Below are 221,004 nucleotides of genomic sequence, written 5' to 3' on the forward strand. Positions count from 1 at the left end.
GCCCGATCGCCCAAGCGGTCCGCCGCGCGCGGTCAAAGGGGCATGACGTCAGCCATGTCCATATCCGCCATATCTGGCCGCTCCCGAGAAATCTTGGCGCGCTGCTAGAGAGTTACGAGCATATCCTCGTACCGGAAATGAACACAGGCCAGCTCAAGACGGTGCTGCGCGACCAGTTCCTTGTCAATGCGGTGCCGCTCAACAAAGTTAGCGGGCAGCCCTTCACGATCGGCGAGATCGAAGCCGCGATCGCCCGCCACCTCTCCAGCGACAGGCCCGAGGAACTGGGCCCCGACGACACCCAGCTTCCCAGCCCGGAGGCGGTGAATCCGTGACCCGGCTCGCCGCAATGCTGTTCTCGCTGCCGCTGCTGTTCGCCGCGCCTGCTGCGACTGCACAGACGGTCACGACGGCAGCGCGAATGTCGCCGCTGCTCGCGGCGCGTGTCGCAGCTTTGCCCGACACACTAGCCGGCCTGCTGCGCGACGACGGTAATGACGAGAGCGGACACCCTGCGCCGATGGTCGCCTACCACAGCATCAATCCCCAGGACCCCGTGATCACCGTCGTCCTGGCCGATGCGAAGAGCCCGATACCCTGGCCCGACATGGCCGAGAATGGCCGCGCCGGCCCCCGCCAGGCCGGGCTGATCGACACGCTGTTCGAAGGCAAGTTCAGCCTCGACGGGCATCCGAAGACCCGCAATTTCTTCGGCGATTACCTGACGAAACAAGGCATCAAGCAGAGCTGGATCGCCGATATCGACGGCGTCCGCGTCACCATCCTCGCAACGATCTACCGCGCCGAAGACCGCCGCAAGGTGTTCGACGCCATCCGCCGCGACCTGCTCGGCGGGATCACCATGGAGAAAGTCTCCACCGCGGAAGCGAATTGAGAGAGATCGCATGAACGAGATCACCACGATCAAGCCGAGCACGCCGAAAGACTGGGAGACCGATCAGGAGGTCCGCTGGTGCCCGGGCTGCGGCGACTATGCGATCCTCAAGGCGGTGCAGCGCACCATGCCCGAGATTGGCGGCACGCCGGAGAACACGGTGTTCGTCAGCGGCATCGGCTGCTCGTCGCGCTTCCCCTATTACATGGAGACCTATGGCTTCCACACCATCCACGGCCGCGCGCCGGCGGTGGCGACGGGGGTCAAGCTTGCCAATCCGGAGCTCGACGTATGGATCATCACCGGCGACGGCGATGCGCTGTCGATCGGCGGCAACCACACGATGCACCTGCTCCGGCGCAATTTGAACTGCCAGTTCCTGCTGTTCAACAACGAGATCTACGGCCTCACCAAGGGTCAATATTCGCCGACCAGTCGCGAAGGCACCCGCAGCCCATCCACCCCCTTCGGCTCGGTCGATCACCCCGCCAAGCCCTGCGCCTTCGCGCTCGGGGCAGGGGCGCGCTTCGTCGCACGGGGGATCGACGTCCACAAAAAGCTGCCCGAGGTCCTCAAGGCCGCGCATGCGCACCAGGGCGCGGCGTTCGTCGAGATCTTCCAGAACTGCATCGTCTACAATGACGAGGTCTTCGAGCCCTTCACCGCCAAGCCCAATGCCGCGGCGAACCAGCTCTGGGTCGAGCATGGCCAGCCGATGGTCTTCGCCGGCGGCACCCGCGGCATCACGCTCGACCGCGAGGCGCTGACGCTCAAGGTCGTCGACGTCACCGACGGCGACTGGGAAGGGGCGGGGGTGATCGTCCACAACGTCACCAACCGCGCCGTTGCGCATATGCTCGTCGAGATGCCCTTCGGCCCGTTCCCGATGGCGCTGGGCGTGCTGTACGACGATCCCGCACCGACCTTCGAAAGCGCCGTAGTCGCGCAGAACAAGGCGGCGAGCGAGGGGAAGACGGTCGACCTGCAGAGTCTCGTCGCCAAGGGCCAGACCTGGATGGTCGACAAGGAACCGCACAAACTCTGATACACTTGTCAGCTTGCATTGGTGGGCGACTAGCCTATCGCCCCGTTCATGTTGTCCCGCGCCTTCCCGCGTGAACTTGCGCCCGCCCGAAGCGTCTATCGGTAATGATTCCCGCCGACGGCACTTTCCGCACCCCGGCCGAGCGCGCCCGGCGGCACGATCTCGATGCGCTGCGGGCGGTGTTCCTGCTGTTCGGCATCCCCTATCACGCCTCACTCACTGTCCGGCCCGGTCCGTGGATCGCGAACTTCGGTGAACGGTCGCGCGACTTCATCCAGCTCGCCGACTATCTCCATCTGTTCCGAATGCCGGGCTTCTACATGATCGCCGGCTATTTCGCCGCGATGCTGCTCCAGAAGCGCCCGGTGGCGAGCTATCTGCCGTCGCGCCTTCACCGGCTCGTGCCCCCATTCCTCGCGGGCACCTTCCTCCTCGTCCCGGCGATGCATTTCCTGCTGCTGGTCGAGACGGGCCATCCGGCGCCGCTCGCGCGCTGGTGGGAAATCATGACGATGGTCGATCGCAACCCGTTCGAGCATCTCTGGTTCGTCCAGGTGCTGCTCTATTACACTGCGGCGCTTGCCGGGGTCGTCTGGCTGTTCCCGAAGCTCGCCCGTGCCGAACTGGGCGGCGAGCAGCGCGCGCTAGTCCGCTGGTTCATCCCGCTCACCCTCGCGACCGGCCTGATCCTCGGTCTGTGCGGCCTCGGCTCGCTCCAGCTCGAGCGCTATCGCTACCTCGATAATTTCGCAGTCAACTTTCTCTCGGCCCGCTACGCGCTCGACTATCTGCCTTGGTTCCTGCTCGGCGCGCTGCTCCAGCGCATCCCGGCGCTGGACCGCCGCTTCGCTCGCTTCTCGTGGATCCTGTTCCTCACCGGGCTCGCGGCCAGCATCGTGGTGGTCTTCTATCCGCGCCTGGTCCCATTCCTCTGGCGGCCGGTGCTCACCGGGGTCGCCGCGATCTGCCTCACCCAGGCCTCGCTCGGCGCGCTGGCGCACTTCATCCATGGCGAGCGCCGCTGGGTGAAGGCGCTCGTCTCGGCCTCCTTCGTGATCTATCTGTTCCACGAGCCGCTGATCGTGCTGGCCACGCCCTGGCTGGACATGCTGCCGATCCCGGTCTGGCCGAAGTTCATCCTGCTGTGCCTGGTCGCCTTCTTCGGCTCCTATGGCATCTGGAAGCTGATCAAGCTGAGCCCGGCGCTGCGCTACATCTTCAACGGCGAGCGCAAGAAGAAGCGGGCAGCAAGCTGAGCTTGCTCGACTCGCCAGCCCGTGCATTGTGCGCCCCGAGATGCATGCCCCGTTGAGCCAGTCCGATCCCGATACCCCGCGCAGCTGGTTCGCGCGCGCGCTCGCACCCTTTTTCCGCGGCCAGCTCGACAAGATCGACGCCGGCATCGCGCAGGGCAGCCTGTCGCTCAGCCTGCCCGACGGCACCGCCCGGCTGCTCGGTGGCCGCGCGGACGGTCCTGCCGCGATCGTCGATCTCAGGAGCTGGCGCGCCTTGCTCCGCCTCGCGATCGGCGGCTCGATCGGCTGGTATCAGGCCTGGGCACTGGGCGAATGGGCGAGCCCCGATCCGGTCGCCTTGTTCGCGCTGTTCGGCCTCAACCGCGCCGCGCTCGCCCGCCAGGCACGCGCCACGGGCTTCTCGAAGGCCCTCAAGCGCCTGCTCCACTGGCGCAACCGCAACCATCGCGGCGGCTCGCGGCGCAACATCCAGTTCCATTACGACCTGGGCAACGACTTCTACCGGCTCTGGCTCGACCCCGGCATGACCTATTCGAGTGCGTTGTTCACCGCGCCCGGCCAGTCGCTGGAGCAGGCCCAGCACGAGAAGCTCGCTGCGATCCTTGCCCGCACCGCCACGCAAGCCGGCGACGAGATCCTCGAGATCGGTTGCGGCTGGGGCAGCTTCGCCGAGCTGGCGGTAGAGCAGGGCCGCAAGGTCCACGGCATCACGCTCTCCACCGAGCAACAGGCCTGGGCGCATGCCCGCGTACCCGACAATGCCCGCTTCACCCTCACCGACTATCGCGACGTGGCGGGCCGCTATGACGCCATCGCCAGCATCGAAATGGCAGAGGCAGTGGGCGAGCCCTATTGGCCGGCCTATCTCGATACGATCGCCGGTGCGCTCAAGCCCGGCGGACGTGCCGCGCTCCAGGTAATCAGCTTCGACGACGCCTTTTTCGAGGACTATGCCTCGAACGTCGATTTCATCCAGGCCTATGTCTTCCCCGGCGGGCTGCTGCTTTCCGAGGCGCGCTTCCGGGCGCTGGCCGAGGCGCGGGGCCTGTCGTGGCAGGACCGGACGGGCTTCGGCCTCGACTATGCCGAGACGCTTCGCCTGTGGCGCGAACGCTTCGACGCGGCAGTGTCCGCGGGCACGCTCCCCGCACAATTCGACCGCAAATTCATAGACTTGTGGCGCTATTATCTAATGTATTGCGAAGGTGGCTTCAGGGGCGGCGGTATCGACGTCGTCCAGGTCACCTTGGTGAAGGAGGGGTGATGAAGAACTGGCTGCTCGCGGGCGCGCTCGCGCTGGGAAGCTTTGCGGGGCAGGGCGCGCTGGCCCAGGCGGTCCAGTCCCCCGATGTGAAGATCCAGGCGGGCGACAGCTCGGGCCTGCGCAAGGTCGGCGCCGAGGTGCTGTTCTGGAGCCAAGCCCAGCGCGACGCCAATTTCCCGCATATGGAAAAGCTTTTCCCCGGCCATATCGTCAAGGCCGGCACCAAGGTCCATCCGCTCCCCGCCGGCAAACCGCTGGCCTTCCCCGATGCCGATCTCGACGCCTTCATCGCCCAGCAGAACGTGGCCGGGCTGATCGTCCTCAAGAACGGCAAGATCGTCCTCGAACGCTATGCCCGCGGCTATTCGCAGCAGGGCCGCTGGACGAGCTTCTCGGTCGCCAAGTCCTTCACCTCGTCGCTGGTCGGCGCCGCGATCAAGGACGGCTATATCAAGTCGGTCGGCGAGCCCGTGACCAAATACATCCCAGAGCTCGCCGGCAGCGGCTATGACGGGGTGACCATCGCCCAGCTGCTCACCATGACGTCGGGCGTGAAGTGGAACGAGGATTATACCGACGCGAAGTCGGACGTCGCCCGCATGTTCCTCGAGCCGGTGCCGGCGGGGGAGGACCCCACCGTCTATTACATGAAGAAGCTCCCCCGCGAGACCGCGCCGGGCAGCAAATGGGTCTACAAGACCGGCGAGACCAATTTGATCGGCGTGCTGGTGATGCGCGCCACGCACAAGCCGCTCGCCACCTATCTGAGCGAGAAGATCTGGAAGCCCTATGGCATGGAGCAGGACGCGTTCTGGATGGTCGACCCGTCCGAGCACGAAGTCAGCGGCTGCTGCCTGTCGGTGTCACTGCGCGACTATGCCCGGATGGGCCAGTTCGCGCTCGAAGGCGGCAAGGGCGTCGTCTCGCCCGGCTGGTTCCGCGAATCGACCAGCGCGCATGCCGATATCGGCAAGCCCGGCTTCGGCTATGGCTATCAATGGTGGGCCTATCCCGAGGGCCGCTTCGGCGCGCAGGGCATCTTCGGCCAGACGATCCGGGTCGATCCGAAGACGAAGGTCGTGATCGCCATCTCCGCCGCCGCGCCCAAGGCCAGCGACGACGCCTATGGCAAGGCGCGCACGGAATTCGTCAACCGGTTGTTCGAGGCTGCTGCACACTGATCGTCATCCCGGCGAAAGCCGGGATCTCAGGCGAAGGCGCGATACGGCACGAGATCCCGGCTTTCGCCGGGATGACGGTTGTTACTCAACCCGCTCGAAATGCCCGGCCTCGAACCCCGACGCCGCCAGCGCCACGATCCGCGCCGCGACAACCTCCGGCGCCTTCACCGTCGCCGGATCCTCGCCCGGAAACGCCCGCGCGCGCATCTTGGTGCGGGTCGCGCCGGGATCGAGGATGCTCACGCGCACCTTGCTGATGTGCGCGACTTCCTCGCCATAGGTGAGCAGGAGGTTCTCGAACGCCGCCTTGGACGACCCATAGACGCCCCAATAGGCGCGCGCCGTGCGGCCCACGCTGGAGGTCACGCCGATCACCCGAGCGCCAGCGGATGCCTTGAGCATCGGGTCGAACGCCGCGAGGATCGCCGCCTGGGCAGTGACGTTGAGCGTCAGCACCTTGGCATATTCCTTGAAGTCGATCGCCGGCACCGCGCTCAGCGAGCCGAGCTGTGCGGCGTTGAGCAGCAGCACGTCGAGCGCGCTCCAGCGGCTCCCGATCGCCTCGGCTAGGCGCGCGATGCTGTCATTCTCGGTCAGGTCCATCGGCGCGATCGTCGCGGAGCCGCCGGCGGCGAAGATCGCCTCCTCGACTTCCTCGAGCCCGCCGGCGGTGCGCGCGGTGAGGATCACATGCGCGCCCTCGGCCGCCAGTGCCAGCGCCGTGGCGGCGCCGATCCCGCGGCTCGCACCGGTGACGAGCGCCGTGCGCCCGGAAAGCAATCCCTCGGTCATGGAATCCTTTTAACCCACGCGCTCGTGGAGCAGCGCGAACTGGTCGTCGGGCGGACCATTCTCGTCCTGATCGGTCAGCGTCGTCGGATATTCACCGGTGAAGCACGCGTCGCAGTACTTCGGGTGGATATCCGCGCGGTGCGCCTCGCCGAGCGCCTTGTACAGGCCGTCGATCGAGATGAACGCCAGGCTGTCGGCATGGATGAAGTCGGTCATCCCGCCCACGTCGAGCTTCGCCGCGAGCAGCTTGGCGCGCTCGGGCGTGTCGACGCCGTAGAAGCAGCTGTGCCGCGTCGGCGGCGAGGCGATGCGCATATGCACCTCGGCCGCGCCCGCCTCGCGCATCATCTGCACGATCTTGAGGCTGGTGGTGCCGCGTACGATCGAATCGTCGATCAGCACGACGCGCTTGCCCTTGATCAGCTCGCGATTGGCATTGTGCTTCAGCTTGACGCCAAGGTGGCGGACCTTGTCGCCCGGCTGGATGAAGGTGCGGCCGACATAGTGCGAGCGGATGATGCCGAGCTCGAACGGGATGCCGCTCTGCTGGGCATAGCCGATTGCCGCCGGCACGCCCGAATCGGGCACCGGCACGACCAGGTCGGCCTCCACCGGCATCTCGATCGCCAGCTGCGCGCCGATCGCCTTGCGCACCGAATAGACCGAGCGATCGTTGCTGATCGAATCGGGGCGCGAGAAATAGACATATTCGAAGATGCAGGGACGCGGGCCGACCGGCGCAAACGGCTTGTGCGAGCTGATCTCGCCGCCCTTCACGATCACCAGCTCGCCCGGCTCGACATCGCGGACATATTCGGCACCGACCACGTCGAGCGCCACCGTCTCCGAGGCGAAGACGATCGTGTCGTCGAGCTTGCCCATCACCAGCGGGCGGATGCCCAGCGGATCGCGGCAGGCGATCATGCCCTCGGGGGTCATCACGATCAGCGAATAGGCGCCCTCGACCTGCTTCAACGCGTCGATGAAGCGGTCGATCAGCGTGCGGAACTGCGAAGTGGCGACGAGGTGGATGATCACCTCGGTATCGCTCGTCGACTGGAAGATCGCGCCGCGGCGGATCAGGTCGCGGCGCAGGCGCATCGCGTTCGAGATGTTGCCGTTATGCGCGATCGCGAAGCCGCCGCTGGCCAGCTCGGCATAGAGCGGCTGCACATTGCGCAGCGAGGTCTCGCCGGTGGTCGAATAGCGGACATGGCCGCAGGCGGTATCGCCGCTCAGCGCACGGATCACTTCGTCGCGGTCGAAATTGCCCGCGACATGGCCCATCGCCCGGTGGATGTGGAACTGGCGGCCATCGAAGCTGGTAATGCCCGCCGCCTCCTGGCCACGGTGCTGGAGCGCGTGCAGGCCGAGCGCGACCGCGGCCGCGGCACCGTCCATGCCGGATACGCCGAAAATGCCACACTCTTCGCGCAGCTTGTCGTCATCGAATGGGTTCGTGGTAAGCATCAGCCCTCGAGGGGTTGGGAACTGTCGCCGGCCATATAGGCGGTCCGGTGCGGTTTGTCGCCGGGTTGTCACAAAGAAATGAACTTACAGGGTTTTCCGGTGGTTTTTCAGGGCGAAAGGAGACGTTCCGATGCCCGGACACGACCACGGACCCCAGATCAAGAACGACGAACTCTACGAGAAACTCCGCGATGAGGGGAACTCGAAGGAGAAGTCGGCGCGAATCGCCAATGCCCAGGCGGCGCATACGCTCGACCATCCCGGCGGCACGCTCGAGAGCCGCTCGAAGGACGAGCTGTACGACGAGGCGAAGAAGATCGGCATCGATAAGCGTTCGGAGATGGACAAGGACGAGCTGATCCACGCCATCCGGGATCATTGATGACGCCGGGGGCGGCGCACGCTACATCGCCCCGGTGGATACCAATCGCGAAACGGGCCTCGTGCTCGACCCGAAATATGACGCCGCCGGCCTGATCACCGCGGTCTGCACCGATCCGCAAGGCACGGTGCTGATGGTCGCGCACATGAACGCCGACGCACTCGCCGCCACGCTGGAGACCGGCGAGGCGACCTTCTGGTCGCGCAGCCGCGGCAGGTTGTGGAAGAAGGGCGAAACCTCGGGCCACGTCCTCAAGGTCCTCGAAGCCCGGATCGACTGCGATCAGGACGCCATCTGGCTCAAGGTCGAACCCCACGGCCCCGCCTGCCACACCGGCGCGCCGAGCTGCTTCTATCGGGTGATCGAGGGCGGAAAGCTGGTTCGCGGATGAAGCGCGCGCGGTGCACACCTGAGCTGCTCCCCGGCGAAAGCCGGGGCCCAGGGTTTCTCTGCGGTGTCGCTTGGTACCCTGGGCCCCGGCTTTCGCCGGGGAACAAATGGGCGGTGGCAGCGATGCTCCTCCTCGCCGCCTGCTCGGGCGGCAGCAAGCAACCGGACAAGCCCCAACCACCCCAGGACCTCGAAAAAGCCGCGATCGAACGCGGCCTGGTCCGCAACCCCGCCGATACCGACGTCGCCGGCCTCTACGCCCGCGACACCGACCGCATCTGCATCGTCCCCGACGAGGAGCTTGGCTACCGGATCGGCGCCTTCGTCGATTATGGCGACCGCATCACCTGCAGCGGCTCGGGCCGCGCAAGCCGGGTAGGGGAGGCGCTCCATATCGAGTTTGGCGAAGACGGCAGTTGCTCGTTCGATGCCAAATATGATGGCGACAAGATCGCCTTCCCCGGCGCGCTGCCCGATGGCTGCAACAAATTCTGCGCAAAGCGCGCCTCCTATGCCGGCCTCGAAGTCGCACGCCTCAGCGAGTCGGCCGCCGAGGCTGCCGCGATGCGCGACGCGAACGGCAAAAGACTGTGCGGGGGCGCCAACTAGTGAGTTGACGTTCACGTAAAGGGAAAGTATTTTCCATGGCCATGAACGCACCAGCTTTTCCGCTCGAAGCCCTGGCGCCGATCGAGCCGCGCCCGGACCGCGACGCCTTCACCATTTCGGACCTGTGCGCCGAATTCTCGGTCACGCCCCGCGCGCTCCGCTTCTATGAGGACGAGGGCCTGATCGCCCCCGAGCGCCGCGGCACTGCCCGTGTCTACTCCCACCGCGACCGCGCCCGGCTCGCCTGGATCCTGCGCGGCAAGCGCGTCGGCTTCAGCTTGGCCGAGATCCGCGAGATGATCGATCTCTACGATGTCGGCGACGATCGCAGCACCCAGAAGCAGGTGACGCTCCAGCGCTGCCTCGATCGCATCGGCCTGCTCGAAGATCAGAAGCGCGACATCGACGCGCACATCGCCGAGCTCCAGCAATTCGTCGACCTGCTCAAAAGCAGCGACTAACCCTCCGAGGAACCCTGAAATGCCCCAATATACCCCGCCGGTGCGCGACACGCGCTTCATCCTCGAGCAGGTGATCGGCCTCGATCGCTACGCCAATCTCCCGGGCTTCGAGAATGCGACCCCCGACACGGTCGACGCGGTGCTCGAGCAAGGCGGTCAGTTCGTCGCCGAGGTGCTGTTCCCGATCAACCATTCGGGCGATCAGCAGGGCTGCACCCGTCATGACGACGGCAGCGTCACCACGCCGGACGGCTTCAAGGAAGCCTACAAGGCATTCGTCGAAAGCGGCTGGGGCACGCTGAGCGCGCCCGCCGAGTTTGGCGGCCAGGGCATGCCGCACGTCATCTCGACTGCATTCCAGGAATATATGATTTCCTCGAACATGGCCTTCGCCATGTATCCGGGTCTCACCCATGGCGCGATCGCCTCGCTGCTGGTCAAGGGCTCGCCCGAGCAGCAGGCCAAGTATGTCCCCAAGATGGTCTCGGGCGAGTGGGGCGGTACGATGAACCTCACCGAGCCGCAGTGCGGCACCGATCTCGGCCTGATCAAGACCAAGGCCGAGCCCCAGGCCGATGGCTCGTTCCTGATCACCGGCACCAAGATCTTCATTTCGTCGGGCGAGCACGACCTGACGAGCAACATCATCCATCTCGTCCTCGCCAAGACCCCGGGCGCACCGGAAAGCAGCAAGGGCATTTCGCTGTTCGTCGTGCCCAAATTCCTGGTCAATGACGATGACAGCCTGGGCGCGCGCAACGCCGTCACCTGCGGCTCGATCGAGCACAAGATGGGCATCCACGCCAACTCGACCTGCGTGATGAACTATGACGGCGCCACCGGCTGGCTCGTCGGCGAGGAGATGAAGGGCCTCGCCGCGATGTTCATCATGATGAACGCCGCCCGCCTCGGCGTCGGCCTCCAGGGCCTCGGTATCGGCGAAGTCGCGCTGCAGAATGCCGTCCAGTACGCGCATGACCGCCGCCAGGGCCGCGCGCTCACCGGCCCGCAGGAGCCGAACGAGAAGGCCGACACGCTGTTCGTCCACCCCGACGTCCGCCGCATGCTGATGGAGGCCAAGGCGCAGACCGAGGGCATGCGCGCGCTCTGCCTGTGGGGCGCGCTCCAGGTCGATCTCGAGCACGCTGCCGCCAGCGAGGAAGAGCGCCAGCTCGCCGCCGATCTCGTCGGCCTGCTCACCCCGGTGATCAAGGGCGTCGGCACCGATATCGGCTACAAGGTCGCGACCGACAGCCAGCAGGTCTATGGCGGCCATGGCTACATCGCCGAATGGGGCATGGAGCAGTACGTCCGCGATGCCCGCATCTCGATGATCTATGAGGGCACCAACGGCGTCCAGGCGATGGACCTGGTCGGCCGCAAGCTTGCCATGAACGGCGGCCGCGCAGTCCAGGCCTTCTTCAAGCTGGTCGCCGAGGAAATCGCCGCGGCCAAGGGCGACGAAAAGCTCGCCGCGCTGGCGGAGGGCCTCGAAAAGGCGCTCGGCCATCTCCAGGGCGCGACGATGTGGCTCGCCCAGAACGGCTTCAAGAACCCCAACGACGTCGGCGCCGGCGCCTATCCGTACATGCAGCTCACCGGCACGGTCGCGCTCGGCCTGATGTGGCTGCGCATGGCCAGGGCCGCGCTCGCCGCGCTGGCCGAAGGCTCGGGCGATGCGAAGTTCTACGAAGCCAAGCTGGTCACCGCCCGCTTCTACGCCGAACGCTTCCTCCCCGACGCCAGCGGCCTGCGCCGCAAGATCGAGGCCGGCAGCGAGAGCGTGATGGCGCTCGATCCGGACCTGTTCCGGGCGGCGTAACTAGCCCGAACCTGATCCCCATTCCCAACCTGATCCCCGGCGAAGGCCGGGGCCCAGTATCGGGCTGGGCGCGATGGCAGAATGTCGCCTCCAAGGGCGTCGCAACTGGACCCCGGCCTTCGCCGGGGAGCAGCGGCGGCGCCCTTGCAATGTTGGAAATGTTCTGATTATGTTCCGATCAAGTCAGAGGACTTGAGGATGGAGAAGCACGGCTTCGTCTACATCATGGCAAGCAGCCGCAACGGTACGCTGTATCTCGGCGTGACAATCGACCTGCCAAAACGCGCCTGGGAACATCGCGAAGGATTGGTCGATGGCTTCACGAAGAAGCACTGCTGCAAGCTGCTCGTCTGGTACGAAGCCTATGAAAGCCTCGACGCCGCCAGGCTCCGCGAGCGCCAGATGAAGGAATGGCAGCGCGCGTGGAAGATTCGCGAGATCGAGGGGTTAAACCCTGATTGGAACGATCTCTTCGACCGTCTCACACCCTCTCGAGACCACCGCAACTGGGCCCCGGCCTTCGCCGGGGAGCAGAAGAATATATGCGCTGAGTAGCAACCAGTCCCAAGCTGATCCCCGGCGAAGGCCGGGGCCCAGCTGCGGGCCGCTCTTTGAATGGTAGGAAGGCCCTCCACCTCTCCCCCGAAGGGAGAGTCAACGGAGTCAACGTTTTTACCGCGCCTCAGCCGTAGGCCGCGGCGTTGGCGACGGCTTGGGCACCGGCAGCGTGAAGCTGACCGCGCTCTTCCCCTGCGCCGGCGCACTCGCCGGAGCCGCAGCCGGCGGCGCCATCGCGTCCACCTTGCGCCGCACCCCGCTCAGCGGCGTCGGCCCGGGAACCGGCACGGCACCCGGCACCGGAGCCGCCGCGACCGGCTCGGGCAGCTGCACCCGCATGCACTGCACCGGGCTCGGTCGGCGGAACTGGGCGCAGTTCCACAGCGCCTTGGCGAAGCCCTGCGTCTCGTCACGCAGATAGCTGAACGACATGGTCGAGACCTGGCCGCTCGACAGCGGCAGCTTGGCCGGAGTCTGCTTGGGATCCGCCCAGGCCATGAATTTGCAATAGGGCCGCTCGCCGCAGGTCTTGATCGCCAGCGCGGCAAAGGCGTCGGGGTTCATGCCCTTGGGCAAGGTGAGCATGAAATTGTTCGACTCGCCACCACCCTCGACGGCCATCGGGGCGGGCACCGCGCTCTGCGGGATCGTGGCGGGATCGATAAACGCGCCGTCGGTACCGACTGCGCCGGGCAGCAGCGCCTCGAGCGTCGGGTCACCGGCAAAGTTGGGCGAGAGCCGCGCCATCAGCGCGATATTGGGCTCGACGCCGGTATAGGCGCGGTTGAACGCCGGCGGCGTGCCCCACCAGCCCGCCCAGCGGAAGAACAGGTGCGTGTGCACCTCGGTGATCTTCTCGAGGCTGGCGCTCCAATAGGGCACGACCCAGTCGGTGTGGTAATGGGTGGCGTGGCCGACGGCCTTGTACACCGAGCCGTTCAGCGCGGTGCGGGCGACATAGCGGGCGCGTTCCCAGGCGGCGGCGGTCGGCGTGTAGCGCAGGATCGCGCCGTCGCAACTGAAAGTGAACTGGCAGCCGGTCGAGCGCTCCGAGCCCTGGAACACGACGCCGCAGATCGACTTGGGGAAAGCAGGGTGACGGGCGCGGTTGATGATCACCTGCGCCACGGCCTGCTGGCCCACGGCATCGTCGCCCGCCTCGTAATAGACGGCAGCGGCCAGGCAATCGACGGCACGGGCGCGGCTGACCTCCTCGCCAAAGATATGGAAGGGCCGCGCGGCAGGGTTGGGCAAAGTCGAGAAGGGGATGGTCGCGTTGAAGGCGCGGGCATCATCGGGATCGACGGTCTGCAGCTCGACCGGTTCGACCGGCGGCAGCTCAGTCTGCGGTACCACCCGATGCGACACGACGACCGGCCCGCGCTTATGAACCGTCACCCGCGGCGTGTGGAGGACCAGCCACAGCGGCAGCGCGACCGCGACGAGCGTGACGAGCACGAGCAGGCCCGCCAGCAGCGGCGAGACGCGCAGCGACGGGGCTGCGGTGGTGCGAAGGAAGGGGAGGGTCGGCATGGGGTCGCCGCCCATAACGCAGAAGTGGCCGCGTTGGAACCATATCGGCGCCGGAACGCCGCACGGATCGGTTCAACCTGGGACCGGGCTTAGTTCGGCCAGAAGCCGGTGGCCTCGCACATGTCCCAGTGGTCCGCCGCGCCGAGCTTGCAGGCCGCGGCCGTACTCTCGCCGGTACACAGCTTCACTTCGCGCTGGTAGCGCTTGTAGCAGCTCTCCGGGCGCGTCGATGCGGGCGTCGCCGCACCCAGCTTGGTATGTTTGATGTGCACCGGGGCGGCCGAGACCCCACGTGCCTCGGCCGGCGTTTCAAGCCCGCGCTGCTTCCCCCCGAAAGCGAGCGGCCACCCCAGATAGACGGCGAGCAACAGGCTCACCATGATCATCGCATTGCGCACTGAATTCCCCCCGGAAAACCGCGTTTTACCCCTCGACTCGAGAAGGCTAGCGTTAATCCGGGGTTAATTCCAGTGGCCTCAGCTCTCCGGAAGGAAGTCCGGAACGCTTAAATAGCGCTCACCTGTATCATAATTGAACCCCAGGACGCGGACGCCCTCCGGCAGGTCGGGCAGCTTCTGCAAAATAGCCGCCAGAGTCGCTCCCGACGAGATGCCGACCAGCATGCCCTCCTCGGTCGCGGCGCGGCGTGCCATGTCCTTGGCAACCGCCGCATCGACCTTGATAACGCCGTCGATCGCGTCGGTGTGGAGGTTGCGCGGCACGAAGCCGGCGCCGATACCCTGGATCGGGTGCGGGCCGGGCTGGCCGCCCGAGATGACCGGCGAAAGCTCGGGCTCGACGGCATAGACCTTCACATTGGGCCAGCTCTTCTTCAACGTCTCGGCAACACCGGTGATGTGCCCGCCGGTGCCGACGCCGGTGACGACCACGTCGATCGGCGTGTCGGCGAAGTCGTTGAGGATCTCCTGCGCCGTGGTGCGGTGATGTACGTCGATGTTCGCCGGGTTCTCGAACTGCTGCGGCATCCAGGCGCCGGGCGTGGTTTCGACAATCTCCATCGCCCGCTCGATCGCACCCTTCATGCCCTTTTCACGAGGCGTCAGGTCGAAGGTGGCGCCGTACGCCAGCATCAGCCGCCGGCGCTCGACCGACATGCTCTCGGGCATGACGAGGACAAGCTTGTACCCCTTCACCGCGGCGACCATCGCCAGGCCGACGCCGGTATTGCCGCTGGTTGGCTCGACGATCGTGCCACCGGGCTTCAGGCTGCCGTCCTTTTCGGCCGCCTCGATCATCGCCAGCGCGATGCGGTCCTTGATCGAGCCGCCCGGATTGGTCCGCTCGGACTTGATCCACACTTCCGCGTCCGGGAACAGCTTGCTCACCCGAATGTGCGGCGTGTTACCGATCGTCTCGAGGATATTGTTGGCCTTCATGTCGTCATCTCCTTGGGAGGAATTTCGAGATTGGCCGGAGGGTCGAAGGTGCGAGCCCGCCTCAGCTCCGGAAATAGCTTGGCCCATGCCAACGTGACAAGCACGGCGCCGATGCCGCCGCCCACGACTGCGGCGATCGGCCCGATCAGCGCGGCGAGAAAGCCCGATTCAGCTTCGCCCAGCTCGTTCGAGCCCGAGATGAACAGCGTGGAGACCGCGCCGACGCGGCCACGCATCTCGTCCGGCGTGTAGAGCTGGATCAGCGACTGGCGGACATAGACCGAGACCATGTCGGCCGCGCCGACCACGAACAGCGCGGCGAGCGCGAGCAGCACGGCGGGGGACAGGTCATGGCCGATCGCCTTGGCGCCGAACACCGGGACGAGCAGCGGCGCGGAAAGGCCGAAGGCAACCGTCGCCAGGCCGAACAGCCCGACCGCAACCAGCATCTTCACCCCGACATCATATTTGAGCGGCCGCCACGAGAAATAGAGCGCGGTCACCACGGCGCCCACCGCCGGCGCGGCGCGCAGATGCCCAAGCCCGGCCGAGCCGACCTGGAGGATGTCGCGGGCATAGACCGGCAGCATCGCGGTCGCGCCGCCGAGCAGCACCGCGAACAGGTCGAGCGAGATCGCACCGAGCACCAGCCGGTTACGGCGGACATAATGGAGCCCGTCGATCATCTGTGCCCAGGGGCTGCCGGTGAACTTGGCAGCGCTGCGCGGCACCTGGCCGATCAGCATGAGCAGGATGAAGGCGACGAAGAACAGCCCACCCGACACGGCATAAGGCAGCCAATCCGCCCCGGCGTAGAGGTAGCCACCCATCGCCGGGCCGATGACGGTGCCCGCCTGCCAGGACAGCGAGCTCAGCGCGATCGCGGTGGGCAGGATCGCCTTCGGGACCAGATTGGGCGAAAGCGCGCTCAGCGCCGGGCTGGCAAAGGCCCGCGCCACGCCGAGCAGTGCGGCGATGCCGAACAGCCAGGGCAGGCTGATCGCGCCGGTATAGGTCAGCACGCCCAGGCCGATCGCGCAGGCCGCCTCGAGCGCCACGGCGGCACGGGCGAGCCAGCGGCGGTCGAGCCGGTCGGCCACCCAACCGGCGAAGAGCGAGAGGAACAGCAGCGGCAGGAACTGGGCGACGCCGATCAGGCCGAGCTGGAAGGCCGATTCCTTCACCGTCATCGTCCGGCGGGCGATGTCGTACACCTGCCAGCCAATGACGATAACCATCGCCATCTGCCCGAGCGTGGTCGAGAGGCGGGCGAGGAAATAATAGCGGAAATTGGGGACGGCGAACGGGTGCTTTGCTTCGGCCATGCCCACGCCTCTAAGCGCTTCCGCGACGCTATCGCAACGAGCGATTGCGTATCGGCAGGCCAAGCAGCGCTATCCGCCACATTTTCCGCAATTAGCGCCGGGAACCACCACGCCGCATGACGGTTCTTTCGCTATCGAAACCAACCACTTGGAGAGGCACGATGGGTAAGGGCATTTTGTTGTGGCTGATCGGCATTCCGATCCCGATCATCCTGCTGATTCTGCTCTTCTGGCACTGATCCGGCGTCACGCCGCCTCGGGTTCGTCCCGATCGGCGTCATTCTCTGCGACGAACCCGGATCCCGCGAAGATCAGTTCGCGAATCTCCCACGCATCGGCGACGTAGCGATGGTCCGGCTTGCCGGGGCAGGCGCCGTCGTCGTTGGTGGGCAGGCGGGAGAGCAAGGGCACGATCTCGATAGCTTCGGCCTCGATCCGCTCGCGGATGCGGTTTAGCAGCCAGCGGATCGAGCGGGCATAGGTGCTCCATTGCGCTTCGCTCGGCAGCCCGTGCCAGCGGGTGACGTGCTCGCGGAAATCAGCGACCACCGCCGCGGTCTCGGCACTCGCCCGGCTGGCGGTACCCGCGGCGTCGCCACCGACATCGTCCATCAGCGGCCCGTAAACCTGGCCCTCCATCTTCGCGAAATGGAGCATCAGGTCGCGCGTGAACATCCAGCGCCGGAAGCCGAGCCCATCAACTTGCGCAGGCCAGGGACCCGAGACCAGGGCCTCGAGCGCATCAGCATTGGCAAGAATGTGGCCGTGCTGCTTGAGCACGCGTTCCACGGGCATGTCTCGACTCCTCATATGCCCCCGATTTGGAGCATTATGCCTGCGCGGCAGTGAAGCTGCGGCTCCGGAGCTATCCCCATTGGGGATGGTACGGAGGCCCCGCCGCAACGTTGCGGCGGGGCCTGCCTTGTCAGCGACAGCGAACCTGGTCGCGGTCCACCGAACTGCCAATCGCGCCGCCGGCGACGGCGCCGAGAACGGTGCCGAGCGTCCTCGAACGGCCCCCGGCGATGATGTTGCCGAACAGGCCGCCCGCGGCGGCACCGACGATCAGGCCGGTCGTCCCGTCCGAGCGCTTGCAGTAATATTTGCCGTCCTGGCCGCGATAGACGCGGTCGTCCTGCGACAGCACCCGGTCCTGATAGCCCGGCGGCGGGGCGCGATAGTCGCGGGCCGGATCATAAAATTCGTCGTCGCGCGAATCATAGCCGCCGCCGGAATAGCCGCCGCGCGGCGGGGGCGGAGGTGCTACCGGGCGCGACCGGAAGGAACGATAGCGATCGACGGCCTGCTGATAGGCCTGATATTCGCGATCGAAGCGCTCCTGCGCGGCGTCGAAGCGCGCCTCCTCGTCCGAGGCTCCGCTATAGACCGGCGCGCGCTGCGCGGACGCAGGCGCAGCCATCGCAATGGTCGCTGCCGCCGCGGCGGCCGCCAAAGTTACCAGATGCTTCATTATGCTCTCTCCTTCCCAAAGCCCCTACGGCCGGGAACCCCGAAACGTTCCGGACACGTGCGTGAAGCCGGCCTGAACGGACGGGGCCGACGCGACGGGCCCGTAACAAGATGCGGCGAGGCGAGGGCCTGCGGCCGCGGAAAGTCACGAAAGTCACGACACTCACGCGCGCGCGGGGTCCGTGCAGCGAGCAACCCGCGCGCACACGAGCGGACAGGCGCGGAGATTTCGCGGATCGCGGCAAGGGTGCTGAGTCGATGCATCGAGCAGCATATGCGAAGTGATTTCCTACATTGGAAGCCCGGCGCGGATATGCTCCACTCGCGCCATGCTCTTCATGAACTTCCTGAAGTCGCTCGATGATCTGCTGTACGAGATCATCACCTGGATCGTCTTCTATCCGGTGACGCTGTGGCGCTCGGTCCGCCGGCCGTTCCAGATGATGACCTATGCCGACAGCGAGCTGCGCGACACGCCCGAGAAGCAATATCCCGATGTGCTCAGCCCGCCGCTGTTCCTGCTGCTCACGCTGCTGGTCAGCCACGCAATCGAGCTCGCCGTGGTGGGGCAAAGCTCGCTGGTCGCCGACAAGCAGGGGCTGGCGGGGCTGGTCAGCGACGATACCAGCCTGTTGCTGATCCGGCTGATCTTCTTCGCCGTCTTCCCGCTGATCATGGCGGTCTCGCTGCTCAACCGCCAGCACCGGAAGCTGACCCGCGACAGCCTGAAGCCGCCTTTCTACGCGCAATGCTACCCCGCCGGGGTGTTCGCGCTGGTCCTCGGCATCGGCGGACTGCTCAGCCAGCTTCATGCCGGTCCCGCCGCCACGCTCATCGGCGCCGCAGTCATCGTGGCGGCATTCCTCTGGTATGGCACGCTGCAGACGCTCTGGTTCAAGCGGGCGCTCGGGATTTCGCTGCCGGCCAGCTTCGGCATCGCCACGCTGACGATGATCGCCTGCCTGCTCGTCTTCGTGCTCCTCGCCGCGCTGCTGACCTAGAAGCCGCCAGCGCCACGCCAATTGCCCGCATCGCAGCGGCCGGTGAAGGTCGTCGCGGCGCGGATGCGGATCGTGCCGGTGCGGCGATCGATGTCGATCCGGGGCTTGTTGAGCCCGTTCATCCGGTATTCGCCGGTAATCCGGTCGGGCGTGATCACCAGGTTCTGGATATCCCACCAGCCATTGTCGCCACCCGAATGGATCGGCGAGACCAGCTTGCCCTCGGGCCGGATGCGCCCGCGGCCGTGCCAGATCTCGATCTGCAGGTCCGAGGCAAAGCCGTCGCGGCCGAGCGTGGTGCCATATTGCGGCTCGAAGCGGTGGCTGCGTGAATTATAGACATAGCCCGACTGGTATTGCGCTGCGGGGGTGCTCCCGCCGCCATAGCAGACCAACGTGATCGACGGGCCGAGGCGGTCGCCATAGCCGGGACCGTCGCTATTGGCCGGACCGGCCGGCTGGCCGTAGTCCGGCCGGGGAGACTGGCCACCACCACCGCGATTGCAGTTCTGGTCGGGCACGCGCTGGATCGCCGAATAGCGGCCGTCGCTGGTTGCGATCTGGACGCACTGGCGCTGGCGGTCGCTCCACCAGAAACTCCATTTGGTGTCACGCACCGTGTTGACCGTGACGAAGGCGTAGCCGCGCGCCTCCATCTGCGTCTCGCCGCCGGCAACGCGCGAACCGACCAGGTCGGCGAGATCGCCCGGAGTCGACTGGGCCAGCGCAGGGCCGGCAAGGATCGTGGAGGCGAGTAGGGCGGCGGGCACGGCGTGGCGCATGTCTGGAGACCTCCGATATTGTTTCGCTAGCGTTTCCACCAACGCCCGGCGCCCAAATGGTTTCCGGCCGCCGCTGAATTTCCCGCCCAGCTTCGTGTGGACGCCTTCACAAAACCTAAAGAGTCACGCTCGTACCAAAATGGAGGGATTGATACGGGCGGGTTTGAATGGTCGGCAAATCGGGAGCGGCAGCAAAGGCAGGCGCAAGCGTGCCGTTCGTGCGCAGGGGCGGCACTGATCCGCTTGCCGCCGAGCATCTGCGCCTGTTCCGCAACTATGAAACGATGGACCTGGGCTGGTTCTGGGCGACTGACGCCGAAGGCCGCCTCACTTATTTCAGCGAGGGCGCCGCTCGCTCGCTCGGCACGACCGGGGAGGCACTGATCGGCCGCGACCTCGTCTCGCTGTTCCGCAACCCCAATGACGAAGCGGATGCCGAGCGCCGCCGCACCATGCCCTTCCAGATGGCCCGCCAGGCCCGGTTCGACGCAATCCCGCTGATGGTCGACATCGTTGGCGAGGAGCGCTGGTGGGCACTCTCCGGCCAGCCGACCCGCGACGCCCGCGGCACCTTCTCCGGCTTCCTCGGTCACGGCGTCGACGTCACCAGGGAACAGCGCGCGGCGCATGAGAGCAACCGGCTCGCCATGTACGATCCGCTCACCGGGCTGCCCAACCGGCGCCGGATGAGCAACCTGCTCGACAGCACGATCGCCGCCTTCAAGAACAAGGAACGCGCCTGCGCGCTGATGCTGATCGACCTCGACCGGTTCAAGGCGATCAACGACAGCCTGGGCCATCCGGTGGGCGATGCCCTGCTCAAGCAGGTCGCTGAGCGGCTTGCCACCATCGTCGGCAACTCCGAGCAGATTGCCCGGATGGGCGGCGACGAGTTCCAGGTGATCCTGCCCGATGCGCATAACCGTGTCGGCCTGTCCGATCTCGCCAACCGGATCATCGAATCGCTCTCGCACCCCTATACGATCAACGGCAGCCGCTGCCTGATCGGGGCGTCGATCGGCATCGCGGTCAGCCCCTATGACGGCGTGACCAGCGACGAGTTGGTCCGCAACGCCGACTTGGCGCTCTATGCCGCCAAGGGCGCGGGCAGGGGCCGGGCACGCTTCTTCTCTGCCGACCTGCTGAGCGCCGCCGAGGATCGCCGGCTGCTCGAGCATGACCTGCTCGATGCCCTCGCCAAGGGCGAGATGGCGGTCCATTACCAGCCGATCGTCAGCGCCAGGACCGAGGAAGTTACCGGCTTCGAGGCACTGCTGCGCTGGAACCACCCTAAGCGCGGCCGCATCTCGCCGGCGATCTTCATCCCGATCGCCGAGGACGCCAATCTGATCCCGCAACTCGGCGAATGGACGCTGCGCCAGGCCTGTGCCGACGCCGCGACCTGGCCCGGCGAGCTGCGCATCTCGGTCAATGTCTCGCCGATCCAGTTCGACAGCGACGCGCTGCCCGCCATCGTGATGAGCGCGCTCGCCAGTTCGGGGCTCAAGCCCGAGCGGCTCGAGCTCGAGATCACCGAGAGCGTGTTCCTGGGCGACAGCACCGAGACCGATGCGCGCTTCGCCGCCCTCAAGCGCCTCGGCGTGCGGCTGGCGCTCGACGATTTCGGCACCGGCTATTCCTCGCTCGGCTATCTGCGCACCGCGCCGTTCGACAAGATCAAGATCGACCAGAGCTTCGTCCGCGGCACGACCGAGGAGGGCGCTCGCAACCAGGCGATCATCGCCGCGATCGTCGCGCTGGCCAATGCGCTGGGCATGGAGACCACTGCGGAGGGCATCGAGAGCTTCGACCAGCTCGCCACGATGCGCCGGCTCAACGTCAGCCATATCCAGGGCTTCCTCTACAGCCGCGCCATCGCCGCATCCGAGCTCGCCACCCGCTTCCAGGACGGCAAGTGGGTGATCAAGCCGCAAGGGCCCGAGCGCCAGCGCCACATCCGCCACACCACCTTCCGCAAGGTCGGCGTGATCCACGACAATCATTATTACTCGGCCGTGCTCAAGAACGTCTCGGCCAGCGGCGCGCTGATCGACGGGATCGTCGACGTGCCCGAGGGCACGCAGTTCGTCGTGGATCTCGGCGAGGGCCAGATGGCCGTCGCGATCGTGCGCCGGGCGATGAACCACCAGCAGGGCATCGAGTTCGAGGTCCCGCTGGTCGAGGACGCCCACGGCGTGCTCACCACCCGGCACCGCGTCTCGCCGCGCTTCCTCACCGAGGCGGGCCTCCAGCATCAGGGCAACAACCTGGTGACGAAGAATGCCGAGGGCGTGCTCGCCATGCCCGCGTTCCACACGATCACCGAGTGGAACGGGATCGAGGTCTGACCCACTGTCCCACGTGCGGCGCCGCGCGGAAGATTACGAAACCTGCGCCACGGGGCCCGCGTTTTTCGCGGTGCATCGTGATATGCTGTCCACAGAGCATCTTGCTGCGATGCAGCATGGACGGCATAGGGAGAGGATGAAGTTGACGACCGAAGCCGATCCGATTCCTGCGCCCGCCGCGATGCTGCCTCTGCTGTTCGAGGCGATCGTGCGCCACAAATGCGTGTCGATGACCTATAACCGCACGCGGATGATCCTGGCGCCGCACATCCTCTATACGCGCCACGACGCCGTGTTCCTCGACGCCGTGGTGGTCTCCAAGGAAGGCTTCCTGCCGCGCGAGGAGAAGGTCGGCGTGTTCAAGCTCGACGGGCTGAAGGACCTCACCCTGCTCGAGCGCGACTTCGTGCTGAGCGGGCTGTTCGATCGCACGCTGGAGAAATACCAGGGCGTCACGCTGATCGCGATCGAGCCCGCCACCGAGGCTTGAGTTGACTCTGTTCGGGGAAACGCTCCTCATCTCGTAACTTTCTTGCGCGGCGCCGGAAATGCCGGCGGCGGCGTGCCGTTGAGCGCCGTGAGCGCAAGCCGCCAGTCGAGGCGGTGGCGGGTGCCGACCTGCTTGCCCTTGTAGAAGCGTGGCGTGACGATGCCGATCGTGGCACGCTCGAGCGCGCGGTCGAAGGCATCGCAATAACCGGACGACAGCGCGCAATCCCAAGCCGCCGCGAAACTCTCCGCGCCGCGGCGCTCGCGCAATTTGTAGGCGGACTGCTTGCTCATCCCGACTGCGCGGGCGGCGTGCAGCACCGAACCCATCGCGACGAGCGCGGTGATGAAGTCGCGTTGCCGGCGCTCGGTCCAGCCATTGTGATGGATGCGTTCCAGGGGAACGGGGGTGAAGTCGAGGCGGCTGGGCTCGTCGGCTTCTTCGTGCGGCGGGGTGGATGAGTCGTCCATCTACCAGCGTAGATCAGACGAAATCCTACATTGGAAGCGGATTTAGATCCGCTCGACGGGCACGCCGAGCTGGAGGGCGGCGTCGGCCATCTCGCGATCCAGTGTGACCAGACGATGCCCGCCTTCACGCGCGATCGCCACGTGCAACGCGTCCCCGGCACGAAGGCCCAGATCGGGCTGGCTCGTAAAGCGCGCGGCGGTCTCGAAATGCTGTGGGAGCACCGCCAAGGTAGGAAAGTTGCTACGGTGCATGGCGTGCCAGGCATTGGCGGCGGCTGCGCGTAGCTCCAACGTCAGCGCGCCGGTGCGAACCTTAAGCGAGAGTGCGCTCGCGACCTCGGTATGGCTCCAGTCACTGATGAAGACCGTGCCAGGCTCGATTGCCTCGAGCCATGCCAGTACGGCCGGAGAATGGGGTTCGGCCACCAGCGCCGCGACCACCGCCGAGGTGTCGAGATAATAGCTCAATAGCGCGCGTCGTCACGCATGCGGCGGACGAACTCCCCGGCGGATTCCTGCTTGACCGACATCTGCGCGTGGAGCTTGCGCAGCGCCTCGACATCGACGGGCTTCCACTCGCGCTTGGCCGCGGCAGGCACGAGCCGTGCGGCGGGCTTGCCCCGCCGGACAATCTCGATGCTTTCGCCGGTCTCCACGCGATCGACGATCTCGCTTAGGCGCGCTTTGGCGTCCGCTAGGTTGATACGTTCCATGGCAGCCTCATGACTAGGTTAGTGACTATATCAGAGATAGAAGGCGCCCGAAAGCTAGTGCGGACAGCAGTCCGACCATCCTTACTGTAATTCCGCACAGGTGTTTGCGATCGCGTCGGTGGTCCCGATGGAAAGCGAAGTGGTCAGCGCCTCAGCAACGGACGCGTCCATTGCTTCCTGCGTGCGCAGCCCGTTTTCGTAATATCGCTCGGGACCGGTGCGATCCTCGAACCGCTTTTGCACGACAGCCAGATGTGTTCGTTCAGGCGTACCGCCAAAACGCTGAGTCGATTGCAGAACCAGAAGGATAGCTACTCGACACACGAGATCTCGCCTGAATGCGTTTGTCGGGAGCGGCCGAGTTTGATTGCCTGAGGTTAGGGGATCAGCGTCATAGCAACGCTTCATGGTCGACTCAGCCTCTACTGCGTCGGGCAACGGCTGGTTCTGCAGTTCCGAGAGGATTTCGAGGTATCGTTCCGAAAGCGTCTTGCCTTGTAGATCGTCGTGCGCGTTCTTCATTGCCAAGTACATGATGCTCGCCTGCAATTTGAGCGTGTCATGTCCACCCAACCGGTATCCGCGCAGCGCATTGATGCAGGTGATGCGCTCCGCTGGCGTTTGCGGCGCGAGTAGCTGGGCCGACTGGGTGGGTAGAGAATAGCCCCCTTGCGCAAGAACAGAGACGGGCAACATCGCGCAAACGACAGCCAATAAAGCCCCCAGCGATTTCATTTGTTCAGCCCCCCACCGTAACAAAACTATCCATAACCCGCTTCCGCCCGGCCTGCTCGAAGTCGATCTCGAGCTTGTTGCCTTCGATTTCGGCGATCACGCCGTAGCCGAACTTCTGGTGGAACACGCGCAGCCCCAGCGAGAGGTCGTCGCGGGGCTTGGCGCCGAAACTCACGGCGGACGCGCGGCTTTCGACTACGCGGGCAGGTTCGCGGGTGAAGGTGCGCGAGGTGAAGCCGCCGCCGGGGTTCTTCATGTCGACGCCCGCGGCGCGCTGCCAGCCTGGGCCTCTTCCCGTTCCGCGCGAGACGTCGGCAAAGGGATCGCTGCGTTCGCTCCAGTTGGCCTGCCATAGCGAGGCGCCGCCGGTCATCGTGCTTTCGCTCTCGATATGCGCCTCGGGCAGCTCGGCGACGAAGCGGCTCGGGATGCTCGAGTTCCACTGGCCGTAGATGCGGCGATTGGCGGCGTGGAGGATGGTGGCCTGGCGACGCGCGCGGGTGATCGCGACATAGGCGAGGCGGCGCTCCTCCTCGAGGCTGGCGAGGCCGCCTTCGTCCAGAGCGCGCTGCGACGGGAAGATGCCTTCCTCCCAGCCGGCGAGGAACACGGTGTCGAACTCCAGCCCTTTGGCGGCGTGGATCGTCATGATCGTGACCTTGGGCTCTTCCGCATTGGCTTCGTTGTCCATGACGAGGCTGACATGCTCGAGGAAGGCGCCGAGCGTCTCATATTCCTCCATCGCGCGGACGAGCTCGTTGAGGTTCTCGAGGCGGCCGGCGGCCTCGGCGGTGCGGTCGGCCTGCCACATCGCGGTATAGCCGCTCTCGTCGAGGATGATGCGGGCGAGGTCGGGGTGCTGGAGGTCGTTGCCCATGCTGCGCCAGCGCGCCATGTCGCCGACGAGGTTGCCGAGCGCGCGGCGGGCCTGGGGCGTCAGCTCGTCGGTATCGAGGATGCGTGCGGCGGCGGTGGTCAGCGGGATGCCGGCGGCGCGGGCATATTGGTGGACCTTCGCCAGCGCCTTGTCGCCGAGGCCGCGCTTGGGGACGTTGACGATGCGCTCAAAGGCGAGGTCGTCGGCCGGCTGGGCGACGACGCGGAGATAGGCGAGGGCGTCGCGGATCTCTGCGCGCTCGTAGAAGCGGAAGCCGCCGATGATGCGATAGGGCAGGCCGATCGCGATGAAGCGGTCCTCGAACTCACGGGTCTGGTGCTGGGCGCGCACGAGGATCGCCATGTCGTCGAGCGTCTTGCCGTCGCCCTCGCGGCTCCAGGCGCGCTGCAGGCCCTCCATCTCCTCGCCGACGCGGCGGGCTTCCTCCGGCCCATCCCACACGCCGAGCACCTTGACCTTCTCGCCCTGGTTCTTGTCGGTCCACAAGGTCTTGCCGAGGCGGCCGCTATTGTTGGCGATCACGCCCGAGGCGGCGGCGAGGATGTGCGGCGTCGAGCGGTAATTCTGCTCGAGCTTGATCACCTTGGCGCCGGGGAAGTCCTTCTCGAACTTGAGGATGTTCTCCACCAGCGCGCCGCGCCAGGAATAGATCGACTGGTCGTCATCGCCGACGCAGCAGATGTTCTTGCGCTCCTGCGCGAGCAGGCGAAGCCAGAGATACTGGACGGCGTTGGTGTCCTGATACTCGTCGACCAATATGTAGCGGAAGCGCTGCTGGTAGAGCTCGAGCACGTCGCGGTGGGTCTTGAGGATCACCAGCATGTGGAGGAGCAGGTCGCCGAAGTCGCAGGCGTTGAGCGTCTTCAGCCGCTCCTGGTAGAGGTGATAGAGCGCGGCGCCGCGGCCATTGGCGTAGCGCTCGGACTCGCCGGCGCCGACTTCCGCGGGGGTGAGGCCCTTGTTCTTCCACTCGTCGATCAGCCCGGCGAGCTGGCGCGCGGGCCAGCGCTTCTCGTCGAGATCGGCGGCAGTGATCAGCTGCTTGATCAGGCGGAGCTGGTCGTCGGTATCGAGGATGGTGAAGTTGGACTGCAGCCCGACCAGCTCGGCATGCCGGCGCAGCATCTTGGCGCCGATCGCGTGGAAGGTGCCCAGCCACGGCATGCCCTCGACCGCATCGCCGACGAGGCGGCCGACACGCTCCTTCATCTCGCGCGCCGCCTTGTTGGTGAAAGTGACGGCGAGGATCTCGCTCGGATAGGCGCGACGGGTCCACAGGAGATGGGCGAGGCGGGCAGTGAGCGCCGCGGTCTTGCCCGTGCCGGCGCCGGCGAGGACGAGCACCGGGCCATCGACAGTGAGCACCGCCTCGCGCTGGGGCGGGTTCAGGCCCTGGAGATAGGGGGCGTTGGCGTCGGTCTCTACGGGCAAGGTCATGGCGAACAACTAGGGAACGCGCAGGTCGCCCGCAAGCTCCGCGCGCATGTCCGGTTATGCACAGGCGGCGGAAACAGCCTTGCAACAAACCGCTAGCGCCGGACATAAACCCGCAATAATACTTACTTGCCGTTGACCATCGGTTGACGGCCAAATCCTGCAGCTGGGGGGCGAGGATATATGACGATTCGGGGGGCGGGTCTGATTGCGGCGGCGGGGGTGATGTTCGCCTGTACGCCGGCATGTGCCCAGGTGATTGCGGCGGCGGAGACGGCCTATCTGGTCGTGCGGCCGGAAGTCCGGGTGAAGACCGACGAGCATGTCGAAGGGCTGTGGCTGCGCACCACGGCGACCGTGCGGGCGCCCAGCGAGACCTGGCGCGCCGACGAGACCAGTTCCGGGTACGGTTTCTCGCTGCAGAAGGAAGTGATCGGCCATACCTGGCTGGGGCTGAGCGGCTATACCCAGGAGGCGCGCTTCGATGCCGACCGCGGGATGATCCGCGATACGCGCCATTATGCCGGTGCGCGGCTGAGCTTCGAGGCTTCGGATCATGTCGAGATGGGCTTCGCCTGGCTGCGGCGGCTGCGCGGACGCGGCTATATGAGCACGCCGGGGAGCAATCGCGGGATCAAGCCCGGCCCCAAGGCCTATATGCAGGTGCACTTCTAGGCCTCCGCGAAGGATCGCCAAGCAAACGCCCCGGACTCCTTGCGAGCCCGCGGCGTTTCTTTTGCGTATCGATCGGCGGAACTGCGCGAGTTGTCATGCCTTTGTCACACGGCTGTCACACCCTCCGGCCAGAGGCGCGATCATCATGGCATCACTCGCTCTGGACCAAGCCCCCCCGGTAGACCAACCGGAGCCGGGGCCCCGTTTCGACTACAAGACCCATCCCCTGGCCAAATTGCTGTTCGCGGCGATCGTGGCGGGCGGGCTGGTTTTTGCCGGCTGGAGCGTGCTGACCGACACGCGCGGCGTGGGGGAGGAGCTGGCCACCGGCGTGTTCCTGTTCCTCGGGCTGGCACTGCTGATCGCGCTCGGCTTCGAGTTCGTGAACGGCTTCCACGACACGGCAAATGCCGTCGCCACGGTGATCTATACCAACTCGATGCCCGCGCATTTCGCGGTCGTCTGGTCGGGCTTCTGGAATTTCCTCGGCGTGATGTTCTCGAGCGGCGCGGTCGCCTATTCGATCATCACGCTGCTGCCGGTCGAGCTGATCCTCAATGTGGGGTCCGCCGGCGGGTTCGCGATGATCTTTGCGCTGCTGCTCGCCGCGGTCCTGTGGAACCTCGGCACCTGGTATATCGGGCTGCCCAACAGCTCATCGCACACGCTGATCGGCTCGGTGCTCGGCGTCGGCTTCGCCAACCAGCTGATCAACGCCGGCTCGCGCGGCGGCACCGCCGGTGTCGACTGGAGCCAAGCGACCAAGATCCTCACCGGACTGTGGATGGCGCCGCTGATCGGCTTCTTCGCCGCACTGGCGCTGCTGCTGGCGATGCGCGTCTTCCTGAAGAACCAGAAGCTCTACACCTCGCCGATGCCGCACACCGCGCCGCCGATCGGCATCCGCAGCGCGCTGATCTTCACCTGCACCGCGGTCTCGTTCAGCCATGGCTCGAACGACGGCCAGAAGGGCATGGGGCTGATCATGCTTATCCTGATCGGCTGCGCGCCGACGGCCTATGCGCTCAACCGCACCCAGTCGGCGAGCGCCACGCCCGCTTATGTCCAGACCGCGACGATCGCCGAAGCCGCGTTCGACGCGCGCAGCGGCGGGTTGCCGGATATCGCGCCGGTCGACGCGCGCAGGATCCTCACCACCGCGCTCCAGCAGCGCAAGGCGGACAGCCCGCAGGTGTTCGCCGCGCTCGAGGGCCTTTCGAAGGACCTGACCGCCCGCGTGCAGGGCTATGGCTCGCTGAGCAAGGTCCCCGCGGAAGCGACCGGCAATGTCCGCAACGACATGTACCTGGTGCTCGACACCACCCGGCTCGCGACCAAGAAGCCCGACGGCTATCAGCCCGCCGAGATGAAGGCGCTGACCGATTATCAGAAGAACCTGGAGGCCGGCACGCGCTTCATCCCGCTCTGGGTGAAGATCGTCGTGGCGCTGGCGCTTGGCCTGGGCACGATGATCGGCTGGAAGCGGATCGTCGTCACCGTGGGCGAGAAGATCGGCAAGCAGCACATGACCTATGCGATGGGCGCCTCGGCCGAACTGGTCGCGGCGGGCACGATCCTGGCGGCCGACCGCTTCGGCCTGCCGGTGTCGACCACGCATATCCTGTCCTCGGGCGTTGCCGGTGCTTCGGTGGCGAGCGGTGCGGGACTGCAGGCGCGCACGGTGCGCAACCTGGCGCTGGCCTGGCTGCTGACCCTGCCTGCGGCGATGCTGCTCTCGGGTGGGCTTTACTGGGCGATGCTCAACGCAGTGAAGCTGTTCGGGCTCTGATCAGCGCCGGGTGAACTTCTGCACCCGCTGGCCGGCAATATCGACGACGTAGAGATTGCCGGCGCGGTCGGCGGCGATGTCATGGGCGATCCAGAACTGGCCGTCCTGATTGCCCATTCGCCCGAAATGCTCGGTCACCCGGCCGTCGAGGCCGGCGATCGTCACGCCGTCATGATCGGGCACCTTGTCCGGATTCGAGCCGCCGTCGAGGATCGCGATGCGGCTGCCAGGCAGCAGCGCCAGCCCGAAGGGGCGGCCGATCGTGGCGGACTTCCATTCGGTGAGATAATGGCCGGTGCCGTCGAAGACCTGCACGCGGTCATTGACCCGGTCCGCGACATAGACGCGGCCCTTTGCATCGACCGCAAGCGCATGCGGGATGTTGAACTGGCCCGGTCCGGTGCCGCGCGTGCCCCATTGGAAGAGCAATTTTCCGTCGGCGGCGAACTTCGCGATGCGCGAATTGCCATAGCCATCGGCAACATAGAAGCTGCCATCGGCGAGCGGCGCGACATCGGTGGGACGGTCGAAATGGCCGGCATCGGCGCCGGCGACGCCATGCTCGCCCAGCGTGCGGAGCAGCGTGCCGTCGGGCGCGAACTCGAAGACTTCGTTCGAGCCGGTATCGGTGATCCAGATATGATCGTCCGGCCCGACGCTGATCCCGTGCGGGATCACGAACCGCCCGGCACCCCATTCGCGCAGCAACTTGCCGGTAGCACCGTCGAACACCTCGACCACCGGCTCCTGCACCAGCGTGAGCGCCTTTGCATCGGTGCCGCGATTGCCGCGATGAAGGACGAGGACCTCGCCGTGCGAATTCACGGCGACACCCGAACAGGGGCCGAGGACGCGATTGTCGGGAAGGACCGGCCAGCCATGGACGACGGTGTAATGCGGCGCGGGCGCCGCGGAGCCGAGGAGGAGCGGGGCGAGTGCCGCCAAACTGGTGATGCGCATCCTATCCTCCCGCTTTTTCGGGAGCCTAGACTTTCTTCACGCCTTCCCGAAGCAGGTTCGTCGCCAGTTCGATGCTGAAGGTGAAGCCCTGCTCATCGGCGCGCAGATCCGCCTTGAAATGGTCGATCGGGTTCCAGAAGGTCACCACCAGCCCCGCGAGCACTGCGAACAGCACGGCATATGCCAGCCGCCTGCCTGCCGATTCCTGCATCGCCCGTCTCCCTGATTGGGTCGCTGAGGGCTGCACCGGTACGCAGGCGAAACTGTCCGGCGGATGAACGGGCTTCCCCTTTGCGGCGGATCGATCCAAGGAGGAGCCGAAAAGGGGAGAGGGCATGACCAAAGCCGCCGCATCGCACCGCCGCATCCTGTTCGCGAGCCTCGTCGGCACGTCGGTCGAGTTCTATGATTTCTACATCTACGCGACTGCGGCGGCTTTGGTGTTCCCCGACCTGTTCTTCCCGGCCAGCGAGCCGTGGATCCGTCAGCTCGCCAGCTATGCCAGCTTCTCGGTCGCCTTTTTCGCGCGGCCGCTGGGCGGGGTGCTGTTCGGCCATTTCGGCGACAGGCTCGGGCGCAAGTCGACCCTGGTCGCCTCGCTGATGCTGATGGGCGCGTCGACCGTGCTGATCGGCTTTCTGCCTGGCTATGCGCTGGTCGGGGTGACTGCGCCGATCCTGCTCTGCCTGCTGCGCTTCGGCCAGGGGCTGGGGCTGGGCGGCGAATGGGGCGGGGCGAGCCTGCTCGCGGTGGAGAATGCGCCGCCGGGCTGGGCCAACCGCTATGGCAGTTTCCCGCCGATGGGCGCACCGGTGGGCTTCATCTTCGCCAATGGCTTCTTCCTGCTGCTCGGCGCCTTCATGGACGAGGCAACCTTCCGCGAATGGGGCTGGCGCCTGCCGTTCCTGCTGAGCTCGGTGCTGGTGTTCCTCGGCCTCTGGGTCCGGCTGAAGATCAGCGAGACGCCCGAGTTCGTCGCCGCCAGCGAAAAGGAAGCGCCACCTGCCGTGCCGATCGGCGAGCTGTTCCGCACCAGCGCGCTCGCCACCTTCGCGGGCACCGTCGGTACAGTCGCCTGCTTCGCGCTCTTCTACATCTCGACCGTGTTCATCATCGGCTACGGCACCAAGACGCTGGGCTATGACCGCGAGACGTTCCTCGCCATCGAGCTGGTCGCGATCCTGTTCATGGCCGCCGGCATCGTCACGGCGGGCATCACCGCGGACAAGCGCAACGCGAACTCCGTGCTGATGTTCGGCTGCATCTTCACCGTGCCGGTGGGCATGACGATGTCGCTGCTGCTCGGGCCGGGTTCGCTGGCGAGCGTCGCGGCGTGGCTCGCCTTTGCGCTGTTCGTGATGGGCTTCGTCTACGGCCCGCTCGGTGCCTGGCTGCCCGGCCTGTTCCCGGCGCGGGTGCGCTATACCGGCGTGTCGGTGACCTTCAACCTGGGCGGCATCCTGGGCGGCGGGCTTACGCCGCTGATCGCCGAGGCGCTGGTCAAGCAGGGCGGGCTGATGTGGGTCGGCTATTACCTCGCCGGGGCGGGGCTGCTCAGCCTGGTCGGGTTGATCCTCGTCAGGAAGCTACCCGCAACAGCGTAAGCCGCGCCTTGCCGTGGACGCGGGTGACATCGACCGTGAAGCCTGCCAGCTCGGGCGTCTCGTCCTTCGCCGTCTCGATGCTGATCCAGGTCGCCGGGCCGGCCCAGCCGAGGCGGCCGAGCTTGTCGAGCGCGACGCTGCCAGCGCCGGTGCCATAAGGCGGGTCCATCAGGATCAGGTCGAGCGGCGCGCGGGCGGGGCCGAGCGCCATCACCGAGCCGGGGCGGACTTCGGCGCCCTTGGCACCCAGCTTGGCGATATTGGCGCGCAGCGCGTCAAGCGCGGGCTTGTCCTGCTCGACGAACAGGCACGAGGCCGCGCCGCGCGACAGCGCTTCCAGCCCCAGGGCGCCCGAACCTGCGAACAGATCGGCCACCGTCAGCTCCTCAAAGCTGCCGATGCGGCTGGCGAGCATCGAGAACAAGGCCTCACGCGTGCGATCGGCGGTGGGGCGCGTGGTGTCGCCCTTGGGCGTGACCAAGGGACGGCCGCGCCATTCTCCGGCGATGATCCTCATTTGCGCGTCCTCGGCGGGCGCGGGGGCTTGGCAGGTCGGCCGCGACCGCCGGAAGGACCGCGATCGGGGCGCTTGGGTCCCTTGGGCCGATCGACGAAATCGCCGGCCTGCGGCTCGCGGGTTTCGCGGTGCGCGCGGGCACGGGCGGCGCGGGCGGGATTGGCCGGAGCCTCTTCACGCGGCTTGCGCGGTGCGAACTTGCCGGGACTGCGCGGACGCTCATCGCTGCGTTCACTCCGTGCCGGTGCGGCATCGCGCGGAGCAAAGCCTGGCTTGCCGGGACCGCGCGGCCGTTCCTCGGAGCGCTCTGCGCGGGCCGGACGCTCGCCGCGTGGGGCGAAGCCGGGCTTGCCGGGGCCACGGGGCCGCTCCTCGGACCGCTCTGCCCGGGCCGCGCGGTCGCTGCGTGGGGCGAAGCCGGGCCTGGCGGCTGCGCGCGGGCGCTCCTCCTCGGCCTTCGCCTGGGGCGTGACGCGGGCGGTGAAGGTGGGCTTCTTCGCGGCGGGCGCAGGGCGCTCGATCCGACGACGGCCTTCGGGCTCGCGGCCATCGGTCGGCACCGGCTTGGGCCGGGGCGCCGGCTCGACCACGCGCGAGCGTACCGCGAACTGCAGGTTCGACGCCGCCTTGCCGCCGCCCGACTTGGACAGCACGGTGCGGAAAGTGGCCAGGTCGTTCTGGCGGATCTCGTCGACATCGCCCGGGGGCATGTCGCCGAGCCAGAACGGGCCGTAGCGCGTGCGGATCAGGCGGTTCACTTCGAGGCCGAGATATTCGAGGACGCGGCGGACTTCGCGGTTCTTGCCCTCGGTAAGGGTCATCTCGATCCAGACATTGGCGCCGGTGCGCCGCTCGATATTGGCGTTGATCGAGCCATAGCGGATGCCCTCGATCTCGACGCCGAGCATCAGCGATTCGAGCTGCGCCTGGGTGACCTGGCCATAGGCGCGGGCGCGGTAGCTGCGCTCGACGCCGGTGGCGGGCAGCTCGAGCTCGCGCTTGAGCTCGCCATCGGTGGTGAGGAGCAACAGGCCCTCGGTGCTCAGATCGAGTCGGCCGACCGGCATCACGCGCGGCAGGCCATCGGGAAGACGGTCATAGATGGTCGGGCGACCGCCGGGGTCGCGCTCGGTGGTGAGCAGCCCGGCGGGCTTGTGATAGCGGAACAGCCGCGCGGGCTCGGCCTCGGCGACGGGATGCCCGTCGACCGTCACCCCGCGCAGCGAGGTTAACAGCGTGGCGGGCGTATCGAGCACCTTGCCATCGAGCGCGATGCGCCCCTCTGTGATCATGCGCTCGATATCGCGACGGGACGCGATTCCAGCACGGGCCAGCAGCTTCGCAATGCGCTGCGCTTCTTTGGGATTGGACGGGGACACGAGGGCGATATAGCGATTATGGCGGTCGCTTCAAAAATTATTGCGCCCTCGAAAAGGGTTTGCGCGTTAGCGCGGTGGAAATCAGATGCTTAGCGGGCGTGAGGCGGCATGTTGTTCGGGCGGAAAAAGCGGCGGATTGAGCGACTCCTGGTGGTGGAGGACGAGCCGTTGCTCGCGTTCGACACCGAGCATTTCCTGACGAGCGAAGGCTTCGCGATCGCCGCGACGGTCGACACGCTGGCCGAGGCTCTGCGTGTGATCGCGGAGGATCTGGAGCTGGACATGGTGCTGGCCGATGTGCGGCTGGCCGATGGCAGCGGCGTCGACGTGGCGCGCGCGGCGCAGGAGCGCGGGCTGCCGGTGCTGTTCGTGACGGGAAGCTTCCCCGAGGAAGCGCGCGGGCTGGCGGCGGGTTGCCTGGCCAAGCCCTATCCGCAGCGTGACCTGCTGGCTGCGATCACGGCGATCGAGGCGGTGCTGGAGGGCGAAAAGGCGCCGAAGCGGCTTCCGGGCAGCTTCAGCCTGTTCCTGACCGTCGCCTAGTCGGGCGGTCAGTATTTCAGCAGCACGAGCGCGACGCAGATCACGATCGCCCAGCTCACCGCGCCGATGCCGAACGCAATCATCAGCCCGGTGCCGTTGGTGGCACGGTCTTCGGCGCCGATGTCGATCAGATTGCGGGGCGGCAGGGGCAGGGGCATGGGTACGATCCTCTCGAATGTACCCCCTAGCTACGCCGCGGGCCGGCCCGACGAAATTGCGATGAATACCGCTCCGGATTCTACCGGAGCCGCGCGTTAACCGCATCGTGAAAATGGCGGATGCCGAGTTCGAGCGTGCCCAATGTCACCCTATCGATCGCACCCGAGGCGAGGCCCTGCTGTCCCAGTTCGCACGCCCGGAAATCCTCTGCTGCGAACACGCCGCCGTCGAGCAGCTCCCAGCTCTTCTCCCAATGGGCGAGCGCCTTTTCGGTAGCCGGCGGCTCGGGGATCAGCATGAAGTCCTCGACCAGCACCCGGCCCTCCGACTGGGGCATCAGCACCATCAGGTTGATGTAATCGGGCGAGACGACCAGCACCGTGCCGGGGAACATCTGGTACGTATAGGTGATCGCCGCACGCAGCGTCGCCCAGTCGCCCGAGGACAAGGCAGCCAGCGCCGCCTCGCGCCCGACCGCCGAGCGCTGGTGCGGCCCGATCGTGTCTGCGGTGGAGACGCCGTCCTTGAAGAAGGGCGCGATCGTGCCGGCGTGGAGGCGCTGGATATGATAGCCCTCGAGAAAGGCGTCCATGATCAGCTTCCAATTGGCCTGCACGTCGTGCGTCCGCCGGCGGAACAGGTGCTGGCCGGCGAGATCGAACGCCTCGAAATCGCGGGCGAGTGTCTCCGCCTCGGTGAAATCGGCATCTTCCGCGAAGGAGAACCAGATCAGCCCGCCCGCTTCATGCGTGGGCAAGCGCTTCAGGCCGTACTCGCTTTTGTCGAGACCCGGGAAGGTCTCGGGACGGGGCAAGCCGATCAGCGTGCCGTCGAGCGCATAGGTCCAGGCGTGATAGGGACAGACGAGACGCCCGCCCTTTACGGACTCGCAGCCCTCGACCAGCCGCGTGCCGCGGTGCCGGCAGACGTTGAGGAAAACATGCGCCACGCCCGCCTTGTCACGCGTGACGAGCAGCGGCTTGCCGAAGCCGTCATGCGCGATCGCCATATTGGGCTCGGGAAGCAGCGCCGAGGGCGCGATGACCAAAGGCACGCAGGCGAACACGCTGTCGCGCTCCGCCGCGAAGCGCTCGGCGCTGATATAGACCGAGGCCGCGACATGGGCGATTTCGCCTTCCCCGCGTGATCCGCCCCTGGCCAGCGCTCCGGCCAGCGCTAATTGCCCTTCGGTCGGCGCGTTCATGGCTATCCTTTCCGACTTTTTTGGGTAGTTTCTGCGCGAAAGTTCGAGGGGGCAAGACGGAATGGAGCAGGTGACGCGGCCGCAATGGGCATATCCGGCGGCGCAGCTTGGCTTGGCGGTGGCGCTGGCGCTGCTCGCACTGCCCTGGCTCACCGTGGCGGCGCCCGGCGGCGTTCCCGTGGCGATGCCGGGCTATGGCTTCATCACCGGATCGGGCGACTTCAAGCCTTCGATGACCTTCGTGCTCGGCGAACTGGTGATCGTCGCCAGCCTGATCCTGAGCTTCGTGTGGAAGCGGCAGGGCGGCGCGAGCCTGATGGTCGGCGGCGCCGCGGTGGGCGGCGTGCTGCTGATCCTCGCGGTGCTGTTTGCTGCCTTCTCGCCGCCCAAGGCGCTGGCGACGAGCACGATCCAGCCCGCGATCGGATATTGGCTCGGGCTCCTCGCGCTCGCCGGCGCCTTCTTGGCCGGGCGCAAGGCCGCGCCGGCGGACTGGCGGGCCGACCTGCCCGACGGCGTGCGCCCCTATTTCGAGAATGCGCCGCTCGCGTCGTTCGCGCTCGGCCTCTCGTCGGGCTTCCCCTTCGCGATGATCGGCGCGACGCTGACCAGCCGGCTGAAGCAGGACGGGATCGACAAGGCGACGATCACTGCGTTTGCGCTCGCCATCCTCGTCTACAACCTCAAATTCCTCTGGGCCTGGATCATCGACGGCGTGAAGCTGCCGATCCTGGGGCGGCTGGGCCAGCGCGTCTCCTGGCTGATCGTCGCGGGCGTGCTGGTGGTCGCCGCGGTGGCCAATATGGCCTTCACCCAGGCGGACCCGAACAATATCTGGCCGATGGTCACCGCCGCGATCCTGGTCGGCCTGGCGGGCGCCACCTATGACATCGTGATCGACGGCTACCGGATCGAGATCCTCGAGCCGCGCCAGCTCGGCTATGGCTCGGGCATGTCGCAATATGGCTGGCGGATCGGCTCCGCCGGCGCCGGCGCGGTCGCGCTGGTGCTCGCCGCGCGCTTCGGCTGGGAAGTCGCCTATCTCGCCTGTGCGCTGTTCGCGCTGCCCGCGATCCTTGCCGGCCTGATCCTCGGCGAGCCCGAGCGGCACCGCCCGCCCGCCGAGCGCAAGGGCATCGCCACCGTGCTCAAGTCGATCTGGGGGCCGTTCGTCGAGTTCTTCCAGCGTCAGGGCGCGGTAATCGTGCTGATCTTCATCCTGGTCCACAAGGTGGGCGACACGCTCGCGAACCTGACCTTCCGCCTGTTGTTCGACGATCTCGGCTTCACCAATGACGAGATCGCCTTTTACGACGTGGCGCTGGGCTTCTTCGCCTACATGATCGGCGTGTTCATCGGCGGCATGCTCTATGCGCGGATGGGGATGAAGCGATCGGTGCTGCTCAGCCTGATCCTGATGGCGGTCTCCAATCTGAGCTTCGCGGCGCTGGCGGCGGCGGGCCATTCGAATATCGGCATGGCCGGGGCGATCGGCTTCGAGAACATCGCCAGCGGCTTCGGCGGAGTGGTCGTCATCGCCTATTTCTCGGCGCTCACCGATCTGCGCTTCACTGCCGCGCAATATGCGCTGATCTCGGCGGGGGCGAGCATCCTCGGGCGGTTCCTCACCGGGACGACAGCGGGCTCGCTGATCGAAGCGATGGGTTATGTGAACTTCTACCTGCTCACCACGCTGATCGCGCTGCCGGGCGTGTTCATCTACTGGTGGATGATGCGCACCGGGCTGGTCGATCGTTCGATCGGCACGGCGGGTACAGAAGGCGAGGGCGGCGAAGAGGCCAAAGGCTGATGCCCTATCTCCTGATCATCGCGCTGCAGGTGACCTGCATCGTCCATCTGATGCGGCGCGGCGGCAACCCGATGTGGCTGACTGCGTTGATCTTCCTGCCCGTGGTTAGCGCAGCCGCCTATTTCTTCGTCGAGATACTGCCGGGACTCGGCCAGAACCGCCACGTCCGCACGGCGCGGGCCAAGGCGGTGGCGGCGCTCGATCCCGAGCGCGAACTGCGCGCCGCGCGCGATGCGCTCGATCTGGCCGACACTGCCGCCAACCGCCAGCGGCTCGCCGATGCGCTGGCGGGCCTCGGCCGGCATGGCGAGGCGATCCCCTATTATCGTGAATCGATCCGGATGACCGCGGGCGACCCCGATATCCGCACCCAGGGCAAGCTTGCCGCCGCACTCTATGAGACCGGGCAGGGCGCCGAGGCGCTGGCGCTGCTCGACGCGATCCCCGACCCGCTCGGCCAGAGTGAGAAGGATCGCCAACAATTGCTGCGTGCCAAGCTGCTCGAGCATCTCGGGCGCAAGGATGAGGCGCTGGCGCTCTATGGCGATGTCGTCACGCGGATGCCCGGCGAAGAGGCGCGCTGCCGCTATGCCGCGCTACTGATGGCGCAGGGGTGGGACCGCAAGGCGCTGATCGTGCTCGAAGAGGTCGAGAGCCGGATGAAGCGGATGGACCGCCAGCAGCGCGCGGCGGAAGCCGATATGTATCGCTGGGCGACCGAAGCGCTGGCCTCGCTCCGGGCCAAGGGGATCGCGGCATGAAGCGCTGGATCCTCGCGCTGGTCGTGCTCGCGCTGCTCGCCGGCGGCGGCTGGGTATGGGGATCACCCAAATACACGCTGTGGCAGATGAAGCGGGCAGCCGAGGCGCGCGACGTCGATGCGCTGGCGCGCCATGTCGACTTCCAGGCGGTGCGCGACAGCGTGAAGGCGCAGCTTTCGGCGCGGATGCATGGCGAGGGCGGCGGCGTGCTGGGTGCGCTGGTGCGTGCCGGGATTGCCGATACGGTGGTCGACGCCGCGGTCTCGCCCGCCGGCATGCGCGTGATCTTCGCCGCCGCGCCGCTTGCCGAGACCGAGCGCCCCGGGACGATCAAGCTCAAGGCGAACGAGATGCGCTACCAGCGGACTGCACTGGACCGGTTCCACCTGATCCGCGGTGACGGGGCGGCGCTGGAATTCCGCCTGCAAGGCGCGAGCTGGAAGCTGGTCGACATCAAGCTCCCGCCCGACGCGCTTCCCTGATCACTGGTCGAGCGCCAGGCCCATATCGGCAAAGCTGTTGGCGAGCGCATGGGCGGTGATCAGCACGCCGGTGGCGTCGCGCACGCCGAGCATGTCGGCCAGTAGCACCGCCGAAGTCTGGGGCTGGGTGCGCACCCGGCTGAGTATCTGGAGCAGGGCAGCCTCCGCTCCGGTCATCCGCGCGCAGCACCAGGGCGCGATCTGGATCGGCCCGGCGGAGAGCGCCGACAGCTCCTGCATCATCGCGCGCAGCAGCACGAGCGGGCGCTGGAAGCCCTTGCCGAACGCCGTGACAAAGGCGTGCGCGGTACAGGCGTCGTGAATGCCGTGCGCGCCCATCTGGCGGACACCGAACAGGAGCAGCCGCGCACCGGGATCCTCGGGCTGGAGCTCGGGCAGGGCAGTAAGCGTGGCACTGACGGTCATGGTGACTCCGATCGCTGTGATCGGAAATCTTGCGTATGTGCAATTAATAGTCAATCGCAATAACGGCGTGCGTGCGGGGCGATTGGTCGCAGATTAGGCACGGCTTCGCGGAGCATCGCCTACCATTCCCCTTCCTTCCAAGGAGGGGAGATAGGGTCAGACCGGCAATTCCCCATTCGCCTCGAGGACCGTGCCCGCGAGGTACAGCGAGCCCAGCACCAGCACCACCGGTGCGCCGCCTTCGCGAGCGATCGCGGTCAGCGCGCGGGGCACGTCGGGTGCCACCGAAGCGCGCGGGATGCCGAGCATCTGCGCTACTTCGGCGAGCTGCGACGGCGTGTGATGCTCATGCCCCGGCACCGGCACCGCGTGGAGACCCGCAGCGAGGGGCGCAAACGACGCGAGCAGGCCCTGCGCATCCTTGTTGGCGAGCATGCCGAGGACGAGCTGCACCGGGCGGCCCTGCGCGACCTGGGCGAGCGTGGCGCTCACTGCGGCGGCCGCGGCCTCATTATGCCCACCGTCGAGCCACAGCTCGCTGCCCGGCGGCAGGAGGTGGAGCAGCGGCCCGTCGCCCAGCTTCTGCATCCGGGCGGGCCAGCGGGCGTTGCGAGCGGCGGCGGCAAGCGCGGCGTCGGGCACGACCAGCGCCTGTTGGTGGCGCAGCATAGCCATGGCGAGCGCGAGGTTCGAGGGCTGGTGCGGGCCGGCCAGTGCGGGGAGAGGTGTCGCCACCTCGCCGCGCGCATCGCGATAATGGAGCCGGTCGCCGCGCACCTCGAAGTCCCAGGCACGCCCTTGCGCGAACACCGGGGCACCGGCAGCGGCGACGATCTCGGCGATGTGCGGGGCGTAGCGCATCGTCACCAGCGGCACGCCCGGCTTGGCGATACCGGCCTTCTCGGCGGCGATCTGCTCAAGCGTGTCGCCAAGGAAGAACTGGTGATCGATGCCGAGCTGGGCGATGCCGGTCACTGCCGGCTTGTCGATCACATTGGTCGCATCGAGCCGCCCGCCCAGGCCGACCTCGAGGATCAGTGCATCCGCCGGCACCCGGGCGAAGGCAAGCATTGCGGCGGCAGTCGTCACTTCAAAGAAGCTGGCGCCGATATCGCCGCCGGCGTCGAGCACCTCTTCGAGCAGCGGCGCGAGGATCGCATCGGCGATCAACTCGCCCGACAGGCGGATACGCTCGTTGAAGCGAACGAGGTGCGGACTCGAATAGACATGCGTCCGCATGCCCGAGGCTTCGATCGCCGCGCGCAAAAAGGCGCAGGTCGAGCCCTTGCCGTTGGTGCCGGCGACATGGAGCACCGGTGGCAACGCGAGCTGCGGACTGCCGACACGCTCAAGCAGGCGGGTGATGCGCTCGAGCCCGAGGATGTCGGCACCCGGCGAGAGCGCAGTCAGCCGGTCGAGCTGGCGCTGGACATGCGGATCGGAGGAGGAGGCGTGGTCGGCCATAAACTAAAGCCCTCTCCCCTTTGGGGAGAGGGTTGGGAGAGGGGCAGTGAGGAGAGCGTCAGGCAATTGCCCCTCTCCCCGGCCCTCTCCCCGGAGGGGAGAGGGAGAAGCGCTCACGCCGCCTTCTTCCCCTCGCAGAGCAGCCCGATCAGCTGGCCCAGCGTCTCGCGCAATTCCTTGCGGTGGGTGACCATGTCGATCAGGCCGTGCTCGCGATAATATTCCGAGGTCTGGAAATCGTCGGGCAGCTTCTCGCGGATCGTGTTCTCGATCACGCGGCGGCCGGTGAAGGCGAGCGTGGCGCGCGGCTCGGCGATCTGGACGTCGCCCAGCATCGCATAGGCCGCCATCACGCCGCCCGAGGTCGGGTCGGTCAGCACGACGATATAGGGCAGGCCGGCATCGTGGAGCATCTCGATCGCCACGGTGGTGCGCGGCATCTGCATCAGGCTGAGGATGCCCTCCTGCATGCGCGCGCCGCCCGATGCGGTGAAGGCGATATAGGGCGCGCGCGCGGCGATCGCCGCCTCGACACCCTGGATGAACGCCTCGCCTACGGCCTGGCCCATCGATCCGCCCATGAAGGCGAAGTCCTGCACGCCGATCACCGCCTTGCGGCCAAGGATCGTACCCGAGGCATTGATGAACGCGTCGGGCTCGCCGGTCGCGGCGCGCGCAGCCTTCAGGCGCGCCGGATAGGGCTTCTGATCGCGGAACTTGAGCGGGTCCTCAGCCACTTTCGGGGTGGCGAGCACAGTGTAGCTGCCCTCGTCGAACAGATATTGGAAGCGCTCGGCCGGACCGATGCGATCATGATGATCGCAATGCGGGCAGACATGCTGGTTGGCCTCCAGCTCCTTCACGAACGTCATCTGCCCGCATCCCTTGCACTTGTGCCAGAGATTGTCGGGAGTCTCCTTCTTCGGCGTGAAGGCCAGGACGTTGCGGACGCGATCGATCCAGCTCATGCGACTTCCTTGCGTGCGGCGCAGATCGCCGTCTTGAGGGAATGGATATAGGCGCGGACGTGTTCCGGCGCATCCACTCCGTGTTTTCCAACGAGTTCAACGATCGCCGAGCCGACGACGACGCCGTCCGCCACCCGCGCGATCGCCTCGGCCTGCGTGGGCGTGCGGACGCCGAAGCCGACTGCGACGGGCAGGTCTGTCGCGGCCTTGAGCCGCGCCACGGCGTCCTCGATCGAGGCCTGGGCCGCCTGCTGCAGCCCGGTAATCCCGGCAACCGAGACGTAATAGAGGAAGCCCGAAGCGCCCGCGATCACCGCCGGCAGGCGCGCGGCATCGGTGGTCGGGGTGGCGAGGCGGATCACGTCGATGCCGTTCGCGGTGAAGGGTGCGACTTCCTCGGCCTCCTCGGGCGGGATGTCGACGATGATCACGCCGTCGGCGCCGGCCTTGGCAGCACGGGCTGCGAAATCGGCGGGGGTGGGCCGGGTCATCGTGTTGGCATAGCCCATCAGCACCAGCGGCACGTCGGGGTGACGCGTGCGGAAGCCGGCGACGATCGCGAGCACATCGGCGGTGCGCGTACCCTTACCGAGCGCGCGCAGGTTCGCGGCCTGGATTGCCGGGCCATCGGCCATCGGATCGGTGAACGGCATGCCGAGCTCGATCACATCGGCACCACCGGCGACCAGCGCGTCGAGGTTCGCGGCGGTGTCGCCGTCGCCCGCGGTAATGAAGGTGACGAGCGCGGCACGGTCGGCCGGGAAGGCGGCGGAGAGGCGGCTCATCACTTGGTATCCACGAGACGGGAGGCGCCGATCACGATGGCGAGCGTCGCGATCGTCTCCATCGCCCCGCGGCCAATCGCGCCATGCAGGGCGAAGGTGATGGCCGCACCGGCGGCGAACGCGACCAATGCGCTGGTGATGGCCTGGACGAAATTCAGCTTCACAGGTCAAACCCCAGCGAGTCCGCCACCGTGAATATGTCCTTGTCGCCACGCCCAGAGACATTGACCACGATGATCTGATCCTCGCCCATTTCCCGGGCCTTGGACTCCAAAGCTGCGAGTGCGTGCGAGCTTTCGAGCGCCGGGATGATCCCTTCGAGCTTGCAGCAGAGCTGGAACGCGTCGAGCGCCTGCTGGTCAGTCACCGGCAGATAATCGACCCGCCCGCTCTCGTGCAGCCAGCTATGCTCGGGGCCGATGCCCGGATAGTCGAGGCCCGCCGAGATCGAGTGCGCCTCGGTGATCTGGCCGTCTTCGTCCTGGAGCAGATAGGTGCGGTTGCCGTGGAGGATGCCCGGCGCGCCACCAGTCAGGCTCGCTGCATGCTGACCGCTCTCGATGCCGTGCCCCGCCGCCTCGACGCCGATCATCGCCACGTCGGCATCGTCGAGGAAGGGGTGGAACAGCCCGATCGCGTTCGATCCGCCGCCCACCGCCGCGATCAGCAGGTCGGGCAGGCGCCCCTCGGCCTTCTGGATCTGTTCGCGGGTTTCGGTGCCGATCACGCTCTGGAAGTCGCGGACCAGCTCGGGATAGGGGTGCGGGCCGGCTGCGGTGCCGATGATGTAGAAAGTGTCGTGGACGTTGGCGACCCAGTCGCGCAGCGCCTCGTTCATCGCGTCCTTGAGCGTCTCCGCGCCGCTGGTGACCGGAGTCACCTCGGCGCCAAGCAGCTTCATGCGGAAGACATTGGGCTTCTGGCGCTCGACATCCTTGGCGCCCATGAAGATCATGCAGGGCAGGCCGAAACGCGCCGCAACCGTCGCGGTGGCGACGCCGTGCTGGCCGGCGCCCGTCTCGGCGATGATCCGCGTCTTGCCCATGCGGCGGGCGAGCAGGATCTGCCCGATGCAATTGTTGATCTTGTGCGCACCGGTGTGGTTCAGCTCTTCGCGCTTGAAATAGATCTTCGCGCCCATGCCGGCAGGAGCGCCCTCGCGGTAATGCTCGGTCAGCCGCTCGGCATAATAGAGCGGGCTCGGGCGACCGACATAATGCTCCATCAGATCGTCGAACTCGGCCTGGAAGGCGGGGTCCGCCTTGGCCGCGCGATATTCGCGCTCGAGGTCGAGGATCAACGGCATCAGCGTTTCGGCGACGAAGCGGCCGCCGAACTGGCCGAAATGGCCGCTCTCGTCGGGCAGATTGCGCAGGGAGTTGGGCGTGGCAGTGTCGGTCATTGCGTCTCTCATGGGTTCGATTGGCGGGCGCTGGCTGGGGAGCGAGCGATCAACGCCATCGAAAACCGATGCGGACAGGGCAGGGCCTCAACATTGCGCCACCGCTTGGAGGAATGCGGCGATCTTGGCAACATCCTTGACGCCCGGCGCGCGCTCCACGCCCGACGAGATGTCGACCAGCCTGGCGCCGGTGATGCCCACCGCCTCGCGGACATTGCCGGCGTCGAGCCCGCCGGACAATGCCCAGGGCAGCGGCTGGGGAATGTTCTCGAGCAACTTCCAGTCGAAGCGCAGGCCCATGCCACCGGGCAGCGCGGCGCTGTCGGGGGTCTTGGCGTCATAGAGGATACGGTCAGCCGCGCCGTGATAGGCCGCCGCCTGGGCGACATCGGCGCGGGTCTTCACTGCCACCGCCGCCCAGACCGGAACGCGCGCGCGGATCGCGGCGGCACGCTCGGGCGCGGTCTTGTGGAGCTGCGCCGCCTGGATGCCGGTCGCCAGCGCCGCGCTGAGCAGCGCGTCGTCGGGATCGACGAACACGCCCACCGTCCCGACATGCGCCGGCACCCGTTGGATGAGCGCGCGCGCCTGGTCGAAATCGACGTTGCGCGGCGAGGGTGCGAAGAACACGAAGCCGACATGGCTCGCCCCGCCGGCAATCGCGGCATCGAGCGTCTCGGGCGTCGAAAGGCCGCAAATCTTGGCGGTGACGGGCATCAGAGCGGCTTGACCAGCACGTCCATGAGCAGCGGCGGGTCGAGCGCGATCGGGAAATCGCGCTTCTCGCCCGAAACGGCATAGCCACGGCGCTCGTAAAAGGCGATCAGCTCGCGGCGGCGATCGATCACCGTCATCTCCATCGCGTTCGCGCCGAAGGTATCGCGCGCGCAATCCTCCGCAGCAGTGACGAGGCGCTTGCCGAGCCCCGCGTCCTGCAGCCCTGGATTGACGCAGAGCAGCCCGAGATAGGCAAGCCCGTCACCCTTGCTGATCACCTGCACGCAGCCGATCGGGCCGTTCTCGCCGATCGCGACGAGCAGGCGCTGGGCGGGATCGTCGACGATCGCAGTGAGGGTCGTAAGATCGGTGCGGGTGCCCTCGATGATCAGGTCCGCCTCATGCGTCCAGCCGGCGCGCGCGGTTTCGCCGCGATAGGCGCGCTCGATCACCGGGTGGAGCGCGGGCAGGTCATCGCGCGTGGCGGGACGGATCGTGATCGTTTCGGGCATGGCGCTCCTCTCGGACGCTATGTCCGCTTTGGCAAGCCTCAGGCGGCGTTGCGCCCGTCGAACGCGGCGCGCGACGTCTCGATCCGATCGAAGTTGCGCGCGGCCCATACCCACACGCCGCAGAACGCCTCGGCCAGGCTCCCTCCCAGTTCGGTGAGCCGATATTCGACGCGCGGCGGGATCACCGGATGGACGGTGCGGATCAGCAACCCGTCGCGCTCCATCGCGCGCACCGTCTGGGTGAGCATCTTCTGGCTGATCCCGCCGCATTCGGCGCGCAGCTTGGAGAAGCGCATCTCGCCATGTTCGGTCAGCGCCTCGAGCACGATCATCGTCCATTTGTCGGCGACGCGGCCGATAATGTCGGTGACGAGTTCCTCAACGCGCGGGTCGAGTTCGGGGTAATGATGCGGATCGAAATCGGCCATGGTTTCCAAAAGGTATGTATGAATATTTTGGGTGCCTACTCCCCAAAGGGTACCACGCTACGATATCCAGCGTCCAGACATTCGAAAGGACCGCACCATGGACATGACCGGCAACACCATCCTGATCACCGGCGGCGGCTCGGGCATCGGCCGCGCGCTCGCCGAGGCGCTGCACAAGCGCGGCAACAAGGTGATCGTCTCGGGCCGCCGCGCGAGCGCGCTCGAGGAAGTCGCTGCCGCCAACCCCGGCATCGCCACTGCGACACTCGACGTGTCCGATGCGGCCGACATCACGCGCTTCGCCGCCGAGATCGTCGCGGCGCATCCCGGCCTCAACGCGGTGATCCATAATGCCGGCATCATGCAGGCCGAGCAGCTGACCGCGCCGGGGTCGGACCTCGCCACTGCGGAAGCGACGATCGCCACCAATCTGCTCGGCCCGATCCGCCTCAACGCCGCGCTGCTGCCGCACCTGCTCGCCCAGCCGAAAGCAACGGTGCTGACCGTCTCCTCAGGCCTCGCCTTCGTGCCGCTGACCGCCACGCCGACCTATTCGGCGACCAAGGCGGCGATCCACAGCTGGAGCCAGTCGCTGCGCCACCAGCTCAGGGGCACGAGCGTCGAGGTGATCGAGATCGCCCCGCCGGCCGTGGCAACCGACCTGATGCCCGGCCATGCCGAGAACCCCAATTCGATGCCGCTCGCCGACTATATCGCCGAGACGATAGCCCAGCTCGAGGTCGGGGCGCCCGAGAACCTCACCGAGCGGGTCAAGTTCCTCCGCTTCGCCGAAGCGCGCGGCGACTATGCCAAGGTGTTCGCGGTGCTAAACGACGGCGCTCACTGATTGCTGGCGACCCAGGTGTTGGCGGGCAGGAAGACGTCGCTCAGGCCGTAATTGCCCTTGCAGTAGCGCTTGCAGCCCGCCGATGCCGTGGTGTCGATCCGCGTGACATGGCCGGTCGCGTCGCGGGTCAGCGTGAAGTCGATCTTGCAGCTACCCGCGCTCCAGCTCGCCTTGGCGGGCGAGGCGAGGGTGGCGATCGCGCCGGCCTCGCCATCGTTCGCCGGCAGCTTGCAGAGATTCTTGGCCTCCAGATCGCGGGTCAGTACGAAATCGAACTGCTTCGCGTCGAGATGTGTGATCGAAATCTGCGCGACGTCGGCGGTCTTGTAGCTCGCCTCATAGAGCTCCCCCTCGAAGCTCTTCAGCGAATCGCGCTGGACGGTATAGTCCTGCTCGACCGATGCGGGATCGCACGTCTTGGCGCAGCGGGTGCGCAGGATCTGCTGCCAGTCGCGCTGCTGCCCCTTGAAGCTCGCCTTGTCGAACAGGATCGCCAGCTTCGCCTTATAGAGCGCCGCCACTTCGCCATCGAGCGCGCGCAGCTTCGGGCTGGCGCAGATCGTCTTCTCGAGCGGATGGCTGGCCTTGGTGCAGTCGAAACTGGCCGATTGCGGCGCGGCGGCGGCGTGAAGACCGAAAACGGCGAAGAGAAGGGCAAATAGTCCGAAACTCGCGATCCGTATCATCACTGCCTCCTGCTATAGCGTTGCCTCGATCTCGCGTGCGGCCAAATCGGGGTCCTGTGCCTGGGTGATCGGACGACCGACGACCAGGATCGACGCGCCGGCATCGAGCGCGGCGCGCGGGGTAACCACGCGCTTCTGGTCGCCGACCTTGCCGTTCGCCGGGCGCACGCCGGGGATGACGAAGAAGCCGTCATGCCAGAGCTTCTTGGCCGCCGCGACTTCGTTGCCCGAGCAGACGATGCCGTCGACGCCCGCCGACTTGGCGAGCTCGGTCAGCCGCATCACTTGCTCGTGCGGATCGGGCTTGAGCCCGATCGAAGTGAGGTCGCTGTCGTCGAGGCTGGTGAGCATCGTCACCGCCACCACCTTGGTGCCGGTCGGCGCCGCGGCCTTGGCATCTTCGAGCATCGCGCGGCCGCCGGCGGCGTGCACGGTCAGGATCGCGGGCTCGAGCGGGCGCAGCGCCTGGATCGCCTTGGCGACGGTGTTGGGGATGTCGTGGAACTTGAGGTCGAGGAAGATCGGCAGGCCGATATCGTGCATCTCGTGCACGCCGGCGCGGCCGTTCGCCATGAAGAATTCGAGGCCGAGCTTGATGCCGCCGACATGCGCCTTCACGCGGGTGGCGATGAGCTTGGCGCGCTCCAGGTCGGGCGTGTCGATTGCGACGTAGATCGGGCTCATTGCGCGTCCCCCAGCGGGAGCGCGGCCTGAGGCGCAGTGGGCTCGGGCGTCACCACGACCGGCTCGGGCATGGTGTTGATCGCGCGCACATCGGCAAGCGCACGCTCCAGCCCGGTGATCCGCTGGCGCATCCGCCAGCGCAGCGCGTGATAGGCGAGCAGGGCAGGGAGCAATCCGGCGAGGAAGACGAGGATCAGCAGCAGCGGCAGGCTGAAATCGGCGATGAGGCCGCTCCACAGGTGCACATTCACGCGCTCGTCGCCATTGTAGATCACGAAGCCTGCGACGAGGCCGCCCAGCAACAGCCAGAACAGCACCTTCAGAAACCGCATCCGTCTCCCTTCCCGTGTGAGGTCGGGGCGGTTCTATGCCGGGAAGGCCGGTTTGGCCAGACTCAGCCGATCTCCGCCCGCAGTTCCGCGAACAGTCCCGGGATTCGGGTCAGCCTTTTCTCCTCTTCGTCGAGGATCGCGTGGAAGGCGCGGCGCTTGATCGCCTTCACCCGCTCCTCGGGCAATCGCGCCTCCAGCAGCAGCGTAGAGAGGACGATGTCGATCAGCCGGTCGGCGCCGTGGAGACGGCCCCAGAGATAGTCGTTCTCGCGGTACGCGCGGCTGAAAAAGGCGCCAAAGCTGTTGAACTGGATGCCCTTGAGCGTCGCCTCGGCGCCGCCGGTGCGGATCGCGGTGGCGTCGTCGGGGGCGATACGGTCGACGCGGATCGGGTCGAACTCGTCCACGCCCTCGCCCTGGAGCAGCGGCAACGTCGCAATGTCGTAGAAGGGGAAGCCGAGATGCGCGAGCAGCAGTGGCCGGCGCAGCTCCTTCGACAGCGTGCTAAGCCCCTCGGCGAGCCGCGCATCGGTCTCGGCGTCGAGCTTCTTGAGCTGCATCCGGTCCGCCAGCCGATCGAGGATCGGGCCGGCATCGTCGGTCATCATCCGTATCTCGTCGCGCAGGTCGGCATAGGTGTCGGCGCGCTTCAGTTCGAGATAGCTGGCCAGCGAATCATAGATCGCCTCGCGCATCGGGCGCAGCTCGCCATGGCTGGTCGGCAGGTCGATCTCGGTCAGCCGCCGCGCGAGCAGGCGAAGACGACGAATGCGGAAGCCCAGATCGTGCGCGCGGAGGAACTCGAGCGTCTCGGGCGAGGCGCCGTTCGAGAGCGTCGCGCCGAACTGATCCGCCCCGCGCGACTGGACCGCCGCGGCCAGTGCTTCGCGAAGCTCGTGCAGCCGCTCGGGCCCGTGGCGCTCGCCGACCGTGTAGAGCAGCCGCGCGGTGCGATCGATCGCGCCCTCGACCTTGAGCAACCCGTATGCGGTATGGCCATAGCCCGCCTTGGCGGCGGCGGAGACCTGGGCGCGCTTGCGCCAGGCCGCGAGGCGCTTGGGCGTCGGGTAATCGAGCCACAGCGTATAGCCGAACAGCGCCTCGACCTGCGTCTCCACCTCGGCGCGGATCTCGGCGACGATCGCCAGCATCCGCTCGATCCGGTGCGAGCGCCGGGCAATCTCGTCGAGGTTATCGCGGATCGGCTGCTCGCGCGGCAGCTCGGAAAGAGCGCCGATGATCGTGGCGAAGAAGCCGGGCTTCTCGTCGCTGCCACCGTAGAAATCGAAGCGGAAATTGGGGAAGGGATCGACGAAGACGAAGCGCCGGTCGACCTGGCGGCGGGCAGGGCGCTCCTTCAGCGCCTCCATCGCCGGGCGGAAAGGGGCGTTGGCGAGCACCGATCCGTCGATCAGGATCGCCTTCTCCGCCTTGTTGTCTTCCCATTGCCGCGGCAGCACGCGCTCGAGGAAGGCATCGCGCTCTGGCCAGGCCTGCTTCCGCGTCGCGAGCAGCTCGTCCATCTCGCCCACCGTCATAGGCGGGAAGGCCCCCGGGAAGCTCGACGTGGCGCGCGCGGCGAAGGTCAGGCTCGGCGCATCGGCGAAGCTGTCGCCGGGATAGCCGCGATCGGTGAAGGAGAAGACGAGGCGGTGCTCATTCTCCATCACCGAGGCAGGCGAATTGAGCCGCAACGCCTCGGGATGGCCGCGGAAATCGGTGACGGTGACGAACAGGTCGAGCGGCTGGCCATCGGGCAGCAGCCGCCGCTGCTTCGGGCCCTTCGCCATCGCGTCAAAGGCGTTGAGGATCGTGTTGGCCAGCCCCTTGCCGCCGAACGGAGGCTCGAACCAGCGCGAGCGGACGAAATGCTCGAGCTTGGTGCGCACTTCCTCGCGCGCGCCGGCTTCCACCGTCTCGTCGACGGTCTTGGAGCGGTTGGCGACCAGCCAGGCGATCGGCACCGCCCAAAGCTTGGCGAAGCGGTGCGAGGCGCGCTGGCGGGGCTCGAGCAATGCCTCGACATCGGCATTGTCCATCCACAGGTCAGTCAGCGGATCGAGCGACTGGCCGGTGGCGATCGCCTGGGCGAGGAACACCGTGTTGATCCCGCCCGCGCTGGCGCCGGCAAGGATATCGACCAGCACGCGCAGATTGACGCCCGACGTGTCGCGTATCTCCTCGATCAGCTCGCGATAAACGTCCGGCGCGGCATCGTCGCCGTCGCGCTCGGCGCAGCTCGCCCGCGCCAGGCGCCAGATCTCCTTGGTGATGCCGTGCATGTAGACGGCCAGGCTGATGCCGCCATAGCAGACCAGCGCCAGCCGGAGTTCCTTGTCACGCGTTTCGGGCATCAGGCTTTCTGAAGAGTCGCCCAGATGGGCAGGTGATCGGAGGCGGTACGCGCCTGAAGGCTGTCGTGCACCCCTGCACCCGTGAAGGTCAACTCACGGCTCGCCATGATCCGGTCGAGCTTGGCCATCGGGCGGCGGGCGTGAAAGGACTTGCCGGTCGCGGCGAAGGCGAAATGGTGGGAGAAATCGCGCAGACACCCTGACTGCGCGCTCCATTCGTTGAGATCGCCCATCAGCACCGTCGGATGCTGGTGCGTGCTCGCCTGGAGGTGGGTGATGATCGCATGCGCCTGGCGGCGCCGCCACAGGCCCGACAAATCAAGGTGCATGCCGACCACGCGCACGACCTGACCGCCGGCCAGCCGCACATCGGCCATCACCGCGCCGCGCGGCTCCAGCGCGGGCAAATGGATCGCCTCGCAATCGAGCACGGTCGCATCCTTGCGCACCAGCAGCGCATTGCCGTGCCAGCCCATCGAGCGCGCCTTGGTGCCGAAGGGGATCGCCTTGTAGTCGCTATGCTCGGCAAGCAGATGGCCGGTGAGCACCGCCGAGCGCTCGCCGAAGCGGCGATCGGCTTCCTGGAGCGCGACGATGTCGGCGTTGATCTCGCACAGCACCTTCAATGTACGCTCGGGCATCCGCCGCCGATCGGTGCCGATCGACTTGCGCATGTTGTAGCTGGCGACCTTGATCATCGTTGCCCCTTATCGCGGGGCCGGGGGAGCATGTGCAAGGGCCTCAGCTCGGATGCGCTTCGGCGCTCGTCTGGCTCGCCGCTTCCTGTGCCGCGGCCATCAGGCGGCGTCCGGTCTCCTCGGCGGCTTCGGGCGTCATCGCGATGGCCACGCCATCGGGCCCGTCGAGCAGCACCACGCCCTGCTCGGCGGTTGCGACGCCCGGATGCTGTTCCGGTTCGGCGGGGGAGATCTTCTGTCCCATATTCTTTTGTCCCAGTTCGCCAGCGCCCATGTGGGGCGGGAATGGGGAGACCAACAAAGGTGAACGGGAAAATATCCGCGCTTCGTCGGGAATAACCCCAGGATTTCAGCGGCCGCCGGCCTCGAGCAGGCGACGCGGGGCAGCGAGTTCCCAGCTGCGCGCGATCCGGTCTCCAACGAAATCCCAGTCGATTTCCGGCCCGCCCAGCGCGATGCCGACCCAGCCGATGCCGAAATAGGCGACCCTGGAATAGGTCTCCGGCGCGATCTCGATCAGGTTGGGGCCTTCCTCGTCATCGGCGGTCTTCACCGCGACGATGGTGCGGCCGTCGCCGTGGTGATCGTGGCGGAACTGGGCGAACTGTTTGCCCGCGACGAAGAAGGTCGGCTGGCCATGGCTGGGGCGTTCCTCCGATTCGGGAAGCTCCAGCGCGATCGCGCGGACCTGGGAGAGGGCGGCGTCTTGGTCGGGGCTCAGCGGCATAGGAACTCGGCGACTATCCTCGGATAGAGCCGATGTTCCTCCTTAAGCACGCGCTGGGCAAGGCTTTCCGCCGTATCGCCGGGCAGGATCGCCACTTCGGCCTGGCCGAGCACTTCGCCGGCGTCGAGCTCCTCGGTGACGATATGCACCGAAACGCCGCCATGGCTGTCGCCCGCGTCGATCGCGCGCTGGTGCGTGTCGAGACCCTTATATTTGGGCAGGAGCGAGGGGTGGACGTTGACGATCCGCCCGCTCCAGGCCTGGACGAAATCGTCCGAGAGCAGGCGCATGTAACCGGCGAGCGCGATCGCCTCGACCCCGGCTTCGCGCAGCGCCGCGTCGATCCTCGCCTCATAGTCGGCCTTGGGCATGCCCTTGGGGCTCTGCGCGAAGGTGGCGACGCCCTGTTCGGCGGCCCAGGCAAGCCCCTCGGCGTCAGGCTTGTCGCTGGCGACGAGCGCGACTTCATAGGGGCAGTCGTCCGCCCGCGCCGCGTCGACGAGCGCAGCCATGTTCGAGCCGCGCCCCGAGATGAGGATACCGAGCTTCTTACGCATTATGCGTGGCGGACCACTCCGCGCGGGCGCTCCACACGTCCTCGGCGCCGAACACGGTGCAGCCGCGCTCGCCCGCCTCGACCGTGCCGATCACGAACACTTCTTCGCCCGCATCATAGAGCGCTTCCTTCACCGCATCGGCGACGTCGGGCGAAACCACCGCGACCATGCCGACACCGCAGTTGAAGGTCCGCGCCATTTCCTCGGGCTCGATATTCCCCTGCGCCTGCAGGAACGCCATCAGCCGCGGCAGCGGCCAGCTACCGGCGTCGATGCGCGCATGGCAGCCCTCGGGCAGCACGCGCGGGACATTTTCGAGCAAGCCGCCGCCGGTGATATGCGCCAGCCCGCGGATGTTGCCCTTGCGAAGCTGCGGAAGCAGGCTTTGCACATAGATGCGCGTCGGGGCCATCAGCGCGTCGAGCAGGATCACGTCCTGGTCGAACAGCGCGGGCCGGTCCATCTTCCAGCCCTTGTCGGCCGCAAGGCGGCGGACCAGCGAGAAGCCATTCGAGTGCACGCCGGTCGAGCCCAGGCCGAGCAGCACGTCGCCGGGACGGATCGCGCTGCCGTCGAGCAGCTGGTCGCGCTCGACCGCGCCGACGCAGAAGCCGGCGAGGTCATAGTCGCCATCGGCATACATGCCCGGCATCTCGGCGGTCTCGCCGCCGATCAGCGCGCAGCCGGCCTGGCGGCAGCCCTCGGCGATGCTGGCGATCACGCGCTCGGCGGTGTCGGCCACCAGCTTGCCGCTGGCGTAGTAATCTAGGAAGAAGAGCGGCTCGGCGCCCTGGACGATCAGATCGTTGGCGCACATCGCGACCAGGTCGACGCCGACGCCGTCATGCGCGTTATAGTCGATTGCGAGCTTGAGCTTGGTGCCCACGCCGTCATTCGCCGCGACGAGCAGCGGATCGGTGAACCCGGCCGCCTTCAGGTCGAACACGCCGCCGAACCCGCCGAGATCGGCATCGGCGCCGGCACGGCGCGTGGACTTGGCGAGCGGGCCGATCGCACGCACCAGCGCGTTGCCGGCCGCAATCGAGACGCCCGCCTGGGCGTAGGTATAGTTCTTGGGGTCGCTCATGGCGCGCGCTTAGCGCCATCTTTCCTTCGCGTCACCCCGCGCCACGAACCATGTTGTTACATCTGCGCTTGGATTTCCCCGCTCCCTTCGCCAAAAGGGCCGCTGCATGACCCTTGCCCGCAAATCCCTCACCATCGGCATCGCCTCCGCGCTCGCGGTTGCGGGGCTGGGCGCCGTATGGGCGGAAGGCGACACCAAGGGCGGCGGCAGCGCCGTGCCGATCGACGCCTCGGGCAGCTTCGAAGTCTCGGGGGTCGAAGTTGATGTGAAGGGCAAGGACGCCGATTCTTCCCGCTACGGCGGCTGGCGGCTCGCGCAGCGCAAGGGCTGGGAGATGCTGTCGCGCAAGCTGACCGGCAAATCCTCGACCATGTCCGATTCGGCGCTCGATTCGATGGTCACCGGCATCGTCGTCGAGCAGGAGCAGATCGGCCCGACGCGCTACATCGCCCGCCTCAGCGTGTTGTTCGACCGCAGCAAGGCCGGGAGCATCCTCGGCGTTTCGGTCGCAGTGAACCAGTCGCCGCCGATGCTGATCGTGCCGCTGATGTATTCGGGCGGCTCGGGCCTGGTCTTCGAACGCGAGACCGCCTGGGCCAAGGCCTGGAACCGCTTCAAGAGCGGCGGCAGCACGCTCGACTATGTCCGCGTCCAGGGCAATGGCCCCGATTCGATGCTGCTCAATGCCGGACAGACGCTGCGCCGCGGCCGCAACTGGTGGCGCAGCGTGCTCGACCAGTACGGCGCTGCCGACGTCCTGATCGCCGAGGTCCAGCTGCGCCGCGAATATCCCGGCGGGCCGATTATCGGCATGTTCTCCGCGACGCACGGCCCCGATCGCCAGAAAATCGGCAGCTTCGCGCTGCGCGTCGACAGCGGCGATTCGCTCGATGCGCTGATGGACGCCGGCGTCCAGCGGCTCGACAAGGCCTATCGCGAGGCGCTCGCGCTCGGCCAGCTCAACACCGACCGGCTGCTCGCCACGCGCCCGCCCGGCGCCAAGGTCGAGGAAAAGCCCACCGACGAGGCGACTGACGAAGCCACGCCGACGCCCGAGGCGACGGCGGCGGCGACGGGCAACGGGGTCAATATCCAGTTCGACACGCCCAATGTCGGCTCGGTCAATGCCGGCGAAGCGGCGCTGCGCGGGATTCCGGGCGTGCGCTCAGCGATCACGTCCAGCCTTGCGCTCGGCGGCATCTCGGTGATGCGCGTTACCTATGACGGCGCGATCCCGGGGCTGCGCGCCCAGCTCGAGGCGCGCGGCTGGAGCGTGCAGGAGGGGGCAGGGGTGCTGCGCATCCGCCGTCCGGGTGGAAGCGGCGGTGCCCCGCAGCAACCGATACCGGCGCCGACCGCCACGGCCACGGCAGCTCCGAACGGCGGATGACGCAGCTCCGCCTGCCGCTTGGACTGCCAGAGGCGCGCGAGACGGAATTCCTGGTCAGCGACTCCAATTCCCGCGCCGTCCACCAGCTCGAACATTGGGGCACCTGGCCCGTCATGTCGGCGCTGCTGATCGGCCCGCGCAAGTCCGGCCGTAGCCTGCTCGGCCGCATCTTCGCGGCGAAGACCGGCGCGCGGATCTTCGACGATGCCGATCTGGGCAAGGAGACCGAGGTCTTCCACGCCTGGAACCAGGCCCAGGCCGATCACCGCCCGCTGCTGATCATCGCGCAGGCCGCGCCGCCGACCTGGGCAGTGAAGCTGCCCGACCTCAAGTCACGCCTCGCCGCCTCGCCGCTGCTCGAGATCGGCCCGCCCGATGACGAACTCATCCCGCAGCTGCTCGAACGCGCCTTCGAGCGGCATCTGCTCCACGCCAAGCCCGATGTGATCACCTGGATCGCCCGGCGCGTGGAGCGCAGCCATATCGCGATCCTGCGCGTTGCCGATGCACTGGAACTGGAGGCGGGGAAACGCTTGTCGATCCCGGCGGTGCGCGCCACATTGGCGGCGGCTGGTCTCATAACCGAAACGGACGGCGATTAACGGCGATGGCCAAGGCAGCGAAACAGCAGGCCGTCGAAGGGACCCAGATGACCGAATTGCCGGAGACTAGCGTACGTTACTTCAATCGCGAGCTGAGCTGGCTCGCGTTCAACCGGCGGGTGATGGAAGAGGCGACCAACCCCGCCCATCCGCTGCTCGAGCGGCTGCGCTTCCTCTCGATCTCCGGCTCGAACTTCGACGAGTTCTTCATGGTCCGCGTGGCCGGTCTGATGGGCCAGCAGCTCCAGAAGGTAGAGGCGCGCTCGGTCGACGGGCTGACCCCGGACCAGCAGCTCATCGCGATCTCCGCCGAGGCAGAGATGCTGGCCGACAACCAGCAGAGCGTGTGGACCGAGATCCGCGCCGCGCTCGCCGAGACCGGCATCCATGTGCTCGACGCCAATGTGATCGAGGGCGAGACCGAAGCCTGGCTGGAAACCCATTTCCGCGAGCAGATCTTCCCGATCCTCACCCCCCAGGCGCTCGATCCCGCGCACCCGTTCCCGTTCATCCCCAACCAGGGTTCGAGCGTGATCTTCGATCTGGTCCGCAAGTCGGACCGCGAGCCGGTGCGCGAGCTCGTCCTGCTGCCGACCGCGGTCAAGCGCTTCGTCCGCCTGCCCGGCACCCCGGCGCGCTATGTCGCGATCGAAGCAGTGCTCAAGCATTTCTCGCATCTGCTCTTTCCCGGCTATGAATCGCGCGGCGCCGCGGCGTTCCGGGTGCTGCGCGACAGCGACATCGAGATCGAGGAAGAGGCCGAGGATCTCGTCATGACCTTCCGCTCGGCGATCAAGCGCCGGCGGCGGGGCAGGGTGATCCGCCTCGAGATGGAAGAGAGCATCTCGCCCGAGCTGGAGGGCGTGCTCAAGGAAGAGCTGGGCGGCAGCGAGGCGCTGCTCACCGAAACCGGCGGCTTTCTCGGCATCGGTGACCTGGCGATCCTGGTCGACGAGGACCGGCCCGACCTCAAGTTCACGCCCTTTTCCGCGCGCTTCCCCGAGCGGATCCGCGAATATGGCGGCGATTGCTTCGCGGCGATCAAGGCCAAGGACATCCTGGTCCACCACCCCTATGAGAGCTTCGACGTCGTCATCTCCTTCCTCCAGCAGGCGGCGGCGGATCCGGATGTGGTGGCGATCAAGCAGACGCTCTACCGCGCCGGCAAGCAGCCCGCGATCATCAACGCGCTGATCGCCGCGGCCGAGGCTGGCAAGTCGGTCACTGCGGTGGTCGAACTGAAGGCCCGGTTCGACGAGGAGCAGAACCTCTATTGGGCGACAGCGCTCGAGCGGGCCGGCGTACAGGTCGTCTATGGCTTCATCGACTGGAAGACCCATGCCAAGGTCTCGATGGTCGTGCGGCGCGAGGGCAATGCCTATCGCACCTATTGCCACTTCGGCACCGGCAATTACCACCCGATCACCGCGCGCATCTATACCGATCTCAGCTTCTTCACCGCCGATCCGCGCATCGGCCGCGATGCGATGCAGATCTTCAACTATGTCACCGGCTATGTAGAGCCCGCCGGGCTTGAGCTGATCGGGATCAGCCCGCGCGATCTCAGGAACCGCCTGGTCGGCATGATCGATGACGAGATCGCGCATGTCCGCGCCGGGCGTCCGGGCGCCATCTGGGCGAAGATGAACTCGCTGGTCGACCCCGCGGTGATCGAGAAGCTCTACGAAGCGAGCAATGCCGGCGTGGAGATCGACCTGGTCATTCGCGGCATCTGCTGCCTCAGGCCGGGCGTTCCGGGCATGTCCGAGCATATCCGGGTCAAGTCGATCGTCGGGCGCTTCCTCGAGCATAGCCGCATCTGGGCGTTCGGCACCGGCAAGGCGCTGCCCAATGACGGCGCACGGCTGTTCATCTCCTCGGCCGACTGGATGCAGCGGAATTTCGATCGCCGCGTCGAGTTCATGCTGCCGATCCTCAACAAGACGGTGCACGCCCAGATCCTCGACCAGGTGATGGTGGCGAACCTGCTCGACAATGAGCAGAGCTGGCTGCTGCAGAGCGACGGCCATTATACCCGCACTGCGCCGGGCGAAGACGGCGCGTTCAACCTGCACCGCTATTTCATGACCAATCCGTCGCTTTCGGGCCGCGGCGCCGCGCTCGATGCACGCAAGCCGGTTCCCAAGCTCCAGTTGAAGCGCAAGACAAGGGCCAGGGCCAAGGCATGAACACGCTGATGTTCCGCAAGGCGCGCGCGAAGCCCCAGCCGATCGAGGATCGCACTGCGATCATCGACATCGGCTCAAATTCGGTGCGCCTCGTGGTCTATCAGGGGTCGGCACGGTTGCCGGCGACCTTGTTCAACGAGAAGGTGATGGCGGGCCTCGGCCGCGGGCTGGCCGAGACCGGCGCGATCGAGGCGAGCAGCCTCGCCACCGCCCGCGCCGCGCTCGCCCGCTTCGCGACGCTCGCCCGCGAGATGCAGGTCGGCGAGCTGCGCACCGTCGCCACCGCCGCGGTGCGCGACGCCTCCAATGGCCGCGAGCTGACCGATGCGGCGCGCTCGCTCGGCCTCCAGGTCGAAATATTGTCGGGCGAGGAAGAGGCGACCGCCTCGGGTCTCGGCGTGCTCTCGGGCATCCCCGAGGCGGACGGCATTGTCGGCGATCTCGGCGGCGGCTCGCTCGAGCTGGTCCGCGTCGTCGCCGGCACGGTGACCGACCGGGTGTCGTTCCCGCTCGGCGTTCTCCGTCTCGCCGCGATCCGCGCGGGCGGCAAGGGCGCGCTTGAGCGCAAGGTGACCAAGCTGCTCGACGAGGCCGGCTGGAAGGGGCGAGGGAAGGGGCTGCCCTTCTATCTGGTCGGCGGCTCGTGGCGCAGCCTTGCCCGGCTCGACATGCATCTGAAGCATTATCCGCTGCCGATCGCGCACCAATATCCGATCGCGGTGCCGCGCATTGCCGAGCTGGCCAGCTCGATCGCGGTGATGCCCAAGTCCGATCTCAAGGCGATCCCGAACCTGTCCAGCGCTCGCGCTGGATCGCTGGAAGATGCCGCGGTGCTGCTCGGCCATGTCCTCAAGCAGCTCGGCAGCAGCGGCACGATTGTCTCGGCCTATGGCCTGCGCGAGGGGCTGCTCTACCAGCGCCTGACTCCCGAGGTGCGCCAGGAGGACCCGCTGATTGCCGCCACCCGCGACGAAGGCGAGCGGCTGGGGCGCTTCCCCGAGCATGGCGACCTGCTCGATGCGTGGATCGCCCCGCTCTTCGCCGGCGAGCCGCCCGAACTCGCGCGTCTGCGCCATGCGGCCTGCCAGCTGGTGGACGTGGGCTGGCACGCCAACCCCGAATTCCGCGCCGAGCGCGGACTCGACGCGGCGCTGCACGGCAATTGGGTCGCGATCGATTCGAACGGCCGCGCCGCGATGGGCCAGGCGCTCTACACCGCGCTGGGCGGCGGGCTCGACACGCCGGCGCCGCTGCACCAGCTTGCCGATGACGATACCTTGTGGCGCGCCAAGCTCTGGGGCCTCGCCATCCGCCTCGGCCAGCGCCTGTCGGGCGGCGTCGCCGCGCCGATCAAGCGCTCCGAGCTGCACATCGACGAGGAGTCACTCGCGCTGGTCCTCGATCCCGCGGACGAGGCGCTGTACGGCGAAGCGGTCGAGAAGCGCCACAAGGCGTTGGCCGCAGCCTTTGCCCGGCAGCCCGTGCTCGAGGTTTAGTAACCTGGGGTTCATGTCGCTCCCGCAATGAAATTGCCTCCGGGTTGCGTAGGGAGGGGAGTTGATGATCGATCGCCGCATGCTGCTGCAGGGCAGCCTCGCCGCCGGGGTAACCGCGCTGGCGCCCGTTCCGGCCTGGGCCAAGGGCCATGCCGACGATCCCAAGATCGACGCCTTCGTTAAAGCCAATGGCTTTGCCGGCGCGATCGTCCGGGCCAAGGCGGGCAAGCCGGTCTACGCCCGCAATTTCGGGCTGGCGAACATCGCCGCGGCCAAGCCCGCGACCACCGACACCGTCTACGGCATCGCCTCGATCTCCAAATTCCTGACCACGGTGACGATCCTCAAGCTGGTCGAGGCCGGTAAGCTCGCGCTCGAAGCGCCGATCGCCACTTTGCTCCCCGGCTACCGCACCGACACCGGCGCCAAGGTGCAGCTCGCGCATCTTCTGTCGAACACCAGCGGCATTCCCAACGACTTCATCCCCGCGCTCAAGACCGAGCCCGACCTGGTGACGCGTGACCTCGGCCCCGCCGAATCGGTCCGCCGCTTCGCCTCGGGCGACCTCGCCTTCGAGCCGGGCAGCAAGTTCGACTATGCGCTGACCAACTGGTTCATTGTCCTCGCGATCGTCGAGGCGGCCACCGCCAAGCCCTTCGAGCAGGCGATGCGCGAGATCACGCTCGACCCGCTCGGCATGACGCACACCGGCTCGGTGGAGGGCGACGCGGCCTTATCCTATCGCACGGTCGAGCCGCCGGTGCTCTGGCCCAACCCGCGCGTGCCGGTGATGCTCGCCGGCGGCGGCTATTTCAGCACCGCGCCCGATCTGCTGCGCATCGGCCATGCCGTGTTCGACAAGGGTTTCGTGTCGCCCGCCTCGATCAAGGCGCTGCGCACCGTGCGCGTGCCCGACCAGGATTATTCGATCGGCGGCCGCGTGCGGACGATGACGATCGCCGGCAAGCCGGTCGAGGCGGCGTGGGAGACCGGCCGCACCGCGGGCTTCCGCACGCTGCTCGCGCATCGCTACGACACGCAGGAGAGCATCGTGCTGCTCAACAACACCGGCATTTCGCAAAAGACGATCGACCTGTTCGCCGACAGCCTGTTCGGCGCGGAGCCGCGGGCTTGAGGCATCAGTGGCTCCCTGATCCCCGGCGAAGGCCGGGGCCCAGTTGCAATGTTGTCCGAGAGGCGGCCGCGCCTAACCAGATTCGCTGATGCTGGGCCCCGGCCTTCGCCGGGGATCAGGAAAGGGGCTGACGGCTAGCTCACCCGCAGCGCGCGGAGCCGATCTTGCCGTCGGTGCCGAGGTGCAGGTTGAGCCGGTCCGCGCGGAATTCCATCGTCACGATCGCATTCGGCTCGAGCCAGCGCACGACATTCGCGCCCGACAGCCGCTTGGCCTCGGCCTCGACTTCGGGGCTGCGCATCTTGCCGGTCAGCCCGTCCAGCTTGCTCGCATTGCACTCCACGCCGGGGATCAGCTCGGGCGGCGTCTTCGGCGCGCAGGCGCCCAGCAGGGCCAGCGCGGCGGCGGGGAGGGCAAGGCGGATCATTCGGCGGGTTCCTCGGTACGGGTCATCTTGAGCTTACCATTTTTCACGGTGAACCCCAGCTGACCCTCGACCAGGTTGAGCGCGTCGCGGCCGAACTGCTCGTAGCGCCAGCCCTCGAGAATCGCGAGCCCGTCGCGCACACCGGCCGCCAGCGATTCGAGGTCGTCCGAGCGCGCGAGCAGGCGCGGCGCGACGTTGATTTCCTTGGCGCGGATCTTGAGCAGCAGCTTGAGCAGGTCCGCCACCAGCGCGCCGTCCTTGCCGAGCGAAGGCTTGCGGTCGTCGCGCGGCGGCATCTCGTCGCCCGACATCGGGTTCGAGCCGTCCAGCGCCGCCATCAGCCGTCCGCCAATGTCATTGCCCGCCCAGGCCGCCGAAAGCCCGCGCACCTTGCCCAGGTCGCTCTGCTTGCGCGGCGGGTTGCCGGCGAGATCGGCGAGCGTCTCGTCCTTGACGATGCGGCCGCGCGGCAGGTCCTTGCCCTGCGCCTCGAGCTCGCGCCACCGCGCCAGCGCCTTGAGGCGGCCGAGCACTTCGGGCTTGCGGCTGGAGACACGCACGCGCTGCCAGGCCTCGTCGGGGTCATTGTGATAATTGTCGGGATCGGCGAGCCGCTCCATCTCCTGGTCGAGCCAGGCGCCGCGGCCGGTCTTCTTGAGCTTCTCCAGCATGCGCGGGAAAATGTCGGAGAGGTGCGTCACGTCGCCGATCGCATATTCGATCTGGCGCTTGTCGAGCGGGCGGCGGCTCCAGTCGGTGAAGCGGGCGCCCTTGTCGATCGTGAAGCCCAGATAGGTATCGACCAGGTTCGAATAGCCGATCTGCTCGCCCAGCCCGAGCGCCATCGCGGCCACCTGGGTGTCGAACAGCGGGTGGGGGGTCTTGCCGGTCAAATTGTAGACGATCTCGATGTCCTGCCCACCGGCATGGAATACCTTGAGCACGTCCTCATTGTTCACGAGCAGATCGAGCAGGGGAGTCATGTCGATTCCCCCCATCGGATCGATCGCCGCCGCCTCTTCGTCGTCGGCGATCTGGATCAGGCAAAGCTCCGGCCAATAGCTGTTTTCCCGCATGAACTCGGTGTCCACACAGATGTACGGCTTGTTGGCAAAGCGGGCGCAGAGATTAGCGAGGGAAGCGCTGTCTTCAATCAGACCATGGATATGCATCTGAAGCCCATAGACTGGTCTTCGGGTTGACAAAAGAGGGTGGGAGGGGAAAGCGCACCCGATCCTTTTTTCACTCGCACAAAGTTGATGCTCACCATGCACGCCTATCGCACGCACACCTGCGCCCAGCTCCGCGCCGCCGATGTCGGTCAGGAAGTCCGTATTTCGGGCTGGATCCACCGCACCCGCGAGCATGCGAACGTGCTGTTCGTCGATCTGCGCGACCATTATGGCATCACCCAGGTGGTGATCGAGACCAGCTCCGATCTCTTCCCGATCGTCGACAATGCCGGCCCCGAGTCGGTGATCACGGTCACGGGCAAAGTCTCGGCGCGCTCGGCCGAGACGCTCAACCCCAAGCTCGACACCGGCGAGATCGAAGTGTTCCCGTCCGCGGTGGTCGTCCAGTCGCAGGCGGCGAAGCTGCCGCTCCCCGTGTTCGGCGACAATGAATATCCCGAGGAGATCCGCCTGCGGAACCGCTTCCTCGATCTGCGCCGCGAGAAGGTCCACAAGAACATCATGCTGCGCTCCAGCGTGATCGCCTCGCTGCGCCGCCGGATGATCGACCAGGGCTTCACCGAGTTCCAGACGCCGATCCTCACGGCATCCTCGCCGGAGGGCGCCCGCGACTATCTCGTCCCGAGCCGCGTCCACCCGGGCAAGTTCTACGCGCTCCCGCAGGCGCCGCAGATGTTCAAGCAGCTGCTGATGGTCGCCGGCTTCGACAAATATTTCCAGATCGCGCCGTGCTTCCGCGACGAGGACGCGCGCGCCGATCGTTCGCCGGGCGAATTCTACCAGCTCGACTTCGAGATGAGCTACGTCACCCAGGACGACGTGTTCGCCGCGATCGAGCCCGTGTTGCACGGCGTGTTCGAGGAATTCGCCGACTGGGAGGGCATGGGCCGCACCGTCTCGGCGCTGCCGTTCAAGCGCATTCCCTACAAGGAATCGATGGCCAAGTACGGCAACGACAAGCCGGACCTGCGCAACCCGCTGCTGATCACCGACGTCAGCGAGTTCTTCAAGGGCTCGGGCTTCGGCCGCTTCGCCTCGATCGTCGAGGGCGGCGACGTCGTCCGCGCCGTCGCCGCACCGAACACGCATGAGAAGAGCCGCAAGTTCTTCGACGACATGAACAGCTGGGCCCAGTCGGAAGGCTTCCCGGGCCTCGGCTATGCCACCCAGAAGGACGGCGTGTTCGGCGGCCCGATCGCCAACAACCACGGCCAGGATGGCATGAAGGCGATCGCCGACGCGATGGGCCTCGGCCCGAACGACGGCATCTTCTTCGCGGCGGGCAAGGAAGCCCAGGCTGCCAAGCTGGCCGGCCTGGCGCGCACCCGCGCCGCCGAGCAGCTCGACCTGATCGACAAGAAGCGCTTCGAATTCTGCTGGATCGTCGACTTCCCGATGTTCGAATATGACGAGGACGCCAAGAAGGTCGACTTCAGCCACAACCCCTTCTCGATGCCGCAGGGCGAGATGGAAGCGCTGCAGACCAAGGACCCGCTCGACATCCTCGCCTATCAGTATGACATCGTCTGCAACGGCATCGAGCTGTCGTCGGGCGCGATCCGGAACCACCGTCCCGAGATCATGTACAAGGCGTTCGAGATCGCCGGCTACACGCAGGACGACGTCGACACCAACTTCGCGGGCATGATCAACGCCTTCAAGTTCGGCGCCCCGCCGCATGGCGGCTCGGCCCCGGGCGTCGACCGCATCGTGATGCTGCTCGCCGACGAGCCGAACATCCGCGAAGTGATCGTCTTCCCGATGACGCAGAAGGCCGAGGACCTGATGATGCAGGCGCCTTCGTTCGTCAGCGAGAAGCAGCTCAAGGAACTCAACATCCGCCTTGCGCCGCAGGTCGCGGCGGACCTCGCCAAGAAGGGCACCGACGGCATCGTCGATCCCGCGGCGGGCTGATTTCCCAATTCCCCTCCCTGCAAGGGAGGGGCCAAGGGTGGGTTAGAAAAGGTCGGGCTCGATGCCCGGCCTTTTCTTTTTTCGCCACCCGCGGACCGAGCTCCCCCGGCCTTCGCCGGGGTGGCAACCCACCCCCAACCCCTCCCTTGCAGGGAGGGGAGTTAGAAGTTGAAGTTATAAAACTTCAACGTACAGACATAAAACTACAACGCATTTGAGCAATCCGGCCGCGAGAGCTGGGACGCAGGAGTAGAAATGTCTGACGAGAACAACGCCCGCGCCCGTGCCCGGGCCGAGGCGACGATCGGCCTCGCCGATCTGTTCACGATCGGCATCGGCCCGTCGAGCTCGCACACCGTCGGCCCGATGCGCGCCGCCGCCGCCTTTGCGGAACAGGCGCTGGACAAGGGCACGCCGACCGCCGTCTCTTGCGAGCTGTTCGGATCGCTCGCGCTCACCGGGCGCGGCCACGCCACCGATACCGCAGTGATCCTCGGCCTTGCCGGCTATCAGCCCGAGAGCGTCGATCCCGATGCGGTCACCACGATCGTCGCCACGATCCGCTCCGAGCAGCAACTCGCGCTCGGCGGCCATGTCCCGGTGCCCTTTGTCGAGGGCCGCCACCTCGTCTTCCGCGACGACCGTTTCCTGCCATCGCACCCCAATGGCATGCGCTTCGTCGCGCATTATGCCGAGGGCGAGCCCTGGGAGACCTTCTATTATTCGATCGGCGGCGGCGCGATCGTCGAGGGCGGGTGCGAGCCGCCGCAGAGCAATGTCATCCTGCCCTTCGCCTTCACCTCGGCCGCCGAACTGCTCGCGGTCGGTGAGAAGCAGGGCGTCTCGATCGCCGACATCGTGCGCGCCAACGAGGCCGCCTGGCGCGACGATGCCGAGACCGATGCGTTCGTCGACAGCCTGCGCGCCGCGATGTCCGCCTGCATCGATCGCGGCATGCGCGGGGAGGGGGAGCTGCCCGGCGGCCTCAAGGTCAAGCGCCGCGCCCGCGACCTCCACCAGCGCCTGCTCGCCCGCGGTCCGCGCAGCGATCCCTCGCTCGTCTTCGACTGGGTCAGCCTTTGGGCACTCGCAGTGAACGAAGAAAATGCCGCCGGCGGCCGCGTCGTCACCGCGCCGACCAATGGCGCGGCGGGCGTGATCCCCGCGGTGCTGCGCTATTACGAGACCTTCTGCGCCAATCCGACGCCGGCGGGATCGCGCACCTTCCTGCTCACCACTGCGGCAATCGGCTTCCTCTACAAGAAGCGCGCCTCGATCTCCGCCGCCGAGATGGGCTGCCAGGGCGAAGTCGGCGTCGCCTGCTCGATGGCCGCGGCGGGACTGGCGGCGGCGCTCGGCGCAACCAATGCCCAGATCGAGAATGCCGCCGAGATCGGCATGGAGCATAATCTCGGCCTCACCTGCGATCCGATCGGCGGCCTCGTCCAGATCCCCTGCATCGAGCGCAACACGATGGGCGCGATCAAGGCGATCAACGCGGCGTATCTGGCGCTCCACGGCGACGGCAGCCACATCGTCAGCCTCGACGCGGTGATCGAGACGATGCGGCAGACGGGCGAGGACATGCGCTCGAAGTACAAGGAAACCGCGCAGGGCGGGCTCGCGGTAAACGTGGTGGCCTGCTGAGGGCACACAAAGAAACCTGTTCCCCGGCGAAAGCCGGGGCCCAGGGTTTCTCTGCTGGATCGCCCGTGATCCCTGGACCCCGGCTTTCGCCGGGGAACAGCTAGGCTGCGTTTCGCCCCACGCCGGGAATAACCATCCCCACCTCGCGCTGATATTGCGCATAGTCCTCGCCGAAGAACCCGGTCAGGTCGCGCTCCTCAAACCAGATCGCGATCAGGATATAGACCGTCATCCCGCCCGCGAAGAGCAGATGGCCGACCGTCATCGCCGGCGTCGCCCAGAAGGCAAGCAGGAACCCGCTGTACAGCGGATGGCGCACCAGCTTGTAGAATAAGGGCCGGCGAAGCTGCGGCGCCGCAGCATCCTTGCCGGTCAGGTTGCGCCACACCTGCTGGAGCCCGAACAGCTCGAAATGGTTGATCAGATAGGTGCTGGTCAGCACCACGCCCCAGCCGAGCAGCGAGAGCCCGGTCAGCAGCCAGAAGCCGAGCGGCGCGGTTACGTTCCAGATCGGCGCCGGGATTGGGCGCCACAGCCAGAAGAACAGGATCAGCACTGCGCTGGTAACGAGCACGTAGACGCTGCGCTCGATCGCAGCGGGGACGATGCGCGTCCAGCCGCGCTTGAAGCCCTGTCGTGCCATCACGCTGTGCTGGAGCCCGAACAGCGCGATCAGCCCCGCGTCGACCGCCAGCGCGATTGCCCAGGGCGCGGCAGGGCCGTGGTCGATGGTGCGCGGCAGGGGCGCGAAGTCGGCGACGAAGCCGATCAGATAGAGGAACACGGCGAGGAAGATCGCATAGGCGACACCGCCGAAGATCAGGAACAAGCTACGCGACATGATCTAACCCCCAATGGTCAGGAACAACCGGGATCGTCGCGGCCCAAATCACCTCTTGCTGACGGCGCGGCCCGGCTGCGCTATCGGGTGTTGCCCAGATCTTACGGGAAAAGTGCATGCGTGTCGCCGTCTTCAATACCAAAGCCTATGACCGCCGTTTCCTGAGCGAAGCCAATGCCGGCTTCGGCCACGACCTCCACTTCCTCGAGCCCCGCCTCGAACCCGCCACCGCCGCGCTGGCTGCCGGGCACGGCGCGGTGTGCGTCTTCGTCAACGACATCGTCGATGCCGGGGTGCTGGAGGCGCTGGCGGCGGGCGGCACCCGCCTCGTTGCGCTGCGCTGTGCCGGGTTCAACAATGTCGACCTCGCCGCCGCTGCCCGGCTGGGCATCGACGTGGTCCGCGTGCCCGCTTATTCGCCGCATGCCGTCGCCGAATTCACCCTCGGGCTGCTCCTCGCGGTCGACCGCAAGATCCCGCGCGCCTGGACGCGGGTGCGCGAGAACAACTTCGCGCTCGACGGGCTGATCGGCCGCAACCTGCATGGCCGCACCGTCGGCGTGATCGGCACCGGCAAGATCGGCGCGCTGGTCGCCCGCAGCCTCAGGCTCGGCTTCGGCTGCGACGTGCTGGCGAGCGACCTTTATCCCGATCCCGCGCTCGAGGCGGCCGGCGTGCGCTACGTTCCCCGCGACGCGCTGCTGCGCGAGGCCGAGATCGTCTCGCTCCATTGCCCGCTGACGCCCGACACCCGCCACCTGATCGACGCCGCGGCCATCGCGTTGGCCCGCGACGGGCTGGTGATCGTCAACACCAGCCGCGGCGCGCTGATCGACACGGCTGCGCTGATCGAGGGCCTCAAGTCGCGCAAGATCGGCGCCGTCGCGCTCGACGTCTATGAGCAGGAGGCCGATCTGTTCTTCAAGGACCTCTCCAACGAGATCGTCTCGGACGACCAGTTCCAGCGCCTGCTGACCTTTCCCAATGTGCTGGTCACCGGCCACCAGGCCTTCCTCACCGAAGAGGCTCTGTGCGCCATCGCCGGGACCACGCTGCAGAGCATCGCCGATGCCGAAGCGGGCAGCGCGCTTGCCAATCGCGTCGATGCAGCGAAGATTGCGCCGGCGCGTTGAGGGGACCCTATGACGATCGATCTCTCGGATTACGAAGCCGGCGAAGAATATGACGGCAAGTACAAGCACGCGCTGGCGAAAATCCAGAAGCGACTGAGCCACATCCACTATGCCCATATCGTCCACAAGCGCCGCGCGATCATCGCGTTCGAGGGCTGGGACGCGGCGGGGAAGGGCGGCATCATCCAGCGCCTCACCGCCGAATGGGACCCGCGCTATTTCGAAGTCTGGCCGATCTCGGCGCCGACGCCCGAGGAGCTGGCGCACCATTTCCTCTGGCGCTTCTGGCGGCGGTTGCCCGCCCAGCACAATATCGCGATCTTCGACCGCACCTGGTACGGCCGCGTGCTCGTCGAGCGGGTCGAGGGTTTTGCCAGCGAGGCCGAGTGGCAGCGCGGCTATGACGAGATCAACGATTTCGAAGCGCAGCAGGTCGCGGTCGGCACCACCCTGGTCAAGGTCTTCGTCCATGTGACGCAGAAGGAGCAGGACAAGCGCCTCGCCGCGCGGCTCGAGCATCCCTGGAAGCGCTGGAAGACCGGCCTCGACGACTATCGCAACCGCGCCAAGCGCAAGGACTATCTGGCAGCGATGCACGACATGTTCGCGCACACTGATACCAAGCTCGCGCCCTGGATCGTGATCGACGGCAACGACAAGAAGGCCGCGCGCATCGCCGCGCTCACTGCGATTGCCGACGCGCTGGAAAAGCATGTGCCGATGGAGCCGCCCGAACTTGACCCCGAGGTAGAGAAGGTCGCCAGGAAGGCGCTGGGGCTCAAGGGCTAAGGGGCCGGCTTCTTGCAGTTCACAAACTGAAGGATCTGGTTCCGCGCCGGTGTCTTCTTGGTCTTGCGCGCTGTCCCGACGATGGTCATGCCGACCGAAGCCACGCCGGTCGCCTTGCAGGCCTCGGCGGACGCCGCCTGCATCTTCTCCGCCGCCACCGCAGCGCTCTCGACGGTGAGTATCTCGATCATGAAGCTGTTCTCCCCGGCGGGATTGATCTTGACCTCGGTATCCGGGGTCACGGCCTGGGCGAGCAGCGCGAGGAGAAGCATGGCTGCACTCGACCATGCCCCGCGCGCAACTACAAGCGACGATCACGCCGGATTGAAGCTACCGCCTTCATCATCGCTGGCAGCGCCCGGCTCCGGATGCGCTGCAGCGCCCGCACCCCGCGCCGCCTCATAGGTGAGCGACAGCGCCGCGCCGACATTGGCCGCGATCAGCCCCACTGCGAACGGGTCGAGGATCATCAGCAGCCAGACGATCGGCCGCGGCGCGCCGAAGGCGAGATAGTGGAAGCCGTAATGCGCCGCCATGCCGGGCAGATAGGCGAGGCCGAGCAGCAGCACGAGCAGCGGCAGCCACCGCCAGTCGTGCCAATAGTCGCGCAGCGGATGTGCCCGCGGGTCGCCGAGCAGCGCACCGACGATCGGCAGGATCACCGGCAGCACCGCAATGCTCGTCCCCCAATAGAGGGTCTTATAGGGCAGGTCGGGAATGCGATGCTCGAGCAGCCCGACCGCGGCGGACAGGCCGACGAACAGCAGCATCGACAGGATCAGCGTCACCCAGCGGATGTCGCCGAGCTGCCACCATTTGCGCCCGCGAGCCCGCGTGCCCCAATAGCGCGCCGCCGCCAGCATCCCGATCAGTAGCCCGGTCAGCTTGGCATAGCCGAACGCCCAGCGCGTGGGATCATTGGCGAGCAGCTTGGCGCCGGCATGGCTGTCGAAGAAGCCGATCTGGATCTCGGCGATGTGCTGGAGGAATTCGGGGAGCATCACGATCGCCAGGATCAGCGGCGCCAGCACGAACAGCGCCAGCCCGCGCCGATAGAGCTCGAATATCTGCTTGCCGAGAAATGCCATGATCGTCCCCCCGCCACCAATCTGGCGCGGGGGGCCGGCAAATCAAGTCAGGCCGGCGCGAAGGCTCCGTCTTCGCCCATCACGTGCAACACGCCCTCGGCGATCGCGAAATAGGCGCCGTGGAGCGTCAGCGTGCCCGCCTTCACCCGCTCGGCGACGAAGGGGAAGGTCAGCAGGTTGATTAGCGACACGCGCACCGTCTCCAGCTCGAGCGCATGCACGGCCTCAGGACCGGTGCCGTGCGCCGCCACGATCCGCTCGCGCGCCTCGTCGAGCATGTCGACCCAGTGAGCGATGAACCCGCCTTCGCCATTGGCCGCCCCCTTGAAGCGCTGCGAGAGCGCCGCCGAGACGCCGCCGCACGCGCCATGGCCGAGCACCAGTATCTCGGGCACTTCGAGCTGGTTGACTGCGAACTCGAGCGCGGCGGACACGCCGTGGCGGCTCGCATCGTCCTCGAACGGCGGCACCAGGTTGGCGACGTTGCGCACCACGAAGATCTCGCCGGGCACGGTATCGAAGATCTGCGCCGGATCGACTCGGCTGTCGGAGCAGGCGATCACCATCACCCGCGGGCTCTGCCCCTCGGTGAGCTCCGACCATCGGTCGCGGTGGCGGCGATATTCACTGGTCCGGAAGCGCTGATAGCCGTCGAGCAGGTCGGTGAAATCGGTCATGGCCGCTGCCGTAACGTCCGCTATCCAGACTGCCAAGGTTTGTATCGAAGCATTGCTGCGAAGATCGATTGACGAAAGTGCAACCAGGGCTGGAAACCCTGGCCCTCCCGCTCTATCTGGCCTGCATGAACGATCTCTCCGCAGCACCGCGCCCGGAACGCCAGCGCAAGCCCGACTGGATCCGCGTCAAGGCTCCCACCTCGGAAGGCTTCGCCAAGACGCGGGCGCTGATGCGCTCGAAAAACCTCGTCACCGTCTGCGAGGAAGCGGCCTGCCCGAATATCGGCGAGTGCTGGACCAAGAAGCACGCCACGGTGATGATCCTGGGCGACGTCTGCACGCGCGCCTGCCGCTTCTGCAACGTCAAGACCGGCATGCCGCGCAAGGTCGACCCGATGGAGCCGCAGCATGTCGCTGAGGCTGCCGCGCAGATGGGTCTCGAGCATATCGTCATCACCTCGGTCGACCGCGATGACCTGCCCGACGGCGGCGCCAGCCAGTTCGTCAAGGTGATCGAGGAGATCCGCAAGGCGAACCCGACCACGACGATCGAGATCCTCACTCCCGATTTCCGCAACAAGCACGAGGCCGCCGTCGAGGCGATCGTCGCCGCGCGGCCGGACGTCTACAACCACAATCTCGAGACGGTGCCGAGGCTCTACCCGAACATCCGCCCCGGCGCGCGCTATTATGCGTCGCTGCGCCTCCTCGAGACGGTGAAGCGCCTCGACCCGACGATCTTCACCAAGTCGGGCATCATGCTCGGCCTCGGCGAGCAGCGCCTCGAGGTTCACCAGGTAATGGACGACATGCGCTCGGCCGACATCGATTTCCTGACGATGGGCCAGTATCTCCAGCCGACTCCGCGCCACGCCAAGGTTGAGGAGTTCGTCACGCCCGCCGCCTTCCAGGCCTATGGCGCGATCGGCCGGGCAAAGGGCTTCCTCCAGGTCGCCTCGTCGCCGCTCACCCGCTCCAGCTATCACGCCGGCGAGGACTTCGCCGAGATGAAGGCTGCGCGCGAGGCGAAGCTGGCCAAGGCCGCCACCCCGGGGGCCTGATGCCGAAGCACAGCGAGACGCGGCCACTTCCCTATACCCCGGAGCAGATGTTCGACCTGGTGGCCGACGTCGCCCGCTACCCCGAGTTCCTGCCCTGGGTCAGTGCGATCCGGGTGCGCTCGAACAGCGATAGTCAGATGGTCGCGGACATGATCGTCGGCTTCAAGGGGCTGCGCGAGACCTTCACTTCGAAGGTCGACAAGCAGCGCCCCGCCGCGCTGCACATCGAATATCTCGAAGGCCCGCTCAAGCACCTGCGCAACGACTGGGGCTTCCGCGCGGACGGGAAGGGCGGGTGTCTGGTCGACTTCACCGTCGATTTCGCGTTCAAGAACCGCGTGTTCGAGATGCTCGCCGGCCAGATGTTCGATCGGGCGCTCCGCAAGATGATCAACGCGTTCGAGGAACGCGCCGCGCGGCTCTACGGCGATTCGACGTCGGCTTCGGTGTCCTCTGGGGCCGAGGCGCCCGGCATCAGCAGCTCGAGCGCACACAACGCCGCCTGAAGGCGCACGCCGGCACGGCCGTTGTTCACGAAGTGCCGCGCGTCCGCCACGATATGCTCGGGATCGGCGCCGCGCACCGCCTGCGCGAACACCACCGTGCCCACCGGCTTCTTCTCGGTGCCGCCATCGGGGCCCGCGATACCGGTGATCGCCACCGCGACATCGGCATGGGTGCGGGCAAGCGCGCCTTGCGCCATGCTCCAGGCGACTGCGATCGACACCGAGCCGAAGGTTTCCAGCACGTCGCTGCCTACCTTGAGCACGTCGTGCTTGGCCTCGTTCGAATAAGTGACAAAGCCCGCGTCGAAGACGTCGGACGAGCCGGGGATCTCGGTGAGCGCAGCCGAGACGAGGCCGCCGGTGCAGCTCTCGGCAACGGCGACGCGGCGGCCGGCAGCGCGATTGGCGTCAAGCACCTTGCGGGCGGCTGCGACCAGCTCCGGCGGGAGAATCGTGTCCATAGGGGGGCGCCTTTGCCACCCTATTGTTGCCGACGCGAGTCAGTTCATCGCCTTAGGGCTGTGCCGAAGCGGGCAGCCCCTCAGTTCGCCTCGCAGATGCGGAAGGGCGGCGCCTCACCGGCCTTGGCCTCGAGGCCCAGCTTGAACACTGCCACAAACAGCTCCGCCAGGTTGACCGGGGGCAGGGGCTCGAGTGCTTCGGCCATCTCGCTGACATTCGCGCACTGCGTCGCGCTCAGCTTCTCGACCTTCATCTCGCTGAGGATCGTGCCCGAAAACAGGTCGAACATGCTGTCGTCGATCTTCACGTCGCCGGCCAGCGCCTTGTTAAGCGCCGCCACCGCCTCGGGCCGTGCGGCCTTGGCCGGCGCGTCGTAGCGCGCGACCATCGCAGCGCCGGAACGCACCAGATATGCGCTTGCCGGCAGCGTCTTGGAACAGGCCGTCGTCACTTGCTTCAGTGCGCCAGGCAGGATCGTCAGGATCAGCGAAGACGCTTCCTGCCTGGTCAGGCAGGGCGGGTCCTTCGCCGCCGCCAGCGCCTGACCGGTCGTCGCCAGCAGCGCCAGCGCTGCCGTCGTTGCGCGCATCATCTTGTTCATTCCCCCTCCGCAATCCGTATCGTGGCAATGGCTTGCGCAGCCATGCCTTCGCCGCGGCCGGTGAACCCCAGCCGCTCGGTCGTCGTTGCCTTCACGCTAATCCGGCCGATGGGCAGCTGCAATATCGCGGCGATGCTCGCCCGGATTGCCTCGCGGTGCGGGCCGATCTTGGGCGCCTCGCAGATGATCGTCAGGTCGATAAAGTCGATCACGCCGCCCGCGGCCGCCACCAGCGACGCCGCATGTTCGAGGAACTTGGCGGAGCGCTGCCCGCGCCATTGCGGGTCGCTCGGCGGGAAGTGCATACCGATATCGCCCGCGCCGATCGTGCCCAGCAGCGCGTCGGTGATCGCATGCAGCGCCACATCGGCGTCGCTATGCCCCGAAAGCCCCTTGGAATGCGGCACGAGCACGCCGCCCAGCCACAATTCCTCGCCCTCGGCGAAACGGTGGACGTCATAGCCCTGCGCCGTGCGCACCCGCATCTGCGCACCGAACCGCGCCTCGGCGGCGGCGAAATCGGCGGGGTGGGTGACCTTTTCGAGCATCGCGCACCCTTCCACGACGGTTACGTCCATTCCGAGCGCGCGCAGCATCTGCGCATCGTCGGTCGCTTCCTGGTCCTCGGGCCAGGCGGCATGCGCCTGGCGAATGGCGGTGGCACGGAACGCCTGGGGCGTCTGCACCCGCACCAGCCCGTCGCGCGGCACGGACGCTCCGGACGCCGAAACGAGCGTGTCCGCTACCGGCAGCCCCGGAATCGCCCCCTCATGCGTCTCCAGCGCCGCGAGCAGCCGGTCGATCACCGCATGCGCTAGGAAGGGGCGGGCGGCATCATGGATCAGCACCCGATCGGCATCGCCAATCACCGCCAGCCCGTTCGCCACGCTCTCGCGCCGCGTCGCCCCGCCAATAAGGAAGTCCACATCGCCCAGAACCGCGCGCAACGCATCTTCCTGCCCCGCGCCGATCACGACCAGCACTGTGTCCACATCCGGATGGGACGTCATGGCGTCGAAACTATGCTTGAGCATCGGCTTGCCGGCGAGCGGCGCGAATTGCTTGGGCACGCTCCCCCCGGCGCGGGTACCGCTTCCGGCGGCGACAATGATGGCGGCGGTCTTCATGCCGGCGGGCCTAGAGCAAGACGCACCGAGGTTGAAGAGGCTCACCGCCACCCACATCCGTCAGGAAGGGGGAGAAGGGCCCTTCCAATGTAGGAAATCCTCTGACAGCCTTGAGCATCAGCCAGCCCAGGCCGGCCGCTCTTTGAACCGTCGATACGCCAACGCAAGCGCAGGATTTCCCGCGCCCGTGCAACGGCTTGCCGCAAGCCGGCAAAGACACCGCGCCAACATCCGCGTTCAAGACGTCTGGCAATACGCACATCGACTCCGCCGAAACCCGCAGGTTTCCGCCGTCCCTGGCCCGATTTCCATCCCCCGGAACGCGACAGCGCAACCCGCCGGGCGCGCAACCAACGCCAGCTTCCGCGTCCGGAACCGTCTACTTGCCAATCATCGCTTGTACCTGTAGGCGCCACTGCCTATTTTTCAGGCAACATCATGAGCGAACTCGCCCCCATCCAGATCGGCCCGGTCACGGTCGAAGCGCCGGTCATCCTGGCGCCGATGACTGGTGTCACTGACCTGCCGTTCCGCCGCGCGGTGCGCCGCTATGGCTCGGGGCTCAACGTCACCGAGATGATCGCCAGCGCCGCCGCGATCCGCGACACCCGCCAGTCGATCCAGAAGGCCGCTTGGGACCCGATCGAGGAGCCGGTCTCGATGCAGCTCGTCGGCTGCTCGCCGCCGGAGATGGCCGAGGCCGCCAAGCTCAACGAGGATCGCGGCGCTGCGATCATCGACATCAACATGGGCTGCCCGGTGCGCAAGGTCACCAACGGCGATGCCGGCTCGGCGCTGATGCGCGACCTCAAGCATGCCGCCGCGATCGTCGATGCCTGCGTGAAGGCCGTGAAGGTGCCGGTCACGCTCAAGATGCGCATGGGCTGGGACCTCGACAGCCTCAACGCGCCCGAGCTGGCCCATATCGCCGAGGATCTCGGCTGCAAGATGGTCACCGTTCATGGCCGCACCCGCAACCAGATGTACCGCGGCTCGGCCGACTGGGCCTTTGTCCGCACGGTGAAGGACGCGGTGAAGATCCCGGTGATCGTCAATGGCGACATCCTGACGGTCGAGGACGCCCGCACCGCGCTCGCCCAATCGGGTGCCGACGGGCTGATGATCGGCCGGGGTTCCTATGGCAAGCCGTGGATCCTCAAGCAGGTGATGGACGCGCTGACCGGCAAGGGCGAGCGCGCCGATCCTACAATCGACGAACAATATCGTGTAATTCTAGAGCATTACATCGATAGTCTCGAACATTATGGTGAGATGACCGGCGTCAACATGATGCGCAAGCATCTCGGCTGGTACACCAAGGGCCTGACCGGCTCGGCCGAGTTCCGCAACAAGGTCAACCAGGTGCCGGACGCCAAGACCGTGCTGGCAATGCTCGACGAATTCTACGCACCGTGGCGTTCCCGCGCGGCGGCCTGAGGCGGCGTCCGGCACCGGCCCTCGGGCCCGGCTTCGCCGAGACGTTCGCCGCCTTGCCCGTTGCCGTCCTCGTCATCGATCCCGACGGCCGCATCGCGCATGCCAATGCCGCGTGCGAGGCGCTGCTCAACCACGCCGAGACCACGATGATCGGCCAGCCCTATGACGCGGTGCTGAGCCCGCCCGAAGGCTATGTCGACCGCCGCGACGGCCATGGCTTTGCCGCCTTCGACGTCGAGATCGAGGCGGTCCGCGGCGCCCGCATCCGGGTGGACTTTGTCGAGACCTCGATCGCCGACAATCCCGGCTGGCGGATCGTCACGCTCCACCACGCTCCGCAATCCCGCCGCGTCGCCCAGGGCGCCGAGCGCACCGCCGGCGCGCGTGCCGCAGTGGGAGCGGCGGCGATGCTGGCCCATGAGATCAAGAACCCGCTCTCGGGCATCCGCGGCGCCGCCCAGCTGCTCGCCAGCTCGGGGGAGGATCGCGAGCTTACCGGGCTGATCACCACCGAAGTCGACCGCATCGCCGCGCTGATCGACCGGATGCAGGACTTCACCGATACGCGCCCGCTCAAGCTCGAGCCGACCAACGTCTATCCTCTGCTTGATCACGCCCGCCGCCTGGCGCTGGCCGGCTTCGCCCGCGGCATGGTGATCGAGGAGCGCTTCGATCCCTCGCTGCCCCCGGTGCTGATCGACCCCGATGCCTTCCAGCAAGTGATGATGAACCTGGTCAAGAATGCCGCCGAGGCACTTGCCGGGCTCGCCCAGCCGCGGATCGTGCTCTCCACCGCCTATCGCCACGGCATGTCGATCAGTGCCGGCGCCGGCCGCCCGCGCCAGCCGCTGCCGATCGAGATCTGCGTGATGGACAATGGCCCCGGCGCCCCCGCCGACATCGCCGAGCACCTCTTCGAGCCCTTCGTCTCGGGCAAGCCGGAGGGGAAGGGGCTCGGCCTCCCGCTCGTCGAGAAGCTGGTCCGCGACATGGGCGGGATCGTCCAATATGCCCGTGAGCGCCCACCCGAAATGACTGTATTCCGCATCCTCCTTCCCCGAGCCAAGGCATGACCGGCTCGGTCCTGGTCGTCGACGACGACAGCGCGATCCGCACCGTGGTCGCCGCGGCGCTCCGCCGGGAAGGCCATGCCGTCACGACGGCAGCCAGCCTCGCCGAGCTGCGCCGCGCGATCGGAGCCGCCTTACCCGATGTGCTGGTCACCGACGTGATCCTGCCCGATGGCAATGGCCTTGACGAAGTGGCGAAGCTCACCGCCGAGCATCCTTCGCTCCCGGTGATCGTCTTCTCCGCGCAGAACACGCTGGCGACGGCAGTGCGCGCCACCGAAGTCGGCGCCTTCGACTATCTCCCCAAGCCCTTTGATCTCGACGTGCTGGGCCAGGCAGTGCGCAGCGCGATTGCCCGCGGCCGCCATCTCCCCGCCGACCTGCCCGGCGACGAGCTGAGCGGCGGCTCCTCGCTGATCGGCCGTTCGCCGGCGATGCAGGAAGTCTACCGCGTCATCGCCCGCGTCGTCTCCAACGACCTCACCGTGCTGATCTCCGGCGAGTCGGGCACCGGCAAGGAGCTCGTCGCCAAGGCGATCCACGACATGGGCCCGCGCCGCCGCGCGCCGTTCGTCGCGCTCAACATGGCCGCGATCCCGCGCGAGCTGATCGAGGCCGAGCTGTTCGGCCATGAGCGCGGCGCCTTCACCGGCGCTGCGTCCCGCGTCGCCGGCAAGTTCGAGCAGGCGGCGGGGGGCACGCTGTTCCTGGACGAGATCGGCGACATGCCGATGGACGCGCAGACCCGCCTGCTCCGTGTGCTCCAGCAAGGCGAGTTCACCACCGTCGGTGGTGCCCGCACGATCAAGGCCGATGTCCGCATCGTCGCCGCGACCAACAAGGACCTGTCCGCGCTCGTCCAGGCCGGGCAGTTCCGCGAAGACCTGTTCTACCGCCTCAACGTCGTCCCCGTGGCGCTGCCCTCGCTCCGGGAGCGCCGCGACGACGTTCCCTTGCTCGCCCGCTTCTTCCTCGACCGCGCGGCGGAGGACGGTCTGCCCCGCAAGAGCCTGGCGACCAATGCGGTCGCGGTGCTGGAGAATTATGACTGGCCCGGCAATGTCCGCCAGCTCGAGAACCTCATGCGCCGCATCGCCGCGCTGAGTCGCGACGAGGTCATCGATGGCGATGCCCTGCGCCGCGCGCTGGGCGAGGCTGGCGCCACGCCCAGCCTCACGACTCGCGACGAAGGCATCGAGGCCGCCGTCCGCGCCCGGCTGGAGCGCATCGCGATCGAGGAGCCGCGCACGCTCGACGACGGCACGCTCTATGACCGGATCATCGGCGAGGTGGAGCGTCCCCTGATTGAGGCGATGCTCGGGCGTCATGGCGGCAACCAGCTCCGCGCCGCCCGCGCGCTGGGGATCAATCGCAATACGCTGCGCAAGCGCCTCGACACGCTGGGGATCGATGTCGGCCCCAATCGTCCGGATGGTGCCGAATAGCGACAGACCGAGCAATATTATGTGTTCTTTTTGCCACAATCTCGATCTAGCTTGGTCGCGATGGATGCCGTCACCGCCGAGCCCCTGATCAAGGCAACGCCGCGCAAGCGGCGGATCACTGCCATCTCGGCGCTGGAGATCGTGGTGGTGACGCTGGCGGTCGCCACCCCCGTCGCCACCTTCCTGTTCGTCCGAAATTTCTCGCACCAGGTGTTCAATCCCGGTGTCGCGGCATCGCTGCTGCTCGCCAATCTGCTGCCCTATGTCGCGCTGATCGTGCTGATCGGCCGCCGCATCGCGATCCACCGCGCTGCCAAGTCGGCGCTAGCCGGCGGCGGGCGCCTCCACGTGCGACTCGTCGCGGTGTTCACGCTGATGGCGAGCATCCCGATTGTGCTGACCGTGATCGCGGCATCAGTGATGTTCCAGTCGGGCGTCCAGCTGTGGGGCTCGGAGCGCGCGCGCAGCGTGTTCAACGCCACCCAGTCCTTCGGCGAGCAGGGCCAGCGCGTCGTCATCGAGCGCTGGACGGGCGAAGCCCGCACCATGGCGGCCGACGTCGCCAACAAATTCCCCACCGTCCCGCTGCGCTCGCCGGTGGTGCAGAACTACCTGCTCAACCAGACCTATAATCGTAACCTCTTTCAGTTCGTCCTCTTCCGGGTGGAGAATGAGAAGAACGTAACGGCGCTCTACTCCTATGATGCGCCCAAAACGGATGTCTTCGCCGCCCGCGTCTCTGCCCAGGTGATCAACCTGTTGCGCGACGAAGAGAGCTACACCAATTTCGACACGCAGATGCTGTGGGTGGTTACCCCGGTCGACCGGTCGAGCAATCTGTTCCTCTATGTCGCCACGCCGAACAATGTCGACTTCCTGAACCGGCAATATCACGAGAGCGACCGCATCTCGGCGGAGTTCGATGCGCTCCAGGCGCGGGCGCGTTCGCTCCAGCTCCAGCTCAACGGCGTGCTGTTCGGCGTGGCGCTGCTGATCGTGAGCATCGCGACCTGGATTGCGCTCGCCGTCGCCGATCGCCTGGTCAAGCCGGTCGAGCAGCTCGTTACCGCCGCCCGCCGAGTCGCTGGCGGCGACCTGACTGCGCGCGTCGACATCCCGCTGACCGGCGACGAGATCAGCACCCTCAGCGATGCCTTTAACGGCATGACCGAGCGGCTCGAACAACAGACCGGCGCGCTCAAATCGGCCAATATCCAGCTCGAAAGCCGCCGCGTTCTGATCGAGGCGGTGATGTCGGGCGTCTCGGCCGGCGTCATCTCGATCGACTCGCAGCGTAGCGTCCGCCTGATCAACGAGTCGGCGATCGAGCTGCTCCACCAGGGCGAGCAGGACCTCGTCGGCCATCCACTAGCCGAGCTCGCCCCCGAACTCGACGCGCTGCTCGACACCGGCGACCGCGAGGCGGTGATCCAGCTCGGCAGCGGCGGCGATGCACGCACGCTCGCCGTGAAGGTCACCAGCGACGAGGCGGGCAAGGTGCTCACCTTCGACGACATCACCCAGCAATTGAACGACCAGCGCCGCGCCGCCTGGTCCGATGTCGCACGCCGCATCGCGCATGAGATCAAGAACCCGCTCACCCCGATCCAGCTCGCCGCCGAGCGCCTCAAGCGCCGCTACGGCAAGAAGATCGAGCCGGAAGACGGCACTTTCGCCCAGCTGACCGACACGATCGTCCGCCAGGTCGGCGACCTGCGCCGCATGGTCGATGAGTTCTCCTCCTTCGCGCGGATGCCCAAGCCGATGTTCCGCCAGGAGTCGCTGCTCGACATCGCGCGCCAAGCGATGTTCCTCCACGAAGTCGCGCATCCCACGCTGCGCTTCGAGATGGACGCCCCCGATCCCGCGCCCAGCCTGATCTGCGATCGCCGCCAGATCGGCCAGGCCTTCACAAATATTGTGAAGAACGCAGTTGAAGCGATTGAAGCACGCGGGGAGGGAGAGGCACTTCCCCAGGGCGAGATCGTCATGACGATCCGCCCCGAGGCGGAAGGCAAGCTCACCCTGACGCTCGCCGACAACGGCATCGGCCTGCCGGTCGAGCGTGACCGGATCGTCGAGCCTTATATGACGACGCGCAGCCGCGGCACGGGCCTGGGCCTCGCGATCGTGAAGAAGATCGTCGAGGAGCATTTCGGCACCATCAACTTCTCCGACCGGCCCGGTGGCGGCACGCTCGTCACCATCTGTTTCGATACCGATCAGCTCGCCGAGATGGCGAGCGCCCCTGAAGGCGAGGGCGGCGAAGAACCGCGTCCCGCCGTGCTTACCCGTACTGGAAGTGCCAAATCATGAGTCTCGATATCCTGGTCGTCGACGATGAGCGCGACATCCGTGAGCTGGTGGCCGGCGTCCTCGAGGACGAAGGCTATGCAACGCGCGGCGCCGCGAACAGCGACGAGGCGCTCGAGGCCATTGCCGAGCGCCGCCCAAGCCTGGTGCTGCTCGACGTGTGGCTGCACGGCTCGAAGCTCGACGGGCTCGAGATCCTCGACGAGATCAAGCGCCGCGATCCCTCGATCCCGGTGCTGGTGATCTCGGGGCACGGAAATCTCGATACCGCGGTCGCCGCGATCCGCCGTGGCGCCTCCGATTTCATCGAGAAGCCGTTCGAGGCCGAGCGGCTGCTCTGGCTGGTCGAACGCGCCACCGAGACCGAGCGGCTGAAGCGCGAAGTCGCATCGCTGCGTGCCTCGATCGGCCGCGAAGAGGATCTGACCGGCCAGTCGGGCGCGATCAACTCGGTGCGCGCCACGCTCAAGCGCGTCGCCTCCACCGGGAGCCGCGTGCTGATCACCGGCAGCGCCGGCACCGGCAAGGAAGTTGCCGCCCGCCTGCTCCATGGCTGGAGCCAGCGCGCCGCTGCGCCGTTCGTCATCGTCAGCGCGGCGCGGATGCAGCCCGAGCGCGTCGAGGAGGAGCTGTTCGGCGTGGAGGAGGGCGGGGACCTGGTCCGCACCGGCCTGCTCGAACAGGCGCATGGCGGCACGCTGTTCCTCGACGAGATCGCCGACATGCCGGTCGCCACCCAGGCTCGCATCCTGCGCGTGCTCACCGATCAGAGCTTCAGCCGCGTCGGCGGCACCCGCGTGGTCAAGGTCGATGTCCGCGTCGTCTCCGCCACGGCGCGCGACCTGATGCAGGAGATTGCCGAGGGCCGCTTCCGCGAGGATCTCTATTACCGCCTCAACGTGGTCCCGGTGAGCATCCCACCGCTCACCGATCGGCGCGAGGACATTCCCGTCCTCGTCGAGCATTTCGTCGCGCATTACGCCAATGAGCGCCGCGTGCCGACGCCCGAAGTCGCGCCCGATGCGATGGTGGCGCTGCAGAGCTATGAATGGCCGGGCAATGTCCGCCAGCTGCGCAACATCGTCGAGCGCACCGTGATCCTTGCCCCCGGCGACCGGATCGGGCGGATCGACCTCGATCTCCTGCCCCCCGAAGTGCTCGGCCGGCCCGCCGATACCGGCGGCAACACCGCCGCCAGCGCAATCATGGGCGCCCCGCTCAAGGAAGCACGCGAGAGCTTCGAGCGCGAGTATCTTCGCGTCCAGATCCGCCGCTTCTCGGGCAACATCTCGCGCACCGCCAGCTTCATCGGCATGGAGCGCTCGGCGCTGCACCGGAAGCTCAAGCTGTTGGGGATCACCGACAGCCGGGACGAGTAGGGGCCGCTCCACCGGCGCCTTGCAATTTTCGACGCGCGTCGAACACCTGCCATTGTTGGAAACCCCTGCTGGACGATTTGCCGCCCAAAGCATAAAAGGGCGCCGCGACGCGCCGAACGGGTGCGCGCTTCAGACGCCAGGGAACGGCGCCAAAGCGGGGAAACTCCCGCCAACAAAGAGAGTCACGAACGATGGCCGAAAAGCAGACCTCCCTCCAGGATCTGTTCCTCAACTCGCTGCGCCGGTCGAAGACCCCGGTCACGATGTTCCTCGTCAAGGGCGTCAAGCTCCAGGGCATCGTCACCTGGTTCGACAATTTTTCGGTGCTGCTCCGCCGCGACGGCCAGTCGCAGCTCATCTACAAGCACGCGATCTCCACGATCATGCCCTCGGGCCCGGTCGACCTCGCCCCGCTTCTCGAAGCGGTCGGAGAGTTCCAGTCCAAGAACCCGGTATTGCAGGAGATTTTCCTCAACGCGGTCCGCCGCCAGCAGGAAAATGTCACGATGTTCCTGGTCAATGGCGTGATGCTCCAGGGCCAGATCGCGGCCTTTGACCTGTTCTGCATGCTGCTCCAGCGCGAGGGCATGGCCCAGCTGGTCTACAAGCACGCTGTCTCGACGATCCAGCCGGCCCACCCGCTGAACCTCGCCGAGGAACAGAATAGCGACGACTGAGTGAGCGCATGACAACCGGTTTCGAGCGCGACCCCGATGAATTCTCCCGGGGCGCGCGAGCGGTCGTGGTCTATCCGGACCTCGGCGGAAGCTCGCGCGATGCCGATGCGCGCCTGGAGGAGACCGCCGGTCTCGCCGCCGCCATCGGCGTCGACGTGGTCGAGCGGGTGCCTTTGCGCATCCGCGCGCCCAAGCCGGGTACGCTGATCGGCTCGGGCCAGGTCGAGGCGCTGGCCGAGACGGTCCGCGACAAGGAACTGACCCTCGCGGTTTTTGACGCGAGCCTCACGCCGGTCCAGCAGCGCAATCTCGAGACCGGGCTCGGCTGCAAGGTCATCGACCGTACCGGCCTGATCCTCGAGATCTTCGGTGAGCGCGCGCGCACTGCCGAGGGCCGGCTCCAGGTCGAACTGGCCCACCTCGACTATCAGGCCGGTCGCCTCGTGCGCAGCTGGACCCACTTGGAGCGCCAGCGCGGCGGCTTCGGCTTCCTCGGCGGCCCGGGCGAAACCCAGATCGAAGCCGATCGCCGGCTGATCCGCGACCGCATGGCCCGCCTGCGCCGCGAGCTGGATTCGGTTAGCCGCACCCGCACCCTCCACCGCGACCGGCGCCAGCGTGCGCCGTGGCCGGTGATCGCACTGGTCGGCTACACCAATGCCGGAAAGTCCACGCTTTTCAACCGCCTGACGGGAAGTGACGTCATGGCGGAAAATCTCCTCTTCGCCACCCTCGACCCGACGCTCCGGCAGATTTCGCTGCCCGGCATCGACAAGGCGATCCTGTCGGACACGGTGGGTTTCGTTTCCGAACTGCCCACCCAGCTCGTCGCCGCGTTCAAGGCGACGCTGGAGGAAGTGATCTCGGCCGACCTGCTGATCCATGTTCGCGATGTCGCGCATCCGGACAGCGAGGCGCAGAAGGACGATGTCGAGCAGGTGCTCGCCGATATCGGCGTTGCCGAGGGTACGCCGCGCTTCGAAGCCTGGAACAAGATCGACCTGCTCGAGGGCGACGCCCGCGACGACCTGCTGGCCGAAGCTTCCCGCCGCGACGACGTCATGCCGGTCTCGGCAGTGACCGGGGAGGGGGTGGAAGCCCTGATCCACGCCGTTGCCGCGCGCCTGACCGAAGGCCATCGCCGCTATACCCTCCACCTAGACCCCGCCGACGGCGCCGCCGCCGCCTGGCTCCATCAACATGGCGAAGTGCTCGAACAGGGCATGGACGGCGAACGTGCGGTCTATGAGGTCCGCATGGCGCCGCGGGATTATGAGCGGTTCCTGCAGCGGACTGCCTGACAGCCGCGCTTATTCCGGAAGCGTGTAATGCAGCACGTAATTGTGCTTGCCGCCTTCGATCAGGATCTCGAGCCGACCGGCGATGCCCTTGAGTTCGTCGGTGCCTGACCCAGGCGCGATCACGACGTTCATCTCCGGCTTGCCGCCGCTCATCGACCCATTGTGCTGGAGCGCAAAGCTGCCCTTGCGGCCTGCGAGCATGCCAGTGACCTGCTCGAGCGCGACATAGGCCGCGTTGCCGCCGCCGGGATCACCATAGCCCAGCATCTGGCCGGTCGCGGTGGCTTCGAGGTCGCCATGATAGGTTTTGGTCAGCGCAAGCACGCCGACTGGTCCTTCGACCGAGGCATTCGGCTTTACGCTGACGTCGAAACTGCCCTTCGCCTGTTGCATATCGCTTCCAGCCACCTGAGGAGCCGCCATCGCCGAGATGCCGTTCGCCGGAGCGGACAGCGCGATCAGCAAGGGCAGGAGAAAGAACATTTAGCGAACATAACATAGGTTCAAAGCGACGGCAAGCGCTTGGCCTTCAACCAGAGTTCCTCCTTGGCATCGAGATCCAATCCCTCAAAAGCATCCCCAGCTTCAACTTCCATCGCCTTGAAACGCTTCTCGAATTTCCCATTCGCCGCGCGCAGTGCTGCCTCGGGTTCGACGCCCAGCTTGCGCGCCCAATTGACCACGGCGAACAGAAGATCGCCGAGCTCTTCCTCGACCTCGGCAGACGTGGTCGCAGCCTCTACTTCGGCCAGTTCCTCGTCAATCTTGGCGCGGGCGCCGCTGGGATCGGGCCAGTCGAAGCCGGTGCGCGCGGCGCGTTTCTGGAGCTTCTCGGCGCGGAGCAGGGCGGGGAGGCCGACCGCGACGCCGTCGAGCGCACTTTCATGCCCCTTGGCGCCCCGCTCCGCGGCCTTGATTTGTTCCCAGAGGTGATGGCCGCCCTCGGCCGCGCCCAGGAAGATATGCGGGTGGCGGCGCTCCATCTTGTCGCTGATCGCGTTCACGACATCGGCCAGCGCGAAGTCACCAGCTTCCTCGGCCATGCGGCTGTGGAAGATCACCTGGAGCAGCAGGTCGCCGAGCTCGTCCTTGAGGTCGTCCATATCGCCGCGCTCGATCGCATCGGCCACTTCATAGGCTTCCTCGATCGTGTAGGGGGCGATCGTCGCGAAGGTCTGCACCGTATCCCATTCGCAACCGGTCTTCGGATCGCGCAACCGCGCCATGATCGCAACCAGGCGTTCGATATTGCTGGAAGAGCTCAGGGGAGTTGGGGGAGTCATGCGAGGGGGCCTTCCCGGAGCGCGTCCGTCAGATCGATAATATACATTATGTTAAATCTAGCTGCGGTCGCCGGAGGTCGGCAGCAGCACCCGCTCTTCCCGGCGTTTGGCCGGTTCGAGGATCAGGACGCGGTTTTCGACGCGCCAGGATTTGAGCCGCGACAGGAAATTCATGCCGAGCACATCGAGATCGCCGAAGCTGTCGCCCACCACCAGCGGCAGATCCTGCGTGGTCAGCGGCCCAATCGCCACGTCGTCCGCGCGCGCCGGCTGCGCCTGTACCGTGCCGTTAGCGGTCTCGATCACCACCGGCGGCGCCAGCGACGGCTTCACGCCGGCAGCCGCGGCGGTATCCGCCGAGATCGCAGTGACCGTGGCGCCGCTGTCGACCAGCATCCGCCGTTCTACGCCGTTGATCTTCACCCGCGCCCAGAAATGTCCGTCCGGGCTCATCTTGATGCGCACCGTCTCGCCCTGGACGCTCTGCTGCTCATAGCCGAGCTTCTCGGACGCCGTGGCAAGCAGCCCGCCGAGTTCCTGGCGGTGGTTCATCACGATCAGCATCGTCACACCGACAATGCCCCAGATCACCAACGTCTGGACGAGGCCGCGGAGCGTGATCCGCCGCGCCGTCAGTGCCTTCAGCGCGAGCATCAGCGCGCCAAGCAGGAACAGCAACTGGACCAGGCGATCGTCGGTCATACCGCAACCTCCATGCCGTCGAAGCCCGGCTCGACTCCGGCGGGAAGCGAAGCTGTGAGCGTCGCATAGTCCATCGAATTGTCCATATGCGCGAGTAGGGTACGGCGCGGCGCAAGGTCACTCACCCACCCCAGCACGGCACCCAGATCGGCATGGGTCGGATGCGGCTGCCGGCGCAGGCAATCGACCACCCACAGGTCCAAATCCTTATACAGTTTACGCATATCCTGCGTCATCTCATTGAAATCTATAGCATAAGCTATGGATTTTCCGTTACTTTCAAAACGCAGGCCCGCTGATGTAATGCCGCCATGCGGCTGATCCGTCACGCGGATATGGATATCGCCGATGGTGATCGCATCCGGCAGCGGCTCGATCGCCACCGTCGGGCGGTAAAGCGCCCGGCCGTTGAACACATAGTCGAAGCGCTTGCCGAGCTGCTCTAGCGTGAACGGCCGGGCAAGCCCGCGCAGCGGCTCCCCTCCCCGCAAATGCATCAGCACGCGCAGGTCGTCGATGCCGTGGCAGTGATCGGCGTGGTCGTGTGTCCAGATTACCGCGTCGATATCGGTGAGCTCCGCCGCCAGCGCCTGTTCGCGGAAATCGGGGCTGGTATCGATGAGGATGCGCGTGGTGGCGGTCGACACCAGTGCCGAGGCACGGGTGCGCCGGTTCCTCGGCTCGGCAGGGTCGCAGTCACCCCAGTCGTTCCCGATCCGCGGCACGCCGGACGAAGTCCCCGAGCCGAGGATGCGCAGCTTCATGCCAGGGTCTTGGCGAACAGCTTGTGGAAATTCGCGCGAGTCGCGTCCGCCAGCGCGTCGGGATCCTCGCCGCGCAACTGCGCGAGGAAACGGCAGGTATCGGCGACGAACGCCGGCTCGCCGGTCTTCCCGCGGTGCGGCACCGGCGCCAGGAACGGCGCATCGGTCTCGATCAGCAGGCGATCGAGCGGCAGCTGGGCGGCGGTGTCCTGCAAATCCTTCGCGTTCTTGAAGGTGACGATGCCCGAGATCGAGATGTAGAAGCCCAGCTCGAGTGCGATTTCGGAGAATTCCCGGCTCGCGGTGAAACAGTGGATCACGCCGGGGAAGGCCCCCTTCCCCATCTCTTCGCGCAAGATCTCGGCGGTGTCCGCCTCTGCGTCGCGGGTATGGACGATCAGCGGCAGCTGCGTCTCGCGGCATGCGGTGATGTGCGTCCGGAAACTCGCGCGCTGGCGATTACGGTCGCTATGGTCGTAATAATAATCGAGCCCGGTCTCGCCGATGCCCACCACGCGCGGATGCCGCGCCTTCTCGATCAGCTTCGACGCATCGATATCGGGATGCTCGTCCGCCTCATGCGGATGAATGCCGACCGATGCCCAGACGTCCGCCTCGCGCTCGGCGACGGCGATGACCTCGTCCCATTCGCGCTCGCGAGTCGAGATATTGAGCATCGCCACCACGCCCGCCTCGCGCGCACGCGCAAGCACCTCGGGCTGCTGCTCGCCCAGGCCCTTGTAGATCAGGTGGCAATGGCTGTCGGCCAGTCTCACGCTTCTTCCTTCAGCTCCAGCCGGGGGAAGATGGGGGTCGGCGGCGCGATACGGAAGTCCGCATCGCCCATCGGGCCAAGCTGATCGAGCAATTTGGCTGCCGAGCCCGGCACCACCGGCGCGATCGTGACGGCAAGACGTCGGATCGCGCGCAGCAGCGTGCTCAGCACCGCGTGCATCCGCTCGGGATCGGTCTTGCGCAGCCCCCAGGGCGCCTGCGCATCGATATACTGGTTGCAGGCGAACACGCCGGTCATCCAGATCTCCACGCCCTGGCTCAGCGCCAGATCCTCGAACGCGCGGATGAAGCCGCCACAGGCATTGTCGACCTCGGCGATCAGCACGCCGTCGGCTTCCTCGCCGCGCCCGGTCTCGACCTTGCCCTCGCAATTCTTGGCGATGAAGGCGAGCGTGCGCTGGGCAAGGTTGCCGAAGCTGTTCGACAGATCGGCATTGGCCCGGGTGACGATCGCCTCGTCGCTGAACGTGCCGTCATTGCCGAAGCTCACATCGCGCAGCAGGAAGTAGCGCAGCGCATCGACGCCGTAATAGTCCGCCAGCGCCATCGGATCGACGACATTGCCGACCGACTTGGACATCTTCTCCCCGCGGTTAAGCAGGAAGCCGTGCCCGAACACCTGCTTGGGCAGCGCAATCTTAGCCGACATCAGGAAGGCCGGCCAATAGACCGCGTGGAAGCGGACGATGTCCTTGCCGATCAGATGGATATCCGCCGGCCAATAGCGCGCCAGCCGCTCCTGATCGTCGGGATAGCCCGCGCCGGTCAGGTAATTGGTCAGCGCATCGACCCAGACATACATCACATGCCCCGGCGAACCCGGCACCGGCACGCCCCAGTCGAAGCTGGTGCGCGAGACCGAAAGATCGGCGAGCCCGCCTTCAACGAAGCGGAGGATCTCGTTGCGGCGCGATTCCGGGCGGATGAAGTCCGGATTGGCGGCGTAGAAGTCGAGCAGCGGCTTTTCGTATTTCGACAGCTTGAAGAACCAGGTCTCCTCCGCGGTCCACTCCACCGGAGTGCCCTGCGGCGAAAGCTTCTCGCCCCCTTCCCCCTCGACGAGCTCCTTCTCCTCGTAGAACGCCTCGTCGCGCACCGAGTACCAGCCCTCGTACCGATCAAGGTACAGGTCGCCGGCGTCCGCCATCGCCTGCCAGATCGCCTGGCTTGCTTTGTAGTGATCGGCCTCCACCGTGCGAATGAAACGATCGCACGAAATATCAAGCTTCTCAGCCATCTCGCTAAAATATGCGGACATCTCGTCCGCAAGCTCGCGCGCAGTCATGTCGCGGTCGCGCGCCGTCTTGACCATCTTGAGGCCATGCTCGTCGGTACCGGTCTGGAAGAACACGTCGCGGCCCTGCTGGCGCTGGAAGCGCGCGATCGCGTCAGCGGCGATCATCTCATAGGCGTGCCCGATATGCGGGCGGCCATTGGGATAGTGGATCGCGGTGGTGATGTAGAAGGGGTCGGCCATAGGGCGCGTCTAGAGGCTGGGCGCGGCACATGCTAGTCTTGGCGCGGTTCAAAAAGCGGAGGGGCGGATGCGGATCCTGGCACTCACGGCACTGCTGATCGTCACGCCGGCAGCGGCGCAACAGGCCTCGCCCGAGATCAAGGCCGAACTCGCAAAGGGCGAAGCGGTCGAAAGCGTCACCAATGGCGACCTTAACGGGGACGGTCAGTCCGATATCGTGCTGATCGGCTCCGGTGAGGAAACGCGCACGGTGAAGGCGATGCTGCGCGTAGGCGGCAAGCTCGTCACGATCGGCACGCTCAAGCTCGACACCTACCCCCTTGGCGCCGCGGATGTGAGCATCACCAAGGGCGTGCTCAAGATCACCGACCTGGTCGGCGGCACCACCGCGGTGAACACTGTCTATCGCTATCGGCTGGCGCCGGGTCCCAGACCACGGATGCGGCTGATCGGGATCGACGCGATGCTCTACAGCCGCACCTATGCGCATGACGGGTTCGAGTTGAGCTGGAACCTGCTCACCGGCGACCAGATCACGCGCGACATGAAGCTCAACAAGAAGGGCGGCGATGCGGCGTACGACCCGATCATCGAGAAGAAGGCGAAGAAGCCGAGCAAGCCGCTCTACATGGAAGACACGCCCGACCCGAACGCGCTGATCGGCTGGGGCGAGAAGTAGCCACTAGCTCTCAGCTGTTCCCCGGCGAAAGCCGGGGCCCAGGGTTACTCTTCCGTGTCGCTTGTAACTGGCCCCCGGTTTTCGCCGGGGAACAGCGTGGAAAATCAGCCCAGCATCTTCTCGACCGACACCGGCGCATCGCCGATCGCCACACCGGTCTTGCGCTCATGGACCTTGCGCACCGCCTCGGCGATCTCCTTGTCGATCGCGTCCTTCTGCTTGGGCGGCAGCTTCTTGTAATCCTCTTCGGAGAGATCGTGCTTCTTGAGCACCGCGTCGCGGGCGCGCTCTTCGGGCGTTTCGCTCGCGGCCTTTTTGAAGGCCTCCAGGATCGCGTCGAAGTTCGTCGTGCTCGCGCCATTCGTCGCGGCCGCGCCCGAGGTGGATGCGCCGCTGGTGTCGATGCCCGTAATGCCGGTGATTGCGCTCATATTCCGATCCCCTGTTTCGGGCCCGAAATAACCGCCGATGCCTAAAGCGGCGTTAAGCGCGGCCCAGCCTCGCGAGGATGCCGCCCATCTCGAACACCGTCGACGAGGCGTCGAGCGACAGCCCGGTCGCCGCCCCACCCAGCTCGCGCGCGGCACCATAGGCATCGAGCGCGGTGCGCAACGCGTCACCCGAGAGCGGCTTGGCGCGTTCGGCTATGAAGCTCGGCGCGCGTTCGAGGAAGGCCTCATAGCGTGGCTGCGCGGCCTTGATGCCGAGCAGCTTGGCCAACCGGCTGCGGATCATGTTGGAGGGATCGCCGGTCTCGGCGAGCGCCACCATCTCGCTTTCGATCGCGGCGATATCGAGCCCGGCAAAGCCCAGCGCCCGGCCCGGCGAGCCCTCGCCCGCCTTGACCAGCGCCGCGATCTCATTGCCATTCGCGTCGGGCAGCTGCTCGCGCAGGATCGCGCTCACATCGGCGTCAGGCAGCGCCTCGAAGCGCAGCAGCCGGCAGCGCGAGCGGATCGTCGGCAGCAGCCGGCCGGGCGCATGGCTCACCAGCAGGAAGATCGTCCCCGCCGGCGGCTCCTCGAGATTCTTGAGCAGCGCATTGGCGCCGCCGCGCTCGAGATCGTCGATCGCATCGATCACGATCACCCGGCGCGACGAAAAGCTCGGCTTGGTCGCAAACAAGGGTTGGAGCGAGCGGACCTGCGCGATCGTGATCGAGCGGGCGAGCGCCTCGTCGGGCTTGTCCGGATCCTTGGGCAGCCGAACCAGCTCGCGATAGTCCGGATGCGCGCCGGCGTTGACGAGATGGACGGTCTGGCTCTCCTCCGGCACATCCCAGCCGGGGGCCAGATGATCGCGACCGGCGCCTTCAGCCAGCAGGCGCAACGCCGCCGCCCGCGCGAACATGCCCTTCCCCACCCCCTCGGGCCCGGCGATCAGCCAGGCGTGGTGGAGATTGCCGCTCGCCATCGCCGCGGCGAGCGCCGCGCGGGCGGAGTCGTTACCGATCAGCATCAATCCCTCTCCCATTGGGAGAGGGAGGGAGGCGCGAAGCGCCGGAAGGGTGAGGGCAGAAGGATGAGGCCTGCCCTCACCCTTCCCGCTCGGCTGCACCGAGCGGGCCCCTTCCCTCTCCCGATGGGAGAGGGAATCATCACATTCCGAACAGCGACCAGAACCCGCGCCAGGCGCGGCCGAAAAAGCCCGCCTCGCCCACATCCTTCTCGGCGACCAGCGGCACGGTCTGCGACGGCAGGCCGGGCGAGTCGATGACGAGGTCGGCGATATGGTCGCCCGCCTTGAAGCCGGCCGGAACCGGGCCGTTATAGACGATACGGCCCTGCATCTCGGGCGCGGTGCCGGCCGGCACGGTGGCGGTCAGGTCGCGCGGCGCGATCACGCCAACGCTGCTCGCTGTCCCGCCTTGCACCTGGATCTCACCGACTTTGCGGCCCTTCTTGACGATCGGGCGCGGCTGCCAGGCGCGGAAGCCCCAATTCATGAACTTCACCGATTCCTCGGCGCGGCCACCATAGGTGTCGAGCCCGGCGACCACCATCACCAGACGGCGGCCATTCTGCTCGGCCGAGCCGGTGAAGCCATAGCCGGCTTCGTCGGTATGACCGGTCTTCAGGCCATCGGCGCCCTGCACCTTGCCGAGCAGCGGATCACGGTTCGCCTGGCTGATGTCGTTGCCGGCGCCCAGCGTCTTGCCCCAGGTGAAGCTGGGCAGCGCGTAGAACTGCTTGTAGAGGTCCGGATGGTCCTGGATCGTCGCCTTGGCGAGATGTGCCAGGTCACGCGCTGTCACATAGGTGCGACCTTCATCGGGCCAGCCGTTCGACGTACCGAAATGGCTGTTGCTGAGGCCGAGCTTCTTGCCCGCCTCGTTCATCCGCTGGACGAATGCTTCCTCGGTGCCGGAGATGCCTTCCGCGAGCACGACACAGGCATCATTGCCCGACAGCGTGACGATACCCTTGAGCAGGTCGGACACGGTCGGCTTCTCGCCCACCGCCAGGAACATGGTCGAGCCCTGCGAATGCCACTTCTTCCAGGTCTCGGGCTGCACTTCGATCTGCTTGTCGAGCTTGAGCTCGCCCCGCTTGATCAGGTCGAAGGCGACATAGACCGTCATCATCTTCGCCATCGATGCCGGCGGGATGCGGCGATCGGCGTCCTTGGCATAGAGCACCGCGCCCGAGGACAGGTCTTCCATATAGGCGATCGGCGCCGGCGTATCGAAAGGCGGCGGGCCTGCGGCATGCGTGGACGCGGCGGCGGCAAGCGCCAGGAACGATGCAGCAAGCAGATACTTCTTCATGGGGTCCGTCCGGCCTTTCAGTTGGCTTGGACGCGTGCATCTCCATAGCCCGCGCCCGCGGCGCGCCGTCGTGCCGCATCGGCCTCGCCCGCCGTAGCGAAGGGACCGAGCTGGACACGATAGAGCCCGCCCCCCGGCTTTACGAACCCGCCTAGGCTTTGGGCAAGCGCTTGTGCGCGGCTTGCGTTAGAAAGTGCGGCAACCTGGACGATATATTTGCCATTTGCGGCCGGCCGAGCCGTCGGTGGGGCCGTCCGGACCGCTGCCGGGCGCGGTGCGGCCGTCCGCGGCGGGCTATAGCTGGGCGTGCGCGGGGCGGCACTGGCATAGCTTGGCTGGCTCGGAAGGCGCTTGCGCAGCGCCGTCAGCAGCACCTGCGGCGCATCGGCGCGGTCGCCGGCCGCGTGTCCCGCCTGGAGCGCATTCTTGTCCATCGCCGGTGGGTTCACGCTGCGGATGCGCACGCCGACGCTGTCGCCACTCGCGCCAAGCAGCCGCGCGGCGCCGGCCGACAAGTCGATCGGATGATCGGCGCCCGGGTCCGTGCCGGTGACGAGCACGAGGATCGTCCGCCCGGTATCGAGCGATGTGACTTCGACATAGGAATTCGCCGGCAGCGAGCGATGCACCGCTACCACCGCCTGGTCGGCCGCACCGCCACCGCTCACCGGGCGGACGCCGGCATAGCCGATCTCGTCATAGCGCGGCGTCTCGCCGGGCGCAGGCTGCGACGAGCCGGCTGGACCGGCAGCTCCGGCGGCGGGATCAGCATAGTCCTGCGGCATTTGCTGCTGTGGAGCGGGCTGGGGCTGCCATTGCTGCTGAACCGGAGCCGGCGCGGTGCGCTGCTGGCGTGCCGGCGCGCTGCCGGGAACCGCATAGGAGGCGCCGGGCGCGCTCGACTGCTGCTGTGCGGGCGCGGGATCGGCCCATTGCGGCTGCTGCTGATATTGGGGCTCGGGCTGCTGCTCCACCGGCTCGGGCGCCGGCTGCACCTGCGGCTGGGCCGGCTGCTGGCGCGCAGGGCGTGAGCGAAGCGTGCCGTCGGCGGCGCGCCAGGTCTCGGTGGACTGATCGTCCCCGCCATAGGCTTGCGCAGCCACGGAGCCCCGCTGCTGCATCGGGTGGGCATAGCTCGGGGCTCCGCCGCCAAGGGCAGCCAGGAGCGAGAGCGCGAAAATGCTAGCGTTCGACCTCATCGGCGAGGAGGCCTACCGACAAAGCGTAAAAATTCGAGCAATTATAGTCGAGGATCACGCGATAATTTCCGGTGAGCAGATAGCCGGTCTTCCCCGGGCCATCGGGCTCGAGCAGCGTCGCCTGGACATTATCGGCCGGCCAGGCGCGCGTTTGCGGCACGATCCCCAACGCGCGCCACTCCGCCATCGTCTTCCAGCGGCTATGCCGGTCGAAGACGCGCGGGCAGCGCGGCGCAACGCTCTTGTTGGCGATCGCGCCGCGGTCGAGATTGGCCGGCACGCTCACTGCGAAGCCCCAGGGCTGGCCCGGGCGCCAGCCGGCATTGACGAAATAATTGGCGATCGAGGCGAGCGTGTCCGCCTCGCTCGTCCAGATATCGGCCATCCCGTCGCCATCGCCGTCACGCGCCAGGCGGAGATAGACTGAGGGCAGGAATTGCGGCCCGCCAAAGGCCCCTGCCCAGCTGCCGACCAGTTTCTCGCGCGGGACGCCGCGGTCGACCATCTTGAGCGTCGCGATGAACTCGCTGGCGAACAGGTCGCGGCGGCGGCCTTCATAGGCGAGGCTGGCGAGCGCGCGCGGCAGGTCGAAGCCGCCCATCACCCGTCCGTAATTGGTCTCGTGGCCCCAGATCGCGACCATGATCGATTCGGGCACGCCGGTCTCGGCTTCGATCCGCTGCAGCCGACTGCGCTCGCGCTGATAGGCGGCGCGCCCCTGCCCGATCCGCGCGGCATCGACATGCGCGCGGCGATAGGGCTCGAAATTGGAGATCGGGGCGTTGGGCGCGGTCTCGGGCTGCTGGCGGTCGAGCTGCACCACGCGGGCATTATAAGTGAGCGTCGGGACGACCATGTCGATCGTGCGCCGGCTCACGCCTTCGGAGGCCGCCTGGCGCGAAAGCTCGCCCAGATAGGTCTGGAAGCCGCTTTCGTCCTGCGCAATCGCAGGCGCCGCCGTGATTACGGCCACACCAAGCGCCAACAGGCTACGCACTACACTATTTCGTCCCCGCATGGTCTTTTTGTGCCACAGGGCAGCGCGATGCAGAACCCCTTGGGCAATGCTTTCGTCAACAAATTGTGGCGGATCGTCGCGGATCGCATTAGCGGGGGGTCTGACGCGGAGAGGTGGCCGAGTGGTTTAAGGCAGCGGTCTTGAAAACCGCCGTGGGTGGAAGCTCACCGTGGGTTCGAATCCCACCCTCTCCGCCAAATATTCCAGGGGGTTATGCAGATGTCCGGATACTGGATTGCAGCCGTCGTCGCACTCACCCTGCTCGCCCCCACCCCTGCGCAGGCCGGTTCGTGCGAAGACAAGGCCGCATGGGCCGCCGCGATCAAGCCGGACATCGACAGAACCTTCGCGCTGATGAAGGCGCAGGACAAGCCGGGCTTCACTGCGATACTGCCCGCCCTGCAAAAGCGCTATGCCGCCCTCCCCGCCGCCATGCCGTTGGCCGAGCGCTGCGGCGGCGAGGTGCGCGTCTATGACGAACACCAGTTCCTCACCTATGACGCCGCGAAGAAGGCGGGCAAGGCGATCGACGGCTTCCCGGCCGGCTCCAACTTCGTGCTGAGCAACCTCCATTATGCCGAGCTCGCCTATGCGGTCGGTTGGATCCAGTATGAGATGGAGGACTTCGCCGGCGCCAAGGCGAGCTATGCAAAGGGCCTGGCGATCGCGCCGAACCAGCATGACCTGACCAAGGAATATGTCGCCACCCTGCTCAGCCTCTCGGCCTATGCAGACATGCCGCCGTTCATCGATCGCTTCCTCGCAAGCGACAAGGACAGCGCCGGTGCGGAGCGCGCCAACCTCATCGCCGCCAAGGGCATCGGTCTCGCCGGACTGGGCGACCTGCCCGCCGCCACGCGCGCAGCCAATGAGGCTCGGGCGATCGACCCGAACAATGAATATGCGCAATTGGTGTTGAATCTCGTCGCGCAGCGCAGCCAGGCCAAGCCCGCCCAATAGCGCCCCAATCCCGGCTTCTTCCCCCTCCCCGGCGGCACAAATATGTGTCCCGCGCGCAACACTGCGCCCGCAAGTTGCGCGCGCGCACCGCCGCTTGCGCCGAGAAATCGTTGTATCTCAGAGATATGCAGAATTTACGCAGAATAATAATTTTACGTAGTTTCGACCCGCCTCCCGAACGACCCGGCTATATTAACGGCGTGGCCCTCCGGCCGCGAGTGAGGGGGAAGGAGCAAGGTTCGACGCGCATCTAGCCCGTAAAGGGCGTGAAGACTGCACATAGGCAATGGCCGGATGTCCGGCCGTTCCGTCATGTCGAAGCGAGGAGCAGGGGGAGCCGCTCCGCGCGAACGCACAATCCGCATCGCAAGTCCGTCAACCTGCGCGATCCATGTCGCGCCGGATCGGGTCCCTGCGTGCCCGCTGCGTCCGCATCGCCCGGCACCGTCCTTCCTTCCCAGTTTTCGCTTCGACCAAGGCCAGCCGCGAGGGACCGCGCACGCCGAGGACGAAGCAACAGAGCATCGCGAATTCCAGGGAAACACGACCCCGCAGGGTCACCAATTTCTAAGGTGGGTAACCAATATCATGAAGAAGCATTTCCTGTTGATCACTGTTGCGCCGTTCGCGCTCGTCGCGCCTGCCATGGCCAACGAAACCGTCCCGGCCGCACCGGTCGTGTCGAACACCGACGCGAAGCCCGAAGGTCAGGACCAGAAGGCCCCGGCCAAGAAGGGCACCGAAGAGGTGTTCTCGACCGGCGTCGCCAAGGGCCGCGACCGTCTGGACAGCGCCACCTCGACCAGCGCCCTGCGCGCCAGCGAGGTCGACAAGATCGGCGCACGCTCGATCTCGGAAATCCTCCGCGACATCCCCGGCATTCGCGCCGAAGCCTCGACCGGTGAAGGCAGCGCCAACATCACCATCCGCGGCCTCCCGATCGCCTCGACCGGCGCCAAGTTCCTGCAGCTGCAGGAAGACGGCCTGCCGATCCTCGAGTTCGGCGACATCGCCTTCGCGACCGCCGACACGTTCCTGCGCGCCGACCTGAACCTGGCAGCCGTGGAAGCGATCCGCGGCGGCTCGGCTTCGACCTTCGCATCGAACTCGCCCGGCGGCATCGTCAACTTCATCTCGAAGACCGGCGACACCGAAGGCGGCGCCGTGCAGCTCTCGGCCGGCCTCGACTATGGCATGCGCCGCGTCGACTTCGACTATGGTGCCAAGATCACCCCGACGCTGCGCTTCCATGTCGGCGGCTTCTACCGCGACGGCGAAGGCCCGCGCGCGACCGGATACAACTCGACCCATGGTGGCCAGATCAAGCTGAACGTCACCAAGGAGTTCGATGGCGGCTATGTCCGCGTCTACGCCAAGTATATGGACGACGTGACGCCGGCCTATGACATCACCCCGATCGCGGTGAGCGGCACCAACCTGAAGCCCGTCTACAAGAACATTGCCGGCTATGACGTGCGTCATGACTCGCTGTTCTCGAAGAACTTCCAGAGCCAGCTGACCCTCAACGGCCAGAACCAGCCCGTGCGTGACGACGTCACTGCCGGCCAGCACCCGATCGTCAAGTCGATCGGTCTGGAGAGCAAGTTCGAAGTCGCCGGCTGGGACCTGACCGAGAAGTTCCGCTACGCCGACATGTCGAACCACTATATGGGCATCTACTATGCCCAGTTCGTGCCCGCGGCAGCGATGCCGGCGGCGTTCGGCGCCCCGGGTGGCTCGCTTCGCTATGCGAGCGGCCCGCTCACCGGCCAGACCGTCACCAACCCGACTACGCTGAACGGCAACGGCCTCGGCGCGCTGATGATGCTCGCCGACACGGACCTGCACAGCCTGCAGAACATCACCAATGACATCCGCGCCAGCAAGGTGTGGAAGCTCGGTGACAATGACCTGACCACCACGGTCGGCGTCTACAGCTCGCGCCAGACGATCCAGTCCGACTGGGACTGGGCGAGCGTTCTCAGCGGCATCTCCGACAATGGTGACGCGGCGCTGCTCGACGTCGTGACCCCGACCAACATCAAGGTCACCCAGGACGGCACGCTGCGCTATGGCGCGCCGACCCCCGGCCAGTTCCGCCGCACCTACGACCTCGCCACCACCACCAACGCGCCGTTCGCCTCGGTGAACCTGAAGATCGGTGGCGTCGCCATCGGTGGCTCGCTGCGCTACGACTTCGGCAAGACCGAAGGCACCGTCTTCGGTGCGGATCTCGGCGGCGGTCGCGTCGGCACCGTTGCCAAGGACATCAATGGCGACGGCGTGATTTCGGTCCCCGAGATGGCAGTTGCCTACACCCCGGCACGCGGCGCCCCGGTCGACTACAATTATGGCTATCTGTCCTACTCGGCCGGCATCAACTGGCGCATCGCGGAGCCGCTCGCGGTCTTCGCTCGCTACAGCCGTGGCGGCCGCGCCAATGCCGACCGTATCCAGTTCTCGCCGCTGGTGAGCACGCTGGACGGCAGCATGATCGACAAGGACGCCGCGGTGGACGTGGTGCACCAGGCCGAGGCGGGCGTTAAGTTCCGCAACGACAACCTGACGCTCAACGTCACCGGCTTCTGGGCCAAGGCCGAGGACAGCAACCTCGACTCGACCACCGGCCAGCCGCTGCTGCGCGACTACAAGGCGATCGGCGCCGAGTTCGAGGGCAGCTACCGCATGGGTATCTTCAGCATCACTGCTGGCGCGACCTATACGGATGCCGAGATCGTCAAGGACGTGCTCACCCCGGCGAACAACGGCCACACGCCGCAGCACCAGGCGAAGCTGATCTACCAGGTCACCCCGCAGATCACGACCGACAAGTTCAGTGTCGGTGCGGTGTTTGTCGGCACGACCGGCAGCTGGGCCACCGCTGCGAACACGCTGAAGGTCCCGGGCTACACGACGACCAACGCGTTCGTGCAGTTCCGTCCGCTCGACAAGGTCACGCTGTCGCTCAACGCAGCCAACCTGTTCGACGTCGTCGCGATCACTGCGATCGACGACGCGGTGATCCCGGCGGCAGGCGTTGCCCGTGCGCACGTCCTCAACGGCCGCACGATCTCGGGCTCGGTCCGCTTCGACTTCTGATCGGGAACAAGGCCCGGGCCGCGCGAGGGGCGCGGCTCGGGTCCTCTCCTGTTCGGAAGGCCCCCTTTGAGGGTGGCAGCAATGCGGTCGCAAGAGCCGTCACCTCGATAAAGGCTAGGAAATATGTTCAAGGCCATGAAGATCCCCAGGAAGCTGGGACTTTCGTTCCTGACGATCTGCGCGACGGCGGCAGTCGTGATGCTGGTATTCTATTCCAGCATTTCTGCGATTCGCGGCTCGACCGACGCCAACAATCTCAGCCAGTCCATTCACGCCAAGACGCTCGGTCTCGAGACGGCGCTGCTGCGCCAGAACAGCCAGATGCGCGGCTTCCTCGTCACCGGTGACGAGACCTATCTCAAGTCGTACAACGAAGGCGGCGCCGACTATGACAAGACGTCGGCCGAGCTCGAGGACCTGCTCAAGGAACCCAAGCTCGCGGCGGCGCTCGATCAGTCGCGCGACGAAACGCTGAAGTGGCGCAAGGACTGGAGCGATCGCCTGATCGCCAAGGTCAAGGCAGGCCAGCGTGACGCGGCAGAGGCCGAAGTCCGTGCCGCGGGCAAGGCAGTGCTGACCAGCAACGCCGTGCTGCCGCTGCGCGAGATCAAGGACGCGCAGACCGCGCTGATCGAAAAGAACAGCGCGCGCCAGGAATCGGCGATCGGCACGGCATTGTTCGTGCTCGTGGTCGGCGCAATCGCGCTGATCGGCATCGCCATCGCACTCGCCGTGATGCTCACGGGTCTGATCGCCAAGCCGATCAGCGGCCTCACCCGCACCATGGCGGATCTCGCTGCGGGCCGGAACGACATCGCGGTGCCCGATACCGATCGTGGCGACGAGCTGGGCGACATGGCACGTGCAGTGCTGGTGTTCCGCGATGCCGCGGTCGCCAAGCAGGCGTCCGATGCCGCCAATGCGCGAGCAGAGGCCGAGCAGAAGATGGTCGTCGAGACCATCTCGACGCACCTCTCCGAACTGGCCGGCGGTAACCTTACCGCCGAGATCACCCAGGCCTTCCCGGGCGATTACGAGGCAGTGAAGACCAACTTCAACGCCGCCGTGACCGAGCTGCGCAGCCTGATCGCTTCGGTGATGGAATCGGCATCGTCGATCCACACCGGCTCGAGCGAGATCGCCCAGGCCTCGGAAGACCTGGCACGACGCACCGAAGCCAATGCCGCCAGCCTCGAGCAGACGGCAGCCGCAGTCACCCAGATGAACGGCCGCCTGCGCGCGACCGCCGATGCTGCCAACCGCACGGTTGCCCGCGCCGACGACACGATCTCGACCGTGACCAACGGCCGCGAGACTGCCGACGAAGCGGTGCAGGCGATGGGCCGCGTCAGCGAAAGCGCCAAGGGCATCGACTCGGTCATCGAAGGGCTCGACAAGATCGCCTTCCAGACCCGCGTTCTCGCGATGAACGCCGCCGTCGAAGCCGGCCGTGCCGGTGAAGCCGGCCGTGGCTTCGCGGTGGTCGCCGATCTCGTCTCGGCGCTCGCGATGCGGGCGGAAGAGGAAGCCGGCCGCGCCCGCGACCAGCTGACCGCTACCCAGACCGACATCACTGCGGCAGTGGAGATGGTCCAGCGCGTCGACGGCGCGCTCGCCAACATCTCGACCGGCGTGGGCGAAGTGCACGGGCTGCTCGGCGAAATGGCGTCGGACAACCAGGCGCAGGCGACCGCGATCAGCGAAGTCAGCACCGCGATCGGTGCGATGGACCAGTCGACCCAGCAGAATGCGGCGATGGTCGAGGAAACCTCGGCTGCCGCGCGTAACCTCGCCAGCGAAGTCACTACGCTCTCCGAGCAGGCCCGCCGCTTCAATGTCGGCGAGCCAGGGCGTCGGCCCGCGGCGATGACGTCGGCCAAGTCCTATGTCTCTCCGGTCAAGCCGCTCCCGGCGGCTGCGGTGTCGGCACTGGTGCGCAAGAACGGCGCCGGTGCTGCCGCGGACGACTGGCAGTCCTTCTGAATGCGGCCCGGCCCGGTGGCGAAAGCTGCCGGGCCGGATCGTCTGTGCCCGCGTGTCACCGCCTCTCGGGGCGGCAAGGAAAATAACAAAGATGAACATGATGGTTCTCTCGGTCGAAGGTGAATTGCGCCGTCAGGCCCGAGTTGCACGCCGGCTCGGCTCGCCGTTCGTCGCGTCGGTGCTCGAGGCCGGGCATCGCCAGCTCGGCCGGGCGCCACGTACCGAGGCGCTGATCGAGAGCTGGCCGCGCGATCCGTCCGCCTCCGCGCTGGCGATGCGCTTCAACGCCGCGCTTCATTGCCTCGCCCGCCGCGGCGAACTCGAAGTGCTACGCGGGCTCTACGCCCGCGAGCATGAGGATTATGACGGCGCGATCGGCGCCGCGCTCGCCGCCTCCGACGATTTCATCGCCGGCTGGATGGAGAATACCCCGCAGACCAACGAAGTCGGCCGCGCTGCCGCGATCGGCGCCGCGCTGATGGCCGCGCGCCATCGTTTCGGCCTGCCCTTCGAGCTGTTCGAGCTGGGATCGAGCTGCGGCCTGAACCTCAACCTTGCCCGCTATGGCTATGATCTGGGCGGCGTGATCGCCGGCGAGGAGCATTCGCCGGTGCAGGTCGTGCCGTTATGGACCGGCCCCGCCCCCCTTCCCGCCCCGATCGAAGTCGCCGCGGCGCGCGGAGTCGATCTTAATCCGCTCGATGCCGGAGACCTCGCCACGCGCGAACGGCTGCTATCCTATGTCTGGGCCGATCAGCCGGGCCGCGCCCGCCGGCTCGAGCGTGCGCTTGACCTCGCGCTGCGCCATCCCCCGCGGATCGACCGCGCCGATGCCGCCTCCTGGCTCGCCCAGCGGCTCGAGGAACCGCAGACGGACGGGCTATGCCGAGTCGTCTTCCATTCGATGGTGCTGCAATATCTCACGGCCGAGGATCGCCAGTCGGTGCTCTATGCGATCCGCACCGCCGGCGCCCGCGCCACCGAAGCGCGGCCGCTCGCCTGGATCAGCTTCGAATGGACGCCGACGCGCAGCGAAGTGCATCTGTCGCTCACCTGCTGGCCGAGCGGCGAGACGAAGCGGCTGGCGACCTGCCATGCCTATGGCAACTGGATCGATTGGCGCGGCTGAAACGGGACCCCGGGGGCGATCAGTCCCCCGGCATCGCCTTCCAAAGCGCGGATGCCACCCCGCCGCCGCCCAGGCTGACGGGCGAGGTGTCCTCCTTGCCGTCGATGCGCCACACCAGCATGGTGCTCAGCGCCGAACGGCGGAAGCGCGGCTTACGGTAGTCGGAAAGAATATCGTACACCGCCCAGCTGCTGCCTCGCACGCTGGTAGTGTTCTTGCCGATGTCGAGCTTGGCGAGATGCCAGGCGGGCAGCGCGCGCACCTGTTCGATCGAGAAGCTGGTCTGGATGACTACCGGCTCTTCCTGCGGCACCGGCCTTGCGGCAGGCAGCACGGCAATCTCACGCCGTTCCACACCACGATAGGCGATCGGCAGGAAGGTCGGACGTTGGGCCGCGACGCCGCGGCCAGGTGGCGCGGCACGCGAAGCACCATCGGCAGCCAGAAGCGCCTTGATATTGGGTATGATCGGCAGGTCCCTATCGCCTGCCAATACCGTCGTGGGCGCGGCACATGCCGCCGCGCAAAGCAGCAGACCCTTGAGCATCACCAGTTTCCCCAGCAGGTGAAAGCTTGAAGAGGATGTCCTAGTTCGCAGACAAGCGCAATCGGCCGCGCATCCTTTCGGCGCACGGCGCAGTCGTTATGCCGTAAGTGCTTCGAAATTCTCGGGTGTAAGCGCGGTCTGGAACTCGAGGCCGGCCTCGAAATCGTTCGACCAGACGACGCGCGCGGCCACATGCCCGATATTGGGCAGCGCCAGCCAGATCATCGAATTGGCCTTGATCAGCGAATAGGTCTGGATGCGGGCGCCGTGCAGCGAAAGGTCGGTCACCTTGCACAATGCGCGATCCAGGCCTCCGCGGCCGATCTTCGCATCGAGCGACACGGGCGCACGCATCGAGCGTCGCCGGCCAAGCTCTTCGGCCGGTTCGAACTCTGCTGCGAATGCTCGTGCTGCGCTTGCCATGTTGGGCAAGCTACCGTCGGGTGGCTAACGGCGCGTTAACGAGAACGCGCCGTTTCACCCATCCGGCTTACTTCTTGCCGAGGTTCAGGCCACCGAAGCGCTTGTTGAAGCGCGCAACCTGGCCGCCCTGATCAAGCATCTGGCCACGGCCACCGGTCCAGGCCGGGTGTGCCAGCGGATCGATCTCGAGCTGCATGAGATCGCCTTCCTTGCCCCAGGTCGAGCGGGTCTCGTAGGTCGTCCCGTCGGTCATCTGGATCTTGATCATGTGATAGTCGGGATGGGTATCTTTCTTCACGTCCAAATTCCTTGAAAAGCCACCGGTTTCCGACCGGCAGGAGGGCGCGCGGTTAGCAGACGCGCGCGGCCTGTGCAACTTCGTAAAATATCAGCGCCGCACCAGCCACCAGCGGCGTGCAGCCACGCCGGCCCAGATCGCCTCGACCAGCCCGAACGGCCATGCGCCCTGCAGGAAGCCATAGGTCGATCCGAGAATGCAGGAAGCCGCGAAGGCAAGGATCCACCCTGCCCCGCGGCTTTCCAGCGCATAGCTAATCAGCATGGCTGTCACCGCGAACAGGCCGAACGCGGTGAGCAGGTCCATCAGGCTGCCGGCGGATCCGCGATCATCGCAGTGAACTCGCACTCGGTGGCGACTTCACCGTTGAGCGTCGCTCGGCCGGCGAACTTGCAGACGCGCGAACGCTTCTGGATGAACTCGACCTCGAGGCGAAGCAGCACGCCGGGCTCGACGGGCTTGCGGAACTTCACGCCATCGATCGACATGAAATAGACCAGCTTGCCCGATCCGGCGAGGCCGAGGCTCTCGACGGCGAGCACGCCTGCCGCCTGCGCCAGCGCCTCCACCTGGAGGACGCCGGGCATGATCGGCCTTCCGGGGAAATGCCCCTGGAAGAATTCCTCGTTCATCGACACCGCCTTGATCGCGACGATTCGCTGGTCCGGGACCAGCTCCTCGACGCGATCGACGAGCAGCATCGGGTAACGATGCGGCAGCGCCGCCATCACCCGCTGAATATTCAGCGGGCCGATGTCGGCGGCTGCCGTTGCTTCCTCGCTCACCGCGGTTCGGCGGGCTTCTTGGCGCCAGCCGGAGCGGGCGCTGCGGGAGCCGGAGCGGCACCCGCCGGGCGCTGCTGCTGCTGGGCAGCCGCCTGATAGGCGCGGAGCTGCTCGAGCTGGGCCAGCTGCTGCTGCAGCGCCAGCGTCTCGCGCGCGGGCTGCCACTCGGCCGGCGGCTGGATGCTCACGGTCGGCACCGACTTGTCGAGCTCGGCGGTGATCGCGTCGCTGATGTCGGCCGAATCGGGCGCATACATGAAGGCTTCCGGCGTCAGGATCACACCGATCTTGCGGGCAGTGACGACGCGCATCTGCGCACCGTCATACTGGCGCAGGATCGACTCGATCGCGAACAGCTCGGCGCGGGCGGCCGGGTTGCTCAGCTTGCCGACATCGGTGTTGGCAGCGGTCTGCAGCGCGGCGATCCGGTCGAGCACCGGGTTCTTCGCGGCCTTGGCAGCGTTGATCTCGGCGTCGTCGACCTTCTTGTCCTTGTTGGTGTCGAGCTGCGCGAGGAGCGGCTCGGCTTCCTTCTGGGCAGCCTGACGGCGCGCGCTGATCTGATCGAAGGCGGCCTTGAAGGTCGTCTGGATCTGCTGCTGGGCTGCCGCGAACGCCTTGGACGAATCGACGACACGAACCGGGCTGGCGGTGGCGATGCCGTTCACCTGCGCCTGCGCGGGAGCCGCGAAGGCAAGCGCTGCGGGCGCAGCGAGCAGCGCGGCAAGAATGCGCTTCTTGATAATCATTAGAATTGAGTCCCTACATTGAAGGTTACAAGCTTGGTGTCGTCGCCCTTGGCGTGGAGCAACGTCTTGGCCACGTCGATGCGCAGCGGTCCGAAGGGCGAATTCCAGTTCACGCCGAAGCCGATCGAAATACGCGGCATCGCGGAATCGCCGACATAGCGTTCGTAGAACGGTGCGATCTGGTTGTTGTAGACCGCGTTGACCGAGGTACCCGCGCAGGGCGTGCTCGCGTTGACCGAATAGCCGACGGCGCAGGTGGTCAGCGCACCCGAGTTGGTCGGGTCGGAAGCACTCACGATGTAATATTGGTTGCCCGCCGAATCCTTGACGAGATTGTCCTTGGGCAGCAGCGACGGCGACCCGTCGGTGTTGTACTTCAGCGAGCCGTCGGTGTTCTTGGCCTGCTCGAACTCGATCGTCTTGCCCGGCTTGGTGATGCTGAACAGGCTGCCCGCCATCACGAAGATCGACGGACGCAGGCCCATTTCGGCCGCACCGGCACCCAGCGGAATCTCCAGCTCGGCCTTGGTCAGGTAATAGGCCTTGCCGCCGATCGCGTCGTCGGTGACCTGGTCCTTGTCGGTGACGAGGAGCTGATCGCCGCCGGCCACGGTGCCCGTGTAGCTGTAGCGCTGCACGCGCGGGCCGACGCCGCGGATATCAAAGCCGCGGAACTGCGGCTCGCCCAGGTAGAAGCGGTCGGTGATGCGCACCGGATCGCTGCCCGGCGTGGTCGCCTTCTCAAGGCTGTGGATGTAGCCGCCCTCGACCGAGAGCGACGCGATGAAGCCCTTGCCGACGTTCCAGTATTTGTCGCCGTCGAGGCGGGCGCGCAAATAGCGCACGTCGCCGCCGACGCCGGCGAAGTCGCCGCTCACCGACAGGCGCGAGCCGCGGCTCGGGCGAATACGGCTGTTCAGGCTGTCATAGGTCAGCGTGACGCCGATCAGCGAGGTCAGGCGGTTGCCCACCGCCTCGCAATAATAGCGGCCGGCCTTGAGCGGGTCGCAGGTGTCGAGGATGCCGTCGTTATTGGTGTCCGAATAGAAGCTCGACTTGTCGAGCGTCACATTGTCCTGCGCCAGATAATAGCGGCCCGACAGCGTCCAATATTCGGTCAGCGGCACGCCGGCCACGAGCTGGAAGCCGGTCGAGACCTGGCTGTAGGTCGTCGAGCGGTCCGAGCCGATATAGTTGAACGCGTTGTAATCGCGGCGGAAGATCGTGCCGCCCAGCGCGATGTTCTTGTCGAACAGATAGGGCTCGGTGAAGCCCAGCTCGAGCGACTTCGAGTAGCTCGAATAGTCGACCGAGGCCGACACCGTCTGGCCCATGCCGCGGAAATTGCGCTGGCGGATCGACGCCTGAAGGATGAACTGCTCGAGGCTCGAGAAACCGGCCGACAGCGTCAGTTCGCCATTGGCGCGCTCTTCGACATTGGCCTTGAGCACGATGCGATCCGGCGCCGAACCCTCGACACGCTCGATCTCGAACTTGTCCTGGAAATAGCCCAGCGAGTTGATGCGGTCCTGCGAGCGCTTGACCAGGAAGGTATTGAAGGCGTCGCCCTCTGCCACGCGGAACTCGCGGCGGATCACCTTGTCCTGGGTCTGGCGGTTGCCGGTGATGTCGATGCGCTCGATATAGGTACGATTGGCTTCCGCGATGTGGAAGTTCATCGCCATCGTCAGCGAGTCCTTGTCTCGCTGGAACTCGGGGCGCACGTCGGCAAAGGCGTAGCCGGCGATGCCGGCGGTCTCGCTCAGCTGCTCGACCGTGTCTTCCACGGCCTTGGCGTCATACCACTGGCCTTCCTTGATGCTCAGCGCCGCGGCGAGCTTCTTGTCGTCGAAGTCGCGGATCGCGCTGTCGACGGTGACCGGACCGAACTTATAGCGGGGGCCTTCTTCCACCACATAGGTGATGATGAAGTCCTTCTTGTCCGGCGTCAGCTCGGCCACGGCCGAGATCACACGGAAATCGGCATAGCCGTTGGTCAGGTAGAACTGGCGCAGCTTCTGCTGGTCATAGGCCAGACGGTCCTGGTCGTAGCTCGTGTTCGAGCTCATCAGGTGCATCAGGCTCGACGTCTTGGTCGCCATCTCGCCGCGCAGCTTGCCGTCGGAGAACACCTCGTTGCCGATGATGTTGATCTGGCGAACCTTCGACTTCGGGCCCTCATGGACTTCGAAGATCACGTCGACGCGATTCTGGTCGAGGCTGACCATCTTCGGCTCGACCACGGCGGCGAAGCGGCCCTGGCGGCGATAGAGCTCGATGATGCGCGCGACGTCGGCGCGCACCGCGGTGCGGGTGAAGATCTGGCGTGGCGCCAGCTTCACTTCCTTCTTGATCTTGTCTTCCTTGAGCCGCTTGTTGCCCTCGTAGATCACGCGGTTGATCACCGGGTTCTCACGGATGCGGATCACCAGGTCGCCGCTCTCGACGCCTTCGATCGACACGTCGGCGAGCAGCTCAGAGGCGAGCAGGTCCTTGATCGCCTGGTCGACGGTCTCGTTGGTATAGGCATCGCCCACGCGCAGACGCGTGTAGCTCATCACCGTTTCCGGCTCGATGCGCTGCGAGCCCTGGACGCGGATCGACTTGATCGTGCGCGTCACCTGGGGCGTCACGGGCGCCGGAGCAGCCTGGGCCGCAGCCGGAGCGGGCGCAGGGGCGGTCTGGGTCGCAGTCTGCGCAAGCGCCGCACCCGAGAGCATAGTGCCCGCGAGAAGGGTCGCCGTGGCGCGCGCGCCGATTTTCGTTGCCTTGATCGCAGTCACCATCCCACCCCAGTCGGAATCAAAATACCGGCCGTCAGCCACGCGGCTTGCACCGCCCTGCACGAACCACATCAGCCGATCAACCCGGCCAGACTTCTCCACACGCCAAACGCGCCGAGATCGTTGAACGTAACGAACAGCATGAGCGCGAGAATTGCGATCAAACCGCCACGATAGGCCCATTCCATAACCTGCGGCTCCACCGGGCGGCGGCGAACGGCTTCCACTGCGTAGAACAGAAGATGGCCGCCATCCAGCACCGGGACTGGCAACAGGTTGATGAATCCTAGATTAATCGAAATAAGCGCGATCAGGAACACCAGGTCTAGGGGTCCCATCGCGAGACTCTGGCCCGAAATCTGGGCGATCTTGAGCGGTCCGCCCAATTCGCTCACCGGAATTCGGCCGATGAGGATGCGCTTCAGCCCCTCGATCGTGGTGCGCACGATCTCGCCGGTCTGGCGGATGCCGACCAGCGGCGCTTCCCAAAACGCGACCGGCGCCAGCGCCGGCGTGCCGTAGAAGCCAAGTGCGCCGCGCGTGGAGATATTGCCGAAGCGATCCTTCTCCCGCAGCGTGCCGATCGTGGCGGTGGCGCGACGCGCCTCCCCTCCCCGATCATATTCGACAGTCACGCTCTCGCCGGCGCGCAGCACGGTGAAGAGTTGGAGATCGTGGAAATCGTCGATCCGCCGGCCATCGAGCGCAGTGATCCGGTCCCCCGTCTGGAGCCCCGCCTGCGCGGCCGCCCCCTTGGGGTCCATCTTGCCGATCACCGGCGGCGTCACATTCTGCCCAAAGGCGAAGGCGAAGGCGCTCAGGATCAGGATGGCGACGATGAAATTGGCGATGGGCCCGGCGGCGACAATGATCGCGCGCTGCCACAGCGCCTTGGCCTGGAAGGTCCGCGCGCGCTCGGCGGCGGGCAGCGAAAGCCATTCGGGCGAAGGCTGGCTGGCCGGGTTCATGTCGCCGGCGAAGCGGACATAGCCGCCCAGCGGGAGCCAGCCGAACTTCCAGCGCGTGCCGCGCTTGTCGGTAAAGCCCGCCACTTCGCGGCCAAAACCGATCGAGAATTCGTCCGCCTTCACGCCGAACCAGCGTCCGGCGAGATAATGGCCAAGCTCATGCAGGAATACGAGCGGCCCGAGCACCAGCACGAATGCGAGGATGGTGACCAGGATGCCGGGGGTTTGAATCAAGCGACGCAGTCCTTCACACGCTCGCCCGCGATCCGCCTAGCCTCGGCGTCGATTGCCCAAACGGCTTCGAGGCTTTCCGGAGCGACCGGGTCATAGCGGTCAAGCGTATCGGCAGAGATTGCGGCAATTTCAAGAAAGTTGAGCCGACCCGAAAGGAAGGCCGCAACTGCCACTTCATTCGCCGCATTGAGGATCGCCGGGCGAGCGCCGCCCGCCTCCAGCGCTTCGCGCGCCAGCCGCAGCGCGGGGAAGCGCTCGGTGTCGGGCGCTTCGAAGTCCAGCCTTGCCAGCGCCACAAAGTCGAGCGGCGGCATCGGCGTTGCCATCCGGTCGGGCCAGGCGAGCGTGTGCGCGATCGGCACGCGCATGTCCGAAGGGCCCATCTGCGCCAGCACCGAACCGTCGACATATTCCACCATCGAGTGGATAACCGATTGGCGATGAACAAGAATTTCCAGCGCGTCGTTCGCCACCGGGAACAGCCGCGCCGCCTCGATCAGCTCGAGGCCCTTGTTCATCAGTGTCGCCGAATCGACCGAGATCTTGGCACCCATCGACCAATTGGGGTGCGCGCAGGCCTGGGCCGGCGTCACGCCGCGCATCGCCTCTACGCTCCATTCGCGGAACGGGCCGCCGCTCGCGGTCAGGATAATCCGGCGGACTCTTTCAGGGCGCTCGAAATCGAAGCACTGGAAGATCGCATTATGCTCCGAATCGGCGGGAAGGAGCGTGGCGCCGTGGCGTCGTGCCGCCGCGGTCACCAGGTCGCCGGCCGAAACCAGCGGCTCCTTGTTGGCCAGCACCACCGTGCCGCCCTGCTCGATCGCCGCCATCGCGGAGCCGAGGCCCGCCAGCCCGACGATCGCCGCCATCGTCCAGTCGGCACCCATCCGCGCCGCGTCGCATACCGCTTCCGCACCACCCGCTGAGGTGATCCCCGTCCCCGCCAGCCGCTCCTGCAGTGCCGGCAGGCAGTTCGCATCGGCAACCACGGCGTGCCGTGCCCGCGTGCGAATCGCCGCAGCGGCGAGTTTCTCGACATCGCAATTGGCGGTGAGCGCGATAACCTCGAATCGCGCCGGCTCGCGCTCGATCAGGTCAAGCGTAGAGCTGCCCACCGATCCGGTGGCGCCCAGGATCGTGACGCTGCGCTTCATCGGACCAGCCAGAGCACCAGCAGCGCCGCGACCGGCGCGACCGCGACCAGCCCGTCGAGCCGGTCCATCACCCCGCCATGGCCCGGCAGCAGATTGCCCGAATCCTTCACGCCAGCGCAGCGCTTCAGATGGCTTTCGAACAAGTCACCAAGCTGCGAGAGCGCGGCGAGGACCGGCGTTGCCAGGGCAAGCGCCACGGGCAAGCCGAATAACCACACCAGCACGAACGCGAACAGCGTGGCGCCCGCGACACCGCCCAGAAAGCCGGACCAGGTCTTGTTCGGGCTCACCGCCGGGGCCAGCTTGGGCCCGCCCAGCGCGCGTCCGGTGAAATAGGCCGCGCTGTCACACGCCCAGACCAGCGCCATCGCCCAGAAGGTCAGCAGCAGCCCCTGCACCGGCTGTTCGCGGATCAGCACCAGCGCAAGCACGGTCAGCCCGACATAGAAGGCGCCGAGCGCCAGCTGCAGGTTGCGCGTGATGATGACGAGGAAGAAGAACACGCCGATGATGAAGCCGAGCGCGAGGAAGCCCGGCCCCGCCGCCAGTCCCGGCGCCATGATCGCCAGCGGGACGCTCATCGCATATTGGGCCAGCCGCCGGCCGCGCGGATTGGCGCCGGCCAGCATCGCCCATTCGCCCATCATCAGCACTGCGGCGAAGCTCACCACCAGCCAGAAGCCCAGCCCGCCGGCATAAAGCGCGGCAGCCGCGAGCCCGATCAGCAGCAAGGCGACACCCAGCCGGGTGCCGAGTTCGGAACCCGTCTTGCTCACAAGCCCCCAAAGCGCCGCTGGCGCCGCCCGAATTCATCGAGCGCACTCGCCAGCGCCTTCTCGTCGAAGTCCGGCCACAGCGTGTCGACGAACAGGAATTCAGCATAAGCCGCCTGCCACAGCAGGAAATTGGAGAGCCGTTGCTCGCCCGACGTGCGGATCAGCAGGTCGAGCGGCGGCAGGTCACCGGTATCGAGTGCGCTCTCAAACAGCTTCTCGTCGATCGCGGCAGGATCTACCTCCCCCGCCTTCGCCTTTTCGGCGAGCGCGCGGGCGGCATCGGCCAGCTCGGCCTGCGCGCCATAGTTGAGCGCAATCACGAGCGTCGGCCCCGGATTGTTCGCGGTACGCGCGACGGCGCCCTCGATCATCGCGACGAGATCGGGCGACAGCTTGCGCCACGCGCCGATGATCCGCAGCTTCACGCCCTCGGACACCAGCTCGTCGAGCTCGCTCGCCAGGAAGTGGCGCAGCAGCCCCATCAGGTCGCGCACCTCTTCCTCCGGCCGCCGCCAATTCTCAGAGGAGAAGGCGTAGAGCGTCAGGACCTCGATGCCGAGCTTGCGCGCAGCGCGGCTGATCCGCCGCACCGCTTCCACGCCCTGCTTGTGCCCGGCGATGCGCGGCAGCAGGCGCTTCTTCGCCCAGCGTCCATTGCCGTCCATGATGATGGCGACATGGCGCGGCGGCGAAGCGCCGTCCGACACGGGGGCAGGCTTAGCGGCCATCGAAAGAGCCACTGACGTCATTCCGGCAACAAGCAGACAGGGCGCGCGCCGGGATCACTTGCCGAGAATTTCCTTTTCCTTGGCGCTCGCCGCCGCGTCGATGTCGGCGATCGTGCTGTCGGTCAGCTTCTGCACCTCGGTCTCGTGGCGCTTGCGCTCGTCTTCCGAGTAGACGCCCTTCTTCTCGTCGGTCTTCAGGCTGTCATTGCCGTCGCGGCGCACGTTGCGGACCGCGATGCGCGCCGCCTCGGCATATTTGCTGGCGAGCTTGGCGAGCTCCTTGCGGCGCTCCTCGGTCAGGTCCGGGATCGGCAGGCGCAGCGTCTGGCCGTCGGTGATCGGGTTGAGGCCGAGGCCGGCCGAACGGATCGCCTTCTCGACCGGGCCGACATTGGACTTGTCCCACACGGTGACCGAAAGCAGGCGCGGCTCGGGTGCGGCGACCGTCGCCACCTGGCTGATCGGCATGTGCGCACCATAGACTTCCACGGTCACCGGATCGAGCAGCGACGTGCTCGCGCGGCCGGTGCGCAGGCCTACCAGGTCATGCTTGAGCGACTCCACCGCGCCGGCCATCCGGCGCTCGAGGTCGGCCTTGTCATATGCGGCCATTTTCGGCTCCTCTTATGCGTATTGGGTTTCGTTCTGGACGATCGTCGAGATGCCCTCGCCGCGGAGCACGCGGGTGAGATTGCCCTCGTCACGGATGTTGAACACCACGATCGGAATATTGTTGTCGCGGCACAGCGCGACTGCGGAGGCGTCCATGACCTTCAGATTGTCTGCGAGGACACGGTTGTAACCCAGCGTATCGTAACGCTTTGCGGTCGGCACCTTCTTGGGATCGGCATCATAGACGCCATCGACCGAGGTGCCCTTGAACAGCGCATCGCAGTTCATCTCGGCCGCGCGCAGTGCTGCCGTGGTGTCGGTGGTGAAGAACGGCAGGCCGGTGCCCGCGGCGAAAATCACCACGCGGCCCTTCTCCATATGGCGCTCGGCGCGGCGGCGGACATAGGGCTCGCACACCGAAGCCATGGGGATCGCGGACTGGACGCGCGTGTCGACGCCGATCTTCTCGAGCGCATTCTGCATCGCCAGCGCGTTCATCACCGTTGCGAGCATTCCCATGTAATCGGCCGAGGCACGATCGAATCCCTGCGCCGCCCCCGCCAGGCCGCGGAAGATGTTGCCGCCGCCGACGACCATGCAGATCTCGAGCCCGCTCTCCTTGGCATCCTTCACTTCGAGCGCAACCCGCTCACAGGTGTCGGGATCGATGCCGAACTGCCCCTGTCCCATCAGGACCTCGCCCGAGAGCTTGAGGAGGATGCGTTTGAATCGGGGATCGGTCACATGGAGCCTTTGGTTACTACGGATACTGGGAGCGGCGCGGACCCTAGAGGAGCCCGCCCGCAGGAACAAGCATGCAGATGCCGGTTATACCCCGGTTTTGGCGCTCTGGCGCCACGCCAGGGCGAGCGCCCAGAGTAGTACAACCGCCACGATCCCCAGCGCCACCAGCAGCACGATGACGATCGTGCCCGTAGGCTCGCCATTGGCGGCCCGAATGCCGTTGGACATCGCCTCGAGCCGTCCGAACACGCTGCGCCAGCCAAAGCCCAGCGCATAGGCCCAGCCAGCCACCAGCAGCCCCGCCGCGCTCCCCGGCCGCACGATCAGGGAACGCATCCCGCCGAGCAGCATCAGCGCGTTGCAGATATAATCGACCAGCAGCGCTTGGAGCGGCTGCCCCCAGGTCAGGTGATACCAGGTCTCCAGCGTGAAATGCGTCGCCGCGGCGAACAGGGTCAGGATCGCCAGCGCGGTCTCGGAGCGGTGCCGGATCATGCCGCGCGCATACGCCGCCGCAGCCTGCCCATCACCGCCGCGACCAGGACCATCGGCGCGATCGCCCAGCCGCCGGCGCCCGACGCGACGGCGAGGCCGCTCGCCCCGAACAGCACCGGGATCAGCACGAATTTCGCAAGCAGGAACCAGCGCTCCTGCCGTCGCACCTCGGCATAGACGAGGTCGCGCCACAGCGCCGCATAGGCCCAGAGCAGCGCTTGGGCGATGCCGGTCGAGGCGACGAGGAAAGAGTAGAATTTGACCGCCTGGGTCGGCCCATGCTCGGCGACGAGCGCGGCGGCAAAGGGCGTCAGGCAGATCAGGCAGAGAAAGAGCAACGTCAGGCCGGTATAGGGCCCATCGACCCGCCTCAGCCGCGCGACGATGCCGCGATTGCTCACCCAGAAAAAGGCGACGATCACGAAACTTAGCGCAAAACCGAACAGCGCACGCCAGGTCTGCGCGAGCAGGTCGAGCATCTCGCCCGACCAATGTTCCGGCGGGCGCACTTCCAATGCCAGCAAGGTCATGGCGATGGCGAAGACGCCGTCGGAAAGCATGATCAACCGGTCGAACCAATGTCGCTCGATCCGGCGCGGCAGCGGTTCATGCGTGTCCAGCGATTCCGGTTCGCTCATAAGGCTTCCCCCTCGCCTTTTCTGCCCGACAGGAAGACTGGCACGCCCTTGGAGACGAGTCGAGACTAGGGTTTGTTGAGCCGATCCCGGCACGGTCGCGACACACCGCTCGCGTCCGTGAAACGCCGGATCAGCACGAGCAGATCGTCCGAGCCGACTTTCTCGACCAATGCCACCTGACACACGCCATCCGTGGCGAGCGCAACGAGCGCGCGCTGCATCGTCGCGCGATCCGCAGGCGCCGGCAGCCGGATGGGAACGATCTTCTGGAACACGGAATCGTCGGGCGGCTGCCGGTGATCAAGCCCGACCGTGCGCGAGGCGATGGAACGGACCCGTTTCCCGTCGACCAGCCAATCCCCGGTGGCTGGAACGAAGAGCGGCAGCCGCTCGAACTCCGCCTCGCCGCCCGGCGGAACCACCGCCATCCTGGATGTCTCGACCTCCAGTTCGGGGGCCACCATCCTGTGCGGCGCGAAGAACCACCAGCCATAGCCGCACAGGATCAGCCCGATCACCCCGGCCAGCACGATCCGCGTCTTGGTCCCGAACCCCCGCATCGCGCGAAGCTGCCACGCAACCGCCCCCAAACGCAAACGGGCGCCGCCACCCGAGGGTGACAGCGCCCGCGCTTTCAGGTCCGGGAAGACCTTAGCGGCTGATGCCCGAAGCAGCGGCGACTTCGGCAGCGAAGTCGCTCTCTTCCTTCTCGATGCCTTCGCCGAGCTGGAAGCGGACATAGTCCTTCAGCACGATCGAGGCGCCGGCGTCCTTGGCCACCTTGGCGATGACGTCGGCGACCGGGGTCTTGCCGTCCATCACGAAGGGCTGGCTGAGGAGGGCGTTCTCCTTGGCGAAGCGCTTCACCGCGCCGTCCACCATCTTGGCGACGATGTCGGCCGGCTTGCCGCTCTCGGCTGCCTTCTCGGTCGCGATTGCGCGCTCGCGCTCGATCACGTCCTGGTCCAGGCCGCTCTCGTCAAGCGCCAGCGGGAAGGCGGCGGCGATGTGCATCGCGACCTGCTTGCCCAGCGGCTCGAGCACGTCGACGCCGGCATCGCTCTCGAGCGCGACGAGCACGCCGATCTTGCCCAGGCCCGGGGCCGCGGCGTTGTGGACGTACGGGATCACCGCGCCCTGCGAGACCTGCACCATCTTGGCGCGGCGCAGAACCTGGTTCTCGCCGATCGTCGAGATGTTGTTGGTCAGCACTTCCTCGACGGTGCCGCCCGGCAGCGGAGCCGCCTTGATCACGTCCAGGTCGGCGCCCAGCTCGAGCGCAACCGAAGTCACGTCGCGGACGAAGTTCTGGAAGATCTCGTTCTTGGCAACGAAGTCGGTCTGCGAGTTGACCTCGACGGCCACACCCTTGGTGCCGGCGACGGCAACGCCGACTAGGCCCTCAGCCGCGGTGCGGCTCGACTTCTTGGCAGCGGCGGCCAGGCCCTTCGAGCGCAGCCAGTCGCTGGCGGCTTCGAGGTCGCCATTGGTCTCGGTCAGCGCCTTCTTGCAATCCATCATGCCGGCACCGCTCTTCTCGCGGAGTTCCTTCACGGCTGCTGCAGTGATCTCGGCCATGTTTCTTTCCTCTAGCTTGGCTGGCCAGGGCGCGGCCCCGGCCATTCATGTAAAACCCGTTCGCCCTGAGCTTGTCGAAGGGCCGTTCTCTCTTGCCGTGCGCCGGAAGGAAGACGGTGCTTCGACAAACTCAGCACGAACGGGGAAAGGGTCGGCGCTCCGAACTGACCGGCCGCCTAATGCGTGCCTATGTCAGTTCGAAGACATCCGGTTTCAACTTACGCGTCGATCTGACGCTCGCCCTCGGCTGCCTGCTCGGCAGTGTCGGTCGCAGCGGCCGGGGCTTCCGGCTCGGCAGCGGCCGGCTCAGCGGCGACGGGCTCGGCCACAACCGGCTCGCTCAGGGCCGGCTCGATCGGAGCCACTTCCTGGGCGCCCAGGTCGACGCCGAAGCTCGCCTGGCGGTCCTGGTTGCCGCGGGTCGCCGCAATGGCGATCGCTTCGCAGTACAGGCGGATGGCGCGCGAGGCGTCGTCGTTCGCCGGAACCGGGAAGGCGATGCCGTCCGGGCTCACGTTCGAATCGAGGATCGCGACGACGGGGATGCCAAGCGTGTTGGCTTCCTTGATCGCCAGCTCTTCCTTGTTCGCGTCGATCACGAACATGATGTCGGGAACGCCGCCCATGTCACGGATGCCGCCGAGCGAGAGCTCGAGCTTGTCCTTCTCGCGGGTGAGCTGCAGCACTTCCTTCTTGGTAAGGCCGGTGGTGTCGCCCGAAAGCTGCTCTTCAAGCGTCTTCATGCGCTTGATCGAGCCCGAGATGGTCTTCCAGTTGGTGAGCATGCCGCCCAGCCAGCGATGGTTGACGAAGTGCTGGCCCGAACGGCGAGCGGCCTCGGCGATCGGCTCCTGCGCCTGGCGCTTGGTGCCGACGAACAGGACCTTGCCGCCGGCGGCGACGGTCGAGTTCACGAACTCGAGCGCGCGCGCGAAGAGCGGCACGGTCTGCGAAAGGTCGATGATGTGGACGCCGTTGCGGTCGCCGAAAATGTAGGGCTTCATCTTCGGGTTCCAGCGGTGAGTCTGGTGACCAAAGTGCGCGCCCGATTCGAGCAGCTGCTGCATGGAGACGACAGGTGCCGCCATAGGGATAACTCCTTCCGGTTGTGCCTCTGGGAAGCGAGTGATCGCGAAACGCGACACCGGCTTATGATGCTTCCCATGCGGGTTGAGAGCGGCGCCCCTAATCGAAAGCGCCATGGAGTGCAAGTGGGGGCTGGGCCGGAACTTTTCCAGCCCGGCCTTCAATAGAAGCAGATCAAATACCGCCCGTCCGGCTCGCCTTCCTTCACGAAGCGCCCGTCAAAGGTCGTGAAGTCGAGGCTATACAAGCCCCATGCCCGCTTGTCGTTCATGCGGATATAGCAACCCTTGTCCGGCTCGTCGCAATTGACCCGCGCCGCATCGGCCTTGTGCGCCGCCCGCACCAGTGCGGCATAGGCGGAAGGCGCGCGAGGCAGGCGGATGTGCAACCAGCCATGGTCGCGATCGGTATACAAGCCCTGCACGGGATCGCCCTGGAAGCGCAGGCTGCTGGTATCGTAGGAAAGTGTTCCGCTCGGCGCCTCGCCATTTTGCTTTAGCCGCGAGATCAGCGTGCCCGCCTCAAGTTTCGTGGCGGGACAGCTTTGCAAGTTGATCGCCTGTGCGACGGCGGCATCGGCATACAAAAGCGCAAGGCCCGCGACTGCAGTCAGAATTCCGGTACGCATACGTTCTCTCCCCCTCATTTGCCAGATGCTAGGGTCAAGCCGGCGATGATGGCAAGTGGTCGATCGACCGGAACAAGCAAAGAACATGCGCTTGACACCGGAACGTTAACGGAACATAAAGGGCTCACAACGCGGACAGGGAACGTCAGCGGACGCCAAGGGGTTGGAATCGCAAGGTTCTCGCCAGGTACGGCGTGTTTTGGGAGCCAAGTGATGACTGCACTGCTTACCGTTCTGCTGTTCGGCGCCGCCTTCGCTATCGCCGCCTGGACGATCGCCTCCTCGGTCGCCGCCGCGCTTCCCCGCATCCGCGAGCTGACTGGCCAGAATGCCGCCCTGCCCGCTCTGGTGCCGACGCGCGTTACGGTGCGCTATTCGGCTCCGACGCGCCGGGCCGGGGCGTTCCCGCTGCGCGCAGCAGCCTGATCCGCCGATAGTTGCGCATGCTGAACGGGATCGAGACGATATAGAGCACTGCGATCAACGACAGCGTCGGCCAGGGCGCGGCGACCAGTGCCGCAACCAGCACCACCAGTACCGCGATCGCCTCGAACCGAACGCGCTGTTTCAGCCGCACATGCGGAGCGAAGGTGGCGACGCTCGAGATCATCAGCACCGCGACGAATGCCGTCCAGGGCGCCACCACGACCGGCAGGCGCAAATGCGGCTCGTCGGTGAACAGCCACAGATAGAGCGGCAGCAGCGCCAGCACCGCGGCGGCAGGCGCCGGCACGCCGGTGAGGAAGCCCGCGGACTTGTGCGGCTGTTCCTCGGCATCGATCTGGGCGTTGAACCGGGCGAGGCGGAGCGCGCAGAACAGCGCATGGACCAGCGCAATCATCCAGCCGAACCGGCCCAGCGTCTGCAGCGACCATAGATAGAGGATCATCGCCGGAGCGACGCCGAACGAGATCGCGTCGGACAGGCTGTCCAGCTCCGCGCCGAAGCGGCTTTCGCCGCGCACCATCCGGGCAACCTTGCCGTCGATGCCGTCAAGCATTCCGGCGATCAGCACCATCAGCACGGCAAGTTCCCACTTGCCGTCGATCGCGAAGCGGATCGCGGTCAGGCCCGAGCAGAGCGCAAGCGCGGTGATCGCGTTGGGGGCGATGGCACGCAGCGGGATACCGCGGACGGGCCGCATCCTGCGGCGCATCCGGCGCCGCAGTTGCGCTCGTTCGCGGTCGGGCCTGCTCACTGCGAGATGCCGCTGACGGCGGCGGCTCCCTTCCGGGCAATCACCGTCTCGCCCGCGATCGTGCGCTGGCCCAGCGTGACCTGCGCGGCATAGTCGTCGGGGAGGAACACATCGACGCGGCTGCCGAAGCGGATAAGGCCGACACGCTGGCCGGCGACGATCATGTCGCCCGGCTTGGTGAAGCTCACGATGCGCCGCGCGACCAGGCCGGCGATCTGCGTGAAGCCGATGCGCAGGCCATTCTTGTCCTCGACGATGAAGTGCTGGCGCTCATTCTCCTCGCTCGCCTTGTCGAGATCGGCGTTGAGGAAGCGGCCCGAGATATAGATGACGTGGCGGATCGTGCCGGTGATCGGCGTGCGGTTCACGTGCACGTCGAACACGCTCATGAAGATCGAGACGCGCACCATCGGCTTGTCGCCCAGCGCCTGGGGACCGCGCAGCTCGGGCGGCAATTCCACCGGCTGGATCATCGTCACCAGCCCGTCGGCCGGCGCGATCAGCATGCCCTCGCCCTGCGGCGTCACGCGCACCGGGTCGCGGAAGAATGCGGCCACGCCGAAGGTGAGGAACACCAAAGGCCAGGTGATGAAGTCCCAGATGAAAAGGGTCGCCAGCGCGATCGCGGCGGCGATCGCCACATATTTGCGGCCCTCGGGATGAATGTCGGGGAAGCGCCACTTCATCGTGGGAGTGCCGAGCGGGGGCTTGTCCATAGATGCCATCGGAAGCCTGTAGCTGCGTGTCGCGACCAACACAACGCACGCCGCCGCGCCTCTTTCCCCCGCACCGCTTCCGCATGGGCGGCACCAATCGCCTTCGGGGGAATGCAGGCGGCGGACTGCCAATGCGCGTAGAATTCTAATTTTGCCAGGGTGCGGTCACCGCGGGCAAACAATAGAGCCGCTGTCCCACGCCGATCCCCATCGGCACGGTCAGCGCCTTGGAAACGCCGCCCGCAGCCTCGCATCCGGGCCCGGCACGCAGATTATAGCGGATGATTCGCTTGGTGTAGGCGGGGCAGACGTCCGAGCAGACATAGCTTGCCACGACCTGCACGCCGTGATGCAGGCCGATCGCCAGACGCCACTGGCGCCGATCGCTCTTCGGGTCGAACGGGGTTTTCACCAGCTTGAGCAACGCCGCGTCGTCGATCGGCACGAACCTGTCCTCGCTGCTCAGCAGCGCGGGCGCCGCCACCTCCTGCGCAGCGAGCAACAAGGCGATTTGAAGCGCGATCATTATCCGTCTTTCCTCATTCGCAACGAAGCGTGCAGCACCCCGACTTGCCCACAGATGAACCACTGCAATGCGGTGAAATGAAACCGTCCTGCTTGCATGTTCGTTGGAATTGCCCAAATGCGGGCGACTGTCTCGCTTTTGTAATAAGGTCGCCCATGCCCGCTTCCACTGCCGCCAAGGCCCGTACGCGTAACCGCCGCCCTGCCGGCACGCCGTCGCCCTGGGGCATGTTTTTCCGCGGCTTCCTGAAGCGTCCGGTAATGGTCGGCGCCGTTGCGCCCTCATCGCGCTTCACGATCAACAAGATGCTGGCCCCGGTCGACTGGGACAACACCAAGCTGTTCGTCGAATATGGCCCCGGCGTCGGCACTTTCACCCGCCCGATCCTCGATCGCCTGTCGGCGGACGGCAAGCTGATCGTGATCGACACCAACCCCGATTTCATCCGCTACCTGAAGCAGAGCATCCCCGATCCGCGCCTGATCGCGATCCAGGGCTCGGCGGCGGACGTGAAGCAGATCGTCGCCGATCACGGCTTCGAGCATGCCGACTACATCGCCTCGGGCCTGCCCTTCTCCACCCTGCCGCCGGGCGTGGGCGATGCGATCGCCAAAGCGACGCGCGAAGTGATCCGCAAGGGCGGCGCCTTCCTGGTCTACCAGTACAACCCGCGCGTGAAGAACTTCCTCACCCCGCACTGGTCGCACATCGATCACGCGATGGAGTGGATCAACATCCCGCCCGCGCAGCTCTGGTGGGCCTGGAACGACTGAAACCGGTGTCGGGGGTGACTTGATCCCCCCGCCCCATCCTCCTAGACGCTCGCCAAACCCCTTAAAAGGAACAGCGAGCAATGGCGAAGATCAAGGTTGCAACGCCCGTCGTGGAGATCGACGGCGACGAAATGACGCGGATCATCTGGGAATGGATCCGTGAGCGCCTGATCAAGCCCTATCTCGACATCGATCTCAAATATTACGATCTCTCGGTCGAGAATCGCGACGCGACCGACGATCAGGTCACGATCGATTCCGCCAAGGCGATCCAGCAATATGGCGTCGGCGTGAAGTGCGCCACGATCACGCCGGACGAGGCGCGCGTCGAAGAGTTCAAGCTCAAGAAGATGTGGAAGTCGCCGAACGGCACGATCCGCAACATCCTGGGCGGCGTCGTTTTCCGCGAGCCGATCGTGATCAAGAACGTCCCCCGCCTCGTCCCGGGCTGGACCGACCCGATCGTCGTCGGCCGTCACGCCTTCGGCGACCAGTATCGCGCGACCGACTTCAAGGTGCCCGGCGCCGGCAAGCTCACGATGAAGTGGGTCGGCACCGACGGCAACGAGCTCGAATATGAAGTGTTCGACTTCCCGAGCGCCGGCGTCGCCATGGGCATGTACAATCTCGACGAGTCGATCCGCGACTTCGCCAAGGCGAGCATGAACTACGCGCTCGATCGCGGCTGGCCGCTGTACCTGTCGACCAAGAACACGATCCTCAAGGCCTATGACGGCCGCTTCAAGGACCTGTTCCAGGAGACCTTCGACGCCGACTTTGCCGACAAGTTCAAGGCTGCCGGCATCGTCTATGAGCACCGCCTGATCGACGACATGGTCGCCTCGGCGCTCAAGTGGTCCGGCAAGTTCGTCTGGGCCTGCAAGAACTATGACGGCGACGTCCAGTCGGACACGGTTGCCCAGGGCTTCGGCTCGCTCGGTCTGATGACCTCGGTCCTGATGTCGCCGGACGGCAAGACGATCGAGGCGGAAGCCGCCCACGGCACCGTCACGCGCCACTATCGCATGCACCAGCAGGGCAAGGCGACCTCGACCAACCCGATCGCGTCGATCTTCGCCTGGACCCAGGGCCTGTCGTTCCGCGGCAAGTTCGACAATACGCCGGACGTCACCAAGTTCGCCGAGACGCTTGAGGCCGTCTGCATCGAGACCGTCGAGAGCGGCAAGATGACCAAGGATCTCGCGATCCTGATCGGCCCGGACCAGCCCTGGATGACCACCGAGCAGTTCTTCGAGGCGATCCGCGAGAATCTCGAGAAGAAGATGGCCGCCTGGGGCTGAGACCCTACGTACATCGCTGAATTTGAAGATGCCCCGGCCGGACCACCCGGCCGGGGTTTCTTTTTGCGTCCGCCAATTTATCTGATTTATATACCTCGCAGATCGGCATAGAGTGCCGCCAGGCCCATAAGGGCAAGGAGGCGAGGATGACCGACACGAGCTTCACGCGGCGCAACCTGCTCCGCGCAGCGGCCCCGCTGGGTGCCGCAATCGCGACGGGCCTGCCCGCGCGCCTCGCTGCCGCACCGCGACTGGGCGCGGTGGCCAGCGTGGAGATCGCCCCTGCGCCCCGCTTCGCGCTATCCCCCTATCTCTACATGCAGTTCATGGAGCCGCTTGGCACCACCGATGGCTCGGTCGAGGCGAGCTGGGATCATCTCGCGCAGCGCTGGCGACCCGATCTGCTCGAAGTCACCCGGCAACTCGCCCCGCCGATGCTGCGCTGGGGCGGGCTGCTCAGCGCCTATTATCGCTGGCGGGAAGGCGTTGGCCCGCGCGCCGGGCGCAAGCCGATGCACAATCTCAACTGGGGCGGTGTCGAGACCAATCAGATCGGCACCGACGAGTTTCTCGATTTCTGCGCCGCAGTGGGCGCCGAGCCGCTGATGTGCGTCAACTTCGCGAGCGAGGGCGATCCCAAATGGGCGGTCGATGCGCTCGGTGAGCGCCGCGCCGGCGATGCGCGCGAGGCGGCCGACTGGGTCCGGTACTGCAACGCCCCCCACCATCCCGAACGCAGTGCCAATGGGCACCCGGCGCCGCGCCCGATCCGCTATTGGCAGATCGGCAACGAGACGTCGTTTTCGCCGGCGCGCTTCAAGAAACCTGAGGCGATCGCGCGCACGATCGAATTTGCCCGGGCGATGCGTGCTGCCGATCCGGGGATCAAGCTCATTGCCTGGGGCGACAGCGGCTGGGCCGCGGACATGATCGCCCAGGCCGGCGACCTGGTCGACATGCTGGCCTTCCACCATCTCTTCGATCCCGGCCCCGCCTGCAACGACGGCACCTGGCAGCGCGATCGCGCTGCGGCCTGGGACGCGCTGATGGGCAGCGTCGCGAAGCAGGAAGCGAAGATCCTCGAGATACGCGCGCAGAGCGGCGCAACGCCGCTGGCGCTCACCGAAAGCCACTACCTCATGAAGGGCCGCAACCGCGGCGACCTCAACTCCACCTGGGCGACCGGCGTCGCCTATGCCCGTTTCCAAAACCTCCACCAGCGGCATGGCGACGTGCTCAAGATCGCCAACCTCGGCGATTTCTGCGGAACCCGCTGGCAGACCAACGTGGTGATGCTGCCGACGCCGAAGGGCGACGCCTATATGCTGCCCGTCGGCCGGGTCGCGGCGCTATATGCCCGGCATAGCGGCACCAAGGCGGTCGCGCTCGCCGGGCTGCCCGACGGCCTCGACGCCGTAGCGAGCCGGGACGGCAACCGGTTTTTCGTCCATGCCGTCAACACCCGGCTCGACCGCGCGATCGACTGCCGCTTCACCATCGCCGGCGCGACGCCACGGGCAGCAAGGCTGGTCCGCATCTCGGCGACCGATCCGTTCGCCGAGATCCGTTCGCGGACCGAGGATCCGATGACGCAGGAGGAGAAGATCTGCGCGCCGGGCGAGGCCATTTCCTTTCCGGCGGCGTCGGTGACGGTGCTCGAGCTGGGCCTTTAACCACTGCCAAAGCTGAAGGCCCGGTCACGCCCCGTCTCGTCCTGCCGCCGCATGCTCCGCGCCTTGAGCAGGTCGTGCCGCGACAGGATCCCGACCACCCGGTTGCTCGCGCGTTCGACGATCGGGATGCGCCCCACCCCGGTTTCGACCATCATGTCCGCCACCGCGCCGATCGGGGTATCGGGATAGGCGCAGGGCTGCGACGCGTCCGAAAGGATATCGACAAGCGCCGTGCCCCACTGGCGTTCTTCAGTCTGCCAGCGGAGCGCATCGCTGCGCGAGGCAAGCCCGAGCAGCCGCTCCTCGGCATCCACCACCGGATAGCTGCGATGCGCGGCCTGTCCGGCGAAGAACTCGACCGCGCCCACCACCGGCAGATCGCCCGGCAGCGTCGCGGGGTCGCGCGTCATCACGTCGCCCGCCTGGAGAAAGTCGAGCGGGTCCACTGTATATTCCTGCAGGATATGCCGCCCGCGCCGCGCGATCTTCTCGGTCAGGATCGAGCGGCGCATCACCAGCACGCTCACGGCATAGGCGCCCGTCGAGGCAATCACCGCCAGCGGCAGCACGTCGAAATGCCCGGTCAACTCGGCGGCGAACAGCGCACCGGTCAGCGGCGCGCGCATGGCGCCGCTCATGATCCCCGCCATGCCGATCATCGCCCACAGGCCCGGCGAGCCCGGCAGCCACAGCCCAACCAGATAGCCGAGCGCCCCGCCCAGCGTCAGCAACGGCGCCAGCACGCCGCCCGAAGTGCCCGATCCCAGCGCGACCAGCCACACCAGCGCCTTCACCACCAGCAACGCGAGGACCACGCGCAGCGTCAGCCCGCCGTCGAGCAGGCTCTGGATATTGCCATAGCCCGCGCCGAGCACATGCGCATCGACCAGCCCGCCCAGGCCCACCGCCACCGCGCCGATCGCCGGCCACCACATCCAATGGACCGGCAGCCGGTGGAAGAGATCCTCGATCCGGTAGAGCAATTGCGACAGCAACGCCGCCTCGAGCCCGGCGAGCATTCCCAGCAGCAGCGCCAGCCCCAGCGCGGTGCCGATCTCCGGCAGTGCGCCCAGCACGAACGGAAACAGCGCGCCGCCACCGAACAGCAGCGGCCGCCAGGCAAAGGCCACCAAGACAGCCACGACAACCGGCACGAAGCTGCGCGGCTTCCATTCGAACAGCAGCACTTCGATCGCCAACAGGATCGCGGCGAGCGGCGTGCCGAATATCCCGGTCATGCCTGCCGCCGCGCCTGCGACGAGCAGCGTCTTTCGCTCCGCCGCGCTCAAGTGGAAGCATTGCGCGAACAGCGATCCGATCGCACCGCCGGTCATGATGATCGGCCCCTCGGCGCCAAACGGACCGCCGCTGCCGATCGAGATCGCCGAGGAGAGCGGCTTGAGCAGCGCGACCTTCAGCGACAGCTTGCTCTGACCATAAAGGATCGCCTCGATCGCCTCCGGGATGCCGTGCCCGCGGATCTTGTCCGAGCCAAAGCGCGCCATCAGGCCGATCAGCAGCGCACCCAGCACCGGGATCACCACCACCGCGAGTCCGAGATGGCTGTCCTTGATTTCGCTCGACGCGGCCGACAGCCGCCCGAACCAGAAGAGGTTGGTCGCAACCGCGATCAGCTTGATGAGCACCCACGCCCCCAGCGCGCCGCCGGTGCCGACCACCAGCGCGGCGGCCGCCAGCATCGCCATCCGCCAGTCGGCACTATAGTCGGCAAGCCGGGGCGCGGCTTGCACAGGGGGTTTCGTCATGGAACTTCTCCTTGGAAGCCGCGCAAATATATCGCAATACGATATAGTCAACGAAGGAAGATCATGGTCGAGCCTGTTTCCGATGCGGTCGACTACCCCGCGCTCGCCGATTTCCGCCACGCGCTGCGGCTGTTCCTCGTGTTCAGCGAGAGCCGCGCGGCCGAACAGGGGCTCACTGCGCAGCAGCACCAGGCGCTGCTCGCGATCCGGGGCGCGCCTTCCGGACAGGTCACGATCGGCTATGTCGCCGAACGGCTGGTGATCAAGCCGCACAGCGCCTCGGGCCTGGTCGAGCGGCTCGAGGCACTGGGCCTGCTCGCACGCTCGGCCTCGGAGAGCGACAAGCGCCAGGCGTTGATCGGGCTCACGCCCAAGGCACGCGCGCTGCTGGAAACCCTCTCGGCCACGCACCGCGAGGAACTGCTGCGGCTCCGTCCCATGCTCACTTCGCTGCTCGCCCGGCTGGATTGATCGGGGCAGGCCACAAATACCGGTCGGTGCCCTTGCAATATGGGGCTGCGCATGCTGCCTAGGCGCATGCCATTTGACGTACCCCTCGCCGCTGCAATTGCGTCCTTCCCGCGCGTCCACGCCGCATGCTGAACCTCGCCAATAGCGGCCTTTCCGACACGCTGGTGATCCTCGGTGCCGCCGGGCTGGTGATCCCCGCCTTTGCGCGCTTCCGGATCAGCCCGGTGATCGGGTTCATCCTGGTCGGCGCGCTGGTCGGCCCGTTCGGCTTGGGCAGCCTCGTGCCGTCGCATCCCTGGCTCTATTACCTCACCATCTCCGACGGGCACGCGATCGAGCCGTTCGCCGAGTTCGGCATCATCCTGCTGCTGTTCTCGATCGGGCTCGAGCTCTCGTTCAAGCGGCTCTGGTCGATGCGCACGCTCGTCTTCGGCGTCGGTGCGGCGGAATTGCTGAGCGCGGCGCTGATCCTCGGCGCAGTGCTCTATCTCACCGGGCTCAGCACCGGCGGCGCGATCGGGCTCGGCCTGGCGCTCGCGCTCTCCTCCACTGCAATCGTGCTGCCCATCGCCGGCACCACGAGCGCGGTCGGTCGCTCGGCCTTCGCGATGCTGTTGTTCGAGGATCTCGCGCTCGTCCCGATCATCTTCCTGCTCGGCGCGCTGGCACCGGCCGCCGGCGGCGAAGCCGGCTGGGTCAAGCTCGGCTGGACGCTCGGCTTCGGCATCCTCACCGTCGTCATCCTGTTCGTCGGCGGGCGCATCCTGCTACCGCGCATGTTCGCCCAGGCCGCCCGCACCAAGAGCCCCGAGCTATTCCTCGCCGCCAGCCTGCTCGTCGTGATCGTCGCCAGCCTCGCCACCACCGCCGTCGGCCTGTCGCCGATCGTCGGCGCGCTGATCGCAGGGCTGCTGATCGCCGAGACCGAATATCACGGCGAAGTCGAAGCGATCACCGCGCCGTTCAAGGGCCTCGCGCTCGGTGTGTTCCTGATCACCGTCGGCATGCGGCTCGACCTCAACTTCATCGTCCACAACTGGGCGCCTTTGCTCGGCGCTTCGCTGCTGGTGATGCTGGTCAAGGCAGCGGTGACGACGGGGCTGCTCAAGCTCTCGGGCGCGCGCACCGGCACCGCGGCGGAAGCCGGGGTGCTGATGGCCAGCCCGTCCGAGACCACGCTGATCGTGCTCGGCGTCGCCGGCGCGGCGGGGCTGATCAGCCCGAGCACCGCCGCCTTCTGGACCACCGTCACGGCGATCGGCCTCACTTCGACGCCCTTGCTCGCCAAGGCCGGCCGCGCCGCCGCCCAGCTCATCGAGCGCGCGAAGATGGAGGAGGCCCCCGATCCGGCACTCGACGAAGTGCAGAACGGCACCGTGATCATCGGCTTCGGCCGCGTCGGGCGCACTGTCGCGGACATGCTGCGTCGGCACGGCCTGCCCTATATCGGCGTCGATGCCGACATCGATAACGTCAACGCCGCGCGCCGCGGCGGCTATAACGTGCTGTTCGGCGACGTGACGCGCTCGGAGCTGGTCGACAAACTCAACCTTGGCCACGCCAAGGCACTGGTGCTGACGATGGACGATCCGGTGCTCACCGTGCGCCTCACCAAGCGCGTACGCGGCTGGGTCCCCAATTTGCCGATCATCGCACGCGCCCGCGACACCGCGCACGCCGCCGAGCTTTATCGCGCCGGTGCCAGCGAAGCAGTGCCCGAGGCGCTGGAAAGCTCGCTCCAGCTCTCCGAAGTGGTGCTCGTCGATCTCGGCCTCGGCGTCGGCCCGGTGATTGCCTCGATCCACGAGAAGCGCGACGAGATGCGCAAGAAGATCAAGGAAGTCGCCGGCATGGAGCGCGAGCCGCGCTTCCGCCGCGTGCGGGTCGAACGGGGCAATGAGGAATCGGATATGCCCGCCTGACGCGGATTGCGCTTGCTAGGCCAACGGCCGCGGCGCATTTTCCGGCAAAGCGTTTTAGGGAGTAATGCCATGTTGTTGAGCCTTCTGATCCTGGCCACCGCTGCTCCGGCGGCGCAGTCCGCCGATCCGCTCGCCCCGGCGCGCGCCGGGCAATATCAGTGCGTGATCCCCAACCAGGACAAAAAGACCTGCGTCGGCACCACCAGCTACAAGATCGCCGCCGACGGCAGTTATGAATCGACGACCCAGCTGTTCCTCGCCCCGACGCCGCTGATCACGATGGAGCTGCACACGCGCGGTAGCGCCAAGGACGGCAAGCTGTGCGAGACCGTCAAGCTCGCCGATTTCCAGGCCGGCACCGTCTATTTGGACGGCAAGCCCGCCGATGACGCGACCTCCAACGCCGTGAAGAGCCAGATGACCGCCGCGGTTTCGGCGCTCGACGGCAAGTCCGCCTGCTCGACGATCAAGCCGGACGCCGACGGCCTGATGCTCAACGAAGTCGCTATCGACGGCACCGTCCGCTCCGATCTCAGTCAGAAGTTCATCTGGGTGGGCGCGAAGGACGGCTACAAGCTCGGGATGTAATGATGATCGCCTCTCTGCTCCTGCTCGCCACCGCTTCGCCGCTACCCGCGCCCGACGCGCTCGATCCCGCCCGGATGGGCAAGATCCGCTGCATCCGCCCGGATACTCAGGCGCGCACCTGCGCGACGATGGTCCGCTATTCGGTCCATGCCGACGACCGGTTCGATGCCGTGGTGACCGGCGTGGTCTCCACCGAGCCGACGATCGTGATGGAATACCAGACTTCCGGCCAGATCGAGGACGGCGCGGTCTGCTCCACCGTCCGGCCGGTCGATTTCACTTCTGGCAAGCTTACCAAGGACGGCGCTCCGCTCGCCCCGGCGGTAGAAACCTCGGTCCGCCAGCGGCTGATGCTCGCGCTCCAGCCCCTCGCCGGCAAGAAGCGCTGCTACCGCGACCGCCCCGATGGCGACGGCCTGGTCTCGGATGTGATCATCGAAGGCCAGGTCCGCGCCGAGATGAACCAGCGCGCGATCTGGGTGGCGCCCGAAGACGGCTGGGCCCCGGGGATGTGATCCGCGAGCCGCGGCGGTTCAGGCCGTCGCGGTCGCCTTTGCCAGCTCGGCCTTGACCGCCTCGAGCGCTTCCGCACCCTTGTCGCCATCCGGACCGCCGCCCTGAGCCATGTCGGGACGGCCACCGCCGCCCTGCCCGCCCAGCACCGCCACCGCGACCTTGACCAGGTCAACCGCGCTCGCCGCCACACCCTCGCTCACGCCGACCGCCACCGAAGCGCGCCCTTCGTTGACCGCGACCAGTGCGACCACGCCGCTGCCGATCCGCGCCTTGGCCTCGTCGACCGCGCCGCGCAGCGCCTTGGGGTCGAGCCCGTCGAGCACCTGACCGAGAAAGTTGATCCCCGCCACCTGCTCCGGCCCCGCCGTCTGCGCGGCAGCGCCGCCGCCCAGCGCCAGCGCCTTCTTGGCCTCAGCCAGTTCGCGCTCGAGCTTGCGCCGCTCCTCGACCAGCGCACCGACGCGCGCCACGACATCGTCGGGCGAGGTCTTCAGCGCCGCCGCCGCCTCACGCAACTGCGCGTCACGCGCGTTGAGCCACAGCCGCGCGCCTTCGCCGGTCAGCCCTTCGATACGGCGCACGCCGCTCGACACGGCGCTCTCCGAGACGATCTTGAAGATTGCGATGTCGCCCGTGGCGTTGACATGGGTACCGCCGCACAGCTCGACCGAGTAGAAGGCGTCGTCGCCCGCACCCATCGAGAGCACGCGGACCTCGTCGCCATATTTCTCGCCGAACAGCGCCATCGCACCTGCCTCGATCGCGTCCTCGGGCGCCATCAGCCGCGTCTCGACCGAACCGTTATGGCGAATCTGCGCGTTCACATCGGCCTCGATGTCCGCAATCTCGTCGGGCGTCAGCGCATTGGGGTGCGAATAGTCGAAGCGGAAGCGATCGGGCGCGACCAGGCTGCCCTTCTGCGTCACATGCCCGCCCAGCCGCTTGCGCAGCGCCGCGTGCAGCAAATGCGTCGCCGAGTGATTGGCGCGCACGCGGTCGCGGCGATCAGCATCGACGGTCAGCTGCACTGCATCGCCCACGGCGATCTCGCCGGTCTCGATCTTGGCGTGATGCGCATGGAGGCGCCCGAGCGGCTTGGAGGTGTCGTCCACCGCCGCGCTCATCTTGTCGTTGGCGATCACGCCGGCATCGCCCATCTGGCCACCGCTCTCGGCGTAGAAGGGCGTCTGGTTGGTCAGGATCGTCACGCTGTCGCCGGCCGAGGCCTTTTCGACGCGCGCGCCGTCCTTGACGATCGCCACCACCTGGCCCTCGCCCTGCGTGCCCGCATAGCCGGTGAACTCGGTGCCACCCAGCTCGTCGGCCAGGTCGTACCACAGCTCTTCCGAGGCCTTTTCGCCCGAGCCCTTCCAGGCGGCGCGCGCGGCGCGCTTCTGCTCGGCCATAGCCGTGTCGAATCCGGCGCGGTCCACGGTCATGCCCTGGCCGCGCAGTGCGTCCTCGGTCAGATCGTACGGGAAGCCGAACGTGTCGTAGAGCTTGAACGCGGTCTCGCCGGGCAGCACACCGCCCTCGGTCATGCCCGTCGTGGCTTCGTCGAGCAGCCGCAGGCCATTGGCCAGCGTCTGGCGGAAGCGCGTCTCTTCCTGCAGCAACGTCGCCTCGATCAGCGGCTGTGCGCGGACCAGCTCGGGGAACGCGGCGCCCATCTCGGCGACCAGCGACGGCACCATCCGGTGCATCAGCGGATCCTTGGCGCCGAGCAGGTGCGCGTGGCGCATCGCGCGGCGCATGATGCGGCGCAGGACATAGCCGCGGCCCTCATTGGCCGGCAGCACGCCGTCCGCCACCAGGAAGCCCGCCGAGCGCAAATGATCCGCGATCACGCGGTGGCTCGCCTGGTTCTCGCCGGTGGTCGCAGCGCCGGTCAGCGCACCCGATTCGGCGATCAGCGCCCTGAACGTGTCGGTATCGTAATTGTCGTGGACGCCCTGCAGCACCGCGGCAACGCGCTCCAGGCCCATGCCCGTGTCGATCGAGGGACGCGGCAGGTCGCCGATGATCTCGTCATTCTCCTGCAGGAACTGCATGAAGACGAGATTCCAGATCTCGACGAAGCGGTCGCCATCTTCTTGCGGAGAACCCGGCGGGCCGCCCCAGATATGGTCGCCATGGTCGTAGAAGATCTCCGAGCACGGCCCGCACGGACCGTCCGAGCCCATCGCCCAGAAATTGTCCTTGGTCGGGATGCGGATGATCCGCTCCTCGGGGAGCCCCGCGATCTTCTTCCACAGCTCGAACGCCTGGTCGTCGGTATGATAGACCGTCGCGGTCAGCCGGTTCGCCGGGATGCCCCACACCTTGGTGAGCAGGTTCCAGGCGTGGGTGATCGCCTGTTCCTTGAAATAGTCGCCGAACGAGAAGTTGCCGAGCATCTCGAAGAAGGTGTGGTGGCGCGCGGTATAGCCGACATTGTCCAGATCGTTGTGCTTGCCGCCGGCGCGGACGCACTTTTGCGAGCTGGTCGCGGTCGAATAAGGCCGGCTCTCCAGCCCCGTGAACACGTTTTTGAACGGCACCATGCCCGCGTTCACGAACATCAGGGTCGGATCGTTGTGCGGCACGAGCGGCGCGCTGGGAACGCGGGCGTGACCCTGGCTCTCGAAATAGTCGAGGAACGAACGGCGGATATCGTTGGTGGACGTCATACCGGCGACTTAGTTGCGGGAAGGCGTTCGCTCAAGCGAAACACTTCGATCAGCGTAAAAGCTCCCCTATCTCACCGATTTGTTGCGGGCACCGGCGCGGAGACCTTCAAGGATATGGTGCCCGTCGCTGCCCCTGAACGGCACGAGATTGGCGATTCCCATCCCGGCGGAGAGAAAGGCGAGCGCACCCAGCAGCGCGCCTGTCAGTGTCGGGGTCCCGAGCAACGCGGCACCCGACCCGGCGAGCAGCGCAAGCAGGATGTTCGCGACCGGGCCGGCCACCGCGATCGCCATGCGCTTGCGGCGCGTATCGATTCGATCGAGCACATAGGCAACATAGCCGCCCAGGTCGCCCATCCCAGCCCGCCACTTCAGCCGCAACTCGCGCCGCTTCGGCTTGAACTCGAAGGGCAGCACCACGATCGTGCGGATCTCCGCTCCAAGCCGGTGGGCTACCACGGCATGACCCAGCTCGTGGACCAGTACGGCAACGAAGGAGAGCAGCGCATTGATCGCCAGTCGCAGCACCAGCCCGGCATCACCTCGGAAATGCTCGCTGAGCACGCCCATCACGCCAATGGCGGTGAGCAGGAAGATCAGTATCGCAAAAGCCCGCATCGCCACCCCTAATCTGCCCCCGGATCACTCGGCTCCGATCGCCTCCCCTGATTGAAGACGATATCGATGCCCGGCCTGCTCGAGAAGAGGCGCACGCACCGATTGCAATGTAGGATTTCGCGTGTTTGGCTTTTCGGGCCGGGCCTTACCACCCGCCGCTCTTTGACCCTGTAGGAACGATAGGATCGCATCGACGCAAGGATGTTGCGAGACACGCGCCGTTTCCCCGAACCGAGTCAAGCCAGGCCCCGGCAAAACCCGCTTTGGGCCTGTACTTCATGTACTTTGCCCTGCGACTCGCCCCAGCTGCGTAGGACCTACCCCATCGGCCCATCGATCGATTTGGGCGGCTGGCTGAACCATTTCGGCCCGCTCCCGGTCATGTGGAAACAATCCTCCAGCCGCACGCCGAAGCTGCCCGGGATGTAGATGCCCGGCTCGTTCGAGAAGCACATGCCCGGCGCCAGCTTCGTCGCCTCGCCGCGCACCAGATTGACCGGCTCATGCCCGTCGAGCCCGATGCCGTGGCCCGTGCGGTGCGACAGACCCGGCAGCTTGTAATCCGGTCCCCAGCCGATCGAGGCATAGTAACGCCGCACCGCATCATCGACGCTGCCCGCCGGTGCGCCGAGCTTCGCCGCGGCAAAGGCTGTCTGCTGGCCCTGCGCGACCTGATCCCACACCTTGCGCTGCTCGGCGGTGGCGGTGCCATGGACCCAGGTGCGCGACACGTCGGACTGATAGCCCTGCACCGTGCAGCCACAGTCCATCAGCACGATCCGCCCGTCGGCGACCGGCGACGGCACCTTGGTCCCGTGCGGATAGGCCGCGCCCTCGCCCACCAGCACCATGCTGAACTCGGGGTCGCCGCCCAGCTTCTTCGTCGCGGCATCCATCAGCGCCGAGACGTCGCGCTGGCTCAGCCCCTTCTCGACGCGCGGATAGACCCAGCGATAGGCGGCGATCGTCACGTCGGTGGCGAGCTGCATCAGCGCGATCTCGGGCGCCGTCTTGACCATCCGGCAGCCGCGCACGACGGGGTTGGCCGAGACGACCTTGAGCCCCATCTTCTGCAGCCCGTCGACGGCGAAATAGCGCACAGTCTCCTCGATACCCACCGGCAGATGCGCGAGCTTGCGGTCCTTCAGGAAGCCGGCGACGGTCTTGAGCGGATCCTCGTCCTCGTTCCACACGCGGACCTCGGCCGGGATCGCCAGCCCCTCGCGGGTGCGCGCTTCCTCGAAGAACGGCGTGACGATGCAGGGTTGGCCCTCGGCGGGCAGCACCACGGCGGTCAGCCGCTCGCTGCGGCCCCAACGCAGGCCGGTGAAGTAGATCAGCGACGATCCACCTTCGATCAGCACCGCGCCGATGCCGTTCGCCTGCATCAGCTTCTGCGCCCGGGCGAGCCGAGCCGCGCGCTCGGCATTGTCGATCGGCACCGCACCCTTGGTCATGTCCTGCAGCGCCGAAAGGTCCGGCTCGGCGGCGCGCAGCACGCCCGGCAACGTGAGCAAGGGCACGGCGGCAGCGGCGCGGACAAGGGTTCGGCGGTCAAGGCGCATGGTCAGTCTCCGGAACGGTGCGCCAGCGATACGGTCCTTGACCCACCGCCTGCAATAGCTTCACTCTCGCGCAACTAGAGGGGGAATTCCGATGCGCCGGGCCATGATCGTGCCGATGATGCTGCTGATGGGCGCAACCGCGGCGCCCCCGCCGCCGGTCGCGTTGCCGCGCGCCGGCTGGTGCGGCGGCGAGCTGGATGGCCCCGATGCACCGGCAACCGCCCTTCTCCCGGGCTATGGCCAGGGCGGCTTCAAGATCCGGACGAAGAGCCCCGAGGCGCAGGCGTTCTTCGACAACGGGATGCAGCTCGCCCACGCCTTTGCCCATAAGGCGGCGATCGCGGCATTCCAGGAAGCGCGCCGGCTCGACCCCGAATGCGCGATGTGCGCCTGGGGCGAGGCTTGGGCTTCGGGCCCGACGATCAACTACGGCGTCTCGGCCGACGATGCGAAGAAGCTCGCCGAAATCGTCGCCACCGCCGAGAAGCTCGCCGCAGACGGCCCGGTGCGCGAGCGCAACCTGATCGGCGCGCTGAAGCAGCGCTATCCGGCGGCCGGCAAGGGCGGCAACGCGGCGTTTGCCGCGGCGATGGAGCAGATGGTCGCACTCGCGCCGGGCGATGACGAGGTGCTGACGATCACCGCCGATGCGCACATGATCGCCACCGACGATGCCAATGCCGAGAACATGGCGCGCCCGGTCGCGCTGCTCGAGACGGTGCTCAGGCGCAATCCGGACTATGCCCCCGCGATCCATTTCTACATCCACGCGACCGAGGGCGCCGGCTACCCCCAGCGCGCCGAACTCTATGCCGACAAGCTCAAGGTCATCGCCCCGGCGGCAAGCCATCTGATCCACATGCCCTCGCACACCTATTACTGGATCGGCCGCTATGGCGACGCGGCCAGCGCCAACCTCGCCGCGGTGGGCATCGACGAGCAGAATGCCACGCGGCTCAAACTGACCGGCCCCGATGCCGTATGGAAGCTCAGCTATCACGCCCATAATGTCCATTTCGGCATCGCCGGCGCGCTGATGTCGGGCGATGCGGCAACGGGCCTGACCCTGTCGCGCCCGCTCGCCGCCGCGGCATCGACCACGGTGAAGATGAACGACTTCCGCCAGTCAGTGACCGGCGTCGGCTATATCGCGATCGCGCAGTTCGGCCCAGCATCGGAGATGCTCCGCCTCGCCGCACCGGCAAAGGACAATCCGATCGCCACCGCAATGTGGCACTATGCCCGCGGCGAGGCGCTGGCCCGCGGTGGCGACGCCCGCGGCGTTTTGGCCGAGGCCAGAGCGATCCCGGCCAAGGCGACGGGATCGTTCGCGTCGTTCCTCACCACGCTCTACGCGGTAAACCGCCTGGTGCTGCAGGGCCGCACGGCGATGCTGAACAAGCGCTATGATGATGCCGCAGGCCTGTTCACCCAGGCCGCCGCGCTCGAGGAAGCCAAGCCGTTCAGCAATTTCAGCGATCCGCCGCTTTTCTGGTATCCGGTGCGCCGCGACGTTGCCGCCGCGCTGCTCGCCAAGGGCGATGCCGCCGGTGCGCTCGCCGCTGCCGATGCTTCGCTCAAATACCGTCCGCTCGATCCGGTCGCGCTCGAACTGCGCGCCCATGCACAGGCCAAGCTCGGCAATGCCGCGGCGGCGCGGCGCGATCGCCTACAGGCGTTGGCGGGTTGGCGCGGTGACAGATACAGCCTTGGCAGATAGGCCCATGGGCAGCGTGATATGCGCTGCAGGCATGGCCCTCTCTCCACAGAATTGGGCTCAACCGAGCCACAGGGTTCTTGACCCGGCGCACGCAATCCACTTTGCCTGCACCACGGAATTTTAAGGGGGCCTGTTTTGGGCAAGCGACTTACCTGGTTCATTCTCGCGGCGCTGCTGCTCGGCGGCCTGCTGGGCTATGCCCTGAACCTCAGCTATGCCGGCACGCCCGAGGGCAAGGCCACGCTCGATAGCTGGGGCTATGGCCTCGACATCCCGACCCAGATGTTCCTCCATCTGATCAAGATGATCATCGCGCCGCTGGTGGTCTCCACCCTCGTCGTTGGCATCGCCCATATGGGCGGCGGCGGCGCGATCGGCCGTGTGGGCTTCAAGGCGTTCTTCTGGTTCGTCTGCGCCAGCCTGATCTCGCTCACGCTCGGCCTGATCCTCGTGAATGTGCTCCAGCCCGGCGCCGGCATGCACCTCGCCATCCCGACCGAGCATGCCACCAGCGACATCAAGCCGTTCGACGTCGCGGCTTTCTTCATCCACATCATCCCGACCAGCGGGATCGATGCGATGGCAACCAACGACATCCTCCAGCTCGTGATCTTCTCGCTGTTCTTCGGCGTCGGCCTCGCCGCTGTCGGCGAGAAGGGCGCGCCGCTCGTCCGCGGGCTCGAGGCGCTCGTCCAGGTGATGCTCACCGTCACCGGCTATGTGATGATGTTCGCGCCGGTCGCCGTGTTCTGCGCGGTGGCCAAGGTGCTGGCGACCAAGGGCATCTCCTCGGTCGGCACGCTCGCCTATTTCATGGGCAGCTTCTATCTCGGCCTCGCCGTGCTCTGGGCGGTGTTGCTTGGCGCCTGCTTCCTCGTCGTCGGCCCGCGCACCGGCACGCTGATCCGCTATCTGCGCGATCCGATCCTGCTCGGCTTCTCCACCGCCTCGTCCGAAGCCGCCTATCCGCGTACGCTCGACGCGCTCGACCGGTTCGGCGTGCCGCCCAAGATCGCGAGCTTCGTGCTGCCGCTCGGCTATTCGTTCAATCTCGACGGCTCGATGATCTACATGACCTTCGCGTCGATCTTCATTGCCCAGGCTTACGGCATCCATCTCGACTGGTGGACGATGATCCAGATGCTGCTGATCCTGATGATCACCAGCAAGGGCATCGCCGGCGTGCCGCGCGCCAGCCTGGTGGTGATCACCGGCACGCTCGCCCATTTCAACATCCCCGAGGCCGGCATCCCGCTTATCCTTGCGGTCGACCATTTCCTCGACATGGGCCGCACCGCGACCAACGTGATCGGCAACGCAGTCGCCAGCACCGTGGTGGCACGCTGGGAGGGCCAGCTCGACAACCCGCAGGCGGTCGAACCGACTCTCGCTCCGGTGAAGGGACCCGCGACCGACGCAGACAGTTTCGAGGATTATGGCAAGTCCTGATCCCAACCGGGAGCTGCCGGTCCGCGTCGCCGCGCTCTACCAGTTCACGCGCTTCCCCGATGTCGAGAGCCTGCGCGCACCGCTTCTGGCGCTGTGCGAGGCTGTCGGCGTCAAGGGCACGCTGCTGCTCGCCAATGAAGGGCTGAACGGCACGATCGCCGGCAGCGACGCGGCGATCGATGCGGTACTTGACCATGTCAGCGCCCTGCCCGGTTGCGCCGGGCTCGACGTCAAGGAATCGCGTGCCGCCGCGCTGCCGTTCGATCGGATGAAGGTCCGCCTCAAGCGCGAGATCGTCACGATGGGCGAGCCCGATATCGATCCGCTCACTGGCGTCGGCCATTATGTCGCGCCGGAGGACTGGAACGCGCTGATCGATGCGCCCGACACGATCGTGATCGATACCCGCAACGCCTATGAAGTCGCGCTGGGCAGCTTCACCGGCGCAGTCGACCCCGAGACGCGCAGCTTCCGGGAGTTCCCCGACTGGTTCCGCCGCTTCCGCGAGGCGCGGGAGAAGGACGGGCCGATGCCGCGGATCGCGATGTTCTGCACCGGCGGGATCCGCTGCGAGAAATCGACTGCCTTCCTCAAGGCCGAGGGGCTGGACGAGGTCTACCACCTCAAGGGCGGCATCCTCGCCTATCTCGAGCAGGTGCCGCCCGAGCAGAGCCGCTGGCAAGGCGAATGCTTCGTGTTCGACCAGCGCGTCACCGTCGACCACGCGCTCCAGCCCCGCAACCGCGCGCTTTGCCCGCGCTGCCAGGGCCTCATCGCCGGGGAGGACGCCCCCTGCCCCGCCTGCGACGATCTGGCTTTCCGGGATCAAGGATAGCGCGGCTCAATCGGTGCAGAGGAACGCTGAAGCAATCCGGCCATTCTCGACCCGGGCCAAGCAGCCGAAATTGCTGTTCTCGGACTGGCATTGACCGGCGGCGGCGCTGCCCAGAGGCATCTGGACCCCGCGATATTCGACGCTGCAGGCCCCCTGGCAGTCGCGCTTGCCGCTGCAGGTCTTTCCGCCGTCGGCGTAGCGGATCACACACATCGGGCTCGCGACCATTCCGCGCGGTTCGATCGTGCCGCCGCGGCCGCGGCACAGGGCGGGATCGTTGTCGGCGGACCGATAATCGATGGCCGTTCCGCCGGGCGGTGGCGCGGCGCAACTGCCGAGCAACAATGTGCCGAGCATGGCGGCACGCCACTCACGCATAGGCATAGGGTCCGCCGGCGGCGAGTGCTGCCTGATAGGCCGGACGGGCATGGATCTTCTTGAGCCAGGCGGCGACGTGCGGGCGGCCTTCGGTCGCGCTGGCGCGGGCGACGGCGGCTTCGAGCGGGAAGCTCATCATCACGTCGGCCGCCGTGAACTCGTCGCCGGCGAACCAGGCGCGCGCCGCCAGCTCCGCCTCGACATAGTCGAGATGGACGTCGATCATCGGCTGGAACTTCTTCTGCGCCGTCTTGCCGAACAGCGGCACGCGGCTGAGCACCAGCTTGGTGAAGAGCGGCGGCATCAGCGAGCCCTCGGCATAATGGAGGAACTGGCGCCAGCGCAGCGCGTCCTCGACATGGCCGGGCTTGCCGAGGCGCCCGTCGCCGAGCTCGACCAGATATTCGACGATCGCCCCGGTCTCGGCGATGACATTGCCGCCATGCTCGATCACCGGCGACTTGCCGAGCGGGTGAATGCGCCGCAGCTCGGGCGGGGCGAGCATCGTCGCTTTGTTCCGCTCATAGCGCTTCACTTCATAGGGCAGCCCGAGCTCCTCGAGCAGCCAGAGCACGCGCTGCGAACGGGAATTCTCGAGATGATGGACGATGACGGTCATGCAGGCTCCCCTGGGCGGCGCGGGCGTTGGCGCGCCGCGATCGACTTGACGATGGTCCGTCCGCCGTCCGGCGGCAAGGGTGTCGATGCCTGATCGAACGCGGCGGCGATCAGCGCGCGGATTGCGGGCGCGTCGAGCAGTGCCACTTCCTTCAGGCAGACATAGCGACTCTGCCTGCCTTCGCCCTCCAGCAGCCCCTCGGGATCGGGCAGGCCGATGCCGGGAAGGAAATAGAGCAACACGTTGCGCGGATAGACTGCGAGGCTGAGGATCGCGCCGGTCGTCTTGCGGCCCGGCGCATAGCCGATCGCGAGCGCGTTGTAATTGTCATAGACCAGCTCGTTGGCCCCGGGCAGCCGCGCCCGCAGCACCGCGCGACCGGCACGGACACGCCCGGCGATCTCGGGGGTGAAGCGGGCGATGAAGCCTTCGAGCTGCGCCTCGGTCGCGGCGATGTCGTCGGGATTGGCGGGCGTGGTCATGGCTGGCTCCCGATCGCTTCGAACCGAAGGGTTCGCTTGGCCGGGTCAGCATCGACCAGCCGCACGCTGAGCGCAGTGCCCGGCGCCGCGCCGGGGGCGTCGATCCGCGTCACCACGGGCAAATCGGCAAGCTGCATCCGCGCGCCGCGCACATCGACATCGGTGACGACCGCCGCGAAGGTCTCGCCCTCCCGCCCGTCGAGCATCACCGCCTCGGCGAGGTCGATCACCGCGCGGTCGATCTGGCCGCCCAGCGCATCCGCACGGCCCATCACCTTGGGCAGGCGCTCGAACGCCTGTTCGACGACATCCGGCACGGGCTGGCCGGACATGATCGCGAGCGTCGCCCGGATCACATAGCGATCGGCAAGGCGGCGGAGCGGCGCAGTGGCATGGACATAGGATGCGGCGACGGCGGCGTGCCAGGGCAGGACATCGCCACGCCATGGCGCATAGCTGGCGCCCTGCCCGGCCTTGCGGATGGCGAGCATCAGCGCAGCCTGATGCGGGTCGGCAGGGTCGAGCCCGGTGCGGAACACCGCGAGCGATTGGGCTTCGGGCCAGGCAATGCCGAGCGCGCTGGCGGTATTACGCAAGCGGGCGACCGCGCCGGCATCGGGTTCGGCCATTACCCGGAACAGGCCGGTGTGGTGGGCGCGGAGCACATCGGCGATGGCGAGGTTGGCCGCCAGCGACAGCGCGGCATTCTGGTCCTCGGAAGCGTGGCGGGCGCGGAAGGCGAGCGCATAGCCGCCATCGGGGCGGCGGGCGACTTCCTGCTCGGGCGGGTCGACGCGGGAGGCGCCGCGCTCGGCTTCGGCAGCGGCGATGCGGCGGGCGAGTTCGGCGAACTGGGGCGGCAGGTCCGCGTCCGTCACGGTTTCATAGGCGAGCTTGGCGCGGCTGCGGACCAGGGCGCGCTCGGCACCTTCCAGCTTTACTGCACCATCCGGCCCGACGCGGACGGTGAACAGCACGGCAGGGCGCGGACCATCGGGGAGCAGGCTGGCGGCACCTTCGCTCAGCACCGGCGGGTAGAGGCTCGCCTTGCCGTCGGGCAGATAGAGCGTCGTGCCGCGATGCCAGGCCTCGGCATCCACCGGGTCGCCATCCTCGACGAACCAGGCGACATCGGCGATGGCGTAGCGCAGCAGCAGGTCGCTGCCGCTCGGCTCGACCCAGAGTGCCTGATCGAGATCGGTCGCGCTGGCCGGGTCGAGCGTGACGAAGGGGATGTCGGTGCGGTCGACATGCTCGGTGGGCAACCGCCGGGCGGCGGCCTCGGCGGCTTCGAGCACCGGCTGCGGGAAGGAGGTCGGGACCTGATATTGGCTGCGGATCGCGGCGAGGCCTTTGGCCAGCACGCAGTCGGGATCGAGGACAGCCTTCATCGGGCTACTTTAGCGCCCCGGGCGGCGCTGCAAAGTACACGAAGTACCCGCCAAGGCGCGCTCGGCGCCCCCCGAAAGTCACGAAAGTCACGACACTCACGCGCGCGCGAGTCCCCAAAACGGGAAAGACCCGGCGCGGGGCAACGCGCCGGGTCTTCCGATGGGTCTAAGCCCGTGACCACCGGCCTCGCGCGTCGCACGCGGGAGCGGCCTGTAAATTCATTATAGATCGTCGTCGCCGTCATCAGCGTCGGGACCCGTCATAAGTCCCTCGGCGACCTTTTCGGTGCGCGCACGGATCGCCTTTTCGAGGCGCTCGCGCAGCTCGTCATTTTCCTTGAGGAAGTTCTTCGAATTCTCGCGGCCCTGGCCGATGCGGACGCTGTCATAGCTGAACCAGGCGCCCGACTTCTCGACCAGCCCGGCCTTGACGCCGAGATCGAGGATCTCGCCGATCTTCGAGATGCCTTCGCCGTACATGATGTCGAACTCGACCTGCTTGAACGGCGGCGCGACCTTGTTCTTCACCACCTTGACGCGGGTGGTGTTGCCGATGATGTCCTCGCGGTCCTTGATCTGGCCGGTGCGGCGGATGTCGAGGCGAACCGAGGCGTAAAATTTGAGCGCGTTGCCGCCGGTCGTGGTCTCCGGATTGCCGTACATCACGCCGATCTTCATGCGCAGCTGGTTGATGAAGATCACCATGCAGCGCGAGCGGCTGATCGAGCCGGTGAGCTTGCGCAGCGACTGCGACATCAGGCGGGCCTGAAGGCCGACATGGCTGTCGCCCATCTCGCCTTCGATTTCGGCGCGAGGGACCAGCGCTGCGACCGAGTCGACCACCAGCACGTCGATCGCGTTCGAGCGGACCAGCGTGTCGACGATCTCGAGCGCCTGCTCGCCGGTATCGGGCTGCGACACGATCAGCTCGTCGATATTGACCCCGAGCTTCTTGGCATAGACCGGGTCGAGCGCGTGCTCGGCGTCGACAAAGGCGGCGACACCGCCGGTGCGCTGCGCCTCGGCGATGACATGGAGCGCCAGCGTGGTCTTGCCCGAGCTTTCCGGACCATAGACTTCGATCACGCGGCCGCGCGGCAGGCCGCCGACGCCGAGCGCAATGTCGAGCCCGAGCGAACCAGTCGAGATCGCCTCGACCTGCATCGCCTCCTTGGAGCCGAGCTTCATCGCCGAGCCCTTGCCGAATGCGCGGTCGATCTGCGCGAGTGCGGCGTCAAGCGCCTTCTGCTTGTCCGAAGAAATCGCCATGTTGCCGTCAATCACCTTGAGCGAAGCTGCCATTGGAAGTCCCCGTCGCTAGAAGGTTTAGCACGCTGCATCAACCTGTGTTGGAACGGCATGTATCGCGTTTGTTCTCACGGAACAAGAGCGGAACGAAAATTTTTGTTCCATAATCGTTCCACCTGCTTCCAGAGCCCCGGATAGGGAGAAACCGCGCCCCGCCGCCAAGGCAAACCCCGATGCCCCGCGTCAGGCGGCGGCGCTACGCCGGGGCAATGGAGGACAGCCATGAAGCTCGCATCCCTGATCCTGTTGACGGCACTGGCCGGCACATCCGCGCTCGACGCACAGCAAGTCTCCCGCCCCGCCCCCGGACCCGCCGGCAGCTGGCGGTTCCTGGGTGCGACCACCGCCAGGTTCACGGCGGATCACGACACGATCCGCGTGCAGGGCCCGTATGACAATTTCCGGCGGATCAAGTTCAAGGTCCGCGACGCGCCGCTCAACCTCGTCCGGCTGACAGTGACCTATGACAATGGCGCGCCCGACAATATCCCGACGCGCTACGCCATACCGCAAGGCGGCGAGAGCCGGATCATCGACCTGCGCGGCGCCGGACGGCGCAGCCTCAGGCGGATCGATTTCTGGTACGACACGCGCGGCCGCGGGCGCGGCACCGCCAATGTGTCGGTATGGGGCATGCACTGACCGCACGCGCCGAGTTGCGATAGGGGCCCCGCCCCGCTAGCCCCGCGCGGATGACCCGCATCGTCGGCCATGTCAGCGCGCTCAATCGCTTCCCGGTCAAGTCGATGGCCGGGGAGCGGCTCGCCATGGCCGAGCTCGACTGGCAGGGGATCGAGGGCGACCGGCAATATGCGTTCGTCCGCGCCGCCAACGGCACGCGCTTCCCCTGGCTGACCGCGCGCGAAGTGCCGGCGATGGTGCTCCACCATGCCCGCTTCGCCGATCCCGCCCGGCCCAAGACGAGCGGCGTGCTGGTCGAGACACCCGACGGCGCGACGCTCTCGCTCCACGATCCGCTGCTGAAGGCGCATCTGGAGCAGGCTGCGGGCGAGCCGGCTTCGCTGATACAGGTGGCGCGCGGCTGCTATGATTCGATGCCGGTCTCGATCCAGAGCAGCGCCGGTCATGCTGCGCTGGAGGCGGCGCATGGCGGCATGCTCGACATCGACCGCTTCCGGATCAACGTGATCGTCGAGAGCGACCTGCCCGCCAGCCAGTGGCAGGGCCGGCAGCTGGCGTTCGGCGACGAGGCCGACGGCGCGGTGGTGCAATGCGCCGATCCGATCGCGCGCTGCGTGATCGTGACGATCGATCCGCAGACCGGCGCGAAGGAGCCCCGCGTGCTGCGCACGGTCGCCCAAGGGTTCGGCAATGCGTACGGGGTGTATTCGAGCCCGGCGCGGCCGGGGCTGATCCGGATCGGCGATCCGGTGCGGCTGGTGGACTAAACGCTCAGGCGGCGCCGACGAGGCTGTCGAGCACCTTTTCGACGCTGTCCATCGTGAACGGCTTGGAGAGCACCGGGCGATCACGATACTTCTCGTGGATCATGTCCCCTGCCCCGCCGGTGGCGAGCACGAAGGGGATGCCGCGCGCGGCCAGCGCATCGGCGATCGGCCAGCTCTGCTCGCCGCCGCGCAGGTTCACGTCCATGATCGCTGCGTCGATGCCGCCGGCTTCGACCAGCTCGAGCGCCGTGGCGACACTGTCCGCCGTGCCTGCAGGAACGCGATTCAGCGCATCGAGGAAATCCTCGAGCATCATCGCGATGAGCGGCTCGTCTTCGACGATCAGGATCTTTTGGGGCCCCGGCATATTCGCCCCTTCGCAGGAAAATCGCCAGTCGCCAAGGGATTATTTCAGCGTGAGAACATCCCGCGCCGCTTCCGCAAGTTGCTGAACGGAAAAGGGTTTCGGCAAAAAGGAAACTTGCTCCAGATCAATCGACTTGCGGAGCTGTTCCTCGGCATAGCCCGACATGAAGAGGATCGGCAGGTCGGGATATTTGGTGCGCACCTTGCGGGCCATGGTCGGCCCGTCCATCACCGGCATGACGACATCGGAGATCAGAAGATCGGGACGGTCGATCGTTTCGAGCAGCTCGAGTGCGGCCTCACCATTGTCGGCGGTGACGACGGTATAGCCCTGCCGCGCGAGCGCACGCTCGGCGATGGCGCGGACCATGTCCTCGTCCTCGACGATCAGGATCGTGCCGGTGCCCCAGGTATCGGCGGGCTTTTCCTTCGCGCCGGGCAGCTTGGCCTGGACCGGCGCCTCGGCCGCGGCGTGGACGGGCAGATAGATGGTGAACTCGGCACCACCATGGGGACCGTTGTCGGCGAAGATGAAGCCGCCCGACTGCTTGATGATGCCGTAGACCGTCGAGAGGCCGAGGCCGGTGCCCTTGCCGATTTCCTTGGTGGTGAAGAACGGCTCCCAGATCTTGCCGAGGATCTCGGGCGGGATGCCGGTGCCGGTGTCGGAGATGCGCAGCGCGGTATAGTCGCCCACGGGAAGCACGTCGTCGTCCATCTGGCGGACGTCCGAGGCAGGCACCGCCTGCGTCTCGATGGTGAGCGTGCCGCCGCCGCTGGGGTTTTGCGAGAGCATCGCGTCGCGGGCGTTGACCGCGAGGTTGACCACCACCTGCTCGAGCTGGCCCGGATCGGCGCGGACGGGACCGAGGTTGCGGCCGTGCTTGACCTCGAGCCGCACCGTCTCGCCGAGCAACCGCTTGAGGAGGTTGGAGACTTCCGAGATCACGTCGGGCAATTGGAGCAGCTGCGGGCGCAGCGTCTGCTGGCGCGAGAAGGCGAGCAGCTGGCGAGTCAGCGAGGCGGCGCGGTTCGAATTGGCGCGGATCTGCTGGATGTCGTCATAGTCGCTGTCGCCGGGCGAATGGCGCATCAGCATCAGGTCGCAATGCCCGATGATCGCAGTGAGGATGTTGTTGAAGTCGTGCGCGACGCCGCCGGCAAGCTGGCCTACCGCCTGCATCTTGGTCGCCTGCGCGACCTGGCGCTTGAGCTTCGACTCCTCGCCCGAATCCTTGAGGCTGATCAGCACGGCGGCGTCGCCGAGCCCGCGGGCGCCGGCGATGCCGATCGACAGCGGCTCCTCGGGCGCGTCCGCCAGGCGGACGGTCATCTCGGCGGACTGGGGCGCACCACCGGCGAAGCGCCGGATCGCGTCGGCAAGCGCGGCCTTGTCCTCGCGCACCACCAGGTCGCCCGGGTAGAGCGGCGGCGCGGCGGCATTGACGCGGGTGGCGCGGACGAACGCGTCGTTCATGCTGGCGAAGCGGCCGTCACGGTCGACCAGCGCGAGGCCGAGCGGGAGCAGCGCGATCAGCGAGCGGACATGGGCGCCGGCGCTGGCGCCGATCGCGGGCGTGGGCGCGTTGCCGAGTTCCTCGTCGAGCAAGGCGACGAGCAGCGGCGCTTCCTCGCCATCGAGGAACGGGATCTGGAGCACGCGTAGCGGCGTGCCCTCCATCCCCTCACGCTCGAAGCGGACCAGCCCCATCGAGTCGGTGATCAGGAAGCGGGCAAAGTCCCTGCCCTCGACCGCCGCCTCGCTGGTGCCCATCGCGCGGTCGCGGAACACGCGGTTGGCGGCGCGGACGCGCCCCTGCGGCGAGATCATCGCGGCCATGATGCCCGAGGAGCCGAGCCGGTCACCGGTATGGCCGTCGATCAGCGACTGGACCTGGCTGGCGAGATCGAGCGCCTGGACGCCGATGAAGCGCCAGACCAGCGACTCCTCGCCGACGCGCTGGACGCGGACCGAGACGGGGGCGCCGAACACCTGGATATTGTCCTCGCGCGCCTCGCCGTCGCGCCAGGCGGTGCGCGCGGCGGTGCCGAGCGCGGCGACCGAGGCGTCGCTGACCGGGAGGTTGGGCGGCGTCGGCCAGCCGGCGAAAAGCACCTCGAAGCGGTTATTGGCGCAGACGAGACGGCCGGCACGATCGGTGACGGCGAGTGCGTCGTCGCTGGCGGCGGCAAGCGCCTGCGCGACCGACCAGTCGACCGGCTGCTCGGCGGCGGTATCGCTATGGAAAAGCCTGCGCGCGCCCCACAGCGCCCCGGCGGCGAGCACGCCCGCGCCGACAAAGCCGATCGCCACGGCGCGGTCGTTCAGCGTGAGGAGGACCAGTGCAGCCGCAAGGAAGCCCGCCAGAATTGCCGCCGCGAAGGGCAGCCAGCGGCGGGACGGCGATATCGGGCTATGAACGGGCAACGTGGCCATGCGCCACCGATGTTCGGTCGAGAGGCGCGGGTCAAGGACCCAATTCCCTCTCCCCCTCGGGGAGAGGGAGGGAGCCGACAAAGTCGGCGGAAGGGTGAGGGTCGAAACCTGCCCTCACCCTTCCCACTCGCTACGCGAGCGGGCCCCTTCCCTCTCCCAGTGGGAGAGGGAAAGAACAATTACCAGATCCGGACGCGCTTCTCGGGCGTCAGGTACAGCTTGTTCTGCGGCGCGGGGTTATAGGCCCCGTACCAGGGGTCGAGATTGCGCACGACCCAGCTGCGCTGCTGCGAGGGCGAGTGCGGATCGGTCAGCAGGCGCTGGCGCAGATTGGCCTCGCGGTAGTTGCGGCGCCACACCTGGGCCCAGCCAAGGTAGAAGCGCTGGTCGCCGGTGGTGCCGTCGAGCACCGGGGCTTCCTGGCCGTTCAGCGAGGCGTGATAGGCGTCATAGGCCACCGTCAGGCCGGCCAGATCGGCGACGTTCTCGCCAAGCGTCAGCCCGCCCTTCACGTGCATGCCGGGCAGCGGCTCATACTGGTCATACTGGGCGACCAGCGCGTCGGTACGCTGCTTGAACGCCGCAACGTCCGCAGGCGTCCACCAGTCGGTCAGGCGGCCGTGCATGTCATATTTGGCGCCCTGGTCGTCGAAATGGTGGCTCAGCTCATGGCCGATCACTGCGCCGATGCCGCCATAATTGACCGCCGGGTCGGCGTTCGGATCGAAGAAGGGCGGCTGCAGGATCGCGGCCGGGAAGACGATCTCGACCATGCCCGGATTGGCATAGGCGTTGATCGTCATCGGCGTCATGCCCCACTCCCAGCGCCGGATCGGCTGGCCGAGCTTCGAGACATTGTCGTCATACTGCCAGTTGTTCGACCGGACATTGTTGCCGAACGCGTCGCCCGCGGTGATCGTCAGCGAGCCATAATCCTGCCAGCGGTCCGGATAGCCGATCTTCGGGGTGAAGGCAGCGAGCTTCGCGTGCGCCTTGACCTTGGTCTCGGGCGCCATCCATTCGAGCTTGTCGATGCGGCGATCCATCGCCGCGATGACATTCTTCACCAGCTTGTCGGCCGCCGCCTTGGTCTCGGGCGGGAAATATTTGGCGACATAGACCTGGCTGACATCGTCCGACAGCGCGCCGGTGGTGAAGTCCACTGCGCGCTTCCAGCGCTCTTCCTGCTCCGGGGTGCCCGACAGCATGGTGCCGTAGAAGGAGAACTGCTCCTTGTCGAAGGCGCTCGGCAGCACATCGGCGAAATTGTCGAGCGTGCGGACCAGCAGCTGGTCCTGCAGCACGCCGAGCGGCGCGGCGCCGATCAGCTTGGCGATACCGGTAACCGCGCTCGGCTGGGCGACGATCACGCTGTCGACCGGGGTCTTGCCCGCGGCGAAGAAGGCCTCGAAGTCGAAGCCCGGCGCGGACTTCTGCAGCTCCGCAACGGTCATCTTGTTATAGGTCTTGTTAGCGTCTCGGCTCTCGATGCGGGTCCACTGGACCTGGGCGATCTTGGTCTCGAAATCGATGATCGCCTGCGCGCGCGCGCCGGCATTGGCCTCACCGGCCAGCGTCAGCACGTTGGTGAGGTGCTTGAGGTACGCCGCCTTGGTCTCGATGAACTTGGCGTCCTTCGAGAGGTAATAGTCGCGGTCGGGCATGCCGAGGCCGGACTGGAACAGGTTGAGCGCATAGACGTCGGGGTTCTTGTCGTCCTGGCCGATATAGCCGCCGAACGGCGTGCCGACGCCGTTGCGGCGCGCGGCGGCGGCGAGCGCCGGATAGCCGGCCTTGCTCTTCAGCCCCTTGATCTGGTCGATCCACGGCTTGGCAGGCGTCAGGCCCTTGGCGTCGATCGCGGCGGTGTCGAGATAGGTCGCATAGGCGGTACCGATCTTCGAGTTGGGATCGCCCTTCGCATCCTCAAGGATGCCGTGGGTCTGCTTCTTGGCGTTGTCGTCCAGGATGTTGAACGAGCCATAGTTCGACTTGTCGGCCGGGATCGGGGTGTTCTTCGCCCAGGCGCCATTGGCGTAATTGTAGAAATCGTCGCCCGGCTGAATCGAGCTGTCCATGCCGGCGGCATCGAAGCCGTAGCTGCCATAGACCGGCTTGGGCATTTCGGGCGCCGGGGCCGGCTCGGCGGCGACGGGCGCGGCTTCGACCGGCGCGGTCGGCAGCGGCTCGTTATGGGCGCAGCCGGCGAGCAGGACAGGCGCGGCGAGGAAGGTGGTGGCAAGGAGCGACAGGCGCATGGGGACCCCCGATGGTTGGATGCGCGCTGTCTTAATCCGTTGATACGCTCCGTCAATCGACTCCACGCAACATTATTACGCTGGAGTTACCGAATGTGTTTCTGGCTGATTGCTCGGGAAGCGCGCGGCTCAGACAGCGTGGCGATGCGCCCGGCGCTTCCACTTGTGCGCGATCCACAGTCGCCACGCCAGCGCGGTGCCGAAATAGCCGACCAGCGCGAGCACGCCGGTGATCGTGACCAGCCCCGCCAGCGTCGCCGGGCCGGCCTGGTGGACCAGCCAGTCGCTCCAGCTCTGCTCGACGACCTGGACCTGCGCGACCACCGCCTCGCCCGGGCCGAGCATCCAGCTGCCCAGCCAATAGGCGGCAACCCAGAGCGGCGGCGTCGTGAAGGGATTGGTGATGAAGGTGGTCGCGGCGGCGGCCGGGATGTTCGCGCGCAATGGCAGCGCGAGGATCGCCGAAGCGGGGATCTGGCCCATCGGCACCAGCACGCCGGTCACTACGCCCAGCGCGACGCCACGCGGCACCGAGCGGCGGGTAAAACGCCATAGCGACGAATGCATCACGCGGTGCGCAAAGGGACGCAGCCAGCGATTGGTCTCGACCGACTCGCGGCTGGGCGTCGCCTTGTCGAGCCAGCGGCGGAAACGGGTTTTCTGGGTGGAATCAGTCACGGCCACCGCGGAGCAGACGGCCCTGCTCGCGCTTCCAGTCGCGTTCCTTGACCGTCTCGCGCTTGTCATGCGTCTTCTTGCCCTTCGCCAGCGCCAGCTCGACCTTGGCGCGGCCACGCCCGTTGAAATAGATCGACAGCGGCACAAGGGTCATGCCCTCGCGCGCCACCGCGCCGTGGAGCTTGTTTATCTCCCGCTCATGAAGCAGCAATTTACGGGGGCGCTTGGGCTCGTGGTTGAAGCGGTTGCCGTGACTGAACTCGGGAATGTTCGAGTTGACCAGCCAGACGCCGCCGTCATTCACTTCTGCGTACGCTTCCGCGATCGAGCCCTCGCCGAAGCGAAGCGACTTCACCTCGGTACCGGTGAGCGCGATGCCCGCCTCATAGGTGTTCTCGATGAAATAATCGAACCGCGCGCGCCGGTTCTCGGCGACGGTCTTTACTTTCTCTTGGGCAGGACGGGGACGGGCCATAAGGCGATGCGATGTAGGCGCGGAAGCCGCGAAGCGCCAGCCCTTCCCCTCGACACTATCGTCCCCACGTTCCATAGCTGTTCCGATGTCCGCCGTTCTCAATATCCAGCGATCGATCTCCGGCCAGCCCTGGCATTGGCGCGGGCTTGCCAGCGATTCGCGCGGCGGGCTGGTGCCCGACGACCTGGTGACGCAGCTCCTGCTCGCCCGCGGCGTGCCGCGCGAGGATCTGGAGATGCACCGGCTGCCGAGCATCCGCGCCTTCATGCCCGACCCCTCGATCTTCCGCGACATGGACAAGGCCGCCGAGCGGGTGGCGGACGCGGTGGAGAAGCGCGAGCAGGTCGCGATCTTCGGCGATTATGACGTGGATGGCGCGACTTCGGCAGCACTGCTGATATTGCTTCTGAGGGATTTGGGCCTCGAGGCCCGCCCCTATATCCCCGATCGCCTGATGGAGGGCTATGGCCCCTCGGGCGAGGCACTGGTCAAGCTGAAGGGCGAAGGCGCCAGCCTGATCGTCACCGTCGATTGCGGCGCGATGGCCTATGAAGCGCTGGAAATGGCGCGCGACGCGGGCGCCGAGGTGATCGTGGTCGATCATCATAAATGCGCCGCCGAGCTGCCCGTGACGCTGGCGCTGGTGAACCCCAACCGGCTCGACGAAAGCGAAGGTGCCGCGTTCGGCCATCTGGCGGCGGTGGGCATGGCCTGGCTGCTCGGCGCGGCGCTGGTGCGGACGCTCAGGGCACGCGGCTATTTCGCCACGCGGCCCGAGCCCAAGCTGCTCGATCTGCTCGACATCGTCGCGCTCGGCACCGTCGCCGATGTCGCCTCGCTCAAGGGTCTCAACCGCGCCTTTGTCGCGCAGGGCCTCAAGGTGATGGCGCAGCGCCGCAACATCGGATTGAACGCGCTGATCGAGGCCTCGCGCCTCACCCGCGCACCGACCGCCACCGACCTCGGCTTCGCGCTGGGGCCGCGGATCAATGCCGGCGGGCGCGTCGGGCGGTCGGACCTGGGCGTGCGGCTGCTCACTACCCGCGATCCCGAGGAAGCGCGCGCGATCGCCGAGGAGCTCAACCTCCTCAACGAGGAGCGCCGCGCGATCGAGGCGGGCGTACAGGCCGAGGCGGAGGAGATCAGCCACCTCAAGGCCAACCATTCGGTCGCCGTGATCGCGAGCAAGGGCTGGCATGCCGGCGTGATCGGCATCGTCGCCGGGCGCCTCAAGGAGAAGCTCGGCCGGCCGGCGATCGTCATCGCGATCGATGAGGACGGCGTCGGCAAGGGATCGGGCCGCTCGATCCCCGGCGTCGACCTGGGCGCCGCGATCATCGCCGCCAAGGATGCCGGGCTGCTCAAGGCGGGCGGCGGCCATGCGATGGCCTGCGGCGTGACGATCGACGAGGACCAGCTCGATGCGTTCGCGGCGTTCCTCGAGGAACGACTTTCGGAGCGCGTGACCCAGGCAATGGGCGAGCGCGCGCTGCTCGTCGATGCCGTGGTCGCGCCGGGCGGGGTCTGCCCCGATCTGGTCAATGCGATGGAGGCCGGCGGCCCCTACGGGATGGGCTGGCCCGCCCCGCGCGTCGCCGCCGGGCCGGTGACGGTGATCAAGGCCGATATCGTCGGCACGGGCGGGCATGTGCGGCTGATCGTCGCCGGGCCGGACGGGCGCAGCATCAAGGCCGTGGCCTTCCGCCAGGCCGATACCGAGCTGGGCCAGGCGCTGCTCTCCGCCCCGCGCCACCGCAAGCTGTGGCTCGTCGGCCGGGCCAAGATCGACGACTGGGGCAGCCGCCCTGCCGCCGAGTTGCACGTCGAGGATGCGGCCTGGGCGGACTAAAGTTCGGCAGGGCAATTGAGGCTCTTGACCCCGTGCCGATCCTTCCCTAACTGGCCGCCTCCACGCTACGGCATGGCCCCTTCGTCTAGCGGTTAGGACGCGGCCCTTTCACGGCTGAAGCACGGGTTCGATTCCCGTAGGGGTCACCACCGGACACTTCCAGGACCTCTTCCCGGAAACCCCGCCTGGTCATCTCATTCCAGCTCTGGCTTCAGCCCGCGGATCGCTGCGGGAATAAGGCGGCCATAATTGTCGATGAAGCGCGGGATCGGGCCGCGCTGCTCGGTCTGGTCCGGCAGGTCGACTTCGATCTCATCGACATAGCACCAGCCCCAGCCTTCGGGGGGATCATAGCCTTCGATGATCGGGTGGCGCGTGGCGTGGAAATGCGCGGTGGCGTGCCGGTTCGGCGATTCGTCGCAGCAGCCGACATGCCCGCATGCCCGGCACAGCCGCAGGTGCACCCACCAGCTGCCCTGCTCCAAGCACTCGGCACAGCCCAAGGTTTGCGGGATGACCGGCTGGACGGTGTCGAGATGGGGACAAGAGTCGGTCACTAGGCCTCCTGGGCGAGCTTGCAGACATCGACCCAGCGCTGCGAGACGAGGCTCGCCAGCCGTTCGGGTTCGACTTCCACCGATGCGGTGCGCGAGCCCGCCGCGGGGAACACCGTGGCATAGCCCCTGAGCGACACGTCGCAATAGACCGGCAGCGGCGTCGCCAGCCCGAAGGGGCAGACGCCGCCGACCGGATGCCCGGTCAGCGCCTCTGCCTCCTCCGCCCCGAGCATCGAGGCGCGGCCGGCAAATTCCGCCTTGGTCCTGGCATTGTCGAGCCGCGCGTCGCCCCGGGCGACGACCAGGAGCACCTGGTCGCCCACCCTGAGCGCGAGCGTCTTGGCGATGCGCCCGGGCTCGACCCCGAGCGTCGCCGCCGCCTCCGCCACCGTCGCGGTGCTTGCCGATTGCTCGATCAGATTGAGATCGGGCGCATGCTCGGCAAGCCAGGCGCGCACGGTTTCGACGGTCATTCCTAGTCCTCGATCTTCTTCCTGAAGGTCTCGGGGAGCAGCAACAGGCCGAGAATGAAGGTGCAGGCCGCGGCCACCACCGGGTACCAGAGCCCGTAATAGATATCGCCCGTCGCCGCGACCATCGCGAAGGCAGTCGCCGGCAGGAAGCCGCCGAACCAGCCATTGCCGATATGATAGGGCAGCGACATCGACGTGTAGCGGATCCGGCTCGGGAAGAGCTCGACCAGCATGCCCGCGATCGGGCCGTAGACCATCGTCACCAGCACCACGAGCGCGAACAGGATCGCGACCACCATCGGCTTGTTGATCCGGGCGTCCTCGGCCTTGGCGGGGTAGCCGGCTTCGGTAAGGGCGGCCTTCAAATCAACCTGCACGCCCTCGATAATGGACTTCCGCGTCAATGGGTCGGCCATGGTGTCGGGAAGGAGAACAACGCGCTTATTGCCAACATCGACCTCCACCGCGTCCGCTGGCCGAGGGTGATCGCGATTCTCCCAAATTGCGGTCCTGTAAGGCACGCCGGCCTTGGCAAGATAGGCTTTCACGACGTCGCAAACTGAGGTGTCGAACTTGTTTTTACCGATAGGATCGAACTGAAACGAGCACTTCGCATCCAGCGTTGACACAACCACCGGCGCCTTGGCCTGCGCCTCCGCCAGCGCGGGGTTCGCCGCCTGGGTCAGCGCGTGGAACAGTGGGAAATAGGTGATCGACGCCAGCAGGCAGCCCGCCAGGATGATCGGCTTGCGGCCGATCTTGTCCGAGAGCCAGCCGAAGAACACGAAGAACGGCGTGCCCAGCGCCAGCGCGATCGCGATCAGCACGTTCGCGGTCATCCCGTCGACCTTGAGCGTCTTCTCGAGGAAGAACAGCGCGTAGAACTGCCCGGTGTACCAGACCACTGCCTGGCCGACGACTGCGCCGAACAGCGCGATCAGCACGATGCGCAGGTTACCCCAGCGCAGGAACGCCTCGGTCAGCGGCGCCTTGGAGGTGTTGCCGGTCGCCTTCATCCGGGCATAGACCGGGCTCTCGTTGAGCTGGAGGCGCACCCAGAGCGACACGCCGAGCAACAGCACCGAAGCGAGGAACGGCACGCGCCAGCCCCAGCTCGCGAAGGCCGCCTCGCCCAGCCACGAACGCGTGCCGATCACCACGAGCAGCGAGGCGAACAGGCCCAGCGTCGCGGTGGTCTGGATCCAGCTCGTATAGAGGCCGCGCTTATGGTTGGGCGCATGCTCGGCGACATAGGTCGCGGCGCCGCCATATTGGCCGCCCAGCGCCAACCCCTGGAGCACGCGCAGCGTCACCAGCAGGATCGGGGCGAACACGCCGGCGGTGGCGAAATTGGGAAGCAGGCCCACGGCGAAGGTCGATCCGCCCATGATGCCCATCGTGACGAGGAAGGTGTTCTTGCGCCCGACCAGGTCGCCGATCCGCCCGAAGACGAGCGCGCCGAACGGCCGCACCGCGAACCCGGCGGCAAACGCCGCGAGCGCGAAGATGAAGGCGGTGGTGTCGTTGACCCCGGCGAAGAACTGCGCCGAGATCGTCGTCGCCAGCAGGCCGTAGAGGTAGAAATCATACCATTCGAACACGGTGCCCAGCGACGAGGCGGCAATCACCATCTTCTCGTTGCGGGTGGCTGTGTGATGTTCGCCCTCGGGCGCCGCCGCTGTGGCGGACGTTGCATCCTCGCTCAACTATGTTCCCCTTATTATTGTTAGCGCTAACCGACCACAGTCCAACTGTGATTGGAACCCCCATCGCTTCGCGCGCTCTTTGGCGCACTTCGCGGGCAGGTTCGGCGATTGCGCGCCGCAATGCAAACAAAGCCAGGCTTGGGGGCGCAAAAGCTGTACTTCACACGCTCGCTCCGGGAGGCTACACGCCGGCCCATGTTCGACCGCTTCTTCCTGTCCCACCCGCGCGCCGTCGGCGAAAGCTATGGCGAGCATGCCGCCACCGCCGCGCGATTCGGCTTCACGATGATCATCGGGGGCGCGGCGTGTGTCGTGCACTCGATCTTCCCCGCGCTGTTCGCGCGGACGGCGAGCGACGCAGTGAAGCGGCTCTACGGCCAGATGCTCGCCCGCCAGCCCGGCATGACGGCGCGCAAGCCGGCGTACGAGCAGCCCGAGTGGCAGATCGAATACGAAATCTGACGTGATCGAGCATGTCGCGATCATCGGTGCCGGTTTCTCCGGCACCCTGCAGGCGATCAACCTGCTCCGCCACGAAGGCCCCCGCGCCACGCTGATCGAGCGCGCGCCGGTGGCGGGCCTCGGCCTCGCTTATGGCGCCGCGCATCCCAGCCATGTGCTGAACGTGCGCGCGGGCAATATGAGCGCCTTCCCCGACGACCCTTCGCACTTCGTCCGCTGGCTCCAGGCGCGCGGCGTCGAGGATGCGCCGAGCGCCTTCATCCCCCGCGTGACGTACGGCGAATATCTGCGCGAGCTGCTCGACGCCGCGCTGCTCGAGCACCCCGATCGCCTGAAGCTGGTGCGCGACGAGGTCGAGGATCTCGACTTCGCGGACGGCGTGACGGTGCGTCTGAAGGATCGCGTGATCGAGGCCGATGCCGCGGTGCTCGCGGTGGGCAATTTGCCTCCGCATGATCCGCCCGGGCTCGACCCCGAAAAGCTCTCGGCGACGCGCTACAAGGGCGATCCCTGGGACGCGAGCGTGCCCGAGGGGCTGAGCGAGAGTGACACCGTCCTGATCATCGGCACCGGGCTGACGATGATCGACGTCGTGCTGTTGCTCGATGCGCGCGGCTTCAAGGGCAAGATCATCGCCCTCTCCCGCCGCGGCCTGCTGCCGCGCAGCCATGCCCCGGGCAGCGACTGGAAGAAGCTCGCCGAGCGCCCTGCCACCACCGCTTCCGCGCTGCTCCACGCGGTGCGCGAACGCGGCGAGGAAATCGGCTGGCGCAACGCAGTCGACGAACTCCGCCCGTTCACCCAGGCGATGTGGGGCAATGCCAGCGACGCCGAGCGCGGCCGCTTCCTGCGCCATCTCCGCCCCTGGTGGGACGTCCACCGCCACCGCCTCGCGCCCGAAGTCTATGCGCGGCTGATGGCCGTGATCGAACGCGGTCAGTTGGAAGTGATCGCCGGCAAGACGCTCGGCTTCGAAGAGAAGCCCGAAGGCATCGACGTGACGCTGCGACGCCGCGGCGCGGACGATGCCGAGACGATGACCGTCCAGCGCATCATCAACTGCACCGGTCCGCTCGGCGACCTTGCCCGCACCGAGGAGCCGCTGCTCCAGAAGCTCGCGGCGCGCGGAGTGATCCGCCCCGATGCGGCGCATCTCGGCATCGATGTCGACAATCAGGGCCAGACGATCAACGCCGGCGGCAAGCCCAACGGCAATCTCTATGCGCTCGGCCCGATGACACGCGGCGCCTTTTGGGAAATCGTCGCGGTGCCCGACATCCGCAACCAGACCTGGAGCGTCGCCCGGCGGCTCTCCAATGCGCATTGGGTGGGCGGCGAAGGGCTCTAGCGGCGGATCCGCGCGGCGCCGATCCACAGCACCAGCGCGTTGCCGAAGCCCGTCGCGATGTCGCGCAGCGGCACCGGCAGCGCACAGGCGGCGAGCGAAAGGACCGTCATCGCCGCCGCGATGCCGAGGAAGCGCGCCATCCCGCTCGCCTTCCACAGCCCGATGAAGTGCAGCCCGATGATCACGCCGAGCAGCTGGAGCGCATAGGCGCTCAGGCCGAGGCGCGACATCAGCATATTGGCCGCGACGATCGCCGCGACTTCGAACGCCACTGCCAGATAATAGATCTGCCTGCGGAACAGCCCGCTCCCCGCGCCACTGCCTGCGCGCCACAGCAGCGCGATCAATACCCCGTCACCAGCACCGCGCCGGCGATGCCCGCTGCCTGCCAGCCATGCGGAAGTGCCTGGGCGCCGAACACGCCCCAGACGCCGCCGAAGAAAAGGCCGATGCTACCCGGAATCGGGCGGGGCGGTTTCGCTTGCATGTCCCCGACGTGCCCGCTCGCGTTGTCCGCCGCAACCGTTCGGACCAACTAGTATCAATTGACACTAATGGCCGTTGGCACTAGCTCGCGCGTTACATTCTTGGAGCGTGCACCCATGACCGATCCCGCGAATCCCCTCGGCCTCAATGGCTTCGAGTTCGTCGAATTCACCTCGCCCGATCCCGAGGCGATGGGGAAGCAGTTCGAGATGCTCGGCTTCGTGCCGACGCACCGGCACCCGACCAAGAACATCACCCGCTACAAGCAGGGCCGCATCAACCTGATGCTCAACCGCGACGAGGCCGGCCGCGTCGCTGCCTTCCGCGGCGAGCACGGTCCCTCGGCCAGCGCGATGGCCTTCCGCGTCTCCGATCCCGCCAAGGCAATGGAATGGGCGCTCGCCCACGGCGCCAAGCGCACCGACGAGGACGACACGGTCATCCAGGGCATCGGCGGCTCGTACCTCTATTTCATCCAGGACGATTTCGGCCTCTATGCCGACTGGGCGGCGTTCGACGGCTGGGAAGCTGCCGAGGCGAAGAACAATGTCGGGCTCGACCTGCTCGACCACCTCACCCACAATGTCCGCCGCGGCCAGATGCGGGTGTGGTCGGAGTTCTACAAGACGCTCTTCGGCTTCGAGGAGCAGAAGTATTTCGACATCAAGGGCCAGGCCACCGGCCTGTTCAGCCAGGCGATGATCGCGCCCGACAAGGCGATCCGCATTCCGCTGAACGAGAGCCAGGACGACAAGAGCCAGATCGAGGAGTTCATCCGCGAGTATAAGGGCGAAGGCATCCAGCACCTCGCGCTGACCACGCCGGACATCTTCGACACGGTCGAGCGGCTGCGCGCCCGCGGGGTCAAGCTGCAGGACACGATCGAGACCTATTACGAGCTGGTCGACAAGCGCGTCCCCGGCCACGGCGAGGACCTCGAGCGGCTGCGCAAGAACCGCATCCTGATCGACGGCAATGTCGGCGACGAGGGCATTCTTCTGCAAATCTTTACCGAGAACATGTTTGGTCCGATCTTCTTCGAGATCATCCAGCGCAAGGGCAATGAAGGCTTCGGCAACGGCAACTTCCAGGCGCTGTTCGAGAGCATCGAGCTTGACCAGATCCGCCGCGGCGTGATCAAGGTCGACGCGTAAGAGTTTGGAGAGGGGAGCCGGGATCAACCCGGCCTCAAAACCGCAGGAGGATGAGGGGGACGAGCGCCGCGCGCAGCCCCCCTCATCCAACTCCTCCGATCCGCCATTGAAGGTCTAGGGAACGGCAATGACCGACTATTTCCCCGGTTTCGGCAATCATGTCTCGACCGAAGCCGTGCCCGGTGCGCTCCCGGTGGGGCGTAACTCGCCCCAGAAACCCGCCTTCGGCCTGTACGCCGAGCAGCTCTCGGGCACTGCCTTCACTGCGCCGCGCCATGAGAACCGCCGCTCCTGGCTCTATCGCCTGCGCCCGAGCGCCGAGCATCCGCCCTTCACCCGCTACAAGGGCGCGGCGAACTTCGCCCCCGGCACGGTGGACGCACCCCTGCCCCCCAATCGCCTGCGCTGGAACCCGATTCCGGCCCCCGCGCCCGGCACCGACCTGATCGACGGCATGACCACGATGCTCGCCAACCGCGATCCCGCGGACTTGGAGGGTGTCGCGGTGCACCTCTACGCCGCCAACGCCGACATGGAGACCCGCGTCTTCTTCGATGCGGACGGCGAGCTGCTGTTCATCCCCCAAGCCGGGCGGCTGACTTTGCTCACCGAGCTGGGCAGGATCGACATCGCCCCCGGCCAGATCGCGCTGGTCCCGCGCGGCGTGCGCTTCCGCGCGCTGCTGCCCGACGGCGAGGCGCGCGGCTATGTCGCCGAGAATCATGGCGCGCTGTTCCGCCTGCCCGATCTCGGGCCGATCGGCGCCAATGGCCTCGCCAATCCGCGCGACTTCGAGACGCCGGCGGCGTGGTATGAGGATCGCGACGAGCAGTTCGAGGTGATCCAGAAGCATCTCGGATCGCTGTGGACCACGACGCTCGACCACTCGCCACTCGATGTCGTCGCCTGGCACGGCAATCTCGCGCCGTGGCGCTACGATCTCGCCCGGTTCAACACGATGAACACGGTGAGCTTCGACCATCCGGACCCTTCGATCTTCACTGTCCTCACCTCGCCCAGCGATGTGCCCGGCCGTGCGAACGCGGACTTCGTGATCTTCCCGCCGCGCTGGATGGTCGCCGAAGACACGTTCCGCCCGCCCTGGTTCCACCGCAACATCATGTCCGAGGCGATGGGGCTGATCACCGGCGCCTATGACGCCAAGGCCGAGGGCTTCGCGCCGGGCGGCCTGTCGCTGCACAATCTCATGGCCGGCCACGGCCCGGACGTGACCAGCTGGCAGGGCGCGAGCAACGCCGAGCTCAAGCCGCACAAGATCACCGGCACGATGGCGTTCATGGTCGAGACCTGCTGGCCCTATAAGCCGACGCAATACGCGCTCGACCGCGCCCAGCCCGATTATGACGCAGCGTGGACGGGCTTTCCGAAGGCGAAGCTGCCCTGAAGTCGGTTATTCGTTGCGGACCATCGCCTCGACCCGTGGGGACCTGGCGGTGACCACCAGCTCGCAGCCGCCGCTGGTGAGCCGGATCGTCGCAGGCCCGGCACCCGATGCGCCGATCGCGAGCATGCTGTCACGAACGTCGATTCCAACCGGATGGGGCAAGTCCTGGATCGCCCGGGTGACGGCGAGATCATGTTCCTGTTCGGCTGCATCGAACGTGTTGAAGCGCGCGATCATCGCGCGAAGCTTCGCGCAGTCGACGACCGACTCTGCAGCTTTCGTTGATTTGGGGCTTTCGCAGCCCACCGTGGAGAGAAGCAACGTGACACAAGCAATGCTACGGATCATGGAGCCTCCTCTCGACCGGCAGCTAGGCTAGCAAAGTGGAGTTCGCGTTGGAACGCCTCACCGAAACCCCGCCAGGCGTCACCCTCGGTCCGCTCGACCTCATCGCCGACGGCAAGGCGCGCAACTTCGTGCTGGAAATGCGCGCCGGCCGCTTCCACGGCTTCGTCGTCCGCCAGGGCGAGAGCGTCCGCGGCTATCTCGACCTGTGCGCGCACATGGCACTGCCGCTGTCGAACAAGCTCGACGACTATCTCACCCCCGATGGCAGCCATATCCAGTGCAGCTGGCACGGCGCGCTCTACCGGATCGAGGACGGCGTCTGCGTCGGCGGCCCGTGCACCGGCGCGCGGCTGCGGCCCTGGCCGGTGGCGGTGGTGGACGGCAAGATCCTCACGGCCTGATCGGTCTTGCACGGGCGGGCGAAATGCAGGATTAGAGGCGAATATAGGTCAGCAATACTGACTATACTTGGAGAGTGGCGATGACCCCCGATTTCGATTTCGGCCTCGGCGAGACCGCCGACATGATCCGCGAGACGACGCAGCGCTTCGCCAAGGAGCGGATCGAGCCGCTCGCCGCGAAGATCGACGCCGATGACTGGTTTCCCCGTGACGAGCTCTGGCCGGCGATGGGCGAGCTCGGCCTGCACGGCATCACCGTCGAGGAGGAATTTGGCGGCCTGGGTCTCGGCTATCTCGAGCATGTCATCGCGCAGGAGGAAGTCGCCCGCGCCTCGGCCTCGATCGGCCTCTCCTACGGTGCGCATTCGAACCTGTGCGTCAACCAGATCCGCCGCTGGGCCAATCCGGAGCAGAAGGCCAAGTATCTCCCGAAGCTGATCTCGGGCGAGCATGTCGGGTCACTCGCCATGTCCGAGGCCGGTGCCGGCTCGGACGTCGTCAGCATGAAGCTGCGCGCCGAGAAGACCGACGGCGGCTATGTGCTCAACGGCACCAAGTTCTGGATCACCAACGCGGCCTATGCCGACACGCTCGTCGTCTACGCCAAGACCGGTGACGGCTCGCGCGGCATCACCACCTTCCTGATCGAGAAGGACATGCCCGGCTTCTCGATCGGCCAGAAGATCGACAAGATGGGCATGCGCGGCTCGCCCACCGCCGAACTCGTGTTCAACGATTGCGAAGTGCCCGAGGAGCAGGTGATGGGCCCGCTCAACGGCGGCGTCGGCGTGCTGATGTCGGGCCTCGACTATGAGCGCACCGTGCTCTCCGGCATCCAGCTCGGCATCATGCAGGCCTGTCTCGACGTGGTCATTCCGTATGTCCGCGAGCGCAAGCAGTTCGGCCAGGCGATCGGCCATTTCCAGCTGATGCAGGCCAAGGTCGCGGACATGTATGTCGCGCTCAACAGCGCGCGCGCCTATGTCTACGCCGTCGCCAAGAGCTGCGACGCCGGCAAGACCACCCGCTTCGATGCCGCCGGCGCGATCCTCCTCGCTTCGGAGAACGCCGTGAAGGTCTCGCTTGAGGCGATCCAGGCACTCGGCGGTGCCGGCTATACCAAGGACTGGCCAGTCGAGCGCTTCGCCCGCGACGCCAAGCTGCTCGACATCGGCGCGGGTACGAACGAGATCCGCCGGATGCTGATCGGTCGCGAACTGATCGGAAACTAGTCCCTCTCCCAGCGGGAGAGGGAGGGAGCCGACAAAGTCGGCGGAAGGGTGAGGGCAGCGTAGATGCCTGCCCTCACCCTTCCCACTCGGCTCCGCCTCGCGGGCCCCTTCCCGCTCCCAAGGGGAGCGGGAGTCCTCGCCCATGGCCGCGCTCCTTGCTCCATGTTAAAGCCGGTCGTTCCGCGACCGAGTCGATTATTCGACGGACGCCATACGCCCGCCACTGACTCCCTTGCGCAACGCAGCGCCGGCCCTGACGGCCGGCACGTCTTGCCGTTTTCGGCGTGGACTGCGCGCCGAACGGCTCGAGGAGAATGGTCATGCGAACCGTGAACCCGTTTATCGGCCGGCGTCACTTCATGGCTGCCACTGTGGCAGGCACGATCGGAGCGTTTCTTCCGCTCGCCCCCGCCCACGCATCGACGGCCCCGCCGTCCTCGGGCGCTGAGACGCTGAGTAGCGCCACATCCGCGGGTTCCACCAGCAGCGGCACGACATCCTCCTTCCTGATCGGCTCTCCCGGCGCTCCGGAGTTCGCCGGCGACACATCGATCCGCCCGTTCAAATATCATGCGCCCGACGAGGCGCTGGCCGATCTCAAGCGCCGCATCGCCGCCACCCGCTGGCCCGATCGCGAGACGGTGAAGGACACCACGCAGGGCGTGCAGTCCGACACGATGCACAAGCTCGCAGCCCATTGGGGCACCGACTATGACTGGCGCAAATGCGAGGCGCGGCTGAACGCGCTGCCCCAGTTCATGACCAATATCGACGGGCTCGACATCCACTTCATCCATGTGAAGTCCAAACATGCCGGCGCGCTGCCGGTGATCGTCACCCATGGCTGGCCGGGCTCGATCATCGAGCAATTGAAGATCATCGGCCCGCTCACCGATCCGACCGCGCATGGCGGTAGCGCCGCCGACGCCTTCGACGTGGTGATCCCCTCGCTCCCCGGCCACGGCTTCTCCGGCAAGCCCGAAGCGGTCGGCTGGGATCCGCAACGCATCGCCCGCGCCTGGGGCACGCTGATGATCCGGCTCGGCTACACCAAATATGTCGCGCAGGGTGGTGACTGGGGCAATGCCGTCACCGAGCAGATGGCGCTGCAGCAGCCCGCGGGACTGGTCGGTATCCATACGAACATGCCTGCGACGCTGCCTGACAACATCTCCGCCGCGCTTGCCGGCGGCCCGGCTCCGACCGGTCTGCAGGGCGACGAGAAATATGCCTGGGACCAGCTCGACTTCTTCTGGAAGCACGGCCTCGCCTATGCGCAGGAGATGTCGGCCAAGCCGCAAACGCTCTATGCACTGGCGGACTCGCCGATCGGCCTGGCAGCGTGGATGCTCGACCATGACCTGCGCAGCTATGAGCTGATCGCCCGCGTGTTCGACGGGGTGCCCGAGGGGCTGAGCAAGGACGATGTGCTCGACAATGTCACGCTCTACTGGCTGACCAACACTGCGGTCTCCTCGGCGCGGCTCTATTGGGAGAGCAAGCTCGCCTTTTTCGCGCCCAAGGGCGTGCCGCTGCCCGCGGCGGTGAGCGCCTATCCGGACGAAATCTACACCGCGCCGGAAAGCTGGACGAAGGCGGCCTATCCCAAGCTGATCCACTATAACCGCCTGCCCAAGGGCGGGCATTTCGCGGCATGGGAACAGCCGCAATCGTTCAGCCAGGAACTGCGCGACAGCTTCCGCTCGCTACGCTGACCTTAGCCTGGATCCTCCCCCAGCTTGCCTGGGGGAGGATTTAGTTCAAGCGCTGTTCCAACCCGCTTCGCGTCCGCTATCCTGCCCCAGCGTATCGGTTGGGAGGGTGAGCGTGATGGCATCTGCGGCGAAGGAGGAGCGCCCGCCGCTCGGCATGCTGCTGCGCGAGTGGCGCGCGGCGCGGCGGATGAGTCAGCTCGACCTTGCGCTAGAGGCCGATCTCTCCGCCCGCCATCTCGGCTTCATCGAAACGGGCAAGTCGCAGCCGAGCCGCGAGACCGTCGCGCGTCTCGCCGATGCGCTCCGCGTGCCGCTGCGCGAGCGCAACGCGCTGCTGCTCGCCGCCGGCTATGCCCCGCATCATCCCGAAAGCCCGCTGGCCACGCCTGCACTCGATCCTATGCGCCAGGCGATCGACCTGATCCTCCAGCACCAGGAGCCCTACCCGGCCTTTGTGCTCAATCGCTATTTCGACGTGCTGGGCGCCAACGCCGCCGCGGTGCGGATCAACGCGCTTGTGATGGGCGATCGGCCGAGCGTCCACGCCAATCTGCTCCACCAGATCTTCGACCCCGCCGATTTCCGCCGGGTGATCCTCAACTGGCCCGAAGTCGCCGCGCGCTTCATCCGCCAGTTGCACGAGGAACTGGTGGCAACCCCGTTCGACACCCGCGCCCGCGCGCTGCTGAACGAAGTGCTCGCCTATCCGGAGGTGCCGCAGGGCTGGCGGGTCCGCGACATCGCCGCCGAACCCACCCCGATCGTCACGCTGACCTTCGCGAGCCCCGAAGGGCCGCTGCGTTTCTTCGAGACGATCACCACCTTCGCCGCCCCGCGCGACGTCACGCTCGACGAGATCCGCATCGACTGCGCCTTCCCCGCCGACACGCACACCGCCGAAGTGTGCGCGCGGCTGGCGCAGGACGTCACTTGAACAGCGACAGCGGGATCGCTTCGCCCATCCTGGTTTCGCCGGCGCCGTTCGGGTGGAGATTGTCGCCGCCCTGCAGCGCGGCGGCGAGGCGCTTGGGATTGGCGGGATCGGCGACCGACTTCTGCAGATCGACCACGCCGTCGAATGTGCCCGAGGTCAGGATCCAGTTGTTGATCTCGGTGCGCAGCGCCTCGCCGACGGGTGTCTGATAGCCGGCGCCCTCGAACGGCAGGATTGTCGCGCCGATCACCTTGATGCCATGTGCATGCGCGCGCTGGACGAGCTGGCGGAAGCCCGACTTCAAATCATCGGCGGTCACCACCGGACCATTGTTTCGGCCCGAGCCGCCAATGTCGTTGATCCCCTCGAGGATCACGACATGCGTGACGCCGGGCAGCGCCAGCACGTCGCGGTCGAAGCGGGCAAGCGCGTTGGGGCCCGCGCCGCTCGACAGGATGCGGTTGCCCGAGATCGCCTGGGTGACGACCACCTGGGGCATCCCTGCCGCCGCGATCCGCCGGCCGAGCACATCGCCCCAGCGGCACGCCGGCACTGCGTCATTGGCGCAGCCGGTATTGTCGGTGATCGAATCGCCATAAGCGACGATTACCGGGCGCTGCTTCGTACCCAGCACATCGACCTCGGCGAGCAGCGGACGCGGGCTCGACTGGCTCACGGCCATGAAGTCCTTGTCGGTGAAGTCACCCGCGGGCGAGATCGCCGTCTTCGCCCCGCTGGCACCGTGGACCGTGTCGATATCGACCTTGTCGGGCATGTAGAGCGACACTTCGATCACATCGAACTGCTTGACCGGCAGCGCCACTGCGTCGCTCACCAGCGGCGCGGCGTTGCGCAGCTTGCCCTCGCTTTGCCCATCGAACGTCACGCGCACCGGCTTGCCGCCGGCGATCCGCACCGTCGCGGCACCGATCCGCATCGCCGGGCCGTAATCATTCGCCAGCCGGATACGAACCTTGCTGCCCGCGGCGCCGACGCGCACCTGCATGCGCAGGGTCGCATTCTCGACCGAGACGCGCTGGGCGGGCTGCGTCGCCTGCCACATGCTGGCGGTCCAGGCGGGCGTCCAGGCGTCGGGCCCGGGACGGGCATCGGCAGGATTGGCGAGGAACAGCAGCGGTGCGATCACCACTCCCAGAGGCATCCGGCGCATTAATGGTCTCTCCCGTTATTTTGCGGCATATTATCTTATCGATCTTACTTTACCAGACCTTCGTATAGTTTCCATCGCGTCCCCGGTCTGCCAGGCATATTCCACAACCCCAGCCTCGGAGGATCATCATGAGCGGACAGGATCGGCGCAGCTTTTTCGGCACGGCGGCAGCAGCGCTCGCCGCGGCACGGTTCGGCATGATGCCACAGGGTGCCCATGCCGCACCCCGCCCCCTCGCCCCCGACTTCCCGCCGCTCAAGCAGATCGACGCGGGGCTGCTCCATGTCAGCTATGCCGAAATGGGCCCGGCCACCGGCCCGGCGGTGCTGCTGCTCCACGGCTGGCCCTATGACATTTACAGCTTCGCCGAAGTCGCGCCGATCCTCGCCGCCAAGGGCATGCGCATGATCATCCCCTATCTGCGCGGCTATGGCGGCACGCGCTTCCGTTCGGCCGACAGCCTGCGCAACGGGCAGCCGGCGGCGATCGCGCAGGACATGATCGACCTGATGGATGCGCTGAAGATCAAGCACGCCGCGCTCGCCGGCTTCGACTGGGGTGCGCGCACCGCCGACATCATGGCCGCGCTCTGGCCCGAGCGCGCCGAGAGCCTGGTCTCGGTCAGCGGCTATCTGATCGCCGGACAGCAGGCGGGCGCCCAGCCGCTGCCGCCCGAGGCGGAGCTGCAATGGTGGTATCAATTCTATTTCGCCACCGAACGCGGCCGGCTTGGCTATGAGAAGTACCGCCGCGAATTCTCGAAGCTGATCTGGCAGCTCGCTTCGCCCAAATGGCAGTTCGACGACGCCACCTTCGCGCGCTCGGCAGCGGCGTTCGACAATCCCGACCACGTCGCGATCGTCATCCATAATTATCGCTGGCGCCTCGGCCTGGCCGAGGGCGAGCCGCGCTATGCCGATCTCGACGCCAGGATCGCTGCGGCCCCGACGATCGCAGTGCCGACGATCACGATGGAGGGCGATGCCAACGGCGCCCCGCATCCGCAGCCTGCGGCCTATCGGGCGAAGTTCACCGGTCCCTATGCGCATCGCACGCTGACCGGCGGGATCGGCCACAATTTGCCGCAGGAAGCGCCGGCGGCATTTGCGCAGGCGGTGATCGACTCGCGGTCGCTCTAACGCGCTAACTGTTCCCCGGCGAAAGCCGGGGCCCAGGGTTTCTCTTCCGTCTCGCTTGCGACCCTGGACTCCGGCTTTCGCCGGGGAACAGGTTCGGCAAAGCGCTATGACCTCACCAGATCTTCACGCGCTTGTCCGGCGCCAGATACAGCTTCTCGCCCGGCTGGACGTTGAACGCCGGATACCAGGCATCGAGGTTGCGCACCGTGAACGCGCGCCAGCGGCCCGGGGCATGCGCATCGGTCGCCACTTCGGCGCGCAGCGCTTCCTGGCGCTGCTTCTCGCGCCAGCTCTGCGCGAAGGCGAGGAAGAAGCGCTGGTCGCCGGTCAGCCCGTTGATCACCGGCGCTTCCTTGCCGCCGAGCGAGGCGTGATACGCCTCATAGGCCGCAGTGAGCCCCGCCACATCGGCAATGTTCTCGGCCAGCACCTGCTCGCCCTTGAGCTTGAGCCCCGGCAGCACTTCGTAGCTGCTATACTGCGCCGCCAGCGCCGCGCTGGCCGCCTGGAAGTGCTTCAGATCCTCGGGCGTCCACCAGTTGCGCAGCTTGCCGGCGCTGTCGAAGCTGGAGCCCGTATTGTCGAAGCTGTGGCTGATCTCATGGCCGATCGTCGCGCCGATCGAGCCATAGTTCGACGCCGCGTCGGACTTGGGATCATAGAACGGCGCCTGCAGGATCGCCGCGGGGAAGTTGAGCGCATTCTGCAGCGGCAGATTGACGGCGTTCACCGTCTGCGGCGTCATCCACCATTCGCCCTTGTCCGGCGCCTTGCCGAGCTTGGCGAGCTGGTGCCGGGTCTCGGCCTGGTCGGCGCGGATCAGATTGCCGACAGGATCGTCGGCCTTCACTTCGAGCGAGCCATAGTCGCGCCAGGTCTCGGGGTAGCCGACGCCGACGCGCATCGTCTCGATCTTCTTGCGCGCCTCGGCCTTGGTCGCCTCGTCCATCCAGGTGAGGCCGGCGACGCGCTTGTCGAACGCCGCCTTGATGTTGGTCACCATTCCCTGGATGTCGGCCTTGGAAGAGGCCGGGAAATAGTCCTTCACATAGAGCTGGCCGACCGCGTCACCGAGATTGTTGTTCACGCTGGCAATCGCCCGCTTGTCGCGCGGGCGCATCGCCTGCTGGCCGCGCAGCTGCTTCGAGAAGAAGTCGAAGCTCGCCTGGTCGAACTTGGCCGGGAGCACCGCGGTGACCTGGTTGATCTGGTGGAAGGCCAGCCAGTCCTGCCACGCCTCGATCGGCTCGCTCTCGACCAGCTTCGCCAGCTTCACCGTCGTGTCGGGATGCCAGACGATGAATTCCTGCTGGCTGCCAAGGCCAGCCGCGCTCCAGAAGCCGTCCCAGTCGATCCCGGGCGCCTTGGCGGCGAAGTCGGATTTCTTCCACCAATTATCGGCCTTGTTCACGTCCTGGCTGGCGACGAGGTCTGTATGCGCCGTGGCGATCTTGGTCTCGAGGTCGAAGACGCGAGCCGCGCGCGCCGCCGGATCGCTCATGCCGGCCAGCGTGAAGATCTTGACGAGATACGCCTTATAGCCCTCGCGCGCCTTGCCCATCTCGGGCGTCTTCGAGAGATAATAGTCGCGATCCTCGAGCCCGAGCCCGCCCTGGAGCACGTAAGGGACCGTCACATCAGGCTTGTCGAGCGCCTGGCTGATCCACAGGCCGAACAGGTTTTCGGTGTGGAAATTGGTCGCATTGAGCGGATCGAGATCGGCGCGGACATTGCCGCCCAGCATCGCCGAAAGCGCCTTCCTGTCCTTGATCCCGGCAATCGCATCCAGGGTGGGCTTGAGCGGCGCCAGCCCGCGCGCTTCGATCCCGGCGGTGTCGGTAAAGCCCTTGTACCAGTCGGCGATGCGGCGCTGGTCGGTGCCGGCACCGGCGTTCGCCTTCAGCGCGGCGTCGATGATCGCCCGGTTGTTCGCCTCGGCCTTGTTGAACACTTCGAGGAACTGCCCGATCTGCACGCGGTCGGCCGGGATCTCGGCCTTGGCGCGCCAGCCGCCATTGGCATATTCCTCGAAATCGTCGCCCGGCTTCACCTGCTTGTTCAGCCCGGCCAGGTCGACACCGATGCCGGTGCCGGCCGCGGCGGTGGTCCCGCTGCCCGTGCCCGAAGGCGAGCAGGCAGTGGTCGCGAGCAGTGCCGCGACGAGGAGTGCGTGGGTCTTCAAGGCGACTCTCCTGTATTACTGTATGGCTGGGGTGCTACTCCTGCTTATCCCTTTGCGCCAGCACCTTCCCATGCCAGTCTCACCGGTGTAGGGAGAGGAAAACTAGGACAGGAAGGATGCCCTATCTATGAGCGCCCCGGTGCTCGATTCGAGGGTTGCGGCGGACGCTGAGGATTTCCGCGCCCGCGCCGCGCATAACCGCACGCTGGTGGACCAGCTCCGCGCCGATGTCGCCCAGGCGGCGCTCGGCGGCAGCGAGGCTTCGCGTGAACGCCACACCGCCCGCGGCAAGCTGCTGCCCCGCGAGCGAGTCGAGCGGCTGCTCGATCCCGGCGCGCCGTTCCTCGAGATCGGCCAGCTCGCCGCCTGCGACATGTACGAAGGCGAAGTCCCCGGCGCGGGCATGATCGCCGGCGTGGGCCGCGTCTCCGGCCGCACCGTGATGATCGTCTGCAACGACGCCACGGTGAAGGGCGGCACCTATTATCCGATGACGGTGAAGAAGCACCTGCGCGCCCAGGAGATTGCCGAGCAGAACCGCCTGCCCTGCATCTATCTGGTCGACTCCGGTGGTGCGAACCTGCCCCACCAGGCCGAGGTCTTCCCCGACCGCGATCATTTCGGCCGGATCTTCTTCAACCAGGCGAACATGTCGGCGCAGGGCATCCCGCAGATCGCCTGCGTGATGGGCAGCTGCACCGCGGGCGGCGCCTATGTCCCCGCGATGAGCGACGAGAGCGTGATCGTCCGCGAACAGGGCACGATCTTCCTCGCCGGCCCGCCGCTGGTGAGGGCGGCGACGGGCGAAGTCATCACTGCTGAGGATCTGGGCGGCGGCGACCTCCATGCCCGCAAATCCGGCGTGGTCGATCATCTCGCCGAGAATGACGAGCATGCGCTGGCCATCGTCCGCGACATCGTCAGCCATCTCCCCGCCGATCGCACGCCCGACATCGCGCTGCGCGAGCCGCGCGCGCCGAAATATGCGCCGGAAGAGCTGTACGGCATCATTCCCGAGGACGTCCGCGCCCCGTACGACGTGCATGAGGTCATCGCCCGCCTCGTCGACGGCAGCGAATTCCACGAGTTCAAGGCGCTCTACGGCACCACCCTGGTCTGCGGCTTCGCGCATATCTGGGGCATGCCGGTGGGCATCATCGCCAATAACGGCGTGCTGTTCAGCGAGAGCGCGCAAAAGGGCGCGCATTTCATCGAGCTGGCCTGCCAGCGCCGCGTGCCCTTGCTCTTCCTCCAGAATATCTCGGGCTTCATGGTCGGCGGGAAGTACGAGGCGGAAGGCATTGCGAAACATGGCGCAAAGCTGGTCACTGCCGTCGCAACCGCCACGGTGCCCAAGCTCACCGTGCTGATCGGCGGCAGCTTCGGCGCCGGCAATTACGGCATGTGCGGCCGCGCTTACAGCCCGCGCTTCCTGTTCACCTGGCCCAACAGCCGGATCAGCGTGATGGGCGGCGAGCAGGCAGCCTCGGTCCTCGCCACCGTCCACCGCGACGCCGAGAAATGGTCGCCTGAGGAAGCGGAAGCCTTCAAGGCCCCGATCCGCCAGCGCTACGAGGATGAAGGCAACCCCTGGCACGCCACCGCGCGGCTGTGGGACGACGGCATCATCGACCCCGCCCAGACCCGTGACGTCCTCGGCATCGCGCTTGCCACCACGCTCAACGCCCCGATCCCCGAACGTCCGGCGTTCGGCGTGTTCCGGATGTGACGACTGTCCGATTTCCTGAAAGGTCCGCTATGAAGCTTGTTCTCGCAGCCGCCCTCGCCTTCCTCGCGCCGCTTCCCGCGCTGGCGCAGACCGGTCCTACCACGCCGACCCAGAAGCTGCCCCCGGCCAACCCGCTCCCCTATGAGGACCCGGAAGTCGCCGCGGTAATGACTCCGATCAATGCCCTGTTCGCCGCGATCGCCAGGCGCGACGGCCAGGCGGCGTTGCCCTATGTCCGCGCCGAGGGCCGCGCCACCGCGACCGGTACCAAGCCCGACGGCACCCCGGTGATCACCAGTCATAGCTGGGCCGAGTTCGCCGCCGGCATCACCCCCGGCCCCGAGCGCTTCGAGGAGCGGATGACCGGCCCCGCGGTCGAGATCGACGGCGACATCGCGATGGTCTGGGGCGACTATGTCTTCCTGGTCGATGGCAAGACCCGCCACTGCGGCGTCGACCATTTCGACCTGGTCCGCGACAATGGCAGCTGGAAGATCCTCAACGTCACCTGGTCGCGCCGCACCACGGGCTGCCCCGGGCAATGAGCCGAGATACGCTCTTCCTGCTCGACACCGACTGGGCAGACCCCGCGCTGGGCGGCGAGCGGCATTTCTACTGCAAGGAATGCATGATCGTGGAGGGCCTGCTAGCCACCTTCCCCGAGCGTGCTGCGAATATCGACGTGGTCCGCATCGCCTGGCCGCGCCCGCGCACCGCCGTGATCGCGGCGATCGGCGCGGAGAACCAGAACCTGCCCGCGCTCGCTTGGGACGGTGGCTTCGCCAACGAGATCGAGGCCCTGCTCGCCGCGCTGGCAGAGCGCCACGGCTTCCCGGAGCGCCACCCGTGAGGGCTGTCCTACACGGCCGAAACATGCCCATGCTTGGCCGACGGGCGGAATTTGCACGCGCTTTATTTTCATAGGCCGCAAGCGCGAATTTAGTGAAGTTTGCGAAGGTTCGGAACGAGCAAGATGTTGAAATCACTGCTGATTGCTAATCGCGGGGAAATTGCCTGCCGCATCATTCGCACCGCCCGGACGATGGGTGTGCGCACGATCGCAGTCTATTCGGATGCCGACTCGAAGGCATTGCACGTCCGCGAGGCCGACGAGGCGGTGCATATCGGCCCCTCCCCCGCCCGCGAGAGCTATCTGGTCGGCGAGAAGATCATTGCCGCCGCCAAGGCTACCGGCGCCGAGGCGATCCACCCCGGCTACGGCTTCCTTTCAGAGAACGCAGACTTCGCCGAAGCGGTGATCGCCGCCGGGCTGGTCTGGGTCGGCCCCAGGCCCGACAGCATCCGCGCAATGGGGCTGAAGGACGCCGCCAAGGCGCGGATGATTGCCGCCGGCGTGCCCGTCACCCCCGGCTATCTCGGCGAGGACCAGTCGCCCGACCGACTCAAGGCCGAAGCGGACGCGATCGGCTATCCGGTGCTGATCAAGGCCGTGGCCGGCGGCGGCGGCAAGGGCATGCGCCGCGTCGATGCAGCGGAGGACTTCGCCGACGCGCTCGCCTCCTGCCAGCGCGAGGCCGCCAGTTCGTTCGGCGACGAGCGCGTGCTGATCGAGAAGTATATCCTCTCACCCCGCCATATCGAAGTGCAGGTGTTCGGCGACAGCCACGGCAATGTCGTCCATTTGTTCGAGCGCGACTGCTCGCTCCAGCGCCGCCACCAGAAGGTGATCGAGGAAGCCCCGGCCCCCGGCATGGACGAAGCGACCCGCGAGGCGATCTGCGCTGCCGCCGTCCGCGCTGCCCAGGCGGTGGACTATGTCGGCGCCGGCACGATCGAGTTCATCGCCGACGCCAGCGAGGGCCTGCGCGCCGACCGCATCTGGTTCATGGAGATGAACACCCGGCTGCAGGTCGAGCATCCGGTGACCGAGGAGATCACCGGCCAGGATCTGGTCGAATGGCAGCTTCGGGTCGCCTCGGGCGAGCCGCTGCCGCTTCGTCAGGACGCGCTCGCGATCACCGGCCACGCCATGGAAGCGCGCCTCTATGCCGAGGATCCCGCGACCGGCTTCCTGCCCTCGATCGGCCCGCTGACCGAGTTCGACCTCAACGACGGCATGATCCGATCGGATAGCGGCGTCGAGGAAGGCGGCGAGGTATCGCCCTTCTACGATCCGATGATCGCCAAGCTGATCGCGCACGGCATCGACCGCGACGACGCGATCGAACGGCTTTCCAATGCACTACTCGGCACCAGTGTCTGGCCGGTGCGCACCAATGGCGCTTTCCTTCTCAAGGCGCTCGCCGACCCGGACTTCGCCGCGGGCAATCTCGATACCGGCCTGATCGCTCGTAAGGGCGACGCTTGGCTGCCGCCCAGGCTCCCCCGAGAAGATGTGCTGCGCGGCGCGGCCTGGCGCCTGATCGAGGACGAGGAGGGCGAAACGCCCCGCCTGCCCGGCTTCCGCCTCAACGCGCCGCAGCGCCTGACGGCTGTGCTAGATGTCCATGGCACCCGCGTACCGGTGGACTTCGTCGAGCCGGCCGAGAATTGGTACATGCGCCACGTCGATGACCGGGTGATGGTCAACGAGGAAGGCCAGACTTTTGCGATCAGCCTTGCCCGATTCGATGCTGCCACCGGTGTGTCGGCGGGCGACGGTGCGATCCTCGCCCCGATGCCGGGCCGGGTCACGGCCGTCGATGTCGCGGCAGGCGACACCGTCACCAAGGGCCAGCGCCTCGTCACGCTCGAAGCGATGAAGATGGAACACGGCCTCACCGCCCCGTTCGACGGCATGATCGCCGAGCTCAACGTGGCGCAGGGCAACCAGGTGAGCGAAGGCACGCTGCTGGTGAAGGTCGAGAAGGCGGAAGGCTGAGCATGGCAGGCAGGTTCTACGACGAGTGGCAAATCGGCGACCTGATCGCCCACGAACTGCGCCGCACCGTGACCGAGACGGACAACCTCCTCTTCTCGACGATGACGCACAACACCCAGCCGCTGCACCTCGATGCCGAGGCGGCGCGGGCGAGTGAGTTCGGCCAAATCCTCGTCAACGGCACCTTCACCTTCGCCCTGATGGTCGGCATCACCGTCGGTGACACCACCGCCGGCACGCTGGTTGCCAATCTCGGCTATGACGAACTGCGCATGCCCAAGCCGGTCTTCATCGGTGACACGCTGCGCGCGGAGAGCGAAGTAACCGAGCTGCGCCCGAGCAAGTCGCGCCCTGGCCAGGGCATCGTCACCTGGAAGCACCGGATGCTCAACCAGCGGGGCGAAGTGGTCTGCGAGTGCACCCGCTCCGCCCTGCTCAAGAGCCGGCCGGCGGCGTGAAGGATCATGCCGACATCGTCGTGATCGGCGGCGGTGCGGCGGGCGTGGCTGCGCTGCGTACTCTTGCCGATGCGGGCAGGGACGTGCTGCTGCTCGAAGCGCAGGACCGGCTCGGCGGCCGTGCCCACACCGTCCACATCGCCGGCATGCCGATCGACATGGGCGCCGGCTGGCTCCACTCGGCACCGAAGAATCCCTGGGCCGCGATCGCCGAAGCGCGCGGATTTCATGTCTATCGCTCGCCGGCGCGCTGGGGCGAGCAATGGCGCGGACTAGGCGCCTCGAAGGAAGAGCAGCAGGCGCTTTGGGCGGCATTCCAGGCGTTCATGGAGGCGATGCACAATCCGCCGCCAAGCGACTGCGCGGCGGACCTGCTGCCGAAGGATAGCGAGTGGAACCCCGCGCTCGATGCGCTCTCCGGCTATATCAACGGCGCCCCGATGCGCGAGATGTCGGTGATCGACTGGCAGACCTATGAAGACGCCTCGCTCGACATCAACTGGCGCGTCTGCGACGGCTATGGCGCGCTGGTCTCCTCCCATGCCGCGGCGCTGCCGGTGGCACTCGCGACGCCGGTGAACGCGATCGACACTTCGGGCAAACAGCTCCGCATCGAAACGCCGCGCGGGAGCATCACCGCCAACGCCGTGATCGTCACCGTCTCGTCCAACGTGCTCGCGAGCGGTGCGATCAGGCTGCCCGGCCACGACGCAATCCTCCACGCCGCCGCCCAGCTCCCGCTCGGCCTCGCCGACAAGCTGTTCTTCACGCTCGAGGGCGGCGAGGACGTCGACGACAATGCGCATCTGCTCGGCAACCCGCACAGCGCGTTGACCGGCACCTACACGCTCAAACCCTTCGGCCGTCCGCTGGTCGAATGCATGCTCGGCGGCGAAGGCGCGCGGGCGATGGAGAAGGAAGGGCTGAACGGCGCCGCCGCGTTCGCGATCGGCGAACTGGTCAATTTGCTCGGAAGCGACTGGCGCAGGAAGCTGCGCTTCGTCGCCGGATCGGCCTGGGGCCGCGAGACGCATATCCTCGGCGGCTACAGCCATGCCCGTCCCGGCCAGCACGGTGCGCGTGCAGTGCTGCGCGCGGGCGTGGATCCGCGCATCGGCTTTGCCGGCGAGGCCACGTCGGACGGGGAATTCTCCACCGCGCACGGCGCGTACAACACCGGCGTCGCCGCAGCGAAGGCGCTGCTCTAGGCCGCCTTCTTCCCCACCACAGGATTGGAGAACTCCATCTCCTGGTCGATCCCGCCGAACCGCAGCGCCATCACGTCGCGCGCATAATTCTGGTTCAACCGCCACGGCTTGCGCGTGCCCTGGCGCGGCAGCTTGTCCGCCGCACGCTGGACATAGCCAGACGTGAAATCGAGGAACGGCACTTCCTCCACCGGCGCGCTCACCCGCGGCGTGACCTGGCGCATCCCGCGCTTCGTCATCGCGTTGAGCAGCCGGGTGACATAGTTGGCGGTCAGGTCGCTCTTCAGCGTCCAGCTCGCATTGGTATAGCCGAACGAAATCGCGAAATTGGGCACGTCGGCGAACATCATGCCCTTGTAGGTCATCGCCTTGCCCGGTTCGAAGACCTTGCCGTCGACGGTGATCGGCATCCCGCTGAACAGCTGGATCTCCAGCCCCGTCGCCGTCACCACCAGATCCGCCGGCAGGTCCTTGCCCGAGCCGAGCCGGATCCCGTCCGCCGTGAAATGATCGATCGTGTCGGTTACCACTTCGGCTTTCCCGTCGCGCAGCGAAGCGAACAGGTCGGCATCGGGCACCAGGCAGACGCGCTGGTCCCAGGGATTGTAGCTCGGCGTGAAATGCGTGCCGACGTCATAGTCCGGCCCCAGCTCGTCACGGACCATCTGGACGATCCGCTCCTTGGTCTTGTCCGGGTTCTTGCGCGCCAGGCGGAAGAAGAATTGCTGGAGCAGCACGTTCTTCCAGCGGGTCAGGCCATAGGCGGTCATCGCCGGCAGCCGCTTGCGCAGCCAGTTGGCGACTTTGTCCTCAGACGGACGCGAGACGATATAGGTCGGTGAGCGCTGGAGCATTGTCACGTGCTTCGCCTGCTTGGCCAGCTCGGGCACCAGGGTCACCGCCGTTGCGCCGCTACCGATCACGACGACGTTCTTGTCCTTGTAATCGACATCCTCGGTCCAGAATTGCGGATGGACGATCCGCCCCTTGAAGTCCGCCACGCCAGCGAAGTCGGGCGTGTGGCCGCGCTCGTAATTATAATAGCCGGTGCACAGGAACAGGAAGGCGCAGGTGAAGGTCACCGCCTCACCGCCGCGCTCGGCCGTGACCGTCCACAGCGCGTCCTCGCTCGACCAGCTCGCGCCGGTCACCTTGGTCGAATAGCGGATATGCTCGCCGATCCCATGATCGCGCACCGCTTCGTCGAGATAGTTGAGGATTGAGGGCCCGTCGGCGATCGCCTTGCTGTCGGTCCAGGGGCGGAAGGAGAAACCCAAAGTGAACATGTCCGAGTCCGAGCGGATGCCCGGATAGCGGAACAGGTCCCAGGTGCCGCCCAGCCGCTCGCGCCCTTCCAGCACGACATAGGAGCGGTCGGGGCTGTTCGCCTGGAGATGCCAGGCCGCGCCGACGCCGGAGATGCCGGCCCCCACGATCACTACGTCGAAATGCTCGGCCACGCGTCTCTCCCGCCCGATCTGTTTACACCACTGTAAGCAGAAAACGCGCGGGCTCAATAATCCCTAGAATATTTGAGGCTGACGCTCGACCCGCCGAAGGTGCCCGCCGCCGAGAGCAGGCTGAGCGTGCGGCTGAGCGAGATCTCGAGCTGGGTGGCGGTGAAGCCCTTCGCGTCGGTGATGATCTCCACATAAATGTCGTTGGTGATGTACTTGCCCGCCGCCAGCGCAGTGCCGCGCCCGCTGACATCGTCGGCGCCAAGGATGCGCAGCCGGTCGATGCCTGTCGCCGACTTGAGCTGACCAAGCGGATTGAGCCCGCCGCCCGAGCCGCTCAGCGACTGGAGCGCCGCGGCAAGCTGGATCGCCTCGGTCGCGGTCAGATTGGTCACGTTGGTGCCGAAGAACAGCCGCGACAGCACTTCCTCCTGCGGCAGGCTGGGCGAGGAGGTGAACGCGATCTGCGGCTGCTGCGCAGTGCCCGAGACATTGAGGATCGCCGTGACGCCCTCCGCCGTGGTGTTGCCTTCGATGTCGATCGTCGGGTTACTGAGCTCGGCACCCTGGAAGCGGATCGTGCCGCGCGTGATCGTGAAGCGGCGGCTGGCGAAGCTGTAGGTGCCGCGCACGATCTCTAGATTGCCGCGAATGTCGGGCGCGAGCGTGGTGCCGCGCACGGTGATCCGCGAGCGCCATTCCGATTCCAGCCCCATGCCGGTGACGAACAACCGGTTGTCGGCGTCGATACGCAGATTAAGGTCGAAATCGCCGAACGAGCGTAGCACGCGCGTGGGCTTCTGGTCGGCATCGACCATGTCGCTCTTGCGGCGCACGCCGGTCAGCTCGGGCACCTCCGCGGCGCCCTGGCGGATGATCTGGTAATGGGCTTCGGGGATCGTCAGCCGGCCCTCGATCTTCGAGACCTCGGGGTTCTTGGTGACGGTGATCTTGCCCGTCGCCGTCGCCCCCAGCGCGTCGCTACGGGCGATACGGGCATTGTCGAGATCGGCGGTGATCGCGATCGGATAGCCGTTCGCCGAGGACAGGCTGACCTTGCCCTGCGCCTTCACCGTGCCGTCGCCAGCCTTGGCGGTGAGCGAGTTGAGCAGGAACTCGTCGTTCGAGAAGCTGCCGTCGATCTGCACCGCGGTCAGCCGCGTGCCGAAATTCTCATTTTCGTAAGTGAGGTTGGTCGCACGGACCACGCCGGTAAGTCGTGGCTCCTCGACCTTGCCGGAGAAGTCCGCCGCGATGCCGATCGGCCCGTCGAGCTGCTGGCCGGTGAGCCCCGCCAGCGAGAACGGTACCGCCGCAGGACCATTGTAGCGGATACCGCCCGAAAGCGGCGCGGCGAACATGCGCTCGGTCCAGCTGCCTGCTTCCGGCCCGAGCGGGCTGAGCGTCGCCACCACCCGGCCGATCGTGCTGCTGCCGCGCCTGATCAGCGCGCGCGCGTCGCCGCCGTCGGGCAGCAGCTTGCCGACGAAACTTACGTCCACCGCAGTCGAGACGCTGGCCAGGCTGGCACGCGTAAAGTCCTTGATCTCCAGCCGCGCATCGGCGCTTGGGAAGGCGCTCGGCGAAGTCTGCGCGAAGTCGAGGCTGCCGCTCGCGCTGCCGCCGATGCCGAGATCGGGGACGAAGGCGTTGACCACCGCCAGATCCATGCTGTCGAGCCGGGTCTGCAGCACCATGCCCTTGCCATAGCTGCCCGCCAGTCGCGCGCTGCCCTTGTCAAAATCCACCTTGGTGGGGAGCAGATGATAGGTGCCGTCGCGGATCTCGACTCGCGCCGGCTGGGCGGTGTGGAAGTTCACCCCGCTGCCCTGTCCCTGCAGCGCCACCAGCCACTCGTTCGGCGCGAGCTTCGCATTGGCGGCGATCTGGAAGGGTACCCCCGTAGAGCCATTGGCGAACACCTGCGCGGTGCCGCTTCCCCCGGCATAAGCGATCTTCGCCCGCCCGGTCTTCAGCACGAACTTGCCCTGGCGCAGATTGGCGACCTGAACGTCGCCGTTGATCTGCGGCATGTCGGCCAGCACGATATTGCCCGCGATCAGCGCCCGGCCGATCGTCAGCCCGGCCTGGCCGGGGATCTTGGCGTTGGAAGCGGTCGCCTTCACATCCGCCCGCTGGAGCTTGCCTTCGGCTGACAGCGCCGCCCGCCCGACCACGCCCGATCCGTTGAACGCCAGCTCGCCCTCGAACGGCCCGGCCCCGGTCTGCGCGAGCTTGCCGGTGATATCCATGCCGGCAAAGCGCCCCGAATTGATGTCGATCGCCAGCCGGTTGCCGGTGCGCACCAGCACATCGGCGTTGAACGGCCCGTAGTCGGTGTCGCCCTTGGCGAGCACCGCCCAGGCATTGCCGCGGCCGCGCACCTGCGCCTCGAGATTGACCAGCCCGATGCCGAGCCCCGGTTTCGCTGCCTTGAGCAGCACCACCGGCGCGTTGAGCGTGCCCGTCACCCGCGCAGTCAGCGGGCCGTACTGGTCGGACACCGCATCGGCGTTGATCAGGATCGGCCCCGCCGGATCATACCGCCCGGAGCCTCGCAACACCCGGAACTGCGGCGCCTTCAGCTTCACGTCGCTGATGCTGACGATGCCCTTGGGATCGAGCACCAGCCGCGCCGAGGCGACTGCGTTGCCGCCCAGGAACTGGCGCGCGCCGTCGCTGAAGATCTTGCGGGTGTTGCCGGCGATATGCCCCTTGATCCCCCAGCCACCGCCGGGCGCCGCGTAAAGTTCGGCATCGGTCTTGAGGTCGACCACGCCGACCCCGTCGATCTGATAATCGTTCACCCGCCCCTTGAGTGCGCCGGTATAGCGCCCGCGCCCGACATCGGCGGCGACGATCGCAGTCGCGTCGATCTTGTCCGAACGCAGGCGCAGATTGTCCGAGAGGATCTGCTGGCCGGAGATGGCGAGATCGCCATTCACCGTCAGGTTGGTCACCAGCCCGCCGGCCGCGGCATTCAGCCCCGAGACCCGCGCCGCGCGCGCCCTGACCGGCACGAGGATGCGATTGGCATCGACCCGCGCCTGCCCCTCGGCATAGAGCTTCTCGGCGACCATCTCCCCAAAGCCGAGCGCGGCGGCGGAGAGCTTGTAATCGACCACCGGCCGGTTGAACGCGCCGTCGAGCGCCAGCGAGGCGCGCACCGATCGCCCGACCAGGTTCGGCGCGATCGCCCCGGCCTTGAGCAGGATCGCGTCGATCTTGAGATCGTGGAACTGGTTGTGGCCGAGATCGATCTTGCCAGTCGCTTCTGCCGACAGCGCATCCGAGTGCAGCTTGACCACGCCGTCCGCCACCCGGTCCGCCCATTTGGCGTCCAGGTCGAGATCGAGCTGCGGCGATGCCAGCCGCTCGACCGGTCCCTTCAGCCAGAGCCCGGGATGCAGCGGCCCGCGCAGCTGGAAGCGGCCATTGGTCGCGACGAGATCGAGGTTGGCGAGTTCGCTGCCCCCCAGCGTGCCGAGCGCCTTGCCCTGCCAGCGCGCCCAGTCGCCCTTGCCGTTGACGGCAAGCGTGAGCGGCGCCTCTAGCCCGGCCAGCCCGGCGACCAGTCCCTTTGCGGGCGCGTCGAGCTTCAGGTCGATGTCGAGCCTGTTGGCCTGCGGCGTCGCATCGAGCGTCAGCGCGAGCTTGTCGCCGCCAGCCACGCCCGGCGCGGTCAGCGTGCCGCCGTCGAGCACCAGCTGCGCACGCCCATCGGCCAGATGCGCCTTGCCGGCCAGCCGCCCGAGATAGCGCGCGCGGCCATCGACTTCCTTGGCAATGTCGATCCGCGCAACATTCAGCCGGCCGACATCGATATTGAGATCGGGCAGCAGTGGAGCATTCGGGTCTCCGGAAGGCTTGAGCGCCGGTAGCCGGAGCAGCTTCACTTCGGGGCTGGTCGCACTGCGCACGTCGATGCGGTTCTTCAGATAGGCGAAGGGGCGCCAGTCCAGACGGATCTCGCGCGAGGTAGCGAATACCCCCTTGATGTCGCGCACCTGCACGTCGCGCAGGATCATCGCCCCGTAGAGCGATCCGTCGATCCGACCGATGCGGAAGTTGAGTCCGGATCCCAGCGTCAGCCGCGCGATCTGGTCGGCCACGAAGCGGCGTCCCGGCTGGGTGTTGATCCCAAAGAACAGCGCGCTCACCGCCAGCGACAGGCCGGCAAGCGCAATCCCCGCCCATTTCACCACCCGCTGCCAAAGCGGGCGGCGAATCACCACGACCTCAGGCTCGGGCACGACGGCTTCGGGCGTCTCGTCCGCCATCAAAAGGCCTGCCCGATCGAGATGTAGAGCGCGATCTTGGACTCGCCCGGCTTGCGCTTGATCGGCGTCGCCACATCGACGCGGATCGGACCGAAATTGGTGTAGAGCCGCCCGCCAATGCCCGCGCCGAAGCGCATGTCCTTGCCGGTGGGGTAGATGCCCTCATAGACTTGGCCGGCGTCGATGAACGGCACGATGCCGTAATTGCCGAAGCGGTAGCGCGCCTCGATCGCAAACTCGTTGAAGCTGCGTCCGCCCACCGGCTTGCCGTCGGGCGATCGGGGGCCAAGCTCCTGATAGCCGAAGCCGCGCACCGATCCGCCGCCACCGGCATAATAACGGCGCGAGGGCGGCAGATCGTCGCGCGCGATCCCCACGATCGATCCGACCCGCGCCCGCCCGGCCACGACGATGCTGGGCGTCACCGGCTGGTAGTAAGTGCCCTCGAGCATGAAGCGCCCATAAGGCCGCGCCGCGCCGCGCACCGAGGTCTCGGGGCTGGCATTGCCCTTGATCCTGAAGCCGCGCGTCGGATTGAGCAGATTGTCCGAGCTGTCATAGCCCAGGAACAGCGGCGCCGCCGCAATCAGCCAGGTGCCGCGATCGCGCTGGTTCGTATTGTAGTTCCAGCGGTCCTCATTGGTGCCGACCAGCTCGACGCCGTAGAAATAGGTCCAGTGCTTCTGCCACAGCGGCGTTGAATCGCGCGAGACGCGGGCAGAGAGCGTGCTGGTATAGGCCTCGTAGGCGTCATAATCCTTGTGGTTCGCGGCCAGGCTGAATTGCAGCGTCCGGTCGCGCTGGCGCCAGTTTGAGCGGCGGAAGGTGGTAGTCAGCCCCTGTTCCTGCGTGCCGACCACGCCCGATACGATCAGCGCGCCTTCGGGCGGGAACAGGTTGCGGTGCGTCCAGCTGCCGGTCAGGCGAACACCCTCCCCGGTCGAATAGCCGATCTCGGCAGCAAGCGTGCGCGGCCGGCCGGGGTTCTGGCGGACGAGCAGGTCGACCACTTCGGTGCCGTCCGGCCCCGCCTGGCCGGTGCGCACCGGCTCGACCGAGACGGTGGAGAACAGGCTGGTCGCGATCATCGCCGCGCGCAGATCATCGACTGCGCGTACGTCGTAGATGTCGCCGGGCTTGTAGCGCCGCAGCACGCGGATGTGATCGGCACCGAACGCCGGTTCGCGCACACGGCGCTGGCGGCGGGTGCGGCGATCGGTGGTGGTGACGGTGCTCTTGTCGGCACTTGCCGCGGGATCGGAACTACCAGCGCCGCGACCGGTCATGTTGGTCGAGCCGACTTCGGTGCGCACGTCGCCGAACACCGCGCGCGGCCCCAGCTCGATCGGCAGCGTATAGTCACCGATCTGCGTCTCGCCATCGAGCAGGATGTCGCGCTGGCCGACCTTGAAGAACGGATAGCCCTGTTGCGGCAGCCGGAGCGCGACATTGGCCTCGGCGCCCTGGATGCGCTCGGCTTCGATCGGATCGCCGGGATTGAGGTTCAACTCGCGCAACAACAGCCCGGGCGGCACCGTGGGATCGCCATCCACCTTGACGTCGCCCAGCCGGTAGAGCGGACCAGGCGTCACGCTGATCGTCGCGCGCACCGCGCCCTGCCGCGCCGGATCGGGCTCGACAGTGGAGATCGCGGTGGCGTCGTAATAGCCGCGCGAACTGAGCAGCCGGACCGCGAGCTTCTCGTCCTCACGCGCCCGCGCCGCCACCATCGCCGTATTCGCCGCGCGCCCGCCGCCATTCTCCAGCGCAGAGAGATCCTCGAACAGATCCTCCAGTCCCAGCGCGGACAGGCCCTCTTCCTTGGTCGAATAGCGGATCGTCGGCGATTTCTTGTCGGCGGTCTTGTCCTCCACCGCGGGCTCGACCTTGAACTCCGCGAGCGGCGGCAGCGGCTTGGCGAATTCGGCGTCCTCGGCCGGGGCGGCGGCGAAGGTCTCCTCGGCCTGTTGCTGGATCTGCTGGGTCGCCTGGCCCTGCGTGGTCGGCGTTGGTGCCGGCGCGCCGCCGGTGGGCGAGGGCAGCGCCTCGAGCGGCGCGTTGATGTCGCCCTCGATCTTGGGCATCGCCGCCTCGAATTGTGCGTCCGGCACGATCGGGCTCTCGTCCACCGGCGTGACGATAACGGTGCCGTCCTGCGCGGGCACAGGCGCTGGGGTCGGGGTTACGGAAGGCGCAGGTGCTGGGCCGGAGGGCGGCGCACCCTGCCCCGGCTTGGGATCCGATATCTGGGCATGCGCCATGGCCGGCAGGAATGCCGTGCCGGCGAGCGCCGCCAGCCAAATCCGCTTAACCCCTTTACGCAACTGGCTCCCTTTCGAGCCGTCTTCCTAGCCCGGCCCTCTCGCATGCGTAACGACCCAAATGCGCTTTGGGTCCGCTGCTTTGCGATTAACCAAGGATTTCAGCGCGCTACTGCCTTCGCTTCGGCGCGAAACCTGTGGAGAAGTGGTTCGGTATAGCCATTGGGCTGCTCGACCCCCTCGAACACCAGCGCCCGCGCCGCCTTAAAGGCCAAGCTGGCCTCCTCATTGCCCGCCATCGGCCGGTAAAGCGGGTCGTCGGCGTTCTGGCCGTCGACCTTCGCCGCCATCCGCTTGAGCGCCGCCTCGACATCCTCCGCCTGCGCGACGCCGTGGAGCAGCCAGTTCGCCATATGCTGCGAGGAGATGCGCAGCGTCGCCCGGTCTTCCATCAGGCCGACATCATGGATGTCGGGCACCTTCGAGCAGCCAACCCCCTGGTCGATCCAACGCACGACATAGCCGAGCATGCCCTGGGCATTGTTGTCGAGCTCCTGCGCCACTTCCTCGGCCTGCCAGTTGCGTCCGATCGCCAGCGGCACGGTGAGCAGCGGCGTAAGGCTCGGGATCGCCTCGCCGGCAATCTCCTTCTGCCGAGCAAAGACATCGACCTGATGATAATGGAGCGCGTGCAGCGTCGCCGCGGTCGGGCTCGGCACCCAGGCGGTGTTGGCGCCACTCATCGGATGCGCGATCTTCTGCGCGAGCATGTCCGCCATCCGGTCCGGCGCCGCCCACATGCCCTTGCCGATCTGCGCTTTGCCGCTGAGACCACAGGCGAGGCCGATACGGACATTGCGGTCCTCATAGGCCTTGATCCAGTCGGCCCCCTTCATCTCGCTCTTGGGCACCATCGGCCCGGCGCGCATGCTGGTGTGGATTTCGTCGCCGGTGCGATCGAGGAAGCCGGTATTGATGAACACGATGCGATCACGAACGGCGTGAATGCACGCCGCGAGATTGGCCGAGGTCCGCCGCTCCTCGTCCATCACCCCGACCTTGATCGTGTGGCGCGGCAGCACGAGCAAATCCTCGACCGCGTCGAACAGCCGGTTGGTGAAGGCGCATTCCTCTGGCCCGTGCATCTTGGGCTTGACGATATAGACCGAGCCGGTGCGGCTGTTGCGATAGCGGCCGAGCCCGCGCAGGTCGTAGAGCGCGATCGTGCTGGTCAGGATCGCATCGAGCACCCCCTCCGGCGCCTCGCGTCCATCGGCGAGATGGAGCGCCGGGGTGGTCATCAGATGCCCGACATTGCGCACGAACAGCAGCGCACGGCCCGGCAACCCGCCGCGATCCGGGTTGAGCCGCCGCGTGAGCGTCTTGCCGCCCTTGTCGAAGCTCTCCTCCAGATCGCCCCGCATCAGCCCCAGCCAATTGGCATAGGCGGCAACCTTGTCCTCGGCATCGACCGCGGCGATCGAATCCTCAAGGTCGACGATCGCCGTCAGCGCGCTTTCGAGGAGCACATCGGCGATGCCGGCGGGATCGGTGCGACCGATAGGATGGTCGTAGTCGATGACGACTTCGATATGCAGGCCGTTGTGGCGAAACAGGTAGGACTTGCCATTCCGGCCGACCAATTGGCTCCGGTCCGCGAGATAGACATCGATATCGTCATCGCAATCCAGATCGGCCCAGCTCCCGCTTGCCAGCGGCACCGCTTCGTCGAGGAACGCCTTGGCGAATGCGATCACCTGGCTCCCGCGTTCGACATCATAGCCGCCTGGCTTCGCCGATCCCGGCAGCGCGTCGGTGCCGTAGAGCGCATCGTACAGGCTCCCCCAGCGCGCATTGGCGGCGTTGAGCACGAAGCGCGCGTTGAGGGCCGGCACGACCAGCTGCGGCCCCGCCATCGTTGCGATCTCGGGATCGACATTGCGCGTGCCGATCGCGAACGGCGCCGGCTCTTCGACCAGATAGCCGATCTCACGCAGGAAGCCCTCGTCGCCTGAAAGCCCCGGATTCACGTCGATCATCGCCTGGATCGCGTCGCGCGTCGCCAGCAGCGCGCGGTTCTCGGGCGCGAACTTGGCGAAGATCTCCGCCACGCCCGCCCACCAACCGTCAGGCGCGATATCGAGCCCCGGCAGCACCTGTTCCTCGACAAAGCGCGCGAGCGGCTCGGCGACGGACAGGCCGGAACGAATGACGGTCATGAAAATCCTCCTGCGACACGGATACTGCGTTCGCCTGGGGAGGGCATGTCCCGCTTAGGCGATAGCCATGCCCGGGATCAAGGCTTCTCCTCGATCGCCTCGACCGCCGCCTCGATCCGATCGAGCATTTCGCGCAATTGCAGCCGTTCCTCGCGGGTGAAGCCGGCGAACACCTGGCGCTCCAGCTCGAGCGCCTTGGGGGCGACTTCCTCGTACAGCTCCCAGCCCGCCCTGCTCAGCGTCAGCAAATGCGAGCGCTGGTCGCCCGGATTGCTCGCCCGGCTGATCAGCCCGCGTTCGGACAGCGCGATCGCTGCCCTGCTGACGGTGACCTTGTCCATCCGCGTCCGCCCGCACAGCGCCTGCTGGCTCATCGCCCCACCCTCGGCCAGAATCGTCACCAGCCGCCATTCGGGGATCTTGAGCCCGAACAAGGCGCGATAGGCGCTCGCCACGGCATCGGAGACCGCGTTGGACGCGATCGACAGGCGATAGGGCAGGAAATCGTCGAGCTTCAAAGCGGACATATCGTGAACCTATTTATCGTATTTTGTTACACGCAACTGACAACGGTGGACAGTTGCGTTTTTTGCAATGCTACCGGTAACACAACGCACTTGCGATATATTCCGCTGCGATGCACAAAGATCGGGCCTTTCAGGCATCCTCTCCTAAGACTTTCACGGCCGTCCTTCGGGGCGGCCTTTTTTTGGCTCTCGTCCCGGCGAGTTGCCCAGCGCCACAATGCGCGCACGCCATGGCCTAGCGCGTATTCGAACACGCCATAGACGAGCAGGAGCAGGCACAGCGCCACCACCCCCAGCCAGGGGAACGGCGCCTTCGGCGCGCCCAGCGAAGAGATGATTGCATCGATCATTTCATCTGCCGTTTGATCGTCGCTCGCGTCGCCTTGCCATAAGGCGGCTTCATCCCCGCGAGCCCGGCCACGTCGATCCGCGGCTGGCTGTACACCGCCTTGGCGTGACTGAAGGTGCGGAAGCCGATCTCGCCATGATAGGCGCCCATGCCCGACGGCCCGATACCGCCGAAGGGCAGCTCTTCCTGGCTGACATGGAAGATCACGTCGTTCACCGTCGCGCCGCCCGAGATCGTCCGGTCGAGTACCTGGCGCCGTTCGGCCTTGTCCTGCCCGAAATAATAGAGCGCCAGCGGCCGGTCGCGCCGGTTAACCTGGCCGATCGCCTCCTCGATATGGGCGTAGCTGCGCACCGGCAGGATCGGCCCGAAGATTTCCTCCTGCATCACCATCATGTCGTCGGTGGCGCCGCGGACGATATGAAGCGGCAGCTTGCGGCTGTTCGACGCCGCGAAATCCTCGCCCGCCGGATTGACCGCGATCACCTCGGCGCCCTTGGCCCGGGCATCGTCGATCCAGCCGGTGAGCCGCTCATAATGCCGGTCGTTGATCACCGCAGTGTAGTCCGGGTTCGCCAGCAGCGTCGGATACATGCGCGATGCCGCGGCGACGAGACCGTCGACGATCGCCGCCTCCTTCTCTTCGGGCACCAGCACATAGTCCGGCGCCAGGCAGATCTGCCCGGCATTGAGCATCTTGCCCAACGCCACTCGCTCCGCCGCCTGGTCGATATTGGCCGATCGCCCGACCACCACCGGCGACTTGCCGCCGAGCTCGAGCGTGACCGGCACGAGATTGTCCGCCGCCGCATGCAGGATATGCCGCCCGATGCCGGTGGCACCAGTGAACAGCAGATGGTCGAACGGCAGTTCCGCGAACGCCTTGCCCACTTCCGGGCCGCCGCTCACAAAGGCCAGCTCTTCGGGCGCGAAATAGCGCGCCGCCAGTTCTTCCATCAGCGCAGCCGTAACCGGCGTATATTCGCTGGTCTTCACCATCGCCCGGTTGCCCGCGGCAAACACGCCCGACAGCGGGCTCATCACCAGTTGCACCGGGAAATTCCACGGCGCGATGATCCCCACCACACCCTTGGGCTGATATTCGATCCGCGCCCGCCCGCCGAGCAGTCCGAGCGGAAACATCGCCGGCTTGCGGCTCGGCTTCGACCAGCGCTTGAGATGCTTGAGCGCATGGTTGAGCGGCCCCACCGACGCGGCAATGTCAGTGATCATCGACTGCTCACGGCTGCGATGCCCGAAATCCTCGCTCAGCGCGTCGCACAGCTTGTCGGCATTCTCCGAGACCATCGCGATCGCCCGCTTCAGCCGGTCGCGCCGCGCCTCCAGCGGCACGGGCAGTTCGGCCATGAAGGCAGCGCGCTGGGCGTCGAGCAGGTCGCGCATGCTCATCGCACGATCTCGTAGCTCAGATTCAGCCGGGCTGTGATCGTCACCTTGTCCGGTGTGATCGCGACGGGCACCGACGCGTAGCTCCGCACCCCATCTGCGGTCGACACGCGCGGCAAGATCCCGAGATCCTCCGCGATGATGCCGTCACGCATGTCGGCGTCGCTCACGCGCAGCAGTGGCCCCAGCTTCGCGCCCGAGGCGCTGGCAATGGCTTCTGCCTGTATCTTGCCGTTGGCGATCGCCATTGCCATTGCCTGGCGCCGCGCCGCCGCCGGATCGATCAGCCCGAAACCGCTCAAATTCACGTCGCTCCCACCGGCCTGTGCAATCAACCCTGTGAGCGTCCCTGCCCGCGCGACCGGCGAAAGCTTAACGGTTACGCCGATCTCCGCGATATAGCCCTGCACCGCGCACGCGCCGGTCGACAGGCGCGGCATCATCGAATTGCGCTGGCAATCACCACTGCGCACTTCCTGAATGCGCATCTGGCCGGTGCGCAAATCGAGCTTGAGATCGCGAAAGCTCGCCAGCGCGTCTTCGACGGCCTGTTTGCGCGCCACGAGGGCCTTGGTCGCCGCGTCGGCGGTCGCGCCTTCGCCGCGCACCGAATAGCGGATCGTCGCGGTTTCGGGTGGAATCTCCAGCGTGCCGATGGCGACCAGGTCGATCCGCGGCTCCGCCTTTTCCTGCGCCGCGGCACCGCCGCCGATGAACGCGCCCAGCATCACTCCCGCACCCAGCATCACGCACCGCATGTCTCGCTCTCCCTCTTTTCGGGCAGAGCCTAGACCGGCATCGGCCCCAACGCCAAGCCAAGCCACACCGCGAATGCTGCCGCCGCGAGCATCACGCCGAACGGCAGCCTGTCCGTAGCGGTCACCTTTCTGCCGCCGAGCATCAGCCCGATCACGCCCGCCAGCCCGATCAGGCAGGCCGCGAGCAGCACCAAAGGCAGCGCATGCCAGCCGAGCCACAACCCGATCCCGCCGAACAATTTCGGGTCGCCCCCGCCCAGCCCCTGCCGTCCACGTAGCCGCCGATAGCCCCAGGCGACCAGCCACAGCACGCCGAACCCCGCCGCGCCACCGATCAGCCGCTCGTCCAGCGGCGGGTCCAGCCCGAGCAGACCGGTCGCCAGCCCCGTCGCCGCCAGCGTCGCGGTCAGCACATTGGGCAGCCACAAGGCGGCGACGTCCAATGCCGCCAGCGTCAGCAGCAGCCAGCCGAACACCGCGCCTGCCGCCCCTGCCGGTTCGGGCGAAGCGATCGCCGCGGCCACACCGATCGCGCCGCCGATCAGCTCGGTCAGCAAATGGCTGATCGCGATCGGCTTGGCGCAGCCCCGGCAGCGGCCGCGCTGGAGCAAATAGCTCAGCACCGGCACCAGTTCGCCCGCGCGCAATCCCTTGCCGCAGCTGTCGCATTCGGATCGCCCGCGCGAGATCACCCGCCCCTCGGGCCAGCGGATCGCCAGCGTCGCGATGAAGCTGCCGAAGACCAGCCCCAGCACGCCGAGCAGCACCGCCCAGCCCCAGGCCGGATCAATCGTCATCGCGCGGCTTTCGCTTGCGGATCAGGTAGCGCCACACGCCGAAGCAATTGATCCCGAACAGCACGATATTCTGCGTCCAGAGCGGCTCGTCCTTGGTCATCAGCGCACCGGCGATCCAGGCGATGCTCGAGGTGACGAACAGCGCGAAGCCCCGCCCCGTCCAGCGCCGCCCAAGGTCGAGTGACACCAGAAACGCCGCGATGATCCCGCTGATCGAGGCATACCATTTGAGAATCTCGATCAGCGTCATGGTCGGTCCTGTCATGCCGGTGCGCGCGGCTTTTGCAAACCGTCGCATCAGTTACTAGATCGGCGCCAACACATGAGAGGATCCAATATGTCCGCCGACCCCGTCGTCATCGCTTCCTATGCCCGCACCCCGATGGGGAGCTTTCAGGGCGCGCTGAGCGACGCCACCGCCACCGATCTTGGTGCCGCCGCCGTCGGCGCCGCGGTCGAACGCGCCGGGCTGAAGGGCGATGCGATCGAGCGGATCTATATGGGCTGCGTCCTCCCCGCCGGCCTCGGCCAGGCGCCCGCGCGCCAGGCGGCGCTCAAGGCCGGCCTGCCCAACCATATCGAGGCGACGACGATCAACAAGATGTGCGGATCGGGCATGCAGGCGGCGATCATGGCCGCCGAGGCCCTCGCCGCCGGCTCGGTCGACCTGCTTATCGCGGGCGGCATGGAGAGCATGACCAACGCGCCCTATCTGTCGCTGCGCCACCGCGCCGGCGCGCGCATCGGCCATGACGTGCTCAAGGATCACATGTTCCTCGACGGGCTCGAAGATGCCTATGAGCCCGGCAAACTGATGGGCAATTTCGCCGAGGAAGTGGCGCAGGAATATCAGTTCACCCGGGCGGCGCAGGACGATTTCGCCATCGCCTCGCTCGAGCGCGCCAAGGCCGCTCAGGCCAGCGGTGCGTTCGACCGCGAGATCGCTCCCGTCGAAGTGAAGACCCGCAAGGGTGTGGTCGCCGTCACCTTCGACGAGCAGCCCGCCAAGGGTGACCCTGCCAAGATCCCGACGCTCAAGCCCGCTTTCTCGAAGGACGGCACGATCACCGCAGCCAATGCCTCGTCGATCTCGGACGGCGCCGCCGCGCTGGTGATGACCCGGATGAGCGTCGCCGAGAAGCTGGGCCTTACCCCGGTCGCCCGCATCGTCGCGCACGCCGCGCATGCCCACGCCCCGTCGCGCTTCACCACCGCGCCGGTATTCGCGATGCAGAAGGCGCTGGCCAAGGCGGGCTGGACGACGGGCGATGTCGACCTGTTCGAAGTCAACGAAGCCTTTGCCGCGGTCGCGATGATCGCGATGCAGGAGCTGTCGCTCAGCCATGACGTGCTCAACGTCAATGGCGGCGCCTGCGCGCTCGGCCACCCGATCGGCGCCAGCGGCGCGCGCGTCCTCGCCACCCTGCTCTCCGCGCTCGAGGCGCGCGGCGCGCGGCGCGGCCTCGCCTCGCTCTGTATCGGCGGCGGCGAAGCGACCGCGATGGCCGTGGAACTGCTGGACTGATGGTCTTCGATCTTCGAGGCGCGCTGCTCAAAAAGGCCGAGGTCGAATCGGCGCGCCTCGACGATTTCGAGTTCCGCCTGCGCGCCCGCACGATGCGCCTGCTCGCGCCGCTGCTCGGGGTGGAGGCCGAAGACCTGGTAGCCCGCATCGCCGTGGAACCGGACGAGGCGATCCTCGCCTCGCTCCCCGAAACCGCGCGCGCCTGGTACGAAGAGGCTCGCACCGAAGTCCGCCGCCAGCTGATCGAGGAACGCGGCGACCCGACGCCCTACAAGCTGGCCTGAGCCAGCCTCAGATCCAGTTACCGGTGAGCATCATCGCATTCAGGAAGCAGGCGAAAAAGGCGTGGCTCATCACTGCCACGCTTAGTGCCACCGCGGCCGGTCGATGGCCGCGTGCGAACCAGATCAGACCCGTCACCGCCGCTGCCGTGCCCCAGAAATAGAGGGCCAGCACCGCGCTCGCCAGCTCTGACGAGAATTTGCCCGGTGCAAGCCCGGCCAGCAGCACCGAAAGTTCGCCAAGCAGAAATGGAACGGCGAACCACGCCAGCCGCCACGATGGCCGGCGCCAGGCGAGGAACAGCCCTCCCGCTGCGCATACCAACCCGGCGAGCGGGATCAGTCCGAGCAGGCCGAAGTCCGGCACAAAAGCGGCTTGGATCATCTGGAAGAACACCATTGCAGGCGCCCTAGTTCAGCGTTTCGCCCGGGTCCGTGCCCCAGATATGGCTCTGCTCGACATAGCCGCCGCGCCCGGCGACGTCGAACCAGCACCAGCCGCTCGAGCAGCGGCTCACCCGGCCGACCACGCCCGGCGCCGCACGCCAGCTCACCCGGCCGTTGAAGCGCGGGCCGTCGCGCATCTCGGTAACGGTGCCGATCACCATCGCGGTGCGCACATCGTCGAGCAGGTTCGCCAGCATCCAGCCCTGGGTGCCGTCCGGGTCCTCGACCTTGCGCCACTCGCCATAGATGTCGATCACCTTCAGCGGCAGGCCCTTGCGCTGATAGAGCCAGTTCGACGGGTAATTGCGCCCCGGGCCGGTGCGCATCCGCGCCTTCTCGGCCTTGATCGAGACATAATAGGGCGTCTTGCGCTGGGCGAGCGCGGGAAAGGCCAGCCCGAGCGTGATGACGCCGAGCACGAGCCATTTCCAGAAACGCATGCGACCCCCGTTCAATTTGTGAGCCAGCCGTTTACCCCGACCATGCCCCTGCCATCAACCGTTGACTGGCGCGGCGCATGCCTCCAAGCCGCCCTTTATGGCACAAGGCCCGCGCCCCTCTCGCCCCCGGGTGATCATCACCCGCGCGCTGCCCGACGGTATCGAGGCGCGCATGGCCGAATTGTTCGACGCCGTGACCAATCCCGATGACACGCCGATGCCCCGCGACGCGCTCGCCGCGGCGATGGCGGATTGCGACGTGCTGGTGCCGACAGTGACCGACCGGATCGACGCCGAACTGCTCGCCGCGGCCCCCGATCGCCTCCGCCTGATCGCCAATTACGGCGCCGGCGTCGGCCATATCGACCTCAAGGCAGCCCGCGAGCGTGGCATCGTCGTCACCAACACCCCCGGCGTGCTGACCGAAGACACCGCCGACATGACGATGGCGCTGATCCTCGCGGTGCCGCGCCGGCTGGTCGAGGGCGACGAGCTGGTCCGCACCGGCGGCTGGAAAGGCTGGGCGCCCACTTCGATGCGCGGCCACCGGATCGGCGGCAAGAAGCTCGGCATTCTCGGCATGGGCCGCATCGGCCAGGCCGTGGCGATGCGCGCCCGCGCCTTCGGGCTGCAAATCCATTATCACAACCGCCACCGCCTGCCCCAGGTGCCCGAAGCCCAGCTCGGGGCCACCTGGCATGCCGAGCTCGATACGATGCTCGAGGCGGTCGACATCCTGACGATCCACACCCCGCATACCGACAGCACCAGCGGCCTGATCGACGCGCGCGGGCTCGACCTGCTCGGGCCCAAGGGCTGGCTGATCAACACCGCCCGCGGCGAGATCGTCGACCAGGAAGCGCTCGTCGCAGCGCTTTCCGAAGGCCGCATCGCCGGCGCCGGGCTCGATGTCTATGTGGGCGAACCGGCGGTCGATCCGCGCCTGATCGCGCTCGACAATGTCGTGCTGCTCCCCCATCTCGGCTCGGCCACCTTCGAAGGCCGCGAAGACATGGGCATCAAGGTCATCGCCAATATCCGCGCCTGGTCCGACGGGCACCGCCCGCTCGATCAGGTTCTTGACGGTTGGCTGTAACGTTTATCTTATAAATACTTGCCGTTACTTGGCGCAATGTCTCCGATACGGAGCAGGTTCTACCGCGTTAACCGACCCCGGTAAGGAGTTGGAAAGCCCGTGCGTTGCGTAATAACCCTTACGCAATGACCCTTAGGGGGAATGCATGGGGGACATCCGATGCTACCAAGAGAATCCCGGCGGGAAGTCGTCATTCCCGCCCAGATGCGCAGCAAGGGGGGATGGAGTGACGTGACCATCCGCAATATCTCGCCGCACGGCATGATGCTGCTGGCGCCGTTCCCGCCCAAGCCGGGAACGCTGGTCGAGGTCCACAAGGCCTCGCTGGCACTGGTCGGCCGCGTCATCTGGGTGAAGGGCAAGACGCTCGGCATCCAGCTGGTCGAGCGGCTGAACTTCACCGCGCTGTTCCGCGCGGCGAACGAGGCCCCGGCCACCGGCCATGGCCCCGTACCCGCCACCGCCGCCCTGCCCTTCACGGGCAAGCACGGCAGCATGATCGCCTGGCTTCTCGCCGGCTCCACTCTATTGCTGGCCAGCGGCTGCGCGGCAGTCGCGCTCTGGCAAGTCTGACCGAAGTTTCCTGACGACTCTCCGAGATGCGGCACGAGCCGCGCCGGAAACCCCAAGGGTTCGCACCCAGTATCAGTCGCCCGTCAGGATCCGGTCCACCAGCTGCTTCACCGTCGGCACGAACCCGTTCGAATAGAAGGGGTCGCGCTTGAAGTTGAAGGCAGCATGCCCTGCGAACATCAGATTCTCGTCGGTCGGGCCGCCATGCGCGATGTCCTGCAGCGTCTTCTGGATGCAGAAGCTGCGCGGATCGGCCAGCCGCCCGGTCGAGTTGGTCTCGGTATCCGCCCAGGACGAAAAGGCGCACTGGCTGAGGCAGCCCATGCAATCCGCCTGATCCTTGCGGATAAGCGCCTTCTCTTCCTCGCTGACGAACACGAGCGTGTTGTCCGGCGTCTTGAGCGCCGAGGTGAAGCCGTTGCCGAACCACTGGCGCGCGCGCAGCAGGTCGTTGCGCGTCACCCAGAAATTCTTGCCCTTCACGCCCACGTCGAGCTGGAAGATATGGTCGCCGGCATGCTCGGTCGAATAGGCGATCTGGCGGTCCGAACGCGCTTCGAGGCTGCGCAGGAACGGGTTGCGCACCGCGCTCGAATAAAAGCCGGTCGGCGAGAAGCGATGCAGCAGCACGTCGCCTTCCTCGATCTCCATCAGCTTGGACTTCCAGCCCTGCGGAATCGGGCTTTCCTGGGTGAGAAGCGGGCGCGTGCCGAACTGGAAGGCGATGGTGCCGAGCTCGGGATTGTCGATCCAGTTGCTCCAGTCGCGCAGATACCAGACGCCGCCGGCCATCACGATCGGCACGGTGTCGGCGATCCCGCCCTCGCGCATCACTTCGCGCAGCTCCTTGACGCGCGGATAGGGGTCCTGCGGCTTCAGCGGGTCCTCGGCGTTCGACAGGCCGTTATGCCCGCCGGCGAGCCAGGGATCCTCATAGACCACTGCGGCCAGCCACTCGCTCGCCTTGGAATAGGCGCGCTTCCACAGCGCACGGAAGGCGCGGCCCGAGCTGACGATCGGGAGATAGTTGACGTTATACGACGCCGCGATCTCGCTGAGCTTGTAGGGCATGCCCGCGCCGCAGGTGACGCCGGCGACCATGCCGCGGGTGCGCTCGAGCACGCCGTGCAGCACGCGCTGCGCACCGCCCATTTCCCACAGCACGTTGATGTTGATCGCGCCCTTGCCGCCGCCGATCTCGAAAGCCTTTTTGACCTGCGTCACGGCGCCTTCGATCGCATATTGGATCAGCTCTTCATGGCGCTCGCGGCGGGTGAGCGCGCGATAGATTTGCGGGATGATCTTGCCTTCGGCGTCATAGCTGTCGGCATTGACCGCGGAGACCGTGCCGATACCGCCCGCGGCGGCCCAGGCGCCTGCGCTGGCATGGTTGGTGGCAGCCACGCCCTTCCCCCCCTCGACGATCGGCCAGACCTCGCGGCCGTTGTACAGGATGGGAGACAGACCCTTGAACACAGTACCTCCAATAAAATTCGCGCGAAGTTAGACGGATCAGACGCAACAAGCGAGCAACATTCGTTATTGCAGTGCGTCAGGCCGTCCCATCGCGGCGCCGTAAAGCCGCGCATAGGCGGCAATCATTTCACCTTCATCGAACAACGCACGGGCGCGCGCACGGTTCTCATCCCCGACATATACACGCTCTTCGGGGTGTTTGACGAACATGCCGATATAGTCGCGCATCAGCACTTCCATGCGCTGCGGCGGCAGGAAATGCACGTTGCGCGGGCCCACCATCTGCGGGATGTCGCCCACCATCGGCGCGACCACCGGCAGGCCGGCGGCCATCGCCTCGATCACCGAGATCGGCGCCTGCTCGCTTTTGGATGAGAGCGCAAACACATCGAACAGGCCCATATAGCGGTGCGGATCGGGCAGGAAGCCGGTCAGGATCACATCATCCTCGACCGCCATCGCCTCAGCGGCATCGAGGATCGTCTGGCGCTCGGGGCCCTCGCCCACGATCACCAGCTTGAAACGTCCGCTGAGGCCCGCCACCGCGCGGACCAGCATCGGTAGGTCCTTCACCGGGCGCAGCCCGGCGACGCAGCCGATCACCAGCGTGCCGGGCTTTTTATTCTTCAGCTGGGGGATCAGGTTCCGGTCGGGCTTGCCGGCATAGAGCTTGGTCGGCACGCCATTGGCGATGCGGAACAGCCGGTCGCGCGGCTGGCGCCAATGCTTGAGCGCGATCCGCTCGAGCACCGAGGACGGCACCACCAGTGCATTGGCGGCGGGCAGCGCGATCCGGCGATACATGTTGCGCACCGGGTTGAGCCGCTCGACTTCGTCCTGATTGAAGCCGTCCTCGTGATGCACGACCGGCGGCAGCCCCTTGCCGAACACCCGCGCCGCCATCACTCCGTCGATCGCGCCCCAATTATAGGTCAGCACCAGGTCGAAGCGGCGCATGTAGCGCGCAATCGCCTCATAGCGCGCCACCGAGGGCCGGCCGGAGAGCGGCGGCGGATCCTGGGCGATCTCGTACTTGATACCCTTGGCGATCATCTCGCGCGCCGCCAGTTGGTCGGGCATCGCCGAGACGATCGTGTGCCGCGCCTTGTCGCCGAACGCGTTCATCAGCCGAACGGCACGCGCTTCCTTGCCGCCAAGGTTGAAGGTCGAGTGGAGATGGAGAATGTGGATGGGCATCGTTGGGAGGGGTGCTTAGCGCCATAGCCCGCGCTGCGAAAGTGCCTCCTCTTCGTCACCCGGCCTCGTTACTCAGCGCTGCGGCCCGTACTGCGCTTCATAACGGCGCAGGCATTCCGCCAGCGAGCGTTCGGCAACAGGCCTGAACTGCGCACCGGTGGTCGCCAGCCCGGCGGCGCGATCGAGCCTGAACATCCGGAAATCCTCGCGCGTCTCGCACCACGCCACCAGCGTCCAGACCTTGCCCCAGAACCACAGGCCCAGCGGATGGACGCTGCGCTGCGTGATGGCGCCCTGCCGGTCCTCATAGCCGAAACCCAATATGTCGCGGGCCTCGATCGCCTTCTCCACCAGGTCGATCCGCATGCGCACTTCGTCGGTCAATTCCATCTGCGGTGCGAAGACATGGGTTTGCGCGGCGCGCGCCCGCTCCGGCTGCGGCAACACCAGCTCGATCTTGACCAATGCCTCGGCAGCGGCCCGCGCCATGCTGATCCCGCCCCAGGACCGCACCATCCGGATGCCGGCGACCAAGGCGACAATCTCGTCGCGCGTGAACATCAGCGGCGGCAGGTCATAGCCGCTGCGCAGGACATAGCCGACACCCGCCGCGCCATCGATCGGCACGCCGGTGGACTGGAGGTCGGCGATGTCGCGGTAGATGGTGCGCTCGGACACTTCCAGCCGCTCGGCGAGCATCGCTGCAGTGACGAGCCGACCGCCGCGCAGATACTGCACGATCTGGAACAGGCGGTCGGCCCGGCGCATCAGCTATTATACTTGAACAGGCCGAGGCTGTTGCCCTCGCTGTCCTTGGCGTAGAAAAACGAACCGACCGGGATATCGATCACCTCCGACACGACTTCGCCCCCGCCATTCCACACCCGCTCCATCGCTTCGTCCAGGCTGTCGCGCACAGCAAAATGCGCGGTCATGCCATTGCCGTCCTTTGCGGGCTGGCCGGGATAGAGATGCCCCGCGGCATGACCATTTTCGGCATGCGGGAACATCCAGATCGGATTGGGACCGTTGTCGAGCCGGGCGAGCGGCCCCTGCAGCAAGGTCTCATAGAATTTGCAGGCGCGCTCGGGATCGGCCGCGGGAATTTCGGTGAACACGATCGCTGGAATGGCGTCAGACATCGGCTTGTTCCTTTCGGTGTTGAACAAGCATCTTCTGCCACACCCCTACTGACAGCATTTCGTCAGGAGCGTTGCCGGCGGGGTCTAGATTTTCGCCAGCAGCCGCTCGATCCCCGCTACAGCTTCCGGTTCCTCCAGCGTCGGCGCATGCCCGACGTTCGGCACCGTCACCAGCTGGGCGCCCTTCACGCGCGCCACCATCTTGTCCGCAGTCTCCGCGCTCAGGATGTCCGAGCGCTCGCCGCGCACGATCAGCAGCGGCAACCCGGCCATCGCATCGATCGTCGGCCACATGTCCGGCCCGGCCTCGCCACCCGGCAGGCGGAAGGGCTCGGCGATCTTCATGTCGTAATCCAGGACAATGCGCCCCGAGCTGTTCACCCGGTAGAGCCGCTTGGCCATGCGCAGCCAGGCCTCGGTCGCGAACTTGGGATAGACATCGGCATTGCTGCTCGCCAGCGCACGCGCCGCGTGCATCCAGGTGGGGAACCACACTGCCTTGCCGACATAATTGCGGATCCGCGCCAGACCGGCCGGATTGATCTCGGGCCCGACATCGTTGAGCACCACGCCCGCCAGCTTGTCGCGCTCGGTGGCCGCCAGCAGCATCGTCACCAGCCCGCCCAGCGAAGTGCCGACCGCGACGAACTTGTCGATCTTCAGCTCGGCGAGCAGCGCCTCGACATCCTGGAAATAGGTGAGCGGCACATAGGACATCGGGTCCTTGGCATAGCCGCTCTCGCCGCGCCCGCGGAACTCGACGCAGAGCACGCGCCATTCGCCCGCCAGCCGTTCGGCCAGCGCCTCATAGTCGCGCGCATTGCGGGTCAGCCCCGGGAAGCAGAGGATGGGCGGTTTGTCCGCCGGCCCCGCATAATCGCGATAGTGGAGACGAATCCCGTCCCGCGACCACCAGAAACCATCGGAATAGTTGCGTCGCTCGGCCATCCTTCCCCATATCGCCGCATGGACTTCACTCCGCAACAGGCGATCCTCGAACTCGGCGACAGCTTCTACGATTCCGTAGCGGCGGCGCGCTTCCCGCAGACGATCCTGCGCTTCCGCAACGATCGCGCCGCGGCGCAGGTCGGGCTTGAGGGCCTGTCCGACGCGGAGTGGATCGCCCATTTCGGCCGGTTCGAGCCACTGCGGGGCTCGCTCCCCAACCCCCTGGCGCTGCGCTATCACGGCCACCAGTTCCGCGTGTACAATCCCGAGATCGGCGACGGCCGCGGCTTCCTGTTCGCGCAGATGACCGACGATCGCGACCGGCTGATGGACCTCGGCACCAAGGGTTCGGGCCAGACGCCGTGGAGCCGCTTCGGCGACGGCCGGCTCACCTTGAAGGGCGGCGTCCGCGAGATCCTCGCCACCGAGATGCTCGAGGCGCTGAACGTCGAGACCAGCCGCACCTTCTCGCTGATCGAGACCGGCGAAGAGCTCCACCGCGGCGACGAACCCTCACCCACCCGCTCCTCGGTGCTGGTCCGCCTCAACCACGGCCATATCCGCATCGGCACCTTCCAACGCCTCGCCCATTTCCGCGAGACCGAGGCGATGGAGCGGCTCGTCGGCTATGTGCTGCGCCATTATTATGGGGAGGAAGCCGGCGACGACGCCCCGGCCCGCCTGCTCGCCCATGTGGTCGAGCGCACCGCGACAATGGCCGCGCGCTTCATGGCCGCCGGCTTCGTCCACGGCGTGCTCAACAGCGACAATATCAACGTCACCGGCGAGAGCTTCGACTATGGCCCCTGGCGCTTCGCCCCTTTCTGGGAGCCCGGCTTCACCGCCGCCTATTTCGATCACGCCGGGCTCTACGCCTTTGGCCGCCAGCCCGAGGCGATCTATTGGGACGCGATGCAGCTCGCCATTTCGCTGCGCCAGATCTCTGAGGAAGAGCCGCTGATCGAGGCGATGGAGGGTTTTGCGGAAGTCTATCAGCGCGAAGTCACCGCCGCGCTGCTATGGCGTCTCGGCGTCACTCCGCGCAGCCCCGAGGCGGACCGCATCCTCACCAATGTCCTCGAAAAGGCGCTGGCCGAAACGCTGACTCCGCTCGACCAGTTCTTCTTCGACGCATTCGGCGGCACGCTCCCGCCCGACTATGCCGAGGCATTCGACGATCTGCGCGGCCAGCTGGAATTCTACCAGCCGCGCAAGGCGCGCGACCATGCCTATTGGTCCGGCGCACCCTGCTCGATGCTGATCGACGAGGTCGAGGCGATCTGGGCCGCAATCGCCGAATCGGACGATTGGGGGCCGCTTTACGCCAAGGTTGCGGCGATCCGGCATATGGCAGAGGCACTGGCCTAGCGGTCCAAATTGGTGCAAGAGCGCGCAGTCCTTCCCGAAAGCCAATTCCCCCCGACATAATGCCCGGCACGGAAATCATCTCGACCGAACCCGCCACCGGCGCCGTCCTGTGGCGCCAGATGAGCGGAGATGCCGACCACGAAGTCGCGCAGGCGCGCGCCAGCTGGGCGGCATGGGCGGCCCATCCGCTCGCCTATCGGATCGAGGCGCTGCGCCGCTTCGCCAATGTCGTGCGCCAGAAAGCAGACGCCTTCACCGACCTGCTCGCCCGCGAGACCGGCAAGCCGCTCTGGGAAGCGCGCACCGAAGTCGAGACGGTGATCGCCAAGGTCGACATCTCGATCACCGCCTTCTCCGAACGCACCGGCCAGCGCCGGATCGACGCGCCGATGAACACCCGCCTCGCGCTGCGCCACAAGCCACACGGCGTGCTCGCGGTGCTCGGACCCTATAATTTCCCGGTCCATCTGCCCAACGGCCACATCGTCCCCGCTTTGCTCGCCGGCAATGCCGTGATCTTCAAGCCGTCGGAGAAGACCCCCGCCTCGGGCGCCTTCCTGGTCGATTGCTACCGCGCCGCGGGCATCCCCGAAGGCTGTATCCGCCTGCTGATCGGCGGCCCCGACGAAGGCAAGGCGCTCGCCGGCCATCCCGACATCGACGGGCTGCTGTTCACCGGCTCGGCGAACACCGGCATCGCGCTGAACCGCCTGTTCGCCACCCGGCCCGAGAAGATCCTCGCGCTCGAAATGGGCGGCAACAACCCGATCGTCGTGTGGGACACGCCGGACCTCTACTCGGCCGCCGTGCTCGTCGTGCAATCGGCCTTCACCACCGCGGGCCAGCGCTGCACCGCCGGCCGCCGCCTGATCGTCGACGAGAAGCTGTTCGATCCGCTGATGGCCGAGCTCAACAAGCTGATCGGCCGCCTGATCATCGGCGAGCCGCATGCCGATCCCGCCCCCTTCATGGGCCCGGTGATCGATAATGACGCCGCCGACATGCTCACCGAGAGCTTCCTGGCGCTCTCGACGATGGGCGGCCGCCCGCTGCGCCACATGGAGCGCCCGATCGAGGGTCGCCCCTTCCTCACCCCCGGCCTGATCGATATGACCGCCGCCAACGAGAAGGTCGATGTCGAGCTGTTCGGCCCGATCCTCCAGGTCTACAGGGTAAACAGCTTCGACGAGGCGATCGCCGAGGCGAACGACACGCGCTACGGCCTGTCCGCCAGCCTCGTCTCGCAGGACCCCAAGCTCTACGACCGGTTCTGGGCAAACATCCGCGCCGGCATCGTCAACTGGAACCGCCCGACCAACGGCGCCTCCTCGGCGGCACCCTTTGGCGGCGTCGGCTGGTCGGGCAATCACCGCCCCAGCGCCTATTATGCCGCGGACTATTGCGCCTATCCGGTGGTCTCGTCCGAAAGCGATTCCGCCCGCGCCTCGATGGGCGTCGGGCTTCGGGACGCCTGAGCAACAATTCGTTACAATAGCGGCGTTGAAGCGCCACAACCCGTCGCCTACATTCCAGAAGCGGACCGGGCCCCTCTGGCGAGGGCTTTTTCAAAGCCCTCGTGATGTCGGACCGCATCGAGCGCGCTCGGTGCAGGTTCGGATGGCCACCCCCCATTCCCACCACCGAGACTGAACCGGGCGCCGCTCGATCGAACTTGCTTCGATTGGAGTTTTGACGTGAACCCTCTCTACCAGATCCCCCGCACCGGCGCCGCTGCCGCGCGCTTTGACGAGGGCCTGCGCCAGCACATGCTGGGCATCTATCGCAACATGGGGATCGGCCTGGCGATCACCGGCCTCGTCGCGCTTGCCGTGGCGAGCACGCCGGCTCTGGTCGCGCTGATCTTCGGCACGCCGCTCAAATGGGTGGCGATGTTCGCACCGCTGGCCTTCATCTTCTTCTTCCAGTTCCGCATCGAGCGGATGAGCACTGCCGGCGCGCGCGCCGCCTTCTTCGCCTTCGCGGCGGTGATGGGCGTGTCGATGGCGAGCATCTTCCTGGTCTTCACCGGGCAGAGCATCGCCATGGCCTTCTTCGCCGCTGCCGCGATGTTCCTGACGCTGAGCCTGTTCGGCTACACCACCAAGCGCGACCTGACCGGCCTGGGCACCTTCCTGATGGTCGGCCTGATCGCCGTCATCCTGGCGAGCGTGGTCAACATCTTCCTCGGCTCGGGCCTGCTCCAGATGCTGGTCTCGGTCGTCGGCATCGTCGTGTTCGCCGGCCTCACCGCCTGGGACACGCAGCGCATCAAGAGCGAATATGCCCATTACGGCCGCAGCGAAGCTGCCGAGAAGCTCGCGATCATGGGCGCGCTGTCGCTCTATCTGAACCTGATCAACATGTTCCAGCTGCTGCTCGGCCTGATGGGCCAGCGGGAGGAATAATCATGGCCAGCTTCACCTGCCCCGTCGACGGCACCGTGCTGGTGCCGGTCGAGCGGTCGGGGATCGAGATCGACCATTGCCCGAGCTGCCGCGGCGTGTGGCTCGATCGCGGCGAACTCGACAAGATCCTCGAGCGCAATGCGGCTTCGGCCCCCGCTCCGGCGCCCCAGCCGCAGCAGTACCGCGACGAGCGCCCGCGCTATGACGATCGCGGCCATGGCCATCCGCACAAGAAGCGCAGGTCGTTCCTCGAGGATCTGTTCGACTGATGTTTTCCCGGCCCGCATGCTGGCGCAGCATGCGGGCGGACGGGCGCGGCCTCTTCCCCCTCCTGCTGAAGGGCCGCGCCTCGTCCAACCCACTTCCTCCCCGCGCCATGCAGTGGTTATGATGTGACCGCTAACAAGGGGAGGAAGACCATGATCACCCGCAGGTCCGTGCTCGGATCGGCCGCCGCGCTCGCCGGCGCCGCCGCGCTCCCGGCTTCCGCAGCAGCCCCCGGCGACTTCGTCTCGACAAAGGGCACCGGCCTCACCCTCGCCGGCAAGCCGTACCGCTTCGCCGGCAGCAACATGTGGTACGCCGCCTGGCTCGGCGCCGACGCCCCCTGGGGCAATCGCGACCGCCTTCGCCGCGAGCTCGACGCGCTGGCCGACATGGGCGTCCGCAACCTGCGCATCGCCGCCTCGGCCGAAGATTCGCCGCTCAAGAACTCGGTCAAGCCCGCCTTCCGCACCCGCGGCAACGCCTGGAACCCTGCGCTGGTCGACGGCCTCGCCTACGCCCTTGCCGAGATGGGCAAGCGCGACATCAAGGCGGTGCTCTACCTCACCAATTTCTGGGAATGGTCGGGCGGGATGATGACCTATTTGTCCTGGGTCAACGGCGGCAAATATCTCAATATGAACGACCCGGCGCACCCCTGGCCGGAATTCCCCGACATGGCCGCGCAGTTCTATGCCAACAGCGAAGCCGTCGCGCTCTTCCACGACTATGTCCGCGCTACCGTGAAGCGCCACGCCGGCGACCCGGTGATCATGGCCTGGCAGCTTGCCAACGAGCCCCGCCCCGGCGGCAGCCCCAAGGCCCCCGAGCCCTTGCTCGCCGCGTATAATGGCTGGATCCAGGGCACCGCGAAGCTGATCAAGTCGCTCTCGCCCCGCCACATGGTCTCGACCGGCAGCGAGGGCCTCAAGGGCTCGATCGAGCGTGCCGATGTCTACAAGGCCGCGCACGCCTTCCCCGAGATCGATTATCTGACGGCGCATATCTGGCCGCTCAACTGGGGCTGGGTCGATGCGAAGGACATCGCCGGCACCAACGACGCCAGCTTTGCCAAGGTGCGCGAATATATCGCCCAGCACATCGCGCTCGCGACCGCGATCGGCAAACCGCTGGTGATCGAGGAATTTGGCTATCCGCGTGACGGCGGCGGCTATGACCCTGAGTCAGCAACCAGCTTCAAGGATCTCTATTACAAGCTTATTTATGCCGCAGTGGAGGCCAATCCCGGCATCATCGCCGGCTCCAATTTCTGGGCGTGGAACGGCGAAGGCCGCCCCGTCCATGGCGACCACCGCTTCCGCCCTGGCGACACCGCCTGGCTTGGCGACCCGCCGCACGAGCCCCAGGGCTGGTACGGCGTGTTCGACAGCGACGCCTCCACCCGCGCCGTGATCCAGGCGCACGCGGCAGCGCTCGCGTAAATCGAAATGGTAGCGTAACATTAACTGCGAAAGTCCTGCAACCACCTGAATATATACGTGTTTTGCCTTCTACTATGTGGAGGTGGGCATGTTGAGACAGAGGGACGCACGACACTCCGTTCTCATCCGCGGCCGTATGCGGGCCGGCGGACCGCTTACCGATGTCTGCATCCGCAACGTCTCGAAGAACGGGATGATGCTCCAGGCGCCCGAGGCGCCGGAGCGCGGCACCTTTGTCGAGGTGCGGTTGCCCGAGGACGTGGTCGTCGGCCAGGTCGTCTGGTCGAGCGACCGCCGCTTCGGCATCAAGACGCGCGATCGCGTGCCGATCTGGCGCCTGCTCGGCAAGCCTTCGCCGGTCGAGCGCGGGAGCGGCAGCGCGCTTCGCATCGACATGACGCGGCCCGTCTCCGGCCGCTCCCGTGGCGACGCCCGCGCCAGCGGCCGCAGCATGGAATTTCTCTTCCTCGCCATGGCCATCACCACCGCCGTCGGCTTCTTCGCCTTCCTCGGCTATGAGGCGCTCTCCGGCCTCACCCAGCAGATCACCACGCACCTCTGACGCGCCCGGGAAAGTTTCCCTAGCCCCATCCCAAGCAACCGTCCGTTGCCCCGCGCAGCCCTCGGGCCCATTTGCCCTCCATGGCAACGCTCCTCGATCCCACCGCGCGCGGGCGCGTGATTCTCGTTGGTGCCGGCCCGGGCGATCCCGGCCTGCTCACCGTGCGCGCCGTCGAGGCGCTCAAGCAGGCAGACGTGCTGGTCCACGACGGGCTGGTCGATCCGCGCGTGCTCGATCTCGCCCCTCAGGCGCACCGCATCTCGGTCGCCAAGAGCCGCTCGAAGCACACCGTGCCGCAGGACGCGATCAACGCGCTGATCGTCGCGCATGTGAAGACCGGCGCAATCGTCGTCCGGCTGAAGGGCGGCGACCCGTTCATCTTCGGCCGCGGCGGCGAGGAAGTCGAAGCCGTGCGCGCCGCGGGGCTCCCCGTCGAAGTCATCCCCGGCATCTCCGCCGCGCTGGGCGCCGCTGCCGAGGCAATGCTCCCACTCACCCACCGCGACTGGTCGAGCGCGGTCAGCTTCGTCGCCGGCCAGTGCAAGGGCCTGAAGGACCAGAACTGGTCGGGCCTCGCCGGCAAGGGCCGCACCTTGGTGATCTACATGGGCGTCGCCACCTGCCCCGACATCTCGGAAAAGCTGATGAATGAGGGCGTTGCCCCCGACATGCCCGTCGCCGTGCTCGAGCGCGGCACGCTCGAGGGCAGCCGCGCGCTGCGCACGCTCCTCGCCGATCTCGGCCCGATGGTCGAGCGCGAGAAGGTGAAGAGCCCCGCGATCATCGTCGTCGGCGAAGTCGTCATGCTCGCGGATGCCGAGGACAAGCTCGCCAACTGGGCCAAGGCGGCGGAGGCGCTGGCATGAAGCTGCTCACCGGCAACGACCTGCCCACCGGCGACGTCACCTGGTGGACCGGCAATGGCTGGTCGCGCCATGTCGAGGATGCCGTCGATGTCGGTGACCAGGGAGAGGCGATCGCCCATGCCGAGGAAGGGGCCCGCCGCGTCAACGGTCCCTATGTGATCGACGCGACCGCCACGCCCGAGGGGCCCCGCCCCGCGCATATCAAGGACCGCATCCGCGCGCTGGGCCCCACCGTCCGCCCGGACCTGACATTGAAGCCCGCCGACCCCGAAGCCGGCAGCTGGGTGATCTGACATGTACAAATACGACGAATATGACCACTCGATCGTCGCTGCCCGCGTCGAGGAGTTCCGCGACCAGGTGAACCGCCGCCTGGCAGGCCAGATCACCGAGGACCAGTTCAAGCCGCTGCGGCTGATGAACGGCCTCTATCTCCAGCTCCACGCCTATATGCTGCGCGTCGCGGTGCCCTATGGCACGCTCGACAGCCGCCAGATGCACATGCTGGCGCACATCGCCCGCAAGTACGACCGTGGCTATGGCCATTTCACCACGCGCCAGAACCTCCAGTATAACTGGATCAAGCTCGAGGACGCGCCGGACATCCTCGCCGATCTGGCGACGGTCGAGATGCATGCCATCCAGACGTCGGGCAACTGCATCCGCAACATCTCGTCGGACCAGTTCGCCGGTGCCGCCGCCGACGAGCTCACCGATCCGCGCCCCTGGGCCGAGCTGCTGCGCCAGTGGAGCACGTTCCACCCCGAGTTCAGCTACCTGCCGCGCAAGTTCAAGATCTGCGTGATCGCTGCCGAGGAAGACCGTGCGGCGATGCGCCTGCACGATATCGGCATCCAGATCGTCGAGCGTGACGGCGAGCTCGGTGCCGCGATTTACGTGGGCGGCGGCATGGGCCGCACTCCGATGATCGCCCCGCTGATCAAGGACTTCGTGCCCTTCGACGATTTCGTCAGCTATCTCGAGGCCTGCCTGCGCGTCTACAATCGCTATGGCCGCCGCGACAATATCTACAAGGCGCGGATCAAGATCCTGATCCACGAGCTTGGCGCGGACAAATATGCTGCCGAGGTCGAGGAAGAGTTCGCTGCGGTGAAGGCGCTCGGCATCGATCCGCCCAAGGCCGAGTTCGACCGCATCGCCGCCTATTTCGCCCCGCCCGCCTATGCCGCGGACGCGCCCGACACGCTCGACCGCAGCGACCCCGATTTCGCGGTCTGGCTCGATCAGAATGTCTCGGCGCACAAGCAGCCCGGCCATGCGGTGGTGACGATCAGCCTCAAGCCGATCGGCGGTATCCCCGGCGACGCTTCGGCCGACCAGATCGACCTGATGGCCGATCTCGCCAAAACGTACAGCTTCGACGAACTGCGCGTCACTCACGCACAAAACATCGTCCTCCCGCATGTCCGCAAGGCCGATCTCTACACCGTGTGGCAGCAGCTCCGTGACGCCGGCCTCGCCGAAGCCAATCTGGACCTGATCAGCGACATCATCGCCTGCCCGGGCCTCGATTACTGCTCACTGGCGAACGCCCGCTCGATCCCGCTCGCCCAGAAGATCGCCACGCGCTTCTCGGACATCGGCCGCCAGCGCGAACTCGGCGAGCTCAAGCTCAAGATCAGCGGCTGCATCAACGCCTGCGGCCACCACCATGCCGGTCACATCGGCATCCTTGGTGTCGACCGTAAGGGCGTCGAGAATTATCAGCTGCTGCTCGGCGGCTCGGGTGCGGAGGACGTGTCGCTCGGCACGATCACCGGCCCCGGCTTCAGCGAGGACGGCATCGTCGACGCGATCGAGAAGGCCACCGACGTCTATCTCGCCCAGCGCGAGACCGGCGAGCGCTTCCTCGACACCTATCGCCGCGTCGGCATGACCCCGTTCAAGGAGGCGATCTATGGGTGATCTGCTGCGCTACCGCGACGACGAGGCGCATGAGGAGCCCGCGGTCACACTCGACAGCTTCCTCGGCCAGTCCAACGCCACCGCCGTCCGCATCGAGAGCGGCGAGGATGCGCGCGTCCTCCTGCCCCATCTCGAGCGCCTCGCCTTGGTCGAAGTCAGCTTCCCCAAATATCGCGACGGCCGCGGCTATTCGACCGGCCGCATCCTGCGCGAAGCCGGCTATACCGGCGAGTTGCGCGCCCAGGGCGATGTGCTGGTCGACCAGATCCCGCTGATGCGCCGCTGCGGCTTCGACAGCTTCGCGCCCGAGGCACCGGTCGACGAGGCCGTGCTCGCCGCGTCGCTCGCCCGTTACGAATTCCACTATCAGGCCGCTGCCGACCCTGCGGTGCCGGTATGGAAACGCCGGCATGGGTGAAGTCGCCCGGAAGATCGACCGGCTGGACGTCGCCCCGCGCTGGACGGCGTCGGACGCAATCCGCCTCAACAACCTGTTCCGCGGCACCGACACGCCCGAGATGCTGCGCGAAGTGCTCGGCAACCACATGCTGGGCGACGTCGCTTTGGTGTCGTCCTTCGGCGCCGAGAGCGCGGCGCTGCTTCATCTCGTCGCCCAGGCCGATCCGAACGTGCCCGTCATCTTCCTCGATACCGGCAAGCATTTCCCCGAGACGCTCGCCTATGTCCACGAGCTCGCGGAGTTCATCGGCCTCAAGAACCTCCAGATCATCGGCCCCGATGCCGAAGTGATCGAGAAGCGCGATGGCACCGGCCTGCGCTGGTCCTACGACCCCGATGGCTGCTGCGAAATCCGCAAGGTGATCCCGCTGGCCAAGGCGCTCGCTCCCTTCGACACCAGCATCACCGGCCGCAAGGCGTTCCAGGCCTCGACCCGCAACGCCCTCCCCCGCTTCGAGATCGACGCCGAAGGCCGCCTCAAGTTCAACCCGCTGGCGAGCTGGACCAAGGACGACATCGAAGCCTATTTCGAGGCGCACAACCTCCCCCGCCACCCGCTGGAAGCGCAGGGTTATCTCTCGATCGGCTGCGCGCCCTGCACCAGCGTGGTCAAGGCGGGCGAAGACCCCCGCTCGGGCCGCTGGCGGGGCTGGGACAAGACCGAGTGCGGCATCCACACCCCCGTGGAAGACGGCGACCCCAACCAGCCGAGCTTCTGATTGCCTCCTCCGCGCGCAGCGCTAGCCTGACACGATGCACACCCCCAGCGATTGCCCGAAATGCGGCAGCCAGTTCACCGAAGGCTATATCGCCGACCACGCCTTTTTGGGCACGACCGTCAGCACCTTTGTCGGCGGTCAGCCGGCAGGGCTTCTGGCCGACATCGCGCGCGGCGGCGCCGAGCGATACAGGATCCAGACCTGGCGCTGCGACGGCTGCGGCTATCTCGAAAGCTATGCCCGCGCACCGCTCCACCCGCACGGCTGACCGGGCGCCCTAGCGCTCGCGCATGATCCGCTCGACCCGCGTGTTGAGGTCGTCCACCGCGAAGGGCTTGGTCAGTACTTCCATGCCATGCTCGATATGGCCGTGGTTGAGCACGGCATTCTCGGCATAGCCGGTGACGAACAGCACCTTGAGATCGGGCCGCAGCGCCCGCGCGGCATCGGCTACCTGCCGCCCGTTCAAGCCGCCCGGCAGCCCGACATCGGTGATCAGCAGGTCGATCCGCCCGGCACCCTCCAGGATGCGCAGCCCGCTCGGGCCGTCCGCCGCCTCGAGGCACGAATACCCCAGTTCGCCCAGCGCATCGACGATCAGCATCCGCACCGTCGGCTCGTCGTCGACCACCAGCACGATCTCGCCCTCATGGCCCGCCTGCGCAGCAATCCCGCCCGCATCGAGCGCCGGGGCATCCTCATCGCCCAGGTGGCGCGGCAGATAGACGCACACCATCGTCCCCTGCCCGACCTCGGAATAGATCCGCACATGGCCGTGGCTCTGGCGCGCAAAGCCATAGACCATCGACAGGCCGAGCCCGGTCCCCTCGCCCAGCGGCTTGGTGGTGAAGAACGGGTCGAACACCCGGTCGAGGATCGCCTTCTCGATGCCGCTGCCGGTGTCGCTCACGCAGACCGTGACATATTGCCCCGGCTCGAGCCCGCGTTCGCGTGCGGTGCGGTGGTCGAGCCATTTATTGCCCGTCTCGATCGTGATCTTGCCGCCATCGGGCATCGCGTCGCGCGCGTTGATGCACAGATTGAGGATCGCATTCTCGAGCTGATTGGCATCGACCAAAGTCGGCCATAGCCCCCCGGCCGCAATCGTCTCGACTTCGATCGCCGGCCCCACGGTGCGCTGCACGAGCTCGACGAGGTCGGCGAGCAACCGGTTGATCACCACCGCCTTGGGAGACAGCGTCTGCCGCCGCGAAAATGCGAGCAGCCGGTGCGTCAGCGCCGCCGCGCGCCGCGTCGCGCCCTGTCCGGCGGAAAGATATTTCTCGACGTCGCGGTTGCGCCCCTGCGACAGCCGCGTCCCGATCATCTCGAACGCGCCCGAAATCCCGGCGAGCAGATTGTTGAAGTCATGCGCGATGCCGCCGGTGAGCTGGCCCACCGCTTCCATCTTCTGCGCCTGGCGCAGCGCCTCCTCGGTGTTGCGCAGCCGGTCCTGCTCCTGCAGCCGCTCGGTCACGTCATAGGCGAACTGATAGGCACCCACTTGCCGCCCGGCCTGGTCGCGCAATGGGCTGAAACGCACTTCGTAGAAATGCTCGTCGTCGGTGCCCTGCCCGGTCTGGACGATCTCGGTGAAGCTCTCGCCTTCCAGCGCACGTTGCCACAGCGCGTCGATCGAGGCGCGCAGGTCGAGATGGTTGACCACCAGGTCCGCCATCCGGTCGCCCACGCGCGGATAGACACCGAACACGCTCGCAAATTCGCGCGCCGCCGCGCCGTTGATCGCCACCCAGCGCCGATCCATGTCGACCACCTGGATGAACGCCGCGGTCTCCTCGACGACATCGGCGAGCACGCGCCGCTCGGCCAGCGTCTCGGCCACCCGCGCTTCCAGCGTCTCGTTGAGCTGTTGAAGGTCCAGTTCGGCGCGCCGCCGCGGCGTCACGTCCTGGAACAGCACCGCGACCTGGCGCTTGCTCGCCGGCTCGATGCGAAAGGCCGAGAGCGAGAGATAACGCTGCGTCGCTTCCAGCTCGCGCTCGAAGCGGATCGGCTCGCCGCTGCGCAGCACGCCACCATAGCGCTCGACCCAGTCACCCGCCTCGTCGGGCACCATCTCGCGCACCTTCTGGCCCACCACATTGGGGATGCCGGCATGCGCGGCATAGGCGGCATTGGCCTCGACATGGATATAGTCGCTGAGCGGGCCATGCGGCCCGTCGAGGAACTCGATGACGCAAAAGCCCTCGTCCATCGTGTCGAACAAGGCGCGATAGCGCTGGTCCGCCTCGTCGCGCCGCTTGAGCTCGCGCCGGGCATCGAGCTGCGCCATCACCTGGCGCGCCAGCACCTTCAGCGTGCGTTGCTGGAGCTCGGTCAGCTGCTTAGGCTCGGTGTCGAGCACGCAGAGCGTCCCGATCGGCCAGCCCTCGACCGACTTGAGCAGCGCGCCGGCATAGAAACGCAGGTGCGCCTCGCCCGTCACCAGCGGATTGCAGTCGAAGCGCTTGTCCTGCGTCGCGTCGGGGATCTCGAGGAATTCGGATTCGAGGATCGCATGCGCGCAAAAGCTGGTCTCGAGCGGCGTCTCGCGCACCCCCAACCCGACTTCGGCCTTGAAGAATTGCCGGTCGCGCGCGATCAGATTCACCACTGCGATCGGCGTGCCGCAGATATCCGCCGCCAGCCGCGCGATCTCGTCGAACGCCGGCTCGGCCGCGGTGTCGAGAATATCGTAAGCCTCGAGCGCCTGCAGACGTTGCTGCTCGCGCTGCTGCGGCGTGATTTCAGTCATTGCGCCCCGGTTGCCGCTCTAATCCACGCACGGCCCGTCGGCCGCGCTCCGCAAAGACGCATGATGCCGGTTTTTGTTTCGATGCGCGACTGAAAGCTCCAGGCTGCTCCCCGGCGGCAACCTGTTCCCCGGCGAAGGCCGGGGCCCAGTCTCGACGCAGCTGGTGAGGTTGGACCAGCCTCTCGAACGACATTGCAACTGGGCCCCGGCTTTCGCCGGGGAACCGTCAGCACAAATCGACGCCTCAATACCCGCCCGGCGCCAGATCGCTGAACTTGGTGAACTGCCGATCGAAGCGCAGGTCCACCGTGCCCGTCGCGCCGTGACGCTGCTTGGCAATGATCACGCTCGCCTTGTTCGCCACCTGCAGCTGATGGTCCTGCCAGGCCTGGTACTTCGCGATCTCGTCCGGCGTCGAATTGCCGTCGATCGCCTTGGGCGCCTTGAAATCGTGATAATATTCGTCGCGATAGACGAACAGCACGATATCGGCGTCCTGCTCGATCGATCCCGATTCACGAAGATCCGAGAGCTGCGGGCGCTTGTCCTCGCGGCTTTCCACTGCGCGGCTGAGCTGGGACAGCGCCAGCACCGGCACGTGCAGCTCCTTGGCCAGCGTCTTCAGGCCACGGCTGATCTCCGAGATTTCCTGCACGCGGCCGTCGCCCGATGCCTTGGCCGATCCGGTCAGCAGCTGGAGGTAATCGACCACGACCATGCCGATCTTGTACTGGCGCTTGAGGCGCCGGGCGCGCGTGCGCAGCGCCGCGATCGTCAGGCCCGGCGTATCGTCGATATAGAGCGGCAGCCGCTCCAGATCGCCCGCCGCCCGCGCGAACTTCATGAATTCCGGACCCGAGATATTGCCCGTACGCAGCTTCTCCGAAGACACTTCGGATTGTTCGGACAGGATACGCAGCGCGAGCTGATCCGCCGACATTTCGAGGCTGAAGAACGCCACCGGCGCACCGATCGACTTCTCCTCGGGAATGCCCGCCTCGATGTCGTCGAGATACCGTTTCGCCGCATTGAACGCCATGTTGGTGGCGAGCGAGGTCTTGCCCATGCCCGGGCGCCCGGCGAGAATCAGAAGATCCGATCGGTTGAGACCGCCGGTCATCGCGTTGAAGTCGGTCAGGCCCGAAGTGATGCCCGACACGCTGCCACCCGAGTTCATCGCCCGCTCGGTGTTGCGCACCGCCACTGTGGCGGCGCGCATGAAGTTCTTGGCGCCGGTATCCTCGCCGCCCTTTTCTGCTACTTCGTAGAGCTTTAGCTCGGCCTGTTCGATCTGCTTGGCAGGATTGATCTCTTCGCTGGTGTCGAGCGCGCTGTCGACCAGATGGCGCCCCACGCCCACCAGAGCGCGCAGCACGGCGAGGTCATAGACTTGGTCCGCGAATGCCCGCGCGCCGATCAGGCTGGCCGGGTTGCCGGTCAGCTGCGCGAGATAGGCGGGGCCGCCCAGCTCCTTCATCGCCGCGTCCGCCTGGAATAGCGGCTTGAGCGTCACCGGCGTGGCGAGGCGGTTGTCGCCGACCAGAGTCGAGATCGCGTCATAGATCCGCCCGTGCAGCGGCTCGAAGAAATGCTCGGGGCGCAGCTTCTGCAGCACGTCTTCCGCCACGCGGTTGTCGATCATCATCGCGCCGAGCAGCGCGGCTTCCGCCTCCACATTCGCGGGCAGGCTCAGGCCTTCGGGAGAATCGGGAATCGGAAGGGGGATCGGCTGAACCATGACTCTCCTGTGACCCGCCCGCGCGGCGGCATCAACGTTGGGCGCTTGTGGATAACGGGCATGACCGACTAGACGCCGATTCATGGCCGATCCGCGCATCATAGACGTGACACTCGATGAGCGCACTATCCTTTGGCGCTCGGCCGATATCGAGCAGGAGCGCCGGATCGCGATCTTCGACCTGCTCGAGGAGAATCACTTCGCCCCCCAGCGGCCCCAGGTCGATGGCTATGCCGGCCCCTACACGCTCCACCTCGCGGTCCAGGAAGGGCGGCTGGCGATGGAGATCAAGCGGGCGGACGGGTCCCATCAGGAGACGCTGGTCCTCGGTCTGGCCGCTTTCCGCCGCCCGATCCGCGATTACTTCGCGATCTGCGACAGCTATTATGCCGCGATTCGCAACGCCACGCCTGCCCAGATCGAGACCGTCGACATGGCACGGCGCGGTATTCACAACGACGCGGCGACGCTGCTCAAGGAACGGCTGGAGGGCAAGATCGACGTGGATTTCGACACTGCCCGCCGCCTGTTCACGCTGATCTGCGTCCTCCACATCAAAGGCTGACGGTGCACCTTCGCGTCCTTACGCGCCGGCTGCGCTTCGTCGTGCCGGCGCTGATCCTCTTGGCCCTGCTCGGCTGGAGCGCCTGGCTGTTCGCCTCGCGCTGGCGCCCCTCGCCCGCTGACTTTCCCGTCCAGGGCGTCGATGTGTCCGAAGAGACCGGGCCGATCGAATGGTGGACCGCCAAGAAATCGGGCATCGAATTCGCCTATATCCGCGCCACCAGCGGCGCCGGCGCGCGTGACCTGCGCTTCCCCGAGAACTGGCGCTGGACCTTCGAGGCGGGCATCCGCCGCGGCGCGCTCCACGTCTATTCGCTCTGCCAGCTCGCCGCCGACCAGTCGGGCAATTTCATGACGACGGTGCCGCGCTCGGACGACCAGCTGCCGCCCGCGGTCGAGATCGACTTCCAGCCCGATTGCTCCGCCCGGCCCGAGCGCCAGGTGGTGATCACCGAGCTCACCCGCTTCCTGCATGACGTCGAGTCGCATATCGGCAAGCCGGCGATCCTGATGGTCTCGCCCGCCTTTGAGAGCCAGTATCACCTCAGCGACGCCTTTCCGCGCCTGCTCTGGGCGCACCAGGCCTTCTTCCCCCCCTCGTATTTCGCGCGGCCATGGTCGATATGGCAGGCAACGCGCCACCGCCGCATCGAAGGCGTGGGGCAACCGGTCAATTGGGACGTGATGGCGAAATGAGCGAGATTGATCCGAAGGCACTGATCGAAGCTGCTCGAAACGCAGCGAAAAACGCCTATGCGCCCTATTCGAATTTCGCGGTCGGCGCGGCGGTGCTGCTAACCGACGGGTCCATTGTGACCGGAGCGAACTTCGAAAACGCCAGCTACGGCCTGTCGCTCTGCGCCGAGACGGTGGCGCTGGCCAAGACCAGCAGCGACGGCCGGCTCAGGGACGTCGTCGCGATCGGCGTGATCGGCGGCCGCATGGGCCATGCCGACACCGCGCCCGTCAGCCCCTGCGGCCGCTGCCGCCAGATCCTCAACGAAGCCGCCCAGCTCGGCGGCTGCGACTTGCCGGTATTCTGCGGCGGCGCGACCGGCGACGAGATCGCGGAATACACGCTCTCGCAGCTCCTCCCCGCAGCCTTCGGGCCCCGTGATCTGGGCATGGCGTAACCTTCCATAGCTTTCCCCGGCGAAGGCCGGGGCCCAGACTCAGCGTGCGCGGCGAAGGCATGCCAAGACGCATTACTTCAAGGCTGGGCCCCGCGCTTCGCCGGGGAAAGATAATTCACTATCTCGATAGCGAATTGACCCCAAAACCCCCTCATGGGAGTAACCTTCGCAAACAAAAACCGTCCGGAGAGTCCAAATGCCGATCCCCCCGCCCCCGAGCTTCCGCCTCGACGGCAAGCGCGCCCTGATCACCGGCGCGGGCCGCGGCATCGGCGCCCATGGCGCGGCGATCCTCGCCCAGGCCGGCGCCCACGTAACCCTCTGTTCGCGCACCGAAAGCGAGATCGAAGCCCTCGCCCAGGAGCTCCGCGAAGCCGGCTATCAGGCCACCGCCTTCCCCCTCGACGTCACCGATACCCCGGCCGTCCGTCGCGAGATCGCCGCCCGCGGGCCCTTCGACATCCTCCTTAACAACGCCGGCGCCAACCGCATCCGCCCGATCACCGAGGTGAGCGAGGAGGATTATGACGCGGTCCTGAACCTCAATCTCAAGGCAGCCCTGTTCGTCGCCCAGGCCGTCGCCAAGGGCCTGCTCGACGCCGGCAAGCCCGGCTCGATCATCAATGTCTCCTCGCAGATGGGGCATGTCGGCGGCCCGGGCCGCTCGCTCTACAGCGCCTCGAAATTCGCGCTCGAGGGCCTGACCAAATGCATGGCGATCGACCTCGCTCCGCACGGCATCCGGGTCAACACGCTCTGCCCGACCTTCATCGACACCGCGCTCACTCGCCCGATCCTCGATATGCCCGGCACCCGCGAGCGCGTGCTGAACCGCATCGCCTTCGGCCGCCTCGGTCGCATGGACGAACTGAGCGGCCCGCTCCTCCTCCTCGCCTCCGACGCCTCGAGCCTGATGACCGGCAGCGCGGTGATGGTCGATGGCGGCTGGACCGCGGGCTGAGTAAGGTGGGGCCATGCCCAACCTCGCCACCACCACGATCCGCCCCTTCGTCCCCGGCGGCAAGGACTTCGCCCTCTCCAAGCGCTTCTACCAGGCGCTCGGCTTCGAGCTGACCTTCGAGGCGGGAAGCATTGCCGGTTTTGCCTGTAATTCCGGCAGCTTCCTCCTTCAGGACTATTTTCAGGAAGGCTGGGGCGGCAACTTCATGATGCAGCTCATCGTCGAGGATCTCGACGCCTGGTGGGCGCATATCCAGGCGCTCGACCTGCCGGGTAATTTCGGCGTGCCCGCGCCCAGGGCACCCGCGCTGATGCCTTGGGGCCTGACACTAGCCTATGTCTTCGGCCCCTGCGGCGAGCTGTGGCATGTGGTCCAGGCCTAGCGCCCGCCCAGATAGCTCCCCGGCAGCGCGCCTGTCCCGACCACGATCCGCTGCAGCACGATATTGTCGTCGATCCGCCAGACCTTCAGCACATGCTCGCCCGCCGCAACGCCCGGGAAGCGCGCCTCGAGCACCCGTGCATTGTCCTCCACCGCCCGCTCCCAGTCATGCTTCGGCTTGCTGTCAGCGGCATTGGGTGACGGCGTGAGCAGGTCGGTCAGCACCTGCACCGGCCCGTCGTCGATCGACACGCCGACCCTCAGCGTCCCGTCGGCGCCGGTGCCCAGCGTCGGCACCAGGATCAGCTGTATCGGCAGCGCGCCCGCCTTGGCGGCGGTGACCGCATATTCCAGCCGAACGCCATCCTCAGGCGTGGTCGCGGGCCGCCCCTGCGGCAGCGCCAGCACCGCGCTCTGGGTCCGCCCGAGATGCGGGATCCTGGTCCAGCGCAGCCCTTTGCCGTCCACCGCACGGACATAGTCGCCAGCTTCGATCGCCGCCCCCTCGCCCGGCAACGCCGGCGCGGCGAGGCGGATCACCGGGGCGTGGCCCGGCACGCGCAGCACCTTGGGCATCACCTGCTTCTCGGGCTGCTGCCAATTGGTGTACCCGATATGGGTCTGGAGCATCATCCCGTCCCACTTGCCGCCAGCGATCTCGTGATAGTCTTTGCTCAGCACCTGGTCGTTCGCGAACAGGCGCTCGGCCCTGTCCGCAAAGAAGTTGGCCTGCGGATCATTGGCCGCGGCAAGGCGCCGGTTCCAGGCGACATTGTAATAGAGCCGATAGAGGTTCGCCATTGCCGCGATCGGATGATCGACCAGCTGGAAATATGCAGGATATTCGCCCGTTCGCAGCCGCGACCGCATGCGCACCATCGCATCCTCCAGCGCATCCCATTCCTTCACCATCGCGCCGAACTCGCCGCCGTCCAGCTCCAGCCCAGCGCCCTTGCCCAGCGCGAAGCTGTCGGCATCGATCAGCTCGGGTTTCCGCCGCGCGGCGAGCTGCGAATAGCGCGTCAGCAGCGCCCCGATCGCCTTGCCGTTCTCCGCGCCAAACTGCTCGGATGCCCATTCCGCCGGATACGCCGCCAGCGCCTCGGGCGTCATCGCCTCGGGGTTCCAGGCCTGTTTCAGGAAGAAGCTCAACGGATATTCCATCGGCTTCAGGTCACCGACATTGACGATCCACAGCGCCCGCGCGCCGCGCTGCCAGGCCAGGTCCATCTGCTGCCAGCTCTTCTCGATCTGGTTGGCGTTGAGCCACTTGTAGTTGCGGGGCCCGCCGACATAATCGAAGTGATAATAGACCCCATAGCCGCCCTTGCGCGGCGCTGCGCCCGGATCGGGCAACCGCCGAATCTGCCCCCAATTATCGTCGGAAAACAGCAGCGTGACATCGTCGGGCACCTGCATGCCGTGGTCGTAATAGTCCTGCACTTCCTTGTAGAGCGCCCAGACCTGCGGCGTCCTGTCCGCAGGCTTGCCGGTCACCTCGGCGATGATCTTGCGCTGGTCGGCAACGATCCCCTCGAGCAGCTTGGTCGCAGTGCCCTCCGCCATCGGCTCGTCGCCATCGCCGCGCATGCCGACCGTTACCAGGCTCTCATAGCCCTTGCCGTCGCCCTTCGACATCATCCGCTCGATCCCGCCCCGCCAGAAGGCACGCAAATTGGCGGCGTTGGTCGAATAGTCCCACTTGCCCCCGGTCACCCCGCCCCCGGTATTGCGGTGCCACTCGTCCTGCGCCCGCGTCATCGGTTCGTGGTGCGACGTGCCCATGACGATGCCCATCTCGTCGGCCAGCACCTTGCTCTGCGGATCGTCGTCGTTGAACGCGCGCGGCGCCCACATCGCCGGCCAGAGGTAATTGCCCTTCAGCCGCAGCTCGAGCTCGAAAATATGCGCATAGGCCTTGGCATTCGCCCCGCCGAACTTCTTCTGTACCCAGGTAGAAAAGCTCGGCGCCTCGTCGTTGATGAAGAAGCCGCGATAGCGCACTTTGGGCTGATCGCGCCGCGATCCGGCGGTGAGGTACACATTGGCGCGCTTCGCCACCGGCACATCGGCGAACCAGTGCCAGGGCGAGACGCCGATCTTCTCGGAGATGTCGTACGCGCCATAGACCGCGCCGCGCCGGTCCGATCCGACGATCACCAGCGCGCGGGCCACGCCCGGCATCGGGTTGTCGACGATGATCTGGCGGAACGCCTCCCATTCGCCGGCGACGTCCTGCGCCTTGATCTTGCCGGCGCGGACCAGCGCATCGATCATCGGACTCTGGCCGAGCACGCCGATCATCACGACGCGACCGTCGGCGCCTGCCTGCCCCACCACAGGCACGATCTTCGCGCCGCTCACTCGCTGGAGGTCGCCCGCAAACCCGTCGCCGGCGTGGCGCACCGCAGGGTCGGCGCCGGGGTCGATCAGCACGCTCGCCGGCTTGCCCTTCTCGATCAACGCGAAGCTCGCCGGGTCAGGGCTGGCACAAACCGTCACCGCGCCTTCACAGGCCAGCGCAGGCGCCGAGACCATCGTCGCCACCCAAGCCGCCGCCACCAACAAGCGCATCGCCCTCTCCGTTCTTATTTGTCTGCGTTATGCGTACATGCACAGCTTACCGCAAGCCGGCGCGACAAGCCGCTTGCCCCGCCGCGCGCTTCCGGCAACACAATGCCCATGATCCTTTCAGACCGCTGGATTCGCGAACAGGCCCTCGCAACGGGTATGATCGAGCCCTTTGTCGAGGCCCAGCGCCGCGAGGGCTGCATCAGCTACGGCCTCAGCTCCTATGGCTATGACGCGCGCGTCGCCGACGAGTTCAAGATCTTCACCAATGTCGATTCGGCGGTGGTGGACCCCAAGGACTTCGCCGCGAACAGCTTTGTCGATCGCAAGACCGATGTGTGCATCATCCCGCCCAACAGCTTTGCGCTGGCTCGTACGGTCGAATATTTTCGCATCCCGCGCGATACGCTCGTCATCTGCCTCGGCAAGTCGACCTATGCGCGCTGCGGGATCATCGTGAACGTGACGCCGCTCGAGCCCGAATGGGAGGGCCATGTCACGCTCGAATTCTCGAACACCACGCCGCTCCCCGCCAAGATCTACGCGAATGAGGGCGCGTGCCAGTTCCTGTTCCTCAAGGGCGATCAGCCCTGCGAGACCAGCTATGCCGATCGCGCGGGCAAATATATGGGCCAGCGCGGCGTGACGCTGCCGCGGCTCTGATCCGGCACCATTGGACATGAAAAAGGCGCCGCGTGGGGCGGCGCCTGTTTTTTGCCGCCGGCCGCGCTTCTGCGCAGCCAGACGGCCGGAATGGGATCAGCGCGCGCTCAGCTGGAGCGTGCGGATATATTGAAGCCCCTTGTTGGCGATCGCATGCGACATCGCGACGCGGTCGGCCGACTGGTCCATCTCGACATCGCGCTGCTGGAGCACCTGGATGTAGAGCGCCCGAGCCTGGGACGTACGTCCGGTCTGGGCATAGACCGCAGCGAGATTGAGCAGCAGTTCGGGCTGGCCCGGATCCATCCGAAGACGGTTGTTGAGCTGCTGTTCGGCCTGCGAAAGATCACCATTGAAGATGGCGGCACTGGCTACGGGATCCCCGTCGCTACGCTGGGCCTGCGCGGGAAGCGCGGCGAGCGCGAACGGGGCGGCCGCAAGGACAATGAGCGCGGTGCGCATAACTCCTACTCCTTCTGTTACGGCACGGATACAGTTCCGTGACTCTTTGAAGACAGTAAAGTTACACTTCTATGACGCCTTCACAAGCGGAGATATGTTACAGTCCGCTCAACCCCACGACCGGCTTGACGCACAAAAAGAAAGGCGGCCCCGAAGGACCGCCTTTCCTGTTCCCGGATCCGGCCCCGAAGGGCGGCAGATCAGAAATCGCTGCGATACTGCTCGTTGCCGACGAAGCCGAGCTTGTTCACGTTCGAGCGCTTGATGATCGCAAGAACGCGGTCGACGACTTCGTAGCGCGCCTGCGGGTCGGGCTGGAAGTGCAGCTCCGGCTCGGGCGAGATCTGCAGAGACGCATCGAGATACTGGCGGAGCGTCACATCGTCGATCGGCACGCTGTTCCAGAAAACCTGGCCCTGCGGGTCGATATAGACCTTGTTCTTCTCCGGCTCGACGATGTTCTGCGGCTGGTTGTTCGACTGAGGAAGGTCGACCTTAACCGCATGCGTCTGGATCGGGATGGTGATGATGAACATGATGAGTAGAACGAGCATGACGTCGATCAACGGCGTCGTGTTCATTTCCATCATCGGCTCGCCGTCGTCGCGGCCACCGCTCATTGCCATTTACGTGACTCCTTCAAACGGTGCGCGTTAGAGGCGGGTCTGGTTCGAACCCGGCTCGGGCTCAGAAATGAAACCAACCTTGACGAAACCCGCCATCTGCATCGCGAAGATCGTGCCACCGATGCAGCGGTACGGCGTGTTCACGTCACCGCGGATATGCACTTCGGGAAGCTCGAGGCCGGCAGCGTTGATGCCGCCCTGCTTATCGATTTCCTGCTTGAGCTTCTTCACTGCCTTGTCGACCAGTTCCTGGCTGGTCACCGGGGTCATGCCCCAGAAGACCTTGCACTGGCCGTTCTCAGCCGTGACCGAAAGCGCCACGTTTTCCGGCTTGGTGACCGTCGGCTCGAACTGCACCTTCGGCAGTTCCAGCTTGACCGTCTGAATCACCACGGGAACGGCGATGAGGAAGATGATCAGAAGCACCAGCATCACGTCCACCAGCGGCGTGGTATTGATGTCCGACATCGGGGCGTCGTCGCCGCCACCGCCTGAGCTAATCGCCATTGGGCGTTATCCTATCCTTCTGCGCCCGCCGGGAAACCCGGCGAGCCACGGCCGCACGGGACGAACCCCGTGCGGCCAGGTCTTCAGTTACGCGCGCGGCGCAGTCGTCGCAGCCGGGGCAGCCTTGGCAGCGCCAGCCTTCTTGACCGCCGGACGGACGCGGCCGTCCGAAGCCAGGTAGCCGAGCACGTCGTTCGAGAACGCGTTCAGGCTCTCCTGGATCGACTTGTTGCGACGCTGCAGGAAGTTGTAGGCGAGCACCGCCGGAACGGCGACGACCAGACCGAGCGCGGTCATGATCAGTGCTTCACCGACCGGGCCGGCGACGGCGTCGATCGAGGCCTGACCGGCAGCGCCGATCTTGATGAGCGCGCGGTAGATGCCGATAACCGTACCGAACAGACCGATGAACGGCGCGGTAGCGCCGACGGTCGCGAGGAAGGCCAGGCCGCCGTTGAGCGCCGAGTTGATGGTCGCTTCCGAGCGCGACAGCGAGCCGTGCAGCCAGTCATGAGCCTCGACCGGATCGGTGAGTTCCTTGTACTGCTCCTGGGCGGTCAGGCCGTCGTCGACGATCTGGCGATAGGCCGAGTTCTTCTCGAGCTTCGCCGCGCCTTCGCGCAGGCTGTTCGCCGACCAGAAGGCGCCGCGCACGCGCTTCGCCTGGTTGATGATCTTCTGCTGCTCGAAGAGCTTGGTGAAGAAGATGTAGAGCGAAACGAAGAGCATCAGCACCAGGATCGCAAACACGGTCTGCGAGATCAGGCCGCCTTCCTTGAGCGCCGGGATGAGGCCGTACGGGTTGTCGCCCTTGGGCGCCGCTGCGGCGAGAATGGTCGTGAGCATTTCGGTTCTTTCCTCTAACTAAATAGCGCTTTTTCCACAGGTGCCAGCGCGCCCCCAGGAGCGCGCCAGCCAAACACACGGCCTAGGACGGAATCTTCCAGGTGAAGCTGCCGTTATAGGGAGCCGGGATCTTGTTGCCCGACGCGTCCTCGGCCGGATTGAACCGGGCGCGGCGCTTGAGCAGCGAGCATGCCGTGGTGTCGAGAACGGACACGCCGCTCGAACCCGTCACAGTGCAGTTGGTCACCTTGCCCGACGCATCGACGTCGAGGCGAAAACGAACGGTACCGGCCTGCTCGGCGCGGAGCGCGGAGGCAGGATAGTCGTCGTCCGTAACCCAGCTCTGCGGCGAACCGCGCGGCGTGAGCTTCTTGGCGACGGCCGGCGGCGCGGGCGGCCGAGGCGGAGCAACCGGCGCCGGAGGCGTCGGCGGCTGCATCGGCGGCGGCGGCAGCTGGATGTTCGGCGTCGTTGCGATCTGGGGCGACGGAGTCGGCACCTGGACCAGCGACGGCGGCACCGCAATCTGCGTCGGCGGCGGCGGCACTGGCGTGTCAGGCGGCGGCGGCGGCGGCGGAATTTCTTCCGGCGGCGGCGGCGGTTCCTGCACGTCGAAGGTGTTCAGCTTTTCAGCCTGCTTCTTGATATATTGGTAAGCAAGGCCGGTGACGAAGGCATATCCCATGCCGGCCACAATCACCGCGACCAAAACGATCGCGACGACCCGACTGCCACTTACATTCCGGTCAGCGTAAGCCATTCGGCAACGTCACTCCTCTAATCCTGACATGCAGACCTGTTACGACCGGATACGCGACCCGTGCACAGATCTGCCCGCCGTGCGCTCTATGCGTCCTATTCGGCAGCGGGCGAGTCTCTATCGCGCGCACCCGGAGGACGCAAACCCTTTGTCGGACAAACGGGGCGTACAGCCGCCCGGTGACATAATTATTTCTACAAAGCACGGCCGCAATCCGCTAATCCGAACGGCATGAAGTGCACCTTTCCCACCATATTTTCTTGCGCGATTGCGCTGGCTGCACCCTTAGGTGCAGCCGCTAAACCCCAGCAAACGCAGGCACAAACCAGTGCTGTTTTACCCAGCTATGCCACCCTGGCGAAGCAGGTGACGACGGCGCCGCTCATTATTGATGGGCGCATTCGCAAAGCGGATCGCCTGAGCGCCGAGGAATCGCCCGGCCTCGCGCCCGGCATGGCCCGATTCCTGGTCGAGGCGGATGTTTCAGCCCTGATTCGGGGCACTCAGGCGATGGCGTCGCGCATCACCTACACCGCCGATGTTCCGCTGAATGCGAAGGGCAAGGCACCCAAGCTCGCCAAGCAGCGCGTGCTGCTGTTCGCCCGCCCCGTGCCGAGCCGCCCGGGCATGGTGCAGCTCACCGGATTGCAGAGCCAGATGAACTGGTTGCCCGAGCTG

At 66.6% G+C, this 221,004-nt stretch carries 225 protein-coding genes, 2 tRNA genes and 1 pseudogene (2 of these 228 only partly in view); 101 read left to right on the plus strand and 127 right to left on the minus strand.

Annotation, left to right across the window (positions count from 1 at the left end; genetic code table 11):
• From HZY97_RS04560 to HZY97_RS04585, 6 genes are all read left to right on the plus strand, one after another.
• Positions 1–335: the 3' end of a 2-oxoacid:acceptor oxidoreductase subunit alpha gene (locus tag HZY97_RS04560; RefSeq protein WP_180141001.1), read on the plus strand. It extends 1,609 nt beyond the left edge of the window; 335 of the gene's 1,944 nt are visible here — the last part of the coding sequence; the start codon falls outside the window, past its left edge; the stop codon is at positions 333–335.
• The gene (locus HZY97_RS04565) at positions 332–895 is read left to right on the plus strand and encodes a hypothetical protein (protein WP_180141003.1); all 564 of its coding nucleotides are present in this window, start codon (positions 332–334) and stop codon (positions 893–895) included. Before HZY97_RS04560 ends, HZY97_RS04565 begins: the two co-directional genes overlap by 4 nt.
• Positions 896–905: 10 nt before the next feature.
• On the plus strand, positions 906–1,940 hold the full coding sequence (locus HZY97_RS04570) for a 2-oxoacid:ferredoxin oxidoreductase subunit beta (RefSeq protein WP_180141005.1): 1,035 nt from the start codon (positions 906–908) through the stop codon (positions 1,938–1,940).
• 104 nt (positions 1,941–2,044) lie between these two features.
• Complete coding sequence (locus HZY97_RS04575; RefSeq protein WP_180141007.1) at positions 2,045–3,196, plus strand: acyltransferase family protein; 1,152 nt, start codon at positions 2,045–2,047, stop codon at positions 3,194–3,196.
• A gap of 40 nt (positions 3,197–3,236) precedes the next feature.
• On the plus strand, positions 3,237–4,460 hold the full coding sequence (locus HZY97_RS04580) for a cyclopropane-fatty-acyl-phospholipid synthase family protein (protein WP_180141009.1): 1,224 nt from the start codon (positions 3,237–3,239) through the stop codon (positions 4,458–4,460).
• A complete protein-coding gene (locus HZY97_RS04585) occupies positions 4,460–5,641 on the plus strand; it encodes a serine hydrolase (RefSeq protein WP_180141011.1) in 1,182 nt (393 codons plus the stop codon). The genes HZY97_RS04580 and HZY97_RS04585 overlap by 1 nt, the downstream gene beginning before the upstream one ends.
• A gap of 81 nt (positions 5,642–5,722) precedes the next feature.
• Here HZY97_RS04585 and HZY97_RS04590 read toward each other — a convergent pair whose 3' ends face one another.
• The gene (locus HZY97_RS04590) at positions 5,723–6,433 is read right to left on the minus strand and encodes an SDR family NAD(P)-dependent oxidoreductase (protein WP_180141013.1); all 711 of its coding nucleotides are present in this window, start codon (positions 6,431–6,433) and stop codon (positions 5,723–5,725) included.
• A 9-nt stretch (positions 6,434–6,442) separates the two neighbouring features.
• A complete protein-coding gene (gene purF, locus HZY97_RS04595) occupies positions 6,443–7,903 on the minus strand; it encodes an amidophosphoribosyltransferase (RefSeq protein WP_180141015.1) in 1,461 nt (486 codons plus the stop codon).
• A gap of 130 nt (positions 7,904–8,033) precedes the next feature.
• Here purF and HZY97_RS04600 point away from each other — a divergent pair, with 130 nt between their 5' ends.
• The 6 genes from HZY97_RS04600 (at position 8,034) to HZY97_RS04625 (ending at position 12,122) form a co-directional block, all read left to right on the plus strand.
• Positions 8,034–8,285 (plus strand): Rho termination factor, encoded by a 252-nt coding sequence (locus HZY97_RS04600; protein ID WP_180141017.1) that lies wholly within the window; start codon positions 8,034–8,036, stop codon positions 8,283–8,285.
• Between the two features lie 34 nt (positions 8,286–8,319).
• On the plus strand, positions 8,320–8,676 hold the full coding sequence (gene hisI / locus HZY97_RS04605; protein ID WP_180141019.1) for a phosphoribosyl-AMP cyclohydrolase: 357 nt from the start codon (positions 8,320–8,322) through the stop codon (positions 8,674–8,676).
• A 122-nt stretch (positions 8,677–8,798) separates the two neighbouring features.
• Positions 8,799–9,284, plus strand: coding sequence for a hypothetical protein (locus HZY97_RS04610; protein WP_180141655.1), 486 nt, complete (start codon positions 8,799–8,801; stop codon positions 9,282–9,284).
• A gap of 41 nt (positions 9,285–9,325) precedes the next feature.
• A complete protein-coding gene (locus tag HZY97_RS04615) occupies positions 9,326–9,745 on the plus strand; it encodes a MerR family DNA-binding transcriptional regulator (RefSeq protein WP_180141020.1) in 420 nt (139 codons plus the stop codon).
• A 19-nt stretch (positions 9,746–9,764) separates the two neighbouring features.
• Positions 9,765–11,567: an acyl-CoA dehydrogenase C-terminal domain-containing protein gene (locus tag HZY97_RS04620; protein ID WP_180141022.1), complete on the plus strand. Its 1,803-nt coding sequence runs from the start codon at positions 9,765–9,767 to the stop codon at positions 11,565–11,567.
• A gap of 198 nt (positions 11,568–11,765) precedes the next feature.
• The gene (locus tag HZY97_RS04625; protein ID WP_180141024.1) at positions 11,766–12,122 is read left to right on the plus strand and encodes a GIY-YIG nuclease family protein; all 357 of its coding nucleotides are present in this window, start codon (positions 11,766–11,768) and stop codon (positions 12,120–12,122) included.
• 117 nt (positions 12,123–12,239) lie between these two features.
• On the opposite strand, the gene HZY97_RS04630 is transcribed toward HZY97_RS04625, so the two are convergent.
• The 4 genes from HZY97_RS04630 to HZY97_RS04645 form a co-directional block, all read right to left on the minus strand.
• On the minus strand, positions 12,240–13,658 hold the full coding sequence (locus tag HZY97_RS04630) for a cell wall hydrolase (protein WP_180141026.1): 1,419 nt from the start codon (positions 13,656–13,658) through the stop codon (positions 12,240–12,242).
• 89 nt (positions 13,659–13,747) lie between these two features.
• Positions 13,748–14,056: a hypothetical protein gene (locus HZY97_RS04635; protein WP_180141028.1), complete on the minus strand. Its 309-nt coding sequence runs from the start codon at positions 14,054–14,056 to the stop codon at positions 13,748–13,750.
• Positions 14,057–14,134: 78 nt separating this feature from the next.
• Positions 14,135–15,055, minus strand: a complete 921-nt coding sequence (gene cysK, locus HZY97_RS04640) for a cysteine synthase A (protein WP_180141030.1) — start codon at positions 15,053–15,055, stop codon at positions 14,135–14,137.
• Positions 15,052–16,380, minus strand: coding sequence for an MFS transporter (locus tag HZY97_RS04645; protein ID WP_180141032.1), 1,329 nt, complete (start codon positions 16,378–16,380; stop codon positions 15,052–15,054). Before HZY97_RS04645 ends, cysK begins: the two co-directional genes overlap by 4 nt.
• A 116-nt stretch (positions 16,381–16,496) precedes the next feature.
• Between HZY97_RS04645 and HZY97_RS20900 the strand changes: the two genes are divergently transcribed.
• Positions 16,497–16,619: a hypothetical protein gene (locus HZY97_RS20900; protein ID WP_257214869.1), complete on the plus strand. Its 123-nt coding sequence runs from the start codon at positions 16,497–16,499 to the stop codon at positions 16,617–16,619.
• A 7-nt stretch (positions 16,620–16,626) separates the two neighbouring features.
• On the opposite strand, the gene HZY97_RS04650 is transcribed toward HZY97_RS20900, so the two are convergent.
• Positions 16,627–17,175 (minus strand): hypothetical protein, encoded by a 549-nt coding sequence (locus HZY97_RS04650; RefSeq protein ID WP_180141034.1) that lies wholly within the window; start codon positions 17,173–17,175, stop codon positions 16,627–16,629.
• 130 nt (positions 17,176–17,305) lie between these two features.
• On the minus strand, positions 17,306–17,851 hold the full coding sequence (locus tag HZY97_RS04655) for a glycine zipper 2TM domain-containing protein (RefSeq protein WP_180141036.1): 546 nt from the start codon (positions 17,849–17,851) through the stop codon (positions 17,306–17,308).
• Between the two features lie 328 nt (positions 17,852–18,179).
• On the opposite strand from HZY97_RS04655, the gene HZY97_RS04660 reads away from it, so the two are divergent.
• The gene (locus tag HZY97_RS04660) at positions 18,180–18,851 is read left to right on the plus strand and encodes a hypothetical protein (RefSeq protein ID WP_180141038.1); all 672 of its coding nucleotides are present in this window, start codon (positions 18,180–18,182) and stop codon (positions 18,849–18,851) included.
• On the opposite strand, the gene HZY97_RS04665 is transcribed toward HZY97_RS04660, so the two are convergent.
• Entirely contained in the window at positions 18,848–19,633 is a 786-nt protein-coding gene (locus tag HZY97_RS04665; RefSeq protein WP_180141040.1) for a hypothetical protein, read from the minus strand. The two genes, HZY97_RS04660 and HZY97_RS04665, sit on opposite strands and share 4 nt — an antisense overlap.
• 167 nt (positions 19,634–19,800) lie before the next feature.
• Between HZY97_RS04665 and HZY97_RS04670 the strand changes: the two genes are divergently transcribed.
• A complete protein-coding gene (locus HZY97_RS04670; RefSeq protein ID WP_180141042.1) occupies positions 19,801–21,981 on the plus strand; it encodes a bifunctional diguanylate cyclase/phosphodiesterase in 2,181 nt (726 codons plus the stop codon).
• Between the two features lie 136 nt (positions 21,982–22,117).
• Positions 22,118–22,471 (plus strand): WYL domain-containing protein, encoded by a 354-nt coding sequence (locus HZY97_RS04675; protein ID WP_257214870.1) that lies wholly within the window; start codon positions 22,118–22,120, stop codon positions 22,469–22,471.
• 26 nt (positions 22,472–22,497) lie between these two features.
• On the opposite strand, the gene HZY97_RS04680 is transcribed toward HZY97_RS04675, so the two are convergent.
• The 5 genes from HZY97_RS04680 to HZY97_RS04700 all read right to left on the minus strand — a co-directional run bounded on the left by HZY97_RS04680 (position 22,498) and on the right by HZY97_RS04700 (position 26,724).
• Entirely contained in the window at positions 22,498–22,941 is a 444-nt protein-coding gene (locus HZY97_RS04680; protein WP_180141045.1) for a hypothetical protein, read from the minus strand.
• Positions 22,942–22,983: 42 nt separating this feature from the next.
• Positions 22,984–23,409 carry a type II toxin-antitoxin system VapC family toxin gene (locus HZY97_RS04685; protein WP_180141047.1) on the minus strand — a complete coding sequence of 142 codons (426 nt, stop codon included), beginning with the start codon at positions 23,407–23,409 and terminating at the stop codon, positions 22,984–22,986.
• Entirely contained in the window at positions 23,406–23,654 is a 249-nt protein-coding gene (locus HZY97_RS04690; RefSeq protein WP_180141048.1) for a type II toxin-antitoxin system Phd/YefM family antitoxin, read from the minus strand. The genes HZY97_RS04685 and HZY97_RS04690 overlap by 4 nt, the downstream gene beginning before the upstream one ends.
• Before the next feature lie 81 nt (positions 23,655–23,735).
• The gene (locus HZY97_RS04695; RefSeq protein ID WP_180141050.1) at positions 23,736–24,389 is read right to left on the minus strand and encodes a hypothetical protein; all 654 of its coding nucleotides are present in this window, start codon (positions 24,387–24,389) and stop codon (positions 23,736–23,738) included.
• A 4-nt stretch (positions 24,390–24,393) separates the two neighbouring features.
• Complete coding sequence (locus tag HZY97_RS04700; RefSeq protein WP_180141052.1) at positions 24,394–26,724, minus strand: ATP-dependent helicase; 2,331 nt, start codon at positions 26,722–26,724, stop codon at positions 24,394–24,396.
• Between the two features lie 180 nt (positions 26,725–26,904).
• On the opposite strand from HZY97_RS04700, the gene HZY97_RS04705 reads away from it, so the two are divergent.
• Both HZY97_RS04705 and HZY97_RS04710 read left to right on the plus strand, forming a co-directional pair.
• Complete coding sequence (locus tag HZY97_RS04705) at positions 26,905–27,396, plus strand: hypothetical protein (RefSeq protein ID WP_180141054.1); 492 nt, start codon at positions 26,905–26,907, stop codon at positions 27,394–27,396.
• Between the two features lie 145 nt (positions 27,397–27,541).
• Positions 27,542–29,185 carry an inorganic phosphate transporter gene (locus HZY97_RS04710; RefSeq protein ID WP_180141056.1) on the plus strand — a complete coding sequence of 548 codons (1,644 nt, stop codon included), beginning with the start codon at positions 27,542–27,544 and terminating at the stop codon, positions 29,183–29,185.
• Here the strand turns inward: HZY97_RS04710 and HZY97_RS04715 are convergent, their stop codons facing one another.
• On the minus strand, positions 29,186–30,145 hold the full coding sequence (locus HZY97_RS04715; RefSeq protein ID WP_180141058.1) for a peptidyl-alpha-hydroxyglycine alpha-amidating lyase family protein: 960 nt from the start codon (positions 30,143–30,145) through the stop codon (positions 29,186–29,188).
• A gap of 25 nt (positions 30,146–30,170) precedes the next feature.
• Complete coding sequence (locus HZY97_RS04720) at positions 30,171–30,356, minus strand: hypothetical protein (protein ID WP_180141060.1); 186 nt, start codon at positions 30,354–30,356, stop codon at positions 30,171–30,173.
• 124 nt (positions 30,357–30,480) lie between these two features.
• On the opposite strand from HZY97_RS04720, the gene HZY97_RS04725 reads away from it, so the two are divergent.
• A complete protein-coding gene (locus HZY97_RS04725) occupies positions 30,481–31,749 on the plus strand; it encodes an MFS transporter (RefSeq protein ID WP_180141062.1) in 1,269 nt (422 codons plus the stop codon).
• Here HZY97_RS04725 and rsmD read toward each other — a convergent pair.
• Together rsmD and HZY97_RS04735 are read right to left on the minus strand one after the other, a co-directional pair.
• Positions 31,724–32,266, minus strand: a complete 543-nt coding sequence (gene rsmD / locus HZY97_RS04730; protein WP_180141064.1) for a 16S rRNA (guanine(966)-N(2))-methyltransferase RsmD — start codon at positions 32,264–32,266, stop codon at positions 31,724–31,726. The genes HZY97_RS04725 and rsmD overlap by 26 nt on opposite strands.
• Entirely contained in the window at positions 32,263–33,558 is a 1,296-nt protein-coding gene (locus HZY97_RS04735) for a pseudouridine synthase (RefSeq protein WP_373684293.1), read from the minus strand. The genes rsmD and HZY97_RS04735 overlap by 4 nt, the downstream gene beginning before the upstream one ends.
• A gap of 195 nt (positions 33,559–33,753) precedes the next feature.
• On the opposite strand from HZY97_RS04735, the gene HZY97_RS04740 reads away from it, so the two are divergent.
• The gene (locus tag HZY97_RS04740; protein WP_180141066.1) at positions 33,754–34,188 is read left to right on the plus strand and encodes a response regulator; all 435 of its coding nucleotides are present in this window, start codon (positions 33,754–33,756) and stop codon (positions 34,186–34,188) included.
• An 8-nt stretch (positions 34,189–34,196) separates the two neighbouring features.
• Here HZY97_RS04740 and HZY97_RS04745 read toward each other — a convergent pair whose 3' ends face one another.
• Entirely contained in the window at positions 34,197–34,346 is a 150-nt protein-coding gene (locus tag HZY97_RS04745) for a hypothetical protein (protein ID WP_180141067.1), read from the minus strand.
• An 80-nt stretch (positions 34,347–34,426) separates the two neighbouring features.
• Entirely contained in the window at positions 34,427–35,551 is a 1,125-nt protein-coding gene (locus tag HZY97_RS04750) for an aromatic ring-hydroxylating dioxygenase subunit alpha (protein WP_180141069.1), read from the minus strand.
• Positions 35,552–36,014: 463 nt separating this feature from the next.
• On the opposite strand from HZY97_RS04750, the gene HZY97_RS04755 reads away from it, so the two are divergent.
• From HZY97_RS04755 to HZY97_RS04765, 3 genes are read left to right on the plus strand one after another with little or no spacing between them, the layout of a single operon-like run.
• Positions 36,015–37,361, plus strand: coding sequence for an MFS transporter (locus HZY97_RS04755; protein ID WP_257214927.1), 1,347 nt, complete (start codon positions 36,015–36,017; stop codon positions 37,359–37,361).
• The gene (locus tag HZY97_RS04760) at positions 37,361–38,122 is read left to right on the plus strand and encodes a tetratricopeptide repeat protein (RefSeq protein ID WP_180141070.1); all 762 of its coding nucleotides are present in this window, start codon (positions 37,361–37,363) and stop codon (positions 38,120–38,122) included. The genes HZY97_RS04755 and HZY97_RS04760 overlap by 1 nt, the downstream gene beginning before the upstream one ends.
• A complete protein-coding gene (locus tag HZY97_RS04765) occupies positions 38,119–38,604 on the plus strand; it encodes a DUF2939 domain-containing protein (protein WP_180141072.1) in 486 nt (161 codons plus the stop codon). The genes HZY97_RS04760 and HZY97_RS04765 overlap by 4 nt, the downstream gene beginning before the upstream one ends.
• On the opposite strand, the gene HZY97_RS04770 is transcribed toward HZY97_RS04765, so the two are convergent.
• The 9 genes from HZY97_RS04770 to HZY97_RS04810 all read right to left on the minus strand — a co-directional run bounded on the left by HZY97_RS04770 (position 38,605) and on the right by HZY97_RS04810 (position 45,306).
• Positions 38,605–39,030 carry a DUF6628 family protein gene (locus HZY97_RS04770; RefSeq protein ID WP_180141074.1) on the minus strand — a complete coding sequence of 142 codons (426 nt, stop codon included), beginning with the start codon at positions 39,028–39,030 and terminating at the stop codon, positions 38,605–38,607.
• A 156-nt stretch (positions 39,031–39,186) separates the two neighbouring features.
• Complete coding sequence (locus HZY97_RS04775; RefSeq protein ID WP_180141076.1) at positions 39,187–40,494, minus strand: folylpolyglutamate synthase/dihydrofolate synthase family protein; 1,308 nt, start codon at positions 40,492–40,494, stop codon at positions 39,187–39,189.
• Positions 40,495–40,607: 113 nt separating this feature from the next.
• Positions 40,608–41,462 carry an acetyl-CoA carboxylase, carboxyltransferase subunit beta gene (gene accD / locus HZY97_RS04780; protein ID WP_180141078.1) on the minus strand — a complete coding sequence of 285 codons (855 nt, stop codon included), beginning with the start codon at positions 41,460–41,462 and terminating at the stop codon, positions 40,608–40,610.
• Positions 41,459–42,247: a tryptophan synthase subunit alpha gene (trpA, locus tag HZY97_RS04785; RefSeq protein WP_180141080.1), complete on the minus strand. Its 789-nt coding sequence runs from the start codon at positions 42,245–42,247 to the stop codon at positions 41,459–41,461. Before trpA ends, accD begins: the two co-directional genes overlap by 4 nt.
• Positions 42,247–42,411 carry a hypothetical protein gene (locus HZY97_RS04790; protein WP_180141082.1) on the minus strand — a complete coding sequence of 55 codons (165 nt, stop codon included), beginning with the start codon at positions 42,409–42,411 and terminating at the stop codon, positions 42,247–42,249. Before HZY97_RS04790 ends, trpA begins: the two co-directional genes overlap by 1 nt.
• A complete protein-coding gene (gene trpB, locus HZY97_RS04795) occupies positions 42,408–43,649 on the minus strand; it encodes a tryptophan synthase subunit beta (RefSeq protein ID WP_180141083.1) in 1,242 nt (413 codons plus the stop codon). The genes HZY97_RS04790 and trpB overlap by 4 nt, the downstream gene beginning before the upstream one ends.
• Positions 43,650–43,736: 87 nt before the next feature.
• Positions 43,737–44,366 (minus strand): phosphoribosylanthranilate isomerase, encoded by a 630-nt coding sequence (locus HZY97_RS04800; RefSeq protein WP_180141085.1) that lies wholly within the window; start codon positions 44,364–44,366, stop codon positions 43,737–43,739.
• Positions 44,366–44,878: a GNAT family N-acetyltransferase gene (locus HZY97_RS04805; RefSeq protein WP_180141087.1), complete on the minus strand. Its 513-nt coding sequence runs from the start codon at positions 44,876–44,878 to the stop codon at positions 44,366–44,368. The genes HZY97_RS04800 and HZY97_RS04805 overlap by 1 nt, the downstream gene beginning before the upstream one ends.
• 38 nt (positions 44,879–44,916) lie before the next feature.
• Complete coding sequence (locus tag HZY97_RS04810) at positions 44,917–45,306, minus strand: helix-turn-helix domain-containing protein (protein WP_180141090.1); 390 nt, start codon at positions 45,304–45,306, stop codon at positions 44,917–44,919.
• A gap of 97 nt (positions 45,307–45,403) precedes the next feature.
• Here HZY97_RS04810 and HZY97_RS04815 point away from each other — a divergent pair, with 97 nt between their 5' ends.
• Positions 45,404–46,153: an SDR family oxidoreductase gene (locus HZY97_RS04815; RefSeq protein WP_180141091.1), complete on the plus strand. Its 750-nt coding sequence runs from the start codon at positions 45,404–45,406 to the stop codon at positions 46,151–46,153.
• Here HZY97_RS04815 and HZY97_RS04820 read toward each other — a convergent pair.
• From HZY97_RS04820 to purM, 9 genes are all read right to left on the minus strand, one after another.
• A complete protein-coding gene (locus tag HZY97_RS04820; RefSeq protein WP_180141093.1) occupies positions 46,147–46,839 on the minus strand; it encodes a lysozyme inhibitor LprI family protein in 693 nt (230 codons plus the stop codon). The two genes, HZY97_RS04815 and HZY97_RS04820, sit on opposite strands and share 7 nt — an antisense overlap.
• Positions 46,840–46,851: 12 nt before the next feature.
• Complete coding sequence (gene pyrF, locus HZY97_RS04825; protein WP_180141095.1) at positions 46,852–47,523, minus strand: orotidine-5'-phosphate decarboxylase; 672 nt, start codon at positions 47,521–47,523, stop codon at positions 46,852–46,854.
• Positions 47,520–47,855, minus strand: a complete 336-nt coding sequence (locus HZY97_RS04830) for a lipopolysaccharide assembly protein LapA domain-containing protein (protein ID WP_257214871.1) — start codon at positions 47,853–47,855, stop codon at positions 47,520–47,522. The genes pyrF and HZY97_RS04830 overlap by 4 nt, the downstream gene beginning before the upstream one ends.
• 62 nt (positions 47,856–47,917) lie before the next feature.
• Positions 47,918–50,209 (minus strand): patatin-like protein, encoded by a 2,292-nt coding sequence (locus tag HZY97_RS04835; RefSeq protein WP_180141097.1) that lies wholly within the window; start codon positions 50,207–50,209, stop codon positions 47,918–47,920.
• Entirely contained in the window at positions 50,209–50,907 is a 699-nt protein-coding gene (locus HZY97_RS04840; protein ID WP_180141099.1) for an endonuclease/exonuclease/phosphatase family protein, read from the minus strand. The genes HZY97_RS04835 and HZY97_RS04840 overlap by 1 nt, the downstream gene beginning before the upstream one ends.
• Positions 50,908–50,950: 43 nt before the next feature.
• On the minus strand, positions 50,951–51,151 hold the full coding sequence (locus HZY97_RS04845; RefSeq protein WP_180141100.1) for a hypothetical protein: 201 nt from the start codon (positions 51,149–51,151) through the stop codon (positions 50,951–50,953).
• A 105-nt stretch (positions 51,152–51,256) separates the two neighbouring features.
• The gene (locus HZY97_RS04850) at positions 51,257–51,634 is read right to left on the minus strand and encodes an MmcQ/YjbR family DNA-binding protein (protein WP_257214872.1); all 378 of its coding nucleotides are present in this window, start codon (positions 51,632–51,634) and stop codon (positions 51,257–51,259) included.
• On the minus strand, positions 51,625–52,191 hold the full coding sequence (gene purN, locus HZY97_RS04855; RefSeq protein WP_180141102.1) for a phosphoribosylglycinamide formyltransferase: 567 nt from the start codon (positions 52,189–52,191) through the stop codon (positions 51,625–51,627). The genes HZY97_RS04850 and purN overlap by 10 nt, the downstream gene beginning before the upstream one ends.
• Entirely contained in the window at positions 52,184–53,278 is a 1,095-nt protein-coding gene (gene purM / locus HZY97_RS04860) for a phosphoribosylformylglycinamidine cyclo-ligase (protein ID WP_180141104.1), read from the minus strand. The genes purN and purM overlap by 8 nt, the downstream gene beginning before the upstream one ends.
• A gap of 106 nt (positions 53,279–53,384) precedes the next feature.
• Between purM and HZY97_RS04865 the strand changes: the two genes are divergently transcribed.
• The 5 genes from HZY97_RS04865 (at position 53,385) to HZY97_RS04885 (ending at position 60,090) form a co-directional block, all read left to right on the plus strand.
• On the plus strand, positions 53,385–54,668 hold the full coding sequence (locus HZY97_RS04865) for a heavy-metal-associated domain-containing protein (protein WP_180141106.1): 1,284 nt from the start codon (positions 53,385–53,387) through the stop codon (positions 54,666–54,668).
• Positions 54,665–55,270: a DnaA ATPase domain-containing protein gene (locus tag HZY97_RS04870; protein WP_180141108.1), complete on the plus strand. Its 606-nt coding sequence runs from the start codon at positions 54,665–54,667 to the stop codon at positions 55,268–55,270. The genes HZY97_RS04865 and HZY97_RS04870 overlap by 4 nt, the downstream gene beginning before the upstream one ends.
• A 5-nt stretch (positions 55,271–55,275) precedes the next feature.
• Positions 55,276–57,459, plus strand: a complete 2,184-nt coding sequence (locus HZY97_RS04875) for an RNA degradosome polyphosphate kinase (RefSeq protein WP_180141110.1) — start codon at positions 55,276–55,278, stop codon at positions 57,457–57,459.
• A complete protein-coding gene (locus tag HZY97_RS04880) occupies positions 57,456–58,955 on the plus strand; it encodes a Ppx/GppA family phosphatase (protein WP_180141112.1) in 1,500 nt (499 codons plus the stop codon). The genes HZY97_RS04875 and HZY97_RS04880 overlap by 4 nt, the downstream gene beginning before the upstream one ends.
• Positions 58,956–59,019: 64 nt before the next feature.
• Positions 59,020–60,090, plus strand: coding sequence for a serine hydrolase (locus tag HZY97_RS04885; protein WP_180141114.1), 1,071 nt, complete (start codon positions 59,020–59,022; stop codon positions 60,088–60,090).
• A 139-nt stretch (positions 60,091–60,229) separates the two neighbouring features.
• On the opposite strand, the gene HZY97_RS04890 is transcribed toward HZY97_RS04885, so the two are convergent.
• Complete coding sequence (locus HZY97_RS04890) at positions 60,230–60,517, minus strand: I78 family peptidase inhibitor (protein WP_180141116.1); 288 nt, start codon at positions 60,515–60,517, stop codon at positions 60,230–60,232.
• Entirely contained in the window at positions 60,514–61,689 is a 1,176-nt protein-coding gene (gene rnd, locus HZY97_RS04895; protein WP_180141118.1) for a ribonuclease D, read from the minus strand. Before rnd ends, HZY97_RS04890 begins: the two co-directional genes overlap by 4 nt.
• 96 nt (positions 61,690–61,785) lie before the next feature.
• Between rnd and aspS the strand changes: the two genes are divergently transcribed.
• Both aspS and HZY97_RS04905 read left to right on the plus strand, forming a co-directional pair.
• Entirely contained in the window at positions 61,786–63,624 is a 1,839-nt protein-coding gene (aspS, locus tag HZY97_RS04900; protein ID WP_180141665.1) for an aspartate--tRNA ligase, read from the plus strand.
• A 255-nt stretch (positions 63,625–63,879) separates the two neighbouring features.
• Positions 63,880–65,271 carry an L-serine ammonia-lyase gene (locus HZY97_RS04905; protein ID WP_180141120.1) on the plus strand — a complete coding sequence of 464 codons (1,392 nt, stop codon included), beginning with the start codon at positions 63,880–63,882 and terminating at the stop codon, positions 65,269–65,271.
• A 100-nt stretch (positions 65,272–65,371) separates the two neighbouring features.
• On the opposite strand, the gene mddA is transcribed toward HZY97_RS04905, so the two are convergent.
• Positions 65,372–66,112, minus strand: a complete 741-nt coding sequence (gene mddA, locus HZY97_RS04910; RefSeq protein WP_180141122.1) for a methanethiol S-methyltransferase — start codon at positions 66,110–66,112, stop codon at positions 65,372–65,374.
• A gap of 116 nt (positions 66,113–66,228) precedes the next feature.
• Between mddA and HZY97_RS04915 the strand changes: the two genes are divergently transcribed.
• Together HZY97_RS04915 and HZY97_RS04920 are read left to right on the plus strand one after the other, a co-directional pair.
• On the plus strand, positions 66,229–67,245 hold the full coding sequence (locus HZY97_RS04915) for a 2-hydroxyacid dehydrogenase (RefSeq protein WP_180141124.1): 1,017 nt from the start codon (positions 66,229–66,231) through the stop codon (positions 67,243–67,245).
• 9 nt (positions 67,246–67,254) lie between these two features.
• Positions 67,255–68,034 carry a polyphosphate kinase 2 family protein gene (locus HZY97_RS04920; protein ID WP_180141125.1) on the plus strand — a complete coding sequence of 260 codons (780 nt, stop codon included), beginning with the start codon at positions 67,255–67,257 and terminating at the stop codon, positions 68,032–68,034.
• Here HZY97_RS04920 and HZY97_RS04925 read toward each other — a convergent pair.
• From HZY97_RS04925 to HZY97_RS04935, 3 genes are read right to left on the minus strand one after another with little or no spacing between them, the layout of a single operon-like run.
• On the minus strand, positions 68,031–68,306 hold the full coding sequence (locus HZY97_RS04925) for a hypothetical protein (RefSeq protein WP_180141127.1): 276 nt from the start codon (positions 68,304–68,306) through the stop codon (positions 68,031–68,033). The genes HZY97_RS04920 and HZY97_RS04925 overlap by 4 nt on opposite strands.
• A 42-nt stretch (positions 68,307–68,348) precedes the next feature.
• The gene (locus tag HZY97_RS04930) at positions 68,349–69,122 is read right to left on the minus strand and encodes a hypothetical protein (RefSeq protein ID WP_180141129.1); all 774 of its coding nucleotides are present in this window, start codon (positions 69,120–69,122) and stop codon (positions 68,349–68,351) included.
• A 47-nt stretch (positions 69,123–69,169) separates the two neighbouring features.
• A complete protein-coding gene (locus tag HZY97_RS04935; RefSeq protein ID WP_180141131.1) occupies positions 69,170–69,799 on the minus strand; it encodes a carbonic anhydrase in 630 nt (209 codons plus the stop codon).
• Between the two features lie 125 nt (positions 69,800–69,924).
• Here HZY97_RS04935 and lipA point away from each other — a divergent pair, with 125 nt between their 5' ends.
• Positions 69,925–70,860, plus strand: a complete 936-nt coding sequence (lipA, locus tag HZY97_RS04940) for a lipoyl synthase (RefSeq protein WP_180141133.1) — start codon at positions 69,925–69,927, stop codon at positions 70,858–70,860.
• A complete protein-coding gene (locus tag HZY97_RS04945; RefSeq protein ID WP_180141135.1) occupies positions 70,860–71,366 on the plus strand; it encodes a type II toxin-antitoxin system RatA family toxin in 507 nt (168 codons plus the stop codon). The genes lipA and HZY97_RS04945 overlap by 1 nt, the downstream gene beginning before the upstream one ends.
• Here the strand turns inward: HZY97_RS04945 and HZY97_RS04950 are convergent.
• From HZY97_RS04950 to HZY97_RS04960, 3 genes are all read right to left on the minus strand, one after another.
• Positions 71,282–71,827: a CinA family protein gene (locus tag HZY97_RS04950; RefSeq protein WP_180141137.1), complete on the minus strand. Its 546-nt coding sequence runs from the start codon at positions 71,825–71,827 to the stop codon at positions 71,282–71,284. The genes HZY97_RS04945 and HZY97_RS04950 overlap by 85 nt on opposite strands.
• Positions 71,828–71,907: 80 nt before the next feature.
• Positions 71,908–72,429: a hypothetical protein gene (locus HZY97_RS04955; RefSeq protein ID WP_180141139.1), complete on the minus strand. Its 522-nt coding sequence runs from the start codon at positions 72,427–72,429 to the stop codon at positions 71,908–71,910.
• A complete protein-coding gene (locus tag HZY97_RS04960) occupies positions 72,426–73,556 on the minus strand; it encodes a bifunctional 2-C-methyl-D-erythritol 4-phosphate cytidylyltransferase/2-C-methyl-D-erythritol 2,4-cyclodiphosphate synthase (RefSeq protein ID WP_180141141.1) in 1,131 nt (376 codons plus the stop codon). The genes HZY97_RS04955 and HZY97_RS04960 overlap by 4 nt, the downstream gene beginning before the upstream one ends.
• A 438-nt stretch (positions 73,557–73,994) precedes the next feature.
• On the opposite strand from HZY97_RS04960, the gene dusB reads away from it, so the two are divergent.
• From dusB to hflX, 7 genes and pseudogenes are all read left to right on the plus strand, one after another.
• Entirely contained in the window at positions 73,995–74,993 is a 999-nt protein-coding gene (gene dusB / locus HZY97_RS04965; protein ID WP_180141143.1) for a tRNA dihydrouridine synthase DusB, read from the plus strand.
• Entirely contained in the window at positions 74,969–76,066 is a 1,098-nt protein-coding gene (locus HZY97_RS04970; RefSeq protein ID WP_180141145.1) for an ATP-binding protein, read from the plus strand. Before dusB ends, HZY97_RS04970 begins: the two co-directional genes overlap by 25 nt.
• The gene (gene ntrC, locus HZY97_RS04975) at positions 76,063–77,508 is read left to right on the plus strand and encodes a nitrogen regulation protein NR(I) (protein WP_180141147.1); all 1,446 of its coding nucleotides are present in this window, start codon (positions 76,063–76,065) and stop codon (positions 77,506–77,508) included. The genes HZY97_RS04970 and ntrC overlap by 4 nt, the downstream gene beginning before the upstream one ends.
• A 60-nt stretch (positions 77,509–77,568) precedes the next feature.
• Complete coding sequence (locus HZY97_RS04980; protein ID WP_180141149.1) at positions 77,569–79,824, plus strand: ATP-binding protein; 2,256 nt, start codon at positions 77,569–77,571, stop codon at positions 79,822–79,824.
• Positions 79,821–81,200, plus strand: a complete 1,380-nt coding sequence (locus HZY97_RS04985) for a sigma-54 dependent transcriptional regulator (RefSeq protein WP_180141151.1) — start codon at positions 79,821–79,823, stop codon at positions 81,198–81,200. The genes HZY97_RS04980 and HZY97_RS04985 overlap by 4 nt, the downstream gene beginning before the upstream one ends.
• A gap of 116 nt (positions 81,201–81,316) precedes the next feature.
• Positions 81,317–81,877: pseudogene (gene hfq / locus HZY97_RS04990) on the plus strand (RNA chaperone Hfq); the annotation flags it as partial.
• Between the two features lie 8 nt (positions 81,878–81,885).
• A complete protein-coding gene (gene hflX, locus HZY97_RS04995) occupies positions 81,886–83,178 on the plus strand; it encodes a GTPase HflX (protein WP_180141153.1) in 1,293 nt (430 codons plus the stop codon).
• Between the two features lie 9 nt (positions 83,179–83,187).
• Here the strand turns inward: hflX and HZY97_RS05000 are convergent, their stop codons facing one another.
• From HZY97_RS05000 to metG, 6 genes are read right to left on the minus strand one after another with little or no spacing between them, the layout of a single operon-like run.
• Positions 83,188–83,661, minus strand: a complete 474-nt coding sequence (locus tag HZY97_RS05000) for a DUF3224 domain-containing protein (RefSeq protein ID WP_218942862.1) — start codon at positions 83,659–83,661, stop codon at positions 83,188–83,190.
• 20 nt (positions 83,662–83,681) lie between these two features.
• Complete coding sequence (mazG, locus tag HZY97_RS05005) at positions 83,682–84,461, minus strand: nucleoside triphosphate pyrophosphohydrolase (RefSeq protein ID WP_180141155.1); 780 nt, start codon at positions 84,459–84,461, stop codon at positions 83,682–83,684.
• 57 nt (positions 84,462–84,518) lie between these two features.
• The gene (locus tag HZY97_RS05010; RefSeq protein WP_180141157.1) at positions 84,519–85,163 is read right to left on the minus strand and encodes a TIGR02281 family clan AA aspartic protease; all 645 of its coding nucleotides are present in this window, start codon (positions 85,161–85,163) and stop codon (positions 84,519–84,521) included.
• A complete protein-coding gene (locus HZY97_RS05015; protein ID WP_180141159.1) occupies positions 85,160–85,927 on the minus strand; it encodes an MBL fold metallo-hydrolase in 768 nt (255 codons plus the stop codon). Before HZY97_RS05015 ends, HZY97_RS05010 begins: the two co-directional genes overlap by 4 nt.
• Positions 85,924–86,703 (minus strand): TatD family hydrolase, encoded by a 780-nt coding sequence (locus tag HZY97_RS05020; RefSeq protein WP_180141161.1) that lies wholly within the window; start codon positions 86,701–86,703, stop codon positions 85,924–85,926. Before HZY97_RS05020 ends, HZY97_RS05015 begins: the two co-directional genes overlap by 4 nt.
• Positions 86,700–88,199 (minus strand): methionine--tRNA ligase, encoded by a 1,500-nt coding sequence (gene metG / locus HZY97_RS05025; protein WP_180141163.1) that lies wholly within the window; start codon positions 88,197–88,199, stop codon positions 86,700–86,702. The genes HZY97_RS05020 and metG overlap by 4 nt, the downstream gene beginning before the upstream one ends.
• Positions 88,200–88,266: 67 nt before the next feature.
• Here metG and HZY97_RS05030 point away from each other — a divergent pair, with 67 nt between their 5' ends.
• Entirely contained in the window at positions 88,267–88,878 is a 612-nt protein-coding gene (locus HZY97_RS05030) for a hypothetical protein (protein WP_180141165.1), read from the plus strand.
• A gap of 104 nt (positions 88,879–88,982) precedes the next feature.
• Here HZY97_RS05030 and HZY97_RS05035 read toward each other — a convergent pair whose 3' ends face one another.
• The 5 genes from HZY97_RS05035 to HZY97_RS05055 all read right to left on the minus strand — a co-directional run bounded on the left by HZY97_RS05035 (position 88,983) and on the right by HZY97_RS05055 (position 93,862).
• The gene (locus HZY97_RS05035; protein WP_180141167.1) at positions 88,983–89,309 is read right to left on the minus strand and encodes a hypothetical protein; all 327 of its coding nucleotides are present in this window, start codon (positions 89,307–89,309) and stop codon (positions 88,983–88,985) included.
• A gap of 52 nt (positions 89,310–89,361) precedes the next feature.
• A complete protein-coding gene (locus HZY97_RS05040) occupies positions 89,362–90,336 on the minus strand; it encodes a DNA polymerase III subunit delta' (RefSeq protein ID WP_257214873.1) in 975 nt (324 codons plus the stop codon).
• A gap of 139 nt (positions 90,337–90,475) precedes the next feature.
• On the minus strand, positions 90,476–91,645 hold the full coding sequence (locus tag HZY97_RS05045) for a D-alanyl-D-alanine carboxypeptidase family protein (protein ID WP_180141171.1): 1,170 nt from the start codon (positions 91,643–91,645) through the stop codon (positions 90,476–90,478).
• Positions 91,646–91,662: 17 nt separating this feature from the next.
• Complete coding sequence (locus HZY97_RS21055; RefSeq protein WP_180141173.1) at positions 91,663–92,748, minus strand: SPOR domain-containing protein; 1,086 nt, start codon at positions 92,746–92,748, stop codon at positions 91,663–91,665.
• A 79-nt stretch (positions 92,749–92,827) separates the two neighbouring features.
• Positions 92,828–93,862, minus strand: coding sequence for a lytic transglycosylase domain-containing protein (locus HZY97_RS05055; RefSeq protein WP_180141175.1), 1,035 nt, complete (start codon positions 93,860–93,862; stop codon positions 92,828–92,830).
• A 107-nt stretch (positions 93,863–93,969) separates the two neighbouring features.
• On the opposite strand from HZY97_RS05055, the gene HZY97_RS05060 reads away from it, so the two are divergent.
• From HZY97_RS05060 to HZY97_RS05080, 5 genes are all read left to right on the plus strand, one after another.
• A tRNA-Ser gene (locus HZY97_RS05060) sits at positions 93,970–94,059 on the plus strand.
• A 22-nt stretch (positions 94,060–94,081) separates the two neighbouring features.
• The gene (locus tag HZY97_RS05065) at positions 94,082–94,822 is read left to right on the plus strand and encodes a hypothetical protein (RefSeq protein WP_180141177.1); all 741 of its coding nucleotides are present in this window, start codon (positions 94,082–94,084) and stop codon (positions 94,820–94,822) included.
• A 588-nt stretch (positions 94,823–95,410) separates the two neighbouring features.
• Positions 95,411–97,921, plus strand: coding sequence for a TonB-dependent receptor domain-containing protein (locus HZY97_RS05070; RefSeq protein ID WP_180141179.1), 2,511 nt, complete (start codon positions 95,411–95,413; stop codon positions 97,919–97,921).
• 123 nt (positions 97,922–98,044) lie between these two features.
• Positions 98,045–99,904 (plus strand): methyl-accepting chemotaxis protein, encoded by a 1,860-nt coding sequence (locus HZY97_RS05075; RefSeq protein ID WP_180141181.1) that lies wholly within the window; start codon positions 98,045–98,047, stop codon positions 99,902–99,904.
• A 91-nt stretch (positions 99,905–99,995) separates the two neighbouring features.
• The gene (locus tag HZY97_RS05080; protein WP_180141183.1) at positions 99,996–101,033 is read left to right on the plus strand and encodes a DUF2332 domain-containing protein; all 1,038 of its coding nucleotides are present in this window, start codon (positions 99,996–99,998) and stop codon (positions 101,031–101,033) included.
• A 19-nt stretch (positions 101,034–101,052) separates the two neighbouring features.
• Here HZY97_RS05080 and HZY97_RS05085 read toward each other — a convergent pair whose 3' ends face one another.
• The 19 genes from HZY97_RS05085 to HZY97_RS05175 form a co-directional block, all read right to left on the minus strand.
• Positions 101,053–101,580: a hypothetical protein gene (locus HZY97_RS05085; protein ID WP_180141185.1), complete on the minus strand. Its 528-nt coding sequence runs from the start codon at positions 101,578–101,580 to the stop codon at positions 101,053–101,055.
• Positions 101,581–101,676: 96 nt separating this feature from the next.
• Positions 101,677–101,934, minus strand: a complete 258-nt coding sequence (locus HZY97_RS05090) for a PilZ domain-containing protein (RefSeq protein ID WP_257214874.1) — start codon at positions 101,932–101,934, stop codon at positions 101,677–101,679.
• Positions 101,935–102,070: 136 nt separating this feature from the next.
• Positions 102,071–102,301, minus strand: coding sequence for a 50S ribosomal protein L31 (rpmE, locus tag HZY97_RS05095; RefSeq protein ID WP_180141189.1), 231 nt, complete (start codon positions 102,299–102,301; stop codon positions 102,071–102,073).
• 90 nt (positions 102,302–102,391) lie between these two features.
• Positions 102,392–102,607 (minus strand): hypothetical protein, encoded by a 216-nt coding sequence (locus HZY97_RS05100; RefSeq protein ID WP_180141191.1) that lies wholly within the window; start codon positions 102,605–102,607, stop codon positions 102,392–102,394.
• On the minus strand, positions 102,607–103,086 hold the full coding sequence (fabZ, locus tag HZY97_RS05105; RefSeq protein WP_373684295.1) for a 3-hydroxyacyl-ACP dehydratase FabZ: 480 nt from the start codon (positions 103,084–103,086) through the stop codon (positions 102,607–102,609). The genes HZY97_RS05100 and fabZ overlap by 1 nt, the downstream gene beginning before the upstream one ends.
• Positions 103,083–103,835 (minus strand): OmpH family outer membrane protein, encoded by a 753-nt coding sequence (locus HZY97_RS05110; protein WP_218942863.1) that lies wholly within the window; start codon positions 103,833–103,835, stop codon positions 103,083–103,085. Before HZY97_RS05110 ends, fabZ begins: the two co-directional genes overlap by 4 nt.
• Positions 103,835–106,621 carry an outer membrane protein assembly factor BamA gene (bamA, locus tag HZY97_RS05115; RefSeq protein WP_180141673.1) on the minus strand — a complete coding sequence of 929 codons (2,787 nt, stop codon included), beginning with the start codon at positions 106,619–106,621 and terminating at the stop codon, positions 103,835–103,837. The genes HZY97_RS05110 and bamA overlap by 1 nt, the downstream gene beginning before the upstream one ends.
• A 68-nt stretch (positions 106,622–106,689) precedes the next feature.
• Complete coding sequence (locus HZY97_RS05120; protein WP_180141192.1) at positions 106,690–107,820, minus strand: RIP metalloprotease; 1,131 nt, start codon at positions 107,818–107,820, stop codon at positions 106,690–106,692.
• Positions 107,817–108,977, minus strand: coding sequence for a 1-deoxy-D-xylulose-5-phosphate reductoisomerase (gene dxr / locus HZY97_RS05125; protein ID WP_180141194.1), 1,161 nt, complete (start codon positions 108,975–108,977; stop codon positions 107,817–107,819). The genes HZY97_RS05120 and dxr overlap by 4 nt, the downstream gene beginning before the upstream one ends.
• Positions 108,974–109,753, minus strand: a complete 780-nt coding sequence (locus HZY97_RS05130; RefSeq protein WP_180141196.1) for a phosphatidate cytidylyltransferase — start codon at positions 109,751–109,753, stop codon at positions 108,974–108,976. The genes dxr and HZY97_RS05130 overlap by 4 nt, the downstream gene beginning before the upstream one ends.
• A complete protein-coding gene (locus HZY97_RS05135) occupies positions 109,750–110,481 on the minus strand; it encodes an isoprenyl transferase (RefSeq protein WP_257214875.1) in 732 nt (243 codons plus the stop codon). Before HZY97_RS05135 ends, HZY97_RS05130 begins: the two co-directional genes overlap by 4 nt.
• 54 nt (positions 110,482–110,535) lie before the next feature.
• Positions 110,536–111,093 carry a ribosome recycling factor gene (gene frr, locus HZY97_RS05140; RefSeq protein WP_180141200.1) on the minus strand — a complete coding sequence of 186 codons (558 nt, stop codon included), beginning with the start codon at positions 111,091–111,093 and terminating at the stop codon, positions 110,536–110,538.
• A 12-nt stretch (positions 111,094–111,105) separates the two neighbouring features.
• Positions 111,106–111,837: a UMP kinase gene (pyrH, locus tag HZY97_RS05145; protein WP_180141202.1), complete on the minus strand. Its 732-nt coding sequence runs from the start codon at positions 111,835–111,837 to the stop codon at positions 111,106–111,108.
• 84 nt (positions 111,838–111,921) lie between these two features.
• Positions 111,922–112,332 (minus strand): hypothetical protein, encoded by a 411-nt coding sequence (locus tag HZY97_RS05150; protein ID WP_180141204.1) that lies wholly within the window; start codon positions 112,330–112,332, stop codon positions 111,922–111,924.
• Positions 112,329–112,970: a TMEM175 family protein gene (locus HZY97_RS05155; RefSeq protein ID WP_180141206.1), complete on the minus strand. Its 642-nt coding sequence runs from the start codon at positions 112,968–112,970 to the stop codon at positions 112,329–112,331. The genes HZY97_RS05150 and HZY97_RS05155 overlap by 4 nt, the downstream gene beginning before the upstream one ends.
• A 65-nt stretch (positions 112,971–113,035) precedes the next feature.
• Positions 113,036–113,530, minus strand: coding sequence for a hypothetical protein (locus tag HZY97_RS05160; protein WP_180141208.1), 495 nt, complete (start codon positions 113,528–113,530; stop codon positions 113,036–113,038).
• 91 nt (positions 113,531–113,621) lie between these two features.
• Positions 113,622–114,548: a translation elongation factor Ts gene (tsf, locus tag HZY97_RS05165; protein WP_180141209.1), complete on the minus strand. Its 927-nt coding sequence runs from the start codon at positions 114,546–114,548 to the stop codon at positions 113,622–113,624.
• A gap of 218 nt (positions 114,549–114,766) precedes the next feature.
• Positions 114,767–115,636, minus strand: coding sequence for a 30S ribosomal protein S2 (gene rpsB, locus HZY97_RS05170; protein WP_180141211.1), 870 nt, complete (start codon positions 115,634–115,636; stop codon positions 114,767–114,769).
• Positions 115,637–115,794: 158 nt separating this feature from the next.
• Positions 115,795–116,280 carry a hypothetical protein gene (locus HZY97_RS05175; RefSeq protein WP_180141213.1) on the minus strand — a complete coding sequence of 162 codons (486 nt, stop codon included), beginning with the start codon at positions 116,278–116,280 and terminating at the stop codon, positions 115,795–115,797.
• Positions 116,281–116,475: 195 nt separating this feature from the next.
• Here HZY97_RS05175 and HZY97_RS05180 point away from each other — a divergent pair, with 195 nt between their 5' ends.
• The gene (locus HZY97_RS05180; RefSeq protein ID WP_180141215.1) at positions 116,476–116,688 is read left to right on the plus strand and encodes a hypothetical protein; all 213 of its coding nucleotides are present in this window, start codon (positions 116,476–116,478) and stop codon (positions 116,686–116,688) included.
• Here the strand turns inward: HZY97_RS05180 and pssA are convergent.
• The 3 genes from pssA to HZY97_RS05195 form a co-directional block, all read right to left on the minus strand.
• Complete coding sequence (gene pssA / locus HZY97_RS05185; protein WP_180141217.1) at positions 116,624–117,418, minus strand: CDP-diacylglycerol--serine O-phosphatidyltransferase; 795 nt, start codon at positions 117,416–117,418, stop codon at positions 116,624–116,626. The genes HZY97_RS05180 and pssA overlap by 65 nt on opposite strands.
• 38 nt (positions 117,419–117,456) lie before the next feature.
• Positions 117,457–118,185 (minus strand): phosphatidylserine decarboxylase, encoded by a 729-nt coding sequence (locus HZY97_RS05190; RefSeq protein WP_180141219.1) that lies wholly within the window; start codon positions 118,183–118,185, stop codon positions 117,457–117,459.
• Positions 118,186–118,321: 136 nt separating this feature from the next.
• Positions 118,322–118,702, minus strand: a complete 381-nt coding sequence (locus HZY97_RS05195) for a hypothetical protein (protein ID WP_180141221.1) — start codon at positions 118,700–118,702, stop codon at positions 118,322–118,324.
• 155 nt (positions 118,703–118,857) lie between these two features.
• Between HZY97_RS05195 and HZY97_RS05200 the strand changes: the two genes are divergently transcribed.
• From HZY97_RS05200 to HZY97_RS05210, 3 genes are all read left to right on the plus strand, one after another.
• A complete protein-coding gene (locus HZY97_RS05200) occupies positions 118,858–119,475 on the plus strand; it encodes a class I SAM-dependent methyltransferase (RefSeq protein ID WP_180141223.1) in 618 nt (205 codons plus the stop codon).
• Between the two features lie 80 nt (positions 119,476–119,555).
• A complete protein-coding gene (locus HZY97_RS05205) occupies positions 119,556–120,776 on the plus strand; it encodes an NADP-dependent isocitrate dehydrogenase (RefSeq protein WP_180141225.1) in 1,221 nt (406 codons plus the stop codon).
• Positions 120,777–120,922: 146 nt separating this feature from the next.
• Positions 120,923–122,449: an alpha-L-arabinofuranosidase gene (locus tag HZY97_RS05210; RefSeq protein WP_180141227.1), complete on the plus strand. Its 1,527-nt coding sequence runs from the start codon at positions 120,923–120,925 to the stop codon at positions 122,447–122,449.
• Here the strand turns inward: HZY97_RS05210 and HZY97_RS05215 are convergent.
• A complete protein-coding gene (locus HZY97_RS05215) occupies positions 122,446–124,215 on the minus strand; it encodes a chloride channel protein (RefSeq protein WP_257214876.1) in 1,770 nt (589 codons plus the stop codon). The two genes, HZY97_RS05210 and HZY97_RS05215, sit on opposite strands and share 4 nt — an antisense overlap.
• 63 nt (positions 124,216–124,278) lie before the next feature.
• On the opposite strand from HZY97_RS05215, the gene HZY97_RS05220 reads away from it, so the two are divergent.
• From HZY97_RS05220 to HZY97_RS05235, 4 genes are all read left to right on the plus strand, one after another.
• Positions 124,279–124,686, plus strand: a complete 408-nt coding sequence (locus HZY97_RS05220; protein ID WP_180141229.1) for a MarR family winged helix-turn-helix transcriptional regulator — start codon at positions 124,279–124,281, stop codon at positions 124,684–124,686.
• A gap of 125 nt (positions 124,687–124,811) precedes the next feature.
• Positions 124,812–126,608, plus strand: coding sequence for a cation:proton antiporter (locus tag HZY97_RS05225; protein WP_180141231.1), 1,797 nt, complete (start codon positions 124,812–124,814; stop codon positions 126,606–126,608).
• A 69-nt stretch (positions 126,609–126,677) separates the two neighbouring features.
• Positions 126,678–127,196, plus strand: a complete 519-nt coding sequence (locus HZY97_RS05230; RefSeq protein WP_180141233.1) for a hypothetical protein — start codon at positions 126,678–126,680, stop codon at positions 127,194–127,196.
• Complete coding sequence (locus HZY97_RS05235) at positions 127,196–127,711, plus strand: hypothetical protein (RefSeq protein WP_180141235.1); 516 nt, start codon at positions 127,196–127,198, stop codon at positions 127,709–127,711. Before HZY97_RS05230 ends, HZY97_RS05235 begins: the two co-directional genes overlap by 1 nt.
• 18 nt (positions 127,712–127,729) lie before the next feature.
• Here HZY97_RS05235 and alaS read toward each other — a convergent pair whose 3' ends face one another.
• The 3 genes from alaS to HZY97_RS05250 all read right to left on the minus strand — a co-directional run bounded on the left by alaS (position 127,730) and on the right by HZY97_RS05250 (position 132,564).
• A complete protein-coding gene (gene alaS, locus HZY97_RS05240) occupies positions 127,730–130,381 on the minus strand; it encodes an alanine--tRNA ligase (protein WP_180141237.1) in 2,652 nt (883 codons plus the stop codon).
• A 66-nt stretch (positions 130,382–130,447) separates the two neighbouring features.
• Positions 130,448–130,999 carry a metalloprotease gene (locus tag HZY97_RS05245; RefSeq protein WP_180141239.1) on the minus strand — a complete coding sequence of 184 codons (552 nt, stop codon included), beginning with the start codon at positions 130,997–130,999 and terminating at the stop codon, positions 130,448–130,450.
• A gap of 317 nt (positions 131,000–131,316) precedes the next feature.
• Positions 131,317–132,564 (minus strand): Xaa-Pro peptidase family protein, encoded by a 1,248-nt coding sequence (locus HZY97_RS05250; protein WP_180141241.1) that lies wholly within the window; start codon positions 132,562–132,564, stop codon positions 131,317–131,319.
• Between the two features lie 91 nt (positions 132,565–132,655).
• Between HZY97_RS05250 and HZY97_RS05255 the strand changes: the two genes are divergently transcribed.
• The 3 genes from HZY97_RS05255 to HZY97_RS05265 all read left to right on the plus strand — a co-directional run bounded on the left by HZY97_RS05255 (position 132,656) and on the right by HZY97_RS05265 (position 136,568).
• Positions 132,656–134,284, plus strand: a complete 1,629-nt coding sequence (locus HZY97_RS05255) for a hypothetical protein (RefSeq protein ID WP_257214877.1) — start codon at positions 132,656–132,658, stop codon at positions 134,282–134,284.
• Between the two features lie 135 nt (positions 134,285–134,419).
• A complete protein-coding gene (locus tag HZY97_RS05260; RefSeq protein ID WP_180141243.1) occupies positions 134,420–135,733 on the plus strand; it encodes a dicarboxylate/amino acid:cation symporter in 1,314 nt (437 codons plus the stop codon).
• Entirely contained in the window at positions 135,720–136,568 is an 849-nt protein-coding gene (locus tag HZY97_RS05265) for a rhodanese-related sulfurtransferase (RefSeq protein ID WP_180141244.1), read from the plus strand. The genes HZY97_RS05260 and HZY97_RS05265 overlap by 14 nt, the downstream gene beginning before the upstream one ends.
• A gap of 6 nt (positions 136,569–136,574) precedes the next feature.
• Here HZY97_RS05265 and HZY97_RS05270 read toward each other — a convergent pair whose 3' ends face one another.
• The 5 genes from HZY97_RS05270 to recA all read right to left on the minus strand — a co-directional run bounded on the left by HZY97_RS05270 (position 136,575) and on the right by recA (position 140,740).
• The gene (locus tag HZY97_RS05270; RefSeq protein WP_180141246.1) at positions 136,575–136,925 is read right to left on the minus strand and encodes a hypothetical protein; all 351 of its coding nucleotides are present in this window, start codon (positions 136,923–136,925) and stop codon (positions 136,575–136,577) included.
• 13 nt (positions 136,926–136,938) lie between these two features.
• A complete protein-coding gene (locus HZY97_RS05275) occupies positions 136,939–137,565 on the minus strand; it encodes a glutathione S-transferase family protein (protein ID WP_180141248.1) in 627 nt (208 codons plus the stop codon).
• The gene (locus HZY97_RS05280; protein ID WP_180141250.1) at positions 137,562–138,047 is read right to left on the minus strand and encodes a DUF1801 domain-containing protein; all 486 of its coding nucleotides are present in this window, start codon (positions 138,045–138,047) and stop codon (positions 137,562–137,564) included. The genes HZY97_RS05275 and HZY97_RS05280 overlap by 4 nt, the downstream gene beginning before the upstream one ends.
• On the minus strand, positions 138,044–139,438 hold the full coding sequence (locus tag HZY97_RS05285; RefSeq protein WP_180141252.1) for an RNB domain-containing ribonuclease: 1,395 nt from the start codon (positions 139,436–139,438) through the stop codon (positions 138,044–138,046). Before HZY97_RS05285 ends, HZY97_RS05280 begins: the two co-directional genes overlap by 4 nt.
• Before the next feature lie 222 nt (positions 139,439–139,660).
• Positions 139,661–140,740 (minus strand): recombinase RecA, encoded by a 1,080-nt coding sequence (gene recA / locus HZY97_RS05290; protein ID WP_180141254.1) that lies wholly within the window; start codon positions 140,738–140,740, stop codon positions 139,661–139,663.
• 228 nt (positions 140,741–140,968) lie between these two features.
• On the opposite strand from recA, the gene HZY97_RS05295 reads away from it, so the two are divergent.
• Positions 140,969–141,388 (plus strand): hypothetical protein, encoded by a 420-nt coding sequence (locus HZY97_RS05295; RefSeq protein ID WP_180141256.1) that lies wholly within the window; start codon positions 140,969–140,971, stop codon positions 141,386–141,388.
• A gap of 50 nt (positions 141,389–141,438) precedes the next feature.
• Positions 141,439–142,155, plus strand: coding sequence for an MOSC domain-containing protein (locus tag HZY97_RS05300; RefSeq protein ID WP_180141257.1), 717 nt, complete (start codon positions 141,439–141,441; stop codon positions 142,153–142,155).
• A 4-nt stretch (positions 142,156–142,159) separates the two neighbouring features.
• On the opposite strand, the gene HZY97_RS05305 is transcribed toward HZY97_RS05300, so the two are convergent.
• From HZY97_RS05305 to smpB, 5 genes are all read right to left on the minus strand, one after another.
• On the minus strand, positions 142,160–142,522 hold the full coding sequence (locus HZY97_RS05305) for a response regulator (protein ID WP_180141259.1): 363 nt from the start codon (positions 142,520–142,522) through the stop codon (positions 142,160–142,162).
• Positions 142,523–142,561: 39 nt separating this feature from the next.
• Positions 142,562–144,958 (minus strand): response regulator, encoded by a 2,397-nt coding sequence (locus tag HZY97_RS05310; RefSeq protein WP_180141261.1) that lies wholly within the window; start codon positions 144,956–144,958, stop codon positions 142,562–142,564.
• Positions 144,959–145,137: 179 nt separating this feature from the next.
• The gene (locus HZY97_RS05315) at positions 145,138–147,216 is read right to left on the minus strand and encodes a M13 family metallopeptidase (RefSeq protein ID WP_180141263.1); all 2,079 of its coding nucleotides are present in this window, start codon (positions 147,214–147,216) and stop codon (positions 145,138–145,140) included.
• A 129-nt stretch (positions 147,217–147,345) separates the two neighbouring features.
• Positions 147,346–147,900 (minus strand): DUF2062 domain-containing protein, encoded by a 555-nt coding sequence (locus tag HZY97_RS05320; RefSeq protein ID WP_373684297.1) that lies wholly within the window; start codon positions 147,898–147,900, stop codon positions 147,346–147,348.
• Positions 147,887–148,369: an SsrA-binding protein SmpB gene (smpB, locus tag HZY97_RS05325; protein ID WP_180141267.1), complete on the minus strand. Its 483-nt coding sequence runs from the start codon at positions 148,367–148,369 to the stop codon at positions 147,887–147,889. The genes HZY97_RS05320 and smpB overlap by 14 nt, the downstream gene beginning before the upstream one ends.
• 85 nt (positions 148,370–148,454) lie before the next feature.
• Here smpB and recJ point away from each other — a divergent pair, with 85 nt between their 5' ends.
• Positions 148,455–150,218: a single-stranded-DNA-specific exonuclease RecJ gene (recJ, locus tag HZY97_RS05330; protein ID WP_180141269.1), complete on the plus strand. Its 1,764-nt coding sequence runs from the start codon at positions 148,455–148,457 to the stop codon at positions 150,216–150,218.
• A gap of 74 nt (positions 150,219–150,292) precedes the next feature.
• Positions 150,293–150,367, plus strand: a tRNA-Glu gene (locus HZY97_RS05335).
• 45 nt (positions 150,368–150,412) lie between these two features.
• Here the strand turns inward: HZY97_RS05335 and HZY97_RS05340 are convergent.
• Genes HZY97_RS05340 through HZY97_RS05350 form a run of 3 tightly spaced genes read right to left on the minus strand, consistent with a single transcriptional unit; the run spans position 150,413 to position 152,879 of the window.
• Positions 150,413–150,775 carry a UBP-type zinc finger domain-containing protein gene (locus tag HZY97_RS05340; RefSeq protein ID WP_180141271.1) on the minus strand — a complete coding sequence of 121 codons (363 nt, stop codon included), beginning with the start codon at positions 150,773–150,775 and terminating at the stop codon, positions 150,413–150,415.
• Positions 150,775–151,248 carry a YbaK/EbsC family protein gene (locus tag HZY97_RS05345; RefSeq protein WP_180141273.1) on the minus strand — a complete coding sequence of 158 codons (474 nt, stop codon included), beginning with the start codon at positions 151,246–151,248 and terminating at the stop codon, positions 150,775–150,777. The genes HZY97_RS05340 and HZY97_RS05345 overlap by 1 nt, the downstream gene beginning before the upstream one ends.
• Positions 151,249–151,250: 2 nt before the next feature.
• Entirely contained in the window at positions 151,251–152,879 is a 1,629-nt protein-coding gene (locus HZY97_RS05350; protein ID WP_180141679.1) for an MFS transporter, read from the minus strand.
• Positions 152,880–153,149: 270 nt separating this feature from the next.
• On the opposite strand from HZY97_RS05350, the gene HZY97_RS05355 reads away from it, so the two are divergent.
• The gene (locus tag HZY97_RS05355) at positions 153,150–153,416 is read left to right on the plus strand and encodes a DUF6356 family protein (RefSeq protein ID WP_180141276.1); all 267 of its coding nucleotides are present in this window, start codon (positions 153,150–153,152) and stop codon (positions 153,414–153,416) included.
• A gap of 1 nt (position 153,417) precedes the next feature.
• Positions 153,418–154,764, plus strand: a complete 1,347-nt coding sequence (locus HZY97_RS05360) for an FAD/NAD(P)-binding protein (RefSeq protein ID WP_180141278.1) — start codon at positions 153,418–153,420, stop codon at positions 154,762–154,764.
• Here the strand turns inward: HZY97_RS05360 and HZY97_RS05365 are convergent.
• Together HZY97_RS05365 and HZY97_RS05370 are read right to left on the minus strand one after the other, a co-directional pair.
• Positions 154,761–155,111: a hypothetical protein gene (locus HZY97_RS05365; protein WP_180141280.1), complete on the minus strand. Its 351-nt coding sequence runs from the start codon at positions 155,109–155,111 to the stop codon at positions 154,761–154,763. The two genes, HZY97_RS05360 and HZY97_RS05365, sit on opposite strands and share 4 nt — an antisense overlap.
• Positions 155,108–155,251, minus strand: a complete 144-nt coding sequence (locus tag HZY97_RS05370; RefSeq protein ID WP_180141282.1) for a hypothetical protein — start codon at positions 155,249–155,251, stop codon at positions 155,108–155,110. The genes HZY97_RS05365 and HZY97_RS05370 overlap by 4 nt, the downstream gene beginning before the upstream one ends.
• 115 nt (positions 155,252–155,366) lie before the next feature.
• On the opposite strand from HZY97_RS05370, the gene hppD reads away from it, so the two are divergent.
• The gene (hppD, locus tag HZY97_RS05375; RefSeq protein ID WP_180141284.1) at positions 155,367–156,404 is read left to right on the plus strand and encodes a 4-hydroxyphenylpyruvate dioxygenase; all 1,038 of its coding nucleotides are present in this window, start codon (positions 155,367–155,369) and stop codon (positions 156,402–156,404) included.
• A 127-nt stretch (positions 156,405–156,531) separates the two neighbouring features.
• Positions 156,532–157,809: a homogentisate 1,2-dioxygenase gene (gene hmgA / locus HZY97_RS05380; RefSeq protein ID WP_180141286.1), complete on the plus strand. Its 1,278-nt coding sequence runs from the start codon at positions 156,532–156,534 to the stop codon at positions 157,807–157,809.
• A 6-nt stretch (positions 157,810–157,815) separates the two neighbouring features.
• Here the strand turns inward: hmgA and HZY97_RS05385 are convergent, their stop codons facing one another.
• On the minus strand, positions 157,816–158,157 hold the full coding sequence (locus HZY97_RS05385; RefSeq protein WP_180141288.1) for a hypothetical protein: 342 nt from the start codon (positions 158,155–158,157) through the stop codon (positions 157,816–157,818).
• Positions 158,158–158,204: 47 nt separating this feature from the next.
• Between HZY97_RS05385 and HZY97_RS05390 the strand changes: the two genes are divergently transcribed.
• The 4 genes from HZY97_RS05390 (at position 158,205) to HZY97_RS05405 (ending at position 162,439) form a co-directional block, all read left to right on the plus strand.
• Positions 158,205–158,558: a Rieske (2Fe-2S) protein gene (locus HZY97_RS05390; protein ID WP_180141290.1), complete on the plus strand. Its 354-nt coding sequence runs from the start codon at positions 158,205–158,207 to the stop codon at positions 158,556–158,558.
• Positions 158,559–158,638: 80 nt separating this feature from the next.
• Positions 158,639–159,790, plus strand: coding sequence for an isovaleryl-CoA dehydrogenase (locus HZY97_RS05395; RefSeq protein WP_180141292.1), 1,152 nt, complete (start codon positions 158,639–158,641; stop codon positions 159,788–159,790).
• Positions 159,791–160,110: 320 nt separating this feature from the next.
• Entirely contained in the window at positions 160,111–161,505 is a 1,395-nt protein-coding gene (locus HZY97_RS05400; RefSeq protein ID WP_257214878.1) for an epoxide hydrolase family protein, read from the plus strand.
• A 115-nt stretch (positions 161,506–161,620) separates the two neighbouring features.
• A complete protein-coding gene (locus tag HZY97_RS05405; protein WP_180141294.1) occupies positions 161,621–162,439 on the plus strand; it encodes a helix-turn-helix domain-containing protein in 819 nt (272 codons plus the stop codon).
• Here the strand turns inward: HZY97_RS05405 and HZY97_RS05410 are convergent.
• Positions 162,432–163,610 carry an SGNH/GDSL hydrolase family protein gene (locus HZY97_RS05410; protein WP_180141296.1) on the minus strand — a complete coding sequence of 393 codons (1,179 nt, stop codon included), beginning with the start codon at positions 163,608–163,610 and terminating at the stop codon, positions 162,432–162,434. The two genes, HZY97_RS05405 and HZY97_RS05410, sit on opposite strands and share 8 nt — an antisense overlap.
• Positions 163,611–163,738: 128 nt before the next feature.
• Here HZY97_RS05410 and HZY97_RS05415 point away from each other — a divergent pair, with 128 nt between their 5' ends.
• The gene (locus HZY97_RS05415) at positions 163,739–164,749 is read left to right on the plus strand and encodes an alpha/beta fold hydrolase (RefSeq protein ID WP_180141298.1); all 1,011 of its coding nucleotides are present in this window, start codon (positions 163,739–163,741) and stop codon (positions 164,747–164,749) included.
• Positions 164,750–164,861: 112 nt separating this feature from the next.
• On the opposite strand, the gene HZY97_RS05420 is transcribed toward HZY97_RS05415, so the two are convergent.
• The gene (locus HZY97_RS05420; protein ID WP_180141300.1) at positions 164,862–166,931 is read right to left on the minus strand and encodes a M13 family metallopeptidase; all 2,070 of its coding nucleotides are present in this window, start codon (positions 166,929–166,931) and stop codon (positions 164,862–164,864) included.
• 127 nt (positions 166,932–167,058) lie between these two features.
• On the opposite strand from HZY97_RS05420, the gene HZY97_RS05425 reads away from it, so the two are divergent.
• The 6 genes from HZY97_RS05425 (at position 167,059) to HZY97_RS05450 (ending at position 173,168) form a co-directional block, all read left to right on the plus strand.
• The gene (locus HZY97_RS05425) at positions 167,059–168,660 is read left to right on the plus strand and encodes a carboxyl transferase domain-containing protein (RefSeq protein ID WP_180141302.1); all 1,602 of its coding nucleotides are present in this window, start codon (positions 167,059–167,061) and stop codon (positions 168,658–168,660) included.
• Positions 168,661–168,689: 29 nt separating this feature from the next.
• The gene (locus HZY97_RS05430) at positions 168,690–169,205 is read left to right on the plus strand and encodes a hypothetical protein (protein ID WP_180141304.1); all 516 of its coding nucleotides are present in this window, start codon (positions 168,690–168,692) and stop codon (positions 169,203–169,205) included.
• Positions 169,202–169,510, plus strand: a complete 309-nt coding sequence (locus tag HZY97_RS05435; RefSeq protein ID WP_180141306.1) for a DUF3088 family protein — start codon at positions 169,202–169,204, stop codon at positions 169,508–169,510. Before HZY97_RS05430 ends, HZY97_RS05435 begins: the two co-directional genes overlap by 4 nt.
• Positions 169,511–169,633: 123 nt before the next feature.
• Positions 169,634–171,502, plus strand: a complete 1,869-nt coding sequence (locus HZY97_RS05440; RefSeq protein WP_180141308.1) for an acetyl/propionyl/methylcrotonyl-CoA carboxylase subunit alpha — start codon at positions 169,634–169,636, stop codon at positions 171,500–171,502.
• Between the two features lie 2 nt (positions 171,503–171,504).
• On the plus strand, positions 171,505–171,960 hold the full coding sequence (locus HZY97_RS05445; RefSeq protein ID WP_180141310.1) for a MaoC family dehydratase: 456 nt from the start codon (positions 171,505–171,507) through the stop codon (positions 171,958–171,960).
• A complete protein-coding gene (locus tag HZY97_RS05450) occupies positions 171,957–173,168 on the plus strand; it encodes an NAD(P)/FAD-dependent oxidoreductase (RefSeq protein WP_180141312.1) in 1,212 nt (403 codons plus the stop codon). The genes HZY97_RS05445 and HZY97_RS05450 overlap by 4 nt, the downstream gene beginning before the upstream one ends.
• Here HZY97_RS05450 and HZY97_RS05455 read toward each other — a convergent pair.
• The 10 genes from HZY97_RS05455 to HZY97_RS05500 form a co-directional block, all read right to left on the minus strand.
• Entirely contained in the window at positions 173,165–174,628 is a 1,464-nt protein-coding gene (locus HZY97_RS05455; RefSeq protein WP_180141314.1) for an NAD(P)/FAD-dependent oxidoreductase, read from the minus strand. The genes HZY97_RS05450 and HZY97_RS05455 overlap by 4 nt on opposite strands.
• A 53-nt stretch (positions 174,629–174,681) precedes the next feature.
• Positions 174,682–178,905 carry a translocation/assembly module TamB domain-containing protein gene (locus tag HZY97_RS05460; protein WP_180141316.1) on the minus strand — a complete coding sequence of 1,408 codons (4,224 nt, stop codon included), beginning with the start codon at positions 178,903–178,905 and terminating at the stop codon, positions 174,682–174,684.
• Positions 178,905–181,166 (minus strand): autotransporter assembly complex family protein, encoded by a 2,262-nt coding sequence (locus HZY97_RS05465; protein ID WP_180141682.1) that lies wholly within the window; start codon positions 181,164–181,166, stop codon positions 178,905–178,907. Before HZY97_RS05465 ends, HZY97_RS05460 begins: the two co-directional genes overlap by 1 nt.
• A 161-nt stretch (positions 181,167–181,327) precedes the next feature.
• Positions 181,328–183,385, minus strand: coding sequence for a malate synthase G (locus HZY97_RS05470; protein ID WP_180141318.1), 2,058 nt, complete (start codon positions 183,383–183,385; stop codon positions 181,328–181,330).
• Between the two features lie 77 nt (positions 183,386–183,462).
• A complete protein-coding gene (locus HZY97_RS05475) occupies positions 183,463–183,912 on the minus strand; it encodes a MarR family winged helix-turn-helix transcriptional regulator (protein ID WP_180141326.1) in 450 nt (149 codons plus the stop codon).
• Between the two features lie 26 nt (positions 183,913–183,938).
• Positions 183,939–184,262 (minus strand): hypothetical protein, encoded by a 324-nt coding sequence (locus HZY97_RS05480; RefSeq protein ID WP_180141328.1) that lies wholly within the window; start codon positions 184,260–184,262, stop codon positions 183,939–183,941.
• The gene (locus HZY97_RS05485; protein WP_180141330.1) at positions 184,259–185,671 is read right to left on the minus strand and encodes a coniferyl aldehyde dehydrogenase; all 1,413 of its coding nucleotides are present in this window, start codon (positions 185,669–185,671) and stop codon (positions 184,259–184,261) included. The genes HZY97_RS05480 and HZY97_RS05485 overlap by 4 nt, the downstream gene beginning before the upstream one ends.
• Positions 185,668–186,426: an SIMPL domain-containing protein gene (locus HZY97_RS05490; protein ID WP_180141332.1), complete on the minus strand. Its 759-nt coding sequence runs from the start codon at positions 186,424–186,426 to the stop codon at positions 185,668–185,670. Before HZY97_RS05490 ends, HZY97_RS05485 begins: the two co-directional genes overlap by 4 nt.
• 29 nt (positions 186,427–186,455) lie before the next feature.
• Positions 186,456–187,223: an A24 family peptidase gene (locus HZY97_RS05495; RefSeq protein WP_180141333.1), complete on the minus strand. Its 768-nt coding sequence runs from the start codon at positions 187,221–187,223 to the stop codon at positions 186,456–186,458.
• Positions 187,213–187,488 carry a hypothetical protein gene (locus HZY97_RS05500; protein ID WP_257214879.1) on the minus strand — a complete coding sequence of 92 codons (276 nt, stop codon included), beginning with the start codon at positions 187,486–187,488 and terminating at the stop codon, positions 187,213–187,215. Before HZY97_RS05500 ends, HZY97_RS05495 begins: the two co-directional genes overlap by 11 nt.
• A gap of 72 nt (positions 187,489–187,560) precedes the next feature.
• Between HZY97_RS05500 and HZY97_RS05505 the strand changes: the two genes are divergently transcribed.
• Together HZY97_RS05505 and HZY97_RS05510 are read left to right on the plus strand one after the other, a co-directional pair.
• On the plus strand, positions 187,561–188,748 hold the full coding sequence (locus HZY97_RS05505) for an acetyl-CoA C-acyltransferase (protein WP_180141335.1): 1,188 nt from the start codon (positions 187,561–187,563) through the stop codon (positions 188,746–188,748).
• Entirely contained in the window at positions 188,748–189,032 is a 285-nt protein-coding gene (locus HZY97_RS05510; RefSeq protein WP_180141337.1) for a hypothetical protein, read from the plus strand. Before HZY97_RS05505 ends, HZY97_RS05510 begins: the two co-directional genes overlap by 1 nt.
• 7 nt (positions 189,033–189,039) lie before the next feature.
• On the opposite strand, the gene HZY97_RS05515 is transcribed toward HZY97_RS05510, so the two are convergent.
• Together HZY97_RS05515 and HZY97_RS05520 are read right to left on the minus strand one after the other, a co-directional pair.
• Entirely contained in the window at positions 189,040–189,429 is a 390-nt protein-coding gene (locus HZY97_RS05515) for a hypothetical protein (protein WP_180141339.1), read from the minus strand.
• 10 nt (positions 189,430–189,439) lie between these two features.
• Entirely contained in the window at positions 189,440–189,916 is a 477-nt protein-coding gene (locus tag HZY97_RS05520; RefSeq protein ID WP_180141341.1) for an SH3 domain-containing protein, read from the minus strand.
• A gap of 97 nt (positions 189,917–190,013) precedes the next feature.
• Between HZY97_RS05520 and HZY97_RS05525 the strand changes: the two genes are divergently transcribed.
• Together HZY97_RS05525 and HZY97_RS05530 are read left to right on the plus strand one after the other, a co-directional pair.
• Positions 190,014–191,012 (plus strand): D-glycerate dehydrogenase, encoded by a 999-nt coding sequence (locus tag HZY97_RS05525; protein ID WP_180141343.1) that lies wholly within the window; start codon positions 190,014–190,016, stop codon positions 191,010–191,012.
• A gap of 159 nt (positions 191,013–191,171) precedes the next feature.
• On the plus strand, positions 191,172–191,585 hold the full coding sequence (locus HZY97_RS05530; protein ID WP_257214880.1) for a PilZ domain-containing protein: 414 nt from the start codon (positions 191,172–191,174) through the stop codon (positions 191,583–191,585).
• Between the two features lie 72 nt (positions 191,586–191,657).
• Here the strand turns inward: HZY97_RS05530 and HZY97_RS05535 are convergent, their stop codons facing one another.
• From HZY97_RS05535 to HZY97_RS05555, 5 genes are all read right to left on the minus strand, one after another.
• Complete coding sequence (locus HZY97_RS05535; protein WP_180141352.1) at positions 191,658–193,061, minus strand: nitronate monooxygenase; 1,404 nt, start codon at positions 193,059–193,061, stop codon at positions 191,658–191,660.
• Between the two features lie 63 nt (positions 193,062–193,124).
• Positions 193,125–194,258, minus strand: coding sequence for a glycosyltransferase (locus tag HZY97_RS05540; protein WP_180141354.1), 1,134 nt, complete (start codon positions 194,256–194,258; stop codon positions 193,125–193,127).
• 72 nt (positions 194,259–194,330) lie between these two features.
• A complete protein-coding gene (locus tag HZY97_RS05545; protein WP_180141356.1) occupies positions 194,331–195,026 on the minus strand; it encodes a YafY family protein in 696 nt (231 codons plus the stop codon).
• Complete coding sequence (locus HZY97_RS05550; protein WP_180141358.1) at positions 195,026–195,400, minus strand: VOC family protein; 375 nt, start codon at positions 195,398–195,400, stop codon at positions 195,026–195,028. The genes HZY97_RS05545 and HZY97_RS05550 overlap by 1 nt, the downstream gene beginning before the upstream one ends.
• A gap of 84 nt (positions 195,401–195,484) precedes the next feature.
• Positions 195,485–196,348: an alpha/beta fold hydrolase gene (locus HZY97_RS05555; protein ID WP_180141360.1), complete on the minus strand. Its 864-nt coding sequence runs from the start codon at positions 196,346–196,348 to the stop codon at positions 195,485–195,487.
• Positions 196,349–196,366: 18 nt separating this feature from the next.
• On the opposite strand from HZY97_RS05555, the gene HZY97_RS05560 reads away from it, so the two are divergent.
• From HZY97_RS05560 to HZY97_RS05615, 12 genes are all read left to right on the plus strand, one after another.
• Positions 196,367–197,716, plus strand: coding sequence for a protein adenylyltransferase SelO family protein (locus HZY97_RS05560; protein WP_180141362.1), 1,350 nt, complete (start codon positions 196,367–196,369; stop codon positions 197,714–197,716).
• A gap of 59 nt (positions 197,717–197,775) precedes the next feature.
• On the plus strand, positions 197,776–199,191 hold the full coding sequence (gene astD / locus HZY97_RS05565; protein ID WP_180141363.1) for a succinylglutamate-semialdehyde dehydrogenase: 1,416 nt from the start codon (positions 197,776–197,778) through the stop codon (positions 199,189–199,191).
• A 219-nt stretch (positions 199,192–199,410) separates the two neighbouring features.
• Positions 199,411–200,121 carry a Bax inhibitor-1/YccA family protein gene (locus HZY97_RS05570; protein WP_373684298.1) on the plus strand — a complete coding sequence of 237 codons (711 nt, stop codon included), beginning with the start codon at positions 199,411–199,413 and terminating at the stop codon, positions 200,119–200,121.
• A gap of 2 nt (positions 200,122–200,123) precedes the next feature.
• Positions 200,124–200,390 (plus strand): zf-TFIIB domain-containing protein, encoded by a 267-nt coding sequence (locus HZY97_RS05575; protein ID WP_180141365.1) that lies wholly within the window; start codon positions 200,124–200,126, stop codon positions 200,388–200,390.
• Between the two features lie 150 nt (positions 200,391–200,540).
• Positions 200,541–201,827, plus strand: a complete 1,287-nt coding sequence (locus HZY97_RS05580; RefSeq protein ID WP_180141367.1) for a cellulase family glycosylhydrolase — start codon at positions 200,541–200,543, stop codon at positions 201,825–201,827.
• An 88-nt stretch (positions 201,828–201,915) separates the two neighbouring features.
• Positions 201,916–202,389 (plus strand): PilZ domain-containing protein, encoded by a 474-nt coding sequence (locus HZY97_RS05585; protein ID WP_180141369.1) that lies wholly within the window; start codon positions 201,916–201,918, stop codon positions 202,387–202,389.
• Between the two features lie 80 nt (positions 202,390–202,469).
• Complete coding sequence (cobA, locus tag HZY97_RS05590) at positions 202,470–203,255, plus strand: uroporphyrinogen-III C-methyltransferase (RefSeq protein WP_180141371.1); 786 nt, start codon at positions 202,470–202,472, stop codon at positions 203,253–203,255.
• Positions 203,252–203,548 (plus strand): DUF2849 domain-containing protein, encoded by a 297-nt coding sequence (locus tag HZY97_RS05595; protein ID WP_180141373.1) that lies wholly within the window; start codon positions 203,252–203,254, stop codon positions 203,546–203,548. The genes cobA and HZY97_RS05595 overlap by 4 nt, the downstream gene beginning before the upstream one ends.
• 1 nt (position 203,549) lies before the next feature.
• Complete coding sequence (locus HZY97_RS05600) at positions 203,550–205,181, plus strand: nitrite/sulfite reductase (RefSeq protein WP_180141375.1); 1,632 nt, start codon at positions 203,550–203,552, stop codon at positions 205,179–205,181.
• On the plus strand, positions 205,174–205,599 hold the full coding sequence (locus HZY97_RS05605) for a DUF934 domain-containing protein (protein ID WP_180141377.1): 426 nt from the start codon (positions 205,174–205,176) through the stop codon (positions 205,597–205,599). Before HZY97_RS05600 ends, HZY97_RS05605 begins: the two co-directional genes overlap by 8 nt.
• Complete coding sequence (locus HZY97_RS05610) at positions 205,592–206,359, plus strand: phosphoadenylyl-sulfate reductase (protein ID WP_180141379.1); 768 nt, start codon at positions 205,592–205,594, stop codon at positions 206,357–206,359. Before HZY97_RS05605 ends, HZY97_RS05610 begins: the two co-directional genes overlap by 8 nt.
• 34 nt (positions 206,360–206,393) lie before the next feature.
• Positions 206,394–206,627, plus strand: coding sequence for a hypothetical protein (locus tag HZY97_RS05615; protein WP_180141381.1), 234 nt, complete (start codon positions 206,394–206,396; stop codon positions 206,625–206,627).
• Positions 206,628–206,636: 9 nt separating this feature from the next.
• Here HZY97_RS05615 and HZY97_RS05620 read toward each other — a convergent pair whose 3' ends face one another.
• Both HZY97_RS05620 and HZY97_RS05625 read right to left on the minus strand, forming a co-directional pair.
• Positions 206,637–209,114 carry a PAS domain-containing protein gene (locus HZY97_RS05620; protein ID WP_180141383.1) on the minus strand — a complete coding sequence of 826 codons (2,478 nt, stop codon included), beginning with the start codon at positions 209,112–209,114 and terminating at the stop codon, positions 206,637–206,639.
• Positions 209,115–209,358: 244 nt separating this feature from the next.
• Entirely contained in the window at positions 209,359–210,852 is a 1,494-nt protein-coding gene (locus HZY97_RS05625; protein ID WP_180141385.1) for a replicative DNA helicase, read from the minus strand.
• Between the two features lie 82 nt (positions 210,853–210,934).
• On the opposite strand from HZY97_RS05625, the gene HZY97_RS05630 reads away from it, so the two are divergent.
• The 5 genes from HZY97_RS05630 to HZY97_RS05650 all read left to right on the plus strand — a co-directional run bounded on the left by HZY97_RS05630 (position 210,935) and on the right by HZY97_RS05650 (position 213,892).
• A complete protein-coding gene (locus tag HZY97_RS05630) occupies positions 210,935–211,417 on the plus strand; it encodes a UPF0262 family protein (protein WP_180141387.1) in 483 nt (160 codons plus the stop codon).
• Between the two features lie 2 nt (positions 211,418–211,419).
• Entirely contained in the window at positions 211,420–212,112 is a 693-nt protein-coding gene (locus HZY97_RS05635) for a GH25 family lysozyme (protein WP_373684299.1), read from the plus strand.
• Positions 212,109–212,549, plus strand: a complete 441-nt coding sequence (locus HZY97_RS05640) for a cytidine deaminase (RefSeq protein WP_180141389.1) — start codon at positions 212,109–212,111, stop codon at positions 212,547–212,549. The genes HZY97_RS05635 and HZY97_RS05640 overlap by 4 nt, the downstream gene beginning before the upstream one ends.
• A gap of 196 nt (positions 212,550–212,745) precedes the next feature.
• Positions 212,746–213,510 carry an SDR family NAD(P)-dependent oxidoreductase gene (locus HZY97_RS05645; RefSeq protein ID WP_180141391.1) on the plus strand — a complete coding sequence of 255 codons (765 nt, stop codon included), beginning with the start codon at positions 212,746–212,748 and terminating at the stop codon, positions 213,508–213,510.
• A 13-nt stretch (positions 213,511–213,523) separates the two neighbouring features.
• Positions 213,524–213,892: a VOC family protein gene (locus HZY97_RS05650; RefSeq protein WP_180141393.1), complete on the plus strand. Its 369-nt coding sequence runs from the start codon at positions 213,524–213,526 to the stop codon at positions 213,890–213,892.
• Here HZY97_RS05650 and HZY97_RS05655 read toward each other — a convergent pair.
• Entirely contained in the window at positions 213,889–216,465 is a 2,577-nt protein-coding gene (locus tag HZY97_RS05655) for a glycosyl hydrolase 115 family protein (RefSeq protein WP_180141394.1), read from the minus strand. The two genes, HZY97_RS05650 and HZY97_RS05655, sit on opposite strands and share 4 nt — an antisense overlap.
• A gap of 108 nt (positions 216,466–216,573) precedes the next feature.
• On the opposite strand from HZY97_RS05655, the gene dcd reads away from it, so the two are divergent.
• A complete protein-coding gene (dcd, locus tag HZY97_RS05660; protein ID WP_218942865.1) occupies positions 216,574–217,125 on the plus strand; it encodes a dCTP deaminase in 552 nt (183 codons plus the stop codon).
• A gap of 96 nt (positions 217,126–217,221) precedes the next feature.
• Here dcd and HZY97_RS05665 read toward each other — a convergent pair whose 3' ends face one another.
• The 5 genes from HZY97_RS05665 to HZY97_RS05685 form a co-directional block, all read right to left on the minus strand.
• The gene (locus HZY97_RS05665) at positions 217,222–217,587 is read right to left on the minus strand and encodes a tetratricopeptide repeat protein (RefSeq protein ID WP_180141398.1); all 366 of its coding nucleotides are present in this window, start codon (positions 217,585–217,587) and stop codon (positions 217,222–217,224) included.
• 200 nt (positions 217,588–217,787) lie between these two features.
• The gene (locus HZY97_RS05670; protein WP_180141400.1) at positions 217,788–218,213 is read right to left on the minus strand and encodes a biopolymer transporter ExbD; all 426 of its coding nucleotides are present in this window, start codon (positions 218,211–218,213) and stop codon (positions 217,788–217,790) included.
• A 27-nt stretch (positions 218,214–218,240) separates the two neighbouring features.
• Entirely contained in the window at positions 218,241–218,720 is a 480-nt protein-coding gene (locus tag HZY97_RS05675) for a biopolymer transporter ExbD (protein WP_180141402.1), read from the minus strand.
• A gap of 87 nt (positions 218,721–218,807) precedes the next feature.
• The gene (locus HZY97_RS05680) at positions 218,808–219,566 is read right to left on the minus strand and encodes a MotA/TolQ/ExbB proton channel family protein (RefSeq protein WP_180141404.1); all 759 of its coding nucleotides are present in this window, start codon (positions 219,564–219,566) and stop codon (positions 218,808–218,810) included.
• A gap of 82 nt (positions 219,567–219,648) precedes the next feature.
• On the minus strand, positions 219,649–220,326 hold the full coding sequence (locus HZY97_RS05685; RefSeq protein WP_180141406.1) for an energy transducer TonB: 678 nt from the start codon (positions 220,324–220,326) through the stop codon (positions 219,649–219,651).
• 453 nt (positions 220,327–220,779) lie between these two features.
• On the opposite strand from HZY97_RS05685, the gene HZY97_RS05690 reads away from it, so the two are divergent.
• Positions 220,780–221,004, plus strand: the 5' portion of a protein-coding gene (locus HZY97_RS05690; protein WP_257214881.1) for a hypothetical protein. The gene runs 390 nt beyond the window's last position; the window shows 225 of its 615 coding nt (coding positions 1–225); the start codon lies at positions 220,780–220,782; its stop codon lies beyond the right edge, outside the window.

Origin of the sequence: Sphingomonas sp. R-74633 (assembly GCF_013416555.1) — a bacterium.
GTDB lineage: Bacteria > Pseudomonadota > Alphaproteobacteria > Sphingomonadales > Sphingomonadaceae > Sphingomonas.

Bases quoted from the DNA above. Each gene is read 5' to 3' on its own strand.
- HZY97_RS05350 (WP_180141679.1), bottom strand. From the start codon at position 152,879: ATGGTGATTGCCGCCTCGTCGCTGGGCACCGTGTTCGAATGGTATGAT.
- HZY97_RS05285 (WP_180141252.1), bottom strand. From the start codon at position 139,438: ATGAAGGCTGTCCTCGATCCCGACTGCGTGCTGGCCAAAGGCCTCGCC.
- HZY97_RS04770 (WP_180141074.1), bottom strand. From the start codon at position 39,030: ATGACCGTCAGTGCCACGCTTACTGCCCTGCCCGAGCTCCAGCCCGAG.
- HZY97_RS05435 (WP_180141306.1), top strand. From the start codon at position 169,202: ATGAGCCGAGATACGCTCTTCCTGCTCGACACCGACTGGGCAGACCCC.
- HZY97_RS05275 (WP_180141248.1), bottom strand. From the start codon at position 137,565: ATGACCGTCATCGTCCATCATCTCGAGAATTCCCGTTCGCAGCGCGTG.
- HZY97_RS05225 (WP_180141231.1), top strand. From the start codon at position 124,812: ATGCTGAACCTCGCCAATAGCGGCCTTTCCGACACGCTGGTGATCCTC.
- metG (WP_180141163.1), bottom strand. From the start codon at position 88,199: ATGGCCGACCCCTTCTACATCACCACCGCGATCCACTATCCCAATGGC.
- HZY97_RS04945 (WP_180141135.1), top strand. From the start codon at position 70,860: ATGCCGAAGCACAGCGAGACGCGGCCACTTCCCTATACCCCGGAGCAG.
- HZY97_RS04715 (WP_180141058.1), bottom strand. From the start codon at position 30,145: ATGCGCATCACCAGTTTGGCGGCACTCGCCCCGCTCCTCCTCGGCTCC.
- HZY97_RS05015 (WP_180141159.1), bottom strand. From the start codon at position 85,927: ATGAAGCTGCGCATCCTCGGCTCGGGGACTTCGTCCGGCGTGCCGCGG.
- HZY97_RS20900 (WP_257214869.1), top strand. From the start codon at position 16,497: ATGACGGTTCTTTCGCTATCGAAACCAACCACTTGGAGAGGCACGATG.
- HZY97_RS05180 (WP_180141215.1), top strand. From the start codon at position 116,476: ATGACTGCACTGCTTACCGTTCTGCTGTTCGGCGCCGCCTTCGCTATC.
- HZY97_RS04745 (WP_180141067.1), bottom strand. From the start codon at position 34,346: ATGCCCCTGCCCCTGCCGCCCCGCAATCTGATCGACATCGGCGCCGAA.
- HZY97_RS05295 (WP_180141256.1), top strand. From the start codon at position 140,969: ATGAAGCTCGCATCCCTGATCCTGTTGACGGCACTGGCCGGCACATCC.
- HZY97_RS04625 (WP_180141024.1), top strand. From the start codon at position 11,766: ATGGAGAAGCACGGCTTCGTCTACATCATGGCAAGCAGCCGCAACGGT.
- HZY97_RS04735 (WP_373684293.1), bottom strand. From the start codon at position 33,558: ATGATCACAGAGGGGCGCATCGCGCTCGATGGCAAGGTGCTCGATACG.
- HZY97_RS05675 (WP_180141402.1), bottom strand. From the start codon at position 218,720: ATGGCGATTAGCTCAGGCGGTGGCGGCGACGACGCCCCGATGTCGGAC.
- HZY97_RS05300 (WP_180141257.1), top strand. From the start codon at position 141,439: ATGACCCGCATCGTCGGCCATGTCAGCGCGCTCAATCGCTTCCCGGTC.
- HZY97_RS04810 (WP_180141090.1), bottom strand. From the start codon at position 45,306: ATGGCCGATTTCGATCCGCATCATTACCCCGAACTCGACCCGCGCGTT.
- HZY97_RS05510 (WP_180141337.1), top strand. From the start codon at position 188,748: ATGGTCTTCGATCTTCGAGGCGCGCTGCTCAAAAAGGCCGAGGTCGAA.
- HZY97_RS05540 (WP_180141354.1), bottom strand. From the start codon at position 194,258: ATGCCCATCCACATTCTCCATCTCCACTCGACCTTCAACCTTGGCGGC.
- HZY97_RS04840 (WP_180141099.1), bottom strand. From the start codon at position 50,907: ATGATCAAGGTCGCCAGCTACAACATGCGCAAGTCGATCGGCACCGAT.
- HZY97_RS05620 (WP_180141383.1), bottom strand. From the start codon at position 209,114: ATGACTGAAATCACGCCGCAGCAGCGCGAGCAGCAACGTCTGCAGGCG.
- HZY97_RS05610 (WP_180141379.1), top strand. From the start codon at position 205,592: ATGGGTGAAGTCGCCCGGAAGATCGACCGGCTGGACGTCGCCCCGCGC.
- frr (WP_180141200.1), bottom strand. From the start codon at position 111,093: ATGGCCGCATATGACAAGGCCGACCTCGAGCGCCGGATGGCCGGCGCG.
- HZY97_RS05265 (WP_180141244.1), top strand. From the start codon at position 135,720: ATGGCAAGTCCTGATCCCAACCGGGAGCTGCCGGTCCGCGTCGCCGCG.
- HZY97_RS04600 (WP_180141017.1), top strand. From the start codon at position 8,034: ATGCCCGGACACGACCACGGACCCCAGATCAAGAACGACGAACTCTAC.
- HZY97_RS05255 (WP_257214877.1), top strand. From the start codon at position 132,656: ATGCGCCGGGCCATGATCGTGCCGATGATGCTGCTGATGGGCGCAACC.
- alaS (WP_180141237.1), bottom strand. From the start codon at position 130,381: ATGACGTCCACCAACGATATCCGCCGTTCGTTCCTCGACTATTTCGAG.
- HZY97_RS04670 (WP_180141042.1), top strand. From the start codon at position 19,801: ATGGTCGGCAAATCGGGAGCGGCAGCAAAGGCAGGCGCAAGCGTGCCG.
- HZY97_RS04890 (WP_180141116.1), bottom strand. From the start codon at position 60,517: ATGATCCGCCTTGCCCTCCCCGCCGCCGCGCTGGCCCTGCTGGGCGCC.
- HZY97_RS05465 (WP_180141682.1), bottom strand. From the start codon at position 181,166: ATGGCGCATGCCCAGATATCGGATCCCAAGCCGGGGCAGGGTGCGCCG.
- HZY97_RS05405 (WP_180141294.1), top strand. From the start codon at position 161,621: ATGGCATCTGCGGCGAAGGAGGAGCGCCCGCCGCTCGGCATGCTGCTG.
- HZY97_RS05485 (WP_180141330.1), bottom strand. From the start codon at position 185,671: ATGAGCATGCGCGACCTGCTCGACGCCCAGCGCGCTGCCTTCATGGCC.
- HZY97_RS04820 (WP_180141093.1), bottom strand. From the start codon at position 46,839: ATGATACGGATCGCGAGTTTCGGACTATTTGCCCTTCTCTTCGCCGTT.
- ntrC (WP_180141147.1), top strand. From the start codon at position 76,063: ATGACCGGCTCGGTCCTGGTCGTCGACGACGACAGCGCGATCCGCACC.
- HZY97_RS05515 (WP_180141339.1), bottom strand. From the start codon at position 189,429: ATGGTGTTCTTCCAGATGATCCAAGCCGCTTTTGTGCCGGACTTCGGC.
- HZY97_RS05055 (WP_180141175.1), bottom strand. From the start codon at position 93,862: ATGCGGGGACGAAATAGTGTAGTGCGTAGCCTGTTGGCGCTTGGTGTG.
- HZY97_RS05460 (WP_180141316.1), bottom strand. From the start codon at position 178,905: ATGGCGGACGAGACGCCCGAAGCCGTCGTGCCCGAGCCTGAGGTCGTG.
- HZY97_RS05640 (WP_180141389.1), top strand. From the start codon at position 212,109: ATGAGCGAGATTGATCCGAAGGCACTGATCGAAGCTGCTCGAAACGCA.
- HZY97_RS04710 (WP_180141056.1), top strand. From the start codon at position 27,542: ATGGCATCACTCGCTCTGGACCAAGCCCCCCCGGTAGACCAACCGGAG.
- HZY97_RS05530 (WP_257214880.1), top strand. From the start codon at position 191,172: ATGCTACCAAGAGAATCCCGGCGGGAAGTCGTCATTCCCGCCCAGATG.
- HZY97_RS04885 (WP_180141114.1), top strand. From the start codon at position 59,020: ATGATCGATCGCCGCATGCTGCTGCAGGGCAGCCTCGCCGCCGGGGTA.
- HZY97_RS04935 (WP_180141131.1), bottom strand. From the start codon at position 69,799: ATGACCGATTTCACCGACCTGCTCGACGGCTATCAGCGCTTCCGGACC.
- HZY97_RS05430 (WP_180141304.1), top strand. From the start codon at position 168,690: ATGAAGCTTGTTCTCGCAGCCGCCCTCGCCTTCCTCGCGCCGCTTCCC.
- HZY97_RS05070 (WP_180141179.1), top strand. From the start codon at position 95,411: ATGAAGAAGCATTTCCTGTTGATCACTGTTGCGCCGTTCGCGCTCGTC.
- HZY97_RS04675 (WP_257214870.1), top strand. From the start codon at position 22,118: ATGAAGTTGACGACCGAAGCCGATCCGATTCCTGCGCCCGCCGCGATG.
- HZY97_RS04980 (WP_180141149.1), top strand. From the start codon at position 77,569: ATGGATGCCGTCACCGCCGAGCCCCTGATCAAGGCAACGCCGCGCAAG.
- HZY97_RS05550 (WP_180141358.1), bottom strand. From the start codon at position 195,400: ATGTCTGACGCCATTCCAGCGATCGTGTTCACCGAAATTCCCGCGGCC.
- HZY97_RS05600 (WP_180141375.1), top strand. From the start codon at position 203,550: ATGTACAAATACGACGAATATGACCACTCGATCGTCGCTGCCCGCGTC.
- HZY97_RS04585 (WP_180141011.1), top strand. From the start codon at position 4,460: ATGAAGAACTGGCTGCTCGCGGGCGCGCTCGCGCTGGGAAGCTTTGCG.
- HZY97_RS04575 (WP_180141007.1), top strand. From the start codon at position 2,045: ATGATTCCCGCCGACGGCACTTTCCGCACCCCGGCCGAGCGCGCCCGG.
- HZY97_RS05245 (WP_180141239.1), bottom strand. From the start codon at position 130,999: ATGCGGGCTTTTGCGATACTGATCTTCCTGCTCACCGCCATTGGCGTG.
- HZY97_RS05415 (WP_180141298.1), top strand. From the start codon at position 163,739: ATGAGCGGACAGGATCGGCGCAGCTTTTTCGGCACGGCGGCAGCAGCG.
- HZY97_RS05215 (WP_257214876.1), bottom strand. From the start codon at position 124,215: ATGACGAAACCCCCTGTGCAAGCCGCGCCCCGGCTTGCCGACTATAGT.
- HZY97_RS04765 (WP_180141072.1), top strand. From the start codon at position 38,119: ATGAAGCGCTGGATCCTCGCGCTGGTCGTGCTCGCGCTGCTCGCCGGC.
- HZY97_RS05480 (WP_180141328.1), bottom strand. From the start codon at position 184,262: ATGATCGATGCAATCATCTCTTCGCTGGGCGCGCCGAAGGCGCCGTTC.
- astD (WP_180141363.1), top strand. From the start codon at position 197,776: ATGCCCGGCACGGAAATCATCTCGACCGAACCCGCCACCGGCGCCGTC.
- hmgA (WP_180141286.1), top strand. From the start codon at position 156,532: ATGACCGACTATTTCCCCGGTTTCGGCAATCATGTCTCGACCGAAGCC.
- HZY97_RS05490 (WP_180141332.1), bottom strand. From the start codon at position 186,426: ATGCGGTGCGTGATGCTGGGTGCGGGAGTGATGCTGGGCGCGTTCATC.
- trpA (WP_180141080.1), bottom strand. From the start codon at position 42,247: ATGAGCCGCCTCTCCGCCGCCTTCCCGGCCGACCGTGCCGCGCTCGTC.
- cobA (WP_180141371.1), top strand. From the start codon at position 202,470: ATGGCAACGCTCCTCGATCCCACCGCGCGCGGGCGCGTGATTCTCGTT.
- HZY97_RS04720 (WP_180141060.1), bottom strand. From the start codon at position 30,356: ATGCAGGAATCGGCAGGCAGGCGGCTGGCATATGCCGTGCTGTTCGCA.
- HZY97_RS05410 (WP_180141296.1), bottom strand. From the start codon at position 163,610: ATGCGCCGGATGCCTCTGGGAGTGGTGATCGCACCGCTGCTGTTCCTC.
- HZY97_RS05495 (WP_180141333.1), bottom strand. From the start codon at position 187,223: ATGACGATTGATCCGGCCTGGGGCTGGGCGGTGCTGCTCGGCGTGCTG.
- HZY97_RS04680 (WP_180141045.1), bottom strand. From the start codon at position 22,941: ATGGACGACTCATCCACCCCGCCGCACGAAGAAGCCGACGAGCCCAGC.
- HZY97_RS05280 (WP_180141250.1), bottom strand. From the start codon at position 138,047: ATGACCACGCCCGCCAATCCCGACGACATCGCCGCGACCGAGGCGCAG.
- HZY97_RS05385 (WP_180141288.1), bottom strand. From the start codon at position 158,157: ATGATCCGTAGCATTGCTTGTGTCACGTTGCTTCTCTCCACGGTGGGC.
- HZY97_RS05470 (WP_180141318.1), bottom strand. From the start codon at position 183,385: ATGACCGTCATTCGTTCCGGCCTGTCCGTCGCCGAGCCGCTCGCGCGC.
- HZY97_RS05395 (WP_180141292.1), top strand. From the start codon at position 158,639: ATGACCCCCGATTTCGATTTCGGCCTCGGCGAGACCGCCGACATGATC.
- HZY97_RS05670 (WP_180141400.1), bottom strand. From the start codon at position 218,213: ATGGCAATGAGCGGTGGCCGCGACGACGGCGAGCCGATGATGGAAATG.
- cysK (WP_180141030.1), bottom strand. From the start codon at position 15,055: ATGAAGGCCAACAATATCCTCGAGACGATCGGTAACACGCCGCACATT.
- HZY97_RS04950 (WP_180141137.1), bottom strand. From the start codon at position 71,827: ATGGACACGATTCTCCCGCCGGAGCTGGTCGCAGCCGCCCGCAAGGTG.
- recA (WP_180141254.1), bottom strand. From the start codon at position 140,740: ATGGCAGCTTCGCTCAAGGTGATTGACGGCAACATGGCGATTTCTTCG.
- HZY97_RS05100 (WP_180141191.1), bottom strand. From the start codon at position 102,607: ATGGACCTGCTCACCGCGTTCGGCCTGTTCGCGGTGACAGCCATGCTG.
- HZY97_RS05560 (WP_180141362.1), top strand. From the start codon at position 196,367: ATGGACTTCACTCCGCAACAGGCGATCCTCGAACTCGGCGACAGCTTC.
- purM (WP_180141104.1), bottom strand. From the start codon at position 53,278: ATGAGCGACCCCAAGAACTATACCTACGCCCAGGCGGGCGTCTCGATT.
- HZY97_RS04725 (WP_180141062.1), top strand. From the start codon at position 30,481: ATGACCAAAGCCGCCGCATCGCACCGCCGCATCCTGTTCGCGAGCCTC.
- HZY97_RS04665 (WP_180141040.1), bottom strand. From the start codon at position 19,633: ATGCGCCACGCCGTGCCCGCCGCCCTACTCGCCTCCACGATCCTTGCC.
- HZY97_RS05220 (WP_180141229.1), top strand. From the start codon at position 124,279: ATGGTCGAGCCTGTTTCCGATGCGGTCGACTACCCCGCGCTCGCCGAT.
- HZY97_RS04845 (WP_180141100.1), bottom strand. From the start codon at position 51,151: ATGGGACAGAAGATCTCCCCCGCCGAACCGGAACAGCATCCGGGCGTC.
- HZY97_RS05195 (WP_180141221.1), bottom strand. From the start codon at position 118,702: ATGATCGCGCTTCAAATCGCCTTGTTGCTCGCTGCGCAGGAGGTGGCG.
- HZY97_RS05310 (WP_180141261.1), bottom strand. From the start codon at position 144,958: ATGGCCACGTTGCCCGTTCATAGCCCGATATCGCCGTCCCGCCGCTGG.
- HZY97_RS05525 (WP_180141343.1), top strand. From the start codon at position 190,014: ATGGCACAAGGCCCGCGCCCCTCTCGCCCCCGGGTGATCATCACCCGC.
- mddA (WP_180141122.1), bottom strand. From the start codon at position 66,112: ATGTCGCGTAGCTTGTTCCTGATCTTCGGCGGTGTCGCCTATGCGATC.
- HZY97_RS04875 (WP_180141110.1), top strand. From the start codon at position 55,276: ATGGCCAAGGCAGCGAAACAGCAGGCCGTCGAAGGGACCCAGATGACC.
- recJ (WP_180141269.1), top strand. From the start codon at position 148,455: ATGTCCGCCGTTCTCAATATCCAGCGATCGATCTCCGGCCAGCCCTGG.
- HZY97_RS05090 (WP_257214874.1), bottom strand. From the start codon at position 101,934: ATGCGTGCGCCCGTGTCGCTCGATGCGAAGATCGGCCGCGGAGGCCTG.
- HZY97_RS04700 (WP_180141052.1), bottom strand. From the start codon at position 26,724: ATGACCTTGCCCGTAGAGACCGACGCCAACGCCCCCTATCTCCAGGGC.
- HZY97_RS05110 (WP_218942863.1), bottom strand. From the start codon at position 103,835: ATGATTATCAAGAAGCGCATTCTTGCCGCGCTGCTCGCTGCGCCCGCA.
- HZY97_RS04850 (WP_257214872.1), bottom strand. From the start codon at position 51,634: ATGCCGCTGAGCCCCGACCAAGACGCCGCCCTCTCCCAGGTCCGCGCG.
- purF (WP_180141015.1), bottom strand. From the start codon at position 7,903: ATGCTTACCACGAACCCATTCGATGACGACAAGCTGCGCGAAGAGTGT.
- HZY97_RS04660 (WP_180141038.1), top strand. From the start codon at position 18,180: ATGCTCTTCATGAACTTCCTGAAGTCGCTCGATGATCTGCTGTACGAG.
- HZY97_RS05235 (WP_180141235.1), top strand. From the start codon at position 127,196: ATGATGATCGCCTCTCTGCTCCTGCTCGCCACCGCTTCGCCGCTACCC.
- HZY97_RS05580 (WP_180141367.1), top strand. From the start codon at position 200,541: ATGATCACCCGCAGGTCCGTGCTCGGATCGGCCGCCGCGCTCGCCGGC.
- HZY97_RS05045 (WP_180141171.1), bottom strand. From the start codon at position 91,645: ATGAAGAAGTATCTGCTTGCTGCATCGTTCCTGGCGCTTGCCGCCGCC.
- HZY97_RS04740 (WP_180141066.1), top strand. From the start codon at position 33,754: ATGTTGTTCGGGCGGAAAAAGCGGCGGATTGAGCGACTCCTGGTGGTG.
- lipA (WP_180141133.1), top strand. From the start codon at position 69,925: ATGAACGATCTCTCCGCAGCACCGCGCCCGGAACGCCAGCGCAAGCCC.
- HZY97_RS05155 (WP_180141206.1), bottom strand. From the start codon at position 112,970: ATGAGCGAACCGGAATCGCTGGACACGCATGAACCGCTGCCGCGCCGG.
- HZY97_RS05135 (WP_257214875.1), bottom strand. From the start codon at position 110,481: ATGGCCGCTAAGCCTGCCCCCGTGTCGGACGGCGCTTCGCCGCCGCGC.
- trpB (WP_180141083.1), bottom strand. From the start codon at position 43,649: ATGACCGACACTGCCACGCCCAACTCCCTGCGCAATCTGCCCGACGAG.
- HZY97_RS04655 (WP_180141036.1), bottom strand. From the start codon at position 17,851: ATGAAGCATCTGGTAACTTTGGCGGCCGCCGCGGCGGCAGCGACCATT.
- HZY97_RS05305 (WP_180141259.1), bottom strand. From the start codon at position 142,522: ATGCCGGGGCCCCAAAAGATCCTGATCGTCGAAGACGAGCCGCTCATC.
- HZY97_RS04645 (WP_180141032.1), bottom strand. From the start codon at position 16,380: ATGGCCGAAGCAAAGCACCCGTTCGCCGTCCCCAATTTCCGCTATTAT.
- HZY97_RS05030 (WP_180141165.1), top strand. From the start codon at position 88,267: ATGCGGATCCTGGCACTCACGGCACTGCTGATCGTCACGCCGGCAGCG.
- HZY97_RS04630 (WP_180141026.1), bottom strand. From the start codon at position 13,658: ATGCCGACCCTCCCCTTCCTTCGCACCACCGCAGCCCCGTCGCTGCGC.
- HZY97_RS05065 (WP_180141177.1), top strand. From the start codon at position 94,082: ATGTCCGGATACTGGATTGCAGCCGTCGTCGCACTCACCCTGCTCGCC.
- HZY97_RS04920 (WP_180141125.1), top strand. From the start codon at position 67,255: ATGACGATCGATCTCTCGGATTACGAAGCCGGCGAAGAATATGACGGC.
- HZY97_RS04960 (WP_180141141.1), bottom strand. From the start codon at position 73,556: ATGAAGACCGCCGCCATCATTGTCGCCGCCGGAAGCGGTACCCGCGCC.
- HZY97_RS05150 (WP_180141204.1), bottom strand. From the start codon at position 112,332: ATGATCCGGCACCGCTCCGAGACCGCGCTGGCGATCCTGACCCTGTTC.
- purN (WP_180141102.1), bottom strand. From the start codon at position 52,191: ATGCGTAAGAAGCTCGGTATCCTCATCTCGGGGCGCGGCTCGAACATG.
- HZY97_RS05190 (WP_180141219.1), bottom strand. From the start codon at position 118,185: ATGGCATCTATGGACAAGCCCCCGCTCGGCACTCCCACGATGAAGTGG.
- HZY97_RS05175 (WP_180141213.1), bottom strand. From the start codon at position 116,280: ATGAGGGGGAGAGAACGTATGCGTACCGGAATTCTGACTGCAGTCGCG.
- HZY97_RS04800 (WP_180141085.1), bottom strand. From the start codon at position 44,366: ATGCCCGTCACCGCCAAGATTTGCGGCCTTTCGACGCCCGAGACGCTC.
- HZY97_RS04955 (WP_180141139.1), bottom strand. From the start codon at position 72,429: ATGAACAAGATGATGCGCGCAACGACGGCAGCGCTGGCGCTGCTGGCG.
- HZY97_RS05545 (WP_180141356.1), bottom strand. From the start codon at position 195,026: ATGCGCCGGGCCGACCGCCTGTTCCAGATCGTGCAGTATCTGCGCGGC.
- HZY97_RS05595 (WP_180141373.1), top strand. From the start codon at position 203,252: ATGAAGCTGCTCACCGGCAACGACCTGCCCACCGGCGACGTCACCTGG.
- HZY97_RS05345 (WP_180141273.1), bottom strand. From the start codon at position 151,248: ATGACCGTCGAAACCGTGCGCGCCTGGCTTGCCGAGCATGCGCCCGAT.
- HZY97_RS05270 (WP_180141246.1), bottom strand. From the start codon at position 136,925: ATGCTCGGCACATTGTTGCTCGGCAGTTGCGCCGCGCCACCGCCCGGC.
- HZY97_RS05400 (WP_257214878.1), top strand. From the start codon at position 160,111: ATGCGAACCGTGAACCCGTTTATCGGCCGGCGTCACTTCATGGCTGCC.
- HZY97_RS05625 (WP_180141385.1), bottom strand. From the start codon at position 210,852: ATGGTTCAGCCGATCCCCCTTCCGATTCCCGATTCTCCCGAAGGCCTG.
- bamA (WP_180141673.1), bottom strand. From the start codon at position 106,621: ATGGTGACTGCGATCAAGGCAACGAAAATCGGCGCGCGCGCCACGGCG.
- HZY97_RS04930 (WP_180141129.1), bottom strand. From the start codon at position 69,122: ATGGCATTTCTCGGCAAGCAGATATTCGAGCTCTATCGGCGCGGGCTG.
- pssA (WP_180141217.1), bottom strand. From the start codon at position 117,418: ATGCGCCGCAGGATGCGGCCCGTCCGCGGTATCCCGCTGCGTGCCATC.
- HZY97_RS05370 (WP_180141282.1), bottom strand. From the start codon at position 155,251: ATGCAAGCGAAACCGCCCCGCCCGATTCCGGGTAGCATCGGCCTTTTC.
- HZY97_RS05160 (WP_180141208.1), bottom strand. From the start codon at position 113,530: ATGCGGGGGTTCGGGACCAAGACGCGGATCGTGCTGGCCGGGGTGATC.
- HZY97_RS05615 (WP_180141381.1), top strand. From the start codon at position 206,394: ATGCACACCCCCAGCGATTGCCCGAAATGCGGCAGCCAGTTCACCGAA.
- rsmD (WP_180141064.1), bottom strand. From the start codon at position 32,266: ATGAGGATCATCGCCGGAGAATGGCGCGGCCGTCCCTTGGTCACGCCC.
- HZY97_RS05630 (WP_180141387.1), top strand. From the start codon at position 210,935: ATGGCCGATCCGCGCATCATAGACGTGACACTCGATGAGCGCACTATC.
- HZY97_RS04775 (WP_180141076.1), bottom strand. From the start codon at position 40,494: ATGGCCGACCACGCCTCCTCCTCCGATCCGCATGTCCAGCGCCAGCTC.
- HZY97_RS05250 (WP_180141241.1), bottom strand. From the start codon at position 132,564: ATGCGCCTTGACCGCCGAACCCTTGTCCGCGCCGCTGCCGCCGTGCCC.
- HZY97_RS05655 (WP_180141394.1), bottom strand. From the start codon at position 216,465: ATGCGCTTGTTGGTGGCGGCGGCTTGGGTGGCGACGATGGTCTCGGCG.
- HZY97_RS04925 (WP_180141127.1), bottom strand. From the start codon at position 68,306: ATGCTTCTCCTCGCGCTGCTCGCCCAGGCCGTGACCCCGGATACCGAG.
- pyrF (WP_180141095.1), bottom strand. From the start codon at position 47,523: ATGAGCCCGATCTACGTCGCAATCGACACGCCCGACCTGGAGCGCGCC.
- HZY97_RS05000 (WP_218942862.1), bottom strand. From the start codon at position 83,661: ATGTTCTTTCTCCTGCCCTTGCTGATCGCGCTGTCCGCTCCGGCGAAC.
- HZY97_RS05445 (WP_180141310.1), top strand. From the start codon at position 171,505: ATGGCAGGCAGGTTCTACGACGAGTGGCAAATCGGCGACCTGATCGCC.
- HZY97_RS05605 (WP_180141377.1), top strand. From the start codon at position 205,174: ATGGGTGATCTGCTGCGCTACCGCGACGACGAGGCGCATGAGGAGCCC.
- HZY97_RS04580 (WP_180141009.1), top strand. From the start codon at position 3,237: ATGCATGCCCCGTTGAGCCAGTCCGATCCCGATACCCCGCGCAGCTGG.
- HZY97_RS04650 (WP_180141034.1), bottom strand. From the start codon at position 17,175: ATGCCCGTGGAACGCGTGCTCAAGCAGCACGGCCACATTCTTGCCAAT.
- HZY97_RS04815 (WP_180141091.1), top strand. From the start codon at position 45,404: ATGGACATGACCGGCAACACCATCCTGATCACCGGCGGCGGCTCGGGC.
- HZY97_RS04690 (WP_180141048.1), bottom strand. From the start codon at position 23,654: ATGGAACGTATCAACCTAGCGGACGCCAAAGCGCGCCTAAGCGAGATC.
- HZY97_RS04620 (WP_180141022.1), top strand. From the start codon at position 9,765: ATGCCCCAATATACCCCGCCGGTGCGCGACACGCGCTTCATCCTCGAG.
- HZY97_RS05665 (WP_180141398.1), bottom strand. From the start codon at position 217,587: ATGCGCACCGCGCTCATTGTCCTTGCGGCCGCCCCGTTCGCGCTCGCC.
- HZY97_RS05555 (WP_180141360.1), bottom strand. From the start codon at position 196,348: ATGGCCGAGCGACGCAACTATTCCGATGGTTTCTGGTGGTCGCGGGAC.
- HZY97_RS04865 (WP_180141106.1), top strand. From the start codon at position 53,385: ATGACCCTTGCCCGCAAATCCCTCACCATCGGCATCGCCTCCGCGCTC.
- HZY97_RS05645 (WP_180141391.1), top strand. From the start codon at position 212,746: ATGCCGATCCCCCCGCCCCCGAGCTTCCGCCTCGACGGCAAGCGCGCC.
- HZY97_RS05210 (WP_180141227.1), top strand. From the start codon at position 120,923: ATGACCGACACGAGCTTCACGCGGCGCAACCTGCTCCGCGCAGCGGCC.
- mazG (WP_180141155.1), bottom strand. From the start codon at position 84,461: ATGACTCCCCCAACTCCCCTGAGCTCTTCCAGCAATATCGAACGCCTG.
- dusB (WP_180141143.1), top strand. From the start codon at position 73,995: ATGAGCGAACTCGCCCCCATCCAGATCGGCCCGGTCACGGTCGAAGCG.
- HZY97_RS04590 (WP_180141013.1), bottom strand. From the start codon at position 6,433: ATGACCGAGGGATTGCTTTCCGGGCGCACGGCGCTCGTCACCGGTGCG.
- HZY97_RS05085 (WP_180141185.1), bottom strand. From the start codon at position 101,580: ATGCTCAAGGGTCTGCTGCTTTGCGCGGCGGCATGTGCCGCGCCCACG.
- HZY97_RS05505 (WP_180141335.1), top strand. From the start codon at position 187,561: ATGTCCGCCGACCCCGTCGTCATCGCTTCCTATGCCCGCACCCCGATG.
- HZY97_RS04695 (WP_180141050.1), bottom strand. From the start codon at position 24,389: ATGAAATCGCTGGGGGCTTTATTGGCTGTCGTTTGCGCGATGTTGCCC.
- HZY97_RS05475 (WP_180141326.1), bottom strand. From the start codon at position 183,912: ATGTCCGCTTTGAAGCTCGACGATTTCCTGCCCTATCGCCTGTCGATC.
- HZY97_RS04570 (WP_180141005.1), top strand. From the start codon at position 906: ATGAACGAGATCACCACGATCAAGCCGAGCACGCCGAAAGACTGGGAG.
- HZY97_RS04905 (WP_180141120.1), top strand. From the start codon at position 63,880: ATGTCTGACGAGAACAACGCCCGCGCCCGTGCCCGGGCCGAGGCGACG.
- HZY97_RS05080 (WP_180141183.1), top strand. From the start codon at position 99,996: ATGAACATGATGGTTCTCTCGGTCGAAGGTGAATTGCGCCGTCAGGCC.
- smpB (WP_180141267.1), bottom strand. From the start codon at position 148,369: ATGGCCCGTCCCCGTCCTGCCCAAGAGAAAGTAAAGACCGTCGCCGAG.
- aspS (WP_180141665.1), top strand. From the start codon at position 61,786: ATGCACGCCTATCGCACGCACACCTGCGCCCAGCTCCGCGCCGCCGAT.
- dxr (WP_180141194.1), bottom strand. From the start codon at position 108,977: ATGAAGCGCAGCGTCACGATCCTGGGCGCCACCGGATCGGTGGGCAGC.
- HZY97_RS04705 (WP_180141054.1), top strand. From the start codon at position 26,905: ATGACGATTCGGGGGGCGGGTCTGATTGCGGCGGCGGGGGTGATGTTC.
- HZY97_RS05685 (WP_180141406.1), bottom strand. From the start codon at position 220,326: ATGGCTTACGCTGACCGGAATGTAAGTGGCAGTCGGGTCGTCGCGATC.
- HZY97_RS05205 (WP_180141225.1), top strand. From the start codon at position 119,556: ATGGCGAAGATCAAGGTTGCAACGCCCGTCGTGGAGATCGACGGCGAC.
- HZY97_RS04610 (WP_180141655.1), top strand. From the start codon at position 8,799: ATGCTCCTCCTCGCCGCCTGCTCGGGCGGCAGCAAGCAACCGGACAAG.
- dcd (WP_218942865.1), top strand. From the start codon at position 216,574: ATGATCCTTTCAGACCGCTGGATTCGCGAACAGGCCCTCGCAACGGGT.
- HZY97_RS04805 (WP_180141087.1), bottom strand. From the start codon at position 44,878: ATGCCCGAAACGATCACGATCCGTCCCGCCACGCGCGATGACCTGCCC.
- HZY97_RS05355 (WP_180141276.1), top strand. From the start codon at position 153,150: ATGTTCGACCGCTTCTTCCTGTCCCACCCGCGCGCCGTCGGCGAAAGC.
- HZY97_RS05425 (WP_180141302.1), top strand. From the start codon at position 167,059: ATGAGCGCCCCGGTGCTCGATTCGAGGGTTGCGGCGGACGCTGAGGAT.
- HZY97_RS05075 (WP_180141181.1), top strand. From the start codon at position 98,045: ATGTTCAAGGCCATGAAGATCCCCAGGAAGCTGGGACTTTCGTTCCTG.
- HZY97_RS04830 (WP_257214871.1), bottom strand. From the start codon at position 47,855: ATGCGGTTTCTGAAGGTGCTGTTCTGGCTGTTGCTGGGCGGCCTCGTC.
- rnd (WP_180141118.1), bottom strand. From the start codon at position 61,689: ATGCATATCCATGGTCTGATTGAAGACAGCGCTTCCCTCGCTAATCTC.
- HZY97_RS04880 (WP_180141112.1), top strand. From the start codon at position 57,456: ATGAACACGCTGATGTTCCGCAAGGCGCGCGCGAAGCCCCAGCCGATC.
- tsf (WP_180141209.1), bottom strand. From the start codon at position 114,548: ATGGCCGAGATCACTGCAGCAGCCGTGAAGGAACTCCGCGAGAAGAGC.
- rpsB (WP_180141211.1), bottom strand. From the start codon at position 115,636: ATGGCGGCACCTGTCGTCTCCATGCAGCAGCTGCTCGAATCGGGCGCG.
- HZY97_RS05035 (WP_180141167.1), bottom strand. From the start codon at position 89,309: ATGAGCGCAATCACCGGCATTACGGGCATCGACACCAGCGGCGCATCC.
- HZY97_RS04760 (WP_180141070.1), top strand. From the start codon at position 37,361: ATGCCCTATCTCCTGATCATCGCGCTGCAGGTGACCTGCATCGTCCAT.
- HZY97_RS05200 (WP_180141223.1), top strand. From the start codon at position 118,858: ATGCCCGCTTCCACTGCCGCCAAGGCCCGTACGCGTAACCGCCGCCCT.
- HZY97_RS05440 (WP_180141308.1), top strand. From the start codon at position 169,634: ATGTTGAAATCACTGCTGATTGCTAATCGCGGGGAAATTGCCTGCCGC.
- HZY97_RS05575 (WP_180141365.1), top strand. From the start codon at position 200,124: ATGGCCAGCTTCACCTGCCCCGTCGACGGCACCGTGCTGGTGCCGGTC.
- HZY97_RS05585 (WP_180141369.1), top strand. From the start codon at position 201,916: ATGTTGAGACAGAGGGACGCACGACACTCCGTTCTCATCCGCGGCCGT.
- accD (WP_180141078.1), bottom strand. From the start codon at position 41,462: ATGAGCTGGATCGATCGCGTCCGCAACGTCCTGGCCTTCACGCCGAAG.
- HZY97_RS05010 (WP_180141157.1), bottom strand. From the start codon at position 85,163: ATGACCGACGATCGCCTGGTCCAGTTGCTGTTCCTGCTTGGCGCGCTG.
- HZY97_RS04915 (WP_180141124.1), top strand. From the start codon at position 66,229: ATGCGTGTCGCCGTCTTCAATACCAAAGCCTATGACCGCCGTTTCCTG.
- HZY97_RS05500 (WP_257214879.1), bottom strand. From the start codon at position 187,488: ATGACAGGACCGACCATGACGCTGATCGAGATTCTCAAATGGTATGCC.
- HZY97_RS04750 (WP_180141069.1), bottom strand. From the start codon at position 35,551: ATGAACGCGCCGACCGAAGGGCAATTAGCGCTGGCCGGAGCGCTGGCC.
- hppD (WP_180141284.1), top strand. From the start codon at position 155,367: ATGACCGATCCCGCGAATCCCCTCGGCCTCAATGGCTTCGAGTTCGTC.
- HZY97_RS05680 (WP_180141404.1), bottom strand. From the start codon at position 219,566: ATGCTCACGACCATTCTCGCCGCAGCGGCGCCCAAGGGCGACAACCCG.
- HZY97_RS05520 (WP_180141341.1), bottom strand. From the start codon at position 189,916: ATGCGTTTCTGGAAATGGCTCGTGCTCGGCGTCATCACGCTCGGGCTG.
- HZY97_RS04985 (WP_180141151.1), top strand. From the start codon at position 79,821: ATGAGTCTCGATATCCTGGTCGTCGACGATGAGCGCGACATCCGTGAG.
- HZY97_RS05315 (WP_180141263.1), bottom strand. From the start codon at position 147,216: ATGCGCCTGTCGCTCCTTGCCACCACCTTCCTCGCCGCGCCTGTCCTG.
- hflX (WP_180141153.1), top strand. From the start codon at position 81,886: ATGACAACCGGTTTCGAGCGCGACCCCGATGAATTCTCCCGGGGCGCG.
- HZY97_RS05230 (WP_180141233.1), top strand. From the start codon at position 126,678: ATGTTGTTGAGCCTTCTGATCCTGGCCACCGCTGCTCCGGCGGCGCAG.
- HZY97_RS05040 (WP_257214873.1), bottom strand. From the start codon at position 90,336: ATGCTGATCGGTAACGACTCCGCCCGCGCGGCGCTCGCCGCGGCGATG.
- HZY97_RS04615 (WP_180141020.1), top strand. From the start codon at position 9,326: ATGAACGCACCAGCTTTTCCGCTCGAAGCCCTGGCGCCGATCGAGCCG.
- HZY97_RS04870 (WP_180141108.1), top strand. From the start codon at position 54,665: ATGACGCAGCTCCGCCTGCCGCTTGGACTGCCAGAGGCGCGCGAGACG.
- HZY97_RS05650 (WP_180141393.1), top strand. From the start codon at position 213,524: ATGCCCAACCTCGCCACCACCACGATCCGCCCCTTCGTCCCCGGCGGC.
- HZY97_RS04835 (WP_180141097.1), bottom strand. From the start codon at position 50,209: ATGCCCGAAACGCGTGACAAGGAACTCCGGCTGGCGCTGGTCTGCTAT.